We start from the raw sequence: 195262 nt of genomic DNA, 5'->3' as shown, positions 1-195262 counted from the left end.
AGAATGACAAAAAACAATACATAAATATTCATTTTCAAATACTTACAAAATAATCTCTTAACTTTATCTTTCTAAAAAACCAAATAGATTGGCTATGAAGATAAACAACAAAGAAGTTAAAATCGAAAGCTTTGATATTTTTACTTATCGAAGAATCAGGCGTGCTATTGGGTATTTAGGCATTAGTCTGCCGATACTTTTAGTTGGACTATCTTATATCTCTTTTTTTAAAACGCCACTTCAGCCTTCTATTAGCAATTATTATTATACCAATCTCAGGGAAATCTTTACCGGAACTTTGGCTGCTGTGGGATTATTTTTAATTCGGTACAAAGGTCACGGTAATGCTTCTATTTGGAAAAATAACAATCTGCTAACCAATATTGCCGGGATTATGGCGATTGGCGTGGCGCTGTTTCCTATGAACCCGGAAGATCCTTTCAATAAATTTTATACGTTGATTCCATACGCTGAAAAGTGGCTGGGCTGGCTTCATTATGGTTTTGCTGCGCTACTTTTTCTTATTATGGCTTTACTGGCTATTAATGTTTTTACGATTGGTCAGGAAAATGAAACACGAGATCCGAAAAGCATGTTAAACGAAAATAACATTTATCGCTTTTGCGGTTATTCGATTATCTTTTTTGTTATTTTGGTTCCCATTTCTGAGACTTTTAAGCTGTTCCGATATTCCACTTTAATTCTCGAGGCTCTTGCCCTATTTGCTTTTGGAAGCGCCTGGCTGATTAAAGGCCGTGCTTTAGGCGACAGTGGTGAAATTGGTAAAAAACTATATCAGGAAAATAATCCTGTCGATACTGAAAAGGTTTTTGAAGAATAGTTGCTTGGTTGTTTAGGCAACTGAAAGTAAATTTCAATGGTACATTTTTTGGATAAAAGAAGACAACTATTTCGATTATAAGTCATTATTAATTTATAAATCTATTTTTATCATGAAAGTAACGTATTACGGGCATTCTTGTTTCTCCGTTTATGCCAATGGGAAAAATATTCTTTTTGATCCCTTTATTACACCAAACGAACTGGCAAAAGATGTTGATGTTGACGCCATAAAAGCAGATTATATTTTTATTTCGCACGCGCATTACGACCATATTCAGGATGTGGAGAGAATCGCCAAAAACACCGGAGCGAAGGTTTTGGGGAATTTTGAAATCTATGGCTGGCTTTTAAAAAACGGAATCGAAAATGCGCACCCTATCAATCCGGGTGGAAAATTTGATTTTGATTTTGGACGCGTAAAATGCGTGATTGCGCAACATCCCAGCAGTTTTATGGATGGAAGTTATGGGGGAATCGCCTGCGGTTTCGTACTCACTACTTCAGACGGAAATTTCTATTATAGCGGCGATACAGCTCTGACTTTGGACATGCAAATCATTCCGAAATTTACCAAACTTGATTTTGCTGTTTTCCCAATTGGAGATGGATTGACAATGGGAGTTGAAGAAGCGATCGAAGCTTCAAAAATGGTTGGTGTCAATAAAATTTTGGGCGTGCATTACGACACTTTTGGTTTCATTGTAATGGATCATGAAAAAGCAATGACAAATTTTACAAATGCCAATCTACAGCTTTTTTTACCAAAAATAGGCAGTACAATAGAGATCTAATTTTTCTAAATATCGCTAAAGTACTTTTCCCTTAGCGAAATAAAACAGAAACCAAAACTATTAAACAGCTCCATATCTCAAAAAATAAAGGATTATAAATATTTTAACCAAGGCATTAAAATTGTTTCTGGATTTGTCGTGAACCAAAATTCAAAGACAATGAAAACATTAAAAATCTCATTTGTTTTTTTGATGCTTATAACAAATTTATATACTATGAATGCACAAAAAATTAGCGCGCTGAATTCAACCACCGAATTTGCCGATGTTCCGGGCCGAAAAATTGCGTATCGCTCGATAGGACAAGGAACGCCCATTATTTTAGTAAACAGGTTTAGAGGTACGCTTGATACCTGGGATCCTTTATTTTTAGACCAATTGGCCGAAAATTATCGTGTCATCACTTTTGATTACAGCGGAATTGGTTATTCAACCGGAACTTTACCAACCGATTTAAAAGAGGTTGCCCAAGATGTAAAGGATCTGGCTGACTTCCTGAAAATTAAAAAAACGATTATCATGGGTTGGTCTTACGGAGGATTGGTAACTCAGGTAGCCACGCTCCTATTTGATGATCTTATTACCCAAACGGTTTTATTAGGAACAGGTCCTCCGGGCGAAAGAGTCGTTCCATTAGGACAAGCATTTCTGGATGCCGCCCTAAAACCTGTAAACGATTTTGATGATGAAATTGTACTCTTTTTTGAACCTTCGTCAGAAGCTAGTAAAGTAGAAGCCAAAGCATCGCACGACAGAATTGCCAAGCGAATCGATGTTTCTAAAATTCCGTCAACGATGGCTGTTTTTCAGCTTTACTTTCAAGGCAGTGCCGGTTTAGCCGAAGATAAAGATGATTTTAAAGGAAAACTAAAAACTACCAAAACACCAATTTTAATCATTTGTGGAGATAATGACATTAGTTTTGCAGTCGAAAACTGGTATCCTTTAACACAACAATTGCCAACAGCACAACTTATTGTTTTACCACAAACCGGACATGCACCGCATCATCAGCATGCGAATTTGGTGGTAAATTATATTCATGCTTTTCTGGAAAACTCGAAATAAATCGAAATAGTCTAAAATAATAATATGATATTTCTTTTGAAAAAGAGTGCCCTAGCCCTGATGGGAGGGAAAATCCTTTTGTGCCGGGGTTCGGCACAAAAGATTTGGAAGGACAGCAGGAAATAGCTCCTAAAAAAACTACTAAAAATTGAAAAACTTCTTTATAAGACTTTTTATGAAGAAGTTTTTTTTATTCGTCCCAACCTTTTTATAAAAATAGTACTCTATAGTAATAGAGAAGTTTCTTCTGGAAAACTTAAAACTATATTTTATGAAAAACATACTTCTAATTTCGCTATTATTCTTCGGATTATTTACTCAGGCGCAAAGTCCGCAATTGAATGTAAAAGGAAAAGATTCTTCTTTAGTCCGATTAAACCAACTTAAAGTTGCTGTAAAAATCGTGGGCAATATTGCGTACACGACCACTGAAATGCATTTTTATAACGGAACCAATCGCCAGATGGAAGCCGAACTTATGTTTCCGTTACCGGAAGGGGTTTCGGTTTCAAGATATGCGATTGACATCAATGGAAAAATGCGTGAAGCGGTTCCGGTAAACAAGAACAAAGGAAAACAGGTTTTTGAAGCCGTTGAACATCGTCGTGTCGATCCGGGATTACTCGAAAAAGTGGAAGGAAATAATTTCAGAACCCGCATTTATCCTTTAATGCCGGGCAAGGAACGCATTGTAATTATTGGCTACGAACAGGAATTAAGCAGTTTTGATGCAACACATTTGTCTTATCAAATGCTGAGCAGTTATTCCGGGAAACTGGATGCTTTTGAGTTGAATGTCGCGGTTGTGGGGGCAACCGCGGCACCAACAATTGTAAATGATGAAGGGATCTTGGCGTTAGAAAATCAGAATCAGTCTTATGTGACTTCGGTTAAAAAAGTGAATTATCAGCTTAAGGATAAATTAGTCATTACGATTCCGATTCGTGCTGAAATTCCGAGTGTCGTGGCGCAGAGCGTTAATGATCAGCATTATTTTTATGCCAATACTATTTTGGATAATCCTAAAATGCTAAAGAAAAACCCAGCTAATATTGGTTTAATCTGGGATGTTTCGCTAAGCTGCAAAAACCGAAACGTTAAGAAAGAACTGCAATTGCTTGCAGCCTATTTTAATCAATTAAAAAACGTATCAGTGACTTTGTATTTTGCCGGTTTTAATTTTGATAAAAAGAATACTTATGTTATTCAAAATGGCGATTGGTCTGCCTTGAAATCAGTTTTAGAAAACGTGGTTTATGATGGCGGTACCCGATTCTCAAAAATCAAATTGCCGGTTCATGACGAGTATTTATTCTTTACAGACGGATTATCTTCTTTGAGTGCAAACGTATTGACTACGACCAAAAAACCAATTTATACTATTAGCTCGCTTGGTTCCTCAGATTATGCTTTTCTGAATTATAATGCGATAAAAACAGGTGGGAATTTCATCAACCTAAATGAATTAAAAATTGATGAAGCTTATGATAAACTGATGTACCAAAGTTTAAAATTCCTGGGAATCAAAGAAAATTACCTGGTTACCGATTTATACCCAATGGCCGGAACACCGGTTTCAGGAAGTTTTAGCGTAGCCGGAATTTCATTGAAAAGTAAAAATGATGTGGTATTGCTTTTTGGCTATGATGACAAACCAGTTTTGGAAAAAACAATTCATATTGATGCTACAATTCCGGTTTCGGGCGAAATTAATATCGAAAAATTGTGGGCGCAAAAGAAAATTGCCAATCTCGAAATTCAGTACAAAACAAACGCTGACGAAATTGAAACGCTGGGAAAACGCTACGGAATTGTAACGCAAAATACTTCGCTTATTGTTCTTGAAAGTCTGCACGATTATATACAATATGATATTGTTCCGCCAGCCGAATTGAGAGCGGAGTTTGATAACGTCATGAAGCAGCAGATGGCAAGTGCACAGGCAAAAAAATTCAGCAACTGGGAAAATGTAGCCAGTTATTACGAACAGCTTAAAATGTGGTGGGATAAGAACACTAAATACAATATTCCGAAACCGGTACCTGTACCAAAGAATCCAAAAACCGGCGCTAATGTAAATGGGAACGTGAGAGGTATCGTCTTAGATCAAAGTGGTATTCCGCTGCCTGGTGTTAATGTTACTATAAAAGGCACTCAACTTGGTACAGCTACAGATTTTGATGGAAAATTTAGTCTTAACGCAGCTTCCGGGCAAATTCTTGTCTTTTCTTATATCGGAATGAATACTCAGGAAGTTACAGCCGGAAGAACCCGAAATTATAGAATAACCATGACGGATAATTCAGGGGCTCAATTAGAATCTGTTGTTGTTACTGCAATGGGAATAAGCCGTAGTCAACGAGAGGATGTTGAAGAAGACGAAGAATCAGATAAAAAAGAAAAAAGAAGTTACACTACTTCTTCTGCCATGATGGTGCGCTCTGAGAGTAGTACACGTCCAGCTCCAAACGTTCAAAAAGCATTGGCTGGGCAAGTTGCAGGAGTTGCTGTTGGTAACGGTACCGTAATTGCTGCTGATAATGCTATTCAGAATCAAAATGTGGTAGACTCCAATCTGGACGTTACTGTTGGTTATTCGAGTTTTAATCAAACAAAAACAAATACCTGGAATCCGGACAGAATTTATTTGAAAGCATTAGCCAATGCTCCGGCAGAAAAAAGATACAGTGTATATCTTGAATTGCGTGCCGACCAAATCAACAATCCGAATTTCTATTTTGATGTAGCCAATTATTTTTATGACAATGGCGACAAAGAAAAAGCCTTATTAGTATTGAGCAACATTGCCGATTTAGGATTAGAGAATCACCAATTATACAAATCCCTGACTTATGTATTACGTCAGTGGGGAACGTACGAAGATGCTTTATTTACCGCCAGCCAGGTTGCAAAATGGAGAGAACAGGAACCACAGGCGCATCGCGATTTGGCATTGACTCTTGAAGACAACAAACAATATCAGGCCGCTTTTGATGAATTGATCAAGGCCCTAGAAGTAAATTATTTCGGTGAAATGAGCGGACAATATTCTGGTGTTGAAGACATTATTTTAATGGATTTAAACAGAATGATTCAGGAACACAGCGGTATTAAAACCGACAAATTGGACAAAAAATATTTAAACAAAATGCCTGTTGCGATCCGTATTATCCTAAATTGGAATCAGATGGACACGGATATCGATCTTCACATTATAGAACCAACCAACGAAGAATGTTATTACGGCCATCGTGACACCGAAATTGGTGCCCGTTTCTCTAAAGATTTCACAGAAGGCTACGGTCCGGAACAATATTTATTGAGAAATGCTGTTAAAGGAAAATACATCATCAAATCGAATTATTTTGGCGAAAGAACTCTAACCGAAAACGGTCCAACAACCGTTATGGTTGAAGTGTATACTTCTAAAAACGGTGTTACAGAACGAAAATTACAAACGATTCAGCTTGGTAAAATCAAAGAAAATCAAAACTTAGCAGAGGTTGTGATCGATTAATTATATAATTCATTTTACTGAAAAAAGGTTTTAATTGACGTATGAAAGTATGTTTATTAAGACCTTTTTTCTTGTCTTTGTTTTTTATTTGGAGCAGAAGAATTTCGTTTTCAAAACACGTTTTGTCCCGCTATCCCTTTCAATCTTTTGTCCCGAACACCGGGACAAAAGGATTTCCAGTCCTATCGGGGCTAGATTAGAGGGTTTTGTTTTTTCGAGAAATGCATATCCAAAAAAAAACATAAATAATTTCTTATTCTTTCCTATCTTCGTTATTAATTATTTTTTGAAATTGTAATAAAAACGATAATTCACACACTTATAAAACACTGAAAATCATGGAAAATAAAAAAGTAGTCAACTTTATCTTTTGGATTTGTGCAATCATCTTAGGCGTAACATTATTCAAGCAATTTGATTTTGAAACTTTTAAATTTGAGAAGCCGGCACTGGCAGTTATTTACTTCTTGTGTTTTGCGTTTTCAGTTTTTATTTTAGTGAAGAATTCTAAGAAGGGATCTGAGAAATAGGAAAAACTAGTCCTAAAAAATATAAATACAATTGAATCAGGAGCTCCAAATTAACAAAAAGGCAGTTGGATAGCCTTCTAACGAGAATATGAAAAAGCTTATATGCCTATTATTGTTATTTGTATCTTTTTTTAGCAAGCTATCCTATGCTCAAGACAAAAAAGAAGCTATAAATGACTTTTTACAAACAATCGTTCCCGATTATAATCAAAAAATATTTCTCATTCAAGAGAAGACCAGTACAAATCATGTAATTGATATTTTTAAAGGAAAAACGTCTAAAGATTCAATAACCAATGAATATAAAAGAGAAGAAAGAGAAGAAATCAAACCACCTCTCTACAATGAAGAAGATTGGGCAGAAATGAAAAAAAAATATTATCACAAAATCGAAAAACACAATTCATGGGTTTCAAATGATTTTAATTATAAAAATGTTGAATTCTTCTCTTCTCATTTATTTATAGAATTTATTGTCAATCATTTCGAAAAACATCTTCCAATCACAAATGTTTTTTCTTTTTCAGAGCCTATCTATTATAGTGCTAATAAGTATTTAGTTTTTAAAGTTGGTCAGGGAACCACTGAATCAATTAATGGCCTAACTGACAATTATTTAATAATCATGAAAAAAGAAAATGGAAAATGGATCGTAATTAGTAAATCTTACCAACTTGATCTATTTTATTAGACGTTACAAAATTTTATGTTTTAACTTTAAACTTATAAAAAACAGATAATAGCAATTTAAAGATTAATCCAACCAAATAGTAAACATTATGAAAAAGTTACAATTCAAAGTAAGCATCAATGCACCTGTAACCAAGATATATGATTTTATGCTTGGCATTACCAATAAATCAACTTATGAACAATGGACTGCCTTGTTCAACCCCACCTCTACCTTTGAAGGGAATTGGGAAAAGGGAAGTAAAATGCTGTTTATTGGTGTAGATGAAAAAGGAGAAAAAGGCGGTATGGTTTCCAGGATAGCTATAAACGTTCCCAACCAATTTGTTTCTATTCAACACTATGGGCTTTTAAAAGCCGATAAGGAAATAACTGAAGGACCAGATGTAGAAAAATGGGCAAACGGATTTGAAAACTACACCTTCGAAGAAAACAATGGCACGACAACCGTTACTGTTGACTTAGACACGGTAGAAGAATTTTTAGATTACATGAACGACCACTATCCAAAGGCTCTTGAGAAGCTGAAAGAAATTTGTGAAAAGTAGTAATTAAAAAAATATGCGAGATAACAACAGAATAAAACCAATTGTAGAAAAACTTGAAAAACTTTGGCTTTCAAATCCTGATTTTAGATTAGGACAACTTATTATGTGCATAATAAAACCTGAGGAAGCTAATCCCAAAATATTCTATCTTGAAGACGAGGATTTTTTAACGAAATTGAATGAACTTGAAAAACGATGGAACGAAATTAAAAAACAATAAGTGAGAGACTTTATGAAGGGCACATTTTTTGAATATGTTTTTTGGAAAAGCCCAAGGCGGGAGACATTTGCTTTGCCTCTTTTTTAAAAAGCATTCTATCAAGCAAATTATATAAGTATTAAGTCACATGAGAAAAATTATCCCAATTTTAATATTATTGACATCGATTCTATCTTTTGCACAAAAAAAAGAGAATTGGAATAAAATTACAATTAAAACTTTAGACTCAATAAAGAGCGAACTAAAAACAGAGCAAATCAAGTGTTTTAATTTGTTGATTTCAAAAAGAGAAGATTACCAAACTCAAAAGCGAATTGATACAACTAGTTCGACAATTTTAATAGTTGAGGGATATAATTTTTCGGAGAGAAAATATGGAATTTATGAAGATTTTCTTCTCGATAATAATCATATATTTTCTTATGAAAATGACGCTCAAGAAATTGGGGTAAGTTTCAACGATTATGAAGATTTTATAGAATCTGCTCTCAATAAAAAGACTTTGGACTCCATTAAACCACGAAAATATAAAGCGGTATTTGGTTGTTCGACTACCAAAAGAACAATAAGAAAATCAAGGGAAATAGTGGACATGGCTCAAAAAGAAGGTGTGATATCCGAAGAATATGTAAAAATCTTGACCTTAATTGATAATAGAACTAGAAAAATAAAAGTCTCATTTTTGATTCCCAAAGCAGGAAATAGAGAAGTCCAAATTTCTTATGGACCTTATTACTCAGAAATGAAATTGGAATATTGGCTAAATTGAATTATAGCTTTGATCTCCCCTTGCTAGTGCGAACATCCCGCTAGTTAACATAAAGAAAATTAAAAATCACTTAAACAAAAAAGCTCCAGATTTCTCTGAAGCTTTACTTAGTGACCGCGGAGGGGTTCGAACCCCCAACCCTCAGAGCCGAAATCTGATATTCTATCCAGTTGAACTACGCGGTCAAATAATAAATTCCAATTTTTTTAAATTCCAAATTCCAATTTAAGCATTGGAATTTGGAATTTTTTTATTGGAATTTTAAACTAATAGTTTTTTAACAATTGCAGAAATGGTTTTTCCTTCAGCAGTTCCGCCTAATTGAGCAGAGGCTAATCCCATAACTTTACCCATTGAAGCAATTCCAGAAGCTCCAGTTTCAGCAATTATTTTTGCTACAACGGCTTCTACTTCTTCCTCACTTAATTGAGCTGGCAAAAATTTCTCGATTACAGCAACCTGAGCCAATTCTGGTTCAGCTAAATCAGGACGATTTTGTTCTGTAAAAATTCTTGCGCTTTCTTTACGGGTTTTAACCAGTCTTTGAAGTAATTTAACTTCATCGTCTTCTGTTAATTCTTCTTTTGATCCTGAAGCGGTTGCAGCCAATAACATTTCAGATTTAATAGCTCTTAATGCTTCTAATGCAACTGTATCTTTTGCTCTCATGGCCGTTTTAATTTCGTCCATGATTAATGTTTGTAAACTCATCGTTTTATTTTATTTAAATAAGCTCAAAGCTTATATATTGTTATGATTATTTGAATTATCCGCGACTTCACTCCAAATGACAATAAGATTCACTTTAAAAGTGTACTAAAGAAGTCAAATTTTAAAATTCTGTGCGAAGATAAAAAAAATAACCCGAAAATTAAATCCAATTTTCGGGTTATCCTAATATTATGAATGTAAAATTAATCTACGTTGTCGTGCAAAAATGAATTGTTTGAACGCAATTGCAAATCGTTGTTACTATCAGTACCAACAGATATTCTTGAATTGGTTGAATTCGACTGATTATTTGAAAGATCGATACCTAATCTTTTGTAAGCAGGCTCTTTTTCAAGTTCATCAATTCTCGAAACATTATTATGGAATTTATAGTTAAACTCCTTTAGTTTCTTTCTTCTTTCTTCTGCTCTTAAACGTAATGTTTCTTCGATTGTCAATTCCATTGGAGACACATTTGAAGTTGTTGCGAAATCAGCTTCCTGAGCAAAATCGACCTTTTGTTTTAATTGAATATTCAATTCAGCAGGAACAACATCTTCTACTACTTTTTCAACTGGTTTTGATGACATTAAATTGTCCTCAACCTCCATATATTCTTCTAAAGAATATTTGATAACTCCGTTTTCAGCAACTTCTGTTACCGGTACAAATTGTACTGGATCGTTAACTTTGATATTACGAGTTTCGTTTGATAATTCGAATAAAATTTTAGTCTCCTCAACAACCGGTTCTTTTTTCACTTCTGGTTCAGATCTGAAAAGAGGTAAATCAAAAGAGAAAGTCGTTTGTTCTTCTCTTTCAAAAGTTCTTTGCTGAACTGGCTTTACTTCCTGAACAAATTCTGCTGCCGGAGCTGAAATCGTAAAATCGATATCTGTAATTGGCGAAACGATTTCAAAAGTTACATCAAGATTTTTGATAAACTCTGACATCACCACTAATTCTTCCTGATTGATAGTTGGAGCAACTGCAACTGGAGCAACAGGAGTTGGAACTACAGGATTATGAGTATTTGCAAAAGGCTCATCTTCCATTAATTCAAAAACAACTTTTTCTTCTGATTTCGCAGTAGGTGTTTCAGCATTTAAGTCAAAAGAAGTAACCGTTTTGTTCGTTAAATTATGAACACTTCTTTGCTCATCTTCTAACGTATGAATGATTTTTTTAGGTTCTGTATTTACGATTTCATTTTGTTGTTCAACATCAAAACCAGTAGCAATGATAGTTACCGCAATAGCCTCACCAAGAGTTTCGTCTTCACCAACTCCCATGATAATATTAGCGTTGTAACCTGCTTCTGCCTGAATATGATCATTGATTTCTCCAATTTCATCAAGCGTGATTTCATTAGATCCAGAAACGATAAGCAACAATACGTTTTTGGCTCCTGTAATTTTGTTGTCGTTTAGTAACGGAGAATCCAAAGCTGAAACAATTGCTTCTTTCGCTCTGTTTTCGCCTGTAGCAACAGAAGATCCCATGATCGCAGTTCCACTGTTTGACAAAACAGTTTTGGCATCACGTAAATCGATATTTTGAGTATAGTGGTGCGTAATTACTTCAGCAATACCTCTTGAGGCTGTTGCTAATACTTCATCCGCTTTAGAGAATCCAGCTTTAAAACCAAGATTTCCGTATACTTCTCTTAACTTATTATTATTGATAACGATTAACGAATCGACTTGTTTACGTAATTTTTCGATTCCTAAAAGCGCTTGTTCCTGACGAACTTTACCCTCAAACTGAAACGGAATTGTTACGATACCGACCGTTAAAATTTCTCTTTCTTTTGCTAATTGTGCAATTACCGGAGCAGCACCTGTACCAGTTCCACCACCCATACCAGCGGTAATAAATACCATCTTAGTACCACGGTCTAACATTTTTTCGATATCAGCGATACTTTCAATAGCAGATTGTTGTCCTACATCAGGATTTGCTCCTGCTCCAAGACCCTCTGTTAGGTTCATACCTAACTGAATTTTATTTGGTACAGCACTATTCTGAAGCGCTTGCGAGTCTGTATTACAAACGATAAAATCTACCCCTTTAATACCTTGTTTAAACATGTGGTTGATTGCGTTACTTCCGCCTCCACCTACACCTATTACCTTGATTACATTTGATTGGTTTTTTGGTAAATCAAATGAAATACTTCCAAATTCTGAGTTGCTCATCATCTTTTTGGTTTTGAAATTCTTATTAAATACATTTTTTACTTCTTGACTTGGGGCCAATAGTAATCCTTTTCGTCTATTATTAATTTATTCTGCGTTGTCTAAAAAATCTTTGATTTTATCGACATAGCGATCAAAAAATGATCTTCTTATTTTTGTTTCGGTAGATTCTGCTTCAACAGTATTTCTAACTTCTCTTGACTGCTCTACAGTTTCTACTCTTTCAACGTAGTTTTCTTCAACTTCGTATCGTTGCTGTACTGGTTGTTGCTGCTGCGGTGGCACATTTCTGTAAACCACTTTTGGCTGTTCGTTAACCAACTCCATTCTAACAGCACTTTGTGTACTGTTTTCAATGCTATTCATTACCAAACCAACTGCAGTTGCAAACAATGGGCTAGAAATTTCTTCGCTTGAATTTCCTGCTAAATGCTCATTTGGATATCCAATTCTGGTATCCATTCCGGTAATGTACTCTACTAATTGTTTAATGTGTTTTAGTTGAGCTCCACCACCCGTAAGAACGATTCCGGCAATTAATTTTTTACGAGGATCTTCGTGTCCGTATGCTTTAATTTCTGCAAAAACCTGCTCCACAATTTCCACCACACGGGCGTGGATAATTTTAGACAAGTTTTTAAGCGAAATCTCTTTTGGCTCTCTGCCTCTTAATCCAGGAATAGAAACAATCTCGTTGTCTTTATTTTCTCCCGGCCAGGCTGATCCGAATTTTATTTTTAAAAGCTCTGCTTGTTTTTCAATAATTGAACAGCCTTCTTTAATATCATCCGTAATTACATTTCCTCCAAAAGGAATTACAGCAGTGTGACGAATGATTCCATCTTTAAAAATGGCTAAATCTGTTGTTCCACCACCAATATCGATCAATGCAACACCCGCTTCTTTTTCTTCCTGACTCAAAACTGCATCTGCCGAAGCCAAAGGCTCTAATGTCAATCCAGACAATTCGATTCCTGAACTCTGAATACATCTTCCCACATTTCTGATAGAAGAAGCTTGTCCAACTACAACGTGAAAACTAGATTCCAGTCTTCCACCGTACATTCCGATTGGCTCTTTGATTTCAGACTGTCCGTCGATTTTAAATTCCTGTGGCAAAACGTGAATGATTTCTTCTCCCGGTAACATGGCCAGTTTATTAACCTGGTCAATCAAAAGCTGAATATCTTTCTCGCCAATTACTTCCTCCGGATTACTACGGCTGATGTAATCTGTATGCTGTATACTTCTGATGTGTTGTCCGGCAATACCCACAACCACATCTTTTATTTTGTAACCTGAATTATTTTCTGCTTCTAAAATAGCTTGTTGAATTGATTGGATAGTTTGCGTAATGTTGTTTACAACACCTCTCGCAACACCCAAACTTTTGGATTTCCCAATACCCAAAATTTCCAACTTTCCATACTCGTTCTTCTTGCCTATCATGGCAACGATTTTGGTTGTTCCAATATCTAGACCTACTGCAATGTTATCTTTTTCCATTTTCTATTATTTTGTGCAAACTACTTGTTCCGTAAACCTAAGGTCAATCTTTTTGTATTTGTATAACGAACTATCTAAAACTGCTTTTTGAAAAAAGGCTTTATAGTTATTAAATTTCTTATCAACATTCATCGTTCTGCCAAAATCGATGAAGTAATCATAATTTCTATTAAACATTTTTAGGCTGCCATTAGGCATAATTTGTATTGCAATGATGTTTTTTTTCAAAAACGCATCGTCATAAATTGTGCGAAATAAAGCAGCTAAATCTTCGTTATTTTTTTCATTTATTGCCCCCGAAACAAGAGGAACCCGCGCTGTAAAATTGTCTGATAAAGGCATTTTATTACCCTCATAGTCAATATAAAAAGAGTTATCACCATCATAAACTCTCGCTATTGGTGTCTTCTGTTTTACTATCGCTTTTAGAACTCCATCGATACTTACAAAAACATCTGACTTCTCAATCATGTCTTGCGTATCAAGGGTTTTTTCTATGTTATTCAAATCTAACTCATCTTTTCGGATACTGGAAGCGTCTCTTTTATTTTCTATTAACAATTTATTAACCGATTCCGGCTTAACAAACAGCGTGTTTTCTCCTACAAAAACTACCATAGATTTCTTCAGTTTTCGATCACCATTTCGATGTTGTGCGAACGAATACAAAAAAAGTACAAGCCCAAAAATGAGAATCAATCGAATATTTGTCCAATTAAATATTTTCATTTAGCATTTTTTTAATTGATGGAACCATTTCACCAATATCTCCAGCTCCTATCGTTACAATTATTGGCGCATCACTGGCTTTGATTTCCGCTAATAAATCATTTTTTGCAACAATTTTTTTGTTCGAACTTGTCATTTTCCCTAGCAGCCAATCCGATGTAATCCCTTCCATCGGTAATTCTCGTGCCGGATAAATATCCATTAAAAACACTTCATCAAATTGCGATAAACTCTCTGCAAATCCATCAGCAAAATCTCTTGTTCTGCTGAATAAATGTGGTTGAAAGATCGCCAATACTTTACGCCCCGGATACAATTCCGTAACAGCCTGATGTACAGCATTTATTTCTGTTGGATGATGCGCGTAATCATCTATATAAACTAATTTCTCAGATTTAATCTGATAAGAAAAACGTCTTCTGATTCCGTTGAATGAAGCAATGGCTTTTGCAATGGAGTCGGTCGGGGTGCCAAACGTTTTGGCCATTGCAATAGCCATTAATCCATTCATTAAATTGTGTTTCCCAGGCAATCCGAAATGCAAATCTTTCATAATTTCTGATGGCGTCTGCACATCAAAAACATAACTTCCATTTTCTATTCGAACATTGAAAGCCTTATATACAGCATCTTCATTTATAGCACATTGCACTCCTTCAAGAGGTAATTCCTTAGTTATAAACAACTTGCTCTTATCTTCAACTTTCGAAGCAAATTCTACGAACGAAGCCTCAATAGCATCGCTGGTTCCGTAAATATCTAAATGGTCAGCATCCATAGAGGTGATACAGGCAATATTTGGATGTAAGTGTAAAAATGAACGATCAAATTCATCAGCCTCTACAACTGTTACCGTTTTTCCTGTTCCAATTAAATTCGAATTGTAATTCTCAACTATTCCACCCACAAATGCAGTTACATCTGCTCCACTCTCATATAAGATATGTCCTAAAATACTTGAGGTTGTTGTTTTTCCATGTGTACCGGCAACTGCAAAACTAAAAGTGTCCTTCGTAATAATTCCTAAAACTTCAGCACGCTTTTTAATTTCATAATTTCTTTCGATAAAGTAATTCCACTCTGAATGCGATTTTGGAACAGCTGGCGTAAAAATCACCAACGTATTCTCCACGAAATAATCACTTGGAATCAAATTAATATTATCTTCAAAATGAATATCAATTCCACTTTCAATCAATTCATTAGTTAACATTGACGGTGTTTTATCGTAACCTGAAACCTGTTTCCCGATATATTTGAAATAACGGGCCAGAGCACTCATTCCGATGCCTCCAATGCCAATAAAATAAACGTTCTGTATTTGATTTAAATTCATTTTAATTTTATTTTTTGGGCTATTTATTTCTAGTTCTATTTTATAAAAAACTAGTAATTAAGCCTTTGTATTTTTTCTTCTTTAATAACCCAAAATGCCTAAAATAGCATTCTGTTTTCTTTTTTGCGTTGTATAATTTTAGACAAACTTTATATTATAACAACTTTTTAATCTCCTCAACAATAACTTTTGTTGCATTCGGCATTGCCAATTTTTTAATGTTGGCACTCAACTGCTTTTGCTTTCCGTCATCTTTCATTAAAGCTTCAAAAACAATACTAAACTGACTGTCTAAATCTGATTCTTTTAATAAAATAGCACCCTTCGCATCCACAATTGCCTGAGCGTTTTTTGTCTGATGGTCTTCGGCAACATTTGGTGATGGAATAAAAATCACTGGTTTCCCAACAATACATAATTCCGAAACTGATGATGCTCCGGCACGTGAAATGATCACATCTGCTGCAGCGTAAACAAAATCCATTCTTTCAATAAAATCAACTACCCTCACGTGTTGTTGTTGATGTTTTTTATAATCTTCAAAATATAATTTTCCGCATTGCCAGATAATCTGAACATTTTGCGAAAGCATATTCTGCAATTCTTTTTCGATTAACTGATTGACTCTTCTCGCACCTAAACTTCCTCCTAAAACTAATAATGTTTTTTTATTCGGATCTAAACCATAGAAAGTGATTGCTTCATCACGTTTACTTTCAATGTCAATCAAATCCTGACGAACCGGATTTCCTGTTAAAACAATTTTTTCTTTTGGAAAAAAGCGCTCTAAATTTTCATAAGCCACACAAATTGCATTGGCTCTTTTACTCAATAATTTGTTTGTAATTCCCGGAAATGAATTTTGTTCCTGAATCACTGTCGGAATTCCTGACTGCCCTGCAGCTTGTAATAAAGGTCCGCTGGCGAAACCACCTGTTCCTATCACTACGTTTGGTTTGAATTGTCTGATGATTCTTCTTGACTCTAATAAACTTGTTGCCAGTTTCAATGGAAACATCAAATTCTGCAATGTCAATTTTCTTTGTAAACCTGCAATCCAAAGTCCTTTTATCTCATAACCTGCCTGAGGCACTTTTTGCATTTCCATCTTATCCTGTGCCCCTACGAAAAGGAATTCAGCATCAGGAAACTGTAATTTTAATTCATTTGCAATCGCAATCGCAGGATAGATATGCCCTCCTGTACCACCACCACTTAATATGAATTTATAATTTGTCATCTTTAAAAAATTTTACTCTTTAAAAACTATACTGTTCTTAACTTATTTATTTAAAACCGCATTCATAGGATTTCTCGAATTGTCCTCAATTGAATACATCATTCCTTCTTCTTCTTCTTCGTGATTTTTTTCATCAGCAGGCAAATCTTCTTCTGCCAGTTCTTTATCAATTAATCTTTGAAGCGCTTCTTTTCGTCTTTCTTTCTCTTCTTTTTCCTCCGCAATTTCTTCGTCTTTTTTAGTTACACTGATGATAATTCCAAGAGAGAAACAAGTCATCCAGATAGAACTACCTCCACTACTAATCAGCGGAAGGGTCTGCCCCGTTACTGGCAATAATTCCACTGCAACCGCCATATTGATCATCGCCTGAAAAATCATTGGAAAACCGAGCCCGACGACGACTAACTTTCCAAATAACGTAGTCGCTTTATGTGATGCTATTACAAATCGGAACAATAAGAGTAAATACAAAAGCAATATCGAAACTCCTCCAACCAGACCATATTCTTCCACTACAATGGCATAAATAAAATCGGAAGAAGATTGTGGTAAAAAGTTCTTCTGAACGCTTTTCCCTGGACCTAAACCTCCTAATCTTCCAGATGCTATTGCGATTTTTGCTTTTTCGATCTGGTAATCATCTTCATCAGGTTTATCTGTGGTAAAGTTCGTAATACGGCTTTCCCAGGTTGATACCCTGCTAAAGAATCTTGAATCCGGAAAAGCTTTGGCCACCAAAAGGAAAAACGCCAACATTGCAACTCCTGAACCGATAATAAAACCAATATACTTTAATGGATATTTTCCAATGAACGTTAACATCATAACCATAGCAAAAATCAACGCTGTGGTCGAAAAGTTCGCTGGTAAAATAAGTGCCAATGTGATAAAAACCGGCAACCAAAGCTGTATCAGTGAAACCTGAAAAGGTTCGTTTTCTTCTTTGGTTTTAGACAAATAACGCGCCACAAAAATAAACAGTACTATAGAAGCTAATGTTGAAGTCTGAAACGTGATCCCAATAAAAGGAACCTGAATCCATCGACTTGCATTTGCTCCGGCAATTACAGTTCCTTTCAGCAATGTGTAAAGCAATAAGAACCATACAATTGGCAAAGCAATTTTTGAAATCGCCCTGAAATAATGATACGGTACTCTATGAACCCAATAAATAATTAAGAAACCGATACAAATGTGAGCCAGGTGTTTCACCAAATAACCCAAAGTATTTCCTGTTCCGTGTCCAATGTATGCCAAATTACTACTCGCACTAAAAACAGGCATAAACGAAAACAGCGCCAATAAAGCCACGAATGACCATATTACTCTATCTCCTTTTAATTTGTTTACTAGCTCTTTCATAATTTTTAATTTGTTTCAAGTTTCTTTTGTTTCAGGTTTCAGGTTCCCAAATAACGTGAAACCTGAAACTTGAAACTTTTTTTCTACAAGTTATGGACTGCTTGCTTAAACTGCTTCCCTCTGTCTTCGTAGTTTTCGAATAAATCGAAACTTGCACAGGCTGGAGACAATAAAACCGCATCGCCCTTTTCTGTTAATCTCTGTGCTGTTTTTACAGCGTCGCTCATGTTGTTTACTTCAACCATGATATCAACTACGTTGCCAAAAGCTTCAATAATTTTATGATTATCGATCCCTAAACAAATAATTGCTTTTACTTTTTCACGAACTAATGACATCAATTCATTATAATCGTTTCCTTTATCAACACCACCAACAATCCAAACAGTTGGAACATTCATACTGTCTAAAGCAAAGAAAGTAGCGTTTACATTTGTTGCTTTTGAATCATTGATATATTGAACATTCTGAATTTTTAATACTTTCTCTAAGCGGTGTTCTACACCTTGAAAATTAGATAAACTTTCGCGAATTGTTGCATTTCTAATTTGCATCAATTTCGCTACAGAGCTTGCTGCCATTGCGTTTTTCATGTTATGTTTCCCTTCTAACGCAATGTATTCTGTTTCCATTGTAAACTCTTCTTGGTTGATCTTTATTTCCATTTTGTTGTTATTTATAGAAGCCCCTTCATCGAATTTTTTAGTCAGCGAGAAAGGAATTAATTTTGCTTTTGTTGTGTTATTTTTTAACCATTCTGCGCTTGCCTCATCGTCAGCATCGTAAATAAGATAATCGCTTTCGGTCTGATTCATTGTTATTCTGAATTTCGAATCGATATACTTGTGATATTTATACTCATATCGGTCTAAATGATCCGGACTAATATTCGTAATTATGGCAATATCCGGCCGGTAATCTATAATTCCATCAAGCTGAAAACTGCTTAATTCCAGAACGTACGCATCGTACTTATTCTCAGCAACCTGCCAGGCAAAACTTTTTCCGATGTTTCCTCCCAAACCTACATTCAAACCTGCTGATTTCAATAAATGATACGTCAGCATTGTTGTTGTTGTCTTACCATTACTTCCGGTAATTCCAACTGTAAGTGCTTCTGTAAAAGGTTTTGCAAATTCAATTTCCGAAATCACTTTTATGCCCGCTTCAATCAGCTTTTTTACGATGGGAGATTTTTCTGGAATCCCCGGACTTTTCATGACCACATCGGCATTCAAAATCAGGTCTTCGGTATGTTTCTCTTCTTCCCAGGCAATTTTATTAATGATAAGAACTTCTTTGTAACTCTCTTTTATCTTTCCAAAATCCGATACAAAAACATCGTATCCTTTTTTCTTCCCGAGAATAGCAGTACCTACACCGCTTTCTCCTCCTCCCAACACTACTAGCCTCATCTATCTTAATTTTAAAGTAACGATTGATAATATGGCTAACATGATGGCAACAATCCAGAAACGGGTTACGATTTTACTTTCATGATATCCTTTTTTCTGATAATGGTGATGCAGTGGCGACATCAGGAAAATCCTTCGTCCTTCGCCGTATCTCTTTTTAGTAAATTTGAAATAACTCACTTGCAAAACCACAGAGAAATTTTCTACTAAAAAGATTCCACACAATAAGGGAATCAATAATTCTTTACGAACTGCAATCGCTAAAACCGCTATGATTCCACCAATAGTTAAACTTCCGGTATCTCCCATAAAAACAGATGCCGGATAAGAATTATACCAAAGAAATCCTATTAAGGATCCCACGAATGCAGATATAAAAACCGTCATTTCTCCCGAATTTGGGATGTACATTATATTCAGATAATTTGAGAAAATAATATTCCCCGAAACGAACGTAAATATTCCGAGTGCGAGCACTGATATCGCAGAAGTTCCGGCCGCGAGACCATCAATTCCGTCTGTTAAATTGGCTCCATTTGAAACTGCAGTTATAATAAAAATCACCACTGGAATAAAAATCAACCAAGCCCATTTTTCATAACCTTCACCTGTAAAAGCTAAAATTTCGGCATAGTCAAATTCGTTGTTTTTTACGAAAGGAATTGTCGTAGCCGTCGACTTCTCTTCCATTGGAGCAGGTAGAACTACTGTGGTATTAGTCGAAGCTTTAAATATATCTGTTCTTCCTGTATCAGTTCTAACCGTTACAGCCGGATTAAAATAGAGAACAGCTCCAACAATAATTCCTAAACCAACTTGTCCTATTACTTTAAAAATACCTTTAAGTCCTTGTTTGTCTTTCTTGAATATTTTAATATAATCATCTACAAAACCAATTGACCCCATCCAAAGAGTAGTTACAATAAGCAATACGATATAAATATTATGCAAACGAGCAAATAACAAAACAGGCACAAGAGTTGCAAAAATGATAATCAATCCCCCCATTGTTGGAGTTCCTGCTTTTTCATTTTGCCCTTGAAGACCAAGCTCGCGAACGGTTTCACCTACTTGTTGATTTCTCAAAAAGTTAATGATTCTCTTTCCATAAATCGTTGACAAAAGCAACGACAGCATTAATGCTAAAGCCGATCTGAAAGTGATATACTGGAAAACTCCTGTTCCCGGTATATCTAATGTTTTGTCTAAATATTCAAATAAATAGTATAGCATATATCTTGGTTTATTTGGTTAATCGTTGATTTGTTTATTCGTTACTTTTTGATTCAAATAATTATTCGATTAAACGAATAATCAATTCACCGGTTAAACTTTATTTCTTTAATTGTTCTAAAATTTCTTTTACTGTTTCCATATCATCAAAATGATGACGAACACCCTTTATTTCCTGATACGTTTCATGACCTTTTCCGGCGATTAAAATAATATCATTTGGCTGAGCCAATTGGCAGGCTGTTTTTATAGCTTGTTTTCTGTCGGTAATTCTCAATATCTTTTTATAATTATGAGCTTCCACTCCTTTTTCCATTTCATCTAAAATCACTTCAGGATCTTCGTTTCTTGGATTATCAGAAGTTAAGATTGCTTTATCACTAAGATCTGAAGCAATTTTAGCCATAATTGGTCTTTTTGTTTTATCTCTGTTTCCGCCACAACCCACAACTATAATCAATTGTTCGTTTTTGGTACGGATATCATTAATTGTCTTTAATACGTTATCCAATGCATCCGGCGTATGTGCATAATCAACAATTGCAGTAATATTCCCTTCTGAAACAATATATTGAAAACGACCCGAAACACTTTCTAAATCAGACAGTAAGCGTAACGCTTCCAGACTATCTATTCCTAGTTCAATTGCAGTTCCGTAAATGGCCAAAACGTTGTAAGCATTAAAAGTTCCGATCAGTTTTACCCAAACTTCATTTTCATTTACTTTCAACAGTAAACCAGACAATTGGCTTTCTAATATTATTGCTTTAAAATCAGCATAAGACTTTAAGGCATAGGTAAATTTTCTGGCAACTGTGTTCTGAAGCATTACAGTTCCGTTTTTATCATCGATGTTTGATAACGCGAAAGCTGTTTTTGGCAATGAATCAAAGAATGATTTTTTTACATCTCTGTACTCTGCAAAAGTTGGATGATAATCTAAATGATCATGAGAAAGATTTGTGAAAACTCCACCAACAAAGTGCAATGCTTCTGTTCTCTTTTGATGAATTCCGTGCGAACTCACTTCCATAAAACAATGTGTCACACCAGCCTCGATCATCTCATTTAAATAATGATTGATCGTAATAGAATCCGGTGTTGTGTGCGTCGCTTTATATTCGGTTTCATCAACCATAATTTTCACAGTTGACAATAAACCAACTTTAAAACCTGCTTTTTGAAACAATTGAAATAATAGCGAAGCAATTGTTGTTTTCCCGTTTGTCCCCGTAACGCCAACTAATTTTAATTTTTCAGAAGGATTTCCGAAAAAATTAGCTGCCATAAAAGCCAATGCGGTATTGGTATCTTTTACTTTTATATAGGTAATTCCTTTTTCAATATTTTCTGGTAAAGTATCGCAAATAACAGCAGTCGCACCTAATTGAATTGCTTTTTCGATATAATCATGCCCATCAGAAAGGGAACCGCGAATAGCTACAAAAACATCATTTGCTTCAATCTTTCTTGAATCAAAGTCAATTTTGTGTACGTCGATTTCTGTCGAACCTGTTACAGATTCAATCGCTACCTTATATAATATGTCTTTCAGTATTTTCACGATAATTCTAATACTATTGTTGTGTTTTTACTAATATTTTGTCCAGCTTGCAAAGACTGTTTTTTTACTTTCCCTACTCCATTAACCTTCACTTTTAAACCTAAGTTTTCAAGTAAGGCAATCGCATCCATTCCCGGCATTCCCTTTAAATTCGGAATCTGATTTGTCTTTTTATTTGATTCTTTATCAAACTTATCATAACTGATTTCCTGTTTTGGAATTTTAGAATCCAGTGTTTTAATTTTATTTGTTGAAGGTGCATCTGTAAAAATCTTTTGAGCGATTCTTTTAAAAACCGGTCCTGCAACGTCTGCTCCGTAATAATTATTTTTTGATGTATTTGGCTTATGAACTACCACAATACAAGAATATTTTGGATGATCTGCCGGAAAATATCCAACAAAAGAAGAAGCATAATACATTCCTTCTCTTCCTGCCTTACTATAATTTACCATGGCCGTTCCTGTTTTTCCTGCCATTGGAAAATCTTTTGAATACAACTTAGAACCTGTTCCTTTTTTAACCACGTTTTGCAAAACTGCTTTTACTTTTTTAAGCGTTTCAGGCGAACAAATCTTTGAATTGATTACCTCTGTATCAAACTTTTTAATGGTGTTATTCCATTCTTTAATTTCTGATACAAATTGTGGTTTTACCATTACACCATTATTTGCAACTGCATTATATAATGTTAAAGTCTGCATTGGTGTAACCGAAACATTATATCCAAAAGCCATCCACGGAAGTGTAGTTCCTGACCAGTGTTTGTCTCCAGGCTGCGGAATATACGGCCTTCCTTCTCCTTTAAAATGCAATCCTAATGTCTTATTTAATCCGTAACTATTAATATGATTTACAAACTTAGCGGGGTTACTTTTGTAATTTTCATAAACCGCCTGAACCATTACTGTATTTGACGAAAGTTCGAATCCGCGGGCTAGTGAAACTTTTCCATAACCACCTTTATGCGAGTCACGAACTGCACGTCCGTAGTATCTGATTTCTCCACCATGACTATCATAAACTGTGCTCGTATCTGCTACTTTATCTTCTAAAATCGCCATTAAATCGACTAATTTAAAAGTCGATCCTGGCTCGTGAGATTCAGCAACTGCATAATTTGTGGTTTCATAATACGATCCGTCTTCTGCTCTTCCTAAATTTGAAATCGCTTTTACATGACCTGTTTCAGTTTCCATAACTACTACGCAACCATGATCTGCTTCATAATCCTGAAGTTGTTTTAATAAAGCGTGATGTGCGATATCCTGAATAAATACATCAATTGTCGAAATCACATCATAACCATCAATCGGGTCAACTTCGTTTACATCACGAATAGGTTTCCATTGTCCTTTTGCAATTTTTTGCTTTAGAATTTTACCATCTTTTCCGTTCAGATAACTTTTAAAAGCCCATTCAATTCCTTTACCAACCTCAATTCCGGTAGCAGGATCGATTCGGTCGTAACCGATTGTTCTTTCAGCGATTTTTCCAATTGGATGTTTCCTAACTGTTTCTTGCTCAATGATAATCCCACCTTTGAAGGCTCCTAAATTGAATAATGGAAAACCTTTAATTTTTACATATTCTGTATAACTCAAATTACGGGCGATCAAGTAATAACGGTTTTTGTTCGCTCTGGCTTTTCTTAATTCCTGTTCGTAATAACCTCCTGGTCTGTCTAAAATAGTGGCTAATGAGTCTGACAATGCTTTTACGTGTTTCTCGAAAGTTTCTGTTTTTGGCGCTTTTGCATCAAATCTAATTTCATAATTAGGAATTGAGGTTGCCAATAAACTTCCGTCTGCCGAATAAATATTTCCTTTGTTTGCCGGAATCACAAAATTTCTAACTGTACGTTGTTTCGCCAGTTTTCTATAATAATCTCCTTCAACCCATTGAATATTGGTTAATTTAACGACAATAGCAATTGCCATCACGAAGATGAAAACTGCTACGAGGTAAATTCTGTAGGATATATGTTTATCGTCTACTGCCATATTCTTTTAAAGAAACTTTTTTCTTCTTCTTTTTTAACTTCTATTTTTACTGGAGGAACTGTAGATGGAAAAATCTGTTTTTCTAACATTTTATCCGATATCGTCGATTCCATTTTTAATTTCATTAATTCCGAACGTCGGTCTACAAATTCAGATCGCAATTCTTTTACTTCATTGTTCAGCTTTGCAATTTCGAAAACCTTTTGTTCGTATCGTTGTGTATTGGCAATCATTATTATGGCAAGCAAAATGATAAAAACAATGAATCGCCAGTTTTTGACTGCATCATCATTTATAAGAAACCTTGCTTTTAATATGCCAAATACTCCACCTTTCATTTTTATACCTTTATATTATATCTTTTCAGCAATTCTTAATTTTGCACTTCTTGCTCTGTTGTTGATTTTAATTTCAGCATCATCAGGAACAATCAATTTTCCGATGGTTTTAAACGGAACGGAAAAGTTTCCATAAAAATCACGTTCCGGTTCTCCTTCAAACATTCCGTTTTTGATAAATCTTTTTACCAATCTGTCTTCTAAAGAATGATAAGAGATTACTGAAAACCTTCCTCCCGGATTTAGAATTTCTAATGACTGCTCAATAAACTCTTTCAAAACATCCATTTCCTGATTTACCTCAATTCGAATCGCCTGATAAATCTGGGCTAATATTTTATTCTTAACTCTTTCAGGTAAATATTTTGCCAAAACCACTTTTAATTCGTCTGTTGTTTTGATTGGATATTTCTCTCTGGCTTCTACAATTGTTCTTGCCAAAGCCGGTGCGTTTTTCAACTCCCCATAATCAAAAAAAACACGACGCAAATCCTGTTCTTCATATTCGTTAACCACCCGATAAGCATTTAAATCATTTTTTTGACTCATCCGCATATCCAGTTCAGCATCAAATCTTGTAGAGAATCCTCTTTCCGGAACATCAAACTGATGGGATGAAACTCCTAAATCAGCCAGGATTCCGTCTACTCCTTTAACACCATGAAAACGCAAAAACCTTTTTATAAATCTAAAGTTCTCATTAATTAAGGTAAACCTTTCATCCGGTAATGCATTTGCAAGTGCATCTTCATCCTGATCAAAAGCAAATAATTTACCGTTTGGCCCTAAACGTCTCAAAATTTCTTTTGAATGCCCACCACCTCCAAACGTAACATCTACATAAATGCCATCAGGTTTAATATTTAAACCATCAACTGTAGGATGAAGTAAAACCGGATTATGATATTCCATTGTCGTCGTCATTAATATTTCCCATTACTTCTTCGGCTAAATCTGCAAAATCCATATCTTCGCCGCTTATTGATTTTTCATATAAATCCTTATCCCAAATTTCCACAATATTAACCGCAGATGAAAAAACCACATCTTTAGCAATACCTGAAAAAGCTACCAAATCTTTTGGCACCAACAATCTTCCTAATGCATCAATTTCCACCATTTTAACTCCGGCAGTAAATCTTCGAATGAAATCATTGTTCTTTTTTACAAAACGATTCAGCTTGTTGATTTTTTGCATCATCAGGTTCCATTCTTCCATCGGATACAATTCTAAACATGGTTGAAAAACCGAGCGCTTCAAAACGAATCCGTCCTGAAGAGAAGAAGCCAATTGCTTTTTCAAAGGCGCAGGCATCATTAGCCTTCCTTTAGCATCAACTTTACACTCATATGTTCCAACAATTGTGTTCAAGAAAAATCAATTAATATGTTATAGGACAAAAATATAAAAAATATTACCACATTTTACCACAATATACCACTTTGTTAATAAGTTTAACCACTTTCCTCCCACTACATCTAATTTACAACGAATCAATACATTAGCTAATTATTACTGAATTTCCAATTACGCTAATCAATCAAAAAAATTATGCACCATTTTTCTTAAAAAAATGCCTATTATGCAGATTTCTTAACATTTGGCAATTCCACTAAAATCACCTCTAAAATCTGATTTCTAACCACTTAGATATTCTACAAAAATTATCTAGTTAAAAAACGGTAGCAAAAATTCATTTTTATTTATTAAACCCTATATTTGTCCAAATTGAAATTGGCATTAAATTAGATGGACAAACACTACAAAAAAGAAGGCAAATACAGCTATTATGAAGCTGGAGAAGGTACTCCTATCGTTATTTTACATGGCTTAATGGGAGGCCTTAGCAACTTTGATGCTGTAGCCGAATATTTCCCAACAAAAGGATACAAAGTTGTCATCCCTGATTTGCCAATATATACGCAAAGCATTTTAAAAACGAACGTAAAAAGCTTTGCAAAATATGTAAAAGACTTCATTACTTTCAAAGGTTTTGATCAGGTAATTTTATTAGGTAACTCACTAGGAGGACATATTGCACTTTATCACACAAAATTATATCCTGAAAAAGTAGCAGGACTTGTAATAACCGGAAGTTCTGGTCTTTACGAAAGCGCTATGGGAGATAGTTACCCAAAAAGAGGTGATTATGAATACATCAAAAAGAAAGCTGAAGATGTATTTTATGATCCTGCTATTGCCACTCCGGAACTTATTGATGAAGTTTATGCAACGGTTAATGACCGCATCAAATTAATCAAAACCTTAACGATTGCCAAGAGTGCAATTCGTCACAATATGGCTAAAGATTTACCAAAAATGACAGTGGAAACCTGTATTATTTGGGGTAAAAATGACGCCGTTACGCCACCAAATGTTGCCGAAGAATTTGATAAATTATTGCCTAATTCAACTTTGTATTGGATAGACAAATGTGGACACGCTGCTATGATGGAACATCCTCAGGAATTCAACAAAATTCTTGAAGAATGGCTCGTTAAAAAGAATTTATAGCATCTAACTTTCGACTTTTAGGAGGTTTTAAAAACAAAAAACATGAAAATTACAACCGCCGAATTTATTGTCAGCAATTCTGAAGTTGCAAAATGCCCTGCGGAATTTTTGCCGGAATATGCTTTTATCGGAAGATCAAACGTTGGTAAATCTTCGTTGATCAATATGCTTACCAATCACAAAAATTTAGCAAAAACTTCAGGAAGACCTGGGAAAACACAATTAATAAATCACTTTAAAATCAATAATAATTGGTTCTTAGTAGATTTACCTGGTTATGGTTATGCAAAGGTATCCAAAAAAACAAAATCAGTTTTCCAGCAATTTATTACTGATTATTTTGAAACCAGAGAGCAACTAGTTTGTGCTTTTGTTTTGATTGATATTCGTCATGAAGCTCAAAATATAGATATTGAATTTATGTCGTATATGGGTGAAAGCGAAATTCCGTTCTGTATTATTTTTACGAAAGCAGATAAAATCAGTAAAACAAAAATTGATTCTCATATTGCAGCATACAAAAAACAAATGTTTGCTAACAACTGGGAAGAAATGCCTCAATATTTTGTAACCTCATCAACAGAATCAACAGGAAAAGAAGATCTTTTATCTTATATCGATGAAGTAAATCAGGAAGTTTTTAAAAACAACTCGCAGTTTTAAATTCCAAAAAAAGAAATAAAAAAAATCCCAAATTCCAAGTATAAATTGGAATTTGGGATTTTTTTTATTTGAAATCTTTTATCGATCTGACCTTCTCAGAATATTTAAAAACATGGTCAACGTAGAATTTTTTAATCGATCTTTTACGGTTAAATTTTTCCACTCTTTAAATATTAAAAATTGATATAAGATATAAAACAAGGAATTAAAAAACCAAAAATCAAGCAAAAATGGCTCAGTTAAAATTACTGAATCTGTATTTCCAGTCAAAAAAATACTCAAACTACTTATTAGATATATCACCAATCCATTAGTGAAATACAAATAATTCAATTTAGTTTTTCTAAGATTTTGTATTAAAAAAATTAACCCATATGAAATTAACAATACTGAGGTAACTCCAATTTCAAACAAATTAAAACTCCAGTAGAGATCCGGTTCTCTATAATATTGTATCGCTAATAGAATTAAAACCAGTATGAGAAAAAGAAGTATTATGCGTTTTAAAATAATATTTGAAAATAAATTTCTGAAAAATATACTTAAAGCAATGAATTGAAAAATGAAATAGTAATGCGAAAGAAAAAAGTTAGATCCTGGATGGTAGAACCCAATAATATTGCAAAGCAATTCCTCCACAAATAAACAAATCAAATAAGCCGTAATTATAAAATACTGACCTCCTTTGTTATTACGAGTCATATAAAACAGAATACTGTTTACCAGTAAAAAAAACAATCCTACAAGACTAACAAGAAATGGAAATAGCATAAGGTCAAGTTTTACTTCACTAAAATAATCTATAAAAATAAATCCCCGATAAAATTTAAGATTAAATTTAAGATAAAACCAGAATTTAATTCCAAATTCCACTTTTTTAATTTCATTTAAACACTAAAACATATAAACAGAAAATTCCAAATTCCAATCGTAATGTTTGGAATTTGGAATTCTTCTAATTGGAATCTATTATTTTGTCAACTCTAATTTTTCTGCAAAATAATCACAGAAATCTTTCATTGTGTCTGACATTTTCTCATCGTCAGTTGCACGCTTAAAAGTATCTGACATTGCCACTAAAGTTTGGTGAAAGAAAATTTTCATTTCATCAACTGGCATATCTTTTGTCCATAAGTCAATACGCATAGTTTCTTTCGCTTTACTATCCCAAATAGACAACATAATTGCTTTTGCTTCTTCGGCCTGCACGCCGCCATCTTGTGCGCTCCAGGTTAATTTTTCCGGAACACGGTTTTCATCTAATTCTATATTGAATTTAATCTCTGAATTTATTGTATCTGACATTATTTCTTAGGTTTATATTTTGACTTTTCGAAAATCTCTTTATTATCTGTTTTTAATAATTCCGGCAACGTAACATTGTTATTCTTCATATACGATCGCACTATTTGCCATCCAATCCACGCGCCAACTCTTCCTGGTGTATCATTATCTATTTCCAGATAAAATTTAGAAAACGGTCCAGGTGTCATAAATCGGGTTGTTAATTTAGGGTCATCACTGTAGAGCATTTCTTTTTCAAGAAAATAACGCCACATATACGCTTCATTTTCTTCGCACCATTTTATTTGCTCAGGCATATAACCAATTTTATCGGCATCTGTATATTCTGGCAACAATAAATCTTTTGCGTACAATTGTTTACCTTCAAAAATCATTTGAGAAACTAAATTCCTATCCGGAAACGCCGGAATATTTCTGTAAGCAAAACTTGAAACTACATCAGGCATAATTTGTTTTTCCTCAAAATTCTGCTTCAAATAATTCGGAAACTCATAAAATTTATGATCCTTCCCTAAGTACAATTCCAAAGCTACAATTACCAGACTATCAGCATAAATTGCTTTGGCATTATAATCCATTTCACCAATCACAGTAATTACTTTTGGAGTTTTAGTTTTAGGGAAATAATATTTAACATGTTGAAAAAGCGAATTAAACTCCTGACGTACAGGCTCAAAATTTGCATACTTTTTCTGCACTTCTTCATACACTTCTCTCCAAATTGGCTCCTGCATTTTCTGCAGCCAAACTGAATCATCATTGCCAGCCGGAAAAAAGAAAGGATATTGTCTTTTTACTTTGGCTAAATCCTCAGGTTTTGTTTCAAAAAAAACTTTATCAAAACGTTCTACTTTAATATCAACCGGAATTTCTTCCACTTCTTTTTCGACCTTGCTTTTTTGATCACAAGACAAAAAAAACAGAGACAGAACCACTATAAAGCGATATATTTTCATTTTATTTTAATTAGATTTGTGTTGCATAAATTTAAATAAAGACATACTTAAAAATATTTGTGCAAATATACATCCCTGTATCTTAAAACTTGAACTATTATGGCTAAAAAAAGTACAATTCAAACAGAAAAAGTAAATACCCACATTGTAGATTGGTTAAAAAATTATGCTAACAGTGCAAAAGTAAATGGTTTTGTAATTGGAATTTCCGGCGGAGTTGATTCTGCTGTAACTTCTACATTATGTGCTCAAACCGGTTTACAGGTTTTATGTGTTGAAATGCCAATTCACCAGGCCGCAAGTCAAGTTTCAAGGGGAAGAGAACATATCGACCAATTAAAGAAACGTTTCCCAAATGTATCAAGCATAGAAACTGATTTAACAGCCACTTTTGAAGCTTTTAAAAGCTCTGTTCCAAAAACAGATGACGAAGCCAAGGTAAGCTTGTCTTTAGCCAATACACGTGCTCGCATCAGAATGACATCCCTGTATTATTTAGCAGGTATTCACGGACTTTTAGTAGCTGGAACAGGGAATAAAGTTGAAGATTTTGGAGTAGGATTTTATACTAAATATGGAGATGGCGGAGTTGATTTAAGTCCGATTGCTGATTTAATGAAATCTGATGTTTATGCTCTGGGAGAATTTTTAGCAATTCCACATTCAATTTTAACAGCAGCTCCTACAGATGGCCTTTTTGGTGATAACAGAACCGATGAAGATCAATTAGGAGCAAGTTATGACGAACTTGAATGGGCCATGTTAGCGGCGGAGTCAGGAAAAACGGCAGATGACTTTAATGGGAGAGAAAAATCTGTCTTTGAAATTTATAAACGATTAAACACCAGCAACAAGCATAAAATGGATGCTATACCGGTCTGCATAATACCAAAAACGTTAAAATAAAACTTTTTAACATTTACCTTCGATTAATTACAGAATTTATTTATTAATTTTACAGCTCCAAAAACATGATAAAACAATTCTAAAAAGGTAAAAATTATGATTAAAGTATGTCTTGCAGACAATCATCCTGTGACTCACTTTGGCGTTAAGTCTTATTTTAAAGACCACGATCAAATTTCAATTGTTGCCAATGTGGGCAATTTTTCAATGGTTAGAGATATTCTTCAAACGAAGGAAATTGACATTCTAATTCTGGATTTAGAGTTAGAAGGTCTTTCTAGTATCTTTGAAGTTAAATCAATCCTGAAAAACTTCCCAAAAACAAAAATTGTAATTTTTAGTGACCTCGCTGAACAAATGTATGCTCCAAATGCAATTAAAGCAGGAGTTTCCGGGTATGTACACAAAACAGAAAAACTTGAAACTTTAGGTCTTTCTATTATCAAAGTACACGAAGGAAAAATTATCATCAACGAGACTGTACGTAAAAACATGGCTCTAATTGCTAAACAAAGCAAAAGCGAACGTTTGTACAGAAAACTGTCAAATCGCGAGATTGAAGTTTTACGTTATTTAAGTGATGGTAAGAAAAACAATGAAATCTCTAAAATCTTAAATCTGAACGAAAAAACGATCAGTACTTACAAATTAAGATTATTGACTAAATTGAATGTTACTAATTTAGTTGACTTAGTTAACAAAGCGAAGACTTTAGAAATTATTTAATGGTACCTCGACATTACTCTTCCGAGTTTTTTCGAGAATGAATTAACCAATTTTGAGTAATCGACAACCATAGACAAAAGCTCTGTATTATCTGAATTATCAGGTTGTATAGAGCTTTTTAATTCTTCGATAATTTTATCTACCAAAAACCAACGCATAGACATAATCGTTTCCGTAACGTATTGCGCAATCGTTTCGTGTTTCATTTTCGAAAAAATATTCTGTCCTTCCCAATTGTGAAGAGCTAATCGCTCATCTTCCATTAAAATATCTGTAACTTCCTGAGCAAAATCAGGCTGTAAACGCATTAAATATTGTTCAAGATTAAATTTTTCATTTTGATGATAGAAAGCAATTATATCGGTAAAAATATCTCTAAATAAATTATTCGAAAGTTCTACTTCGTCTTCCTGTAAACTCAGATAAATTCGCTGAAAAACTTTATATTCTCTCTTTTCAGAGACCATTACAATTTCACCTTCTTCATTATTTTTTAAAAGTACATCTTCAAATTCTTCTGTTTTATCGCCATAAAGCAATAAAATTTCAATTACTTTTCGTTCCAGACGATATAATATATCAACCTTTTCATTTTGTTGTTGTTGCTGAGGATATCCTGGTTCTTCAAAATAACCCTCAGGCGGTCCATTTCTTGGATCTTCCGGGTCTCCTCCTGAAAAACCAGTGTTTTTAGGATTTTGGTTTCTAACAACTTCAAAAGGTTTTTGTTCCTGTTTTTGCTTTTTATTAGCTTCTGTCAGGTCTTTTTGAATCAACTGAGCTAACGTACTTACCAAAACCTGCTCCGAGATATCCATTATTCGGGCACATTCCTGAGTATAAACTTCACGCTGAATACGATCCGGAATTTTCGAAATACTTACAACCATATCGCGAATCAAATCGGCTTTTTTTATAGGATCGTTTTTAGCCTCTTTCATTAGAAGAGAAGCTTTAAACTGTATAAAATCTTTACTGTTTTCCTCTAAATAAGCTACTAAATCATCATGAGAATTTTTTCGGGCAAAACTGTCCGGATCTTCTCCGTCAGGAAAAGCGCAAACTCTTACATTCATTCCTTCTTCCAGAATCAAATCGATTCCGCGAATAGAAGCACGAAGCCCTGCTGCGTCGCCATCAAAAAGTACGGTAATATTTCTGGTCAGACGATTTACTAATCGAATCTGATCCGGCGTTAATGCCGTTCCTGAAGACGCCACAACATTCTCAATTCCGGCTTGGTGAAACTGAATTACATCAGTATACCCTTCAACCAAATAACAATTATTTTGTTTGGCTATTGATTGCTTAGCCTGATAAATCCCGTAAAGCACTTTACTTTTATGGTAAATATCACTTTCTGGCGAGTTTAAGTATTTCGCCGCTTTTTTATCATTCGTTAAAATACGTCCTCCAAAACCCAAAACACGTCCCGACATACTTTCAATCGGAAACATTACACGACCTTTAAAACGGTCAAAAGGACGATCTTCTCGAGGAATTGTCAAACCGGTACTTTCTAAAAATTCCAATTTATATCCTTTTCCTAAAGCTTCTTTGGTTAAAGCATCCCAGGTTTCCGGAGAATATCCTAAACTAAACTTTTTGATTGTTTCATTTGTAAAACCTCTTTCCTTAAAATAAGAAAGCCCAATTGCTTTTCCTTCCTCTGAATTTAAAAGTGTTTTATTAAAATAATCTTTTGCAAATTCTGAAACCAAATACATACTTTCACGAACATCAGTTATCGCTTTTTCTGCGTCTGTTTGTTCGGTCTCTTCAATCTCGATATTGTATTTTTTGGCCAAATATCGAATGGCTTCCGGATAGGTAAATTGCGAGTGCTCCATCAGGAATTTAACAGAGTTCCCTCCTTTTCCAGTACTAAAATCTTTCCAGATTCCTTTTGCAGGCGATACCATGAACGACGGAGAGCGCTCATCTGAGAAGGGACTCAATCCTTTAAAATTACTTCCGGCACGTTTTAAATTAACAAAATCACCAATAACCTCCTCTACACGAGCAGTTTCAAAAACAGAATCAATTGTACTTTGTGAGATCAAAACGTAAAATATTTTTAAAGTTGAGAGCTTGTAAAAATACATAAATCCATCTTGAAATTTGCCGATTTTTTACATAAAAAAAGCGCCTCTTTCAAAGCGCTTTCCTTACTAACTAATTTAATTTTTATTTAATTAAAATCGAAACGTATACCTAATGAAATATTATTCTCCTTCACTGGATTATCTTGAAATATCGGGTTCAAATCATATTTCAAATACAAACTTGTTTCCTTATAACCTATATAGGCACTTAACCCGTAAATAAAGTTATTTGTATTAAAATCTCCTTTTGTTTTTTGAGTCGTTTTGTAATCATTGTCTTCATACTTTAAAATCTGTTTCGATTTTACATTAATTCCTGTATATCCTCCAACTCCCAAACGAAAACCTTTATGGGTTCTAAAATAGCTTTTACCTTCATAATTGCCATCTTTTGAAAAATCAAATTCTAAATGCACAGGAACTACCAAATAAACATTTCTAAAGCGCGATTCTTTTAAATTTATTGGGTTGGTCACTAATTCTGTTACCTCATTATTGACCACAAAACTGCGATTATCTGTTGGTCGAAGATTATTATACATTAACGAAAGTCCGTATTTAGCATGCAATAAATTATTATCAGCCATTATTCTTGAGTTAAATGTAAAACCCCACTCGTAGAAATGTGATCCTATAAAACTATAATTTGAATCCTGAAGTTTTCCATCCACCATCGTGCTATTTAACCCGGCAGCAAACACAAATTGAGATGTTGTTCTTTTAGATTCTCTTTTAACTTTTGCTTCTCTGCCCTCATAAACTTTCATGGAGGGAATATTAATCTCTGTTTGATTCGGTTTAATAGAATCATTGCTTCCGCCAAGTAAAATAATTGTTCCTCCTCGTTCTTTTTTATAATCTATTTTACCATCTACCTTTTCCTGAACTAATTCTTGCAATTTATCCTGTTCTACTGCAGTTCTGTTTTCGATGTTACGTGCTCTGATTTCGGCCAAAGATTTCTTTTTCTTTTCAGCTTCTTCCTTAGAAATTGTTCCTTCAATTAATTGACTGTTTACCTCGTCAATTTCTTTTTTTAAAGCTGCTTTTTCCTCAGTAGTAATTTTTTCAATACTTACAGCAATTGCTTTTGCTTTGTTCTCAAAAGTTTCTTGCCCTATCATTTTATTGACTAATAAGAAGAATAAAATAAATAAATAAATGGTAAAATTTTTCATGATTGTTTTTTTTGATTGATGATTTGATTGACGATCTTAATAATTAATTTTTAACATTTCTATTAGCAACGGCCACTTTGACCGTTTGATAATTTCTATTGATTTTAGAAATAAGTTTTTCTCTGAAAGAGAGTTCTAATTCTCCATCGACTTGATTAAGTAAATCATTAGCATTTATTTTTACTCTTGATTTTGGCTTAGTCGAATTTTCAGCAATTATTGTTTTTTCGGCCGAATCCAATAATTGATCTACTGTTTCGCTTTTAGAAGTTTCGACAACTGAAGTTTGATTGTTGATGGATTGTTTTTCCTGATTGTTTTTGATGATGACTGAAGACTCCGCTATTTGATTTGATTCATTTTTAATGGTTTTATTTGTGTTTTTATTATGATTTATTTTTTCTGCAATTGATTTTTTTGCTGAAGTTTGGGTTCCATCTTTTTCAGAAACGGCAATTTCCGTTTTAACCGAATCAATTATGTTTAGAGTTGGTTTTACTACTGAATCTCTCTTTTGATCTTCTTTAATTACAATAGTGTTTTTTGGAATTTCAACTTCGTTTTTCTTCTGATTAAAGAAGAAAGTTCCAACCAATAAAAACCCAACAAGGCTTGCTGCGATATACAACCATTTGTTTTTCTTTTTTGGCTGTTTCTTTTCTTCAGCAACACTCAGCATCGCATCCAATCGACCCCACGCTTTATCGCTTGGTTCAATTTTGCGCTCGTTTAGTTTTTCACGGAAATCCTTTTCAAAATTATTCGGTTCCATTATCTTGTTTTTTTAAAATAGTAATTTGTGTTTGCAGCATTTTTCTGGCGTGCGATAATTGCGATTTAGATGTTCCTTCATTAATACCTAACATCTTGGCAATTTCATTGTGTTTGTATCCTTCAATGGCGTATAAATTGAAAACCATTTTATAACCGTCCGGTAAAGCATCAATTAAAAACTGAATCTGATCTATTGAAAACTGACTGTCAATTGCATTGAAACTTTCTTCTACATAAATTTCATCTTCAGTAAATTTCACTTTCTTCTGAACTCTTAAATACGAAATGCATTCGTTTACCATTATCCGACGAATCCAGCCTTCAAAACTTCCTTTATGTTCAAATTTGTTCAAGTTGGCAAACACTTTCATATAAGCCGTGATCATTACATCTTCTGCCAGCTGAATGTCTTTTATATATTGTCGACAAACACTTAACATTTTTGAAGAAAACCGGCTGTATATCTGTTGTTGTGCTTGCCGATTATTTTCGACAGCCAACTTTATAAGTTCGGTTTCTTCTTGATGTAAATGAATAATTTTCATTTATAAGCTTTCGGTTTTTGGTTTACTAACAGACTTCTATTAGCATAGACGAGTTAGGTTGAGAAATGGTTGCATGAGGTTGGAAAAAAATCAATAAAAAAAATCCAAATTCCAAACAAGTAAAAACAAACAACTGATTTACAACAAAGTACAACCAATTATCTAATTGACAAATTTTCTAATTATCTAATTATTTTTTTCTCTCAATAACGTAGTTCACCATCAAAGTAAGAGCATCTTTAAACTCAGAATCAGGGTAATTCTCTAAAAGTAAAAGTGCTTCGTGCTGGAATTGCACCATTTTATTTTCGGCGTACGCCAAACCATTATTGTCTTTTACAAAAGCAATAACTTCTTTAACGCGTTTTTTGTCTTTATTGTGATTTTTGATGGAGTTGATCAGCCACTTTTTTTCTTGCGGAGTACAAGTATTTAAAACATGAATTAAAGGCAAAGTCATTTTTTGCTCTTTAATATCAATTCCGGTTGGTTTACCGATGGCTTCTTCACTATAATCGAACAAGTCATCCTTGATTTGAAAAGCCATTCCGATAAGCTCACCGAATTTGCGCATATTCTCGACCTGAATATCATCTTCAATTACCGATTTTGCGCCAAGTGCACAACAAGCCGCGATAAGTGTGGCGGTCTTTTTTCGGATAATTTCATAATAAATATCTTCAGTAATATCAAGTCTTCTGGCTTTCTCTATTTGAAGTAATTCTCCTTCGCTCATTTCGCGAACGGCAACAGAAATAATTCGGAGTAAATCAAAATCACCATTATCTATCGAAAGCAATAATCCTTTCGATAATAAATAATCTCCAACCAAAACAGCAATTTTATTTTTCCAAAGTGCATTAATCGAAAAAAATCCACGACGGCGATTGCTATCATCAACCACATCATCATGAACTAAAGTTGCTGTATGAATCAACTCAATTACAGAAGCTCCGCGATACGTTCTTTCGTTTACAATACCTTCAGAAACCATTTTTGCTGTCAGAAAAACAAACATAGGACGCATTTGTTTTCCTTTTCGATTTACAATGTAATACGTAATACGGTTCAGTAATGCAACCTTTGAAGTCATCGATTCATGGAACTTTTTTTCAAAAAGTTCCATCTCGTTAAAAATGGGCTGTTTTATTTGAGAAGTAATATTCATTTCGATTCCAAATATACTATTTTAAATAAAAAAACGTTGTGTATTTTACGTTAGTATATCAACAATTTGTACACTAATGTAAATTCACCACCCAAAACATAATCTGGTTAAAGCCTAATTTGAGTTCATTAATTAAAATCACGTAAAACTAATTTATTATGAAAACAAAATTTTTATTTATTGGAACATTAGTCGCTTTATCTTTTTTTATCAGCTGTAATTCTGATGAAAAAACAAATGACGGATCATCTGCAGCAATAACAAAAGATGAAATAGTTACAAATTCTAAAATTGACGCCTCAATAGATGATGTAACCAATATTGCTGAAGATCAATTTAGCGCACAACAAAATGTGACAAGTAAACCAAGCGGACCGGTAAAAAATTTCCTTCCGAGTTGTGCTGTTATCACAACCGTATTAACTAATAGTACCTGGACCAGAACCGTAGATTTTGGTGTTGAAGGCTGTACGTTAGAAAACGGAAATACCGTAAAAGGAAAAATGGTTATTTCATTCTCTAATGATTTTTCGGCTTCAACTCAGACCATTAGTTATACTTTTGATGGATTTTATCACAATGGCAAAAAACTTCAGGGTAGTAAAAGCATCGTACGAACTGTAAAAACAACCGATTTACTAGCAACAGCACATCCTGTATTTACGGCTGCAATCGACCTGACCATTACTTTTGATGATGGTGGCGTTTACGTTAGAAAAGGTTCTTTGGTTAAAGAAATGGTAGAAGGTTATGATACCTGGTTCAATTGGGAAGATAATGCTTATTTGGTAACCGGTAGCGGTACAACTACTTTTCCAAATGGAGATACCTTTTCAGCTGAAATCACAACACCTTTACAATTTAAAGCAATATGTAAAAAATCATTTGCTGTAAAAGGAATTGTTTCTGTAACTAAAAATGGTGCTTCGGCAGTTATTGATTACGGAGACGGAAGTTGCGACACACTTGCTAAAATCACAAAAGACGGCGTGACGGAAGAAATCGATTTGAAAAAATAAGAATCCTTTTTGCCCAGAAAAAAAGCATTAAGAACAAGAAGATCTCTCGTTTTTAATGCTTTTTTGTTTATTTATAATAATCGAAATTTATCCTTCTTTATTTGCCAATTGTCCGCAGGCAGCGTCAATATCTTTTCCGCGACTGCGACGTACTTTAACCACTACTCCAATATTTTCCAAAGCTTTTATGTAAGCCATAATAGATTCTTCTGAGGCTTGTTGAAACTCACCGTCATCAATTGGATTATATTCAATTAAATTAACCTTACAAGGAACATATTTACAGAATTTTACCAAAGCATCAATTGAGGCTTTGTCATCGTTAATTCCCTTCCAAACTACATATTCGTATGATATTTTGCTTTTTGTCTTTCTGTACCAATATTCTAAGGCTTCACGTAAATCTTTTAAAGGAAAATTTACACTGAAAGGCATGATTCGTCCGCGAATTTCGTCGATTGCCGAATGTAATGAAACTGCCAATTTGAATTTCACATCATCATCAGCCATTTTCTTAATCATTTTCGGAATTCCGGAAGTTGACACCATAATACGTTTTGGCGACATTCCTAAACCTTCTGATGAAGTTACCATATCAATTGCTTTAATGACATTATTGTAGTTCATTAAAGGCTCTCCCATTCCCATAAAAACAATGTTTGAAAGCGGATGATTGTGATACAAACGACTTTCTTTATCAATTGCCAGAATCTGATCGTATATTTCTCCAGGCTCCAGATTACGCATTCTTTTCAATCTTGATGTAGCACAGAAATTACAATCTAAACTACACCCAACCTGACTTGACACACAAGCTGTTGTTCTGGTGTCTGTCGGAATCAAAACGGATTCTACCACTAAACCGTCATGAAGGCGTACTGCATTTTTTACTGTGCCGTCACTACTGCGCTGCATGGTATCAACCTTAATATGGTTGATTACAAAATTGTCCTCAAGCATAGAACGTGTTGTTTTGGCAACGTTCGTCATATCCTCAAAGCTATGTGCTCCTTTGCTCCACAACCATTCATAGACTTGATTTCCACGAAAAGCTTTGTCATTATTTGCGACAAAAAACTCTCGTAATTGATCTTTTGATAAGGCTCTTATGTCTTTTTTCTCGATTTGCATGGTGCAAATTTAAGGATTTGTTCATTTCTAATGGTATAAACTACGATACAATCTTAAAAATTGATACGGGAGCAATTTTAAAAAACTTCTATTTCTACAATTTTAACATTCATTTTTCCATCTATAACCTGCGAAACAATTACTGAAATCGATGTAGTCATAAATATCATTTTAATAAAATTTTAACAATGATTTTTATCAGTAAAATCTTATAACATACTAGATAAATTTGGTTCAAGTTAACAAAGGATGCTATTAGTACTAAGGCAGAATAGGCAAAAGCCATAAACATTTCAAAAAAATTATTAAAATGAAATCAAGAAAAATAAAACTACTCGTAATTCTAATTTCCTTTCTGGGAATCTCAACACTTGCATCTGCACAAAAAAACTACACCTTAGATAACAAATCGACCTTTTCTGTTTCAGGCACTTCAACGCTGCATGATTGGGAAATGAAATCCAGCTCAGGTACCGGAACAGGCAATTTAGAAATTACTAATTCTAAACTAACTGCTATCGAATCACTTTCGGTTATTCTTTTGTCAGAAAGCATTAAAAGTGAGAAAAAAAGCATGGATAAGGTCGCATATGAAACTTTGAAAACAGATAAACAAAAGAACATAAAATATGTTTTAAAATCCGCTGAAAAACTAAACGAAACTACGTGGGAACTCACCGGAACTTACACTATTGCAGGAGTTAGCAAAATTCTGAAAACAACTTTAAAAACAATTATTACCAAAGATGGAGTAAACATGCAGGGAAGCAACAAAATCACTTTTGCAGATTTCGGAATGAAATCCCCAACGGCTTTACTCGGCACCATCAAAACTGGTCAGGATCTGACCTTAAAATTTAATCTAAACTTTAATTTATAATCGCCATGAAAAAAATCTATATTCTATTTATTGCTTTAGCCAGTACGTTTGCTGCAAATGCGCAAGTCAGTTTTGGACACATTCAGAACCAAATTCCACGAAGTCAAAAAGGGATCAATCAATTTGATGTTAAAAAAGACACTGTTGCTTTTAAAGGACTTAGTGTCGATATGGGAGCTGCATTTGCTCTTCAATTTCAAGCCTTAAACTCCTTTAATGATCAAAAAAACCTACCGACTGCTCCAGGTTACAGACTAAATAATCTTGAAAATAATTTCAATTTGCCAAATGCAAATTTTACCATTGGAGCTCAACTATATGATGGTGTGCGCGTAAACTTAGATGTATATCTGGCTTCAAGACATCACAATGAAACCTGGGTAAAAGGTGGTTACCTGCAAATTGATAAACTAGACTTTATTAAAAAAGATTTCTTAGCTGATTTTATGCAGTATACTACGATCAAAATTGGTCAGATGGAGAATAATTATGGCGATGCCCATTTTAGAAGATCAGACAACGGAAATGCTTTTATGAATCCGTTCGTAGGTAATAATATTATGGATGCATTTATTACCGAAATGGGAGCTGAACTTTACTACAACAGATCTGGATTTGTCAGTATGATTGGTGTTACAAATTCTAAATTAAATCAAAGTGTAGCTGAAATCGTCCCAGCTCCAACAACACCCGTAAAACCAAATGCAAACACCACAATTAGCCCATCAATCCTTGCGAAATTAGGCTGGGATAAGCAAATTAATCAGGATTTGAGAATCAGACTTACCGGATCTTATTATCATACAGCAAATTCTAGTGGAAATTTATATGCTTCAGACAGAGCAGGAAGCCGTTTTTATGGCGTAATGAGTCATGCTGATTATAATGTAATAAATCCGACTACTGGAAATGTAATTACAGCTGTCGCTAATAATTTCGATCCAACGGCAAATAAAGATACGGGAAGATTTAATCCCGCATACGGAAACTGGGCAACATCTTATATGATTAATCCATTTATTAAATACAAAGGCCTTGAGTTTTTTGGAACTTTAGAATTTACCTCTGGCGGCGACTTCAAAGGTACTGATGACACTCGTAAAGTAAATCAATATGTTGGGGATTTGGTATATCGTTTTGGAGAAGGAGAAAGATTTTATGTAGGTGGAAAATACAATTTAGTTGATGGAAAACTTTCAAATGCAAGCGCTGAAGCTATCCAAATAAATAGATTTGAAGGCGCTGCCGGCTGGTTTATGACAAAAAATGTTTTGGCTAAATTAGAATATGTGAATCAGAATTATAAAAACTTCGCCCAATTTAATGGTGCAACTCCAAATGACCTTTTCGGAGGCAGCTTTCAGGGAATAATGTTTGAAGCAGTTATTTCATTCTGATAAAATGAAACGTTTGTTTTTAAATTTAATTTTGGGTTTAGTAATTTTCTTTTTCTTAGGAAGTGCTAAACCCACTTTTTTACCAAATGATTCTATTTTAGTAATTAATAAAATCAAAATTGAAATTACCGGAAACTCAACCGTTGGTAAGTATAACTGCTCTAATTATTTCACTAAAAAAGATACCATTTATTTAAATTCAATCAAAAAAAACATTTTTAATACAGAAATCAAGATGTCGAATTTTGATTGTGGAAACAAAATAATGACAAAAGACCTACAAGGAACAGTAAAAATAAAACAGTTCCCAAATAGTACCGTTTGCATTAAAGATATCAGCTCAGTTGGGAAAAATTACAAATGCAATCTGATCTTTTTGATAACCAATAAAACACTCCAATACAAAGATTTTATATTATATTCGGACAACAATAAAATTCAAGGCTCTCTTAATCTAAAATTTTCTGACATAGAGTTAGAACCACCAACAAAAATGGCGGGTTTAATTAAAGTAAAAGACGAAATTGCGATCAATTTCAGTTTGTACAAAAACTAAAAAAAATAGAGTATCTTTCTTCATTAAAGAATATAAAAAAATTTAGAAGCAAACTTTCAAAATCAAAAAAATTGGCACGGGAATTGTCTTGCTCTTCACAGGAAAATAATCTTACAAAGAGCGCTTAATTTTAAAATTTGTATTTTTATTTTTTCAGCTTTATAACCTTTATATTTTATCAACTTTTAAAAAGAATTTAATCATGAAAAAACAAATTTTAAGCTTAGCTGTTGTAGCTTTATTAGCATTCGCTGTTCAATCTTGTGAGAAGAAAGAACCAAAACCGGGAGAAGACGAATTAACTCTTGGAAACAAAGTTGATACACTGACTACAGATATTGAACAGGCAAAGGATAGTGCTGTAATTAAAGCTGAAAATGCCGCCGCAACTGCAAAAGAAGCTTCTGAAAATGCTGCTCAGGATGTAAAAGACGCCACAACCAAAGCTGCACAAGATGTAAAAGAAGCCGCTAAAAAAGCTGCAGAAAAAACAGAAGCCGCTGCAAAAGCTGCAAAAGACGGAACAGTAAAAACTGCCAAAGACGTTAATGAAGCATTGAAAAAATAATTTCTTTTGAATTTACAAAACTGAAACCATCCTCCTACGGCGGATGGTTTTTTTTATGCAAAAAAGCGAGCCAATATTTTTTGTATTTTTGCTCTCAAATTAGAAGATACTACAAGATGCATTTTATTTCACAAGACTTAGAAGATTATATCGAACAACATTCTGAAAACGAACCAGAATTATTAGCAAAACTTAATAAAGAAACGTACCAGAAAATTCTTTTACCAAGAATGCTAAGCGGACACTTTCAAGGTCGTGTTTTGAGCATGTTATCTAAATTGATCCGTCCGGTAAATATTCTGGAAATCGGAACGTATACCGGTTACGCTGCTTTATGCTTGTGTGAAGGCATGCAGGAAAACGGTCAATTGCATACTATTGATATCAAAGAAGAATTAATTGATTTTCAACGTAAATATTTTGATGCCTCGTCTTGGGGAAATCAAATTTTTCAGCATTTAGGAGAAGCAATTGATATTATCCCGACTTTGGATGTAAAGTTTGATTTGGTTTTTATTGATGCTGACAAAGAAAACTACCTAAATTATTGGGAAATGATTGTTCCGAAAATGAATAAAGGCGGCATTATTTTATCTGATAATGTTTTGTGGAGTGGAAAAATCCTCGAACCAGTTCATCCGAATGATGTTAGTACAAAAGTACTCTTAGAATATAATTTACTTTTAAAAAATGATCCGAGAGTCGAAACGGTTTTGTTGCCAATTCGTGATGGATTGACAGTGAGTCGGGTTTTGTAGAAAAAGGTTCTGAGATTCTAAGATCCTGAGGGACTAAGTTTTTTTTTTAGAATCTGTAATTATATAAAATTTGATTTGAAAATGAATTCTCTAAACGAAATAGACACTGAAGGTTTTACAATAATAAATGCTGTTTATACTAAAAATGAAATCGAGAAACTGATTTCGTTAATTGAGAATAATACGGAAAACAAATCGGATACTGCTACTTTTAGAAAATCCCAGGATTTATTTGCTATTAGACAATTTCATAAAGAAATCCCTGAAACTTTACCTTATATCTTCAATCAAAATTTAAAAGATGTTATTGAAGCTACTTTTGGAGAAGGTTACTTTATAACCAAATCCATCTATTTTGATAAACCTGAAAAATCTAATTGGTTTGTGGCTTATCATCAGGATTTAACGATTTCGGTTGACAAGAAAATCGAAATCGAAAACTTTGAAAACTGGACCATAAAACAAAATCAGTTTGCGGTTCAGCCTCCAAAGGAAATTCTGGAAAACAATTTCACTATCAGAATTCATCTTGATACTACCACAAAAGATAACGGTGCTTTAAAAGTGATCAACAATTCGCATTCAAAAGGAATTTTCAGAGTTGAAAACCTGGAAATTGAAAATGAAAGCATTTGCGAAGTTGAGAAAGGTGGAATTATGATAATGAAACCTTTACTAGTTCACGCTTCGAACAAAACTACTAATAATCAAAGACGAAGAGTTATTCATATTGAATTTAGCAACCAAGTTCTTCCAGATGGATTGGAATGGAGTGAGAAAATGATTCTTAATAACTGAAACATCTTTTGAAAATGAGTGCCCTAGCCCGGATGGAAGCGGTATCCTTTTTCTGGCTCCTTTAGCCAGGAAAAGATATAGCGGACAGCCGGAATAGCTCCTAAAAATTATTCTGGAAAATATAAAGGTTTTAGTTTTCGATAAACCAAAAACAGCAGTGATCCAAAAACAGCCCCGAAGAAGTAACCGGTAAGAATATCTCCAGGGTAATGCAACCCTAAATAAATTCGGCTATAAGCGAAGATTAATGGCCATAAAAACAAGAATCCCAAATACTTGAATTTACTTCTTAGTACTAAGAATAAAAATGTTGCTACTGCCATCGTATTTGCTGCATGACCAGAGAAAAAACTATACGAAGTTCTAACCTGAACAATTCGTATAATTGATTTAAAATCAGGATTATTACAAGGACGCAAACGTTGAAAAGTATGTTTGAATAAATTACAAGTCTGATCTGTAAAAGCGATTAATACCGCAATGAAGAGAAGTACATACAAGGTTTGTTTTATACCTATCTTTTTATAGATAAGATAAAACAGGAATAGAAAAAATGGTGTCCAATACAATTGATTGGTGATAATCAGCCAAAGGTTATCATAAGTTTCAGAACCTAATCCATTAAGATACACTAAGAGATTGGTATCTAATTCTTGTATTTTTTCAAGCATAATTACATTTGGCGTTTTACAGGTCCGGAGATTGTGTCGATATCTTCTTTTACTTTGTCGATTTCTGTAGCGGTATCGCCTAACAGATTACCGGTCAAGTTAGTGGTATCGCCTAATAAATTAGTTTTTGCATCGTTAATCTGGGCGTTGATATTACCGGTGATATCCGTAAGAGCTTTTGTATCAAGGCCATTAGCCTCTGCTCCTTTTTGAATTTCGCTTTTAATATCGTTGGTCGCGTTTTTTAATTGCGCCATAGCTTTTCCCATTGTACGAGCGATTTCAGGCACTTTGTCAGAACCAAAAAGCATAAGTACTATAAACAGTATGAAAACTAATTCTCCTCCTCCTATACCAAACATATCTTATATTTTTATGTGCCACAAAGATATTAAATTTTGTAGCCGACTGTTTTAAAATTTACTTAAAAAAAAAGACTCTTTTCAGAGTCTTTTTTAGTTTTATTCTTAATCAAATTTTGACTTTTCTTCTACTTTTGGCCAAGAGTTGTTGGTCACATCAATATCAGCTGTCATTAATTTTGGATCTATCTGTATGCTTTTGATTGCTTTTTCAGTTGCGTAAACTTTCTTAGCTGTTTCATTATTTTTTCTCCAAATTTGAGCCGGATACTGGAAGTTTTGTTTAGAACCATCTTCGTAAGTGATCTCAACCAAAATTGGCATAATCATTCCGCCTGGTTTATTAAACTCTACTTCGTAGAAATATTTAGGTGATTTTAAACCTGCTTTTTCTTCAGCAGTAAAGCTTTGGTTTACGTAATCAGCCAATAATTTTACATCATCAACTTTCAAAGCTTTTTTCTTTGAAGCATTAACTTCTGCATTATCGCTTGCAACCAAATAAACGAATGGGCCTTTATCTAATCCAAAACGTCCTTTCCTAACTTTGACATCTTTTAAATCGGCTGTTGGAGTATCAGAAACATAATATTGTTTTACATCTTTGATTCCGATATCTACGAAATCAGTTGAATAAAACCATCCTCTGAAAAACCAATCTAAATCTACTGCAGAAGCATCTTCCATAGTTCTGAAGAAATCTTCCGGAGTTGGATGTTTGAACTTCCATCTGTTTGCATAAGTTCTGAATGCATAATCAAATAATTCTTTCCCCATTACTACTTCTCTTAAAATATTAAGACCTGTAGCTGGTTTTCCGTAAGCATTATTTCCAAACTGCGCGATTGTTTCAGAGTTCGACATAATTGGCTCTAAAAACTTTTGATCGCCACTCATATAAGGAACAATGTTTTTTGCAGGCCCACGTCTTGACGGGAAAGTTGGATCTAACTCTTGTTCTGCCAAATATTCTAAAAATGAATTTAAACCTTCATCCATCCAAGTCCATTGACGTTCGTCAGAGTTTACAATCATCGGGAAGAAAGTGTGTCCTACTTCATGAATTACAACACCAATCATTCCGTTTTTAACTTCTTTGCTTGTAACTCCATTTTCATCAGGACGACCAAAATTCCAGCAAATCATTGGATATTCCATTCCCTGATCTTCAGCTGAAACTGAAACCGCTTTTGGATATGGATAATCAAATGTATGAGAAGAATAACTTTTTAAAGTATGAGCCACTGTCATCGTAGACGTTTCTCCCCAAAGCGGATTTGCTTCTTTAGGATAAACAGATTCTGCCATAACAATTTTACCACCCAATTTTACAGCCATTGCATCGTAAATGAATTTTCTAGAAGAAGCAATACCGAAATCACGTACATTTTTAGCACTAAATTTCCATGTTTTTTTCTTTTCAGAAAACCCTTTTTCAGCCGCTTCTGCTTCAGCCTGTGTAACAATTACCACAGGTTTATCAAATGATTTCTGAGCCTGTTCGTAACGTTTTACCTGTTCTGCAGTAAAAACTTCACTTCTGTTTGTTAATTCTCCTGTTGCATCAATAACATGATCGGCAGGAACCGTAATATTTACATCGAAGTTTCCGAAAGGAAGAGCAAACTCTCCACTTCCCCAGAATTGCATATTTTGCCATCCTTCAACATCGTTGTAAACTGCCATTCTTGGGTAGAATTGCGCGATTACATATAATTTATTTCCGTCTTTTTCGAAAAATTCATAACCAGAACGTCCGCCTTCTTTTCTATAGTTATTGATGTTGTACCACCATTTAATAGCTAAAGAAATTTTTTCACCTGGTTTTAAAGGAGTGGCTAAATTAATACGCATCATCGTTTCGTTGATCGTATATGACATTGGATTTCCTTTTGCGTCTTTTACCTGTTCGATGTTGAAACCGCGCTCTAAATCTTTTTTCAAATATTTACTAGAAAAACCATCAAGCGGTAAAACCTGATTAATTTTTTCGCTCTCCGCCAATGGCGCCTGAGTATTTGCTTTAGCCTGATTTTGATCTAACTGGATCCACAAATATTCTAAACTATCCGGTGAATTGTTTGAATATGTAATAACTTCAGAACCTGTTAATTTTGAATTTTTATCGTCTAATTCGATATCAATTTTATAATCTGCCTGTTGTTGGTAATAGGCAGGACCTGGTGCTCCTGAAGCAGTACGAAACATGTTTGGTGTTGCCAGCAAATCATACATTTGACTGAATTTGTTGGTATCGTACTTACCTTGTTGTTTTGGGGCAACTGTGGTATTTTTTTCCTGAGCCATTAATAAGGCAGGGAAAATTAATAATAATGAAAGTTTTTTCATAAAATGTAATAGGTAATTTTATCAGGGTGTGAAAATAACAATTAAAATGATAATTTTATCCATTTCATTAATACTTTAACACTTCTTTCCTTGAAGATTCTGTAAAAAGAACACTCTTTTTAGTGCCGAATGCTGAAATATGTGTAATGTTTTGCTGTTCAGCATTCCAATCTACTAAAATGGTGTTTAAAATTTCCAGTGTCTTAAATTTTTCAACATCCTTAATTCGCGAATAACAAACTAATACATCACCAGCCTCAATTTCTTTTGACAAAAAAGTAATTGCTTTTGACTGACCATTTACTTTTATTACAAAATTTTCTGAAAGGTATTTTTTAAACAACTCTAAATCTTCAGGTGTTTCCTTTTCTGTCCCTACAAAGGTCTTTTTATGGTATTTTTTCTCCATTCCGTTATTCAGGTCATCGATAAAAATACGGGATGTAATTTGAATCATTTTCTTTTCAGAAGCGTAATTCACCTGAAATACACCCATGTAAAATTTATGAAAAGCAAATGAGGATAACGATAAAAATAATACCCCTATTAAGGGGTAAATCAATTTATTTTTCATTTTTAGAAACAGTAATATTCTTAAAATCTTTATTCTTGTTAATCATAAAATCGATTAACTGAAATTTATCATCGGGTTTTAAATATCGCTTTGATTCAGGGTCATTTGAACAATACATTAAAAACAACTCTACTTCATCATCTTTTAGATTCAATGTTTTATTGAAAAAATCGGGAGTAAAATTATCTTTCGCATAAGCTGTGAAGGCAATATCACTAATAACTTCTTCCTGAACCTCATCATTTTTACGCAAAAGCTTCTTAACATCCTTAAAAATTCGAACAAAATCAGTTCCGTATTTAATTGTCTGATCAGAATACATTACGTTATTTTTTGCTGTCGATTGCTTGTCATCTTCAAACTGCATATCAACTATTTTCTGAGAACTGCCTTCAAGTGTTTTATCCTGAAAATCTTTATGCACCAAAACCTCTTTAAGCTGATTATTTACTAAATCCAGAGGAACTGTAAAAAGAATTTGGGCACAATCTTTTTCAGTTAAAACAATCTTTTTAGATTGAAATGCCATTCCGGTAAACAGCAAAGTATCTTTTGGCTTTGCCATGATATCAAACAATCCGCCAGAACCAATAAAAGTTCTAACATTGGCATTTATGTTCATTACATATCCGCTTTCGATTGCAAGTGATGTGTTGGTCACTTGTCCGTGTAACGACTTCCTTGTTGCATTCTGTCCGAATGAGATTTGACAAAACAGGCACAAAACGAGTACTCTTAGGCTATTTTTCATTTTCGAGGATTTTAAGATATTTTCTGGCTAATTCAGTTATTAAAAACATACTCATTGTTTTGTTTTTACTATTCAAAGATACGGCAAATTCAGAATCCTCTACACAATATAATTGAAATCCTTTAATATCTTCCAACGAAATCCTTAATCTTTCTGTATAATAATTGTCATCAAAAAGATATTCCAGCTTTCTAAAAAGCATCTCTTTCTTCTCTACTTTTACTTCTTTTTTCAGCATCGCCGTGCGCCCGGAAATTCCATTTATTATTTTATCAATGGAAGTAGATTTGGCTGTATATAATTTTCTTTCGGCAGGTGTATATGTCTTTTGACCATGTGGAACAATTCCGAGATTTTCGGCTGTAATACCTGCGTTGTCATTTACAACAACCTCTTTCAGCTCTATCTGTTTTGCAGTCATCTTTATTTGAATTACAGAAGAAGTCAAATTTTCTGCCGTAATTCTAAGTTTTAAAGGCTCCAGGTTAACAGAAGAGAAAACCAAAACATCGCCTTCTTTCACAACAATGGAAAACATTCCGTTTTCATCTGTAACAGCTGTAATTTGTGTATTATTATTGATGATATTAACGCCTTCAACTGAAGAGGACTGCTCAAATACCTGCCCTAAAATTTCTTTGACCCCAGAAGTTTGTCCAAATGAAATTTGAGCCATTATTAAAAATAGAATTAATAAAATTTTACTTGTTTTCATTAGCCAATATTTCCTTGTATTTAACTGCCAATTCAGCTAATAAGAATTCTGTTGAAGTTTTATTTTTGGAATTTAAAATGACCGTAAACCTATCATTTTCTACAGCATAATATTCAAATCCTTTCACATACTCACTCGGAATTTTCAATCGGTTCACAAAATGATCCAGACTAAACATATTCTCTAAAAGTTTCATGAAAAATTCCTTTTTTTCAACAGCCACTTCTTTTTTAAGCATTGCAGAACGTCCAGAAAAAACATTTAATATAGGATCTAAAGAAATAGATCCTCCCAATCCAACATGAGCATCTAAATCTGTAGCAGTTCTTAACTTTCTTTCTGCTTCCGTATATGTTTTTTGATTTGAAGGAACAATTCCTAAAGACACAGCATTAATATTATCATATCGTCTTACGATAACTTCCTGCAATTGATGCATTACCAAACTTAGCTTTACAATAAAATTAAGATCCGTAAAGTTTTCATTGGTTAGCAAAACCCGATTTTCTTTAAATTGAATAGAAGAAAAAACAAGTGTGTCGCCCGGTTTAGCCATTATCGAAAAAGATCCATCAGCAGCCGTTGTCACCATAACTTCAGTTTGTGCATTTACCACATAAACACCTTCCAAATCATTTGTATTCGAAACGATTTTACCATTGACAGCAGCACGATCTTCATCCTGAGACCATGCAGTGTGACTCAAAACAACAACCAAAATGCATAAAACTTTGTTGATCAAAATGAAAAAATTAAAATTATTCCTAAAAGTGTAAAAATATCTTAATGTGTTCCAAAATTAGTATTAACGGCTTGGTAAAAATATGTTAATTAAACTCTGATTTTCTAGTCTCAAAAAAGAGTTTTTAATACCTTTAACCTAAACAATTTGAGTACAAAATTTATGAAAAGCATCATTATTGCAAGCACCTCTACCCTTCACGAAGGCAGTTATTTAGAGTATTTATTACCTACTTTAAAAGAGCATTTTAAAAATTGTAAAAGCATCTTATTTATTCCTTTCGCACGTCCCGGAGGAATCTCACATAACGAGTATACTGAAAAAGCAGCATATGCATTTGCAACAATTAACATTTCAGTAAAAGGAATTCATGAGTTCGAAAATTCTGCTGAAGCGATAAAAAATGCAGAAGGAATATTTACAGGCGGCGGAAATACTTTTTTATTGGTCACTCAACTATATAAACACAATGTTATGCAGCTTCTTTCTGAAACTGTAAAAAACGGGACACCTTATTTAGGAACCAGTGCAGGAAGCAATATTTGCGGTTTATCAATGCAAACAACCAATGACATGCCAATTGTTTATCCGCCAAGTTTTCAAACTTTAGGATTAATTCCTTTTAATTTGAATCCACATTATTTAGATCCGGATTTACAATCAAAACATATGGGAGAAACACGCGAAACAAGAATCAAGGAGTTTCATGCTTTTAATGCAATTCCGGTTTTAGGTTTGAGAGAAGGAAACTGGCTAGACGTAAAAGGCGATAAAATCACCTTAAGAGGAAGTTTGACGGCCCGTTTGTTCAAACAAAACCAAGATCCGACAGAATTAGAAACAGAAAGTGATCTTAGCTTCTTAAAATAAAATCCCAATATTTTAAATTCCAATTTCCAATTTTAAAAATATTTCAGAAAGATTGGAATTTGGAATTTACACTATTAGTCTAAAGCAAAAATCCCCAAACAAATTGTTTGAGGATTTTGAAGAGCGAAAGACGAGGCTCGAACTCGCGACAACCAGCTTGGAAGGCTGGAGCTCTACCAACTGAGCTACTTTCGCATTAACAGGGTGCAAATATAAATAATTAAATCATTTAAAAAAATAAAAATCAATAATTATTTAACTTTGATAAAAAAACCGAAACACTGAAGTTCCGGTTTTTTTAGAGCGAAAGACGAGGCTCGAACTCGCGACAACCAGCTTGGAAGGCTGGAGCTCTACCAACTGAGCTACTTTCGCATTACTGGTGCAAATATAAAAAATAAGTTCAGTTCAAAACAAGCTTTTTTTCAAAAAAAATGAATAAAAAACAACATTTTCTTATAACCTATTTAAAACTAAAAAGTTATACACGTAATTATTTTTCATAAATTATGATTCAAATTAAAGAAATGTCTTCAAAAGAAACTTATAGGGTTCTTCATCCTGTTCTCAGAAAACAAAAACCCATAAAAAGTTATACCTTCGAAGGTAATAATTCAGAACAACACATAATTTCAATATTTATAATAGCAAAAAATTAACAGGAATTATTTCATAATTTATCACAAGCAATCCTATATTTGCGATCCAAAAATCTAAGAAACGGCCATTTTAGAAACACGCCAAAAAAAGATCAGCTTAAACTTTAATACAGGACCAAGGTTAAACCATTTGATATGAAAGATGTTAGCAAACACTATTTAATGTATATAAAATATAAAATGAGAAATATTTACTTTCTTATCATCTTATCTATTTTTGTTAGTTGCAAAAAAGAGGAAACAAAAGTTATTCCTGTAAAAAAAACAACTCCACCTCCTGCAATTATACTTACTGATGAAAGAACAGTTTCTATTGATACTGCCCTGATTGGGGTTTTTAAGAGTAAAACGCTTCAGGAATTTTACAATTCTTCCAATAACAAAACCGTTTGGGGAAATCTCAAAAAAAGAACTTATGTTTTATCTCAGTTAAAAAATTGTTCAGCGCTAGGTTTAGATCCAAATGATTACAAATCTGTTACACTTGAAAAATACGAGAAAAGAATCAGCAAACTTAACGATAGAGAGCTGGCAACATATGATATTTTACTAACCTATAATTTTGAATTGTACTTAAATCATTTGCACAAAGGAAAACTCGATCCTAAAAAATTATATACAGATTGGGACCTCAAAGAAAAAAACCTGGATGTTAATAGTGTCTTGATAAAAGCCTTTAACAAAAACAAACTAGACAGCATTGTTGAAAATATCCAACCAAAATCAGAAACTTACAGAGAGCTTTTAAAAGCACTTGAAATTATTGATACATTTCCAGAAGACGATATTGGAATGATTGCTATTGACTCTTTGACAAAGAAAATATCTTTAAATGACACCAATGCCGCTTTAATCAATATTAAAAAAAGGCTTTTGTTTTGGGGAGATATGTCCGGAAAAGATAGTTTAAGCACTATTTATAATAAAAAGACATATGAATCAATAAAAAGATTCCAGGAAAGACATGGCCTAGCTTCTGACGGTGTTATCGGACAAGGCACAATAAGCGCCTTAAATTATTCTAAAGAAAAAAGAAAACAGCAAATTATTGCTAATTTAGAGCGTTGGCGTTGGTATAACAATGATTTTGCTGAGAACTATTTTATCATCAATATTCCTAATTACAGCCTGAACGTGGTCGAAAGTCAAGATACTACTTTAGTACGTAATATTGTTGTTGGAACAAGCAAAAGAAAAACTCCCATTATCACTTCGGTCTTAAAAACGGTGGTTTTTAACCCAACATGGACCGTTCCGCCAACTATTTTAAAAGAAGATGTGGTTCCGGCTATGAAACGTAATCGTAATTATCTAAAAAATAAAAACATTACTATATATGATACTACGGGCCATGAAGTTGATCCAAGTAAGTGGAATGAAAATAAACCTGGTAATTATAAATATGTGCAAAGTCCGGGTTATAATAATTCTTTAGGATTGATGAAAATACTATTCCCAAATCACCATAGCGTTTATCTACATGATACCAATCATCGTAATATTTTTGGACGAAATAATCGTTCGTTAAGTTCCGGTTGTGTTCGTATTGAAAATCCGCTAGAACTTGCAGAACATATTTTGAATGATAGCATTTCGACAAATTGGCCGAAAGAAAAAATCGATTCAATTATTGAAACCAAAACCACGACTAATATCAGAATAACAAAAAAGTACGCCTTATATCAATGGTACTGGACGGCGTGGAGCAAAAAAAATCAGCTCATTTTCAGAGCTGATATTTATAATTTAGATTCGGATTTGTATACCCAACTAAGAAATTAGCCTTTCTTCCATCGCAAAACTTCTTGACGGATGGTAGATATACAAGCACGATTTGTTTTTTATAGTTTCTATTATTTTATCTCTCAATTCAAACGGAATTGCAGGACAACCCTGGCTTCTGCCTAATCTTTTATTATTTCTGATGAAGGATTCTGAAACATAATCTGCTGCGTGCATTACAACTCCTCTTTCGCGAGCATTGTCATTTACACCATTTTCTAAACCATCTAATCGAAGAGAAACACCGTGTTTTCCCTGATAAATTTCGCCTGTAGCATAAAAACCAAGACTACTTTTATTAGAGGAATTATTGTTTGAAAAATTAGAAGCATACTCTTCACCTGTATTTCTTCCGTGAGCAACCAAAGATTGAAATAAAACAGTATTTGTAGCCAAATCAATTACCCAAAGACGTTTGGTATTTGATGACAAGCTGAAATCAATCAATGTTAGGATGTCTTTTTGAATAACTCCTTTTTCCTTTAATAAATAAAATCCTTTTAAGGCTTCAGAGAAAGTTCTAAGTTCAGGCAACTGATAATTGTTAGGATTCAAAGCGTGATAGACACCTTCAATTTTAGCTTCGACAGTAAGTTTTTCAACTTTAGCGATACTTTTAGTTGCTACTTTTTTAGTTTCGGGAGTGCTTTTTGAATCTTTACCAAAAGATAATAACAAAAACACTAGCAGTGGATAAATTTTGTAAATCATTGAATTTCTTTAGGTTAATAACAAATTTGGGTTTAACAAAAGTATAAAAAAAATATCCCACACAAAATAAATCCCTGTGAATCAAGGCTGTTTTGTTTAAAATTTAACAGATCAAAAACAAAAAATTAGCAACTTGACGTAAAAATCTTATTTTTACATATTATTTTAACTTTTATTACGTAGCTGTATACTTACAATATTAAAAAGATATAATTTTCAGCTTTTAAAGTGTAACATTTAACAATATAAAATGTCTATATTATTTCAAGAATCCTTCCCAACCCAAAATGAAAAAAGTAGTTTTCCTTTGTTTTTTGTTCTGTGTATCTTTCGGCTACAGCCAAAAGAAAACCCTGCAAGCACAATCTACCTTGCAGTACATTACTATTGATGGAAAACTAGATGAAACAGCTTGGGAAAATACCCCAATAGCTTCTGATTTTATCATGTTTGAACCTGATAACGGAAAACCAATTCCCGAATCCCAAAAAACAGAAATTAAGGTTATCTACAACAATGACGCTATTTACATCGGTGCCACAATGTATGACAATGAACCGAACAGGATTTTAAAAGAAATTTCGCAACGTGATAATTTTGGAACCGCTGATATTTTTGGTGTTTTTATTAATGGCTTTAATGACGGACAACAAAATTTTGAGTTTTTTGTTTCTGCAGCTGACGTTCAGGGCGATTGTATAATGACAGATGCCATTGGCGAGGATTATTCCTGGGACGCAGTTTGGATTAGCAAAGCAAGAATAACGGATAAAGGCTGGATTGTAGAGATTAAAATCCCATACGCCGCTCTACGTTTTTCAGCAGAGAATAAACAAACTTGGGGAATTAACTTTTTTAGAGAAATAAAAAGAGATCGAAGGAAGTATACATGGAATTTGATTGATACCAAAATTGGAACATTTACCCAGCAAAACGGGGAATTAACCGGCATTGAAAATATTAAACCTCCTACCCGATTATTCTTTATGCCATATGCATCATACTATTTAAACGCTTCAGATAGCCAAAAAACGTACGGAACTATAAAAGGCGGAATGGATATTAAATACGGAATTAATGACGCCTTTACTCTTGATGCTATTCTGGTTCCGGATTTTGGACAAACAAAATACGATGATCAGATTTTAAATTTGAGTCCGTTTGAGCAGCAATTCAATGAAAACCGAGCCTTTTTTACTGAAGGAACCGACTTATTTAATAAAGGAAACATCTTTTACTCCAGAAGAATTGGAAGCGCACCTTCTATAGATCCTGAATTAAATGATAACGAAGAGATCTATGAAACCGTTCAGAATGTGAACCTAATAAATGCTTTGAAAGTTTCAGGAAGAACCAAAAACGGATTGGGAATTGGTATTTTAAATGCAGTTACTGAAAAAACTTTCGCCACTATAAAAGATACTATTTCAGGTGATACAAGAAAAGTAGTGGTCGAACCGCTAACTAATTACAATGTATTGGTTTTAGATCAGCGTTTCCGAAAAAATTCTTCAGTAACTTTTATAAATACAAACGTTACAAGAAACGGACATTATAGAGACGCCAATGTTTCCGGTCTCGCCTGGGACTTAAACACAAAAGCAAATACCTATAATTTATCCGGAAATGTAAAATATAGCACTATCAATCTGGATGAAGATAAAACCGGAGTTTTCTCTACAATTGGTTTTGCCGAAACTACTGGAAAATATCGCTATAGTGTAGGATCTGATTTCGTTACAAAAGGTTATGATCCAAACGATCTCGGAATTAACTTTTACACCAACTATTACAATTTCTATGGAAATGCCAATTATAGAATCCTAAACCCAACAAAGCTCTTTAATAGTTTTAGGATTAATTATAATATGTATAGCGAATTCAACAAAGAATCTGGAAAAGTACAAGACAATAATATTGATGTAAATGTAAACCTGAGTACGGTAAAAAATAATTATTACGGTGGCGGAATTACCCTTTTCCCTTTGGTATCACATGATTATTATGAACCAAGAGCAGCAAATCGATATGTTCTTATTCCGCGAAGATTAGAGGCTTGGGGAAGTATTTCTACAAATTACAACCATAAATTTGCTATTGATATTAATCCGTCCATCGGTATTGCCGATGAAACTAGCCGAATAGCATACGGTTTTGACATTGGGCCAAGATATCGCTTTAGTGATAAACTTTTAATGATATATACTTTTAGCTTTTCCAGAAAAAACAACAACAAAGGATATATTGACAGCGTTGATGAGGATGACAATGAAAGCACCCCGGAAACTGTTGTTTTTGCTAATCGTAATGTGATTACTTATTCAAATACAATTACAGGAAAATATGCTTTGAACAGTGCCATGACACTTAATTTAGCACTTCGCCAATACTGGTCGTATGCTGAAAACAAAGATATTCTTGAATTGCAACAAGATGGAACTTTAACGCCTTATCCTCAATATACAGACAACAAAAACTCGAGTTTTTATTCATGGAATGCAGATTTATCCTATTCATGGTGGTTTGCACCGGGAAGTCAGGTTTCGGTTTTATACCGTAATAGTGCCTCTAATTTCGAACGCATTATCGACAAACAATATAGAGACAATGTAACCGCCTTACTTAATAACGATGCCTTAAAACATGTTTTTTCAATAAGTGTTAAATATTTTATTGACTATAACGCTGTCAAAAATAAGCTCAGAAAGAGAGCTTAGCGTGAATTAATTTTAAAAAATAAGTCCTTCTTTAATTAAATTATTATTTTTTCACATACTTCATTTTATTAAACATAAATGTAACATTGCTTTCTTTGCACATTTTAGAAATGGCTTATCTTTGTACAAAACAAAAAGTAATGAACAAAAAAGTTATCCTTATGATTTTAGACGGTTGGGGAAAATCTCCTGACCCTAAAGTATCCGCAATAGACAATGCAAATGTTCCTTTTATAAATAGTCTTTACAAAAATTACCCAAGCGCTCAACTTCGTACCGATGGATTAAACGTAGGTTTACCTGAAGGCCAGATGGGAAACAGCGAAGTAGGGCATATGAATCTTGGTGCCGGAAGAATTGTGTATCAGGATTTAGCCAAAATTAACCTGGCCGTAGCACATCAAACATTAGCCAAAGAACAAGTTTTGGTTGATGCTTTTACATACGCTAAAGAAAATAATAAAAAAGTACACTTTTTAGGATTAGTTTCTGACGGAGGTGTTCACTCTCATACTTCTCATTTACGTGGATTAATTGATGCTTCTCAGGAATATGGTCTAGATCAGGTTTACGTTCACGCTTTTACAGACGGACGTGATGTTGACCCAAAATCTGGAGCAAAATACATTCATGATTTAGAAGAACATATTAAAGATACTCCGGTAAGAATTGCTTCGATTGTTGGTCGTTATTACGCAATGGACCGCGACAAACGCTGGGAACGTGTAAAATTAGCTTACGATTTAGTAGTTAATGGTACCGGAATTCCTTCTAAAAATGCAGTTGCAAGTGTTCTTGACAGTTATGCACACGATGTTACTGACGAATTTATTGCACCTATTGTAATGGTTGACGAAGAGCAAAAACCTTTGGCAACAATTATTGAAGGCGATGTTGTAATCTTCTTTAATTTCAGAACTGACAGAGGTCGCGAACTTACAGAAGCACTTTCACAGCACGATTTCCACGAGCAAAACATGCACAAACTAAACTTGTATTATGTAACGCTTACCAACTACGATGAAACGTATCAAAACGTAAAAGTGGTTTACAATAAAGACAATATTACGGAGACTCTTGGTGAAGTTTTAGAAAAAGCGGGCAAAACACAAATCCGAATTGCTGAAACAGAGAAATATCCACACGTTACCTTTTTCTTTTCTGGCGGAAGGGAAACTCCTTTTGAAGGTGAATCAAGAATTTTGAGAAACTCTCCGAAAGTGGCTACTTACGATTTACAGCCAGAAATGAGTGCTTATGAATTGACTTCTGCTCTTGTTCCTGAATTGAATAAAGGCGAAGTAGATTTCGTTTGTCTGAATTTTGCAAACGGAGACATGGTGGGGCACACTGGAATTATGAGTGCTGCAATCCTGGCATGCGAAGCTGTTGATGCTTGTGTAAAACAAGTTATTGAAGTGGCTCTTGCTAACGATTACACTACAATTGTAATTGCTGATCACGGAAACTGTGAAACAATGATCAATCCTGACGGAAGTCCAAATACAGCGCATACAACGAATCCTGTGCCGATTATTTTAGTTGACAAAGATCTTAAAAACATTCAAAATGGAGTTTTAGGAGATATTGCCCCAACTATTTTAGAATTAATGGGAGTTCCACAACCAAATGCAATGACTTGTCATTCATTATTATAGAAATAGTTTACTTCAATAAAAAAGAGACAAGTTTTAGAATTTGTCTCTTTTTTGTTTTATACCAAGTGTCATCCTGAGCGGAGTCGAAGGCTTAAGAGTTAGAAAGGGCTTCGAATCCGCTCAGCCTGACATTACATTACAAAATAATGATACGTCCATTCTACTCCATAAATCACAAGTCCTATTAAGCCTCCTACTAAAGTTCCGTTTATTCTAATGTATTGAAGATCCTTTCCTATTTCTAATTCTAATTTTTCCGAAACTTCTTTTCCATCCCAGCTTTTTACGGTTGAGGAAATTAAATCTCCTATTACTTTTTTGTTATTCAGAAGCACTGATAATAAATCATTTTTGATAAAATTATTAATTTTGTCTATCATTACAGGGTCTTCTTTGATTCCGTTTCCGAAGCCTTGTATTAAACTTGAAATATTCTTTTTGATGGAAGATTCATCACCTTTTTCTAAATCATTAGAAATTGACAATTTTATTTCATCCCAAATTCCGTTAATGTAATCCTGGACTTCTTTTTTACCTGCAAAACCTAAAATCAAATTATTGATCTTGATTCTCATTTCTTCAGAGTTTTTTACTTTTTCCAGAAAATCAGCAATGTATTCATCTATCTTAATTCTAATTTCGCTTTCTGGTTTTTTAGCTTCGTCCAAAAATTCTTGGAGTCCATTGAAAATACCTTCTGAAATGCTTTTATCAGCCAAACCGAAACTCAAAAAAGGCGTTGATGCTTTTACTTTTTTCCGAATTAAATCTTTATTGTTACTCAATTCGGCACTCATTACCTCCAAAAGATTCGTCAGTAATTGATCTTTTACATTTCCTTTCTGTAAGGGTTCTAAAGCCAATGCTACCCAATCTCCAAAATTAATTGCTTCCAGTTTTTCTTTGAATTGAACCTGAATAAAGCGTTTTATATCTTCATCCTTAATTGTATTTAAAACGCCAGGAATAATATTAACCGCAACCAACTTAGCAATTTTATTGGCATTTTCTTCCTGCGAAAGCCAATCTGATGCTTTTGTGGCGAAATTGAATTCTTCTAATTTAATTTCGAGTTTTTCACGATTCAGAAATTCTTCCGAAACAAAATTCCCCAAGTTCTCTCCTATTTCATTCTTTTTCGTCGGAATAATTGCGGTATGCCAAATCGGGATTCCAAGTGGATGACGAAATAAGGCTACAACTGCAAACCAATCGGCAATTCCACCTACCATTGCGGCTTCGCTAAAAGCCTGCAACATTGGGATCTTAAAATAAATTGCTATTATAAAAAGCAGCACCGCCACGCCTAAAAGTGACAAAGCGTTTCTTTTCATTTTCTTCAATGCTTTTACTTTAGATATATTTTCCTGGTCTATAGCAGATTCCATAAGTTCAATAGTTTTAACTACTACTAATTTACGTTTTTTCTGTCAAATATTTATTCAAAATAGATTTGACTTAACAGAAGTTCGATATTCAATAGAATTTGAAAATTAAGACTCCGAATTAAATTCAAAATCAACATTAAAAAAATAATATTTAAATTGTACTTTTGCGAACTGAAAATCTGAAAAATATGATTATCCAAAAAAGTAGAGAAGAAATCGAATTAATGCGCGAAAGTGCTTTGATCGTATCTAAAACATTAGGAATGATTGCTTATGAAATTAAAGAAGGAGTTACCACATTATATCTTGACAAATTAGCCGAGGAATTTATTCGTGATCACGGTGCAGTTCCAAGTTTCCTTGGATTGTATGATTTCCCGAATTCTCTTTGTATGAGTCCGAATGCACAAGTTGTACACGGAATTCCTAACAATACACCTTTGAAAAGCGGCGACGTAATTTCAGTAGATTGTGGCGCATTCAAAAATGGATATCACGGTGATCACGCTTATAGTTTCGAAATTGGAGAGGTTGCTCCGGAAGTTAAAAAACTTTTGCAGGTTACTAAAGAATCTCTTTATGTTGGAATCAGAGAATTTAAAGCTGGAAATCGCGTTGAAGATGTTGGAAATGCGATTCAAAAATATACAGAATCTCACGGTTACGGAGTGGTTCGCGAATTGGTAGGGCACGGTTTAGGTCAAAAAATGCATGAAGAGCCAGAAATGCCAAACTACGGAAAACGTGGTCGTGGAAAACTTTTTGTCGAAGGGATGGTTGTTGCGATCGAACCTATGATCAATATGGGAACCAGAAACATCAAACAATTAAAAGACGGCTGGACAATTTTAACTGCTGACGGAAAACCAAGTGCGCATTTCGAACACGATGTAGCGCTAATCGATGGAAAACCAGAATTATTATCGACTTTTCAATACATCTACAAAGCTTTAGGAATTGAGAGTAATGAAGAAGACGAATTCAGAAAAGTACCTTTAGTACTATAATTACAACCCGAATCTAGCCCTGTGAAAAAACTATTCAAATTAGTACTTAATACAATACCACGTCCATTATTAATTCGTTTGAGTTATGTGGCTCGTCCAATTTTGGCTTTATCTTTAAAAGGAGACAAATTTACTGATCCTATCGACGGAAAAAGTTTTCGATCGTTTTTGCCTTACGGCTACGGAAAACAGCGTAACAATGTCCTTTCACCAAGTACACTTTCTTTAGAAAGACACCGTTTACTTTGGTTGTATTTAAACGATCAGACTGATTTTTTTACAGCGCCAAAAAAAGTGCTTCACTTCGCTCCGGAACAAGCTTTTTATAAATTATTCCGCAAGCAAAAAAATCTGGATTACACCACAACCGATTTGTTTTCGCCTTTGGCAGATGTAAAAGCAGATATCTGCAATTTACCTTTTAAAGACAACGAATATGATGTGATTTTGTGTAATCACGTTTTAGAACATATTCCGGATGACACAAAAGCAATGCAGGAATTGTTCAGAGTTTTAAAACCAGGCGGAATGGCCGTTTTGCAAATTCCACAGGATTTATCGAGAGAAGTTACTTTTGCTGATGATTCGATAACAGACCAGAAAGAACGTGCTAAAATATTTGGACAATACGATCACGTTCGTATTTACGGTCGCGATTATTTTGACAAATTAAGAAGCATTGGCTTCATCGTAATCGAAGAAGATTACACCAATAAAATTGCACCAGAATTGGTAGAGAAATATTGTTTAGCAAAAGGAGAAATAATCCCACTTTGTTTTAAACAGGAAAACTAATTTTTTCCACCACATAAGTTATATAAGTTCATTTAAAAAGTTTTCAAAATAGCAATAATTTGAAAACTTTTTAAGTTTTGGACCACTTCCCAAATCACAACCAACCAAACCACAGCCCTACTCTTGGAACCAAAATCATTTCAATTTTGTTTTGACGTCAGCTTTGAAAAAAATCTGAATACTTATATTCCAACATCCTATATCGTTGAGAATACTACTGATATTAAATATTTAGACAAAAAAGCAAGTAAGAATGTACTTGAGAGTTTTGGAATTGTTTTCGAGAATTTAGATTCCAATACTAAAAAAATACTGACAGCTTGCGAATCTTTAAAGCCTGACTTTGTTTTCAAAAAATTCAGTGCCAAAATCAAATCGGCCAAAACAATTGCTGATTTGCAAAAAGATTCTAAAATTGATTTTGCCATTCGTCAGCACTTAAAATTTAACTTAGAATCCTTTTACAATTTAATTGTTCAGGAACAATTTCCGTTATCCATTAATATCGGACCTGAAAAAGATTTTTATCGGTCAAGAGTCAATATTGATTCATTATATTTTGAGCCTCAAATTCAATTTGACAAACATGCCGAAGGAATTACTTACACTCTTTCTTTAAAGGAAAATGAAACTATATTTTTACCCATGAATCGTAGTGTTGATGTTCTTTTGGATGAGCCAGGCTGGTTAATTATCGATAAAAAATTAGGGAAGTTAAAAGACCTTAATTCTAAAAAACTTTCTCCTTTTTTAAAGAAAAAATCAATTGAAATACCTTCAAAATTAGTTGATGATTACTTTAAAAGTTTTATTCCTGAAATAGCTAAAAAAATCGACATCGAAGCTACGGGCTTTGAGATTGAACTTCGTGACAAAATTGTTTCTTGCACGATTCAGCCTGTTTATGATTTCTTTAAAAACTGTTATTATCTTAATCTTTATTTTGATTATAATGGCTATTCATTTGATGCCAGTAAAACGAAAAAAACACATTCGTTTGTGGATTTCAGCATTGCCAATGAACCTAAAATAATTCAGTTTAAACGAAGTTCTGATGAAACCTTATATACAGACAAATTATCTGAACTTGGCTTAATAAAAATCAAAAATGAATTATTTGGATCTAATTCAGAGGCAGAAATTCACGATCCTTACGCTAATATTCAATTCGTTATTGATCATAAAGAAGAATTGGAAAACTTAGGTTTTACCATTCAAAACCTGAAACTCGAAAGCAAGGAAATTATTACCGAAAGTCATACTGTTTTAGCTTCAAAAGAAGAAACAAAAGAGGATTGGTTTGACATTAAAATAATGATTACAATTGGAGTTTTTACGATCAATTTCAGTGAAATTATTCCGAATATAAAAAGCAAAGAAAGACTCTTTTTATTACCTGACGGAAACTATTTCCTAATTCCTTTAGAATGGCTCAGTAAATACAGTTCGCTGGCTAAGTTGGCTAAAACCGAAAATGAAACTCTTCTTTTACGTAAAAGTAATTTTACTGCTTTGGATACGATTCCGGAAATTAAAAATGATGTCATTCAAAAAGCAGAATATACCGCTTCCGATTTACTGAAAGCAACTTTAAGACCTTATCAAATTGAAGGTGTAAAATGGCTTTTAGGTCATTTTAACTCCAATTTAGGAGCGTGTCTGGCTGATGATATGGGACTTGGTAAGACATTACAAACCCTGGCCGTTCTGGTTGCTGTACAAGAACAATTAGGTTTTACAACTAAAACCACAAATTTTGATTTGTTTGCAAACGAAACTACCATTGAAAGAGAACCTTTAAAAACCCTAATTGTTTTGCCTTCTTCGTTGGTTTTTAACTGGTATAACGAGTCTTCAAAATTTACACCGCATTTTTCGAAAATGCAATATGTTGGTAATGACAGAAAGTTGTTAGCGAATAGATTAGCATCAACAGATTTAATTTTTACGAGTTACAGTATTGTACCTCGTGATATTTCAATCTTAGAAAAATATAATTTCCGTTATTTAATTTTAGACGAAAGTCAATATATTAAAAATAAAAACTCTAAGATTTTTAAAGCCATCAATAAAATAAATACGGCTCATAAAATTGCCTTAAGTGGTACGCCTATCGAAAACTCATTGGACGATTTATGGTCGCAAATGCAGTTTATAAACCCTGATATTCTAGGGACTTATAATTTCTTCGCAGAAAACTTTAAAATTCCGATTGAGAAAAAGCAGGACGAAAACAGTTTAGCTGAATTAAAAAATTTGGTTCAGCCTTATATTTTACGACGAACCAAAGAACAGGTTTTGAAAGATTTACCAGAATTAACGGAACAGATTTATTATTGCGATATGGATCCTGAACAGGAAAAATTATACGAGAAAGAAAAATCAAAAGCTCGTAATTTTCTATTGAAAATGGATGGTTCCAGCCCGGATAAAATCAGCATTATCAACACTTTGATGAAATTAAGACAATTGAGTAATCATCCGAAAATGGTAGATCAGGATTCGGAAATTGATTCGGGGAAATATATTGCTGTCACTAATTATCTGGAAAATTTAGTCAAAGGAAAACAAAAGACTATTATTTTCAGCTCCTTTGTTACTAATTTGAATTTTTACACAGATTGGTGCAAGGAAAACAAAATACAGTATTGCGAAATTACAGGTGAAACTCCGGCCAGTAAAAGACAACAACAGGTAAAACAATTTCAGGAAAAAGAAGAGCCTCTGTTATTTTTTATTTCGCTTAAAGCCGGTGGCGTTGGTTTGAATATTACTAAAGCTTCTTATGTTTTATTTTTAGATCCGTGGTGGAATCCTTTTGCAGAAAAACAAGGAGTTGGAAGAGCACATCGAATTGGACAATTAAACAAAGTAAATGTTATCCGCTTTATTTCGAAAAATACGGTAGAAGAAAAAATAATCAAACTTCAGGAGAATAAAAAGTTGTTATCTGACTCACTTTTAGAAGAAAGTTATATCAACGATGAAATAGAAGTTAATTTGAAATACATACTTGGTTCATAACAAATTGTTCTTAAAACCAATAAAACGTCTTATTTTTCGTTGTATAAATTGTTATATTTACAATCTTACAACGTAATAAGATGCCAAAATTTTTGTTTCAAAGTCTACTTTTACTTTTCATTTTTACTTCGGCGAAAGCCCAGGAAGTACAAACCGAAGTTACTCCGCCATACAATATCAAAACCGTTTCATTTATTCAGAATGGAAGCAATGTAGTGCCGATTTTCGAATTGGGTTCGACATTTGAAGTACAATTTGATGATTTATTTGGCAATGAAGCCAATTATTATTTTGATGTAATTCATTGTGATTATAACTGGATTCCGACTGATATTCCGAAAACAGATTATGTTCGTGGTTTTGACAATCAAAGAATTACAGATTACTCTAATTCCTTCAATACACTTCAGGCTTTTTCGCATTATCGTCTTTCTTTCCCGAACCAATTTACTACACAGCTAAGAATTTCAGGAAATTATATGTTGCGAATTTTGAATGAAGACAGAGAAGTTGTTTTCTCCAGAAAATTCATTTTATTCGAAAATCACTCAACCGTTGGCGCCGTAGTGAAACGAAGCCGCAACCTCAGCAATATTGATTATAAGCAAAATCTTGAATTTACGGTACTCTCCAATGACATTGTTTTTCAGACCCCTTTGCAAAACGTAAAAGTGTTACTAATACAAAATGGAGATTTTAATACCACTATTAAAAATGTTCCTCCGCAATACACTATCGGGAACCAAATGGTTTATAAATACGATAAAGAGACCCAATTTTGGGCAGGAAATGAGTTTTTATATTTTGAAAATAAAGACATTCGTGCCGCAAGTAATAATGTTGCAAAAGTAGGCTCGGCTAATGATATTTACAGTTCCTTTTTATACACCAGCCAGGCGAGGGCAAACCAGATTTATACTTTATATGAAGATGTAGACGGAAATTTTGTAGTTAAAAACATAAATGGTTCCAACCAGGAAATCGAAGCAGATTATGCGTGGGTTTATTTTAGCCTGTCGGCTCCGGCATTTCGTTTAAACAAAGACATTTATATTGTTGGAATGTTCAATAATTACAGCTTATCTCCAGAATACAAAATGGACTACGATGAAAAAAAAGGAGTTTACGAAAAAGCAGTAATGATCAAGCAAGGTTTCACTAATTTTGAGTATCGTGTAGCCGATAAAAAGGGTGTGATTGACTACGAAAATGCTATTGATGGTAATTTCTATCAAACAGAAAACGAGTACACTATCCTGGTTTATTACAAACATAGTTCAGATCGATATGAAAGAGTAATTGGAAAAGGAAACGCAAACTCCATAAACATCACCAATTAAAACATTGTTAAAGGATTTCTTTGAACGATTTTTTTTCGTAAGTTTGCACATATAACACACACATATATACTACGTTAGTATGGTTTCTCAGATTACACGAGGCATAAAAATATCTGTTTTGACTAGTTTTGAAGGTACTTACTTCAAGAACTATAAGATTCACTTTGCCTTTAGTTATGTAGTTACAATTGAAAACCACAGCAAAGATTCAGTACAATTAACTTCTCGTCACTGGGAAATATTTGACTCTCTTAACGACTTAGAAGTTGTTGACGGAGAAGGTGTTATTGGGAAAAAACCAGTTTTAAAACCTGGAGAAAATCACACTTATAGCTCAGGTTGTTTACTTTCATCTCCTTACGGAGCGATGAAAGGTCATTTCAACATGATCAACTTTACTACTACCAAAACATTCAAAGTAATTGTTCCGACCTTTAGAATGTGTGCTCCTTTTGCTTTAAATTAATTTATCGAAATTTCTATTACTCCTTCTTTTGTGATGGCGTATGCTTTGTCGTTTTCTGTTGGAGTCATATAAGAAGTTCCAGTAAACTCACCAAAAGCCGGAAAAATCAATTGATTTGATTTTCTAAAAAAACAGGGTAAATTCAAAAATTGTCTTCCCAATCCTCTTAATTGTATGGCAGGATGAATGTGACCACAAAAATTAAAAAAGCTTTCTTTTTCTGTAGGGTGATGTGTCAACAAGAAATCATCAATAATTAATTCATTGTAAATTTCAATATTCAACTCTTCATAATTACTTTTTGAAATGATATCATGATTCCCTTCCACTAAAATTATTTTCTGCGAATACTCTTTTATCCATTCCGCGAAAAAATCCCATTCAGTATTAATTTTACTATGAAATAAATCTCCCAAAAAAATAATGGTTTCTGCATCAAATAGCTCTAAAACCGTTTTCAACCGATTAAAATTTTCAAAAATGGCTTGTTTCGGAATTCCGATCCCGTGCTTTCTAAAATGTGTCACTTTTCCCAAATGAACATCAGAAATCAAAAGCATCTTTTTTTCTTCCCAAAAAACAGCACCAGACTGATGCAAAATAAAATTCTGATTATTAATTAGTATTCTCATAAACGATTATTTCATGTAACTGGCTGTCATTTTTTTGATTCTTTCTGCTAAAGTTTCACTTGATAATTTTTCGCGGAGTCGGTCTGTAATTATCGGAAAACTAAAAGGTGTTGGCTTAATGCATTGTTTCCAGACAATCGTTTGTCGATTAATTCTTTCCAATGCCTGAATCAAACGTCCTTCTTCTAACTGATGTTCGAAGGTTTCTATAAACGCCTGATGCAGCAATAAATTGTCGGGTTCAAAATCCCGAAAAACTTCAAAAAGCAATTGAGAGCCACTTTGCAAATGTTTGGTTTTAATGGGTCGCCCCGGCATTCCTGTAAAAACTAAACCGGCGATTACAGCAATATCCCTGAATTTTCTTCTTGCCATTTCGGTCGAGTTCAGGCTTTTTTGCAAATCGTGATGCACATATTCTGTCGAAAATAAATCGTTATCAAAAACAGCTTCCATATCAATTTCCTGATCAGAAAGCAGTTCAAATCCGTAATCATTGTAGGCTAATGAAAACGTAATGGAGAACAACAAACTAATTCGGTACGACAAAATACTTGCCAAAGCTTCGTGTACAAAACGGCCTTCAAAAGGATAAAAAATCGCATGAAATCCTTCTCTGGTTTTAAAAGTTTCAATTAAAAATTCATTTGCATCCGGAACAATACTTTCCTTTCGCTGTCTGTCAAAAATAGGTTTTAGTGCTTTTAATTCGGGAGTTAAATTTTCAGTATTTGCAGCATATAATTCTTCTCTTAATAATTCACTCATTTGTACAGATAAGGCCATACGCCCGCCCATCCAGCTAACTGTTTTAGAACTTTTTTTAGGATCTGCCTTCCGCACCAAAACCTGCATATTTTTAACACGGAATAATTCGAGTCGTTTTCCGGCAAACGTAAAAACATCTTCTGGTTTCAATTTAGAAGCAAACCATTCTTCAATGGTTCCAATATAACCTCCGCTTAAATATTTTACGTTAAGAACTGCATCTCCAACGATAGTTCCAATTTGCATTCTATGATGCATCGCAATTAATCTACTATTGATTTTGAAACGTCCATCTTCTTCTACCTCTACTTTTTTAAATTCATCATAAGCCTGTAAACTCTGACTTCCGTTAGTGATAAAATTAAGAATCCAGTTCCAGTTTTCTTTAGTTATATTTTGATAACAAAAGGTTTGTGTTACTTCTTTGTAGATTTCATCAGGAAAAAAACCATCAGAAACAGCAAGTGTATTTAGATATTGAATCAAAACATCCCAACTGTTCAAATACGGAATTCGGTCTTCAACAATTGTTCTTGCTGCCGCTTTTTTTAGTGCTGATGCTTCAATTAGTTCAATTGCATGTGTCGCAAGAAAATAAATAACACTTTCCTTTCCTGGTTGATGTCCACTTCTACCCGCTCTCTGCAAAAAACGTGCAACGCCTTTTGGACCACCAATCTGAATAATACTTTCAACGGGGGCAAAATCAACACCTAAATCTAAACTCGAAGTACAAACGACCACTTTCAATTCTTCATTCCGAATCGCGTTTTCAACCCATTGCCGAACTTCTCTACTAATACTTCCGTGATGCATCGCCATTTCCCCTGCAAATTCGGGATATTTCTCCAGAATTGCCTGATACCACATTTCGCAAACGGAACGCACATTCGTAAAAATTAAAGTTGTTTTGCTTTTTCTGATGATTTTGGCAACCTCATCAATTAAATGCAAGCCTAAATGCCCACGCCAGGGATAACTTTCCATTTTCTCCGGAAGAATTGAAATCACTTTTATTTTCTTGTTGATATTCGCTTTTATTAAAACAGAATTTTCATAAGCTTCTGAATTGACACCTAACAGAACTTGTTGTGCCAGTTCCAGATTTCCGATTGTTGCTGAAATTCCCCAAATTTTCATTTTTGGCGCCACTGTTTTTAATCGCGACAAAGCCAATTCCATTTGAACGCCTCGTTTTGTACCTAATAATTCATGCCATTCATCTATTACAATAGCGCCACAATTGGCAAAAGTTTTAGCAAATTCTTTGGAGGCTAAAAGCAGTTGCAAACTTTCAGGAGTTGTTATCAGCAAATCAGGCATTTTTTTGCTTTGCTTAGCTCTTTCGCTTTGCGAAGTATCTCCGGAACGAATTCCAACAGTCAATGGCAAATCCAAATCGGTAATAATTCGTTCAGCTGCTTGTTTTATTTCGACAGAAAGCGCTCGCAAAGGTGTAATCCAGATTGCTTTTAATCCGGGTTTATGTTTAGTTTTAAAGTCAGGATTTTTATTAATGTAATCGAGAACTATTGGAAACCATAAAGCATAGGTTTTTCCGCTTCCGGTTGGAGCGTTCAATAAACCGTTTTTGCCTTGCAGAAATGCAGTCCAGGTTTGGGTTTGAAAAGGAAAAGACTTCCATCCCTGATCCTGAAACCATTTTTCGGCAATTGTATATAGTTCTTCTCTTTTCATTTTTTTTTATAAGGTTCAAAGTTGCAAAGCCTGAAAGGGACAAAGTTTAGCTGTTTCCTAAAGTTTTTTTCTTTGAAACTTTGTCCCTTTGAACCTTTTACGAAATCATACTTTTTAAATCTTCAATCGAATTGGCATCTTCAATTTTTTTGTCGTGCCGCCATCTCAAGATTCTTGGGAATCTCGTAGCAACACCACTTTTATGTCTTTTTGAAAGTGCAATTCCTTCAAAACCAATTTCAAAAACCAATTTTGGAGTAACACTTCGAACCGGACCAAATCTTTCTAAAGTATTTTTTTTGATGAAATCATCTACTTGTCGGAATTCGGCATCGGTTAAACCGGAATATGCTTTTGCGAAAGTGACCAATTCTTTTTCCTCTTTCTCATTCGTTTGCCAAAGCGCAAAAGTATAATCTGTAAATAGATTTGATCTTCGTCCGTGGCCTCGCATCGCGTAGGTTAAAACAGCATCAATTACCAAAGGTTCAATTTTCCATTTCCACCAATCGCCTTTTTTTCTTCCAACCTGATAAGTCGAATCGTTGCGTTTTATCATCAAACCTTCGCTTTTCATTTCGCGGGCACGCATTCTTTCAGTAGCTACATCTTCCCAGGAATGGAGCAAAACTCTTTCTGATAATTGAAAAGAGGTTGTTTTATTTTTTATGGAATCGTATAATTGTTCTAATAATAATCTTCTTTCTAAATAAGGTAAATTCCGAATATCCTGACCTTCCCATTCTAAAATATCATAGGCTTTTAATATTACAGGAACTTTCTCGAGTAAACTTGCTGAAATTGTTTTTCGTCCAATTCGGGTTTGCAAATCATTGAAAGTTCCGATTTCACCTTCTGGGAAAGCTAAAATTTCAGCATCAATAACAGTTCCATTTGGAATCAAACCAACAAAAGATTGAAACTCCGGATATTTATCCGTTACTAACTCCTCACCTCTTGACCAGACATAAATTTCGCTTTCGCGGATAATCGTCTGTGATCGAATTCCATCCCATTTATGTTCGATGGACCAATCTTCCGGATTTCCTAAATTATCCACTTCGCCTTCAATTGGATAAGCCAGATAAAACGGATAAGGTTTCGATAAATAATCACTGCTTTTTTCATCCAAAATCAATTCCTGAAAAGTGATCCTATTTGGGTCCCAATTTCCCATTAATTTATATGCCAAAGCATCTTCATCAACATCTTCTGCTTTGGATAAAGCTCTCGTCATTAATTTTTGGCTTACGCCGATTCTTAAACTTCCGGTAATTAATTTTGTAAAAACAAAGCGTTCGTAATAATTTAAAGCCAACCAATTTTCATGTAAATATTCTTTTTTTTCTATATCCGATTTCTTTTTTAAAGCGATGATTTCCTGAAGATATTCGGTTAAACTTTTATCAGAATGTTCTTTTGTAGTGGGAATAATCAAAGCAATTGTTTCGGCCAAATCGCCCACAATATGATAACTTTCCTCAAAAAGCCATAGTGGAATATTAGCCAGTTCGTTTGCCCAAATTCGCAATAAAGTTGTATTAACCGGTCTTGGAGGACGACGGTGCGAAAGAATCGCAATGGTCCACACTTTATCTTCCGGCGATGCATTTTTAAAATACGTCGTCAGAGCGTCGACTTTTACGTTCGTTTTATTAGAACTGTCAAGCGTCTTTATCAGTTGTGCGAAATTTTTCATTCTTGGATTTCTTTCTCAGTTTCAACTTCCTTTTCCATTTCTGCCGCCTCGCCTTCATATTGTGTTTTCTCCGTTCTGGCATCGTAGCCCAATTCCCTTAAATATTTAGAAAAAATATCGGTATAACCGTGTGTGCAAATTATCTTTTCTGCTCCAGTTGCTTTTATGCTGTCTAATAAGGAAAACCAATCGCAATGGTCGCTCAAAACAAAACCTTTGTCAATCGCGCGTCTGCGTCTGGCTCCACGAAATGCCATCCAACCACTTGCAGAACCAGTCACAAAAGGCGTCATTTTTCTGATCCAGACACTTCCGTGCGCGCTTGGCGGTGCGAGAACAATATTCCCCAATAAATCTTCTTTTTTGGTTTCACGCGTCACTAATGTTGTGGGTGAAAAATCAACCATCGGACGTAAAACATTTGTCATATTTTCGATAGCGCCGTGTGTAAAAATCGTTCCGATATCAGTATCCAGATATTTTAAAAGTCTTTGTGCTTTACCGAGAGAATATCCAAAAAGAATAGAGGTTTTTCCCTCTGCTTTATTTTCTGCCCACCAATTATTGATTTCTGTAATTACTTCGGCTTGCGGCGTCCAGTTAAAAGCTGGTAAACCAAAAGTACATTCGGTTATAAAAGTGTCACATTTTACCACTTCATAGGGAACCGAGATTCCGTCATTTTCTGTTTTATAATCGCCTGTAAAAACCCACACTTCTCCTTTATGTTCCACTCTAATTTGAGAACTCCCAATAATATGTCCGGCAGGATGCAACGAAAATTTCACATTGTTAATCACGAACGTTTCACCCCATTCTTTTCCCGTAACATTTATTTCTCCTAACCGATGACGAATAATAGGAATATTAGTGTGATGCGTAATATAATTTTGATTTCCCCAACGTGAATGATCAGCATGTCCGTGCGTAATGATAGCGTTTTTCACAGGTTTCCACGGATCAAGATATACGTCGGCCTGTTGGCAGTAAATACCTTTATCATTAAAAGCTAAGAGTGGGATTTTCATATTGTTATCATTTTTACTATTGATAAACCTTTGTGGCACATTTTGGCACATTCTATCAAATTTAACTAATTACCATTCAAACCGTTTTATAGTTTTGCTCTATTAGTTTATTAAATTTCAACTTTTTAATATTGTATTGTGATATATTCAAATTATCATTTGTACTTTTGTAAAAAATTAGACAATTCGTAATTTTAAAAATAATTTATCCCATGTTAAAAGGATTCTTTCATGTACCAAAAGCGGTAAACGAACCTGTAAAAGGTTACGCGCCAAACTCGCCAGAAAAAGCGGCTGTACAAGCAGCTTACACTACAATGTGGAACTCAAAAATTGATGTACCATTATACATTGGAAGTGAAGAAATCAAAACTGGAAATACAAAAACAATTTCAGCTCCACACGATCACAAACATATCGTTGGAACGTATCATTTAGCTGAAAAACAACATATCGAAAAAGCGATTGCAAATGCTCTTGAATCAAGAAAAGCATGGGCAAACATGGCATGGGAACAACGTGCTGCTATTTTCTTAAAAGCTGCTGAACTTATTGCAGGTCCATACAGAGCACGTATCAACGCTGCAACTATGATTGGACAATCTAAAAATATTCACCAGGCAGAAATTGACGCATCTTGTGAATTAATTGACTTTTTACGCTACAACGTAGAGTTCATGACTCAAATTTACGGAGATCAGCCAAAATCTGATTCTACAACCTGGAATCGTTTAGAATACAGACCTCTTGAAGGTTTTGTTTACGCGATTACTCCTTTCAACTTTACTGCTATTGCTGCAAACCTTCCTGCAAGTGCTGCTATGATGGGTAACGTTGTGATCTGGAAACCAAGTGATAGCCAGGTTTTCTCTACAAAAATTATCATCGAAGTTTTCAAAGAAGCGGGTGTTCCTGATGGCGTTATCAACGTTGTTTTTGGAGATGCTTTAATGATTACGGATACTGTTTTGGCAAGCCGCGATTTCGCCGGAGTTCACTTTACAGGATCAACTCACGTATTTAAAGATATCTGGGCTAAAATTGGTGCTAATATCAACAACTATAAAACTTATCCAAGAATCGTTGGAGAAACTGGTGGTAAAGATTTTATTATTGCACACCCAAGTGCTAATGTAAAACAAGTTGCAACAGGAATTTCTCGTGGTGCATTTGAATTTCAAGGACAAAAATGTTCTGCAGCTTCAAGAGCTTATATTCCACAAAGTTTATGGCCAGCTGTAAAAGAACAATTAATTGCTGACGTAAAATCTATGAAAATGGGTTCTCCGGAAGATTTTGGAAACTTTATCACAGCAGTTATTCACGAAGGTTCTTTTGATAAATTGGCTAGCTATATTGATCAGGCTAAAAAAGATGCTGACGCAGAAATTATTGTTGGTGGAAATTACGATAAATCTGTAGGTTACTTTATTGAGCCAACAGTTATTGTAACTACAAACCCAAAATATACTACAATGGAAACCGAATTATTCGGACCAGTTATCACTATCTACGTTTACGAAGATGCAAAATGGGAAGAGACTTTAGAATTAGTTGATACTACTTCTGAGTATGCTTTAACTGGAGCTGTATTTAGCCAGGATCGTTATGCTATTGAAGTAGCTACTACGAAATTGCAAAATGCTGCTGGTAACTTCTACATCAATGATAAACCAACAGGAGCTGTTGTAGGAATGCAGCCTTTTGGTGGAGCAAGAGCTTCAGGAACGAACGACAAAGCAGGTTCTGCATTGAACTTATTACGTTGGGCTTCTCCAAGAACAATCAAAGAAACTTTTGTAACTCCGGAAGATTACAGATATCCTTTCTTAGGTTAATAATTTGTTTCAAGTTTCAGGTTTCAAGTTTCAAGTTTGAAACTTTGTCTATATAAAAAGCCGAATCTAAATTTAGATTCGGCTTTTGCTTTTTTATTTATTGCCTCTATTTGACTTCTTCAAGATATAAATTGGTTATTTTTTCTAAATAATCTTCTGAGCGAAAGCCTTTTGAGTTAGTCACAATAATTGCTGTAACATCATCTTTATGATAAATAATTAACCCCGATTTTACATCAGTTTGCGCAGTAATGATTTCACATGAATCCTTTTGAGGTACCATTAATTTTATCAATTTACTAATTAATACACTATTACTTTCTTCTTTTTGAAACGAGCTTAGGTCGATATTACGAAGAAACGAATTCCGATTTTTATTTGGAATTCGTTTATCATGAACTTGAGAAGTTTCGGCTTTGCCAACAGCTAAAGGCGATTGTATAAATCTTGAAGGTTCTTCATAAACAATATCTTGTTTTCTTTTTTGTGAAAATAGATTGATCGTGTTCATTAAAATCAGGATGACCATTACATTTTTAATTGTTGTTTTCATTTCGGTTATTTTAGTTTATTATAAGAAGATTTCACTTTAGTAGATTCATTAGAAATGCAATTAATACAAGAATAAGTTTGACCATAAAATATTTTTAAGCGAATGTAATCCTGGAATGATTTGACAATTGCAACCGCATATAAAAAGTCCGTTTCAGCATTCAAATAATAAAAATCGGATCAAAAATAAATTCGTATGCCGAAACGCTGTTTTTGAAAGCGAAAACTCATTATTCATAGCAACAAACAAAGCTTACTTCTTTATTTTATTATCTTGCTCCTAATTAAAACACCTTATGAATTTTTTAAAAAATATTGATTTAAAAAGAATAGGACTTCACTTCTTATATTGGACATTTTTTTTATTCTTTTACGTTTCGAATAAATCTGACAATGAAGGTTATTACGAATACATTGTGACTTATTTTTGGAAAATTTCAGCGCAGGCAACATTTGGATATGGTCTGATTTATTGGATTATTCCTGAAACATTAAATAAAAAAAGATCTTTACTTTTTATAATCTCCTCCTTTATTTGGTTTTATCTGGTATTTGCTCTTTTAATGATCTTTAAATATTTTTATCTTGAACCAAAATTCCCTGGCTTCTTTGATGATTGGCTCGGAAATAAAATGACTGTTCCCGAAAGACTGACTTCGGGTAAACTGATTTTAAGAGAATTCTCTTTTCTTACTTATCCGGTTATTATCTTAGGTTTTATAAGTTTTAATCGCAAACAGCAGCGACTTTTAAAACTTGAGGAAGAAAAAAAATCAATGGAATTGAAAGTTTTAAAAAATCAACTGAATCCACATTTTCTATTTAATACTTTAAATAATCTGTACACTTTAACTCTTAAAAAAGATGACAAAGCACCCGAAGTAATTGCAAAGTTATCTGAGATCCTTGATTTTGTTTTATACCGATGCAACGAAGATTATGTTTCAATTGAAAAAGAAATCGCCTTAATCGAAAATTATATTGCTCTGGAAAAACTCCGCTATAGCGAAAGCAGGTTAGATATTTTGTTCACCATAAACATTACCGAAAATGCCAAAATTTCGCCTTTAATTATTCTGACATTTATAGAAAATGCTTTTAAACATGGCGTAATTAATGAAACTGAAAAAGCAACAATTCGACTGAATTTGGAAAGCAACAAGCAGCAAATCATTTTTAGTATTGAGAACACAAAACCTAAAAATGAACTTTCAAGAATTTCGGACAAATCAAAAATTGGATTAATAAATGTTCAAAAACAGCTTAACTTATTATATCCTAAGAAGCATCAATTAGAAATTAACGACACGCAAACTAATTATACAGTCAAACTCTATCTTACCCTTTAATCGAAAAATTATCTCCCTACTTTATGAAAAAACAATTATTTAACCTCTTTTTACTTTGTTCTTTTATTACCGCAAACAGTCAATCTAAATCCATAGATACTTTGGTTGATGTTGGGAATCATAAATTGCACTTCAAGATTGTAAAAGGCACAGGAATGCCAATACTTTTTGATTCCGGAGGAGGAAATGACGGATCAGTTTGGAATTCTATTTTAGAGAAAACGGCAGCCATTACAAATGCTACCCTAATTACCTACGACCGTGCTGGTTTTGGACAAAGTACAATTGATACATTGGAAACTGATGAATCTAAACACGGAATTATGAGCAGTATCCAAGATTTAGAAATTGGTTTAAAAAAATTGGGATACGATAAAGATATCTTATTGGTTTCGCATTCTTACGGAGGTTACCTTTCAACACTTTATGCTTCAAGACATCCTAAATTGGTAAAAGGAATTGTTCTGATTGACGTGAATCATAATTATTTTGAAGATGGTGTGATCGAAAAAGAAGTCGCTACGCAAGACCAATTGATCACGCAATGGAAGATAAACAACAAGGGCACTTATTTTATGGCAAAAACAATTCTTGAGACTGTCAAAATCATGAGTAAAATTTCAATCCCGCAGAGTATCCCGGTTGTGGATTTTGTAAACGGAATTCCTTTCTTAAAAAAACCTGAAGAAATCGAGCGTTGGAAAGAGTGTCATAGAATTTTTGTAGCAAACAATCCAAACGTAACTGGCATCATTGCACATGATTGCGGTCATGGCATCTGGATGGGAAATCCACCTTTGGTAATAAATACAATAGCAAAACTATACGCCAATAGTTCTAAACAAAAAGCAGAAATTCTGGATCGTGCTTTACAATATTCTATAACGGCTTGTAATGAAGAAAAAGCGGAGGTTTTAGCTTTCAATAATTCTGAAGACGATTTGAACACCTGGGGATATCAATTATTAAGAAAGAATGAAAACCAAAAAGCAGCCGAAATCTTTAAACTTAATTTGCTCCTTAATCCTTCAAGCGCAAATGCTTATGACAGCTACGGCGAAGCTTTACTAAAAACAGATCAAAAAGAAGAAGCAATTAAAATGTATAAAAAATCGATCGAACTAAATCCTGAAAATAAAAATGGCAAGGAAGTTTTAGAAAAAATAGCCAAAGACAATACAAAACCGCTAAATTAGATTTTTAAATATTTATTCTTTTTGAATGAAATACAAATGCATTATTGTTGACGACGAGCCTTTGGCAAGAGAATTAATTACTTCACATTTAAGCCATTTCGAAAATTTTGATTTAATCGATTCTTTTGACAATGCGCTTAAGGCTTATGCTTTTCTGGAAACAAACACTGTCGATTTAATTTTTCTGGATATTGAAATGCCTTTATTGAAGGGAAATGATTTTTTGAAAAAACTAAAAAATCCGCCTAAAGTAATTTTTACAACGGCCTACAGAGAATATGCAATCGAAGGATATGAACTTAATGTGATTGATTATCTTTTGAAGCCCATTACTTTTGATCGTTTTTTTGTTTCAGTCGAAAAATTCAAACAGATGCAACTTCCAAAAAAGGAAATTACTTCAACAACTGAAGATCACATTTTTGTGACAAGCGGCAGTAAAAACATTAAAATAATTTTTGATGAGATTTTATATATCGAAAGTTTGAAAGATTACATTACGATTCATCTCGAAAACAGTAAATCCCATCATATAAAACAGAATATTTCGATTTTTGAAAAATTATTAAACTCCAATTTTATCCGCATTCACCGGTCTTTTATTATTCAGACAAAAAAACTAACGGCCTACTCTAAAAATGATGTAGAAATAAATGATGTAGAAATTCCAATTGGTAATAGTTATAAAGAAAACTGGCTTGATTATTTAAACACGGCAGTTTTAAAATAAAAAATAAGAAAGCCGAATCTAAATTTAGATTCGGCTTTCTTATTTTTTATAAGTCCCAACAACCTGAAACTTGAAACCTGAAACAAAAAAACTTTTTCTATGGTTGAAATTTCAAAGGCAAATGCACCACTTTTTTAGTTTCAAAAAACTCATCTTCAAAAATATCAGCCAAATCATATAACGTAGCTTTAGGGAAAGCTGCTAATTCTTCTGTTAAATCGCCACCTTTAAGGTAAAGAATTCCATTTTTCAAGGTGTGCTTATGCTGTTTTTTGATTTTATCTTTTATCCACGAAACAAAATCAGGCATATTGGTCACGGCGCGGCTTACGATAAAATCGAAATCACCTTTTACCAATTCAGCACGTTTTTGTTCTGCTTTTACATTTTTTAATTCTAAGGCATCAACAACACCCTGAACCACTTTTATTTTTTTTGCAATAACATCAATTAGATAAAAACGTGTTTCCGGAAAAAGAATAGCTAACGGAATTCCAGGAAATCCTCCGCCTGTTCCAACATCCAAAACAGTTGCTCCTGGTTCAAACTTCATGATTTTTGCAATTCCAAGCGAATGCAAAATGTGTTTTGTATATAATGCATCAATGTCTTTTCTAGAAATTACATTGATTTTTTCATTCCAATCGTGGTATAAAAAGTCTAATTTTTGAAATTGTTCGATTTGAAGATCGGTCAAATCCGGAAAATATTTCAATATCTCATCCATTGCTCTAAATTTTTAACAAAAGTACTACTTTACGATTGAAATATTTAACTCAATTTTGCAAATTGAGAATTTATAATAATTACCTTTGAAACCTATTTAAAATAGTTATGAATAACACCGCACCTACATTTGCAAGGCAAGACAATCTGAAATTTTTCAGAACACTTAACTCTCGGGTAAACAATTACTTCAAAGAGAATAATATTCAGAAAACTGGAAATTGGAAATTACACTTAAAAGCGGTTATTCTATTCGCTGTTTTTTTAACACCTTATTTTTTAATCCTTACGCTTGACATGCCGTTTTGGGTAATGTTACTTTTGTCAATCGTTATCGGAATTGGAATGGCCGGAGTTGGAATGAACGTAATGCATGACGGAAATCACGGTTCATTTTCAACTAAAAACTGGATCAACAAATTTATGGGCGGAACGATTTATGTTCTCGCAGGAAACGTTTACAACTGGCAGGTACAACACAATGTATTACACCATACTTATACTAATATTCCCGGACACGACGAAGATTTAGATGCAGGAAGAATTATCCGTTTTACAAAAGATGCAAAATGGCATAGTTTTCACCGTTTTCAACATTACTATTCTGTTTTCTTATATGGATTATTGACTTTCAATTGGGCTATTACAACCGATTTTAAGCAAATGAGAAGTTACCTAAAAAGAAAATTATCTTACGGAGAACCAAAAAGTCCAAAAATTCTTTGGACAACTTTAATTATCACTAAAGTAATTTATGTTTCTATCTGGATTGTTCTTCCAATGGTTATCGGAATTACATGGTGGAAAGTTTTAATTGGATTCTTCCTAATGCATTATACTGCAGGATTAATTTTAAGTGTTGTTTTTCAATTAGCACACGTTGTAGAAGAAACTACAAATCCATCTCCAAACGAATTAGGGGAAATGGACAATACCTGGGCAATTCACCAATTGTTTACTACTACTAATTTTGCACCCAAAAATGCAATCGTAAACTGGTATACTGGCGGATTGAACCACCAAATCGAACACCATATTTTTCCAAATATCAGTCATATTCATTATGGTAAAATCGCAAAAATTGTAAAAGAAACTGCAAAAGAATGCAACTTACCTTATTACGAATACAGAACCATGACAGATGCCGTAATTGCTCACTTTAAGCATTTGCGTGATCTTGGAATGAAACCTGAACTAGCATAAAAAATCTATTAATAATTAACCTTCCTTAATTAAAGTTGAAATTAAGGACATTCAAAATTTTTATAATGAATCATATTCTTTCGGACAGAATCAACAACTTAGCGACCTCACAAACTTTGGCTATGGCCGCTTTAGCACGCGAATTAAAAGCACAAGGAAAAGACATTATCAGTTTAAGTTTAGGTGAGCCTGACTTCAATACACCAGACTTTATTAAAGAAGCTGTTAAGAAAGCAGTTGACGAAAATTATAGCACATATTCTCCAGTAGAAGGTTATTTAGAGTTGAGAGAAGCTATCTCAAGAAAATTTAAAAGAGACAACGGATTAGAGTACAAACCAACTCAAATCGTAGTTTCTACAGGAGCAAAACAATCTTTATACAACATTGCACAAGTAATGTTAAACGATGGTGATGAGGTTATTTTACCAGCACCGTACTGGGTATCTTATTTCGAAATTGTAAAACTTTCAGGGGGAGTTCCGGTTGAAGTTCCAACTTCTGTAGAAACTGATTTCAAAATCACTCCAGAACAATTAGAAGCTGCTATCACACCAAAAACAAAAATGATGTGGTTCAGTTCACCTTGTAACCCTTCAGGTTCTGTTTACAGCAGAGAAGAGTTAACAGCACTTGCAAAAGTGTTGGAAAAACACCCAAATATCTATGTAGTTGCTGACGAAATTTATGAGCATATCAATTTCTCAGGGACTTTCTGCAGTATCGGTTCAATTCCTGGAATGTTAGAAAAAACAATCACTGTAAACGGAGTTGCAAAAGCATTCGCCATGACAGGATACAGAATTGGTTACATTGGAGCACCGGAATTCATTGCAAAAGCATGTACAAAAATTCAGGGACAAGTAACTTCAGGAGCAAATTCTGTAGCACAACGCGCTACAATTACTGCTGTAGATGCTGATCCAAGCGTATTAAACCACATGGTTCAGGCTTTCCACACTCGTAGAGATTTAGTAGTTGGATTATTAAAAGAAATTCCAGGAGTAAAAATCAACGTTCCTGAAGGAGCTTTTTATGTATTCCCAGACGTTTCTTCTTTCTTCGGAAAAACATTAAGAGGAACTGAAATTAAAGATGCAAACGACGTTTCAATGTATCTTTTAGCTGAAGCTAATGTAGCAACTGTAACAGGTGACGCTTTCGGAAACCCAAATTGTATTCGTTTTTCTTACGCTACAAGCGACGATATTTTAAAAGAAGCATTACGCAGAATCAAAGAAGCTTTGACTGTATAGAAATATAAAGAGTTTTATTAAAACGGCTTAAGGTTCAAAGTTTCATCACTTTATACTTTAAGCTGTTTTTTTTATGTGATTATTTTGGGCGTGTTTCGCCGCGGCGAATCGGGCTATCCGTTACAAGTCCTCGCCTGTTCGTTCCTCACGGCTGTGGGCTTTTCACTTCTATCCCTCACGCAAAACGGTTAACGAGAAGATTCAATTTTAAAATAAAGCCTCAAGATCGACGCAAAATAAGTTTTCTCTTTCAAAATTCCCATTCCACAATCTTATAAAATGACACTATAATTCTATAAGGTATAAGGCTTATTAAAATCCCAACTTTGTATTATACATTAATTTAAAATTAAAAGTTATGATACATACAGATGAAACCACAACAGAAGCAGTTAATACTTTAGAAGGATTAATTTCTATTTTGGAAGACGGAAAACTAGGATATACCAATGCAGCTGAACACGCAGATGACCTTATCATTAAGGCTGACTTTTTAGAGTATGCCCGAGAAAGAGCTTTATTCATAGTTGAATTACAAGATCAAATCAACAAACTAGGAAAATCAACAGATACTTCCGGCGGAGGTCCGTTAGGAGCTTTACACCGTACCTGGATCGATATCAAATCATCGTTTACTGGCGGCGATACAGAAGCAATCATTAATGCTTGTATTACTGGAGAAGAAGCTGCCATTGAAAAATACAAAATGGCACTTGAAAAAAACGAATTGGACGGAAGTCAAATCGCCATTGTTTCAAAACAATTAAACATTATCCAAAGTACATTGGATAAAATTAAAACGAAAAGATCGTCATAATAATTGATGCTATTTTTTTTGAGATGAAAACTACTTGGTTGTAAAACTGGGTAGTTTTTTTTTATAATAAAATTTAAAAATAAATCTTACATTCGCCGCAACCAAAATTTTACATCTTAACCAAAATTATTTTATGAATCTAAGTTTACGCAATTTCTTTTTTATTATAATCTTTACTTTATTTTTTTCAAATTTATCAAAAGCTCAAACTGAAGGCAATGCTATAAAAGCCTCAATAGGCTTAGCGAGCAGTGGCTCTTATTATATTGAAAACTACGGAGCTCAAGATGAATTAGATGTCATGGGAGACGGCCTCTATTTGCAAGGAGAATATATTTTTGGAGTAACTTCATGGTTTAGTGTAAGACCTTATATTGGCGGAATTTTCACATCAGTTGATGAAAATCCTGACTTACAAAATCAACCCCAATACAAAGTAACAACCAATGCTGTTATACTTGGAGGAAAAGTTCGCTTTTTTGCCCCAATTCCTTGGGTAGCACCATTTATTGAAGGAGGTATTGGTACCTCAATAGGTAAGTTCCAAACTCTGACACCTAATGTTAATTTCGACAAAAGTGATGTATTACTGCATATTCCATTTAGTTTAGGATTAGCTATTGGCCGAAAACATAGTTTCGAATTCGGCATTTCCGGCTACTTCCATCCCGCAGCTAAACAATCAAATGGAGTATTTGCTGTAGGATATACTTTTCCTTTAGATTAATTAGTACATACAAACCTTAACCAGCATATTCCATATTAGGTTAACAATTTCAAAAAAATCGCTTCAGCATTAGCAAACTCGAAATATTTATAAGAACTTTGCAGACTTTTTTGCGTGAATACCACAAAAGCCTAAAGTACTAGAAATGAAGAAGAAGATTGAAATATTAGCTCCAGCAAAAGATTTAATTGGGGGAATGGCTGCCATAAACAGTGGCGCCGATGCCGTTTATATTGGTGCGCCACAATTTGGTGCCCGTTCAAATGCCAACAACTCTATTGAAGATGTTGCCGCTTTAGTGCAATACGCGCATTTATTTAACGCTCAGGTTTTTGTCGTTATGAATACCATTTTGTACGATAACGAATTAGAAACGTGTCGCTCAATGATTTGGGAATTGTACGATATTGGTGTCGATGCCCTGATCATTCAGGATATGGCGATTATGGAAATGGACTTACCTCCTATCGTACTTCACGCCAGTACACAAGCCAATAATCGTGATGCAGATAAAATTAAATTCCTTAAAGATGCCGGAATCAAACGTGTGGTTTTAGCCCGCGAATTGAACCTGCATCAAATTAAAACAATATACGACGAGGCTGATGTTGAGTTAGAATTTTTCGTAACCGGAGCTTTATGTGTTTCTTTTAGCGGAAACTGTTATATGAGTGTGGCCAACGGAGAACGCAGTGCCAACCGAGGTTCTTGTGCACAAAACTGTCGTTTACCTTATAACTTAATCGATGGAAATGGAGAAACTTTAATCAAAAACAGTCACTTACTTTCTATTAAAGATTTAGATATTTCAGAGCAGATTCCAAATTTAATTGAAGCTGGAATTGTTTCTTTTAAAATCGAAGGAAGATTGAAAGATGTAGTTTATGTAAAAAATAACGTTTCGTATTTACGTCAAAAATTAGACAGCTATTTAGAAGGCGAAGGAGGAGATAAATACATGAAAGCTTCATCAGGAACATGTACCTATACTTTTGATTCTTCTTTAAACAGAACTTTCAACCGCGGTTATACCGATTATTTTGTAAACGAAAGACACAGCTCTATTGGTTCTTGGGAAAGTCCAAAATCAAAAGGTCAATATATTGGTAAATTAATCAGAACTGTTGGAAACGCTTACGAAATCGAAAACGGCGAATTCTTAAACAACGGTGACGGACTTTGTTTCATCAACGAAAACAACGAAGCTGACGGAATTTATGTTAACAAAGCAGAAAACGGTAAAATATATCCGAACGTTCTAAAAGAAATAAAAGACGGAACTTTTATCTATAGAAATAACGATGCAGCTTTCATTAAAATTGTAGAAAGAGAAGATAGTGCCGTTCGTAAATTAAGTACAACTTTATTACTTACAGAAACAGAAACTGGTTTCGAATTAATCGCTACCGATGAAGACGGAAATGTAAGCATCGTAAATTTAGAACACGCAAAAGAGCAGACTAAAACTGGCGAATCAATAGAAGAAAACATCAAAACACAATTGGCAAAAACAGGTTTTACACCTTATACTGCTAATGAAATCGATATTATGTTCTCTCAAAACTGGTTCCTTCCTATTTCAAAAATCAACGAAATGAGAAGAACGGTTTACGATCAATTGACCAAAATTCGTTTGAAAAACTACAAACGCGAAGAACACCAAATAGTAAAAACGTCACATCCGTATCCTGAAACCAAATTAGATTTCATGTACAATGTTTCGAATAAAACCGCTCGTAAATTCTACGAACGCCACGGTGTTACCGAAATCGAAAAAGCATTCGAATTACAGTGGGATCCGGGAAAATCGCGTGTAATGACGACCAAATATTGCATCAAATACGAATTAAAAAAATGCCCGATACACCAAAAAGACATTGTTGGAGTGAAGGTAAAAGAACCACTGGTATTAAAACAAGGTGAATTAGAATACAAACTAAAATTCAACTGTAAGCCTTGTGAAATGGAAATTTGGGAAAAAGATGCCGAATTCGAAATCGAAGAAGATCATTTTCATTAGAATTTAACCGCAAAAGTTCGCAAAGGGATTACGCAAGGTTCGCAAAGATTTTAATAATCTTTGCGAACCTTTTTTTTGCTATTTCCCCAATCTTGTCATTTCGACGAAGGAGACTCGAGCGATAGCGACTGGCGAAGCAAATCCCCGCAAGTAACTCCGGTCCAATAAGTCAATCTTTGTCGAGCTTCTCGCGGGGATTTCTCCTTCGTCGAAATTGACAAACTTAAAGGTTACTTTATTTTTAAAAATTAAATTTCCATTTAAATTAAATCTGCCGAATCTGTAAAATCTGCGTGAAAACATTTGCGCCCTTTTTTAAATCTACAACAACAACTTTGCGTTCTTCGCGTAAACTCTTAGCGTACTTTGCGGTTAAAAACATTTTTCCCTACTTTTACTATTCCAAAATTTCAAACTTCCCCCTATGAAAATACTACTCCTTGGTTCAGGCGAATTAGGCAAAGAATTTGCCATTGCCGCCCAACGAATCGGACAAACTATAATTGCTGTTGATAGTTACGAAAATGCTCCGGCAATGCAGGTTGCTCACGGATTTGAGGTAATAAACATGCTTGATGGCGAAGCACTGGACCGAATCGTAGCCAAACACAAACCTGACTTTATAGTTCCCGAAATAGAAGCCATACGTACAGAACGATTTTACGATTACGAAAAACAAGGAATTACCGTTGTTCCTTCTGCGAAAGCAGCCAACTTCACTATGAATCGTAAAGCCATTCGTGATTTAGCTTCAAAAGAATTAGGTTTAAAAACAGCTAAATATCAATATGCCACATCAGCAGAAGAACTGCAAAAAGCAGTTCAGGAAGTCGGGATTCCATGTGTAGTAAAACCTTTAATGTCTTCTTCCGGAAAAGGACAATCGACTATTAAAACCGAAAGCGATATCGAAAAAGCATGGCAATATGCTGTTGCAGGTTCGCGTGGTGATGTAATCGAAGTGATCGTAGAAGCATTTGTCGATTTCAATTCAGAAATCACACTTTTAACTATTACGCAGAATAATAATCCAACCTTATTTTGCGCTCCAATTGGTCACAGACAAGAACGAGGCGACTATCAGGAAAGTTGGCAACCAGCTTTAGTTTCAGAAAAAGATTTATACGAAGCTCAGGATATGGCTGAAAAAATCACGGAAGCTCTTGGTGGCGCAGGACTTTTTGGTGTTGAATTTTTCTTAACCAATGAAGGCGTTTATTTCTCTGAACTTTCTCCTCGCCCACACGATACCGGAATGGTAACGTTGGCCGGAACACAAAACTTCAACGAATTCGAATTGCATTTACGTGCGATTTTAAGTCTTCCTATTTTCGAAATTACTTTAGAAAAAGCCGGAGCAAGTGCCGTAATTTTAGCTTCTGAAGATTCAACAAATCCTACTTTTACCGGAATTGAAAAAGTAGCAGCCTTGCCAAAAACTGATTTCAGAATATTCGGAAAACCTACTTCAAGACCGTATCGACGAATGGGAATTGTTTTAAGTCATGATTCATTAGCAACACCAATCGAAGAAATAGTAGAACGTGCCAAAACCACTTCTAAATTAATAACTGTAAACTCTTAAAAAATGAAAAAACTTATATTCATGTTTTTCCTCTTTATGGGAATTGCTGCACAAGCCCAAACTAAAAAAGTAATTGACAAACCAACAATTGTAGAAGCTTCATGCGGAGAATGCCAATTCGGAATGAAGGGTAACAGTTGTGATCTGGCCGTTCGAATTGATGGAAAAAGTTATTTTGTTGATGGAACGACAATTCATGATCATGGAGATGCTCACTCTGATAAAGGTTTTTGCAATGCGATCAGAAAAGCATCTGTTACAGGAGAAATTGTGGACAATAGATTTAAAGCAACTTCATTCACCTTAATAGACGACAAAAAATAATGGAGTTAATTCTTGAAAATATTGCCAAACACGTTTCGTTAACACCTGAAGAACAGGCTCATTTTTTATCTAAATTAGAAACCAACACTTACAAAACCAAAACCATTTTATTAAATGCGGGAGAAGTTTGCAAACATTCTTATTTTGTAAATTCCGGAATTTTAAGAAGCTTCAATATCAACGATAATATTGTCGAGCATGTTTTATCCTTTGCCTGCCAAGGCTGGTGGATGAGCGATATGTACAGTTTCTTTTCGCAAAAACCGGGACAGCTTTTTATTGAAGTTTTAGAAGATGCTGAAGTGGTTTCACTTTCAAAAGAAAATCAGGAACAATTGTATCATGATATTCCAAAATTAGAGCGTTTCTTCAGAATTTTAATTGAGAATTCATTAGTTGCCAATCAGCAAAGATTAATGGATAATTTGAGTCTAACTGCCGAAGAACGCTTTGAAAAATTTACGACCAAATACGGAACACTAGTTCATAAAGTTCCTCAAAAACAAATCGCTTCTTTCATTGGTGTTACACCAGAATTTTTCAGCAAAATGAAAGCAAGACTTTTGAAGAAATAAAGTTTTTAAACCATTAAGATATTAAGAGAATTAAGCTGTAGCGCTAATTAAGAAGATTAAGCTTTGCCCTTAATTCTCTTAATATCTTAATGGTAAAAAAACAAAAAAACCAGTTCAATGAACTGGTTTTTATTTTGAATTAAAATTGCTCAACCTCCGTAGAATGTTTCATCGCTGTAGTTGAAGACCTTCCTATTGTTACCGTATTTTGAACTGCATCAAAATAAGAAGTTCCAACAAAAGCCTGGTGTTTTACCGCTCTGAATCCGTTTTTCTGTAACGCAAATTCTCTTTCCTGCAATTCAGAATAACCTGCCATACCACGTTCTTTGTACGCTTTAGACAATTCAAACATACTGGTATTCAAAGCATGGAATCCTGCCAAAGTGATGAACTGGAACTTATACCCCATTGCAGCCAAATCTTCCCTGAACGTTTCCATTTCAGCAACTGATAATTTTGCTGCCCAATTGAAAGACGGAGAACAATTATAAGCCAACATTTTATCCGGGAATTCTTTTCGCATGGCATCAGCGAATTTTTTAGCATAAACCAAATCCGGATTACTGGTTTCCATCCAAATTAAATCGGCATAAGGCGCATAACTCAAACCTCTTGCAATTCCCTGATCGATACCGCTGTTTACATAGAAAAAACCTTCGTTCGTTTTTTCTCCCGTAATAAATTTATGATCTCTCGGGTCGGCATCGCTGGTTAATAAATTAGCAGCATCCGCATCTGTTCTTGCCACAATCAAAGTCGAAACTCCCATAACATCTGCAGCCAAACGAGCTGCAATTAGTTTATTAATCGCTTCTTGAGTTGGTACCAAAACTTTTCCGCCCAGATGCCCGCATTTTTTAGCAGAACTCAATTGATCTTCAAAGTGAACTCCGGAAGCTCCAGCTTCAATCATAGATTTCATTAGTTCAAAAGCATTTAGATTTCCCCCAAAACCAGCTTCGGCATCAGCCACAATCGGAACCAAATAATCTTTTTTATCTTCCACTTCATTTACTACCTGAATCTGATCAGCTCTCAATAAAGCACTATTAATCTTTTTTACCACCATTGGCACACTATTTACCGGATAAAGCGATTGGTCCGGGTACATTTCTCCCGCCAAATTTGCGTCGGCCGCAACTTGCCAGCCACTTAAATAAATCGCTTCTAAACCAGCATCGACTTCCTGAATCGCCTGATTTCCTGTCAATGCGCCCAAACCAGCAACATAATCCTGACTTTTTAACTTTTTCCATAATTTTTGCGCTCCCATTTTTGCAATAGAATGCTCAATTTGATAAGAACCCTGAAGAGTAACTACTTCTGTAGCCGTGTAAGGACGTTCAACACCTTTCCATCTTGGGTTCGTAATCCAATCGTTAATCAATTCCTGAATTCTGTCTTCTGTTGTTTTCATAAATAATATAGTTAAGTTGGTTAGTAAAGCGTTTTCTTTTGTTTGAGTTTAAATTTTAAACACATAGAGACATAGTTTTTCTTTGTGGTTAAAGGCGTTTCAATTGTCTAAAAACGCATAGCTATGTGTGAAATCTAGATTTTTTAAAACATCTTTTTTTTAATTATAAACCTATGTTTTCTATCTGTTAAAAAAATAAACACAAAGTTTGTTTATAAATATTTGTAGCACGGAATAGTCAAAAAGTCAACAAATTCAGTATTTACTACTAATCTTTCCAGTACTTTTTCAGCTAAAGGAAATTGACGTTTTTCGTAATTTTCTTCTCCTAATTCCACTTTGATCTTTTGATATTCGTCTAAAGCCAATTCGTGATAATAAGCCAAATCTAATTTTCGGTCATTATCCAGAGTCACTTTATTCTGAAGCCACTGCCACAATTGTGATCTCGAAATTTCGGCCGTTGCAGCATCTTCCATCAAATTATGTAATGCTGCAGCACCTTGCCCGTTCAGCCATGATGCCAAATACAAAACGCCTACGTTGATATTTTTTCGAACACCATTTTCTGTTATGATTCCGATTGGCGGTTCAAGCAAATCTTCTTCTGTTATTTTGCGATGTTCTCTTTTAATATGAATTTGATTTGGAGTTGGCATTCCTTCATCAAATACTTTTTTTGCAAGAGCTACCAAATCCGGATGCGCCACCCAGGTTCCGTCATGACCGTTGCGAACTTCTCGTTCTTTATCGGTTTTTACTTTTGCGAAAGCTAGTGCATTGGCTTCTTCATTATTTTTAATCGGAATTTGCGCGGCCATTCCGCCAATCGCGTGAATCCCTCTTTTATGACATCTCTGAATTACCAAATTTGAGTAGGCATTCATAAAAGGCGACGTCATATTTACCTGATCACGATCCGGAACGATGAACTTTGGATTCTTACCGAATTTCTTGATGTAAGAGAAAATATAATCCCAACGCCCACAATTCAAGCCAACGATATGCTCTTTCAATTCGTAGATAATTTCATCCAACTGAAAACTTGCCGTTATCGTTTCAATTAAAACCGTCACTTTTATAGTGCCTCTTTTCAATTTTAGATAATTCTCCGTAAAATCAAGTACGGTATTCCACCAGCGCGCTTCCAGATAATGTTCCAATTTTGGAATATAGAAATACGGTCCTGAATTGTTTTCTAAAAGTTTTTTATGATTGTGAAAAACATACAATCCAAAATCTACCAAAGAACCTGAAACTTCCTTTCCATCAATTAAAAGATGTTTTTCAGGCAAATGCAATCCTCTTGGGCGAACAATCAGCGTTGCTATTTTTTCATTTAACTGATAACTTTTGTTTTTAACCGAATCGGTGTAAGAAATCGTTTTGTTTACAGCATCAATTAGGTTCATTTGCCCTTCCATCAAATTTTGCCAGGTTGGAGAAGTACTGTCTTCAAAATCGGCCATGAAAGTTTTGGCTCCCGAATTCAATGCGTTGATAATCATCTTACGATCAACTGGTCCGGTAATCTCTACTCTTCGATCCAATAAATCTTTCGGAATTTCTCCTGCAGTCCAATTACTTTCTCTGACGGTTTTGGTATCTGAAGGAAAAGAAGGCATAATACCCAGATTCAAAGCGACTTGTTTTTGGTCACGCTGTAACAACAACAATTTACGTTGCGCTTCGAATTTTCGATGCAATTCGGTTATAAAAACAATTGCTTCTTCTGTCCAAATACTTGGATAAGAAAAGTTCTTTTCGGCTAAAAATTCCATTGCCGTCTCGGTAATCTCTAATTGGTTTTTCATAGCTGTGGTTTTTATTTTCTATTAGAATAAATCTTTTCGTTAAATCAACTCCCATCCATTTTCAGGAATTTCAATCCTAACGTTTTGATATCTAATAATTTCTACACCACAATATTAGAAAAAAGTTTTTTACAAAACAAGCGAACGTTCGCTAAATATTAAAAATAATTTTTTGGCGATTATTTTTAAAATGGCTATATTTGATTTATGGATATCGAAAAAGACTATATAAAGCTGATATTTGGGCTAAAACTGAAGCAGGTTCGAACTCAAAAAAATCTCTCCCTTTTTGGCTTAGCCAAATTGACAAATCTTTCAAAATCGTACTTAAACGAAATTGAAAAGGGAAAAAAATATCCAAAAACTGATAAAATTTTGCTTTTGTGTGAACATTTGGACGTGTCTTACGACCAAATGGTATCATTAAAACTCGATAACAACCTCGCTCCGATTGGCGAAATCTTAAAATCCGGAATTTTAAAAGAGATTCCACTTGAGCTTTTTGGCATTCAAGAAGCTGACTTAATCGATATTATTGCCAATGCTCCAGCCAAAGTCAATGCCTTTATCAGTACCATTATTGAAATTGCCCAACATTATAATTTAAGTCGCGAAAGTTTCTTTTTAGCAGCATTGCGTTCTTATCAGGAAGCACATAGTAATTATTTTGAAGATTTAGAAGAGAAGGTAATTGCCTTTTCGAAATCCTTTCAGATCAATTTAGATTCAAAAATTACAATTGAAGAATTAGAAGCGATTCTAAAAGAAGAATACGATTATACTATAACAGAAATTGCTTTTACAGATCAGGAAGCTTTGGGCGATTTGCGTTCGATTTATGTTCCGAAAAGCAAAACTTTACTACTTTCAACAGAAATTGATGATCCGCAAAGAGCTTTTATTTTAGCCAAAGAAATTGCTTATAATTATCTTAAAATATCTGATCGCTTGCTGACTTTTAGCTGGATCAAATTTGACAATTTCGATCAGGTTTTGCATAATTTTTATGCTTCTTATTTTGCGGGAGCTTTATTGTTACCAAGACAATTGGTAGTCGATAAAATCAATAACTTCTTAATTAACGAAAAACCAAATCCGGAAGAATTTGTGGCTTTGATCGAAAGTTTCGAAGTTTCTCCGGAATCATTTTACCAAAGATTAACCAATTTATTACCGAAGGATTTTCATCTGAAGAACTTATTCTTCTTAAGAATGTCGCACAGAATTGGTTCTGATGTTTATCAGATTAAAAAAGAATTACATATTACGAACCAGCAAGAACCACACGCCAACGAAACCAACGAGCATTATTGCAGAAGATGGGTTTCGGTAAAAACCATAGACGAAGCCATCAGACAAAATAAGCCTCATTTTTTTGACGCTCAAATTTCGAGTTACGTTCATAGCGGAAATGAGTATTTGGTTTTTTCATCGGCTACAAAAGATCCTTTTATGCAGGATACTATTCGAAGTATTTCAGTTGGAATTTTAATCAATCCGACCATGAAAAAGAAATTCAAATTCATCGAAGGAAAACCGCTTGTAAAAAGAATTGTAGGCGTAACGTGTGAAACATGTGACGTGAAAAATTGTTTAGAAAGAGCTGCTCCGCCGATTGCTTTAGAACAGAAAAAACGCCATGATAATACGGATGCGGTTGTTCAGCAGTTTATTAACCAATATAGTTAGAAAATCATGAGATATCTTATTTTAATAATAACGCTCCTTTCTATTAACTTAAATCAGGAAACGGATAAACTTAATGGCCGTTATAATTATTTAATAGAAGAAGACAATTCATATATCCAAAAAGATAAAATTACTTTTAAGGATAGTGTTTTTGTGTTTGATAGCAAGTATATGCCAAAAGGAAAAATATCTTATGGGAATTTAATTCTATTGGAAAATTTTATGAATACCGATTTAATTATAAGTATTTCAAAAGATCAAATTAAAAAAGATACTATTCCATTTTCCATGCATGATAAGCAAAGTTCGGCCACGAATTATCTTGATGAAGTAGTTGGAAAAGGAAAATTAATTAGGATTAAATAATACGAGTTTCTTTTAATCTCGCAATACCGATAAGTATCGGGAGCGAAGTCGCAAAATTTTATTTGACTTTGAATATAATTCTCTAAACACAATCTTGTCATCTCGACGAAGGAGAGATCACACAAGCAGCTCGCCAAAGATTGTCGAATTCTGAAAACAAAATTTCTCATTTAGCCCCGATAGAACTGGAAATCCTTTTATGCTGGGGTTCAGCATAAAAGATTGGAAGGGATAGCGGGACTAGACGTCTTTTGAAAACCAAAATTTCTGCTTCAAAAAAAACTTAGAATCTTAGTGCCTCAGAACCTCAGCATCTTTTCTTAATCTACATTAAGTGCTTTTCTTCCATGTTGATCGTAAATTTGTACTATAAAATAACAAAACATACAGATCATGGAAAATATAGTATTGCACAAAGCAGAAACAAGAGGAAATGCAAATCACGGATGGCTTAACGCTTATCACAGTTTTAGTTTTGCGAGCTGGTATAATCCGGATAGAATTCAGTTTGGAGCGCTTCGTGTTTTAAATGACGACACGATTGCAGGCGGAATGGGTTTTGGAACGCATCCGCATGATAATATGGAAATCATAACCATTCCGTTAGAAGGCGATTTAGCACATAAAGACAGTATGGGAAATACGGAGATCATCAAGAATGGTGATATTCAGGTTATGAGTGCCGGAACTGGAGTGCAACACAGTGAGTTTAACCCGAATGCAGATCAGCAAACAAAATTGCTTCAAATCTGGTTGTTTCCTAACAAAAGAAATGTCGCTCCTCGTTACCAGCAAATTACATTAGATGTTGCTGACAGACACAATAAATTAGCACAAATTTTGTCTCCAAATGCAGATGACGAAGGTGTTTGGATTCATCAGGATGCCTGGTTTAATATGGGTAGTTTTGATGCCGGAATTGCGACCGAATATAAAATTAAAAAAGAAGGAAACGGAGTTTACGCTTTCATTTTAAAAGGAAACGTAACGATCAATGGTCAGGAATTAAACACTCGTGATGCTGTTGGAATTTCAGGAACTGATCTTTTAACTATAAAAGCAAATACGGATGCAGAATTCTTATTGATGGACATTCCGATGAACTATTAATTCACACAACACAACTAATACTTTTTTTTTAAGAAACGGTAATTAATCTGAATTTCAGATTATTATCGTTTCTTTTTTTTACTAAACTTTTCCTAAAGGATAATTTTAATCTACATGAGAATTGTATTTTTAAGATAATCAATCTAAAAAGAAAAAGACACCTTTTTCATTTCTTAATCTAGGTTAAGTGCGTTACGCTCACTACCACCGTAACTTTGTCCTATCAAAATGAAATTAATTATTTAAAAAATAAAAATTATGGCAACTACAAAATGGTCAATTGACCCAACACATTCAGAAATTGGTTTTAAAGTTAAACACATGATGTTTACAAATGTTTCAGGTAAATTTGGAACTTACGACGCAACAATTACTACAGACGGAGACAACTTCGAAAATGCTGATATCCAATTTTCTGGTGATATCGCTTCTATCGACACTGCAAACGCAGACAGAGATGGTCACTTAAGAAGTGGAGATTTCTTTGATGCTGAAAATCATCCAAAATTATCTTTTAAAGGATCTTCATTCAAAAAAATCAATGATGGAGAATACGAACTAACTGGAGACTTAAACATTAAAGGTGTTTCTAAAACAGTAAAATTTCCTGTAGAATTTAGCGGAACCATGACTGATCCTTGGGGAAATACTAAAGTAGGTTTAAATATTGAAGGTAAAATCAATCGTAAAGATTGGGGATTAAACTGGAATTCAGCTCTTGAAACTGGTGGAGTTTTAGTAGGAGAAGAAGTTCGTTTGAACATCGAATTACAATTTGCAAAACAAGCTTAATCTTATACAATAGGTTTTAATTTGGTTGGTTAAAAACCCTGTACTTTTTAGGAAGTGCAGGGTTTTTTCTTTTAGGAACGGGCTTCGACTCCGCTCAGCCTGACATGCGATAACTTTAGAATAGGATTGTCAGGCTGAGCGGAGTCGAAGCCCTTATTTTAAATTTCGAAATTCTGTTGGCGACATTCCGGTTTGTTTTTTGAAGAATCTGGAAAAATAAGAGTAATCTTCGTAGCCGACTGCAAATGCGACTTCGTTTACCGTTAATTGTTTGTCGATTAACATACGTTTTATTTCCAGAATTACGCGATCCATGATAACTTCTGTGGCTGTTTTTTGCAGAATTTCATTGCAGATTCTGTTTAAATGTTTTAATGTGATATTTAATTTTTCAGCATAAAAGGAAGGTAATTTTTCTTGTTTGAAATATTGTTCTAAAAGCAATTCAAATTTGTCGATTTTGATATTATAAGAATGCGCTTGATGCGAATAAGTTTCACTGTATTTTCTTGAAATTTCAATGTGAATACAATCTAATAAATTCAACATCTTATCCAATTGCAATTTATTATTCTGGTTGTTCTCCTGAATAAGCAAATCAAAATAAGGCTGAATTTTAGGAATTTCATTTTCTTCAAAAACCATTTCAGGCCGATTGTGAATAGAGTGGTAAAAGTTATAATCATTAATCGTTTTCTGTCCGAAATATAAATTATACAGTTCCTGCGAAAAGATGATCACAAAACCCTCGATATCTTCAGACAAACTCCAATGGTGCATTTGTCCGGGTTGCAGAACGAATAAGCTTCCTTTTTTTATGTCAAATTGATCAAAATCGACTTCATGCAATCCTGAACCATTTGTAAAAAATACCATTAAATAGGAATCATGCCGATGCGGTTCTTCGACAAAACTGTGGCTTTTTAGATGTTCTGCGAAAGTATTGACATAAAAATCGCGATACACATCATTACAACTGAAATTTTGAACACTATAAATGGGATATTTTTTCATAACAAATGTCTTTATTGTGCTATAAGTAGCGAAGATATAAAAAAGACTTTTATTCTTCTCTGAATTACCTTTGTATAAATAAAAAATAACAAAGTCATGTCAAATACATTAACTCATATTTTAAGCAACGAATGTCCGGTTTGTCATAAAGGAAAAGTTTTTAAAGACAATAATATTTTTTTAACTTTTGGTTTACCGAAAATGAATGAATACTGCAGTCATTGCAATTACAAATTTCAGAAAGAACCAGGCTATTTCTTTGGAGCAATGTATGTAAATTACGGATTGACCGTTGCACAAGGTATTGCTACGTATTGCATTGCTCAATTTTTCTTTGATCAAACATTCGATTTACGAATCATTCCGATTATTGCTGTTGTTATTACTTTACTTACTTCTTTCAATCTCCGATTTTCAAGATTAGCATGGATTTATATGTTTAAGGATTATACGAGCTAAAAAAATACTATTTTTGCCTTTCAATTGAAACTAATTTTCAATTTCAAAAAAAATAAAAAAATAAATTAGACAAATGAAAGCATACGTATTTCCAGGTCAGGGCGCACAGTTTACAGGAATGGGCAAAGACTTATATGAAACATCGGCTTTAGCCAAAGAATTATTCGAAAAAGCTAACGAAATTTTAGGTTTTAGAATTACAGATATCATGTTTGGAGGCACTGCCGAAGAACTAAAAGAAACTAAAGTGACTCAGCCAGCAGTATTTTTACATTCTGTTATTTTAGCTAAAACTTTAGGGGAAGATTTCAAACCAGAAATGGTTGCAGGACATTCTTTAGGCGAATTTTCTGCTTTAGTGGCAAACGGAACTTTATCTTTTGAAGATGGTTTGAAATTAGTTTCACAACGTGCTTTGGCAATGCAAAAAGCCTGCGAAATTACGCCATCGACAATGGCTGCGGTTTTAGGATTAGCAGATAATATTGTGGAAGAAGTTTGCGCTTCTATCGATGGAATTGTGGTTGCTGCAAATTACAACTGTCCTGGACAATTAGTAATTTCAGGAGAAACTACAGCAGTTGAAAAAGCTTGCGAGGCAATGAAAGCTGCCGGAGCAAAACGCGCTTTAATTTTACCTGTTGGAGGAGCATTTCACTCGCCAATGATGGAACCAGCAAGAGAAGAATTAGCAGCTGCAATTGAAGCAACTACGTTCTCTACTCCTATTTGCCCGGTTTATCAAAACGTTACTGCTAGCGCAGTTTCTGATGCAAACGAAATCAAAAAGAACTTAATTATACAATTGACTGCTCCCGTAAAATGGACGCAATCTGTACAGCAAATGATCGCTGACGGCGCTACTTTATTTACTGAAGTGGGTCCTGGAAAAGTATTAGCTGGTTTGATTAATAAAATTGATAAAGAAGCGGTTACGGCAAATGCTTAAATTTTAGTATTCAGTCTCTGTCGCAGTTTTCAGTTACTGACATATAAGTAAAAATCCTCATGAACAGATGTTTATGAGGATTTTGTTTTTAAAACTCTTTTACTTCTGAGCAATAATTATTTATAATTCCCGTAATTAAATAATTTTGATTTCTTTTGAACCCAAATATTGAAGTGTAAGTGGAATTTTCTTATGAGGAAATGTAGAAATACTCGAAATTATAAAAGCAACAACTTTATCAGTATATTTCTGTGCTGATTCAGCATAACTAAAATATTCTTCCTTAAAAAGTGTAAAAACTAAATCATCAAAATATTCCAGAACATCATTTTCAAAAATTTTTTTTTCCAAGGATATGCTTTTATTCTTTTAGACATTTCCGCTTTAAATTCCTCTGGAGTTAATCCTTTTGCAAACTCAGCATCAAAATCAAAAGTCTCACGATCTATTCCTTTAAATTTAGGTTTTTGAACTTCGTATTCCGCCCTAGGCTCTTCAACCTTATCATTCTTTTTATTTTCTTTTTCCGGCTCCATAATTCTTACATTTTAATCTTACAAAATTATAAAATAAATCGAGTCAAAATAAAAATCCCAAATAATCATTTAAATTATTTGGGATTTTATTTTAATAGCCAGTACCTGAAAACTGCGACTGCGACTGAATACTAAACTAAGAACGAACTTTCTGTTCCCACTTCCAGGCACTTGCCATCGCTTCGTCTAAACTCAATTCTGCTTTCCAGCCTAAAACATTATTTGCTTTATCTGTATTCGCATATGCTTCAGTAATATCACCTTCACGACGAGGCATAATTTTATATGGTAATTTTTTATCGCTTACTTTTTCAAAACTATTGATTACTTCCAGAACTGAACTTCCTTTTCCAGTTCCCAAATTAAAGGTTTCTACTTTTTGTAAATTCTTTTTATTGAACAAACGCTGTAATGCAATTACGTGCGCTTTTGCCAAATCTACAACGTGAATATAATCACGAACTGCAGTTCCATCCGGCGTTGGGTAATCATCTCCAAAAACAGATAATTCTTTACGTAATCCTACACCCGTTTGTGTAATAAAAGGAACTAAATTTTGAGGAACACCTAATGGTAATTCTCCAATTTCATTAGATGAATGCGCTCCAACCGGATTAAAATAACGTAATAAAATAGCGCTGATATTTGTAACTTTAGCTGTATCAATTATAACTTCTTCTCCTATTTTCTTTGTATTTCCATAAGGAGACATTGGAGCCTGAACTGGAGCATCTTCCGTAATTGGCATTTTTTCTGCCTGACCGTAAACTGTACAAGACGAACTAAAAATAAAACTTGCTTCAGGCTTTTGTTGTAATTCCTGTAAAAGATATACTAAACTGCTGATGTTATTTTCATAATACAATAACGGATTTTCAACACTTTCTCCAACCGCTTTTGAAGCTGCAAAATGAATTACTCCTGTAACATCGTTGTGTTTTTTAAAGAAATCCTGAACTGATGCTTTTTCTCTTAAATCTAACTTTTCGAATAAAGGTTTCTTTCCTGTAATGTTTGTAATTCCTTTTAAAACATCTTCTGAAGAATTCGAAAGATTATCAATTATCACAACTTCAAAGCCTTCATTTTGCAATTCGACTACCGTGTGAGAACCAATAAATCCTAATCCTCCTGTTACTAATACTTTCATTTTTTTGGTTGTTTTTTGTGTTGTTTTTTTTATGTAGTTAATTTATAAGCCTGCCTTGCAATCAAAATCCAGTTATTCTTTTGTTTTTGCCACACAAGCATTATTCCGATTTTAATATCCTTATCAACACCACCGTCTTTGGTATGTGCTGCCAAAACATGTCTCACGATTGCGACATCATTCTGAATTGCTATGGTCTGATCCTGAAATTCAATAGTTACAAAATCTGATTTTCCGCTAACAATTCCATCTATAAATTCTGCCTGATTTTGAAAATTACCATTCGAATGAACGTAATTTAACTTTTCAGAAGTCAGTGCTTTTAATTTAGATCCATCAGCATCAATCATTGCGTTACGCAAAATTTCTACCTGATTACTGACAGCTGTTTCTTCTTTAGTATTTGATTTTTGTGCAAAACCAGAAAACTGAATAAGAATCATCAAAATTAAAATACCTACTTTCTTCATGATTTATTTGTTTAAAAATTCTAAAACAGAATCTGTAATAAATTTAATCTGCTCATCATCAAGCTCAGTGTGCATTGGTAAAGCAATAACTTCTTTTACTAATTGATTGGTTACCGGAAATTGCTCTTCTTTATAACGAGTATCAACGTAAGCTTTTTGAGAATGCAACGGAATTGGATAGTAAATTGCACAAGGAATTGCTTTGTCTAATAAATGCTGCATCAAAGCATTTCTGTCTGCATCAACAATTCTCAATACATATTGGTGAAAAACGTGATCATTCTCGTTTGCATCAAATTCTGGCGTAATGATGTGTGCATTGCCAGCAAAAGCTGCGTTGTATTTTGAAGCTGCCAAACGACGTGCTGCATTATATTCATCTAACAAAGGCAATTTTGCATTTAAAACTCCTGCCTGAATACTGTCTAAACGAGAATTTACACCTACAACATCATGATGGTAACGCTCATACATTCCGTGATTTACAATTCCGCGGATAATGTGGGCCAATTTATCATCATTTGTAAAAATCGCTCCACCATCTCCATAACAACCTAAGTTTTTAGAAGGGAAAAATGAAGTTGCCGCAACGTGACCAATTACACCTACTTTACTTTTGGTACCTGATTTAGAAATATAATCAGCTCCAATTGCCTGCGCATTATCTTCGATTACGTATAAATTATGTTCGGCAGCAATTTCCATAATCGCATCCATATTCGCCGCACGGCCAAATAAATGTACCGGAACAATTGCTTTTGTTTTTGGTGTGATCGCTTTTTTAATTGCCTCAATATCAATATTCATATTCGTCATATCAACATCAACTAAAACAGGGGTTAATTGCAACAAAGCAATTACCTCAACAGTAGCTGCAAAAGTAAAATCGGCAGTAATTACCTCATCTCCTGGTTTTAAATCCAGACCCATCATGGCAATTTGCAAAGCATCAGTACCATTTGCACACGGAATTACGTGTTTTGCTCCCAAATAATCTTCAAGATTTTTTTGAAATTGATGAACCAAAGGTCCATTTATATAAGTATTTGTATCTAAAACTTCCTGAATTGAAGCATCAACGGTAGATTTTATTTTCTCGTATTGACTCTTTAAGTCAACCATTTGAATTTTTTTCATTTGTCTTTATTTATTTAAAACTTTGAGATTAGATTTTTAAAACCAATCTCGAAAACGAAGAACAAAAATAGTTATTTAATACCTTTGGACAATGAAAATAATTGAAAGAAGCGTAATTTAGCAGCAAAATTACACATATGCTTTTTCTATACAATTTAGTTGTTTCTATTGCGGGGTTTTTTCTGAAAATCATAGCACTTTTTAGTCCGAAAATCAAGCTATTTATTGAAGGAAGAAAAAATGTTTTTACTATTCTAGAAGAAAAAATAAAACCAACAGATAAGACTATTTGGTTTCATTCTGCTTCACTTGGCGAATATGAACAAGGCTTACCTGTTATCGAAAAAATCAAAGAAAAATACCCTTCGCATAAAATCATTGTTACTTTTTTCTCTCCTTCCGGCTATGAAGTCCGCAAGAACAATAATATTGCCGATGTCACTATTTATCTGCCTTTAGACACCAAAACCAATGCGAAGAAATTCCTAAAATTAGTCCATCCTGAATTAGTCTTTTTTATTAAATATGAATTTTGGCTGAACTACTTAAAGGAGCTAGAAAAAACAAAAACTCCTACTTATTTAATTTCCGGAATTTTCAGAGACAATCAGATGTTTTTTAAATGGTACGGCGGTTTCTACAGAAAAGCATTAAAAGCCTTCACTTATTTTTTTGTTCAGAATGAAAGTTCAAAAGAAAAAATCAACGCTATCGGATTTAAAAACGTTATCGTTTCAGGAGATACTCGTTTTGACCGGGTTGCAGCAATTTTAGAAAGAGACAATTCAGTCGATTTTATTGAACAATTTAAAAACAACGCCCCCACTATAGTAATCGGGAGTTCGTGGCCAAAGGACGAAGCTTTATTAACTGAATATATTAATCAGGCTCCTTCAACTGTAAAATTCATTATTGCACCACATAATATCAAGCAAGACCAGATCTCCAATTTAAAATCTCAAATTACAAAATCAACGGTTTTATTTTCTGAAAAAGACAACATCAAAGACTTATCAAATTATGACGTCTTTATTATAGACACCATAGGTTTATTGACTAAAATATATAGTTATGGAACTATTGCTTATGTTGGCGGAGGATTTGGAAACCCGGGAATTCATAACATCCTTGAACCTTCAACCTTTGGTGTCCCGATAGTTATTGGTCCTAATTATTCGAATTTTGCAGAAGCAGTTGAATTGGTCAAAATCGGAGGGTGTATTGTAATTTCAGATGCTACTGAATTAAAACAAAATTTTGATCGCTTACTTTTGGATGAAAAATACTTAAAAGAAAAGAGTCAAATCTGTAAGTCCTACATTCAAGAGAATAAAGGTGCTACCGAAAGCATAATGAAAATCGTTTTGTAAGGCCTCAAAAACAGTAAAAATAGATTTCCATACCGCGTTCAATATAAAAATCGCTTAAATCGCATTATTTTACGCTTATAAATTTGCGTAATAATCACTCAAAAGCAAAACAAAGTGCAAATAAGAGAATCAAAACAGCCAATTCTCTTATATAATATTCAATAAAAAATAATTTAGACGAAAAAATCAATAATATAACATTTTTTTAGTATTTTGGCATATTATTTGATAAATAAGATAATCGTGAGCAAGGAAAATATTTTAAAAAAAAAGTGAAAAAATATTTTACATATTAAAAAATTTATATCTTTGCCACGAATTAATAATTAACCTTTTATAATAAAGTAAGATGAAAAAAGTATTTTTAAGTTTAGCTGTTGTTGCTGTTTTAACTGTTGTTTCTTGTAAAAAAGCTGATGCTGCTGCTGAGCCAGCTGTAGATTCTACTGCTGTTGCTGTTGATTCTGCTGCTGCTGTAGTTGATTCTGCTGCTGCAACTGTTGATTCTGCTGCTGCTAAAGTTGACTCTGCTGCTGCTAAAGTAGAAGAAGTAAAAAAATAATTAGAACCTAAGTTCTAAAAATTTTAAAACCATCCTTGAGATGGTTTTTTTTTGTTCAAAATCGAACAAATCCTAATATAAAAAAATTCCAAATCCCAACTACACACATTGTGCTATTGGAATTTGGAATTTTTCTATATTGGAATTTCTTTTTTTTATTCCATTTCATCTTCAACCATTTCTTCATCCTCAAAAATAGATTCATTTGACGAGAAATCTAAAATTTCTGATTTTGAAGCATAGTTCACAATTTCTTTTATCCCTTTCTGCAAAAGCAATTCTGTAGTGTATTTTCGACTTGTAGCAAAGTGAAGCTCACCCAACATCAATTTAAAAAAATACTTCCCTCCCGAGCCTTTAAATTTTAAAAATTTAGCCTGCTCAATATTTACTTTAAATTTCTCAATATCCTCCTCACATTCAAATTTCAACTCATAACTCAAACTAGTAAAAATCACTTTCCCTTTCCTGGAAGTAAACACAAATTTATACTCATCATTAAATCGTCTACTAATTACGAAAGCACCCATTTATTAATTTTAGATTGTTGATTTTAGATTCTTAGATTCTTAGATTCTTAGATTCTTAGATTCTTAGATTCTTAGATTCTTAGATTCTTAGATTCTTAGATTCTTAGATTCTTTAAAATAAATTTACTTCGCAAATTTATTTTCAGTGCGTGAATTTACACAATAAAAAAAGCCTCTTCAAAAGAAGAGGCTTTAGTACTCAGAGCGGGACTTGAACCCGCACGAACATTGCTGTTCACTGGATTTTAAGTCCAGCGTGTCTACCAATTTCACCATCCGAGCATTATATGGTTTTGAGCGAAAAACGGGGCTCGAACCCGCGACCTCGACCTTGGCAAGGTCGCGCTCTACCAACTGAGCTATTTTCGCGTTTCAAATTCTTGTAAGAACTACAATACTTGACTTGTTCTGTATTGCGAGTGCAAATTTAGGACATTTATTCAATTATACAAGACTTTTTTGAAAAAAAATAATACTTATTTTATAACCTTCTGATAACCTAAACTTTAAATCTGAAATTTATTTCTTAACAATCATCCTTTTAATCTCATTGAGTTTCATCAAGGCTTCAACCGGTGTGATCGAGTTTATATCAAGACTTAAGATCTCTTCTTTTATCTCTTCCAACAAGGGGTCATCTAAGTTAAAGAAGCTCATCTGCATTTCATCATTGGCCGATTTGATTCCGTTTAACGCATCGCTGGAATGATTCTTTTCTAATTTCTTTAAAAGCTTTTGCGCTTTCAAAATTACAGTTTGCGGCATTCCGGCCATTTTAGCGACATGAATTCCGAAACTGTGCGCACTTCCACCCTTTACCAGTTTTCTAACAAAAAGAACAGTATCTTTTAATTCTTTTACCGCAACATTATAATTCTGAATTCTAGGAAGCGATTCTGTCATTTCATTCAATTCATGATAATGCGTTGCAAACAATGTTTTGGCTCTTCCCGGGTGTTCGTGCAAAAACTCAGCAATAGCCCAGGCAATCGAGATTCCGTCATAAGTACTCGTTCCTCTTCCAATCTCATCTAATAAAACCAAACTTCTGTCTGAAATATTATTCAAAATAGAAGCGGTTTCATTCATCTCTACCATAAAAGTAGATTCACCCATCGAAATATTATCCGACGCTCCTACTCTTGTAAAGATTTTGTCCACAATTCCCATTCGAACGCTGTCCGCCGGAACAAAACTTCCCATTTGAGCCAACAATACAATTAAGGCCGTTTGTCTCAAAATAGCTGACTTACCAGACATATTCGGACCTGTAATCATAATAAGCTGTTGGGTTTCTCTATCTAAATAAACATCATTAGCAATATAAGGTGTACCAACCGGCAATTGTTTTTCAATTACAGGATGTCTTCCATTCTTAATATCCAATTCAAAAGTTTCATCAATTTCCGGACATACATATTTATTCTCGACCGCTAATTGTGTAAACGAACACAAACAATCTAATTGGGCTACTAAATTAGCATTCATTTGAACCGGCTTAATATAAGTCGCAATCCAGGCTACTAATTGCTCAAAAAGATCGGTTTCAATTTTATGGATTCTCTCTTCTGCACCTAAAATTTTGGTTTCGTATTCTTTTAATTCTTCGGTAATATAACGTTCCGCATTTACTAAAGTCTGTTTACGAATCCATTCTGCAGGGACTTTATCTTTATGTGTATTTCGAACTTCGATATAATATCCAAAAACATTATTAAACGAGATTTTTAAAGACGAAATTCCAGTTCGCTCTGATTCCCTTTTCTCAATTCCTTCTAAATATTCTTTACCGGAAGTCGAGATGGCACGCAGTTCATCTAATTCTTCACTAATTCCTTTTGCAATAGCATTTCCTTTTACAATAGCAACCGGCGCATCCTGATTTAAAGTTACTTTGATCTTTTCTCTCAATAAATCACAGGCATGCAAACTGTCTCCAATTACTTTCACTGCTTCCTGCGGACTTTGCAATGCTAAAGTTTTAATTGGAATAATAGCATCCAGAGATTCTTTTAAATAAACAATTTCTCGCGGTGAAACTTTCCCAGCTGCGATTTTAGAAATCAAACGCTCTAAATCTGAAATTTGTTTTATTTGATATTGAATATTATGCAAAACCTCAGGATTTGATTTCAAATACGAAACCACATCATGACGCCCTTTTATTTTATTACTGTCTTTTAAAGGAAGCGCCAGCCATCGTTTCAACAAACGCCCACCCATTGGCGAGAGCGTTCTGTCAATTACCTCTAAAAGCGTTACAGCATTTGGATTATAACTGTGGTATAATTCTAAGTTTCTAATCGTGAAACGGTCCATCCAAACATAGGCATCTTCAGCAATACGTTGGATTGCTGTAATATGTTGCACGCGATTATGCTGTGTTTCGGATAAATAATACAAAATCGCTCCGGAAGCAATAATTCCTTCTTTTAATTCTTCAACACCAAAACCTTTTAAGGAAACGGTTTCAAAATGCTTTGTAAGTATCTCTAATGCGTAATCCTCTTTATAAATCCAGTCTTCTAAATAAAAACTATGAAAATCTTCTCCAAAAGCAGCTTTAAAATCCCCTTTGTTATTCTTCGGAACTAAAACTTCGCTCGGATTAAAATTCTGCAAAAGTTTATCAATATATTCCGCATTTCCCTGAGCCGTTAAAAATTCTCCTGTTGAAACATCCAAAAAGGAAATTCCGATATTTTTATTAGCAAAATAAACTGATGCTAAAAAGTTATTCGATTTAGATTGTAAAACCTCATCATTTAAAGAAACTCCTGGAGTTACCAATTCTGTAACACCACGTTTCACGATGGTTTTAGTCATTTTTGGATCTTCAAGCTGATCGCAAATGGCAACACGAAGACCGGCTTTGACTAATTTTGGCAAGTAAGTATTAATAGAATGATGCGGAAAACCAGCTAAAGCTGTTTCAGTTTCAGAACCCGCACCTCTTTTAGTTAATGTTATTCCAAGAATTTTAGAAGCTCTAATGGCGTCTTCTCCAAAGGTTTCGTAAAAATCACCTACTCTGAAAAGCAGACATGCATCAGGATATTTTCTCTTGATTTCGTTGTACTGTTTCATTAAAGGTGTTTCTTTCACCACTTTCTCTTTCGCTGCCAAATTGTAATGTTTTAAATGAAAATTTATGACAGCGAATTTATAATATTTTGGTGGCATATAGAAGAGCTTCAAAAATTAAAATATTTTTAAGATTTTTTTGAGTTGACATATTAGAATTTTCTATAGATTTGTTCATAATTAAAACAAAGACTCTTAAAGATGAAAAAAATAATCTTAATCGCTATGTTAGCTGTAGTTGGAATTACAGCTTCTAATGCTCAAACTACTAAAAAAGCTAAGGTTGCTAAAGTTGAAGGAGCCGGAATGGTTTTTGAAAACGAAACTATTGATTACGGAACTATCGCGCACAATGCTGATGGTAACCGTCAGTTTGTTTTTGTAAACAACGGAACAAAACCATTAATCATTACAAACACACAAGGATCTTGTGGTTGTACTGTACCTACAACACCAAAAGAGCCAATCGCACCAGGTGCTAAAGGAATTATTGGTGTAAAATATGCTACTGACAGAGTTGGTGCTTTTACAAAAACAGTAACTGTTACTTCTAATGCTGAAGGACAACCTACAAAAGTACTTACTATTAAAGGTACTGTTTTACCAGATCCGGTAAAAAGCTAATCTGAAAAGAAAATAAAATAATCGAAAAAGCTTCCTTATCTTTGGAAGCTTTTTTTATGACCTGAATACAACACCAATGAGAAAACTTGAAAACAGCGAACTGGATCGCAAATCAATTGAAGATTTTAAAAAATCAGACAAAACTCCCCTAATCTTGGTTTTGGATGATATTCGCAGTTTGCACAATATTGGTTCTGTCTTTAGAACTTCTGATGCTTTTTTGGTTGAAAAAATCATTTTATGCGGTATTACAGCGACTCCTCCAAACAAAGAGATTCACAAAACCGCTCTTGGAGCTACAGAAACAGTAGCCTGGGAACATCATGAAAATGTTTTGGAAGTTATTGAAAATCTTAAAAAAGAAAATGTGTTGACACTTGCTATTGAACAGGTGGAAAGCTCGATTTTTCTTCAGGATTTTAAAGTGGTAAAAAATCAAAAGTATGCTTTAGTTTTCGGTAATGAAGTGTACGGTGTTGCACAGGAAGCTGTTGTCCTTTGTGATGGCTGTATTGAAATTCCGCAATTAGGCACCAAACACTCCTTAAACATTGCTGTTAGTGCCGGAATTGTAGTTTGGGATCTATTCCAGAAATTAAACTGGCCAAGTGCTGATTAAATTGTTAATTTTTCAGTACATCTTGCCTTTAAATGTTAGAAATTGAAATATATTTTTTTATTATTATAAAATTGATACTTTTATAAAATGAAAACTATCAATTTCTTTAAAATAGCTATTATATCTTTTGCTTTATGTTTTTATCAATCTCATGCAAGTGAAAAAGTTAAAACATTGGATAAGGCCAAAATAAAACCTGCCAACGATACCCTTAAATCAAATAAAAGAAAAAATACAAAAACTACATTTGCAATTACTCCTCCTGTACTTAAAGCAACCGGAGATCAATTATATTGCCCTTTAAGCTCTATAAATATTGTAACCTCGATTACTATTTCTCATGATCCAGCAGAACTTGGAACAAAAGCTGTTTATATTCAGATTTCTTCAGGTTACTCTAGCGGTCTTGATAAAATAGAAATTCAAAATCCTGCCGCACACCCATCGATTGTACAAGGCTGGTATCCTAATGAAGGAAAACTAGTATTATCAAGTCCAACCGGAGGAGATGTTTTATATTCTGATTTGGAAGCTGCAATTAAAGATGTGGTCTTCTCTAATTCTTCTCCTACAGCCTCGGGAACCAGAACCTTTTCCATAACAGTTGGTCAAGCCAATTATCTGCCTTCTACAGGGCATTATTATTTATACGTACCTAGTATTGGTATCTCCTGGACCACAGCAAAAGCAGCAGCTGAAACAAGTACTTATTATGGATTAAAAGGTTATCTGGCAACTCTTTTATCAGCTGATGAAGCCAAGTTAAGCGGAGAACAAGCCTCAGGAACAGGCTGGATTGGAGGAAGTGACCAAGAAACAGAAGGAACCTGGAAATGGGTTACAGGCCCTGAAGCGGGAACTATAATGTCTTACACTTTCTGGAATAATGGCGAACCAAATAATCTAGGAGACGAAGATTATGCTCATATTACACAGCCTGGAGTCGGCATAAGAGGTTCCTGGAACGACTTATCAAATACTGGATCACTAACTCCCGGAGACAACTACCAACCAAAAGGTTATGTTGTTGAATATGGTGGATCCGCCGGCGAACTTCCTTTAGAAATAGCAGCAAGTACTAAAATTACAATTCCTATAGCAACACCAGATCCAAATCCTGCTCCAATGTGTGACTCAGGAAGTTTCAACTTTACTGCGACAGCAACAGCAGGAGCAACAATTAGCTGGTATAGTGACGCAACAGGAGATAGTGCAATTCATACTGGCCCTTCTTTTACAACATCAATAATAAGCACAACTACAACTTATTATGTAGATGCAGGATGTAAATCTAACAGAAAGCCTGTTGTTGCAACAATCAATCATACACCAACTGCACCGATCCCAGGTAAATTAACCTATAGCAATTGCGGGCCCGGGCCAGTAACTATTGAAGCCAGTGCGAACATTGGTCAAATAAACTGGTTTGCTGAAGCTATTGGAGGCACAAGTTTACATTCAGGTCAAAGCTACACTCCAACCGTTTCTTCAAATACAACCTATTATGCCGAGGCTTCAAATGGCCTTTGTACTTACGATACCCGAACACCGGTAAATATCGAAATTTATCCTCTTCCTGTTGTTACTGATGAAACACTTCCTTTGTGTCAGGGACAAACAATTATATTAGATGCCGGAATAGCGGGAATGACTTATTTGTGGTCAACCGGAGAAGCTACTCAAACAATTCCTGTAGATAAAGGAGGAACTTATACTGTTCTTGTTAGGAATTCTGATAACTGCTCCAGTACAAAAACCATTATTGTTGATGAACATCTGGTTCCTCAAATAAATGATGTAGTTGTAAACGGAACAACAGTGACTATTAACCTTGTGAAAGACGAAGACTATTTTGAATATTCTGTTAATGGAAGTGATTTTCAAGCTTCTAATGTGTTTTATGATGTTCCAGGTGGCTTACATAACGCTTATGCAAGAGATAAAACGGGTTGTCCCGGAGGAAATCCAAAATCTTTCGTTGTACTTGTTTTTCCAGCCTACTTTACTCCAAATAACGATACTTTTCATGATGTCTGGGAGGTAACCGGAATGGAAAATTACCCGCAGGCACAAGTCACCATTTTTGACCGATACGGGAAATTGTTAGCACAATTAACTACTTCTAAAATGAGTTGGGATGGTACTTTTAATCAAGCACTTCTACCCGCTTCTGATTATTGGTACGTCTTAAAAATAGACGATACACAACCTGTTTTGAGAGGACATTTTTCTTTAAAAAGATAATACTAATTAGATAATGTGTCAATTTGATAATTAGATAATGACCTGGAATGCTATAAAAACAATTATCTAATTTTCTAATTGGCACATTATCCTATTTTCTTCTGAATTTCATTCAATATAAAAAGATAATCTTCGTGTCTTCTTACAAAATCACGATCAGAAACATCAATGATTAAAACATTTAAATCAGTCTGCGATTTGATATAATCAAAATATCCGGTATTGATTTTATCCAAATAACTTGCTTCGATATTCTGTTCGTAATTTCTGCCGCGCTTTTTGATGTTTTGAAGTAAACGTTCTGTATTTTGATATAAATAAATATATAAATCCGGCTTTGGCATTTCTTTATAAATAATATCGAACAGGTTTCGGTACAAACGATATTCATCTTCTGCCAGCGTAATTTTAGCAAAAATCAACGATTTAAAAATATGATAATCGGCTACGACAAAATCTTTAAACAAATCAAACTGCGCTAAATCATCTGATAATTGCTGATAGCGATCAGCCAAAAAAGACATTTCAAGCGGAAAAGCATATCGATTTTGATCTTTGTAAAATTTAGGTAAAAAAGGATTATCAGCAAAACGTTCCAAAACTGTTTTAGCATTAAAATCGTCAGCAATTTTATTTACCAAAGTTGTTTTTCCAGCACCAATATTTCCTTCAAAAGCAATATAATTAAACTTTTCTAACGGAATTTCCTGCAAAGGATTTTTCAAATCCTGAACAACCGTACAAATACTATCATCTGGTGTAATAGTAATTAACTCCGAAACAGATTTTTGAAAAACAGGATGTTTCCAGTTTAATTTTAAATCCTGCATGGGCATTAATACAAATTTTCTGTTCTGCATTAATGGGTGCGGAACCTGGAGTTTCTCGGAATCAATAATTTCATCGTCAAAAACAATTAAATCAACATCTATAATTCGGGATTGATAGCCTTGCTGATTAGAACGAATACGGCCTAACTGTTTTTCTACTTTTAAAATCTGATTTAATATCTTATGTGCAGATGAAGTGCTATGCAGCAACAAGGCACAATTATAGAAAGCATCACTTTCAAATCCCCAGGCAGGGGTTTCATATAGCTTTGAAACCTGAATAACCGTTCCTACTTCCTGATGTATCAGAGCGATACAACTTTCAATATTTTCTAACCGATTTCCCTGGTTACTGCCGATAGATAAAACGATTTGATGCTGTGACTTCATAATGCAAATTAACTAAAACTATTTCAGAATTACTCACATTATTTACTTCAAGAATCAGAAGTTTGTAATTATTTCAAACTCTTTTTTTATCCTTTTTCTACAGAAACCTTTCTTAAAAAAACGTACTTAATCTAAAAATAACATATCTTTATTTTAGAGAATTTAAAAATGTATGATCTACAACTATTTTATAAATCATGTAAGAGCGTTACCTGTGATTTAGATTATATTTGTAACAAACCAACCTTTTTTGCGACTTATTAAAAAAATATAATTATGAAGTTTTTAGGAAATGTAATTGCCACAGTGATTGGTATTTTTGTATTCATTATGTTATTCTTCTTCGGAGTAATCCTTATTGGAGCTATTTTTGGCGGAGATGATAAGGTTTCCGTTAAAAATGATTCGGTTATCGAATTGGACCTAAAAAAAATACAAAACGATTACGCCGGAAAATATAAAGACCCTTGGGTAACTGTTTTTTCTGATCAGGAGGGAGTTGGTTTGAGCGATGTTATCAACGCTATCGAAGCTGCAAAGACAGACGACAATATTAAGGGAATTTCGATCTTAAACGACGAATCTTCATTAGGATTAGCGCAATATAAAGATTTGAGAAACGCACTTGAAAGTTTCAAGAAATCAGGAAAATTTGTGTGGGCTTACGCCAATACTTATTCTCAAAAAGAATATTACCTGAACTCCGTTGCCAATACTATTTATTTGAATCCGGCTGGAGATTTAGATTTTAAAGGACTTTCTTCAGAGGTAATGTTCTTTAAAGATTTTCAGGACAAATCAGGTATTCATATGGAAGTGATTCGTCATGGAAAATATAAAAGTGCTGTCGAACCGTTTTTAGAAAATAAAATGAGTGATGCCAACAGAGAACAGGTTACAGCTCTTTTAAACTCTATCTGGACAACTGTTTCTACTGATATATCAAAAAGCCGAAATATTCCGCTTCCAAAATTAAATGAAATAGCGAATGGTTTATTGGCAAGAACACCGGAAATGGCTAAAAAACAAGGTTTAGTTGACATTGTTGCGTACGAGGATGTTTATCACAATGCTATCAAAAAAGCGTTAAAAGTAACAGGTGATGATGACTACAACAAAATTTCGATTTTAGATTATACTCAAAATAATGTTACTACTGCATTGACCAATACAGCAAGCGACAAAATCGCAATTATTTATGCACAAGGTGAAATTACAGGCGGAGAAGGTGATGTTAATGTAATTGGAGAAGGTGCAATGCGTCGTTCTCTACAAGAAGCCAGAAAAGATGATGATGTAAAAGCAATTGTACTACGAATTGACAGTCCTGGAGGAAGTGCTTTAACTTCTGACCTGATCTGGAGAGAAATTGAAGTAACGAAAAAAGTAAAACCTGTTGTCGTTTCTATGGGTAATTATGCTGCATCTGGCGGTTATTATATTGCTTGTAATGCCAATAAAATTTTTGCTGAAAGCAACACCATTACAGGTTCAATTGGAGTTTTTGGAATTTTACCAAACTTTTCCCCGTTAGCAACAAAATTAGGAATTAACACCGAGCAAGTAAAAACACACGAGAATTCGGCAAATTATAGTCCGTTTGTTCCTGTTGATGAAAAGTTTAAAGCTTTTACCCTTGAAGGTGTTGAACACATTTACAACACTTTTGTAACACATGTTGCCGAAGGCCGAAAAATGACATTTGCACAAGTAGATGCTATTGCCCAAGGAAGAGTGTGGTCTGGAAGCGAAGCTGTAAAGATTGGTTTAGTTGATAAAATTGGAGGACTGAAGGACGCTATTGCAGAAGCGGCAAGAATTGCAAAAATAAAATCATACAGCACACAGAATTATCCTGAATATGAAAAAACATTTGGTGATCTTTTAGCAAATCTACCTTTTGCACAATCTAAAGAAGCCTTCATAAAAGAAGAAATCGGCGAAGAAAACTATCTTTTAATTGAACAGGTGAAAAGATTTCAGAGACAACAAGGCGTTCAGGCAATGCTTCCTTTCGGAATAAACATTAAGTAATTCGATTCACAAAAAAAATGAAAAAGATATTTCTGTTTATCAGTGTTTTATTTTTGAGTATTGTAAATGCTCAGGATAAAAATGAAGTTACTTTTAAAGAGTCTCCGATAGTTTTAAAGATTAATACAGACCAACTTTTTGGAACCTTAACAACTCCGATTTCAACAAAGAAATATCCCGTTGCCTTAATTATTGCTGGCTCTGGGCCTACTGACCGAAACGGTAATAACCCAATGATGAAAAACAATTCATTGAAAATGCTGGCTGAAATTTTGGCAAAAAACGGAATTGCATCCTTACGATACGACAAAAGAGGAATTGGCGAAAGCAAAGCTTCTGCCATTTCAGAGCAAAGTCTGGTTTTTGAAAATTATACAGAAGATGCCAAAAGCTGGATTAATTTATTGAAACAAGACAAACGTTTTTCAGAAGTTGTGATTATTGGTCATAGTGAAGGTTCTTTAATTGGAATGATTGCCGGAGCAAAAGCAAACAAATTCATTTCTATTGCGGGCCCGGGAGAATCTGCGGATAAACTTATCAAAACGCAAATCACATCAAAATCTAATAAACAAATCGAGGATATGACTTTCCCGATTATTGATAGTTTAAAAAGTGGAAATCAGGTCAAAAAAATAGATCCAATGCTTAACTCTCTTTTTAGACCCAGTATTCAACCTTATTTAATTTCATGGTTTAAATATAATCCGCAAGTGGAAATTAAAAAATTAAACGTACCGATTTTAATTGTTCAGGGAAACAACGATTTGCAAGTAACGGTAAAAGATGCTGAAACTTTATCTCAGGCAAATAAAAATGCAGAACTACTAATTGTAGATAAAATGAATCATGTGATGAAAGTTGTTGAAGGTGATAAACAAGCCAATTTAGACAGTTATAACAACGAAACTTTACCTCTTTCTGAAGTCATGACCAGTAAGATTGTTTCATTCATTAAAAAATAATTGAAAATCATAAAACCATTAAAAATCCGTTTGATATATATAGTCAAACGGATTTTTTAATTTTAACAACTATTAAATATATTCTTACATTATTGTGAAAAAATTATTACTAAACTCATGTAAAAAAAATTATTTTTGCAACCAGTTAACAGCAACGTAAACCCTCAAATCTATAAATAATTATGCTTAAGAAAATTTTAAAGATTACCGCCATTGTTCTTGTGGTATTTGTTGCGGCATTATTTGCCATCCCTTATTTTTTTAAAGATCAGATAAAAGCAAAAATTGCAGAAGCTATCAACGAAAGTGTCGATGCTAAAGTGAGTTTTGCTGATGCCGATTTAAGTTTGTTTAAAAATTTCCCGAATGCAACAGTTGGAATTGAAAAATTAGTCATTATCAACAAAGCTCCTTTTGAAGGAGACACTTTGGTTTCATTAGGCGAATTGAACCTTAAAATGAGTATCAAAGAAATCTTTAAAGGAAAAGAAGAACCTTTGAACATTCAGGGAATAACTTCTGAGAATGGATTAATCAATATTATCTTTAATAAAGATGGCGTTGGGAATTTTGACATTGCTTTGAAAGATAAAAAAGAAGATACTAAAGATGAAAAAAGCAAGCCACTTTCTTTGAAAATTCAGAACTACAAAATTGAGAATTTCACTTTCAGATACATTGATCAGGGTTCTAAAATTAAAATGGTAATTGACAGTTTAAATCACGAAGGAACTGGAGATTTTACCAATTCAAAATTAGATTTAACTACAAAATCTACAGCAAAAGTATCTTTGGATATGGATAAGATCAATTACATGAAAAATGTAAAACTGACTTTAGACGCCGTTCTTGGAATTGATTTAGAGCAAAGCAAATATACTTTTAAAGAGAATAAAGCTTTAATCAATCAGCTGCCTTTAGAATTTGACGGGTTTATTCAAATGGTTGATGCCGGTCAGGTTTATGATTTGAAATTTAAAACTCCAACCTCATCTTTTACTAACTTCTTAGGTTTGATTCCATCAGCTTATGCAGCTGGTTTAGATGGTGTAAAAACAACAGGAGACTTTACTGTTGTTGGTTTTGCAAAAGGACAATTAACCGACACAACGGTTCCAAAATTCAATATTGCTATTGCTTCTAATAATGCTTCTTTCCAATATCCGAACTTACCAAAATCAGTTCAAAATATTGTAATTGATACAAAAATCATCAATGAAACCGGAATTCTAAATGATACCTACGTCAATTTAGATAAACTTTCATTCCGTATTGATCAGGATGTTTTTAATGCAAAAGCGAATATTAAAAATATTACTGTAAATCCATATGTAAATGCAGCTTTAAAAGGAACTATCAATTTAGCCAATCTTTCAAAAGCGTATCCAATCAAAATGGACAAACCTTTGGCAGGTATTTTAAAAGCGGATGTTACTACAGAATTTGATATGGCTTCAGTAGAAAAAAGCCAATATCAAAATATCAAAAATGCAGGAACTATGAGTTTATCAGGATTTAAATATACTGATGAAAACAATAAATCAATGAACATTAGTACAGCTTTAGTTGAATTCAATCCGAGTAAAATTAACTTGAAACAATTTAATGCCACTACCGGAAAATCTGATATTGCTATTAATGGAGTTTTGGAGAATTTCTACGGTTTTATGTTTAAAAAACAAGAATTGAGAGGTAATTTCAATATGAGTTCAAATCAATTAGCAGTTGATGATTTCATGACTGAAGGTGAACCTGCAACAGAAAAAACTGCAGCAAAGCCAACTGAAGCTATGAAGATTCCTGCTTTCTTAAATTGTACTCTAAATGCAAAAGCAAACACTGTTTTATATGACAATTTAAAACTAAAAGATGTTTCCGGAAAATTGATTATTAAAGATGAAAAAGCACTTTTAGAAAACTTTAAAACATCTATTTTCGGAGGGACGATTGGTTTAACCGGAGCGGTTTCGACTAAGGAAAAAGTACCAACTTTTGACATGAACTTAGGTTTTAATCAGGTTGATATTGCTCAGACATTTACGCAATTAGAAATGATGAAAAAAATTGCTCCTATTGCAGGAATCATCAATGGAAAATTGAATTCAACTATTAAATTAAATGGAAATCTGGATGCTAAAGAATTAACTCCGGACCTGAAATCAATTTCAGGAGATTTATTAGGGCAGTTACTTTCTACTACCATAAATTCTAAAAATTCAACTTTACTGAATGCTTTAGGTTCTAACATTAAATTCATTGATATGAATAAAGTGAATTTGAATGACATAAAAGCAGCGTTGACTTTTGAGAACGGAAAAGTAAATGTAAAACCATTTGACATCAAATACCAGGATATTAAAATTACGGTTGGTGGAACTCACGGTTTTGACCAAACGATGAATTACAACTTAAAATTAGATGTTCCTGCGAAATATTTAGGAAGCGAAGCCAATGCATTTATCGCAAAAATGTCTCCGGCAGATCAGGCAAAATTGCAAAATATTCCAATTAACGCTATGCTTACAGGGAACTTTTCTAATCCAAAAGTTTCAACTGATATGAAAAGCGCCGTTAGCAGTTTAGCTTCTCAGGTTGCGAATCAACAAAAGGAAAAATTAACTCAAAAAGGAACATCAGCCCTTAACGATTTGATTAATAAAAACACAAAACCAAAAGACACAACCCAAGCTGCAAAGACAGAAAAAGAGCAAAAGACTCAGGAAACGACTAAAAAAGCAACCGATTTGATAAATGGTTTGTTTAAGAAGAAAAACTAATCTTTTAATTCGATAAAAAAATCCTGCCTTTGAAATAACTTTCAAGGGCAGGATTTTTATTTATAATACAATCTGATTTGCTTATTTCTATTTATTCAAAACATCATTTATTGTTTGAATAAATTCAGAATAACCGTTTACATTGGTATCAACAGCAACACTATTATTACCATAAGGTTCATATTTTTTTAAATTAGAACCTGAAAACAAACCAATCGTTGGTGCCATTGAAGCACTTGACAAATGCATAATTCCACTGTCTGCCCCAATAAAAACATCTACATTAGCTAAAACAGAACCAATTTCGCGAACATCCTTACTATAAAATGTAGGAGCCTGAAAATTTATTTGAGATACGTTTTCTACAGGTAAAACTTCAAATATATTATAATCAGGATATTCTTTTTTCAAAATTCGATAAAACTCTTCCCACCATTCTATGCAATAACATTTTTCGCCTGTTGCAAAAGTAAAAATGGCAATCGTTTTCTTATTCTGATCAATTATATCGTTTAAAATCTTTTTCCCGTTTGCAATTTCTTGTTCAGATAATTTTAAATCAATCAATGCAACTGGTTCTTCTTTATTTTGTATTCCAACCTGGGCTAAAGTGTATCGTAAATTATATACAGGATATTTTGCAATATGCTCATAATCTTCATAAGGCAATCGAACGTTTTCGGGTAGATCTCCAAAAATCTTATATTTTGCATTTGAAAATTTTACCGCCAAACGACCAGACGATGAGTTTTGATCGACATTAATTACAATATCATAATTCTGCTTTCGAATTAATGTCCAGACTTTTAAATATTTCACTAATTCCTTAAAGGGCTTTTTAGGTAAAGGAATTATTTTATCGATATTGTCATAATTTTCAAAAACAATTGGTGCTAAAGTTCCTTTAACAAATAAATCGATTTTACAATTCGGAAATGTTTCGGTAACTTCCTGAATTAAGGGTGTTATTAAAAGTAAATTCCCTAATCGCTTATTAGGTCTACAGATTAGTACCTTCTTGATTTTGCTTGTATCAATTGGTCCATTTTTACTTATACTTGAGTCACCAATATTCTTGGTCAGGTTCCGCATCAGACTTCTTCTGAATACATTAACTTTTTTTAAGTTACTCATTTTTGGTATTTGTTTTCTTTGACATAATTTTTGTATAAAAAAATAGACATCCTTGCTTCAAAAGCTCAAAGCTAGGCTCTTTTTTTTTCTAAAAATATATTCTTTCAACAAGTAAATATTACAAAATTGTAATCAAATGTATCAACATTTACATCTCAAAAGAAACTTAAAAATACAAAAATTATCACTCAAACACCAATATACTAGACAGTTAATCAATAACAACCGACGGATACCTAATAAAACTAGACGTTTATATCAACGACATAACCTTCTGAACCACGAACATTAAAAACAGTTCCGTCCTCGAAAATTAAATATTGACCTTTAATTCCAACAAGCTTTCCTCTAAATGTTGGTGTCTTATCCAGATTTAAACTGGCAATTTTTGAAGGGTAATTTACAACCGGATAATTTAACTCATATAGATCATCACTCTTGGTATAAAAATATTCCTGAACTTCTAATGGCAGTAAACTTTCTACTTTTGCTTTTTCAGCAATCAGGTCAAAAGCGATTTCAGTGTCCTGAAGCATTTTTCGCCAATTGGTTTTATCTGTATAATGATTTTTTAGCGCAACCTCGGTAATTCCTGCCAAATATCGATTTGGGACCTCAACAATGGCAATGGCACGCGTTGCCCCCTGGTCAATCCAACGCGTTGGAACCTGCGTTTTGCGTGTTACACCAACCTTAATTTCAGTCGACAAAGCCAAATAAACGATATGTGGTTGCAATTGTACTTTTTCTTCATACGCCAAATCACGATCTGCAATTCCTAAGTGAGCGGTACTTAATTCCGGTCTCATTATCCAATCCCCTACAGCAGGACTTGAATAAAAGCAATCATAACAAAAACCTTGTCTGTATATCTTTTTCTTTTTATTACAATTCAAACATTGAAAACCGGTACAATTAATTTCAATTTCCTTATTCAATAACTGATTCATACTAAGAAAACTATCTTCAAAAACCAGATAATATTGAATAGGATTTCCGATTTCTGTCTGCATTTTTGTAAGTACGCCTTGATATTGCATAGTGTTTTAGATTGCTGATTTTAGATTTTAGATTTGCTCAAGATAGTGAACTTTTATTGTTAAAATTCCACTTTAGAACTGGAATCTTTACTTCAAATAGAATTGTTTTTTACAAAAAAACACTATTTTTGATACAAAGGCAAAGTTAATCTTTGTCTAATGATATTCAAATTTTAAATTATTGATTTTTACACTAACACAAAATCAGCAATATAAAATCAACAAGCTAAAATCTAAAATTATTCATGCCCGTATCAATCATTAACTCTTTCGCATCCTGGGTCCTGAAACAAAGGATTCATCAAATAGAACTTTTTCTAAAATACCCGAATGAAGTTCAAGAAGAGCTATTGCATAATTTATTGACCTCCTCTGAAAATACTGTTATTGGAAGAAAATACGATTTTGCCTCTATAAATTCGTACCAGACATTTGCTGAAAGAGTACCAATTGCTACGTATGAAGAATTACAGCCTTTAATTGAACGCACGCGCCAGGGTGAACAAGGTGTTTTTTGGGAAACACCAATAAAGTGGTTTGCCAAATCGAGCGGGACTACCAATGCTAAAAGTAAATTTATTCCGGTAAGCAGCGAAGCCCTAGAAGATTGTCATTATAAGGGAAGTAAAGATTTACTTTGTTTGTATTTGAATAATAATGAAGATTCTGAGTTATTTTTAGGGAAAAGTCTGCGTTTAGGCGGAAGCTCTCAGATTTACGAAAACAACAATACTTTTTTTGGAGATTTATCAGCGATTTTGATTGAAAACATGCCTATTTGGGCTGAATTCAGCAGTACGCCAAGCAGCAAAACTTCATTAATGAGCGAATGGGAAACCAAAATTGCTGCCATTATCAATGAGACTAAGAATGAAAATGTAACTAGTTTTGCCGGCGTTCCTTCCTGGATGTTGGTTTTAATGAATAAAGTTCTGGAAGATACCGGAAAAGGAAACCTGTTGGAGCTTTGGCCAAATCTGGAAGTTTACTTTCATGGTGGCGTAAGCTTCTCTCCTTATAAAGAACAGTACAAGAAAATCTTACCCAGCAAAGATTTTAAATACTACGAAATATACAATGCGTCCGAAGGTTTTTTTGCCATTCAGGATTTAAATAATTCCAGTGATTTATTGTTGATGCTGGATTACGGTATTTTCTACGAATTTATCCCGATGGATACTTTTGATACTCCAAACCAGAAAGTAATTCGTTTGGCCGATGTTGAACTGAATAAAAACTACGCCATTGTTATTACAACCAATTCTGGTTTATGGCGTTATTTGATTGGCGATACGGTCCGTTTTACTTCATTAAATCCATATAGAATTAGAGTTACAGGCAGAACCAAACATCATATAAATGTTTTTGGTGAAGAATTAATGGTCGAAAACACGGATGAAGCCATTGCCAAAGCATGTCAGGTTACTCAAACCGAAGTTATTGATTATACCGTTGCTCCTATTTTTATGCAGGACAAAGAAAAAGGCGCACACGAATGGATGATCGAATTCAAGAAAAAACCAGCTGATGTTGGTCTTTTCCAAAAAGTTCTGGATGAAACTTTACAGACTTTAAACTCTGATTACGAAGCCAAACGCTACAACAACATGACATTAAATCCTTTGGTGATTAATGTGGCGCGTGAAAACTTATTTTATGATTGGCTGAAGGAGCGAGATAAATTAGGTGGACAACATAAGATTCCGAGACTTTCGAATCAGAGAGATTATTTGGAGCAGTTGAAGGAGATGTAGCTATTAATACTTGAATTTATGAATAAGCTCTTTATTCTTTTTTTCTTTATTTCTTTTCAGGTATTTTGTCAAACAAAAAATGAATGCATTAAGGTTTTGTTAGATTATAGTACGAATTATGGCAAACCTGAATATACATTTGATTATGTCGATACAAAATTAAATCCTACATTAACTAAAGTTCAAACCATCATATGTGAAACCAATGACAAAGAGCTTCTAGAAAAATTTTTCGAAATGATAATAAAATCTTCTGGCTCGGCAAACGAATATCCTGCGGATGTCTTAGGAAACATTTTTATCTGCAATCCAGAAATCGTAGAAGAACAATTAAAGGGAAAATTTAAAAACGAAATGGTTTTTGAATATCTGGAGTTTGGTTTTTTGAATGTAACAGCAGATTGGCCTCTTAATGAAAAGAAGAAAAATTTACAAAATAGAATGAATAAAGTAATAAAGTAATTTTCAAAATAAACAACCAAATCAATATGAAAAAGAAGTTTAGCGAAATGACTAGTGAAGAATTAATTAAAACACAGAAATCATTAAAAACGGTAACTTATCTGTTTGGTGTGGTATTACTTCTTTTATTTTGTCTTAATATTTTTCTTATTGCTAATAAAGGTTTTAGCGCTTCTAATGTTATTCCTATTGCATTGCTGCCTATTTTCATATTGAATATGAATACCTTAAAAGAAATCAAAAAAGAATTACAATCTCGCGAACAACTGTAAAAGTAATTCCACTAAACTGCATGAGGGATAGCAGTGGAAATCCTTTTGTGCCGTTGTTCGGCACAAAAGATTGGAACGGATAGACCGACCCGGAGGGACATGCCCATAAAAAAAACCTTAGCTCGAATTGTGAGCTAAGGTTTTGTTTTTTTATTATGTTTTTGTCAGGCTGAGCGAAGTCGAAGCCCCGTGTCAATTAGCACGCCCTTCGACTTCGCTCAGCGTGACAAAACAAACTACATCATATCAATATACCTGTCGTGATATCCTAAAAGATATAAAACACCATCCAGACCTAAACTTGAAATTGAAGTCGAAGCACTTTCTTTTACTTTTGGTTTGGCGTGGAAAGCGATTCCCAAACCAGCTAAATTTAGCATTGGTAAATCATTGGCACCATCTCCAACCGCAATGGTTTGGTTGATGTGGATTCCTTCTTTTTCGGCAATGGCTTTTAGGTGTTCGGCTTTCTTTAAACCGTCTACGATATCGCCTATATATTTTCCGGTTAGTTTACCGTCTTTAATTTCCAATTGATTGGCATGAACGTAATCGATACCCAATTCTTTTTGCAGGTATTCTCCAAAATAGGTAAATCCTCCTGAAAGAATTGCGGTTTTATATCCGTAATATTTTAAGGCTTTCATTAAACGATGTGCACCTTGTGTGATTGGCAAATTTTCAGCTACTTTTTGCAGAACGTCTTCGCTCAAACCTTCTAACAATGCCATACGCTGTTTGAAACTTTCGTTGAAATCGATTTCACCATTCATTGCTGATTCTGTAATCGCTCTTACCTGATCTCCTACTCCATTCAATTCTGCCAATTCGTCAATAACTTCAGTCTGGATTAAAGTGGAGTCCATATCGAAGCAAACCAAACGACGGTTTCTTCTGTAAATATTATCTTCCTGGAATGAAATATCGACATTTAAAGTTCTTGAAATCTCCATAAAACTGGCCGTCATCAGGATCTTATTTACAATTTCACCAGTTACAGATAATTGGATACAAGAACGTGGAAATTCTTCTTTTTCAACAATTGAAGTTCTTCCTGTTAATCGAATAATAGAATCGATATTCAGGTTTTGATCTGACATTATTTTAGTCACTGCAGCCAATTGAGAAGCAGCTAGTTTCTCGCCTAAAATATTAATGATGTATCGTTGTTTTGATTGTGATTTTACCCAGGTTTCATAATCTTCAATCGAAATTGGAATAAACTTAACCTTAATTTCCAGTTCATAAGCTTTAAACAATAAGTCTTTTAAAACTGGGGCTGAAGAAGATCCGGCTTCAATTTCGAATAAGATTCCTAAGGAAAGCGTATCATGAATATCGGCCTGACCGATATCTAAAATATTAGCATCATACGTTGCCAACACAGCTGTCAAACCTGCCGTAACCCCTATTTTATCATGTCCTGAAACTTTTAATAAAATAATTTCTTTATCTTCTATTGCCATTTTATGCTTATTGTTTTAGAAGCGACAAAAATCGGCAATCTATCTTTGATAAAAAAGGATATTGTTTGTTTTTTTACATACAAAAAGCACATAATCATGTGCTTTTTGAATTAATTTAACAATTATGTTCCTGTATTAAAATAACATAACTTTACTTATTTGTTTGGTTCTGATTCATCAAAATTAACCATCCAGCTCACGCCGAATTTATCTTTGAACATTCCGAAATAGGCTCCCCAGAAAGTTTTACCCATAGGCATATAAATTGTCCCACCAGCTGAAAGTCCGTTGAAAATTCTGTCTCCTTCTGCTGCGCTTTCTACATTGATTGAAACTGAAAAATTCCCTCCAAAAACTACATCGCCAGATTGGTCATTACTGTCACTTCCCATTAAAATGGTATTTCCGATTGGCAATGAAACGTGCATTACTCTGTTTGCATCTTTCTCTGATATTTCGGCACAACCTCCGTCTTCATTTGCAGGCATGTCTTTAAATTTTCCGATATACGGAAATTCTCCTCCAAAAACTGATTTGTACAACAGAAAAGCTTCTTCGCAATTTCCGTTAAAAATTAAATAAGGGTTTACTGATGTTGCCATGATATTTTTTGTTTTTTGTTATAGTCTGTATTCTATTTTCTTTAATCTATTCTCTTTTCTCTATTCTCTATTTCTCAGAAAGTTCTTTTACTGTTTCCAATCCTTTTGGAAAAGCTTCTTTAAAATAATCAATATACTTTTCAACCACATCAACCTGAGCGACCAAATCAGTAAATTCATCATCCGATGTTAATCTATAAGTTTCCATCGCACCACTCCACTTTTTTGTTTCCTCGTCGATAGGTAATTCCTTGAAATCTTTTATTTCTCCTATATGCTTAAAAGCCATATACTCATTTGGGATTTTCTTTTCGATAATACTATTCATTCCTTCTCCGTTTGGAGACATGAAATGAATTTTATCGCCTTCATTCCAATCACTTACTGCATACGATCCTTCACAAAAAGCTCCTGTCCATTTTTTATATGTTTTATCATTCCATAAAACCGACCAAACTTTTTCTGCCGAAGCTTTGATTCTAATTTTAAATTCTAATGTTTCAATTGTTTCCATGACTATGATAATTTACTAAAATCCATATATAGAACATTCCAGCGATGACCGTCTAAATCGGCAAAGGCACAACCGTACATCCAGCCTTGACTTTCGGCTGGTAGGGCAAAAACGTTTCCGCCCGCTTCTTCCGCTTTTTTTGCCAGGTCGTCAACTTCTTCTTTGCTTTCCGCATCAATCGAAATCAAAATTTCTGAGCTAGTTTTTGTATCTGTCAATTTGTTTTGAGAAAAACTGGCAAATAATGATTCTTCAAAAAGCATTACCACAAATTTTCCTTCGCCAACAACCATACAAGTCGAGCTTGGCGTGTCATGTTCTTCATTAAAAGAGAAACCTATTTTCGAGAAAAAAGCTTTTGATTTTGCCACCTCTTTTACCGGCAAATTCAGCCATATTTGTTTTGTCATCTTTTAAATTTTTATGTTAAACATTTTTTGCCACGAAGGCACTAAAACACAAAGTTTTTTTTAAGCCTTTGAACCTTTGCTCCTATGCCTCTTTGAACCTGAGAAGCTAATTAGCTTCTGTGTAACTTTTAAAATTATCCAGGATTGCCTGCCAGCCTCCGCGCTGCATTTCTTCAGGATTTTGCGTTTCAGGGTCAAAGCTTTCGATTACTTCAACTCCACTTGGCGTTTCTTTGAAGGTAATTTCAACCTTTCTTCCATCTCCCATTACATATTCAAGAGCTTCATTTTGTTTTACCAAAGTATATTCTCCTTCAAAATCAAAACTCATGCTGCCATCTTTTGCAGCCATAGTCGATTTGAATTTACCGCCTTCTTTCAAATCATTTTCTGCGTAAGGCGTGTGCCAATCCGGAGATGCAAAACTCCATTTTGTAATATGTTCCGGTAATGTCCAGAAATTCCAAACTTTCTCTAGTGATGCATTGATTGTGTTTTGTACTGTGATCATTATATTTTTATTATTTATTTTTTAATTGAATTACTCTTTAAAATTTTCAACGTAGCTTTTAAAATTCTGGATAACGGCACTACAAAATTGTTCTTGCATTTCTTCAGAAATCTTTGCTTCCGGTTCAAATGTTTCCGTAAGTTTTACTTCAAAACCATTACTTTCAAAACTTACATTTGCTATCCTATTGTCTGTGAGCTGATATTCTATAATTGAAAATTTTTCAATTTTAGTATAAGTGCCGTCAAAATCGAATCCGTCACTTCCATCTTTTGCAGCCATCGTAAATTTGAATTTACCTCCCGCTTTTAAATTATTTTCTACATATGGTGCATGCCAATTTTCAAAAGGAATATTCCACTTCATAATATGTTCTGGTGATGTCCATAAATCCCAAACTTTATCTATTGATGCTTTGATGCTATTTTGTACCACTATCATCTTTACATATTATCTGGAATCTGACTTTCATCCATATAGAAAATTTCCCAATGATGCCCGTCCAAATCAAAAAAATCTCTTTGGTACATCCAGCCATAATCTTTAGCTTCATTGTGTAGTTTACCACCAGCCTGAACAACCGCTGAAATTATTTCGTCAACCTTGTTTCTACTTTCAACAGAAATAGCAGCAATCATTTCTGTGCTTATCGTTGTATTGCAAATTTCTTTTTGCATAAATGTTTTAAAAAATTCTTCTACCAAAAGCATTGCAAATATATTTTCACCAATTATTAGACATGTTCCTTTTTCATTTGTAAACTTTGAATCAAACGAAAAACCTAACTGCTTAAAAAATGATATCGACTTATTTAAATCTTTTACAGGAAGATTTAAGAAAATTTTTGTTTTCATATTTATAAAATTACAAATTATCTGACACAAATTTAGAGTTTTAGAACAGGCTTTAAATTACAATAAAAGTCAACTTTAGGGTCATTTAAGACAAATTACTTATTTTTGTAAAGATGTTAACTTTCTAAAAAGAGAAAAACCATGAGTAAGAAGATAGCTTTAATTGTACCGCATGATTATAAATTATTAAGTATAGCAGCGATTTTGGAAGTTTTTGAAACTGCTAATAAATTACATAAAGGACCTGAAAAGCCTTTTGAAATTATGGTTTTTCAATCGGCAGAACAAATCGAACAAAAACATTTATTTGGTTATGAAGTGAATGCGATTGAAAATTCTAATGAAGACCTGGAACTGATTTTAATTCCTGCTTTTACAACTGATGATATGAGCAAAATGATCGCGAAGAATAAAAAATTTATCCCCTGGTTGCAGAAACAACATCAATCCGGAGCGGAATTGGCAAGCTTCTGCACAGGTGCTTTTTTGTTTGCTGCTTCAGGTTTGTTAAACGAAAAACTCGCTACTACACATGTTGATGCCTGCAGTGCTTTTACAAAAGCTTTTCCCTTAGTAAAATTAAAATCAGAAGAAACCCTGACAGCAGATGGGAGTTTATACACAAGTGGCGGATCAACCTCAACTTTTCATTTATTAATTCTTTTGGTTCAGAAATATTGTGGAAATGAAATCGCCGTTCAGATTGCCAAAATATTTTCTATTGATTTAAACCGATACAAACAAAGTTACTTTAGCACTTTCAGACCAAATCATTTACATAATGATACTTTGGTTGCAATGCTTCAACAAAAAATAGAGAGTAATTACAATACAATTGAAAAACTGGAAGAAATCACGAAAGACATTCCGACAAGCGCAAGAAACATGACACGAAGGTTCAAGCAAGTTACCGGAATCCCGCCAATTGAATATTTACAGAATATTAGAGTGGAGAGTTCAAAGAAATATTTAGAACAAACGCAGCTTTCAATTTCCGAAATTATAGAAAAAACAGGCTATAATGACCCAAAAGCTTTTAGAAAAGTATTTTATAAAATGGTCGGCATGAAACCGATTGAATATCGCGAGAAATTTAGAGTGCAGTAAAAAAGTCCCGATTTAAAATCGGGACTTTTTGGTTTTATTTTTTAGTGGATCTTACTTTCGATACTTATTTCGTAAAAACTTAATGAGCAAATACAATACATATACTATGATTATTAGTCCGATGATATTTATAATTTGCCAAAGAAGTATATGTCCTTCAGAATCTTCAATAGCCTCATTCATAATACAATAATTTAATAGTTATAATATAAAGATACGAATACTTAAAAAGATAAAAATTACAACTAATTGCTGTCAGATTTTATAATCCACATCAGAACATTTTTATTTTGTTTTAAAATCTCATCTATTTCTGTCATGCTTTCATTAGAAACTGCCGGACATCCCCAGCCTTCAGGAGTTCCTTCCGGATAAACTTCATCGTTTGGAACTGCTTCCCAAGAATGTAAAACGATCGCTCTGTTAACAGCATTTGAATTTGTCTTTTCCTTTCCACGTAAGAGGTAATTCACTTTAATTCCCCATTGACTTACACCTCTGTCTGAAATAACATATTTACCTAAAGAAGAAGAATGCGAATCGAATTCATTACTTATTGGAGCATCTTCTTTTGAAGAAGTTCTTCCCCATTGATTATCTCCACAACCATGACTTACTATGTATGAGTTTAAAATTTTCTTTTGATTAAAGTCATAAACAAAAAATCTTTTTAGACCGGAATGTAATCCTAAATCAATCAGAATAAATTTATCCCGATTTAGGTTATTGCTTTTACAATATTCCTTTGCTTCCTTAAAATATTGACTGTAATCAAGATTTTTAATTTCACTTCGCGATTTCTTAATTGAAATGGAATCTGTTTTATATTTTGCTTTCGAAACACTCGTTTGCTGAACATCCTTTCTCTTATTACAAGAAAACAAAAGAATACAAACTACCCCAAAGATTATTTTTTTCATGCCTACAATTTACATAAAAATAGAACTGAAAAACAGATTCAAAATGACATAAAAAAAACCTGTCCAAATAAATGAACAGGTTTATTATGTAAACTTTGTCAAAGTTTGAAACTTTGACAAAGATATTTTAAGATTTAGGAAGCAATTTCCATTCTTTTCAATAAATTTTTACTCAAAGTATGTCTTGCATAATCTTCATCGATTGTCAGCACTTTATCATCTGAACTTGGCAATTCATACATGGCGTCTGTCAAAATTGCTTCACATAATGAACGCAATCCACGGGCACCCAATTTGTATTCAAGAGCTTTATCAACGATAAAATCTAATGCTTCATCTGTAATCGTAAATTCAACATCATCCATTAAAAATAATTTTTGATATTGTTTTACCAAAGCATTTTTCGGCTGAGTCAAAATGGCACGCAAAGTTTCTTTATCTAAAGGATCCATGTGTGTCAAAACTGGCAAACGACCGATAATCTCAGGAATCAAACCAAAATCTTTGATATCTTTTGGAATAATATATTGCAACAAATTGTCTTTGTCGATGTTATCTACGTTTTTAGAAGTAGAATAACCAACTGCCTGACGGTTTAAACGTTTCGAAATAATACGTTCTACTCCATCAAAAGCTCCACCGGCAATAAACAAGATGTTTTGCGTATTTACCTCAACAAATTTTTGATCCGGATGTTTACGTCCTCCTTTTGGTGGCACGTTAACAACAGTTCCTTCTAATAATTTCAATAAAGCTTGTTGTACACCTTCACCAGAAACGTCACGAGTTATTGATGGATTATCGCTCTTACGGGCAATTTTATCAATTTCATCAATAAATACGATTCCTCTTTCTGCTTTGGTTACATCGTAATCAGCAGCTTGTAGTAAACGTGTCAAAATGCTTTCGACATCTTCTCCTACATAACCCGCTTCTGTTAATACAGTTGCATCAACAATAGCCAAAGGAACGTCTAACATTTTTGCGATAGTTTTGGCTACCAATGTTTTTCCGGTTCCGGTTTGACCTACCATAATGATGTTACTTTTTTCGATCTCTACTTCATCGTCTAATTGCTGTTGCATTAAACGTTTGTAGTGGTTGTAAACCGCAACTGACATTACTTTTTTTGTCTGATCCTGACCAATAACATACTGATCTAAGAAAGCTCTGATTTCTTTTGGTTTCTTTAAAATTAAGTCACCAACTAATTTTGCGCTTCCGCTTGATTTTAATTCTTCTAATACAATTCCATGTGCCTGTTCAATACACTTATCACAGATATGCGCATTAATACCAGCAATCAATAAATTAGTTTCTGGCTTTTTTCTTCCACAAAACGAACATTCTAATACTACTTTTGCCATTCTTTATTTAAGTTACTAAGCTGCAAAGATACTAAGTTTCTAAGCTTTTTAATTAAAACTTTAAAACTTAACTCCTTACAGCTTAATATTTTTATTTTTTATTTAAAATTTAAATCACAAAGAACACTTAGAATCTTAGCGTCTTAGCAATTTAGAAGCTTAAAAAATTATCCTCTTCTCAAAACTTCATCAATCATTCCGTATTCTTTCGCTTCGTCAGCTTTCATCCAGTAATCGCGCTCACTGTCTTTGTGCACTCTTTCGAAAGTTTGTCCTGAATGGTGTGAAATAATGTTGTATAATTCATCTTTCAGTTTCAACATTTCGCGTAAATTGATTTCCATATCAGTTGCAACACCTTGTGCTCCTCCTGATGGCTGGTGAATCATTACTCTTGAATGAGGCAAAGCCGAACGTTTTCCTGCTGCTCCTGCACATAATAATACAGCTCCCATTGAGGCTGCCATACCTGTACAAATTGTTGCTACGTCTGGTTTGATGTATTGCATTGTATCATAAATTCCTAATCCTGCGTAAACACTTCCTCCAGGAGAATTTAGATAAATTTGAATATCTTTTGATGCATCAGCACTTTCTAAAAATAATAACTGAGCCTGAACGATATTAGCGATTTGGTCGTCGATACCAGTTCCTAAAAAGATAATTCTGTCCATCATTAATCTTGAAAACACGTCTAATTGAGAAACATTCAGCTGACGCTCTTCGATAATGTATGGAGTCATGTTTGTTGGGTTCATCGCTGCTACGATTTTATCGTAATACATTGCGTTTACTCCTTGGTGCTTTGTAGCAAATTTTTTGAATTCTTTACCGTAGTTCATATTTTAAGTGTTCTAAGTTTTACGTAATATCTGTTTATACTTCCATCAAAGGTTATACCTCTTTATAAAGAATGTCAATTTGTCTTATTTTAAAATTGTTTTAGGTTTCAAGTTTCAAGTTTTTGAAGTTCGAAAACTTGAAACTTGAAACAAAATAAAACTTGAAACAAAAAAATAAGCGCCAAGAAAAATCTCTTGACGCTCAAATATAACTATTTTTTATCTTTCAATATCTGTAATAAAATCTTAAAATTTGAAATAAAACCAATTGGTTGTAGCCCTAACTTTTGACTTTATAACTTTTGACTTTTTGACTGAATTTATTCTCCGTAAGACGCAGCGATAAATTCTTCGTAAGTTACTTCTTTAGTTGTTGGATTTGCTTTTTCTTTAAACACTTCCAATAATTTTTCAGCAACTACTTGCTCAGATAATCTTTTTACCTCTTCCTGGTTAGATAAAACTCTTGCTACAATTCCCTGAACTTCTTCGTCAGTTGGATTTGTTTGACCAAATTGAGCCATTTGTTGTCTGATCGCGTTTGTTGTAAAAGCTTTCAAATCTTCAAATGTAATTTGAATGTTGCTTTGAGCCATTGCTTTTCCTTCGATTAATTGAAAACGTAAACCTTTTTCAGATCTTGCGTATTCAACTTCAGCTTCTTCTGCAGAAAGTTTTTTCTCTCCAACAGTTTGTAACCATTTTTTAAGGAATTCAGCTGGTAAATCAAATTTTGTATTTTCGATCAGGAAATCCTGAACGTCTAATAATAATTTTTGATCTGCTTGTTGCGCGAATTGAGCTTCAGCATCTTCTTTAATTTTAGATTTCAAATCTTCTAAAGAAGCTACTTTTCCTTCACCAAAAAGCTTATCAAATAACTCTTGGTTTAATTCAGCCAATTCAGCTCCGTTGATAGCCTCGATAGTAAAGTTTACTTCGATATCTAAACCGTGAACATCATCATGAGCTACTTTTAAGTAATCCATTAATTGGTGATCATCTTCGAATAAACCTTTTGTGCTTACTGTTACAACATCACCAACTTTTTTACCGATGAATTTATCACCCGCTTTTTTGTTGAATGTAGATACAGAAATTGTAGTTGTATTGTTGATACCTTTTTCTTCGTTAGAGAAAGTTCCAGTTAAATCAGAATCAGCTTCAACTTTATCTTGTGGAATTGCTTTTCCGAATTGTTTTTGGATACGTTCTACTTGTCCGTCGATTAATTTATCATCAGCAGTAACGATATATTTTACGATATTATTTTTTGCTTCTAAATCAATTTCGAAGTTAGGAACCAAACCAATTTCGTATTCGAAAGTTAGTTCTTCAGCATCCCAATCAAAATTTTCATTTACTTTAGCAAGAGGAGTTCCTAAAAGATTTAATCTTTCAGATTGCACGAAACGCTCTAAAGCCAAATCAACTACTTTTTGAACTTCTTCCTGCTTAATTGCTTTTCCGTATTGTTTTTCAACAAGGTCTTTAGGAACTTGTCCTTTTCTAAAACCTTTAACAGTAGCCAATGGCATTTTTTCGTTTATTCTTTTTGCTACTTGACCTTTATAATCCATGTGAACAACTGTCATTACAATCGTTTCATTCACAGCGTCTGTTGCTACTCTTTTAATATCCATCTTCTTCTTTAATTTACATAATAAAATTGGGTTGCAAAATTATAAAATTTTTGCAACCCAACCAAGTTTTTAATGTATTGTATTTGAAGCTGTTTTTGAGCTCCTTTTATTTCAATTTATTATCGTCTCCTAATATTTTATAAGTGATAGACTGAAGGATAGATAAGATGATACTAAAGAATAAAGCTGTCCAGAATGTATCAACTGCAAAACCTCCTACTATATTAGTACACAGCAGAATAATAATGGCGTTAATTACCAATAAAAACAATCCTAAAGTAACGAATGTAACTGGCAAAGTAAGGATTACCAAAATTGGTTTTATAAAAAGATTTAATAATCCCAGAACTACTGCAACGATTACAGCTGTAGCAAAACTGGCAACATGAACTCCTGGCAGAAAATTGGCAATTAGTAAAACCAACGCTGCGGTAACAAGAAGTCTGAGTATTAATTTCATAGTTTATGATTTAAAGTTTTAATAAAAGTACTAAAATTTTTATCAAAAAGATTATTCTTTTAAAAACTCCGTTGTCATCTCAAAAAACATTTTAGGATTTTCTGCATGAAGCCAATGTCCGGCATTTGGAATGGTTGCGAATTTTACATTTGGAAAATGCTGACGAATCGAATCAAAATCAGAATCTAAAATATAGCCTGAATCTCCTCCTCTAATAAATAAGGTAGGATTATTAAAAACTAAATCGTCTGCCAAAGCCTTCCCAATGGCATCCAGATTATTATTGAAAACTTCCAGATTGAATCTAAAAGACAATTGTCCCGGTTCTTTCCAATATAGATTCTTTAATAAAAATTGTCGTGTTCCAAAATCAGGAACATATTGAGCTACGATCGCTTCAACATCATTTCGGCTTGGTTTTACAGAAAAGTCAACGGCGTTTAATCCTGCCAAAATATCCTGATGGTGTTGTTTATAAAATCTCGGACCAATATCTGCCACAATCAATTTATCTACAATTTCAGGATGCGTTGTTGCAAAAAGCATCGCTACTTTTCCGCCCATTGAATGTCCTAAAATATCAATTCTCGTTAATTGATTTGTCTGACAATATTCGAAAACATCCTTAACCATTGCTTCATAACTCCATTCATCTGAATGAAAACTGCGACCATGATTTCTTAAATCTAAAATATGAACCTGAAATCCGGCTTCTACATATTGTCCGGCAAGTGTTTTCCAGTTATCAGACATTCCAAGAAAACCGTGCATGATGATAAATGGTTTTCCTTCGCCTTCTATTTTTGAGTATAACATTTGTATTTTGATTTTAAAAACAGAACACAAAGGTAGAAAACTTATCTATTAATCTCTAACAGAACGCTTTCTATAAAAATTACTTTTGACTTAATTTTATTAAAAAAAAGTTTACAGCTTTACGGTTTCCCGTAACACCATTTCGATATTAAAATGTACATTGCGCTCGAAAAATTAAGTCAGAAAAATCCTGATTACTCATTTAATTAAAACACAAACCATGATTAAAAAAATCCTATTATTATCATTAGTTGCATCTCAACTAACAATCTCATGTTCTAGTGAAGACAGCCCTGAAACTACCCCAACAACAGAGCAAACATTAGCAGAACAAATCGCGGAAATTGTAAAACAACCGTACTCTAAATTAACTCCGGCTCAACAGAAAACAAAATTGGAAGTTGAAGCTAATGAAATGTTGGTTCAATTAGACAAATCTAAATCTTCTAGTGCTATTGAAGCAATGGAAAACCTAAACAGATTATTAGATATTAATTCTGTTGATATTTTTAACGGACAAAATGATAACCAGGTTGAAGACATTATTAATGTTGCTGGTGTTTACGGAATTTACACTTGGAACAATGCAGATCAAAAATGGGAAAAAACTGCTTCAACTACAGAATTGAAATTTGTTTTTCCTGCTAAAGAATCTCAAACTGCAAACAACACAACATTTTCTACAAAAGGTGTTGCTTCTGATAAAAAAATTGAAATCGAAGACAGTTACGATTGGGAATCTGATGTAACAACAAACGATTTTATCTTTTTACCAACTTCTGCAGATGCGGTTTTGACAATAGAGAATACTCAGGTAGCAACGTTTGCACAAACTGCAAAATATTCCAGCAAAAATGATTCTCCTGATGAATTTGCATACAAAATGACATTAAACGATGGCTACACATGGGAGATGAGCGGTAAAAAAGGTACTGAAACTACTGCAAAAGCAACTCTTACTTATAACGGAAAAACTTTACTTGACTTTAATTCAGGCAGTACAGCAAACATTGATGGTTTAATTGATAATGATGAGCTTGTTCAATATAGAGGCAAAGCAAACGGATTGGTTAAATTAATGGACAATTTTGTTATTGTTGCGGATACTGACTTAGCAACTGCAGCCGCAGACGATGCTACATTAGAAAACACAGCTGTTCGTCCTACTTCTCCTGATTACACCAATGCTAACAGCGATTTCAAAGCATACAATATTGCTTTGAATGCATATAACAAAAAGTATTCTGAAGGTACTGTGGCTAATTTCAATAAAAACATGAAACTAATTTTAGTTTCTAAAAAAGATGGAACTAAAATAGCTGATCTTGTTCAGCATTCAGAAAAATCTAGTGATGAATACGCTTTTAACCTGCCTGTATGGAGCGCTGAAGATAGCTACTGGTATAATAATGGTGAAGGAGAATTGTTCACAAGAACTTATTATGATGAAGTAATCTATTTAAAATTCAGTGATAATACTGAAGTTGAAATGGGCGCTTATTTCTCAGAAGGATTTGACGCTCTTGAAGCTAAATTTGAAGATTTCTTAAAAGCTTTCGAAAAATAGCATTCTTAAAAAATAGATTTAAAGCCGATTTGAAACCATTCAAATCGGCTTTATTTTTTTGGTGGCGTTTTTACAATCAATGTGCTTTGACCATATCCAGCCCAAATTCCTATTCCTCCTTTTATATTTGATTTCAAACTTGTATTAGCAGGATAAATAGGATTTCTACTGTTTACAATTTCGTTTTGCCAGCTGTTCCAAAAATCTAGAGCATCTTTATTTTGCGTTCTTAGTTTCACATAAATTAAATCTCCATCAGCAAAATACGGTGTAAATTTTGTTTTCGGAAAAAGCAAAACACCTCTATTTATTTGAACTGATATCGAACTTGCTTCAAAGTTTTTATCATCTAAATTTCCATAAAAAGAAGGAACAAAAATAGGCTCCTCCCCATCAATTTTTGTGGCAATCTGATAATAATTCTTTTCATTTAAGGGGTCATCAAATTTTACAAAAACATAGCCAGTTGTATCTGTATCAAGCTTCTTAATATATTCGGCGCTTTGGAGCCGCACCGTTTTCGGAATTATTGTTGTCGCTTCAACAATACGATTAAGAAATTCTATTTTGAGCGAATACTCTTTTCCAGCTTCACCTTTTAATGTTGATCCATAATACACAAAAGGCGGCACTCTGTTTTTATCCGTTTTTACTCTTAAAACTTCTGAATTTACTCCGTCAGAAATCGTGATTTTTGCAGCTCTGATGGCATGATTTAAAACATTGGTTGAATCAATAACATCTGTAACCGGAATACTGCTTGATAATAAAACCTGTGCATAATCTCCTTCTTCAATCCATCCTTCGACCACAAGCTTAGATTCCAGACTTTTCTGCTCACTAACATTATCATTAGAACAACCTGTTATTATTATCGCGAAAATAAATAATAAATATTTTTTCATCTTTTAAAATTTAAATCTCCAACTTATTGAAGGCAAAATTCGGTATAAAACTTTCTCTTCCTGTTTTACAATTACACTATCTTTATTCTCACTTACCTGAACATTCAACACGACATAAATTGGATTTGCAATATTGAATGTATTATAAATTGAAAAGTTTAGCGCACTTTCCTTTTTATTGGTTTTCACGAAAAAATAATTTACAGAAAGATCGGTTCTAATATAATTCGGCATTTGCGCATTGTTATATCCTGAATATTCTTTGACCGGATTATTATTGATGAAATACCAGGAAGTTGGCATTGTAAATCGGTTTCCTGAACTAAAAATCTGAGTTATACCGAAATTCCATTTAGAATTAAGATCGTACATTCCGACAACTGAAAGATTATGACGGCGATCGTATTTGGCAAAATAAGTATTCCCATTATTGAGTTCATCAAAATTTCGATCAGACCAACTTAAGGTATAACTCAGCCAGCCTGTGAATTTCCCGTTGCTTTTTCGTAGCATCATTTCTAACCCGTATGCTTTTCCTTTTCCAACCAGCAAATCATTTTTTAAGGTTGTAGTTTCATTAAACTGAGTTACTCCGTAAGGATATTCGAGTAAATCTTTCATAGAACGATAAAATCCTCCAAAAGAAGAAGTCCAGTTTCTGGAAATATTCTGATTCGAACCAATAGAAAATTCATCTGAAGATTGCGGTTTTATTCCATCAGAACTGGCGATCCAAAAATCGGTCGGAATTCCAACACTCGAAGTTGTGATCAAACTCAAATACTGATATTGCTTATTATAAGATCCGTAAAAAGAATACTTTTCATTCGCCAAATAATTTAACAGAACCCGAGGCTGAAAATGCAAATAAGAATCATAAGAACCTGAAGTGTAATAATTAATTCTAAGTCCTAATTCAGCGATGATTTTATTAGATAACTTTGGTTTTATGGTAGTGAAAATTGACGCCTCATTAGCATTAATCAAACTATTTTGAGATGCATTATTAGTTGTTGTCAAATTTTCTACGTTTACCTTTTGAGGTTGTAAATCGTGGTAAACATATTGAAATCCTGATTCAAAAGGAATGTTTTTAATTGAATATTGAACCGCATTAGTAAAACCAAAATCTTTTACATAAGACGAAACTTCGAACTGAATTGTCGCCTGTTCCATATTCAAATCGTTTGAATATTGACTAAAATAAACTGAATTGGACATGCTTACTTTAGAAGAAAACATAGTAGTTAAAGTTGGTGAAACTGTGAAATTACTCCATTTTAAACTAGTCCTAAGTGCAAGATTATTATCTCTGATTTTCAACTCGTCACCGCTGGCAAAAGCATCTATAGAAAAGAGATTCTTTTTTGAAATTTGAGAAACGAAAGTAAAATTTCCATCTGAAAAACCATATTTCATATCCTGAACATCATTGTTTTTTGATCCAGATTTCAATAACGGCGCAACAATTTCGTCAATATACGTTTTCCTTCCAGAAATATAAATTCCCGTCTTTTCAGTTACTGGAATGGCAAAATTCAATTGTGAAGCCAAAATACCAACATTACCCTGAACAGCAAATTCAGAAGGTATTTTTTTGTTCGGAATCAAAAGTGTCGTCGAACTTAATCGTCCTCCATATTTTGCATTCGAACTAGATTTGTCGAACTCAACCTGCTGTATGTGATCCGTATTATAAAAAGGAAAAATACCTAGCAAATGTGACATTCCATAAACAGGAGTCCCACTGTACAAAATAGCATTATGCCCTGGATCGCCACCCCGAACATACAAATAACCATTTGCATCACCTGAATTTTGAACGCCGGGTGTCAATTGCAAAAGTTTGATAATATCTGTAGTCCCCAAAACAGTTGGAACTGACGACAACTCTTTTAAATTAAAAGACAACTTGCCGCCTGACAGCGTTGTTATACCACTTTTCTTAGTATTAGCCACAACAACTTCATTCAATATAGAAGTATCTTTTTCTAAAATTATTGAAAGTAAAGTATCTTTTTTCAGTTCAAAACTGATGTTTTTTTCTAAATAACCCAAGGCGTTTATCTGAACATGTATAGTTCCAAGATCTGCTCTTGAAGAAAAACGACCTAAGGAATCAGCTACACTATAAAAATTTTGATTTTTGGATTGAATTAAAATACTGGATCCAACCAGACTTTCTTTTTCAGAAGATTTTATCTCCCCCTGTATAGTGGCTTTAGACTGCGCAAATACATTGAAAAAAGAGAGAGAAAAAAGGAAAATTATAATTTTTGACACTAGACTTTTAATAAGAAAAGTGCGAAAATACACAATTATAACCCAATTATATCAGGTTATAATTGTTTAATTTTTAATATTATTTTAGTTTATTCAAATACATATTTACCACATTATCCAAACCAAGATAAATTGCCTCAGAAATTAAAGCGTGTCCAATAGAAACCTCCAATAATCCCGGGATATTTTGTTTAAAAAACTGAATATTATCTAAACTTAAATCGTGACCTGCATTTATGCCCAAATCTAATTTGTTTGCCAATTCTGCAGCTTTGACGTAAGGATCAATTCCATTTTTATTCCCTAAAGCATATTCATGAGCAAATGCTTCAGTATATAATTCAATTCTGTCAGTCCCTGTTTTTTTAGCACCTTCGATCATTTCCAAAATCGGGTCAACAAAAATCGAAGTTCTGATTCCATTGCGTTGAAATTCCTGAATAACTTCAGTTAAATAATCTTGATTTTTTATCGTGTCCCAACCTGCCGAAGAAGTAATTGCTCCAATTGCATCCGGAACCAATGTAACCTGAGTTGGCTTGCATTCTAAAACCAAATCGATAAAATTATGCTGCGGATTTCCTTCAATATTATACTCTGTATGAACAATTGCTTTTAAGTCACGTGCATCCTGATAACGTATATGACGCTCATCTGGACGTGGATGAATTGTAATTCCCTGGCCTCCGAAATTTTGAATATCAGCAGCTACTTTTAATAAATCAGGAACATTTCCGCCACGTGCGTTTCTTAAGGTTGCAATTTTATTGATATTTACACTTAACTTTGTCATATAAATAGATAATTAATTCTAGTAACACTATATTTGTTACGACAAAAATACAAAGTAAAACGTAGCAGTTTTTGCTATTTTTTGATTATTTTGCATCAAATATCTCCAACTGATTTATGACAGAAATTACTAACTATATCACAAACGATTTTCGAGCGATTGATAGTCAGGAAACGATAGCCTCGGTTCAGGACTTTTTTGCCGATGTTAATTTTTCGCATTTTCCGGTTTTGGAAAACAATATTTTCATTGGAAGCATTGCTTCTGATGATGTTGAAACTTTTGATACTGATAAAAAAGCGATTGACTACAAATATACTTTAGAACGTTTTTTTGCCAGAAAATCGATGTTGTGGCTTGATGTTTTAGAGGTTTTTGCTAAAAATCACACCAATACGGTTCCGGTTATTGATGAAAACAATACCTATATAGGTTATTATGAAATGGAAGACATCATGAAGTTTTTTCAGGAAACTCCATTTTTAAAGGAACAAGGCGGTATTATAATTGTTCAAAAAGGGCTTTTGGATTATTCCATGGGTCAGGTAACTCAAATCGTAGAAAGCAATAATGGTAAAATCTTGGGTTGTTTTATATCTGAAGCTGATTTAGAAAATGTTCAGATAACATTAAAAATTGGTATTGGACCAATGAATGAAATTATTCAGACTTTTAGACGATACAACTATGAAATCATTTCAGAACATCAGGAAGATGCTTATATTAACAGTTTAAAAGAACGTTCTGATTATTTAGACAAATATCTTAATATATAAAATTAGATAATTAGATAATGTGTCAATTAGATAATTCCTGAACGACTCAACCCATTATCTAATTATCTAATTGACACATTATCTAATTAAAAAAAATGAAAGTAGCCATATACGGACAGTATTACCAAAACAGTACAGAACCTATTATTAAAGATATTTTTCAGTTTTTCAAGTCCAATAATGTAGAAATGGTAATTGAAGAAACTTTCCTGAAAATGCTTTATGAAAAAGAGCTGATAAAAAAAGAATATAAAACTTTTTCATCTAGTACATCGTTAGATAGCAGTTTTGAAATGCTGATTAGTATTGGTGGTGACGGAACTATTTTGAGAGCAGCAACTTTAGTCCGCAACTCCGGTGTTCCAATTTTAGGAATCAATGCAGGAAGATTAGGTTTTTTAGCTACCGTCCAAAAAGAAAAAATCGACAGTTTTTTACAATTTGTAATAGACAAAAAATACACTACCACAGAAAGAACATTATTGAGTCTGACTTGTGAGCCTGAAAATGATGCAATTGCGGAAATGAATTTTGCCATGAATGAAGTAACTGTCAGCCGAAAAGACACTACTTCTATGATTACTGTTGAGACTTACCTGAATAATGAATATTTAAATTCATACTGGGCAGATGGATTAATAATCTCAACCCCGACAGGATCCACCGGATATTCATTAAGTTGTGGCGGTCCAATTTTAACTCCTAATGTAGCAAGTTTAGTAATTACGCCGATTGCACCACATAACTTAACCGCAAGGCCATTAGTAATTCCTGATGATACCGAAATCAAACTTCGTGTTTCCGGAAGAGAAGATCAATATTTAATTTCCCTGGACTCTAGAATTTCATCTGTAAAAAATGAATCTGTTTTAACTATCAAAAAAACAGATTACAAAATAAAAATGGTCGAAATTCCAGGTGAAACTTTCTTAAAAACCCTGAGAAACAAATTGCTTTGGGGAGAAGACAAAAGAAATTAAGCCTTTTTCTGATTCCCCACTATACGATAATACCACATTTTCCCGTTCTGCATGTAGTGAATCATCATTAAATGTCTCAAAATCATATCGTAAATTGAAAAAAAAGCACATTTAACTAAAGGAACGTTGATTCGTATCGATAATTATTATATTTGCACGCAATTTTGAATTAAATGAAGAAAATTTTTAATTTATTGTTATGTTTTTTCCCCTTTATCACACTAAATGCTCAAATCAATGAGATAGGTGTTTTTCTTGGTGGAAGCAACTTTGTAGGTGATGTAGGAAGTACAACTTATATTGCTCCCGAAAAATTAGCTTTTGGTGTTTTGTACAAATGGAATAAAAGCCCACGTCATGCGTATCGCTTCTCCTACACACAATCTACAATTGCAGGAAACGACAAAGATTCGGACGAAACAGGAAGAAGTAATAGAGGTTACAGCTTTGAAAATACTGTAAAAGAACTTTCTGCCGGATTAGAATTCAATTTCTTCGATTTTAATCTTCATGATTATCATACAAAAGTTACTCCTTATATATATTCAGGATTAAGTTACTTTTTATTTGATGAATTGCACATTGAAGGAGGACAAACGAGAAAAGATAAAAATTCAAGTTCAATTGCTATCCCAATGACCTTAGGTATAAAATCTAACATCACACCACACTTTGTTATCGGAGCCGAAGTTGGTGCACGCTATACCTTTACTGATAATTTGGACGGAAGTAATCCGACCAATGATAATTTAAAAGCATTTCGTTTCGGAAATTTAAATAATAATGACTGGTATGTCTTTTCAGGTATCACTTTAACCTATACCTTTGGACAAAAACCTTGCTATTGCGCAGAATAATACAATGAACCTAATAGACTCTATAGACAAAACAAACTTACCTAAACACCTGGCCATTATTATGGACGGAAATGGACGTTGGGCCAAACAACAAGGCTTTTTACGTGCTTTCGGTCATGAAAACGGAACCAAATCGGTAAAAAAAACAATTACTACTTGTGCTAAACTTGGTATTGAGTATTTAACCCTTTATGCTTTTTCAACAGAAAACTGGAATCGTCCGAAACTGGAAGTTGAAGCTTTAATGAAAATATTAATCAATTCATTAAAAAAAGAACTTGTTACGCTGCAGGAAAACAACATCAGACTTAACGCTATTGGAAATCTTGAAAAGTTACCAAAGTCAGCTCAAAAAGAACTTTTAGACGTTATTGATAAGACCAAAAATAATACGCGCCTCACTCTAACTCTGGCCTTAAGCTACGGATCACGGGAAGAATTGGTAAATGCAGTGAGAATCATCAGTGATAAAGTTAAAAATAATATAATTTCATTAGACACTATTGACGATTCAATTATAAATGAGCATCTTTACACGCAAAATTTACCTGACGTAGATTTATTAATACGAACAAGTGGAGAACATAGAATAAGTAATTTTTTGCTATGGCAGATAGCCTATGCAGAATTATATTTTACTAATGTCTTGTGGCCAGACTTTAAAGATCAAGATTTATATGAGGCTATTATTAGTTATCAAAAAAGAGAACGTAGATTTGGAAAAACCAGTGAACAAATTAAATAATTTTTTAGTGTTACAAAAAAGAATACAAATAGTCCTTACCCTAATTCTTATGGGTAGTTTTTCACAAATAAAAGCACAAGAAAGAGTTCCTTTTGATCAAGGAAAAAAATATATTCTTGCTAAAGTTTCTGTTGTTGGTAAAATAAGCTTCAATGAACAAACTGTTGTTACTTTCTCTGGTCTTCAAAAAGGGCAGGAAATAACTGTACCTGGTGAAGAAATCAGTGGTGCTATTAAAAAATTAGGTAAACTTGGCCTATTTGATGAAATTTCCTTTTATGTAAATAAAATTGAAAATGATAGTATTTATTTAGATTTAGATATCGTTGAACTTCCTAAACTAAATGAAGTTAAAATTGTTGGTGTTAAAAAGAGTAAGGTAGAGGGTTTAATTAAGGATAACAATCTGACAAAGAACAAAATTGTCAACGAAAATTTAATTACAACTACCAAAAATTACATCGAAAACAAATACAAAAAAGAAGGTTTTTATAACACTAAAGTTACTATAACAAATACTCCAGATACTACTGCCGGAAATCAGGTAAATATGCTTGTTCGGATAGATAAGGGTGATAAGGTAAAAATAAGCAGTATAGATTTCATAGGAAATAAACAACTTACTGACTCTCAATTAAGAGGAGCGATGAAGGACACAAAACAAAAAAATGTTTTCCGTGTATTAAAAGCTTCGAAATTTATTCCTGAAAAATATAAAACCGATTTAGAAAAGGTAATTGCTGCCTATAAAGAAAAAGGATATCGTGATGCTCGTATTATCTATGACTCTGTTACTTACAACAAAGAGAAAAATATGCTGGCAATCAAAATTAATATGGAAGAAGGAAACAAATACTACTTCGGAAATATTAAATTTTTAGGAAACACCGTTTATTCTGACCGTACTTTAAACAGTTATTTAGGAATTAAAAAAGGAGAAGTTTATAACGGAGTATTGTTAGAAAAAAGAATTGCAGATAACACAAAACCAGACGCAGAGGATATAACAAATTTATATCAAAATAACGGTTATTTATTCTCAAAAATTAACTCTGTAGAGGTAAGAACTGTTAACGATACAATTGATTTTGAAATCAGAGTTACTGAAGGACCAATTGCATATTTCAATAAAATATATGTAACTGGAAACGACAAAACTAATGACCATGTTATTTACCGAGAATTAAGAACCAAACCAGGTGAAAAATACAGTAAAGAACAATTAGTAAGAACAATTCGTGAAATTGGTCAATTAGGATTCTTTGATCCTGAAGCAATTAAACCTGAATTTAGAAATGTTGATGCAGGAGCAGGAACAGTAGATATCGAATATCAAGTAGTTGAAAAAGGATCCAGTCAGGTTGAACTTCAGGGAGGTTACGGTGGAGGTGGCTTCATCGGAACGTTAGGACTTTCTTTCAATAACTTTTCTGCACGAAATATGTTCAAAAAAGAAGCGTACAAACCACTACCTATGGGAGACGGACAAAAAGTAGCGCTTCGTTTACAAGGAAGTACGTATTTCCAGACCTATAGTTTATCATTTTCTGAGCCATGGTTTGGAGGTAAAAAACCAGTACAATTTAGTTCATCTATATCTTATAGTACACAATACTTAAATAATTATATTACAAGAGATGTAGACAAAAGCAAAAGTTTTAATATTTTTACTGTACAAGTTGGTTTAGCAAAAAGATTAACTGTGCCGGATGATTATTTTGTTTTATCACAATCGGTAAGTTACCAACATTATGATCTGAACAATTATAACACAGGTTTATTTACCTTTGGTAACGGAGCGTCAAGAAACTTAGCTTATACTATTGGACTTTCAAGAAGTAATAAAGGGGTAAATCCAATTTTCCCAATGTATGGTTCTGAGTTTAGTATTTCCGCAAAAGTAACCCCTCCATATTCATTATTTAATGGGATTGACTATGCTGATTTACCAAATCAAAAAGAATACAAAACACAATATACAGGAACACCAACATCAGGAATAGATGGACAACCATTGAACACAGGTGATTATGTAAAGACAGAAACTATAAACGGGACATCAGGATATGTAAGTGTTGGATCTGATTTTGCAAGTGCTGATACAGATCAGGGGAAAGTTGACCAAAAAAGATACAACTGGCTAGAATATTATAAAGTAAAATTCAAAGCTGACTGGTATACTAAAGTTTATGGTAAATTGGTATTAAGAACCTTAACAGAATTTGGTTTCTTAGGAGCTTACGATCAGGCAAGAGGAGTTGTGCCTTTTGAACGTTTTTATTTAGGTGGAGATGGAATGGCAAATTACTCAATGGATGGTAGAGAAACAATCCAGTTGAGAGGTTATCCTAACAACTCGTTAACTCCGGTAAATGCCGCAGGTGAACAAATTGGAGCAACAATTTATAACAAATTCTCAATGGAATTGCGTTATCCGATTACATTAAAAGCGTCTGCATCTATTTATGCCTTAACGTTCTTAGAAGCAGGTTCATCATATCCAACGTTTAAAGATTATAATCCGTTTGACTTAAGTCGTTCGGCAGGTTTTGGTTTACGTGTATTTATGCCGGCGTTTGGATTACTAGGAATTGATTTAGGATATGGCTTTGATGCTCTTCCTGGATCTGTTACAAATAAAGCAAATGGCTGGGAAACGCACTTTATCATTGGTCAACAGTTTTAGTCCAATTTTTAGTACATTTGGCTAAAAATTCGAAAATAAAGTAATGTTATGAGAAAACAATTTTTATTTATATTTTTAGCCCTGATTGTAGCAAATGCAAGTCAGGCTCAGACAAGAACAACTCGAATTGGCTATATCGACATGGAATACATTTTGGAAAATGTTTCTGATTACAAAGAGGCCACAGCTCAATTAGAATTAAAGGCTCAAAAATGGAAACAGGAAATTGAAGCCAAAAAATTAGATATAAATACGCTTAAGGAAAGTCTTAAAGCTGAAAAAGCCTTATTGACCAAAGAGCTTATAGATGAAAGAGAAACAGAAATTAAATTTCTTGAAGATGAAATGCTGGATTATCAGCAAAAGCAATTTGGGTCAAATGGAAATTTAATTCATCAAAAAGCAGCATTGGCTAAACCGATACAAGATCAGGTTTTTACGGCCGTTCAGGATATTGCTGAAGCTAAGAACTATGATTTCATTTTTGACAAATCATCAGATTTAACAATGCTTTTCAGCAATAAGAAATTTGATATCAGCGATCAGGTAATTCGTGTTTTAAATCGAACTGACAAACGCGAGCAATTGACTAAAAAGCAATTGAAAGATCAGGAGGCTAAAGAAAGTAAAGAAAATGCAATTGACGAAAATCCGGCAATGGCAGACAGACAGAAAGCACTTGATGAGAAAAAGGCAGCCAGAGAAAAACTAATTGAAGACAGAAGATTAGAACAGGAAGCAAAGAAAAAAGAATACGACGATAGAAGAAAAGCAATATTAGCAGAAAGAGAAGCGAAAAAAAATGGCACGGTTTCTGAACCTGCAAAAACAACCGAAGCCTCAAAAACAATTGAAACAGGTAAGACAGACGAAACTGCTAAACCTGCTACAACAGGTGAAACACCGACTGCTGATCCAGCGGTAAATAAGGCCGAAGAAAGACAAAAACTTTACGAGCAACGTAAAAAAGAATTAGAAGAGAGAAGAAAGAAAATACTAGAAGAAAGAGAAGCGGCTAAGAAAGCAAAAGAAGCCGAAACACAAAAATCAAATACGACCAATAATTAATTAATATTTTTAAAAATGATGAAACAAATCAAAACTTTACTAATTGCTGCCATACTAATTTTAGGAGCAAGTAACACAATGAATGCACAGGCTAAGGTAGCCCATGTTGATGTTAGCGAGATTATGTCGAAAATGCCTGCAATGCTTGATGCTCAAAATCAACTACAAAAATTAAGTGCTACATATGATGCTGAATACAAAAAAATGATTGAAGAATATCAAACTAAAATCAAAAAGTATGAGCAAGAAGTTACTACAGTAACTGAAGCTGTAAACGGAGAACGTTCTAAAGAAGTTCAGGACATGCAGGGTAGAATTACCGCTTACAGAGACAATGCTCAAAAAGAATTGCAACAAAAAGATTCTGATATCGTAAAACCAATCATGGAAAAAGTAAAAGCTTCTATCCAAAAAGTTGGAAAAGCTAAAGGATACCAATATGTATTAGATGGTTCTACTCTAATCTTAGCTGATGGTCCAAACATTACTGCTGATGTAAAAAAAGATTTAGGATTCTAAAAAACGGATCTTCTTACTATAAACTGCCCAAATTTTTTAAAAAAGTTTGGGCAGTTTTTTTTGTACATCAAATTATGATTAAAAAACAATAGTATTATATAATTTCAGTTTACTAAGGATATAAATCTATTTCAAAAAAATACTAAATTTGTAGTATGACGAACAACAATCCTATAGGCGTTTTTGATTCCGGTATTGGAGGAACTTCCATTTGGAGCGCCATTCACGATCTACTCCCAAACGAAAAAACTATATATTTAGCTGATAGCAAAAATGCTCCGTATGGTCAAAGAACCAAGGAAGAGATTGTCGCTCTAAGCAAAAAGAATGTTGATTTTTTACTTGAAATGAACTGTAAGTTAATTGTTGTAGCCTGTAATACGGCAACAACAAATGCAATTCGCGAACTTCGAGCAACTTATGATATTCCATTTATAGGAATTGAACCGGCAATAAAACCAGCGGCTAATAATTCTAAAACACAAGTAATCGGAATCTTAGCTACCAAAGGAACATTAAATAGCGAACTGTTCAATAAAACTGCTGAAATGTTTCAGCATACTACAATTATTGAACAAGTTGGTCACGGCCTTGTTCAGCTTATTGAAGACGGGAACCTGAATTCACCTGAAATGACTCAACTACTAGAATCATATTTACAGCCAATGATCGATGCTAATATCGATTATCTGGTATTAGGATGTAGTCATTATCCTTATTTGATTCCACAGATCAAAAAAATACTTCCAGACCATATTCAGATTATTGATTCCGGAGAAGCCGTAGCTCGTCAGACCCAAAATATTTTGCGTGAAAAGGTTGGTTTCTCAGATAACAAAAAAAGCGAGCCTGAATTTTATGTCAATTCAGATCCCGCTGTTTTAGAGTCAATATTAAATTATAAATATCCAGTGGTAAAAAAGGATTTCTAGCTCCCCTATTCTATTTTTCGTTTAACAAACCAAATCCCATCAAGCGATAAATTAAGGGATACTTTATGGTAATTTTCTTTTATTAGATTATCTGAAATTTTTCCCTTTTGACCATAAGAGTAGGAAATATTTAAAGCTGAATAAGTGTTATCTATTGGAAGAGAAAGTCCAATAGAAATAGCTGCGTTATTAATACGTTTGCCATCAACCTCAAGATAACCTGTATCAAAATTTGCTCCGGCTGCATACTGAACGCTATCCCAATATTTCCGAATATTTTTTTTAGCTCTATAGGTAAATCCAAGTGCAAATCGATCCTGATTTACAAAATCTCCATACAATTCAGACTGATTCGAATCATTCCATAAACTTTTTTCATAATCTAATGTCATATTCAAATTATTCTTAAAGCGCTTACTAACCCCAACCCCAATTTCCAAAGGCATATAATAATCATCTATATTAGAAGCAACATCTGATTCTACAGTGGTTACAACATCATCTGTAACAGTTTGAACCGTCTGAACTTTAGAAGCCCTAATTTGGGCTGGTAATTTAAATGTTGAACCAATTGTTAAAGTAGAATCAATTTTATATTGCCCTCCTAAAGTAGCACGCAAACCACTATAATCTGTTTTTTTGTGAATGTTTGTAATTGAACTTATTATTAAAGAACTCCGATCATCAGTTGTATTTCCAAATAATACTGCAGCTGAGACTCCAACTGATAATTTTTTCCCTAATCGATAGCCATACGAAAAATCAAAATTATTTAATCCTCCAGAACCTGCTGCTGTCAAATAATAGTATTCCTGGCTGTTTTCTATCGGTAATTTTAAATTAGAAATTTTGAATGTTGCACTCGAATAAGGTCTCAAAGCTACACTAAAGCCAGAGTTCTTCGTAACCGGAAAAGCAAATGCAATATGCGAAAATTGAAAGTTATTACGATTCTCCGTTCTTGAACCACTCTGATAGGTTGTTGCTATAGCTTTCCCTCCAATATCAAACATAAAATGATTTTGAGGCAAATAACCTAATGACGATGGATTCAGATTATTAATAAATGTATCCGATGGCAATGCAATTCCAGAAGATCCAATAGATGGAATTACACCAAAATCAGAATCGTACAAACTTCCTACTCCATATAACGAATAAGGTGAACTTGAAATACTTTGCGAAAATGAAGTCAGCGACATCAATATGGCGCCACTTAAATAAACTATTCTGTTTTTCATTTAATAAGAGGTGTAATAAATTTTCAATTGAATTTTATTATTAGGATGTTTTTGATCTCCCAAAACAATTCTGTTTACCGCTTTAGATATAACAGGTAATGTCAAAATCAAAGAGGATCTGGAATCAGATTGTTTCCACATTTCTTTCTGTAGAAAACTACCAATAGGAATTACATATCCAAGATTCTCATTAAATTCGTCACTTTTTTTATTTAAAGCACCATAAACATATGCTCCTGCACCATTTTCCAACGAACCACTTATTCTGTTTAAATTATCAGCAACATAAACTTTCAGGGAATCTGCCAGAGGATATTGCTCTGAGAAGGAATTATTAATAGGTTTTAAAAGCAACTCAGCACTAACAATAGCACCTTTGTCCGAAATGTATTTAAGTTGCTTAATATTAGGAAAATCTATCCTGCAGGCTACTCCGGTTCCCGACTGAATAAAACCTTGTCGATTTGTGAGTGAACTTGATAATTTACTACTCGCAATGGGCAAATTTTGTAGCAAGGTTCCGGTTTTATCTAAAGAAATAGAATTAAACTGTTTTGTTGCCTCCGAAATTGTGAAATCGATTATATAAGGTGTCTCTTCAGTATCTGCCTGATATTTTGAATAGTACAATCTAATTTTACTTGTAGCTGCATGAAAACCGATGACACTTGAGGAATTTTCCGTTGAAGAAACCAATGCCAATCCTTTCAAATATTCTGAAAAACTGTCAAAATCAGTAATTTCCCTTGTCTTTAATTTTTGAAAAAGTGCTGCACCAAAGGCATCATTCATTTTTATTGTGATAGAATCCTTTTCAATAGGTCTTGGTTTGTACGAAATTGTTCCGATACTTTCATCACTATAACTCAAAACAGAGTTATTATAAAAACTATCATCCTCACTATTTGGCTTTACTTTTTGAGTCAGACGATGAATATCAAAAGTTTGCACTTTTGTAGTATCACCATAGTAATAATTATCATATTTAAGAATCATTGCAATAGAATCAAATACATAATTTGTTGTTTCCGTATCTGAACCTCCATTATTTAATGTATAAGAACTCGAAGCCAGCTGGAAATAACTATTCGACTTTACTTTTCCAAAAACCGGGTCGTCATAATTTCCGATTAATATTCGGCTCTGACTTGAAGTCACAAGAGAATCGAAATTAATAGTTGACATTTCTACCGTTACAGTATCAATTAAAACAACTTTGTTATCTAAAGCTAAATAATCCGAACCTACAACAAATTCGCCGGCATCTGTATCTGTACCACATGAAAGTATTGTGATAAGAAAAAACAACATTAATATAAACTTGTGCATAATAATTTTTTTGAACAAATATAAAATGCACTCCTCTGCACCGCACTATAACATATACAGCCTCGCTTTTTTATACTATAAACAGCAATAAATCATCTACAATAGCATTTAGACATCAAATACTTGATTCGGCTGTAAAAAGAGCTCTTTTGTCTATCAAAACACACCATACATATATCTTCTTTTTTTAAAATACATTAGGCACCTACTTTTGGACCAATAAATAAGTAATGAAAATACGGTTTTTAATATGTTCGATTTTTACAATTTCATTTTATAGTATGAAAGCGCAGGATAATTTTTCAGTAAATATGAATTTAAAAACAGAACCTACTGATAAAATTAATTTTAACGAGACGAACATTAGTATCGAAGCCAGTAAAAAAATAAACGGCAAAAGTAAAGTATCGAACACGTTAGAATACTCACATTTGAAAGTCAATTATGAAACAGAAGATTTTGAATCGCTTGAAAACCCGACTCAATTTAATCAATTACAAAATCAATTTAAGTTTACACAAAACGTTACAAAAACAACAGAGTTGAATTTTATCATAACGCCTACAGCCAATTTTGAACAAAATTTTGATATTTCTGATGTAACATTTTTAGGAAGTTTTGAAATTAATCAGCATTTGAATTTTAATACAGATTTAAGCATTGGTGTTTCAAGAGCAACGGTTTTTGGTTATCCTAAGTTCATGCCTTTTCTGGCTTTAAATTATAAAATAAATAATGAAAGCAGTTTATCAATAGGGTTTCCTGATTCTAAAATATCATATTCAAATAATATCCGGAACAAGCTCAGCATAACCAATAGTTTTAATGGTAATTTTTACAATTTAGATTCACAAATTAATTTAAATAAAGAGGCTACAAAAGTGAGTTTATCTCAAATGACTACAGCTTTAGAGTATGAAAGAAATGTAGATCGCAACTGGTTTTTAAATTTTAAAGCTGGTTATAATTTTAATAAAAAGTACATACTTATTGACAATGACAATCATGAAGTATATGATTTTAACACCGGTAACGGATACATTTTAGGCATTGGGATCAAATACAAACAATAAATAAATTTAATACACTATGAATAATTTAAAAAAAGGAATATTATTCGCTACACTGCTTTCGAGTCTCTTTTTCATAGGCTGCAGCAATGATGACGATGATGATGATTTAATAGGAAACTGGGTTAAAAAATCAGCATTTGACGGACCCGCAAGATCTAGTGCCACAAGCTTTATTATTGGAGATTATGCCTATATAGCAACAGGATATACTGGAGATGTTTACTTAAAAGATTTATGGGCATACAATTCTACAGGGGATTATTGGGAACAAAAAGCCGATTTCACAGGAGTTGGGAGAAGTTCAGCATCAAGTTTTGCATTAAATGAAAAAGGATATGTTGGTCTTGGTTATGATGGGACTAATAAATTAAAAGACTTTTATCAATATGATCCAACAAGTAATAGCTGGACTCAAAAAACAGATTTTGCAGGAACTGGCCGTTACGGAGCATTAGGATTTCAGGTTGGCGGAAAAGCCTATTTTGGAACTGGTTATGATGGAAATTATCTTAAAGATTTTTACCAGTATAATGATCAGACAAATACCTGGAACATTGTAAATGGATTTAGCGGAAACAAAAGACGTAATGCAACTGTTTTCATAATTGCTGATAAAGCTTATTTAGGAACCGGAATTAACAATGGTGTTTATCAGGAAGATTTCTGGGAATTTGATCCAGCAACAGATGTTTGGACAAGAAAACGTGACATTGATAAAGACGTAGATGATGATGACTCATACAATGATGATTATGCAATTGTTCGTTCCAATGCCTCAAGCTTTGCTATGAACGGATTGGGTTATATTGTTGGTGGGGAAAATGTGAGAACGATTTGGGAATACAATCCATCGACAGATTTATGGGTTGAAAGAACACCAATGGAGGGAGCTGCCAGAACAGACGCTGTTGGTTTCGCAGTAAACAATCATGGCTTTTACATGCTAGGAAGAGTTGGTTCAAGTTATTTCGATGATGCTTGGGAATTTAAACCTACTGAAGAACAAAACGATGATGATAATTAATATTAAAAAGCAAGTCTTCTGGAACAACATCCAGAAGAATTTGCTGTTTTTTATACTTGTTTTGTTATTGGCGGCCTGTACTAGAAAAGAATCATTTAAAATGGCAACATTTAAAACAAAATCCGGATGGGGCTATTCGATCGCTAATAATGACAGGATTTTAATCAAGCAATCAGTCATACCAGTAATAAACGAAACAAAAAGCTTTTTTACAGAAAAAGATGCATTAAAAGTAGGCAGCTTGGTTGTCGATAAACTCTATAAAGGCTTATCGCCAACGGTAACAAAAAATGATTTAATTTTATTAAAAATAAAATTATAAATGAACCTAGATACCATCAAAAATACCAGCTCAAACAAAATTTTGTTCCATAGTATTATATGGACTTTCTTTATTTTGACTTCATTAATTCAATTTTACGAAAGTCCGTTTAGAATCAACAATGATTTTTATGTACAATGGCTTACCGGAATTATTCTGTTTTATCTGAATTATTTTTATTTGGTACCAGCCTTGCTTTTAGAAAAAAGATACTGGCTCTATTTTACTTTTATTTTTGCGCTTGTTCTCCTTTTCATGATAATCAGGATTAATTATTTCATTCCTGAATTTAATCATGTCAGACCTGCAAACATGTTACCTCCCAAAATAATGCCTGAAGGTTCAGCTGACTTTGTGAGAGGAGAAAGACGCATCATAATGGCAAGAAGACAACCTTTGTTTTTTAAAATTGGCCCTTCGTTATTTTACATTTTAATTTTAACCATAAGTGCCATAATTAGAACACTAACAGAATTCTACAACAATCAACAAAACAAATTAATTGCCGAAACACACCGAACAAATACCGAATTAATTTATCTGCGTAAACAAACTAATCCGCATTTTTTATTTAATTCTTTAAACAGTATTTATTCGTTGGCACACAAAAAATCTGATTTGGTCCCTGATGCCATCGTAACATTATCTGAGTTAATGCGCTATATGCTGTATGAAACCGATAACAAAACGGTGGCTTTAGAAAAAGAGATTAATTATATCCAAAATTATATTGAGCTACAAAAACTTAGACTAAATGACATTGAAGACATCGTTATAAATGTTCATGGTGATACCAGAAATAAATTCATAGAACCTTTGTTATTGATTTCGTTTGTTGAAAATGCTTTTAAATACGGGACCGATTATAAAGGTGCGGCTCACGTAAAAATTAAAATTTTCATACATGAAAACAGCATTGATTTTTGGATAGAAAATACCATTGAAGATTATACTAAAGATCCTGAAAACTCAGGAATAGGGTTAGCTAATATAAAAAATCGTCTGGATTTGCTATATCCAAACGCTCATCAATTAGATATAACGCAGGACAATCAGTACTACCGTGTGCATTTAAATTTAAAATTAGATGAAATTCAAACACCAATAAATTAAAAACAACTGATTATGGACAGAAAAAAATTCATCCGAAACGGTATTTTAGGAATCGCTTCTCTTGCAACAGCTTCTAAATTATTGGAATCCTGCTCAAAAAACGATAATGACGACTCGGGTTCTAATTCCTCGACAGATGGAAGCTGCTCAGTTTCACCTGCTGAAACAAAAGGTCCTTTTCCTATAAAAACACCAAGCCAATTGGTTTTAGAAAATATAAAATCAGACAGAATTGGAGTTGCCTTACTTATTAATCTGACGATTGAAAATAAAAGCAATAATTGTACTCCGTTAGAAGGGGTTTTGGTAGATGTATGGCATTGTGATAAAGACGGAAACTATTCAGAGTATGGTGGAACTTCTATGCAACAAACCAATTATACAGAATTTCATTTTTTAAGGGGAAGACAAACAACCAATGCAAAGGGAGAAGTTTCGTTTATTTCAATTTTTCCAGGCTGGTACCAGGGAAGAGCACCCCATGTTCATGTTGAAGTCTTAACAGCAACTGGTTCTTCATTATTGGTAACACAAATTGCTTTTCCTGAAAATGTTTCAAGCGAAGTATATTCAAGCGCAAATTATGTCGCACACGGTCAAGCCGACACTTCAAATACAAGAGATAATGTTTTCTCCGATAGTTTAGATGCTGAACTTGCCACATTAACCGGAAATCTAACGGATGGTTACACCTTAAGCAAAACTATAACAGTAAATGCTTAATTTAAATTCAAACCAGTAATTTATGAAAACTTTAAAACTTAATTTACGGGTTTAAAACTACTTTTGAAGACCAAAACAAATTTAACGATCTAATACTGAAACAGATGAAATGTGTAATTATAGATGATGAACCTCTAGCGGTAGAATTATTAGAAGATTTTGTCCGAAAAGTAGATTCCTTAGAATTGGTTCGCACTTTTAATAACGCGATCGATGCCGTTTCATTTATCAATCAGACGAATATCGATTTGATATTTTTGGACATTCAAATGCCTCATTTTTCTGGAATAGAATTTCTAAATACTATAGAAAAAAAACCATTGATTATTTTCACAACTGCCTATTCTGATTATGCGGTTGAAGGATTTAATCTTGGTGCCGTAGATTATTTGGTAAAACCAATTCCGTTTCATCGTTTTTTAAAATCTGTAGTTCGTGCCCAGCAAATTTTCAATCCCACAGCTGCGACTCAGGCTATTTCTGAAAACACTACAGCTCCTGAATTAGAACAGGATTTTATGTTTGTAAGAGCTGAATATGAAAACGTAAAAATGAATTTTGCCGATATTTTATTTATTGAAGGCCTAAAAGATTATGTAAAAATCTACACAACCGATAATAAATTTACGCTCACCTTAATTAGCTTGATTAAATTAGAGAATTTACTTTCCAGCAAAGGATTTTCAAGAATTCACAGGTCTTATATTATCAATATAAAACATGTAAAATCGATCCAGAAAAATAAAGTTTTAATAAGTGATAAAAGAATTCCAATTAGTGAGAGCTACAAAAATACCTTTTTCGAAAAGATCAACTTATAAGTTTTAAATTCCAAAAAACACAAATTCCAAATTCCAAGAATGTCTGACAACGATTGGAATTTGGAATTTCTATTTTGATTTTTTTTATAATTTATTCTTCGTTTTTAAACCAGCCTGAATACATTACATAATTGTTCGATATACGCTCAATTTCGCCTGCAAAATCAGATTGGTCAATATCTTTTACTTTTTTGGCAGGAACTCCCGCATAGATACTTCCTGAAGTCACCACAGTATTTTGCGTTACAACAGCACCAGCGGCAACAATTGCATTACTTTCAACTACACAATTATCCATTACAATTGCGCCCATTCCTATCAAAACATTATCATGAATAGTACAACCGTGCACAATGGCATTATGACCAATTGAAACATTGTTTCCTATAATAGTTGGATGTTTTTGATACGTACAATGAATAATTGCTCCATCCTGAATATTAACCTTGTTTCCAATTTTAATGAAGTGAACATCACCACGAATTACAGCATTAAACCAAACACTGCAAGATTCGCCAAATGTAACATCGCCAACAATGGTAGCGTTTTCGGCAACATAACAATCCTCTGGAATTGAAGGTGATTTTCCGTTTACAGACTTAATTAGCATAAAAAAATTAATTAATTGCCGGACAATTACAATCGTAACGTTCCTTTTTACAAAATAAGTTGATACCTAAAGTAATTTGATGATACCCGCCAGTATCAAATTTTACATCACCCATCACTTGTGAGTAAGTGTAAGCGAACATAAAGTTCTTATAATTTATACCAATAATAGGCGTAAAATATTGCAATTTTTGAGACGAAACACCGTTTCCAGAAACATATTGTGCACCATCAAAACTTCTTCTATAGGATAATGCTGCCCATAAACTTCCAAAATCCATGTTCTTGTACGCTTTCATATTTAAATCAATTGATTTCTCTTTAGTCTGATCAAATACTTGAAGCAATACTGAAGGTTCCCAAGTGATTTTATCACTTTTGCCAAAAACATATCCGGCACTCAAAAGGTATTTTCTAACATTGTCACTTTCTAAATCGCTGTACAATTCTTTTCTGGTTTCAATTAAACCCTGAACAGTAGCATGGGCGTAAAAATTTAAATAATTATATGAAGCACCAATATCTAAATTAAAATAAGAATCTTTTTGAATTTGTCCTGAAATAAGTGGGTCATATTCTGTTCCAAATGTTGTCTCATCTAATTGATTTTGGATTACTCCTCCACTAATACCAAAAGAAAGCTGATTTAGATCAATTTCATCTCTGGAAAACATAATATGATGTGCATAAGTAAGCTTTACACCTTTTTGAGAATGATATCCGTTTTTATCATTAAAAACAATAATTCCCGCTCCTGATCTCTCGCCTATTCTACCATTAAAACTTAATGTTTGAAGTTCTGGCGCATCATCCTGACCAAACCATTGTTTTCTGGCGGTTAGTCTTATTTTAGCACAATTTGCTGCTCCGGCCATAGAGGGATGAATCAAATAATAATTATCTGATAAATAGTCTGAATAAACAGGAATGCCTTCTTGCGAAAAAGAGTAAAATGAAGCTAATAAAAAAATAAATAAAACCCTGATTCTAAATTTCATAAAGGCATTTTTGTTTGAATAAATTATAGACTCCTAATTTAATCCGATTAGTTATAATAAGAATCTTAATTATTTTATTAAAAAATCAAATATAGCTATTAGTAGAAAATAACTTTAGTAAATTTGTAAAAAATTACAAATCATGACAAAAATCACCATAAAAGAAACTCAAAATCCAACTATATTAAAGTTTGAATTTGAAGATTTCATTACTCAAAACCAAAACTTTGAGTTTAAAAATATTGATGAGGCACAGGAATCACCTTTAGCGCAACAATTATTTTACCTTCCGTTTGTAAAAACAGTTTATATTTCAGGAAATTTCATCGCAATCGAAAGATACAGCATTGTAGAATGGGAAGACGTACAAGATGCTGTTGCAGAACAAATTGCAGCATTTGTTGACAAAGGTGGTGTAATTATTAAAATCGACGAAAACAAGGCAAAAAAACAACCTATTACCGTTTATGGAGAAACAACTCCAAATCCGGCGGCATTAAAATTTGTTGTAAGCAGAATGTTAACCAGAAACCCGGTAGAATATAAAAATATTGACCAAACGGCTTCTTCACCATTGGCAAAAGAATTATTTAAGTTCCCTTATGTAAAAGAAGTTTTTATTGATGAAAATTACATTTCGGTAACTAAATATGACATTAACGACTGGGATGAAATCACTTTGGAAGTCAGAACATATATCAAACAATTTATCGAAAATGGAGGAACTGTTTTAGATGAAACTTTAATTGAAGTTGCTACAAAAAATGACATCACTAAAGATGAAGCTTTTGATAAACTGGATGTAACTTCACAACAAATCATCAATATCTTAGAAGAATATGTAAAACCGGCAGTTGCTGCTGACGGAGGAAATATCGCATTCGATTCTTACAATGAGGATGATAAAACAGTAAAAGTTATTTTACAAGGAGCGTGCAGCGGATGCCCATCTTCTACTTTTACTTTAAAAAGTGGTATTGAAAACATGTTGAAAAGCATGTTAAATGATGAAGCGATTAAAGTTGAGGCTATAAATGCATAAAAAATAATTTCAGAAAAATACCAAAAGCGTTCGCCCATAGCGAGCGCTTTTTTATTACTTCCCATCTTCTTACTTTTCAATAAATTATTCCAACAATAACACTATAATTCTGTAAAAAAGTTTAATATTGTATTCTTAACCAATCAATTATAAAACCATGGGATTATCTTCATTTTTCAAGAATTTATTTGGCACGGCCAAAGAATCTGCAACAGATCTAGCCAATCAGGCTGAAAGTACTTTTGAGCAAGCAAAAGAAGCTGCCGCTCCTTATATTGAAAAAGCAGAGGCTTTTACCGAAGAAACTATCGCAAAAGCTAAAGAAGCCTCAGAGCCAATTCTGGAAAGTGCCGCAGAATATGCACATCAGGCGAAAGATATTGTAAGTGAATATGTAGAAAAAGCAACAGATTCTATAAGCGATGTAATTGATTCTGTAAAAGAAAAAGCAAGCGATATCAGTACGGACACAAAGACAATTGCTTCGGAAACTGTAGTTGATGCCAGTGAAACGGCAGCAACTGTTGAAGATAAAATTATTGACGAAACTAAAACTAAGGAATAGATACTTATTTTTCTTATAAAAGAAATATCTTATATTTGCACCACTAATATACCTTCTCGTTTTGAGAAGGTTTTTTTATTCAATAAACATGATGAGTCCAGAACAAATTAGTATTTATGTCACTAAATTTATTGACGTACTAGTTGATTACGCGCCAAAATTAGTTTCGGCATTTCTAATTTTATTTGTTGGTATTTATGCTATCCGATTAATAAATAGAATTATTACAAAAGTAATGGTTCAAAGAAATTTAGATCCTACATTAACAAAATTCCTTTCTGATATCTTGATATGGGCACTAAGAATTTTGTTGTTTGTAACCTTTATTTCAAAATTGGGTATCGAAACCTCTTCCTTTGTTGCTATTTTAGGTGCAATGGGACTTGCGGTTGGTTTGTCATTACAAGGTTCACTTTCTAACTTTGCAGGCGGAATGTTAATTATCGTTTTCAAGCCTTTTAAAGTTGGGGATACGATCGAGGCACAAGGCGTTATAGCAACAGTAAGCGAAATACAGATTTTTGTTACCAAAATGCTTACCGCTAATAATCAGACTGTTTTTGTACCAAATGGTGCATTATCTAACGGAACGATTATTAATTATTCTATGCAGGGGGAAAGAAGAGCGGATTTGACTTTTGCAGTTTCATATGATTCAGATATCAAAAAAGCGAAAGAAGTTCTTTTAGATGTTTTAAATAAAAATCCTAAGGTACTTAAGAAACCTGCTCCCGAAGTTTTTGTAAAAAACCTAACCACTAGTGCTGTAGAGTTTTCAGTACGCCCATGGGCTAAAAATGTAAACTACGGTGTCGTTTTCTCTGAAACTCTGGAGAATTGCAAGACAGCTTTAGATGAAGCTGGAATTTCAGTTCAACCGTATACACTTCAAAAATAAAATAAATTTTATTGTTTTTTTGATGGAGGTGCCATCATAAAATCTTTTAAATAATAAGGCTCAAAATAAGCGACATCTACAGTGTCGCTTTTTTGATATTTATCAAAACTGATTTTACTCATTGCTGAAGCTGAAGGGTACTTTATATCTTCCAGAAAAACAAAATTATCTTTTGTCAAAACTGGTTTACATTTTTCTGTGCAATCACCAACAAAGTAAAGTACATCCTTATATTCCGCAAAAGAATCTTCTGTAATCACTTCTGCCTGAATTTCTCTTTCAACTTCCAGGTTTGCATTAAAAATTTCACTGTAAACTTCCATTCTTCTGGCATCCAGCATCGGAATTATTTTTCCGTCAGTAACTTTTGCCTGAGAAGCCAAAGTTTGTAATGTATCAACAGCAATCAGTGGGATATTTAATGCAAAACACAATCCTTTTGCCGCCGAAACTCCAATGCGTAAACCTGTATAAGAACCTGGTCCCTGACTTACTGCAATTGCAACTAAATCCTGAACTGTGATTCCGGCTTCAGAAATTACTTCTTCAATAAAAACATGGAGCTTTTCGGCATGCGAATATCCTTCTTCTGCAATTTCCTTACATAAAACTGTTTCACCATTTTTTGCAATTGCTACAGAACAATTTTTTGTAGCGGTTTCGATATTGAGAATAAAAGACAAAATTGTTTGTTATTAAAAATTATACAAAAATTAAAGCAGCAAAAATAAGGGTTAATAACCAGAATAATAGAAATGCCACACACAAATTTGCCAATAAAAAGCCTATGTATATGATCAACCTTTTTTCTACTGCAAAATATTTAAATTCATCATTATAATATTTTGTTTTATAGACACTATAATGCACCCATATCAAATATGCAATCACACTAATGAAGCCGCCAACACCACTAAAAATGATTTCTGACGGAACTCCATGCAAAGCAATTATCATACTACAACCTACTTTTTAGGAGCTTCTGCTTTTTTAAGCTTCACTTTGTCACCAGAATTTAATTCTTTTGAAACCGTAGTATAAGGACCCGTTATCACAACATCTCCAGATTTTAATCCAGACATTACTTCGATATTAGTATCGTCCTGAATACCTGTTTTAATAATTCTGATCTTAGCTTTATCTCCAACTTTCACAAAAACACACTCGAATTTTTTATCGCTTTTTGGCACTACCTTTTTCTCATTAGGATCTTCCACTGTAAAATCCTTAACAGCTGCAGTATCTGATTTTACAACCACTGAACTAATAGGCACAGCTAATACATTTGTTTTTGTTTTTGTCAAAATATCAACTGTTGCTGTCATTCCTGGTCTAAACGGAGAGTAAGAGCTTGGTTGTCCTTCTAATAAATCCTGATAAGACTCTTTTAGAATACGAACTTTAACCTTAAAATTAGTAACCTGATCTGAAGTCAGTGTTGTACTTGCTGAATTTGAGATACTCGTTACAGTACCTTTAAATTTCTTTTTTAAATAAGCATCAACTTCAACATTAGCTTCATCTCCAATTTTCACTTTAACAATGTCATTTTCATTAACATCAACTTCAACTTCCATGTTGTTTAGGTTTGCCACTCTCAAAAGCTCTGTTCCTGCCATTTGTTGCGTTCCTAAAACGCGCTCTCCTAATTCAACATTTAAAACCGAAATAGTTCCATCTGCAGGGGCATAAATTAAAGTACGGCCTAAATTATCTTTTGCCTCCGTTACCGATGCTGAAGCGCTCTGAACATTGTAATAAGAACTTTGTTTTGTTGCTTTAGCAACTTCAAAAGTCGCAATTGATTTATCCCAATCAGACTTTGAAATTACTCCTTTATCATATAACGTTTTATTACGCTCGTAACTTGCTTTTGCTTCTTTAAAATTTGCTTCAGACTGCGATAAGCTGGCTTTCGTTCCTGATAAATTAGCAACAGACCTATCTAATCCGGAGGTATACAAATCCGGATTTATTTTTACCAATAAATCTCCCTTTTTAACAACCTGGCCTTCCTTTACATTTAGTGCAATAATTTCACCTGAAACCATTGATGAAAGTTTAACTTCAATTTCCGGTTGAATCTTACCTGTTGCCGAAACTGTTTCGACAATAGTTGAAGCCATTACTTTTGAGATTTCTACTTCTTTTCCTTCATCCTTATTTCCTATTGCTCCCGATTTTGAAAGACCTACTAAAACTGCAATAATAACTACTGCACCACCTATTAAGAAATAAACTGTTTTTTTTGACATAATAAATTATTTTGTAATAATTGGGACAATTGGAATTCCAAAGTAGAATTCAAGTATTTTTATTTTAAACATGTAATCGTATTTCGTTCTAATCACATCAGACTGAGCATTAGTCAACAATGTCTGAGCCTGTGTAAAATCAAATGAATTCATTAAACCTACATCATATTTTTCTTTAGCATAATTGTAAGCTTGTTGTCTCGCCTCTAAAGTTACAGTTGATGACTCATAAGTATTTAAAGCTCCTTTTGCATTTGTAAAGGCAGTATAAACGTTACGTTGCAAATCTAAACTTTTTTGCTCTAAATCTATTTTAGATTTTTCTAAATTAACTTTATTTCGTTCTACATTATTTCGAACTGAGAAACCATTAAAAATTGGAACAGTAAGCTGAAAACCAAACGACTGTCCTTTATTATCACTAAATTGGTCCATAATAGGTTGAGGACCACCTAAAACAGGAGTGAAATTATTTTGTAATACTGCCTGATTTGTCCCTTCAACAAAACCAATCTGAGAAGTTGGATTTGCTGTATTTGGAGTCGCGCCAGTGATGATATCTGAATAACTGGCTCTTGTATTAAAATTATAAAAGGCACTTAAGGTTGGTTGATAAGCACCTTTTGCAATAGCTACATTTTTCTCAGCAATTTCAAGATTAGTTTGAGCCAATTTTAATTCTGTTCTTGTTTCTTTTGCCTTATTGTAAATATCAATTGGACTTTGGGCCATGATATTATTTTCATCTTTTGCATTTGTATCATCAATAACATCAAAATCTGCAAATTCTTTTAATTGTAAAAGTTGTGCCAGACTTAATTTTGAAATCAACAAATTATTTTCGGCAATAATTATGGCTTGTTGATCTGTTGCCAATGTCGCTTTCAAATCATATAAATCTCCACGCGGAATTGTTCCGGCATTTACCATCTCTTCTGAACGTTTGAATCTTTTATCATCAATAGAAAGTTGTTCTTTTTTTACTTTTAACTCTTCTTTATAAGACAAAATTTGAAGAAAAGCATTAGCTACATTGAGCGAGATATCTTCTTGCATTTTCAGCAATTGATATTGTGAAGCTATAATAGAAAGTTTCGTTCTACGATAAGTGTTCTGAATTTGTAAACCTTTGTAAATATCAACTCCGGCACTTAAACCAACAGATGAATATTGAGTTGTCTGATTACGCAAAAGACCTGTCGTAACATCCTGATTCAACCCTATATTCCAAGAATGGGAAGCATTTCCGTTTACTGACGGAAGGTAATTACCAAACGCATCTTTCTTATCAATATCAGCATTTTTTACATCTAGTTCTGATAATTTTATTGTGATATTATTATCTAATGCATATTTTACACATTCTTCAAGTGTCCATTGTTTTGTTTGTGCCTGGGCCGTTAGTCCGAACCCGAAAAGTATAGCAAAAACGAGACTATTATATTTATTTATTTTCATATATTTTGAATGAAAGCATAGTATAAACACTACGCAAATTTAACATTTTTTAAAACCAAAAAACTCTTTATACTTTCAATTATTTTTTCTCTTCTCCCTCACTGATCAAACCTTGATTCCAGATTTTAATTTTATCAGAATCTTTAATACCGCTTTTAACCTGAACATATATTCCGTCGCTCACACCAAGGATTAAATCTTTTCTTTGAAACTTCTGAGGAGCAGTCTCTATTTCAACATATGGTTTTTGTGTTTTTTTGTCAAATTGAACCAGTGATTCTTTTATAGCCATAACTTTGTCTGCTTTTTCTAAAATAATAGAAGCATTTGCACTTAAACCAGCTCTGATAAAAGTAGCATCTCTGTTTTCTAAAGAAGCTTTTATTTCAAATTGAATTGCACCATTTTCTACTACCCCTTTAGGAGCAATATCAGTCAAAACAGCATCAAACTTTTTATTTTCGATCGCTCCAACAGTAATTTCAATTGGCATTTGAACTTTAATTTTTCCTACTTCAGATTCATCGATTTTTCCAATAAAGATCATCCTGCCAACATCTGCAACACTGGCAATTGTAGTTCCTTCATTAAAATTATTACTTTCAATAACCTGATTTCCAACTTTTACAGGAACGGCCAAAACCATTCCGTTTACTGTTGAGCGAATTAACGTATTAGCATAACTTCCTAATGACGTTGTTGTTCCGGTTTTTACAATATCCAAACTTTGTCTGGCCGCCAAATAATTTTGCTTTGCCTGTGTATAAGCTAATTGAGCTGCATCAAAATCATTAGCAGAAATTACTTCTTTTTCAAATAAGGTTTTCTGTCTTTTATAAATTTTCTCCTGATTATCTAAGGCTATTTTAGCTGTTTGCACCTGATTTTGGGTACTACTTACATTAGACACATTAGCAACAACTCTAATTTTAGCAATCATGTCGCCCGCTTTAATTTTCTCACCAGCTTTGATATATACTTCTTCAATAATACCCGAAATATTTGGTTTGATTAGGACCTCTTCGTCAGGCTGAATGTTACCTGTTGCAATGGTGGTTTTTACGATCGTTTTAACCTCTGCTTTCTCCGTTTTAAAAACAATTGGTGACTCCTGATTTTTAGCATACAAATAGTAAAGTGCGCCAAAGAAAACTAAAGCAATAAAGATTAAAATGGTTACGGTTACTCCTTTTTTCATTTTGTTTTTGGTTTAATCGATTATATTTTGATTGATAATTTATTCTGTTCGCAAAGCATCTACCGGCTTTACATTAATTGCGGTCTGCGCCGGAATAAATCCTGCCAACAAACCAGATCCTACTAATATTAATAATGCTACAAATACTACTCCTAAATCTACGGTTGGGTTTGCAAACATAGTATTGCTTCCCGGCGGCATAGAGTCCAGTACCATATTTAAAATAGCAATAATCCCCGTTGCGACGGCTATTCCAAGCATTCCGGAAATAATAGTTAAAAATATAGATTCAGATAAAATTTGGCCACGAATAGCGCCAGGTGTTGCACCTAAAGCCCTGCGAATCCCAATTTCTTTTGTACGTTCTTTAACTACAATTAGCATAATATTCGAAATTCCGATAACACCTGAAATTAAAACCAGTGTACCTACGAAATAAGCAATGATTTTTAAGATATCAAATAAACTCTGTACTTTATTATACTGTTCATATAAATCGAAATTACCTACAGCTCTTTCATCTTGTGGATTTATTGAATGCAGTCCTTTGATTAATTCCAGAATTTTTGGTTTTAAATCTGTGATTGAAGTTTCATCTTTTGCTGTAAGTGCCATCCATCCTACTTTATCTCCATAATTAAACGCTTGCTGAAAAGTAGTAAACGGAACGAAAATATTTTTTTGTTCCTGTTCCGCATTTCCACCTTGCTGTTTAGAATGGTAAACACCAACTACCATAAAATTAACTCCGTTTACTTTTATATAAGTTCCAATGGCTTCTTCTTCCTTTTCATAAAGTTCGCTAATAACTCCTTTTCCAATCACAGCAATTTTTCTTCTTTCTAAAATATCTTGCTGATTAATAAAACGTCCTTTTAAGATATCCATTGGCTGTTGCTTAATCAACTCCGGATAATCTCCATAAATAGTAAAAGCCGCAGTTTTAGTACCACGAACAACGTTATTTGTTCCATTAAAATCTCCTAATTGATTTCTTGGCGAAACATATAATAAATCAGGCAAAGCTGCTTTTAAAGCTGCCACATCACTGTTTCTAAAGTCGTAACGACGAACTTTTGGCAATCCTTTATATGCTTTTGAAGTTGTCTGGCTCCACATAAACATAGTATTGGTAGCGATTCCGTCAAAACCTTTCTTGATACCGTTTTCTAAACCATTACCGGCTGCTAATAATATTACCAAAATAAATATACCCCAAAACACACCAAATGCAGTCAGCGTTGTTCTAAAAACATTTGCCGTTAGAGCCTGTAAAATTTCATCCCAATTATCTTTCTTAAACATAATTATTCGTCTCTAAGTGCTACAATAGGTTTTATTTTGGCTGCTCTATAGGCTGGAAAAAATCCCGCCACCGCTCCTGCAAATACAAGTAAAGCAAGTGTGGTTAAAGCTACATTAAAATCAACTTCCGGATTTCTGAAATATTCACTCTGAACCATTGGACCAACAAATTCTAGTAACAACAAACTAGCCAGCAACCCAACAAAACCAGCAATTGTGGTAATAAATATAGATTCATGAAGTATCATTGAGATTATAGAAAATGGCGATGCACCTAATGCCTTTCTGATTCCAATTTCCTTAGTTCTTTCTTTTACAATGATCAGCATAATATTACTTACACCAACAACTCCAGCGATAATAGTACAAATACCTACCCACCAAAAGAATAATCTGATATAAAGATTTAGGTCGTAAAACTGTTTTGCTTCTTCAACCGAATTATAAACTCCAATTGCACTTTCATCATCTGGCGCCACAATATTTTTACTCTTCAACAGCGTTTTTACATCTTCTGTAAATTTTTTTGATTGTGCTAAGGCTTCATCATAATCTGCTTTTTTATTTAAAACAAACTGCATCCCATTTATTTTATCACCTGCTCCAAAAGCGCGTTGATTAGTCGTCACAGGCATATAAACCCTTGATTCTTCTCTTTCACCAGAAGGATCTGTAAAAACCCCAACTACTTTAAAATTGATATTATTAACCAAAATTTCTTTTCCTATTGGATCCTGCTCTTTAAATAAATCCTGCTTAACCTTCAGACCAATAGCCACAACTTTTTCGTTATTTACTAAATCATTATTGTTTATGAAGCGTCCTTTAATAATAGTTGCATTTTCAAGAGACAAATAATCCGGTGTAATTCCTCTAAATTGATAATTTCCCGATTCTTTTCCATAACTCACAATTCCTCCCCAAGTAGTACGAATAGACGATTTTTTATCTATTTTATCATTAAACTTTGTAACTGGAAGCTCATAATCACTATTTCTGAACTGAATTTCTCTTCCTGGATTTAATCCTTTATATTCTTTGGTTGTTACATTTGACCAAACTTCAATAATTCCGACAGCATCGTTTTCAAATTGTTTTTCGATTCCGTTCTGAAGCCCTTTTCCAGCACCAAGCAAAATAACTAAAATAAAAATACCTGAAGCCACAGAAATCCCGGTTAACAATGTTCTCAGCCTGTTTTTGGAGATTGCTTCAAATATTTCCTGCCAACGCTCAATATTAAACATAAGATGAAGCTCTAACTTGTTCTACCTTTTTATCATCGATAATTAATCCATCTTTAAGGACTACATTTCTTTTGCACATTGCGGCAATATCAGGTTCGTGTGTAACGATTAAAATGGTTTTCCCTTCATCGTTAATTCCTTGAATAAGTTCCATAACTTCATATGATGTTTTGGTATCTAAAGCTCCTGTAGGCTCATCAGCCAATAAAACTTTTGGATTTGAAGCTAATGCTCTCGCTATAGCGACACGCTGCTTTTGACCTCCTGAAAGCTCGTTAGGCAAGTGGTGTGAATGTGAACCCAAACCAACTTTCTCCAAATATCTCATCGCAATTTCGTAACGCTCTTTTCTTTTTATTCCCTGATAATATAATGGCATTGCCACGTTATCAAGCGCTGTCTTATAATTGATCAAATTGAAAGATTGAAATACAAATCCTAAAAACTTATTTCTGTATCTAGAAGCTATCGTCTCATTTAATTTTTTAATTGGAGTTTTGTCTAAAATATAACTACCCGAATCTGCCTCATCTAAGATTCCTAAAATATTAAGAAGAGTAGATTTTCCTGATCCAGAAGATCCCATGATAGCAACTAACTCACCTTCTTCAATATTAAAATTTATTCCTTTTAACACATGCAATTCAGAACTTCCCATTTTATAGGACTTGTGTAAATCTTTGATTTCGATCATGGTATTGTTAAATTTTAAAACAATAATAACATTTTTATTAAGTAATTTATGGTAAGAAAACGTTAATAATTTCGTTTTGATATTAGAATAAGACTCTATTCTTTATCAAATGTTACACATTTTTAAGATAATATAATTGTTTTCTTAATTTTGCATCACTCAAAAAATTCTTAACAATGAAGTTTTTTTCAATTTTCTCTTTATTAGCGGCACTTACACTGCTTTCAGGATGTTCAACATCGCAAAAATTAGAAACCTTAAAACCCGAACCCGATGATGCAAGTCCGTTAGTTTATGACGTGAATCCTTCCTTTATCAACCTGCCTATAACGGTAAAATTGAGCGATATTGAGCATCAGACAAACTCAATTTTGAACGGATTAATTTATGAAGACAATAACATCGACGATGATGATATTGAAATGAAAATCTGGAAACAAGCTCCAATAAAAATCCAAAATGATCCTGCAAATCCCGATAAAAAAATAAAAACTATCCTGCCATTAAAAGCAACTATTAAATATCGAATTGGAACAAAAAAACTCGGCGTTGAACTTTACGATACTCGTGAATTTAATTTAAATGGAGTCATTACTTTATCAAGCGAAGTTGCATTAACAAATTGGAAATTAAACACCAAAACCGAATTCAAATCTTTAGATTGGAATGAAAGTCCAACAATGCAGGTTTTTGGAAAAAGTATGCCAATAACATATTTAGTAAATCCTGCAATTTCTATTTTTAAATCTAAAATTGAAAAAAAAATAGATGAAGCAATTGAAAAATCAATGGATTTTAAACCGAATGTTTTGTCTGCTTTAGAAAAAATATGTACACCATTTCAAATGAGTGACACTTATGAAAGCTGGCTTCGAATTACTCCCGTTGAAATCTATTCGACAAACGCAAAACTTAAAAATGATTTGTTTTTATTAGACATGGGAATAAAGTGTAATATGGAAACTATCGTTGGAAAACAACCTGAATCCAAATTCAACGCAAATAAAATTGTTCTAAAACCTGTTGCTAAAATTCCAAATCAGATTGCAGCTAATATTGCCGCAATTTCAACCTATATTGACGCTTCAAAAATAATGACTAAAAATTTTGCAGGTCAGGAATTTGGTTCAGGCAGCAAAAAAATAACGGTAAAAAATGTCAACATCTGGCACAAAGATGGAAAAATGGTTATTGCGTTGGATGTTTTAGGATCCATAAACGGAACCCTTTATTTAAATGGGTTTCCGCAGTACAATGCACAAACAAAAGAAATCTATTTTGAAAAACTCGATTATGTTTTAGACACAAAAAGTAAATTAATGCGTACTGCAAGTTGGTTAGGACAGGGCTATATTTTAAGAAAAATGGAAGAAAGCTGCCGTTATTCTATTCAACCCAATTTAGAAGAAGCCAAAAAAAGCATGGCTACGTATCTTAAAAACTACTCTCCTATGCCAGGTGTATTTGTAAATGGGAAAATAGAAGACATTCAGTTTGATAAAATTCAGTTGACGAATCAGGCTATTATTGCTTTTATAAAAATAAACGGAACAGTCAATGTTTCTGTTGATGGATTGAAATAAAATATATAAAACAAAAAAAGAAAAAAGCAGTATAAAAATTATACTGCTTTTTTCTTTTTTGATTGGTACATTCTATAAATCAGAACACCAATAATCCCCACAAGTAAGTAAGGAATTACCATTAAATAGACGATTCCATCATTTACGGCTTCTGCTTTTTTCACATTAGAGTCTCCAGCAAGTGCAGCTCGGCACATAGCGCATTGAGCATTTGCAGTGAGAGAAAAGAATATAGAGAAAAGAATATAGAAGTATTTCTTTGTGATTAAATTCTCCAATCTACTTCTACTTTCAATTCTATTTTCTTTATTCTTTATTCTATTTTCTATTTTATGCATAATAAGGAGAAATCATTAAGTAAACCACTACACCTGTTACTGCTACATACAACCAAAGTGGAAAAGTTATTTTAGCTATTTTTCTATGTCTGTCAAAACGTTGTGCCAAGGCTCTTACGTAAGTAATTAATACTAGAGGAATAATAGCGATAGACAATAAAATATGACTAATTAAAATCACAAAATAGACGTAACGTACTGATCCAATTTTAGCTGTTTCAGCTAAATCAAGAATTCCATCGTGATTCAAATCTCCAAATTTAGTAGAATCAGCTGTCATGTGATACGCAACATACATTACTAAAAAAGCAACCGATAATATAATAGCAAAAGTCATTAATTGTTCGTGCAATTTACGTTTACCATTTTTGATAGAAATAACCGCCCACACTAAAACAACGGCTGTAATACCATTTGTAGTCGCATAAATTGGAGGTAAAAATGAAAGCGGCTCAACATCAATTCCAAAATCTTTTAATTTGACTCCAAATAAAATTCCAACCACAACCGGAATTACAATTGAAACAGCAACGATAAACTTGCTGAATTTTTTTTCTAATGAATTATCTTCCATTTTATTCTTCTAATAATATTTTAATATCTTCCTGTATATCTCTTACTCCCTTTTTATCTAGTCCGTCGTAGTACAAAATTGGGTTTCCAAATTCATCTTTTCTACAACGAATATTTCCATCCTTATCAATTAAAGCAAATAAACCTGAATGCTCAAAACCACCATTTACCTTTGCATTTTCACCTGCATATAAATTGAATCCTTTGTTTGATAAATCCATTATTGTTGCTTTATCACCCGTTAAAAAATTCCAGTTCGACGATTTTACTCCTAACAACTTTGCATGGTCTTTTAAAACTTGCGGTGTATCATGAGCCGGATCAATTGTAATGGATACAATTCCGAAGTTAGGATTTCCAAAAAAAGTTTTCTCAATCTCTAACATGCTTAAATTCATCTTTGGGCAAATAGAAGGACAGGTGGTAAAGAAAAACTCTAAAACATAAACTTTTCCTTTATAAGTTTGATTTGATACTTTAGCGTTATCCTGATTGGTTAATTCAAATTTGGGAGCCGGACCAATAGTCAATAATTTAGCATCTGATTTCGAAGTTTTCAATCCTACATTATCCAAACGATTTCCTTTTACAACGTCACCATTTTTTATTCTGTCCACGATTTTTGGCACTGCATAAATTCCGAAAATTAAAACAATAAACGAAATTCCGATATATGATTTGTTTTTAAACATATTTTAAAGATTAAAGTTCTTTTGTGGCATTGTGATTCTTTTTTAAAGCAGCGCGATATTCATATAATATGATTTTAAAATCATCAAGCATTTCATTGCTTAACTCAGATGGATGAAAAGTATCATAACCTTCTTTATATTCGTCTTTCTTATCTTTTGAAGCTCCTTTTCTACCTCTTAAATTTCTTGCTTTGTCTACGATATAAACGTTTGATGTCCCTAGATTCTGATCCAGTTTTCCTTTTAAATGTAATTGATCGTAGAAGGTTTTAATTTCCTGAGGAGAAGCAAAAACAAAATGCCAACCAGATACATCTGTAAAAGCACCTAAAGATTCTTCTATTTTCTGTGCGTCGTTTTCTGTTCCTAACGGACAAACAACTACAAACTGCAAATCTTTAAAGCCATTATAACGTTGGTAGATTTTCTCATTCAGATTGAAAAAGTTTCCTCTGTTTTTTAGAATTTCAGAACCTGAAAAACCAAGAATAGTTATTTTGTTATTTAGGGTTACTTTTTCACCTTTTAGTGATTTCCAATTACCAAAGTCGGCAATTTTAGGAGTTATTGTCGGAAGTTTAGTAAAACTGTTTACTCCTGAAGCAAAAAATAAATAGGCTACAATCGGCAGAACAAAAAGTACAAAGAGAACTATATTTTTTTTCATTGTATTAACGGAAGTTATTGAGGTACAAAAATAAAAAAAGCTCCGTTAAACGGAGCTTCTTTTCGAATTAATATCATGTTAAAAATTCCATTTAATAGTAGAATCTTTAAAAACCCCATAAATATAATGTCCTTCTGTCAATAGAATAAACAATAAATATAAAACTAGGAAAATAACTGGTGATACAACAGACCATCTAAGGCTGCTTTTTTCACCTTCCATGTGCATAAATGCCCATACTATATAATAAGCTTTGAAAATTGTAAGGATATAGAAAATCCAGTTCAACAAATTCAAACCTACAAAATGATTAAATTCTAATGCTTCTGGTTTTAAAATACCCAGAATAACTTCTACTGTAGTTACTACTGAAAGTAATGCAAAAACAAACCAGATTCTTTTTGTATTTGATACGTGTTCGTGTGACATAATAATTAAAATCTAAAATTAAACTAAGTAGAAAACTGTAAATACAAATACCCAAACTAAATCGACAAAGTGCCAGTATAAACCAACTTTCTCTACCATTTCGTAGCTTCTTCTTTTCTCGTAAGTTCCCAATAATACATTAAAGAAAATGATGATATTGATAATAACTCCAGAAAATACGTGGAATCCGTGGAATCCTGTAATGAAGAAGAAGAAATCAGCAAATAGTTTACTTCCGTACTCGTTTCTTGTTAAGTTAGCTCCTTCTACTACATATTTTGCAGTACCTAGACGAGACTCAGATTCTGCTCTTGTCAATACTGTTTTTTTCTTTTTATCTGTAAGTTGCTCCGTTCTGATCAATAATTCAGGATGTGCTTTAAAACCAGCCTGTACTTCAGCAACAGTATAAGTCGGCTGCGTTTCCGCATCTTCCACAAACCAAGTACCATGTGATCTTGTAAGCGCTTCTCTTTGCTCCGGCAATTTTACCGCAAATTTTTCAAGAGCTACTCTGTTACCTTGTGCATCAACAAACTGTAATAAACTTCCACCAGCTGTTTCTACTGCACCATATTCTCCTTTAATGAAGTTTTTCCACTCCCAGGCTTGTGAGCCAACGAAGATTAGACCTCCAATAATAGTTAAGAACATATAAACCGCAACCTTTGTCTTTTTTAATTGGTGACCTGCATCAACAGCCAAAACCATTGTTACAGATGAGAAAATCAAAATAAAAGTCATTAAGGCTACATAATACATTGGAGCCGAAACGCCATGCATAAATGGGAAGTGAGTAAACACTTCATCAGCCAAAGGCCATGTTTCAATAAATTTAAATCTAGAAAAACCATAAGCAGCAAGGAATCCAGAGAATGTCAAGGCATCTGATACGATAAAAAACCACATCATCATTTTACCATAACTTGCTCCTAATGGCTGAATGTCTCCGCCTCCCCAAGTTTTTTCGTCGTTATTTGCAGTAGTAACTGTCGCTTCCATAAAAGATATTCGTTAAAAAGTTCCCAAATTTACGTTTTTTTCTTATTTAAAGAAATATAAAAATAAAAATAAATATACCCATAATAAATCCAAAAAGTGCCAATACATCGCACCTAGTTCTATACCAAGAGTTTGAGTCGAATTGTATTTTTGTTTAAAATGATTATAAATTATAATTAAAAGTGAAATTAGCCCACCAGCCAAGTGTAATAAGTGCGTAACGGTAACTACGTAAAGAAAAGTTGTAGTAATTGAACTACCTTCTCCGGTAAAATAATAACCACTTTCTACGATTTGTCCAAAACCAACAAATTGCAAAACCACAAATAAAACTCCTAATGCTAATGTTCCCAAAAGCAAAGCTGTTGTTGCGCTCCTGTTATCTTTCTGAATGGCTTTTTTCGCCAGATAAAAAGTAACACTGCAACCAATAATAACAGCTGTACTGTAATAAAATGCTGTTGGCAATTCAAAATTCTTCAACCAGTCAGCTCTTGATTTACTTACTACAAATGCACTTGTAAGTCCGGCGAACATCATAGTCATACTTACCATAGCGAATAACAAAATCAGTTTTGCCGATTTTGATTTCCTTAATTGTTCCTCACCTGTTGTCATTGTCATTTCCATAACTATCTTAAAAATTTATCTACTATATATACTATTTGTAATAATGAAATATACGAAACACTCACTAGCATTAACGTCCTAGCTGACTTTGCAGTTCGCAATTGATACAATTTCACAGCATAAAACAACATCCACAAACCTAATAAGAATATAATAATTGCGGCAATTGGACTAATAAACAATTGACCCGTAAAACCTAAAACTGGCAATAACGAAGCTATTATTAACCAAACTGTATATAAAATAATCTGCAATGCTGTGCCTTTATCTTTTTTACCTGTTGGAAGCATAAAGATTCCAGCTTTCTCATAATCTTCATACAAAAACCATCCAATAGCCCAAAAATGAGGAAATTGCCAAAAAAACTGAATCAAAAACAAAGTTCCTGCCTCAATACCAAACTCTCCCGAAGCAGCAACCCATCCTAACATAAACGGAATTGCACCAGGAAAAGCACCAACAAAAACTGATAACGAAGTTACCGTTTTTAATGGCGTATAGATACTGGTATATAAAAATATTGAAATCGCAGCAAACATAGCCGACTTTGCATTTATTGAATACAACAGACTAATCCCTAAAATAGTTAGCAGACTTGCAACAAACAAAGCCAATTTTGGAGACATTCTTCCAGATGGAACCGGACGATTTTTTGTACGATCCATTAATGAATCAATATCTTTTTCAATAACCTGATTAAAAGCATTCGATGCTCCAACCATACAATATCCTCCAATAGATAAAATGACCAAAACACTCCATTTAAAAGGGTGTTCATCATTTACACCCAATAAATATCCCGCAATTGAGGAAAACAAAACACTAATAGCTAATCCAGCTTTAGTTATTTCTTTGAAATCTTGAAATATTGATTTTAATGAAAATGTGTTTTTTGTAGTATTCAAACCGTTATTGTTTGTATGTTTTTTTTGAGTGGTGCAAATGTACAAATTAGATTGTAGAATTCCTGACTATAAAATTAGATTTTTTTCAATAAAACCTTTATAAAATAAGGACTTGTAAATCTTTAACACAATTATTTCGAAAAATCTTATTAAATACTAGTAATCAAAATACCAATTGAAGACATCCGTACGCAGTCCGATGGTAAACCATGTTGTACTTTGTTTGAAAGTTGCAGCCGTTTCTTGTGTTGGATCAAAATTTCTATAAATAAAGCTTCCAAACAATTTCAGATTTGTCATTGGATTTATTAAATAACCCCCCTGAATATCTGCAATAAAAACACTTGTTTTATTTCCCTGCCCTACTTTTACACCAGTATCGTATGGTCGTTTTTCATCGTAACTCTTATAAATATTTCCACCGTAATTATAACTATCCTCAGCGGTATCAAAATCCAAACCTCTCGTACCCATTGTAAACTTAGCATCACCAAAATAACGTCCTTTATGATATCGGCCAATCACCAGAAGCTCATTGAAATTCCCTCCCCATTGATGTCCCACACTTTGATTATTATGACCGTAGTTTGTTATTACAGCGCTATGTGAGTACACATAAGGACGAACATGATTATATTCCAATTGCAACAATAAATCTTTCACTTTAAAAGCATTGAAATATTTTGCTCCTAATTGATAACCAAACTTATTAGCCCAACTCTGCTCGCCTCCTGTCATATCTCCAACCGAAAATTCATCCAGCAAAAATTGGCCATACAAATTAACCGTATTGTTCCACTTATATTTAGCAGTAAATCCCAAAAGCGCATTACCACTTTTAGAAGAAGACGCAAACTCAACAGTACGATAAAAAATAATTGGGTTTACAAAATTAACATCAAAACCTCGATTATTACTATCTGTCCAAACTACAGATTCAAAAAAACCTAAATTTAATTTATTCGAAACATTCCAGCTTAAATAATGATTTGCCATGAATTTTGTCGCGTATGTTTTTTCAACCGTAACATCAGGACGAACATCTTTTAACCACATATACGTGTTTGTATATTTTATTTTCCAAAAAGTTGTGTTGATTTTAAAATACGGATATGGACTGGCTCCATCACTTTCTAACAAAGAACGATAACCGTCTCCTATAAAATTCCTACCGTAACCTAACTGAAAATCAAAAAACTTGCTTGGCGTATAGGTAATATTAGCTTCTGCCAAAGGAAAATCATATGCATCTGTTTTAAATCTTTTTGCAATACCAACTCCTGGAATAATTGCAGGATTTCCTCCCGAAGGCTTTAGTGTCTCGGCATAATCATTAAAATAACCTGCAAACCTACCCTGGCTTTCGAAAACCGTAGTTGTAAAATTAATCTGCTTTCCTAAACCTCCTCTAAAATTAAGCCCCCTCGTGTTTACATAGGTATATGATGCATCAAGATCTGACGCTTTACCCATTTGCAAATCGACAATAGGATTTAATGACAACCAATAATCTTCACCTTGAATCTGAACCAAATTTTCATTCCACCATTTTCTTCCCAACCAGGTTGAAACCTTTTTTTGAAGTGATTCAGTAACAGCTTTTAAATTATAATATTTTGAAACTTCTGCATATGTATATGGCTTTGAAGCGGTATGATTATTACTTCCAACCTGGTTCAGTGCGCCATCAAATTGTGCGTAATAACTATGCGAAAACGGAATATTTAAATGACTTTCGAATTCGGGATTATTGTATTTTTTATAAACTATACTATCAAGCTCCGTCATTGGCTTTTCCACCGGTTTTAAAATCTCCGCAGCCGCTAATGCTTCAGAAGCAATTTGCTCAGCACTTTTTAAAGGAATACCAATTGAAATCGTATATTTTGAGTAAGTTGGCTTCCCATTATAAGTTGATGGTTTAATCTGAGGAAACTGAACAAAAACCCTTTTTGCTTCTTCCGCCAGTGCATCATTTGCAGCATTTACATAAATTACTTTAAACACACCCGTAGCATCAACTTCAAAAAGCACTTTTACTTCACCTTTATAATTGGTTTGTTTTAAATTGTCAGGAACCTGAAAGTTTTGAAACACAAAATCCTGAACTTCTTTATAAAAACAATTTTCCAGTTTTTTAGATTCTAAATTCTCGCAATTTGGAAAAACAGGAAACTGTTCTGTTGTGAAACCTGGTTTTACGGAAGAATTATTAATTTCCTGCGAAAAAACAAGTATGGTAGTTAATGTAAAAATAAAGGATAAAAAAATCTTATTCACGTAAATTTGGGTTTTCATTTAATAATCATTTGGGGCATTCTCTCCGTTTGCAATTTCTTTTGCTGCCGAAGTTCCGATTCGTTTAACTCCTAAGCGAATCATTTCAATTGCATCTTTATAAGATCTTACTCCTCCAGCTGCTTTAATTGGCAACGGCGACGCATTTTCTAACATCATTATAATAGATGCCATTGTTGCGCCGTTTGGTAAATCATTTTCAGTTTTATAAAAACCTGTAGATGATTTTACAAATACTGAAGCATAGTCTTCTTCTTTAAAATTTGATATAACTACATTTTTTATCAATGCAGAAAGTTGCATAATTTCTTTATCTGTTAAAGCTGCAACTTCAATTATCCATTTTACCGTTTTATTATGTGCTAATCCAATTTGTGTACCGTAAACAATTTCTTGTTTCACTATAGCAATTTCACCATTTTTAAAAGCATCATAATTGCAAACAAAATCTAAATCATCTGCTCCATTCTCAATTGCCTGATTTGCTTCTTTAATTTTATCTTCAATCGACGATTTACCTTCAGGAAAATCTATCACAGTACCAACAAGTAAATTCGAATTAGCTTTTAAAATCATTTGTTTAGCTAAACTTACATATGTGGGCCTGATCATAATCAATTTAAACCCTTCGGTAATTGCCTCTTTAATGGCATCTTTAACAATATCAATGTTTTCTTCTTCCGAAAGCCCGGCTTGGGAAGCCGTTTTCAAGTATGTTGAATCTAAATATTGCTTTATATTCATGACTTTGATATTACATTGAATTTTGACAAAAATACATTTTAATTCTAAATAAAATCATTGCTATTTAACCTTGATTTTTCTGTAATAAAAAACCCACCGAAGTGGGTTTTTATAAAATTATATTTTATCTAGTTGCCTTTTGAAAGCGATTGCTGTAAAAACTGCGATGGTTGCCCCAATTGTATTTGCTAAAATATCTATTACATCTGCGGCTCTTGTTACCGTAAAAATGCCTTGCAATATTTCGATTGTAATTCCAAAAAAAACAGAAAATATAAACGAAACCAGATAAGCTTTATAATCGTTAGCTTCCCTTCCCTTAAGCTCTTTTTTGAAAAACAAAATCCAGGAAATTGTAAATCCAAAATGAAAACAAAAGTGTACAATTTTATCTATACTTGGAAAATTAACAGCAGGAATATTACTTGAGTCTGTCAAACAAAAATAAGAAATAATTCCCGAGCAAATAATTGCCCAAATAAGCAATAATTGTTTAGGCACCGATAAGTTGTTTATAAGCTTCATCAGATAATAAAGAATCTATTTCTGATGCATCAGCAATTTTAATTTTAATCATCCATCCAGCTCCGTAAGGATCAGAGTTAACTGTTTCTGGTGCGCTTTCCAGGCTATCATTAAAAGCAATAATCTCTCCTGTTAAAGGCAAGAATAAATCAGAAACTGTTTTTACAGCTTCCACTGTCCCAAAAACCTCATCTTTATCTAATGTCTGATCTAAAGTTTCTACTTCAACATACACTATATCTCCAAGCTCTTTTTGAGCGAAATGAGTAATTCCTACAGTTGCAACATCTCCTTCGATGCTAACCCATTCGTGATCTTTTGTGTACTTTAAATTTGCTGGTATGCTCATAATACTATGTTTGAAATTGATAATTTAATTTTTAAGCCACAAATGTAATAATCTTCTAATGAAATCCCGTTTAGAAAACGAAAAAATTAATTCCCAAAATTATATCGTAGTGTAAAACCTGAACGAATGTTAGTTAATGGAAATGAAGTTGATATCACAGCTTTTGAGAACGAGTGATCATAATAAAATATTGCCGTCAGGTTTTTACTAAAGGCGTAATCAGCTGTAAGTTTTAATGACCAAATATTTTGACCAGCTGCAAGCTGATTGTTATCATAATCCAGATAACGTACTAAAGTTTGATTATTTCTATAGGAGAAATCAGCCTTTATATTAATATCACTTTTTATAATTCCAGTTGGGCTATCTGCAAGTCTTGAAGAAAAAATAACATCTTTAAAACGATATCCTAAACCTACAATATACTCCAGCCCCTTAACCTCCGTCAATAAATTATTATCAAAACTCATCGATAATGCTCTGTCCTTTTTAATCTCTGTCAATACTCTTAGTGAGCTCTTCAATTCAAAATCCACACGAATAAGCGGACTAAATTGCTCCACTAAATTGACGTTAGACATAATGGTTTGGTTATAGAAATTGGTATTTATATCCTGCCCACCCGGCTTCTCATTATAATCAAAGTTAGACCTAAACTGATTTATAGTGTAAGATGCTCTGTAATTATGCTGCAAAGAAAAACGTCTAAATTTATCTTTAAAATATTTATATCGCATTAAACCGTTGTATTTAACACTCCAGTTCGGAATAGGAAAACTTCTAAAAATATCAGTAGAACTACTCGAAGCATTCCCTCCTGAATAGGCTGCCAAAAATGACGGTAACAAAACCGCCTGGTTACTTTTTGTAAAGCCTATTGGATATCCCTGATTAGAAGTATAAATCTCCCTCTTCTGTTTATCAGGATCGTTATTAGGATCTGTCGGAGGTGGCGGAATTGGATTAGCTGCATCTCCATATCTAGGAATTACGGCTCCTGTACCATAATGTTCTTCTGCAAGACGATTTGCAATAACTAAACGATTATTTCTGAAATCATCAAAAGCCGCTGATTCAATTTCATTACTGGTTGAAAAAGATGTTTTTATTAGTACCGTTGAAATAGAAAACATTCCATAAGTATAAGGTGATAAAGGCTTATATTCTTTACCATAAATTGTATCGGCAACTCTATATTGCTCTGACGTATTTTCAGAATAGGCACGATCCATTGCCAAATCAATCTTTAAATCAGGCAACAAATCGATATTGGCTGTGATTTTCAAAAGTTTGTTTGTTACTTGCGTAAAGTTCTGATTGAAGTTATCATAATCTGTCAACCAGCCATTTTTAGCAGCTTCATAACGCACATCATCCTGGCTTCCAAAAACGAATCCCAAGGTAGGTTTTGCTGTTCCAAAGAAACCAACTCCAGGTGTATAACCCGGTAATACTGTTCCACTATTCTTAGTATAGTTAACCTGAATATTTTTTACGCTCGTCAAAATTCCAATCATTCCATCATAAAACGGACTGCTATTAGTTACTGGCTTAGGTGTATTAACAATCTTCTCTCCCGGTTTTGGAGGAGCTGTTGCTTTAGGTTTTGCAGTTTTTTTTGCACCTGGAGTCAAGCCTAAATACTTATACAGCATATTCATATTTAGGGTTGTTGTCAACGTATTCGAATTAGCATTTTGAATCGTATTTCCTAAATCATATAAAGTACCAGTATCCGGATCAACATATTCAGACAATGCTGTTGAAGATCGTTGCCAACTGTAATCAGCAGTATAGGAATAATTTGCTTTCACAAAACTTAAAAGTGGAATCTTATTAATCGGAATATCGTAGTTTAATACTAATTGCTGTAAGTGTTGATTTGGCGTTCCCACATCCCAATAACTATCCCAAATATTAAAATCTTCTTTAGGAGTGTTATCTTCATTCATATAATTTTTTACAATATTATTTGAAGCGGCATTGTAATTTAATTTCAATGATTTTGTAAGATTATAACCAAAACCGTATTGATAATTAAAAGCAAAATTTCGTCTATAAAGCGGCTCAAGTCCAATTCCCTGCGTCTCCACATCTCTATATTGTTGACGATTGCTTTGTCTTAAAACATTTGTATTAAATGTGATATTTGATGGTAAGTAATTAAAATTAAAATCGCTCAACATTTTCCAGTAATCACTTTTCTTCATGAACTTAGTATCCTTGAAAGGAACTACTTCTTTTGGCTGAAAAGTATAGGCATAATTTACAGCTGTGTTTGACTGTTCATCTTCATAATCTTCAACTTCATAATCATGACGCTCCACCTGATTGTACGATTGCGAAAATGTTAGATTTTCTACATCATAAACATGAGGTTTTTGTTCTGGCGCACGATCTTTTCTGACACCAATGAAGTTGATACTTTTTCTCTTTGTATAGTCTACGGCACGAGTTCTTATGTTATCTTTTTCATCCTGATCAGTTGTCTCTCTCAATAATTGATCTAGTTTTATATCCTGATTAAAAGGATCATATTCCGGCGTAATTACTTCTTCGCCAATAGCATAATTAAAAGGCAAGTTTATACCCCATCTTTGAGGTAATAATTTTCCTAAATTTAAATTTGTTACAATGTTATATTGCTGAATATCTTCACGGTCTCTTTCATTAGCACCTTGTTCTAAAGATCCAAAACCGATCGTGCTTTTTCTACCGACAGCAGAAAGTGTCGCAAAATCAGCCATATTGGTGTCGACATTTAATAAAGCAGCCATCCCGCCCTTATTATCCAAATCAGACATACGAAGTTCATTAAACCAAACTTCACCTTTTATATCTTTATGATCTGCTCTACTTTTTACCCCCACCATTAAATTCCTAACTAAACCAAAATTAGGATTACCCTTAATCCCTAATTTCAATCTACCATCACCATCTCCTCCACTTAAACTCAAATCATCGTCTGGGTAGTAAACCCCATTTATATCTCGTTTAGTAGAATTAATATCAATACTCATTGCCTGAATTTTCATCTTGGTCAATAGCTCCATTGCCAAATCAATATTATTCTCATCTAGCCAAACCTGATCAGGACTTATTGTACACGAACCTCCGGATCTTGTCACCTTTAAAGGAATTTCAACCTGATAATAGTTTTGCGTAAAATCGTTTCCAAAACGTATAAATCCCACCATTTCATCATCTAACAATGTGTTCTCGTCCGGCAACTGCTCCGCATGTAGGAACATTTTAAGTTTTTTGTATTGACGCATATCAACACTCACATTCTTAAATACTGCTCTGGAATCCTGATATTGTAAACCTGTTCCACCCACTCTCAACGACAATGATTGCTCATTTTGATTGATAATTGTATTGTTATTATACAATTGTTCTCTCTGTACTCCTGGCGGGATAACATAATTTACAGGACATTTTGTACCATTTTCCTGAATGTTAACTGCTGCAACATCAAATTCGGTACCATCATCGTCAGGGTTTGTATCGTTGGCATCAAGTGTTCCTGTATATCTTCTCCACTCTCCTCTTACTAAATCCAATGCTCCAAAACGCATCGTCATCTGGTTGTTAAAACCAGTCATAAACATACGCATGAAACGAATAGATCTAAAATCGGTAATATTTCCAATTGTATTTTGAGGCTGAGCAACAGGGATTTTAAACTGAATCCATCTTGCGTTTGTTGTACCTCCATTTGGTAACTCTATATTACTTACTTCACGGATGTCTGTAATATAATTTTGACCTACCTGCATTCCCGGTTTTACATCAATACTGTATTCATAATAGGCATTAATCGTACTCATTGTATTATCACGATTGATATCTTCAACGTCAGGTAAAGTAGTTGATCCACGATTAGGATCATCAATGCTTACCGCAGAGTTGTTTTCCGTACCATTATATTTTTTATAACGATCTAAAACGCCTCCCTCTGTATTTAAATAATATGTATAGTTATCCGCCGCCGGATCTTCTTCTCCTGCATAATTAGTGTAAACACTACCTTCTTGCGAATTTGGAAGACCATCCAAACCAACATCCTGATTTTTACGATTATCCGGATTTGTATCAAATGCATAGATTAAGGATTGAGAGGCAGGAACGTCTCCCCAAATTGGTCGAGGATTTACCATTACCTGATCCGGACCTAATCCGTTTTCATATTGTTTTCTTTGGTCTTTTAAAACATCTTCAGAGATTTCACCTAAATTGAAATAGATTTTACCTGTATTGTTTGGTTGCGCTTCAGCATTTCCAACATAAGGATCAAGTACCCAAAACTGAATGTATTCTACATTTCCCTGCTCAAAATTGGTTGAATTCAGAGAACGCATAATTCCACCAAAATTCGACGTTGCAGGATCGTTACTAAAATTAGGATTATTATTATATGGTCCGCGCTCAGAAGGGAAATAAGTTAAATCAAGTGTATTAATAACCTGTATCTGGCCCTGAGCAATATCAGTATTTGGATATAGCTCTTTACTATAAATCCTTCTCGTTGTATTTAGAGACAAATCGTCATTTGAAATTCCGGATGGTTTGGAAGAATAAAAAATAGGGTCAATTGTATACCAAGCTAATTTTGAACGTTTATAACCATATTCTAATGTATTAGAATTGGCATTAAAAGTATTGTCATTTATAGAATTCAAATAAGGTGTTGATGCCAGACTCCAGGCATATGCTGAACGCATATCTATTGTAGATTGTGAACCTTCAAAATCATCAACATAAATTGTTGCTTCACCCTCAAAATCACTTGCTTTTGGAGCATCAGGTTTTAAGAAAGCAACTTCACCACGTATTGAAAGGTTCGATGGAACATCTGTATCAATATTTGGTAGTTTATTAGCTAATCTGGTTAAAAAAGGAACTTCAGTCGCATAATTCCCATTAAACCCAAAAATAGTATTATTTACAGATTCCTGACCGTAACTTGATTTTTGTGTAAAAGGTTTTTCAGTCATTTTAAGATAAGTCCCTCCTACAACAAAATTATCCGAAATTTTATGCTCAACATTGAAACCCATAAATCTACGGGTCTGCTGTCCGAAAATAGAATTGTTTTCTAACGAAACCTCGATTGGTGTATTGGATGACTGAAGAGAAGGATCAAGAATCTGAACTCTCCCCAATTGATAATCGACACTGTAATCGACACCTTCGACAAGTCTTCTTCCTGCTGCCATAACAACAACAGAACCTTGTGGTACATTAAATGCCCCAATTGGAATACCATTACTTCCAGATGATTTATACTTTCCTCTTAATAAGAATTTATTTTTATCACTATCCTGCAAAGCACCGGATTGTGTATTTTTATACATGTTTCTAAAAACATATTTCTTCTGATTATCATTGTATGTTGTTGGATCGTTATAGTTTTCGCCAGCGCTATTCTGCAATTTCTTAAATATAAGTTCTCCAAAAGGTTCTTTTGTGGAAAAAATAATACGTCCGTTTTGAACGTCAACCGTTATACCAGGAAGGTAATCAAAGAAACCATCACCACCTGTTTGCGGATCATTGTTATAATTTAATCTATCTAAATTAAAAACATTCAATAATGGTGTTTGATCAACTTTATTATCTGGTGTAGGATTAGCAGGAAAACTTGAACCCTGAACAGGCGTTATATAATTTATTGGAGAAGGATCCGTATAAAGGATATTCAATCTGAAATCATCTTGTTTTATTTGATAAGCCTGTGGAATTTGATATACGTTTTTCATCATCAAGTCCCAAACCGGATTTTGAACGTTAGTCAAATTACTTTTCAGCATTTTTAAAATCAGACTTTGCGAAATAATAGCCTGATTCGAATTATTATTTCCCGTAACAACAGTTGCATCAACACCATCACTACCAAATTCTCCTACCTGATAAACTTTACCCCCAGCTGTATATTCAAAAGCAACCGCTAAAATCTCATCATTTGCCAAACGTTGTTGTAAAGAAATATACCCTAATTGCGGATTGAAAGTAAATTCATTAGCAGTTAATTTTCTGGCATTTTCTAATATCGAATAATCAGTTCCTTCGTTAACTCCTATTCCCGTAATGCTTTGATTATTAAATCCTGATTTTGCTGTTACAATTTCTCTAATATTTGAATTTAAAAATGATCCGGCCTGACCAATTGCAGTTGGATCGTATCTGTTATTCTTGTTTGCTGTTGGAGAATCAATAGGTACCTGAGGATTAAAAAATCCTGTGGTAGAACCTATAACAACAACTTCATTATCCGGAATTCCAGTAATTTGCCCTTCACCTAAATCCTGAAGTGCAATAACATTTCTTAAATTATTACTGGTTGTACTGACACGATTTTGTTTATTGGTAACCCAAACCTCTATTCTGGTTATCTGTACACGGCTATCAATAAATGGATATCCTTTTAAAGAAGCATCATATTTATTTCTAAAATATTGAGATAAGAAAAAGTGTCTGTCATTATCATAATCTAAAGCATATAAATCAAAATTCTGAACTGTACCACCTCCTTCGGCTACAACACTCTTTGTTTGCGATTTTTGTTCTGAGAAAACACCGGTAATCGTAGTTTTTCCAAATTGCAATTGTGTCTTAACCCCAAATAAACTTTGCGCTCCACGAATTAACGTACTATTCAGTGGCATGCTAACATTACCAACTTCTACTTTTTGAATAATATCATCCTCGGAAGGGGTATAAGCTAATTTAAATAGGTTTTGAAAAGCAAATGTAGATTGTGTATCGTAATTTGCATTTACCTCAAGACGTGTCCCTACCTTCCCCATTAAACTCATACTGATTCGCTGATCAAAATCAAACGTAAGGCTGGATCTGTTTCTTGGTGAAAATGAAGGATTGTCTTGTTTGGTATAGCGAATTCCCAAATCCATTTCAACTGAACCTGTGGGTTTTACATCAATGGTATTACTACCAAAAATACTTTCAAAAAGACTTGAATTGATATAGTATCGAGGTAACAAATCTTTTTTGGCCGCTTCACTTCCTGTTTTTTTACCGTCGATAGCGTCCATTTTCTTTCTGAAATAATCCCTTCTGGATTCTTTCAAAACTAAATCTTCGTATTCTTTGGGTGTTAAAATAATTGGATAATCGATTGAAAAGCCATCAACAGAATTGGTATAAATATAGCGATCCGTAACCGGATCATACTTATAAGCTGATAATATACTTGGAGGATTTTGAAGTTCTACCTTACCAACTGAAAACTGCGTTTTGGTTGTATCTTGAGTTGACTGATTTACTTGCGCACGCAAAACATTACCGCAAAGTAAAAACAGTAACAAAATACAAATTTTACGCATATAATTAGTGTGTCTTAATTAGGTTTATAGACTTTTCAAGGCTCTTTTGATAATGGTTTCAACGGTGGCTTCGGGATCTTCTTTTACGATCTTTTCAACTACTTTTTCTGAAGTTTTTCGAACAAAACCCAGAACTTCCAAAGCAGATAACGCTTCATCTCGGTTTGTATTGTTTTGAACAACCGAAACTTCATCCAAATCGTACAACTTTAACACTTTTTCTTTTAAATCAAGTATAACGCGCTGTGCAGTTTTATTTCCAATCCCTTTAATTGACTGGATTAAACCAACATCTCCTGAAGCAATTGCATTTATTATTTGTCTGGGTTCAATTGAAGATAACATTGTTCTCGCAATATTAGCTCCGATGCCCGAAACAGATAACAACATTCTAAATATTTCACGCTCTGATTTTTCAACAAAACCAAATAATGTATGCGCATCTTCTTTGATTTGAAGATGCGTATACAATTTTATAAAATCAGCATTAGGGATTAATGAAAAGGTGTGTAAAGAAATATTTACATGGTATCCCACTCCACCACAATCAATTACAACTTCTGTGGGATTTTTTTCAACTAACTTTCCCTGCAAATGTGCTATCATAGTATAATTTATAGTATCAAATATAATAAAAATGCAATAAAAATAAGACAATATTATTTGATCCTTATTATATTGACTATTTAGCTAATTTATTTTTTTTATTGGCTTTTTCCTGAGCGTCAATAACTGCAATTGCAGCCATATTAACCATTTCTTCAACACTTGCTCCTAATTGGAAAATGTGAACCGGTTTACCCATACCCATCATGATTGGGCCAATTGAATTTACTTTATATAATTCTTTCAATAATTTATAAGTAATATTAGCCGACTCTAAGTTAGGAAAAATTAAGGTATTTACCTTTTTTCCAGCTAATTTAGAAAATGGAAATTTCTCTGCAAGCATTTCCTGATTTAAAGCAAAATCTGCCTGAATTTCTCCATCAACAATTAAGTCCGGATGATTTTTATGCAAATAAGCTACTGCTTCTCTGACTTTTGAAGCGCTCTGACTTGTTGAAGATCCAAAATTAGAATACGAAACCATTGCTATAACTGGCTCAACTCCAAACATTTTTGCAGTTTTAGCTGTCATAATTGCAATATTAATCAAATCTTCAGCAGAAGGATTTATATTAATTGCAGTATCTGACAAGAACATTGGTCCACGAGACGTCAACATCATATTTGCAGTCGCAACTAATGAAGCATTATGAGCTTTTTCAATTAATTGTAACATTGGTTTTACAACGCTTGGATAACTTCTTGTATGCCCGGTCACTAAAGCATCAGCTTCACCTTCATTAACCATCATGGCAGCGAAATAATTTCTTTCGCGCATGAATTTTTGAGCATCCAATAACGAAACACCTCTTCTCTCTCTTGTTTCCCAATATGATTTAGCAAATCTATTTCTTCTTGGTTCTTCTTCGTTAGTTTTAGGATCAATGATTTCAAGTTCAGCATCAAAACCTAACTCCGCTTTAAGCTCTAAAATAACTTCTTTATTTCCTAATAAAATTGGGAAACCAATTCCGTCCTCATGAACAATTTGTGCTGCTTTTAAAACGTTTAACTGATCTGCTTCTGCAAAAACAATTCGTTTTGGATCCATTTTAGCACGGTTTGTCATCAAACGAACCATTTTATTATCATTCCCCATACGTTCACGAAGCACATCTTCATACGCTGCCCAGTCTGTAATAGGATTTTTGGCAACTCCTGATTCCATTGCTGCTTTTGCAACAGCGGGAGCCACGATAGTAATTAACCTTGGATCAAATGGTTTAGGAATAATGTAGTCCTGACCAAAACCTAATTTTGTTGCGCCATAAGCCACGTTAACCTGTTCTGGAACTGGTTCTTTAGCTAAGATTGCCAATGCTTTTACAGCAGCCATTTTCATAGCTTCGTTAATTTTAGTCGCTCTTACATCTAAGGCTCCTCTAAAAATATATGGAAAACCTAAAACGTTATTAACCTGATTAGGAAAATCTGAACGTCCTGTAGCCATAATAACATCTTTTCGTGTTTCTACAGCTAAATTATAATCGATCTCCGGATTTGGATTTGCCATCGCAAAAACAATCGGATTATCCTTCATAGTCAATAACATTGAAGGCGAAAGAATGTCTCCTGAAGACAAACCTATGAAAACGTCAGCTCCGTTTACAGCCTCGGCTAATTCTATTTTAGGGCCATCAACAGCATATTTTAATTGCAAGTCTGATAATGAAGGATTATCCTTTGTTAAAAGTCCTTTACTATTAAACATTTGTATATTTTCGACTTTCACGCCTAATAGAACATATAAATCTGTACAAGCTATCGCAGCCGAACCTGCTCCAGAAACTACTACTTTTACATCTTCTGCTTTTTTTCCAGCCAATTCAAGCGCATTGATTAAAGCCGCTGAAGAGATAATTGCTGTTCCGTGCTGATCATCATGCATTACCGGAATATCCAATTCTTCAACCAGTCTTCTTTCGATTTCAAAAGATTCCGGTGCTTTAATATCTTCCAGATTAATTCCTCCAAAAGTTGGAGCAATATTTTTTACTGTCTGAATAAATTCTTCAACATTTTCTGTATTAACTTCAATATCAAAAACGTCAATATCTGAGAATATTTTAAAGAGCAATCCTTTTCCTTCCATAACTGGTTTAGAGGCTTCCGGACCAATATTTCCTAAACCTAAAACAGCTGTACCGTTTGAGATAACGGCAACTAAATTTCCTTTTGCTGTATATTTATAAACGTCATCTACGTTTGCTGCAATTTCTAAACACGGCTCTGCAACACCTGGCGAATAAGCCAAAGACAAATCTCTTTGGGTTGCATATTTTTTTGTTGGAACTACCTGAATTTTTCCTGGAGTTGGTTCTGAATGGTACAGTAACGCTTCTCTTCTTTTACTCTCTTTGTTCATTATTTTTAGCTTTTATTCTAGCTTACAAAGATATAAGTCTTGTTTTAAAATGGCGTCTTTTTATAGCTTTCTTTTGTTAAAATAACATTTTTGAAAGGTCAAAAAAAATAGTCCAAAACAATTTGGACTATTTAATAAACTTTATTTTTAAACTTTAATTACTGTGAAATATAAGAGTTTAAATGATTAATTGTGTCTTTTTGAATTTCTATAATAGCTTTTACAACATCGCTAATTGAGATAATTCCCACCACAATTTCGTCTTCTAAAACTGGTAAATGTCTGATTCTTTTTGTGCTCATCAGCTCCATACAATCCTCAATATTGTTTGAAAGATTTACTGAAAAAACGTTGCTTTCCATAATTTCATGCACAAAGGTTTCTTTTGAGGATTTGTCTTTTAGAACAATTTTTCGCGCATAATCTCTTTCAGAAAGTATTCCTTTTAAGTCGGTTCCATCAATCACAAGGATAGCTCCTATGTTTTTTTCTCCCATTACTTTTAATGCTTCGTACACCGTAGTTGTTGAAAGTACGGAATAAACATTTTTACCTTTCGCGTTTAGTATTTGATTTACAGTCATATCTGAAAAATTTTAGGACTATAAAGTTAAAAAAAAATACACGTAAATAACAGGCAATGCCGTTTTTTAAGAGTTAACTTATTCATTTTAAATATAATACACCAAATTTTACATTTTCAAAACTTTCCAACAAAGAAAAGACCAAATTCCAAAGTTTTTTTGCAAAAAACACAACATATTTGATTTCCAGCTTTTTACTAAAAAAAGAAAAAACCTTTCTTAAGTTTAGAAAGGTTTCTTTTATTCATTAAAAAAATAATTTACAAATTCGTAATTATAAATTCGCTTCGTCTGTTTTGTTCATGTTGTTTTTCTGTACATTTTACGCCATCAGCACATTGGTTAACTAACTTCGTTTCTCCATATCCTTTTGCGGTTAATCTACTTTCATTAATTCCTTTTTGAATCAACCAGTTTTTAGTAGACTGCGCTCTTTTCTCAGACAAAATCATGTTATTTGCATCTGATTGTCTGCTGTCTGTATGAGAACGAATATCGAGTTTTATAGCTGGATATTGGTTTAACATATCTACTATTTTTTGCAATTGAGGTTCTGACGTTTTTTTAATAGTCGCTTTACCCAAATCAAAAAAGTTCATCGGAATGTGAAGTAATTTTGCTAAATCTGTCCCCACTTTTATTGCTCCAATCTTGACTGGACTAACAGAGACTTTCCTTACTTCAATCGCTTTTGCCGTCATTGGCTTAAAGGTTTTATCCATTACAATCTCCATGGTTGTTGATCCGTTTACCTTCTTTATTGTAACTGGAATTTCTTTTATTCCGTAATCACTTTTAGAAGCTCTTATACTATATTTTTTACCGCATTTTATTTTCGGAAAAACATACTTCCCTTTTTCATCAGAAACAATAGTCGAAATAGCATTAAAATTGTCATCAAATAAAGTCAGAGAAGCATTAGATAACAATTCATTTGATTCGGCATCAGCTACTGATCCTGTTAAATCTTGTTCACATATTAGTTTTCTAGTTTCTGTAAATCGATAAACATCATCCAAACCATGTCCGCTAATTCTATTTGAAGAGAAATAACCATTTCTGTTTTTACTATTGATTACAAAAGCAAAATCATCGTGCTTGCTGTTTATAGGTTCTCCAACGTTTTGAACTTCATCAAAAGTTCTATCCTCCTTTATTTTCGAAACAAAAATATCAAGTCCTCCTAAGCCCGGTCGTCCGTCAGAAGCAAAATAGAGTTCATTCTCTTGAGAGATAAAGGGAAAAGTTTCTCTCGCTTCAGTATTGATTGAAGGACCTAAATTTTCCGGGGTTCCATAAATTCCATTTGCGTTAATACTTACTTTATATAAGTCTGATTGCCCTAATGTTCCCGGCATATCTGAAGCAAAATATAGCGTTTTTTCATCAACACTTAAAGCAGGATGTGCTGTACTATATTGATCGCTATTAAAAGGAAGTTCTTTTACGTTTTCCCAATTTCCATTTACTAAATTAGCGCTGAACAATTTTAATAATGTTACTTGTTCTTTATTTTTTCCTCTCTTCCCATCTACAAAATTATTTCGGGTAAAATACATCGTTCTGCCATCTTTTGTAAAAATAGGAGTTGACTCATTGTATTTTACATTTCTCTTTTTGATAAAAATTTCTGGTTCGCCTACATTTCCGTCAGGCATTAATTCGGCCACATATAATCTGGAAAATGCTTTGTTTGTCCACTTGAAACTATTTTTTGCAACACCGCCAGTATCTCTGGCAGAAGTAAAGATGATTTTATTATCATAAACAGCACTTCCGTAATCAGAATAGGAAGAATTCATTCCGGCATCGGCAATTTCGTATCGGCCTGAATTCGATTTTATATCTTCTAAGTAATTTTTCTCATTTCTTATTAAATCTGCTCTTCTGTCTGAGACCGATTTTTCATTAAATTTTGCTAAAACTTCATCTGCTTTACGATAATTCCCATCAGATTTAAGACATTGTGAATATCGATATAAATATTCAGCTTCTTGTTTTTCATTCATTTTAAACAACTCTTCATACCACTTTAAGGCTTCTTGCAATTCGCCAATAAAATAGTAAGAATTACCCAATCGCTGTACAATTTTTTCATCCATTGTACCTTTGTTTAGAATATTTTCATATCCTTTTATTGCATCTGCATAAGCATAATCGTCATATTGCTTATCAGCAAATTTTGTATTTATTGTCTGAGCATTTATTTTGAAAAAAAAGCATAAAAAGAAAATCGTATAACTTAAATTTTTAATTCTCATTGTAGGTATAAATTAAAAGAATCTTGGAGATGTCATTTTACTATAATTATTAAAAAACTCAAAACGAAGGAAAATTTCATGTGATCCTGAATTGTATTTTCTAAGATTAGTGGTTTCATGGTCATATCCGTAACCTATATATAAACCATCTGAAACCTGAAAACCAGCCATAGCACTTACTGATGCACTCCAACGATAAGCAAGGCCAATTACGAATTTGTCATAGAACATAAAATTACCCGAAGCGTCAACTTGTAAAGGGGCCCCCTGAACCATTTTAGTAAGTAATGCCGGTTTGAATTTGATATCATAATTAAGATCAAAAACATAACCTGCCATGAAATAATAGTTGATCTTTTCTTTGAAAATAGCCGTATCATTATCTTCATAACGATTTGTTTCTATAAAATTCGGAATAGAAAATCCTAAATAAGCTTTATCAGAATGCCAATAAACACCCGCTCCAATATTGGGTGTAAATTTATTATCCAAACCTTGAAACTGAGGATCGTCCTGATCTTCGAAGCTTAATTTACTTACATCAAGATTAAAGAGATTTGCGGTGGCTTTTATTCCGAAAGAAAGTTTAAACGTTTCAGAAGTAGGGACACTATAAGACAAATCAGCTGAAAGTGTATTTTCATTTGTTGGCCCTATTTTATCATTTACTAACGAAACCCCCAATCCTAACTTACTGTTATTTAAAGGTGTATTTATTGAAAAAGTACTGGTTTCAGGTGCACCGTCAAGTCCTATCCATTGCGTACGATATAAACCAAAAACACTTAATGCACCACGTGATCCTGCATAGGCAGGATTAACCGAAATAGTGTTATACATGTATTGTGTAAACTGAGCATCCTGCTGCGCCGCGCATAAAACTGAAAAAAACACAAACACTAATAAAATTAATCTTTTCATTTAATAAGCTTTAAAAACGGCTTAGTTACAAACCAAACCGTTTATCATTTTTTTATTTATTAATATATAAGTAACCCGATAATTCATGAGGTTTTGATTCGCTGTCTTTATATTTCAAAATATAAAAATAGGTGCCGACAGGAAGGCCATCCGTCTCTTTTATGGTTGCACGTCCAGCTGAGATTCCAATAAAAGCTCTGTCTTCATTATTATAATGATCAATGTCATATACCAAGACACCCCAACGGTTATAGATTTCAACCGTATTGTCAGGGTAACATTCCAATCCCTGAATATAGAATCTGCTGTTTTTCGAATCTCCATTTGGAGAAAAAGCATTATTAACTTTGATTAGACAGCCATTTAAAGGTAAAACTGTAGGCTTATCTTCTAAATTACTTGAATCATCCGACTTATCTTCGACAACTACTCCTCTTCCACTTTGTCCCTTAACAGTTGCCTGATTACTTACGCTTCCACGGTTAATATCATCTTGTGTAATTTTATATTGAGCTGAAAAATTAGTTTCATCAGATTCATTTACAGCTAAATTAATTGCCTGCCCAGAAAGCATAATACCCGGTAAAGCATCTGTAATTACAATTCCAACCAAAGGAACGTTACCTGTATTTGTCACTTTAAATTTATACGAGATGGTTTCACTTGCATTTGCAACTCCATTTCCATTCTCATCATTGAATATTGCTGTTTTAATAATTGCAATGGCCGGAACTTCAACAAAAACATTTAATGCTGCAGTAACACAGTTAGACAAATTCGTTTTTTCACAAATTCTATATATCAAAATATAACTTCCCCCTGGAGTATTTGGTTTCACATTTACAGTTCCATCTGAATTAAATTCAAAATAAGCACTTTGCGGAATGTTAGAAATTACAATATCATCCGGATTAATTTTGATGCCATTTAACAAATCGTTATCCAGAACATTTATAAATTCAAGTTCTCCATTTATACCGTCAACACTTGTTGCTGTATCATTCGTAGCGACAATTTGTTTTACTGGTGTTGGAGGATCAGGATCTGTTACATTTACTACTGAAACGGTTACAATTGCCTGACTACAATTAGATAAATTTAAAGCATCACAAATTTGATAGGTTAGTTGATAATTTCCAGTAGGAGTTCCGGGTTTTATCTCAATTGAGCCATCAGCTTTCAAATCCAAATTAGGGCTTGCAACCACGGTACTTAAAACAACATTAGCTGGATTTACAACAGAACCATTTAATGTATCGTTGTCAAATATATCTATAGTGGCACTTTGCCCTTTATCACTATCAATTGGTCCGGCAGTATCATTGTTTGCTTTTATTACAAATGTTGGCCTTGCATTACACTGTGGTGTTGCAGGAGGATAATTTACAACTACATTTACTGTAGGATTTAATGAAAACTGCATTGTTACTCCGGTTCTGGTATTTTCAAATCCATCTGCACCTTCAACCCATTGACCATTTGTCAACAACCATCCTGGCCAATCAATTCCAATTCCGTTATTGTCAACAATTGCACCTGGCCATAAAACATTTCCTGTCAATGGTAAATTTGTTTGTGTAGCCACAACATTGTTTTCACTATCGATCCAATTTATTGTCAATAAACTATTAGGAGTAAAATTATCAGCCGCTACAGTATAAGACACATAAGGAACATCATTAGAACAATAACTATTAGCTGTTACTGTCATTGTTGGCGCTATAACCGTTACTTTAATAGAGGCTGAACTACAATTTGTCGGATTTAACTTTTCACAGATCTGATATATCAATTCATAAGTTCCAGCGGGTGCGTTGGCTCCTAATATTGCTGTTCCGTCTGAATTTAATGTAATAAACCCTGTTGGATCTTCTGTTATTACAGAAAGAATCATATCTGAAGCTACAACCGGTAAGCTATTGTTAGTGTCATTTGCAAAAACATTTACAAGTGTTATTGGCTGATTGACACCAACTACCGATCCTATTATATCATTATTAGCCTGTAAAACACCTGCTGTTACTATAACTTCTGAAATTACGCTATCGCAATTTGTCGGGTTATTTACTTCGCAGATTTTATATTCTACATGGTAGGTCCCTGCCGGAGTTCCTGCATCTATTTTTATACTACCATCTGCATTTAGCGTAAGTCCATTCGGAACTGACACTGGGCTAAGACTAACTTGTCCCGGATTTATTCCGATAACAACTGCAATTCCATTTAAAGTATCATTTGATACTAATGAAGTTGTTGTTCCTCCGATAGTTCCATTTATTGGAGCGGTTGTTTCTTTTACCGCATCGATAACTGGTGCAATAACTGATATTGTTACTGTTGCAGTTGCACAATTTGTTGTATTTAATTCACATACCTGATAGGTCAAATTATAAGTTCCTGCCGGAGCATTGGCTTTTAAAACAATTGTACCATCTGAGTTCAGTTTTATAAATCCTGTTGGATCTACAACTGTTTCTGTGATTGTTACTTCTGATATTACTATTGGTAATCCTCCTTTGGTATCGTTTCCAAGAACATTCAATATAGTAGTTGCTTGATTTGATCCCACAATTGAACTTGCAGTATCATCATTTATTATAAGCAATTCATTAACCGGATTTACTGTAATAAATAAATTTGCTGTCATAGAATTGGTTCCATCTGTAATAGTATATATCACTTTTGGTACTGATCCATTATAATCTGGTTTTGGAACAAAAACATAACTGCCATTCGCATTTATAGTAAGAGCTCCCTCAATTAAATTAGCTGTACTACCAATTGTATAAATTGTTGATCCAATAGCAAATTGACTTACTGTCAATATATCGCCGTCAGCATCTGTATCATTAGCCAATAAATTATGTGGTGAATTTACTGCAACTGTTAAAGTTATGTCTTCATCTGTTGAATTGGTATCATCAACCGCTAGAGGAGCATCGTTTACAGGCGTTACCGTTATAGTAAGAGTTCCGATATCCGTAAGGATACCATCACTTACCGTGTAGTTTACCGTATCGATGCCATGAAAGTTTACAGCAGGCATATAGGTATAAGAACCGTCAGCTGCCAGTGTAAAGGTTCCGCCCTGCGTTGTGGTAAATGTTCCTGCAACTACAGTGAGCGCTTCCAAGTCAATATCGGTATCATTGGCCGTAAGGTTTATTGTTGAAGTAAACAAAGTATCTTCAATAGCCGTGATAATATCATCAACAGCCACCGGAGCATCGTTTGCTTTTGTCACCGTGATGGTAAGGGTTCCAACATCCGTAAGGGTACCATCACTTACCGTATAGTTTAGCGTATCGATACCATTAAAGTTTGCAGCAGGCATGTAGGTATAAGAACCGTCAGCTGCCAGTGTAAGGGTTCCGCCCTGCGTTGTGGTAAATGTTCCTGCAACTACAGTGAGCGCATCCAAATCAACATCAGTATCATTA

The 195262-nt window shown here is 33.6% G+C and carries 173 protein-coding genes and 5 tRNA genes; 77 read left to right on the top strand and 101 right to left on the bottom strand.

All coding sequences use genetic code 11. The annotated features are described in order from the left end of the window. Positions 1-94: 94 nt before the first annotated feature. The 8 genes from IRZ99_RS15345 to IRZ99_RS15310 all read left to right on the top strand — a co-directional run bounded on the left by IRZ99_RS15345 (position 95) and on the right by IRZ99_RS15310 (position 8976). Complete coding sequence (locus tag IRZ99_RS15345) at positions 95-841, top strand: hypothetical protein (protein WP_194658099.1); 747 nt, start codon at positions 95-97, stop codon at positions 839-841. A gap of 112 nt (positions 842-953) precedes the next feature. Next, the gene (locus IRZ99_RS15340) at positions 954-1634 is read left to right on the top strand and encodes a metal-dependent hydrolase (protein ID WP_194658098.1); all 681 of its coding nucleotides are present in this window, start codon (positions 954-956) and stop codon (positions 1632-1634) included. Positions 1635-1793: 159 nt separating this feature from the next. Then, entirely contained in the window at positions 1794-2702 is a 909-nt protein-coding gene (locus IRZ99_RS15335; RefSeq protein WP_228519099.1) for an alpha/beta fold hydrolase, read from the top strand. Between the two features lie 271 nt (positions 2703-2973). Continuing rightward, entirely contained in the window at positions 2974-6219 is a 3246-nt protein-coding gene (locus IRZ99_RS15330; RefSeq protein WP_194658097.1) for a VIT domain-containing protein, read from the top strand. Positions 6220-6837: 618 nt separating this feature from the next. Continuing rightward, positions 6838-7440, top strand: coding sequence for a hypothetical protein (locus IRZ99_RS15325; protein WP_194658096.1), 603 nt, complete (start codon positions 6838-6840; stop codon positions 7438-7440). A gap of 88 nt (positions 7441-7528) precedes the next feature. Beyond that, the gene (locus IRZ99_RS15320) at positions 7529-7987 is read left to right on the top strand and encodes an SRPBCC domain-containing protein (protein WP_194658095.1); all 459 of its coding nucleotides are present in this window, start codon (positions 7529-7531) and stop codon (positions 7985-7987) included. Positions 7988-8000: 13 nt separating this feature from the next. Continuing rightward, complete coding sequence (locus IRZ99_RS15315) at positions 8001-8207, top strand: hypothetical protein (protein WP_194658094.1); 207 nt, start codon at positions 8001-8003, stop codon at positions 8205-8207. Positions 8208-8334: 127 nt separating this feature from the next. Further along, a complete protein-coding gene (locus IRZ99_RS15310) occupies positions 8335-8976 on the top strand; it encodes a hypothetical protein (RefSeq protein WP_194658093.1) in 642 nt (213 codons plus the stop codon). Positions 8977-9087: 111 nt separating this feature from the next. Here the strand turns inward: IRZ99_RS15310 and IRZ99_RS15305 are convergent. From IRZ99_RS15305 to mraZ, 15 genes are all read right to left on the bottom strand, one after another. Continuing rightward, a tRNA-Arg gene (locus IRZ99_RS15305) sits at positions 9088-9161 on the bottom strand. A gap of 76 nt (positions 9162-9237) precedes the next feature. Next, positions 9238-9687, bottom strand: a complete 450-nt coding sequence (locus IRZ99_RS15300; protein WP_074659845.1) for a GatB/YqeY domain-containing protein — start codon at positions 9685-9687, stop codon at positions 9238-9240. Between the two features lie 203 nt (positions 9688-9890). After that, positions 9891-11888 carry a cell division protein FtsZ gene (gene ftsZ, locus IRZ99_RS15295; protein ID WP_194658092.1) on the bottom strand — a complete coding sequence of 666 codons (1998 nt, stop codon included), beginning with the start codon at positions 11886-11888 and terminating at the stop codon, positions 9891-9893. Between the two features lie 84 nt (positions 11889-11972). Then, entirely contained in the window at positions 11973-13391 is a 1419-nt protein-coding gene (gene ftsA, locus IRZ99_RS15290) for a cell division protein FtsA (RefSeq protein ID WP_194658091.1), read from the bottom strand. A gap of 6 nt (positions 13392-13397) precedes the next feature. Further along, positions 13398-14120, bottom strand: coding sequence for a cell division protein FtsQ/DivIB (locus tag IRZ99_RS15285; protein ID WP_194658090.1), 723 nt, complete (start codon positions 14118-14120; stop codon positions 13398-13400). Then, a complete protein-coding gene (murC, locus tag IRZ99_RS15280) occupies positions 14107-15456 on the bottom strand; it encodes a UDP-N-acetylmuramate--L-alanine ligase (RefSeq protein WP_194658089.1) in 1350 nt (449 codons plus the stop codon). The genes IRZ99_RS15285 and murC overlap by 14 nt, the downstream gene beginning before the upstream one ends. Before the next feature lie 154 nt (positions 15457-15610). Further along, the gene (gene murG / locus IRZ99_RS15275) at positions 15611-16696 is read right to left on the bottom strand and encodes an undecaprenyldiphospho-muramoylpentapeptide beta-N-acetylglucosaminyltransferase (RefSeq protein WP_194658088.1); all 1086 of its coding nucleotides are present in this window, start codon (positions 16694-16696) and stop codon (positions 15611-15613) included. 42 nt (positions 16697-16738) lie between these two features. Further along, complete coding sequence (locus IRZ99_RS15270) at positions 16739-18061, bottom strand: FtsW/RodA/SpoVE family cell cycle protein (RefSeq protein ID WP_194658087.1); 1323 nt, start codon at positions 18059-18061, stop codon at positions 16739-16741. An 83-nt stretch (positions 18062-18144) separates the two neighbouring features. After that, a complete protein-coding gene (gene murD / locus IRZ99_RS15265; protein ID WP_194658086.1) occupies positions 18145-19476 on the bottom strand; it encodes a UDP-N-acetylmuramoyl-L-alanine--D-glutamate ligase in 1332 nt (443 codons plus the stop codon). Beyond that, entirely contained in the window at positions 19477-20709 is a 1233-nt protein-coding gene (mraY, locus tag IRZ99_RS15260; protein WP_194658085.1) for a phospho-N-acetylmuramoyl-pentapeptide-transferase, read from the bottom strand. 100 nt (positions 20710-20809) lie between these two features. Next, a complete protein-coding gene (locus IRZ99_RS15255; RefSeq protein ID WP_194658084.1) occupies positions 20810-22273 on the bottom strand; it encodes a UDP-N-acetylmuramoyl-L-alanyl-D-glutamate--2,6-diaminopimelate ligase in 1464 nt (487 codons plus the stop codon). Beyond that, entirely contained in the window at positions 22270-24276 is a 2007-nt protein-coding gene (locus tag IRZ99_RS15250; RefSeq protein WP_194658083.1) for a penicillin-binding protein, read from the bottom strand. Before IRZ99_RS15250 ends, IRZ99_RS15255 begins: the two co-directional genes overlap by 4 nt. Beyond that, the gene (locus IRZ99_RS15245; protein ID WP_029273288.1) at positions 24267-24614 is read right to left on the bottom strand and encodes an FtsL-like putative cell division protein; all 348 of its coding nucleotides are present in this window, start codon (positions 24612-24614) and stop codon (positions 24267-24269) included. The genes IRZ99_RS15250 and IRZ99_RS15245 overlap by 10 nt, the downstream gene beginning before the upstream one ends. Before the next feature lie 15 nt (positions 24615-24629). After that, positions 24630-25538 (bottom strand): 16S rRNA (cytosine(1402)-N(4))-methyltransferase RsmH, encoded by a 909-nt coding sequence (gene rsmH, locus IRZ99_RS15240; RefSeq protein ID WP_194658082.1) that lies wholly within the window; start codon positions 25536-25538, stop codon positions 24630-24632. Next, on the bottom strand, positions 25513-25986 hold the full coding sequence (gene mraZ, locus IRZ99_RS15235; protein ID WP_026985666.1) for a division/cell wall cluster transcriptional repressor MraZ: 474 nt from the start codon (positions 25984-25986) through the stop codon (positions 25513-25515). Before mraZ ends, rsmH begins: the two co-directional genes overlap by 26 nt. Before the next feature lie 378 nt (positions 25987-26364). Between mraZ and IRZ99_RS15230 the strand changes: the two genes are divergently transcribed. Continuing rightward, positions 26365-27129 (top strand): alpha/beta fold hydrolase, encoded by a 765-nt coding sequence (locus tag IRZ99_RS15230; RefSeq protein WP_026985665.1) that lies wholly within the window; start codon positions 26365-26367, stop codon positions 27127-27129. Between the two features lie 42 nt (positions 27130-27171). Continuing rightward, a complete protein-coding gene (yihA, locus tag IRZ99_RS15225) occupies positions 27172-27792 on the top strand; it encodes a ribosome biogenesis GTP-binding protein YihA/YsxC (protein ID WP_026985664.1) in 621 nt (206 codons plus the stop codon). Between the two features lie 969 nt (positions 27793-28761). Here the strand turns inward: yihA and gldC are convergent. Together gldC and gldB are read right to left on the bottom strand one after the other, a co-directional pair. Further along, positions 28762-29097, bottom strand: coding sequence for a gliding motility protein GldC (gene gldC / locus IRZ99_RS15220; RefSeq protein WP_026985662.1), 336 nt, complete (start codon positions 29095-29097; stop codon positions 28762-28764). After that, a complete protein-coding gene (gene gldB, locus IRZ99_RS15215; protein WP_194658081.1) occupies positions 29097-30053 on the bottom strand; it encodes a gliding motility lipoprotein GldB in 957 nt (318 codons plus the stop codon). Before gldB ends, gldC begins: the two co-directional genes overlap by 1 nt. A gap of 99 nt (positions 30054-30152) precedes the next feature. On the opposite strand from gldB, the gene nadE reads away from it, so the two are divergent. Together nadE and IRZ99_RS15205 are read left to right on the top strand one after the other, a co-directional pair. Next, positions 30153-30959: an NAD(+) synthase gene (nadE, locus tag IRZ99_RS15210; protein WP_194658080.1), complete on the top strand. Its 807-nt coding sequence runs from the start codon at positions 30153-30155 to the stop codon at positions 30957-30959. Between the two features lie 96 nt (positions 30960-31055). After that, a complete protein-coding gene (locus tag IRZ99_RS15205; protein ID WP_026730588.1) occupies positions 31056-31685 on the top strand; it encodes a response regulator transcription factor in 630 nt (209 codons plus the stop codon). Here IRZ99_RS15205 and dnaG read toward each other — a convergent pair. The 5 genes from dnaG to IRZ99_RS15180 all read right to left on the bottom strand — a co-directional run bounded on the left by dnaG (position 31682) and on the right by IRZ99_RS15180 (position 37455). Then, entirely contained in the window at positions 31682-33748 is a 2067-nt protein-coding gene (gene dnaG, locus IRZ99_RS15200) for a DNA primase (protein ID WP_194658079.1), read from the bottom strand. The genes IRZ99_RS15205 and dnaG overlap by 4 nt on opposite strands. A 128-nt stretch (positions 33749-33876) precedes the next feature. Beyond that, complete coding sequence (locus tag IRZ99_RS15195) at positions 33877-34968, bottom strand: hypothetical protein (protein ID WP_194658078.1); 1092 nt, start codon at positions 34966-34968, stop codon at positions 33877-33879. A 43-nt stretch (positions 34969-35011) separates the two neighbouring features. Beyond that, positions 35012-35740 carry a hypothetical protein gene (locus tag IRZ99_RS15190; protein ID WP_194658077.1) on the bottom strand — a complete coding sequence of 243 codons (729 nt, stop codon included), beginning with the start codon at positions 35738-35740 and terminating at the stop codon, positions 35012-35014. Continuing rightward, a complete protein-coding gene (locus IRZ99_RS15185) occupies positions 35727-36287 on the bottom strand; it encodes an RNA polymerase sigma factor (RefSeq protein WP_194658076.1) in 561 nt (186 codons plus the stop codon). The genes IRZ99_RS15190 and IRZ99_RS15185 overlap by 14 nt, the downstream gene beginning before the upstream one ends. A 190-nt stretch (positions 36288-36477) precedes the next feature. Next, positions 36478-37455 (bottom strand): polyprenyl synthetase family protein, encoded by a 978-nt coding sequence (locus tag IRZ99_RS15180; protein ID WP_194658075.1) that lies wholly within the window; start codon positions 37453-37455, stop codon positions 36478-36480. A gap of 158 nt (positions 37456-37613) precedes the next feature. Here IRZ99_RS15180 and IRZ99_RS15175 point away from each other — a divergent pair, with 158 nt between their 5' ends. Further along, on the top strand, positions 37614-38474 hold the full coding sequence (locus tag IRZ99_RS15175) for a hypothetical protein (protein WP_194658074.1): 861 nt from the start codon (positions 37614-37616) through the stop codon (positions 38472-38474). Between the two features lie 87 nt (positions 38475-38561). Here the strand turns inward: IRZ99_RS15175 and rlmN are convergent, their stop codons facing one another. Continuing rightward, on the bottom strand, positions 38562-39605 hold the full coding sequence (gene rlmN, locus IRZ99_RS15170) for a 23S rRNA (adenine(2503)-C(2))-methyltransferase RlmN (protein WP_194658073.1): 1044 nt from the start codon (positions 39603-39605) through the stop codon (positions 38562-38564). Positions 39606-39915: 310 nt separating this feature from the next. Here rlmN and IRZ99_RS15165 point away from each other — a divergent pair, with 310 nt between their 5' ends. The 6 genes from IRZ99_RS15165 to IRZ99_RS15140 all read left to right on the top strand — a co-directional run bounded on the left by IRZ99_RS15165 (position 39916) and on the right by IRZ99_RS15140 (position 44562). Further along, the gene (locus tag IRZ99_RS15165; protein WP_228519098.1) at positions 39916-40485 is read left to right on the top strand and encodes a YceI family protein; all 570 of its coding nucleotides are present in this window, start codon (positions 39916-39918) and stop codon (positions 40483-40485) included. Between the two features lie 5 nt (positions 40486-40490). Continuing rightward, positions 40491-41882: a hypothetical protein gene (locus IRZ99_RS15160; RefSeq protein WP_194658072.1), complete on the top strand. Its 1392-nt coding sequence runs from the start codon at positions 40491-40493 to the stop codon at positions 41880-41882. Positions 41883-41886: 4 nt separating this feature from the next. Continuing rightward, positions 41887-42438 (top strand): hypothetical protein, encoded by a 552-nt coding sequence (locus IRZ99_RS15155; RefSeq protein ID WP_194658071.1) that lies wholly within the window; start codon positions 41887-41889, stop codon positions 42436-42438. A gap of 202 nt (positions 42439-42640) precedes the next feature. Then, on the top strand, positions 42641-43006 hold the full coding sequence (locus IRZ99_RS15150; RefSeq protein ID WP_194658070.1) for a hypothetical protein: 366 nt from the start codon (positions 42641-42643) through the stop codon (positions 43004-43006). A gap of 116 nt (positions 43007-43122) precedes the next feature. Continuing rightward, the gene (locus tag IRZ99_RS15145; RefSeq protein ID WP_194658069.1) at positions 43123-43764 is read left to right on the top strand and encodes an O-methyltransferase; all 642 of its coding nucleotides are present in this window, start codon (positions 43123-43125) and stop codon (positions 43762-43764) included. An 81-nt stretch (positions 43765-43845) separates the two neighbouring features. Then, positions 43846-44562 carry a phytanoyl-CoA dioxygenase family protein gene (locus IRZ99_RS15140; RefSeq protein ID WP_194658068.1) on the top strand — a complete coding sequence of 239 codons (717 nt, stop codon included), beginning with the start codon at positions 43846-43848 and terminating at the stop codon, positions 44560-44562. Positions 44563-44669: 107 nt separating this feature from the next. Here IRZ99_RS15140 and IRZ99_RS15135 read toward each other — a convergent pair whose 3' ends face one another. From IRZ99_RS15135 to IRZ99_RS15105, 7 genes are all read right to left on the bottom strand, one after another. Further along, a complete protein-coding gene (locus IRZ99_RS15135) occupies positions 44670-45233 on the bottom strand; it encodes a phosphatase PAP2 family protein (protein WP_194658067.1) in 564 nt (187 codons plus the stop codon). Positions 45234-45235: 2 nt separating this feature from the next. After that, positions 45236-45595, bottom strand: a complete 360-nt coding sequence (locus IRZ99_RS15130) for a twin-arginine translocase TatA/TatE family subunit (protein ID WP_194658066.1) — start codon at positions 45593-45595, stop codon at positions 45236-45238. A 105-nt stretch (positions 45596-45700) separates the two neighbouring features. After that, entirely contained in the window at positions 45701-47944 is a 2244-nt protein-coding gene (locus tag IRZ99_RS15125) for a M1 family metallopeptidase (RefSeq protein WP_194658065.1), read from the bottom strand. Between the two features lie 67 nt (positions 47945-48011). Next, positions 48012-48518 (bottom strand): DUF6702 family protein, encoded by a 507-nt coding sequence (locus IRZ99_RS15120; RefSeq protein ID WP_194658064.1) that lies wholly within the window; start codon positions 48516-48518, stop codon positions 48012-48014. After that, the gene (locus IRZ99_RS15115) at positions 48508-49269 is read right to left on the bottom strand and encodes a hypothetical protein (protein WP_194658063.1); all 762 of its coding nucleotides are present in this window, start codon (positions 49267-49269) and stop codon (positions 48508-48510) included. The genes IRZ99_RS15120 and IRZ99_RS15115 overlap by 11 nt, the downstream gene beginning before the upstream one ends. After that, entirely contained in the window at positions 49259-49984 is a 726-nt protein-coding gene (locus IRZ99_RS15110; RefSeq protein ID WP_194658062.1) for a carboxypeptidase-like regulatory domain-containing protein, read from the bottom strand. Before IRZ99_RS15110 ends, IRZ99_RS15115 begins: the two co-directional genes overlap by 11 nt. Continuing rightward, entirely contained in the window at positions 49971-50726 is a 756-nt protein-coding gene (locus IRZ99_RS15105) for a hypothetical protein (protein WP_194658061.1), read from the bottom strand. Before IRZ99_RS15105 ends, IRZ99_RS15110 begins: the two co-directional genes overlap by 14 nt. Positions 50727-50888: 162 nt before the next feature. Here IRZ99_RS15105 and pepE point away from each other — a divergent pair, with 162 nt between their 5' ends. Continuing rightward, the gene (gene pepE / locus IRZ99_RS15100) at positions 50889-51596 is read left to right on the top strand and encodes a dipeptidase PepE (protein WP_194658060.1); all 708 of its coding nucleotides are present in this window, start codon (positions 50889-50891) and stop codon (positions 51594-51596) included. Positions 51597-51718: 122 nt separating this feature from the next. Here the strand turns inward: pepE and IRZ99_RS15095 are convergent. Together IRZ99_RS15095 and IRZ99_RS15090 are read right to left on the bottom strand one after the other, a co-directional pair. Next, positions 51719-51791: transfer RNA gene (locus IRZ99_RS15095), tRNA-Gly, on the bottom strand. 107 nt (positions 51792-51898) lie between these two features. Then, positions 51899-51971: transfer RNA gene (locus tag IRZ99_RS15090), tRNA-Gly, on the bottom strand. Between the two features lie 464 nt (positions 51972-52435). Here IRZ99_RS15090 and IRZ99_RS15085 point away from each other — a divergent pair. After that, complete coding sequence (locus tag IRZ99_RS15085; protein ID WP_194658059.1) at positions 52436-54037, top strand: murein L,D-transpeptidase; 1602 nt, start codon at positions 52436-52438, stop codon at positions 54035-54037. Here the strand turns inward: IRZ99_RS15085 and IRZ99_RS15080 are convergent. Continuing rightward, positions 54026-54748: a murein L,D-transpeptidase catalytic domain family protein gene (locus IRZ99_RS15080; RefSeq protein WP_194658058.1), complete on the bottom strand. Its 723-nt coding sequence runs from the start codon at positions 54746-54748 to the stop codon at positions 54026-54028. The two genes, IRZ99_RS15085 and IRZ99_RS15080, sit on opposite strands and share 12 nt — an antisense overlap. Positions 54749-55035: 287 nt before the next feature. On the opposite strand from IRZ99_RS15080, the gene IRZ99_RS15075 reads away from it, so the two are divergent. Together IRZ99_RS15075 and gpmI are read left to right on the top strand one after the other, a co-directional pair. Further along, entirely contained in the window at positions 55036-57465 is a 2430-nt protein-coding gene (locus IRZ99_RS15075; protein ID WP_194658057.1) for a DUF5916 domain-containing protein, read from the top strand. A 140-nt stretch (positions 57466-57605) separates the two neighbouring features. Beyond that, on the top strand, positions 57606-59123 hold the full coding sequence (gene gpmI / locus IRZ99_RS15070; RefSeq protein WP_194658056.1) for a 2,3-bisphosphoglycerate-independent phosphoglycerate mutase: 1518 nt from the start codon (positions 57606-57608) through the stop codon (positions 59121-59123). Positions 59124-59254: 131 nt separating this feature from the next. Here gpmI and IRZ99_RS15065 read toward each other — a convergent pair whose 3' ends face one another. Beyond that, a complete protein-coding gene (locus tag IRZ99_RS15065) occupies positions 59255-60511 on the bottom strand; it encodes a DUF445 domain-containing protein (RefSeq protein ID WP_194658055.1) in 1257 nt (418 codons plus the stop codon). A 188-nt stretch (positions 60512-60699) separates the two neighbouring features. Here IRZ99_RS15065 and map point away from each other — a divergent pair, with 188 nt between their 5' ends. The 5 genes from map to apaG all read left to right on the top strand — a co-directional run bounded on the left by map (position 60700) and on the right by apaG (position 67143). Beyond that, positions 60700-61518 carry a type I methionyl aminopeptidase gene (gene map, locus IRZ99_RS15060; RefSeq protein ID WP_194658054.1) on the top strand — a complete coding sequence of 273 codons (819 nt, stop codon included), beginning with the start codon at positions 60700-60702 and terminating at the stop codon, positions 61516-61518. A gap of 21 nt (positions 61519-61539) precedes the next feature. Further along, positions 61540-62313: a class I SAM-dependent methyltransferase gene (locus tag IRZ99_RS15055; protein ID WP_194658053.1), complete on the top strand. Its 774-nt coding sequence runs from the start codon at positions 61540-61542 to the stop codon at positions 62311-62313. Positions 62314-62436: 123 nt separating this feature from the next. Then, on the top strand, positions 62437-65337 hold the full coding sequence (locus tag IRZ99_RS15050; RefSeq protein WP_194658052.1) for a DEAD/DEAH box helicase: 2901 nt from the start codon (positions 62437-62439) through the stop codon (positions 65335-65337). A gap of 80 nt (positions 65338-65417) precedes the next feature. Beyond that, positions 65418-66677: a DUF5103 domain-containing protein gene (locus IRZ99_RS15045; RefSeq protein WP_194658051.1), complete on the top strand. Its 1260-nt coding sequence runs from the start codon at positions 65418-65420 to the stop codon at positions 66675-66677. Between the two features lie 79 nt (positions 66678-66756). Beyond that, on the top strand, positions 66757-67143 hold the full coding sequence (apaG, locus tag IRZ99_RS15040) for a Co2+/Mg2+ efflux protein ApaG (RefSeq protein WP_008467225.1): 387 nt from the start codon (positions 66757-66759) through the stop codon (positions 67141-67143). Here apaG and pdeM read toward each other — a convergent pair. From pdeM to IRZ99_RS15020, 4 genes are all read right to left on the bottom strand, one after another. Next, entirely contained in the window at positions 67140-67775 is a 636-nt protein-coding gene (gene pdeM / locus IRZ99_RS15035) for a ligase-associated DNA damage response endonuclease PdeM (protein WP_194658050.1), read from the bottom strand. The two genes, apaG and pdeM, sit on opposite strands and share 4 nt — an antisense overlap. A gap of 6 nt (positions 67776-67781) precedes the next feature. After that, positions 67782-70241 (bottom strand): ligase-associated DNA damage response DEXH box helicase, encoded by a 2460-nt coding sequence (locus tag IRZ99_RS15030; protein WP_194658049.1) that lies wholly within the window; start codon positions 70239-70241, stop codon positions 67782-67784. A 97-nt stretch (positions 70242-70338) separates the two neighbouring features. After that, positions 70339-71940, bottom strand: a complete 1602-nt coding sequence (locus IRZ99_RS15025; RefSeq protein ID WP_194658048.1) for an ATP-dependent DNA ligase — start codon at positions 71938-71940, stop codon at positions 70339-70341. Beyond that, positions 71937-72968: a ligase-associated DNA damage response exonuclease gene (locus IRZ99_RS15020; RefSeq protein WP_194658047.1), complete on the bottom strand. Its 1032-nt coding sequence runs from the start codon at positions 72966-72968 to the stop codon at positions 71937-71939. Before IRZ99_RS15020 ends, IRZ99_RS15025 begins: the two co-directional genes overlap by 4 nt. A 212-nt stretch (positions 72969-73180) precedes the next feature. Here IRZ99_RS15020 and pruA point away from each other — a divergent pair, with 212 nt between their 5' ends. After that, positions 73181-74806 carry an L-glutamate gamma-semialdehyde dehydrogenase gene (pruA, locus tag IRZ99_RS15015; protein ID WP_194658046.1) on the top strand — a complete coding sequence of 542 codons (1626 nt, stop codon included), beginning with the start codon at positions 73181-73183 and terminating at the stop codon, positions 74804-74806. Positions 74807-74912: 106 nt separating this feature from the next. Here pruA and IRZ99_RS15010 read toward each other — a convergent pair whose 3' ends face one another. Continuing rightward, on the bottom strand, positions 74913-75359 hold the full coding sequence (locus tag IRZ99_RS15010) for a hypothetical protein (protein WP_194658045.1): 447 nt from the start codon (positions 75357-75359) through the stop codon (positions 74913-74915). A 295-nt stretch (positions 75360-75654) separates the two neighbouring features. Here IRZ99_RS15010 and IRZ99_RS15005 point away from each other — a divergent pair, with 295 nt between their 5' ends. Genes IRZ99_RS15005 through IRZ99_RS14995 form a run of 3 tightly spaced genes read left to right on the top strand, consistent with a single transcriptional unit; the run spans position 75655 to position 78633 of the window. Continuing rightward, positions 75655-76707 carry a sensor histidine kinase gene (locus tag IRZ99_RS15005; protein ID WP_194658044.1) on the top strand — a complete coding sequence of 351 codons (1053 nt, stop codon included), beginning with the start codon at positions 75655-75657 and terminating at the stop codon, positions 76705-76707. 23 nt (positions 76708-76730) lie between these two features. Then, a complete protein-coding gene (locus IRZ99_RS15000) occupies positions 76731-77903 on the top strand; it encodes an alpha/beta fold hydrolase (protein WP_194658043.1) in 1173 nt (390 codons plus the stop codon). A gap of 25 nt (positions 77904-77928) precedes the next feature. Then, positions 77929-78633: a LytTR family DNA-binding domain-containing protein gene (locus IRZ99_RS14995; protein WP_194658042.1), complete on the top strand. Its 705-nt coding sequence runs from the start codon at positions 77929-77931 to the stop codon at positions 78631-78633. A 97-nt stretch (positions 78634-78730) separates the two neighbouring features. Here IRZ99_RS14995 and rsmG read toward each other — a convergent pair whose 3' ends face one another. Then, complete coding sequence (gene rsmG, locus IRZ99_RS14990) at positions 78731-79360, bottom strand: 16S rRNA (guanine(527)-N(7))-methyltransferase RsmG (RefSeq protein WP_194658041.1); 630 nt, start codon at positions 79358-79360, stop codon at positions 78731-78733. Between the two features lie 107 nt (positions 79361-79467). Between rsmG and IRZ99_RS14985 the strand changes: the two genes are divergently transcribed. From IRZ99_RS14985 to IRZ99_RS14950, 8 genes are all read left to right on the top strand, one after another. Next, positions 79468-80562, top strand: coding sequence for an acyl-CoA desaturase (locus IRZ99_RS14985; protein WP_194658040.1), 1095 nt, complete (start codon positions 79468-79470; stop codon positions 80560-80562). A 65-nt stretch (positions 80563-80627) separates the two neighbouring features. Continuing rightward, entirely contained in the window at positions 80628-81818 is a 1191-nt protein-coding gene (locus IRZ99_RS14980; RefSeq protein WP_026985617.1) for a pyridoxal phosphate-dependent aminotransferase, read from the top strand. Between the two features lie 358 nt (positions 81819-82176). Continuing rightward, positions 82177-82635, top strand: a complete 459-nt coding sequence (locus tag IRZ99_RS14975) for a PA2169 family four-helix-bundle protein (protein WP_194658039.1) — start codon at positions 82177-82179, stop codon at positions 82633-82635. Between the two features lie 133 nt (positions 82636-82768). Continuing rightward, positions 82769-83362 (top strand): hypothetical protein, encoded by a 594-nt coding sequence (locus IRZ99_RS14970; RefSeq protein ID WP_194658038.1) that lies wholly within the window; start codon positions 82769-82771, stop codon positions 83360-83362. Positions 83363-83507: 145 nt separating this feature from the next. Next, positions 83508-85382, top strand: a complete 1875-nt coding sequence (locus IRZ99_RS14965; RefSeq protein ID WP_194658037.1) for a U32 family peptidase — start codon at positions 83508-83510, stop codon at positions 85380-85382. A 424-nt stretch (positions 85383-85806) separates the two neighbouring features. After that, positions 85807-86967, top strand: a complete 1161-nt coding sequence (gene purT / locus IRZ99_RS14960) for a formate-dependent phosphoribosylglycinamide formyltransferase (RefSeq protein ID WP_194658036.1) — start codon at positions 85807-85809, stop codon at positions 86965-86967. A gap of 3 nt (positions 86968-86970) precedes the next feature. Further along, the gene (locus IRZ99_RS14955; protein WP_194658035.1) at positions 86971-87291 is read left to right on the top strand and encodes a DUF6370 family protein; all 321 of its coding nucleotides are present in this window, start codon (positions 86971-86973) and stop codon (positions 87289-87291) included. After that, positions 87291-87866, top strand: a complete 576-nt coding sequence (locus IRZ99_RS14950; RefSeq protein ID WP_072975369.1) for a Crp/Fnr family transcriptional regulator — start codon at positions 87291-87293, stop codon at positions 87864-87866. Before IRZ99_RS14955 ends, IRZ99_RS14950 begins: the two co-directional genes overlap by 1 nt. Positions 87867-88005: 139 nt before the next feature. Here IRZ99_RS14950 and aceA read toward each other — a convergent pair whose 3' ends face one another. Both aceA and aceB read right to left on the bottom strand, forming a co-directional pair. After that, positions 88006-89286 carry an isocitrate lyase gene (gene aceA, locus IRZ99_RS14945; RefSeq protein WP_072975370.1) on the bottom strand — a complete coding sequence of 427 codons (1281 nt, stop codon included), beginning with the start codon at positions 89284-89286 and terminating at the stop codon, positions 88006-88008. A gap of 212 nt (positions 89287-89498) precedes the next feature. Continuing rightward, a complete protein-coding gene (aceB, locus tag IRZ99_RS14940) occupies positions 89499-91100 on the bottom strand; it encodes a malate synthase A (protein ID WP_194658034.1) in 1602 nt (533 codons plus the stop codon). 207 nt (positions 91101-91307) lie between these two features. Here aceB and IRZ99_RS14935 point away from each other — a divergent pair, with 207 nt between their 5' ends. The 4 genes from IRZ99_RS14935 (at position 91308) to IRZ99_RS14920 (ending at position 95057) form a co-directional block, all read left to right on the top strand. After that, positions 91308-92789 carry a helix-turn-helix domain-containing protein gene (locus IRZ99_RS14935; protein WP_194658033.1) on the top strand — a complete coding sequence of 494 codons (1482 nt, stop codon included), beginning with the start codon at positions 91308-91310 and terminating at the stop codon, positions 92787-92789. Between the two features lie 6 nt (positions 92790-92795). Continuing rightward, positions 92796-93155, top strand: a complete 360-nt coding sequence (locus IRZ99_RS14930) for a hypothetical protein (RefSeq protein ID WP_194658032.1) — start codon at positions 92796-92798, stop codon at positions 93153-93155. Positions 93156-93548: 393 nt separating this feature from the next. After that, the gene (locus tag IRZ99_RS14925) at positions 93549-94265 is read left to right on the top strand and encodes a pirin family protein (protein WP_194658031.1); all 717 of its coding nucleotides are present in this window, start codon (positions 93549-93551) and stop codon (positions 94263-94265) included. Between the two features lie 258 nt (positions 94266-94523). Further along, on the top strand, positions 94524-95057 hold the full coding sequence (locus IRZ99_RS14920) for a YceI family protein (RefSeq protein WP_194658030.1): 534 nt from the start codon (positions 94524-94526) through the stop codon (positions 95055-95057). Positions 95058-95210: 153 nt separating this feature from the next. Here the strand turns inward: IRZ99_RS14920 and IRZ99_RS14915 are convergent, their stop codons facing one another. Continuing rightward, positions 95211-96071 (bottom strand): helix-turn-helix domain-containing protein, encoded by an 861-nt coding sequence (locus tag IRZ99_RS14915; protein WP_194658029.1) that lies wholly within the window; start codon positions 96069-96071, stop codon positions 95211-95213. A 96-nt stretch (positions 96072-96167) separates the two neighbouring features. On the opposite strand from IRZ99_RS14915, the gene IRZ99_RS14910 reads away from it, so the two are divergent. After that, on the top strand, positions 96168-96530 hold the full coding sequence (locus IRZ99_RS14910; protein ID WP_194658028.1) for a DUF983 domain-containing protein: 363 nt from the start codon (positions 96168-96170) through the stop codon (positions 96528-96530). 73 nt (positions 96531-96603) lie between these two features. Continuing rightward, on the top strand, positions 96604-97479 hold the full coding sequence (gene fabD, locus IRZ99_RS14905) for an ACP S-malonyltransferase (protein ID WP_194658027.1): 876 nt from the start codon (positions 96604-96606) through the stop codon (positions 97477-97479). Between the two features lie 135 nt (positions 97480-97614). On the opposite strand, the gene IRZ99_RS14900 is transcribed toward fabD, so the two are convergent. The 5 genes from IRZ99_RS14900 to IRZ99_RS14880 all read right to left on the bottom strand — a co-directional run bounded on the left by IRZ99_RS14900 (position 97615) and on the right by IRZ99_RS14880 (position 100772). Then, on the bottom strand, positions 97615-97830 hold the full coding sequence (locus IRZ99_RS14900) for a hypothetical protein (protein ID WP_194658026.1): 216 nt from the start codon (positions 97828-97830) through the stop codon (positions 97615-97617). Further along, positions 97779-98015: a hypothetical protein gene (locus IRZ99_RS14895; protein ID WP_194658025.1), complete on the bottom strand. Its 237-nt coding sequence runs from the start codon at positions 98013-98015 to the stop codon at positions 97779-97781. The genes IRZ99_RS14900 and IRZ99_RS14895 overlap by 52 nt, the downstream gene beginning before the upstream one ends. 136 nt (positions 98016-98151) lie before the next feature. Next, positions 98152-99165, bottom strand: a complete 1014-nt coding sequence (galE, locus tag IRZ99_RS14890) for a UDP-glucose 4-epimerase GalE (protein ID WP_194658024.1) — start codon at positions 99163-99165, stop codon at positions 98152-98154. A 29-nt stretch (positions 99166-99194) separates the two neighbouring features. Continuing rightward, entirely contained in the window at positions 99195-99635 is a 441-nt protein-coding gene (locus IRZ99_RS14885) for a nuclear transport factor 2 family protein (RefSeq protein ID WP_194658023.1), read from the bottom strand. Positions 99636-99638: 3 nt separating this feature from the next. Next, complete coding sequence (locus IRZ99_RS14880) at positions 99639-100772, bottom strand: DegT/DnrJ/EryC1/StrS aminotransferase family protein (RefSeq protein WP_194658022.1); 1134 nt, start codon at positions 100770-100772, stop codon at positions 99639-99641. Positions 100773-100909: 137 nt separating this feature from the next. Here IRZ99_RS14880 and IRZ99_RS14875 point away from each other — a divergent pair, with 137 nt between their 5' ends. Together IRZ99_RS14875 and IRZ99_RS14870 are read left to right on the top strand one after the other, a co-directional pair. Beyond that, positions 100910-102142, top strand: a complete 1233-nt coding sequence (locus IRZ99_RS14875; protein WP_194658021.1) for a 3-deoxy-D-manno-octulosonic acid transferase — start codon at positions 100910-100912, stop codon at positions 102140-102142. 349 nt (positions 102143-102491) lie between these two features. Continuing rightward, the gene (locus IRZ99_RS14870) at positions 102492-102704 is read left to right on the top strand and encodes a hypothetical protein (RefSeq protein WP_026985591.1); all 213 of its coding nucleotides are present in this window, start codon (positions 102492-102494) and stop codon (positions 102702-102704) included. Between the two features lie 155 nt (positions 102705-102859). On the opposite strand, the gene IRZ99_RS14865 is transcribed toward IRZ99_RS14870, so the two are convergent. The 4 genes from IRZ99_RS14865 to mutS all read right to left on the bottom strand — a co-directional run bounded on the left by IRZ99_RS14865 (position 102860) and on the right by mutS (position 106360). Further along, positions 102860-103234, bottom strand: coding sequence for a DUF1508 domain-containing protein (locus IRZ99_RS14865; RefSeq protein WP_194658020.1), 375 nt, complete (start codon positions 103232-103234; stop codon positions 102860-102862). Positions 103235-103430: 196 nt separating this feature from the next. Then, positions 103431-103516 (bottom strand) — tRNA-Leu (locus IRZ99_RS14860). 14 nt (positions 103517-103530) lie between these two features. Then, positions 103531-103603, bottom strand: a tRNA-Gly gene (locus IRZ99_RS14855). A 150-nt stretch (positions 103604-103753) separates the two neighbouring features. Further along, positions 103754-106360: a DNA mismatch repair protein MutS gene (gene mutS / locus IRZ99_RS14850; RefSeq protein ID WP_194658019.1), complete on the bottom strand. Its 2607-nt coding sequence runs from the start codon at positions 106358-106360 to the stop codon at positions 103754-103756. Between the two features lie 159 nt (positions 106361-106519). On the opposite strand from mutS, the gene IRZ99_RS14845 reads away from it, so the two are divergent. The 3 genes from IRZ99_RS14845 (at position 106520) to IRZ99_RS14835 (ending at position 109805) form a co-directional block, all read left to right on the top strand. Beyond that, a complete protein-coding gene (locus IRZ99_RS14845; RefSeq protein ID WP_194658018.1) occupies positions 106520-106942 on the top strand; it encodes a DUF1573 domain-containing protein in 423 nt (140 codons plus the stop codon). Positions 106943-107018: 76 nt separating this feature from the next. Then, entirely contained in the window at positions 107019-107561 is a 543-nt protein-coding gene (locus tag IRZ99_RS14840; RefSeq protein ID WP_194658017.1) for an RNA methyltransferase, read from the top strand. An 87-nt stretch (positions 107562-107648) separates the two neighbouring features. Next, positions 107649-109805 carry a T9SS type B sorting domain-containing protein gene (locus IRZ99_RS14835; RefSeq protein WP_194658016.1) on the top strand — a complete coding sequence of 719 codons (2157 nt, stop codon included), beginning with the start codon at positions 107649-107651 and terminating at the stop codon, positions 109803-109805. Positions 109806-109891: 86 nt separating this feature from the next. On the opposite strand, the gene folK is transcribed toward IRZ99_RS14835, so the two are convergent. Then, the gene (gene folK, locus IRZ99_RS14830) at positions 109892-111025 is read right to left on the bottom strand and encodes a 2-amino-4-hydroxy-6-hydroxymethyldihydropteridine diphosphokinase (protein WP_194658015.1); all 1134 of its coding nucleotides are present in this window, start codon (positions 111023-111025) and stop codon (positions 109892-109894) included. 276 nt (positions 111026-111301) lie between these two features. Between folK and sppA the strand changes: the two genes are divergently transcribed. The 3 genes from sppA (at position 111302) to IRZ99_RS14815 (ending at position 116801) form a co-directional block, all read left to right on the top strand. Further along, positions 111302-113059 carry a signal peptide peptidase SppA gene (gene sppA / locus IRZ99_RS14825; RefSeq protein WP_194658014.1) on the top strand — a complete coding sequence of 586 codons (1758 nt, stop codon included), beginning with the start codon at positions 111302-111304 and terminating at the stop codon, positions 113057-113059. Positions 113060-113076: 17 nt separating this feature from the next. Next, positions 113077-114024, top strand: coding sequence for an alpha/beta hydrolase (locus tag IRZ99_RS14820; RefSeq protein ID WP_194658013.1), 948 nt, complete (start codon positions 113077-113079; stop codon positions 114022-114024). 182 nt (positions 114025-114206) lie between these two features. Further along, on the top strand, positions 114207-116801 hold the full coding sequence (locus IRZ99_RS14815) for an AsmA family protein (RefSeq protein WP_194658012.1): 2595 nt from the start codon (positions 114207-114209) through the stop codon (positions 116799-116801). An 87-nt stretch (positions 116802-116888) separates the two neighbouring features. Here the strand turns inward: IRZ99_RS14815 and IRZ99_RS14810 are convergent, their stop codons facing one another. Together IRZ99_RS14810 and IRZ99_RS14805 are read right to left on the bottom strand one after the other, a co-directional pair. Further along, positions 116889-117935 (bottom strand): glycosyltransferase family 9 protein, encoded by a 1047-nt coding sequence (locus tag IRZ99_RS14810; protein WP_194658011.1) that lies wholly within the window; start codon positions 117933-117935, stop codon positions 116889-116891. Positions 117936-118180: 245 nt separating this feature from the next. Further along, a complete protein-coding gene (locus IRZ99_RS14805) occupies positions 118181-118975 on the bottom strand; it encodes a DUF2797 domain-containing protein (RefSeq protein ID WP_194658010.1) in 795 nt (264 codons plus the stop codon). A 245-nt stretch (positions 118976-119220) separates the two neighbouring features. Here IRZ99_RS14805 and IRZ99_RS14800 point away from each other — a divergent pair, with 245 nt between their 5' ends. Genes IRZ99_RS14800 through IRZ99_RS14790 form a run of 3 tightly spaced genes read left to right on the top strand, consistent with a single transcriptional unit; the run spans position 119221 to position 121463 of the window. Next, positions 119221-120729 (top strand): GH3 auxin-responsive promoter family protein, encoded by a 1509-nt coding sequence (locus IRZ99_RS14800; RefSeq protein WP_194658009.1) that lies wholly within the window; start codon positions 119221-119223, stop codon positions 120727-120729. An 18-nt stretch (positions 120730-120747) separates the two neighbouring features. After that, positions 120748-121191 carry a hypothetical protein gene (locus IRZ99_RS14795; RefSeq protein ID WP_194658008.1) on the top strand — a complete coding sequence of 148 codons (444 nt, stop codon included), beginning with the start codon at positions 120748-120750 and terminating at the stop codon, positions 121189-121191. Positions 121192-121217: 26 nt separating this feature from the next. Next, positions 121218-121463, top strand: a complete 246-nt coding sequence (locus tag IRZ99_RS14790) for a redox-active disulfide protein 2 (RefSeq protein WP_194658007.1) — start codon at positions 121218-121220, stop codon at positions 121461-121463. 236 nt (positions 121464-121699) lie between these two features. Here the strand turns inward: IRZ99_RS14790 and serB are convergent, their stop codons facing one another. The 7 genes from serB to IRZ99_RS14755 all read right to left on the bottom strand — a co-directional run bounded on the left by serB (position 121700) and on the right by IRZ99_RS14755 (position 125820). Beyond that, on the bottom strand, positions 121700-122929 hold the full coding sequence (gene serB, locus IRZ99_RS14785; protein WP_194658006.1) for a phosphoserine phosphatase SerB: 1230 nt from the start codon (positions 122927-122929) through the stop codon (positions 121700-121702). A gap of 155 nt (positions 122930-123084) precedes the next feature. Further along, positions 123085-123531, bottom strand: coding sequence for a VOC family protein (locus IRZ99_RS14780; RefSeq protein WP_194658005.1), 447 nt, complete (start codon positions 123529-123531; stop codon positions 123085-123087). A gap of 67 nt (positions 123532-123598) precedes the next feature. Continuing rightward, the gene (locus tag IRZ99_RS14775; protein WP_228519097.1) at positions 123599-124045 is read right to left on the bottom strand and encodes an SRPBCC domain-containing protein; all 447 of its coding nucleotides are present in this window, start codon (positions 124043-124045) and stop codon (positions 123599-123601) included. A 2-nt stretch (positions 124046-124047) separates the two neighbouring features. Then, entirely contained in the window at positions 124048-124455 is a 408-nt protein-coding gene (locus tag IRZ99_RS14770) for a VOC family protein (RefSeq protein WP_194658004.1), read from the bottom strand. A 106-nt stretch (positions 124456-124561) separates the two neighbouring features. Then, entirely contained in the window at positions 124562-124966 is a 405-nt protein-coding gene (locus tag IRZ99_RS14765; protein WP_194658003.1) for an SRPBCC family protein, read from the bottom strand. A 30-nt stretch (positions 124967-124996) separates the two neighbouring features. Next, the gene (locus IRZ99_RS14760; RefSeq protein WP_194658002.1) at positions 124997-125407 is read right to left on the bottom strand and encodes an SRPBCC domain-containing protein; all 411 of its coding nucleotides are present in this window, start codon (positions 125405-125407) and stop codon (positions 124997-124999) included. Positions 125408-125409: 2 nt separating this feature from the next. Continuing rightward, positions 125410-125820, bottom strand: coding sequence for a VOC family protein (locus IRZ99_RS14755; protein WP_194658001.1), 411 nt, complete (start codon positions 125818-125820; stop codon positions 125410-125412). A gap of 141 nt (positions 125821-125961) precedes the next feature. Here IRZ99_RS14755 and IRZ99_RS14750 point away from each other — a divergent pair, with 141 nt between their 5' ends. Beyond that, on the top strand, positions 125962-126927 hold the full coding sequence (locus IRZ99_RS14750; RefSeq protein ID WP_194658000.1) for a GlxA family transcriptional regulator: 966 nt from the start codon (positions 125962-125964) through the stop codon (positions 126925-126927). Positions 126928-127172: 245 nt separating this feature from the next. On the opposite strand, the gene IRZ99_RS14745 is transcribed toward IRZ99_RS14750, so the two are convergent. The 6 genes from IRZ99_RS14745 to IRZ99_RS14720 form a co-directional block, all read right to left on the bottom strand. Continuing rightward, the gene (locus tag IRZ99_RS14745) at positions 127173-127847 is read right to left on the bottom strand and encodes a murein L,D-transpeptidase catalytic domain-containing protein (protein WP_194657999.1); all 675 of its coding nucleotides are present in this window, start codon (positions 127845-127847) and stop codon (positions 127173-127175) included. Positions 127848-127981: 134 nt separating this feature from the next. Then, positions 127982-129214 (bottom strand): ATP-dependent Clp protease ATP-binding subunit ClpX, encoded by a 1233-nt coding sequence (gene clpX, locus IRZ99_RS14740; protein WP_194657998.1) that lies wholly within the window; start codon positions 129212-129214, stop codon positions 127982-127984. A 167-nt stretch (positions 129215-129381) separates the two neighbouring features. Continuing rightward, entirely contained in the window at positions 129382-130056 is a 675-nt protein-coding gene (gene clpP, locus IRZ99_RS14735) for an ATP-dependent Clp endopeptidase proteolytic subunit ClpP (protein WP_194657997.1), read from the bottom strand. Positions 130057-130376: 320 nt separating this feature from the next. Beyond that, a complete protein-coding gene (locus IRZ99_RS14730) occupies positions 130377-131699 on the bottom strand; it encodes a trigger factor (RefSeq protein ID WP_194657996.1) in 1323 nt (440 codons plus the stop codon). A 106-nt stretch (positions 131700-131805) separates the two neighbouring features. Continuing rightward, positions 131806-132159: a phage holin family protein gene (locus IRZ99_RS14725; protein ID WP_194657995.1), complete on the bottom strand. Its 354-nt coding sequence runs from the start codon at positions 132157-132159 to the stop codon at positions 131806-131808. Between the two features lie 51 nt (positions 132160-132210). After that, on the bottom strand, positions 132211-132975 hold the full coding sequence (locus IRZ99_RS14720; protein ID WP_194657994.1) for an alpha/beta fold hydrolase: 765 nt from the start codon (positions 132973-132975) through the stop codon (positions 132211-132213). Positions 132976-133195: 220 nt separating this feature from the next. On the opposite strand from IRZ99_RS14720, the gene IRZ99_RS14715 reads away from it, so the two are divergent. After that, positions 133196-134542, top strand: coding sequence for a hypothetical protein (locus tag IRZ99_RS14715; RefSeq protein WP_194657993.1), 1347 nt, complete (start codon positions 133196-133198; stop codon positions 134540-134542). A 50-nt stretch (positions 134543-134592) separates the two neighbouring features. Here the strand turns inward: IRZ99_RS14715 and IRZ99_RS14710 are convergent, their stop codons facing one another. The 3 genes from IRZ99_RS14710 to IRZ99_RS14700 all read right to left on the bottom strand — a co-directional run bounded on the left by IRZ99_RS14710 (position 134593) and on the right by IRZ99_RS14700 (position 138523). Continuing rightward, on the bottom strand, positions 134593-135447 hold the full coding sequence (locus tag IRZ99_RS14710; RefSeq protein WP_194657992.1) for a DUF4249 domain-containing protein: 855 nt from the start codon (positions 135445-135447) through the stop codon (positions 134593-134595). 3 nt (positions 135448-135450) lie between these two features. Next, positions 135451-137730 carry a TonB-dependent receptor plug domain-containing protein gene (locus IRZ99_RS14705; protein ID WP_194657991.1) on the bottom strand — a complete coding sequence of 760 codons (2280 nt, stop codon included), beginning with the start codon at positions 137728-137730 and terminating at the stop codon, positions 135451-135453. A 79-nt stretch (positions 137731-137809) separates the two neighbouring features. Next, on the bottom strand, positions 137810-138523 hold the full coding sequence (locus IRZ99_RS14700) for a pyridoxine 5'-phosphate synthase (protein ID WP_194657990.1): 714 nt from the start codon (positions 138521-138523) through the stop codon (positions 137810-137812). A 116-nt stretch (positions 138524-138639) separates the two neighbouring features. Here IRZ99_RS14700 and IRZ99_RS14695 point away from each other — a divergent pair, with 116 nt between their 5' ends. From IRZ99_RS14695 to murI, 8 genes are all read left to right on the top strand, one after another. After that, positions 138640-139299, top strand: coding sequence for a CBS domain-containing protein (locus IRZ99_RS14695; RefSeq protein WP_194657989.1), 660 nt, complete (start codon positions 138640-138642; stop codon positions 139297-139299). A gap of 95 nt (positions 139300-139394) precedes the next feature. Next, positions 139395-140279 carry an NAD kinase gene (locus IRZ99_RS14690; protein WP_194657988.1) on the top strand — a complete coding sequence of 295 codons (885 nt, stop codon included), beginning with the start codon at positions 139395-139397 and terminating at the stop codon, positions 140277-140279. A gap of 173 nt (positions 140280-140452) precedes the next feature. Beyond that, positions 140453-141136, top strand: a complete 684-nt coding sequence (locus IRZ99_RS14685) for a DUF6089 family protein (RefSeq protein ID WP_194657987.1) — start codon at positions 140453-140455, stop codon at positions 141134-141136. A 4-nt stretch (positions 141137-141140) separates the two neighbouring features. Continuing rightward, positions 141141-141881 carry an isoprenyl transferase gene (locus tag IRZ99_RS14680; protein ID WP_194657986.1) on the top strand — a complete coding sequence of 247 codons (741 nt, stop codon included), beginning with the start codon at positions 141141-141143 and terminating at the stop codon, positions 141879-141881. Next, positions 141814-144567 carry an outer membrane protein assembly factor gene (locus tag IRZ99_RS14675; protein ID WP_194657985.1) on the top strand — a complete coding sequence of 918 codons (2754 nt, stop codon included), beginning with the start codon at positions 141814-141816 and terminating at the stop codon, positions 144565-144567. The genes IRZ99_RS14680 and IRZ99_RS14675 overlap by 68 nt, the downstream gene beginning before the upstream one ends. 48 nt (positions 144568-144615) lie before the next feature. Beyond that, positions 144616-145635 carry an OmpH family outer membrane protein gene (locus IRZ99_RS14670; protein WP_194657984.1) on the top strand — a complete coding sequence of 340 codons (1020 nt, stop codon included), beginning with the start codon at positions 144616-144618 and terminating at the stop codon, positions 145633-145635. Between the two features lie 15 nt (positions 145636-145650). Further along, the gene (locus IRZ99_RS14665; protein ID WP_194657983.1) at positions 145651-146154 is read left to right on the top strand and encodes an OmpH family outer membrane protein; all 504 of its coding nucleotides are present in this window, start codon (positions 145651-145653) and stop codon (positions 146152-146154) included. 155 nt (positions 146155-146309) lie between these two features. Continuing rightward, a complete protein-coding gene (gene murI / locus IRZ99_RS14660) occupies positions 146310-147086 on the top strand; it encodes a glutamate racemase (protein WP_194657982.1) in 777 nt (258 codons plus the stop codon). A gap of 5 nt (positions 147087-147091) precedes the next feature. Here the strand turns inward: murI and IRZ99_RS14655 are convergent, their stop codons facing one another. Further along, the gene (locus IRZ99_RS14655; RefSeq protein ID WP_194657981.1) at positions 147092-148327 is read right to left on the bottom strand and encodes an aromatic hydrocarbon degradation protein; all 1236 of its coding nucleotides are present in this window, start codon (positions 148325-148327) and stop codon (positions 147092-147094) included. Continuing rightward, positions 148328-149656 carry a DUF4270 family protein gene (locus IRZ99_RS14650; protein WP_228519096.1) on the bottom strand — a complete coding sequence of 443 codons (1329 nt, stop codon included), beginning with the start codon at positions 149654-149656 and terminating at the stop codon, positions 148328-148330. Between the two features lie 230 nt (positions 149657-149886). Between IRZ99_RS14650 and IRZ99_RS14645 the strand changes: the two genes are divergently transcribed. The 6 genes from IRZ99_RS14645 to IRZ99_RS14620 all read left to right on the top strand — a co-directional run bounded on the left by IRZ99_RS14645 (position 149887) and on the right by IRZ99_RS14620 (position 154732). Continuing rightward, on the top strand, positions 149887-150729 hold the full coding sequence (locus tag IRZ99_RS14645) for a DUF6268 family outer membrane beta-barrel protein (protein WP_194657980.1): 843 nt from the start codon (positions 149887-149889) through the stop codon (positions 150727-150729). Positions 150730-150745: 16 nt separating this feature from the next. Then, positions 150746-151753: a kelch repeat-containing protein gene (locus IRZ99_RS14640; RefSeq protein ID WP_194657979.1), complete on the top strand. Its 1008-nt coding sequence runs from the start codon at positions 150746-150748 to the stop codon at positions 151751-151753. Between the two features lie 100 nt (positions 151754-151853). After that, on the top strand, positions 151854-152075 hold the full coding sequence (locus IRZ99_RS14635) for a DUF4907 domain-containing protein (RefSeq protein ID WP_228519095.1): 222 nt from the start codon (positions 151854-151856) through the stop codon (positions 152073-152075). Next, on the top strand, positions 152076-153188 hold the full coding sequence (locus IRZ99_RS14630; protein WP_194657978.1) for a sensor histidine kinase: 1113 nt from the start codon (positions 152076-152078) through the stop codon (positions 153186-153188). A gap of 12 nt (positions 153189-153200) precedes the next feature. Further along, a complete protein-coding gene (locus IRZ99_RS14625; protein WP_194657977.1) occupies positions 153201-153911 on the top strand; it encodes an intradiol ring-cleavage dioxygenase in 711 nt (236 codons plus the stop codon). Positions 153912-154015: 104 nt separating this feature from the next. Further along, the gene (locus tag IRZ99_RS14620) at positions 154016-154732 is read left to right on the top strand and encodes a LytTR family DNA-binding domain-containing protein (RefSeq protein ID WP_194657976.1); all 717 of its coding nucleotides are present in this window, start codon (positions 154016-154018) and stop codon (positions 154730-154732) included. 91 nt (positions 154733-154823) lie between these two features. Here the strand turns inward: IRZ99_RS14620 and IRZ99_RS14615 are convergent, their stop codons facing one another. Then, positions 154824-155342 carry a gamma carbonic anhydrase family protein gene (locus IRZ99_RS14615; protein WP_194657975.1) on the bottom strand — a complete coding sequence of 173 codons (519 nt, stop codon included), beginning with the start codon at positions 155340-155342 and terminating at the stop codon, positions 154824-154826. 7 nt (positions 155343-155349) lie between these two features. Continuing rightward, positions 155350-156339: a type IX secretion system membrane protein PorP/SprF gene (locus IRZ99_RS14610; RefSeq protein WP_194657974.1), complete on the bottom strand. Its 990-nt coding sequence runs from the start codon at positions 156337-156339 to the stop codon at positions 155350-155352. Positions 156340-156481: 142 nt separating this feature from the next. On the opposite strand from IRZ99_RS14610, the gene IRZ99_RS14605 reads away from it, so the two are divergent. From IRZ99_RS14605 to IRZ99_RS14595, 3 genes are all read left to right on the top strand, one after another. Further along, positions 156482-157381 (top strand): NifU family protein, encoded by a 900-nt coding sequence (locus IRZ99_RS14605; RefSeq protein WP_194657973.1) that lies wholly within the window; start codon positions 156482-156484, stop codon positions 157379-157381. Between the two features lie 157 nt (positions 157382-157538). Then, complete coding sequence (locus tag IRZ99_RS14600; protein ID WP_194657972.1) at positions 157539-157946, top strand: YtxH domain-containing protein; 408 nt, start codon at positions 157539-157541, stop codon at positions 157944-157946. Between the two features lie 88 nt (positions 157947-158034). Beyond that, positions 158035-158844, top strand: a complete 810-nt coding sequence (locus IRZ99_RS14595) for a mechanosensitive ion channel family protein (protein ID WP_194657971.1) — start codon at positions 158035-158037, stop codon at positions 158842-158844. An 8-nt stretch (positions 158845-158852) separates the two neighbouring features. On the opposite strand, the gene tsaB is transcribed toward IRZ99_RS14595, so the two are convergent. The 7 genes from tsaB to IRZ99_RS14560 all read right to left on the bottom strand — a co-directional run bounded on the left by tsaB (position 158853) and on the right by IRZ99_RS14560 (position 167001). After that, positions 158853-159527, bottom strand: coding sequence for a tRNA (adenosine(37)-N6)-threonylcarbamoyltransferase complex dimerization subunit type 1 TsaB (tsaB, locus tag IRZ99_RS14590; RefSeq protein WP_194657970.1), 675 nt, complete (start codon positions 159525-159527; stop codon positions 158853-158855). 282 nt (positions 159528-159809) lie between these two features. Then, a complete protein-coding gene (locus IRZ99_RS14585; protein ID WP_194657969.1) occupies positions 159810-161099 on the bottom strand; it encodes an efflux RND transporter periplasmic adaptor subunit in 1290 nt (429 codons plus the stop codon). Positions 161100-161105: 6 nt separating this feature from the next. Next, the gene (locus IRZ99_RS14580) at positions 161106-162557 is read right to left on the bottom strand and encodes a TolC family protein (RefSeq protein ID WP_194657968.1); all 1452 of its coding nucleotides are present in this window, start codon (positions 162555-162557) and stop codon (positions 161106-161108) included. A 79-nt stretch (positions 162558-162636) separates the two neighbouring features. Then, on the bottom strand, positions 162637-163755 hold the full coding sequence (locus IRZ99_RS14575; protein ID WP_194657967.1) for an efflux RND transporter periplasmic adaptor subunit: 1119 nt from the start codon (positions 163753-163755) through the stop codon (positions 162637-162639). A gap of 39 nt (positions 163756-163794) precedes the next feature. Then, positions 163795-165060, bottom strand: coding sequence for an ABC transporter permease (locus IRZ99_RS14570; RefSeq protein WP_194657966.1), 1266 nt, complete (start codon positions 165058-165060; stop codon positions 163795-163797). Positions 165061-165062: 2 nt separating this feature from the next. After that, positions 165063-166307 carry an ABC transporter permease gene (locus tag IRZ99_RS14565; RefSeq protein WP_194657965.1) on the bottom strand — a complete coding sequence of 415 codons (1245 nt, stop codon included), beginning with the start codon at positions 166305-166307 and terminating at the stop codon, positions 165063-165065. Next, on the bottom strand, positions 166300-167001 hold the full coding sequence (locus IRZ99_RS14560) for an ABC transporter ATP-binding protein (protein WP_194657964.1): 702 nt from the start codon (positions 166999-167001) through the stop codon (positions 166300-166302). The genes IRZ99_RS14565 and IRZ99_RS14560 overlap by 8 nt, the downstream gene beginning before the upstream one ends. Positions 167002-167177: 176 nt before the next feature. Here IRZ99_RS14560 and IRZ99_RS14555 point away from each other — a divergent pair, with 176 nt between their 5' ends. Then, complete coding sequence (locus IRZ99_RS14555; protein WP_194657963.1) at positions 167178-168584, top strand: DUF4403 family protein; 1407 nt, start codon at positions 167178-167180, stop codon at positions 168582-168584. Between the two features lie 38 nt (positions 168585-168622). On the opposite strand, the gene IRZ99_RS14550 is transcribed toward IRZ99_RS14555, so the two are convergent. The 19 genes from IRZ99_RS14550 to IRZ99_RS14460 all read right to left on the bottom strand — a co-directional run. After that, positions 168623-168922 carry a hypothetical protein gene (locus IRZ99_RS14550; protein ID WP_194657962.1) on the bottom strand — a complete coding sequence of 100 codons (300 nt, stop codon included), beginning with the start codon at positions 168920-168922 and terminating at the stop codon, positions 168623-168625. Then, on the bottom strand, positions 168915-169496 hold the full coding sequence (locus tag IRZ99_RS14545) for a DUF420 domain-containing protein (RefSeq protein WP_194657961.1): 582 nt from the start codon (positions 169494-169496) through the stop codon (positions 168915-168917). Before IRZ99_RS14545 ends, IRZ99_RS14550 begins: the two co-directional genes overlap by 8 nt. A 1-nt stretch (position 169497) precedes the next feature. After that, positions 169498-170187, bottom strand: coding sequence for an SCO family protein (locus tag IRZ99_RS14540; protein ID WP_194657960.1), 690 nt, complete (start codon positions 170185-170187; stop codon positions 169498-169500). Positions 170188-170197: 10 nt separating this feature from the next. Beyond that, entirely contained in the window at positions 170198-170854 is a 657-nt protein-coding gene (locus IRZ99_RS14535; protein ID WP_194657959.1) for a hypothetical protein, read from the bottom strand. Positions 170855-170932: 78 nt separating this feature from the next. Continuing rightward, positions 170933-171283 carry a cytochrome C oxidase subunit IV family protein gene (locus IRZ99_RS14530; RefSeq protein WP_194657958.1) on the bottom strand — a complete coding sequence of 117 codons (351 nt, stop codon included), beginning with the start codon at positions 171281-171283 and terminating at the stop codon, positions 170933-170935. Between the two features lie 18 nt (positions 171284-171301). After that, positions 171302-172285: a cytochrome c oxidase subunit 3 gene (locus IRZ99_RS14525; protein WP_194657957.1), complete on the bottom strand. Its 984-nt coding sequence runs from the start codon at positions 172283-172285 to the stop codon at positions 171302-171304. 42 nt (positions 172286-172327) lie between these two features. After that, the gene (locus IRZ99_RS14520) at positions 172328-172915 is read right to left on the bottom strand and encodes a cytochrome c oxidase subunit 3 (protein WP_194657956.1); all 588 of its coding nucleotides are present in this window, start codon (positions 172913-172915) and stop codon (positions 172328-172330) included. A gap of 2 nt (positions 172916-172917) precedes the next feature. Then, positions 172918-173820 carry a heme o synthase gene (gene cyoE, locus IRZ99_RS14515; protein WP_194657955.1) on the bottom strand — a complete coding sequence of 301 codons (903 nt, stop codon included), beginning with the start codon at positions 173818-173820 and terminating at the stop codon, positions 172918-172920. A 156-nt stretch (positions 173821-173976) separates the two neighbouring features. Then, positions 173977-176118: a gliding motility protein RemB gene (locus IRZ99_RS14510; RefSeq protein ID WP_228519094.1), complete on the bottom strand. Its 2142-nt coding sequence runs from the start codon at positions 176116-176118 to the stop codon at positions 173977-173979. After that, the gene (gene deoC, locus IRZ99_RS14505) at positions 176119-176862 is read right to left on the bottom strand and encodes a deoxyribose-phosphate aldolase (protein WP_194657954.1); all 744 of its coding nucleotides are present in this window, start codon (positions 176860-176862) and stop codon (positions 176119-176121) included. 117 nt (positions 176863-176979) lie between these two features. Continuing rightward, complete coding sequence (locus IRZ99_RS14500; protein ID WP_194657953.1) at positions 176980-177363, bottom strand: VanZ family protein; 384 nt, start codon at positions 177361-177363, stop codon at positions 176980-176982. After that, positions 177356-177736 carry a glycine cleavage system protein GcvH gene (gene gcvH / locus IRZ99_RS14495; RefSeq protein ID WP_056188370.1) on the bottom strand — a complete coding sequence of 127 codons (381 nt, stop codon included), beginning with the start codon at positions 177734-177736 and terminating at the stop codon, positions 177356-177358. The genes IRZ99_RS14500 and gcvH overlap by 8 nt, the downstream gene beginning before the upstream one ends. An 86-nt stretch (positions 177737-177822) precedes the next feature. After that, the gene (gene sprA / locus IRZ99_RS14490) at positions 177823-185082 is read right to left on the bottom strand and encodes a cell surface protein SprA (RefSeq protein ID WP_194657952.1); all 7260 of its coding nucleotides are present in this window, start codon (positions 185080-185082) and stop codon (positions 177823-177825) included. 24 nt (positions 185083-185106) lie between these two features. After that, positions 185107-185688: a Holliday junction branch migration protein RuvA gene (ruvA, locus tag IRZ99_RS14485; protein WP_194657951.1), complete on the bottom strand. Its 582-nt coding sequence runs from the start codon at positions 185686-185688 to the stop codon at positions 185107-185109. Between the two features lie 76 nt (positions 185689-185764). Next, complete coding sequence (locus tag IRZ99_RS14480; RefSeq protein WP_194657950.1) at positions 185765-188056, bottom strand: NADP-dependent malic enzyme; 2292 nt, start codon at positions 188054-188056, stop codon at positions 185765-185767. Between the two features lie 158 nt (positions 188057-188214). Then, positions 188215-188640, bottom strand: coding sequence for a CBS domain-containing protein (locus IRZ99_RS14475; RefSeq protein ID WP_072975513.1), 426 nt, complete (start codon positions 188638-188640; stop codon positions 188215-188217). Between the two features lie 260 nt (positions 188641-188900). After that, a complete protein-coding gene (locus tag IRZ99_RS14470) occupies positions 188901-190901 on the bottom strand; it encodes an OmpA family protein (RefSeq protein ID WP_194657949.1) in 2001 nt (666 codons plus the stop codon). Between the two features lie 12 nt (positions 190902-190913). Then, the gene (locus tag IRZ99_RS14465) at positions 190914-191822 is read right to left on the bottom strand and encodes a type IX secretion system membrane protein PorP/SprF (RefSeq protein ID WP_194657948.1); all 909 of its coding nucleotides are present in this window, start codon (positions 191820-191822) and stop codon (positions 190914-190916) included. Positions 191823-191874: 52 nt separating this feature from the next. Next, positions 191875-195262: Ig-like domain-containing protein (locus tag IRZ99_RS14460; RefSeq protein WP_194657947.1), on the bottom strand; the 3388-nt coding region annotated here is incomplete at its 5' end.

Origin of the sequence: Flavobacterium sp. LC2016-12 (assembly GCF_015351595.1) — a bacterium.
In the GTDB taxonomy this organism is placed as follows: domain Bacteria; phylum Bacteroidota; class Bacteroidia; order Flavobacteriales; family Flavobacteriaceae; genus Flavobacterium.
The sequence above is the reverse complement of the archived record's forward strand: the minus strand, read 5'-3'. Positions and strand labels throughout refer to the sequence as shown.

Bases quoted from the DNA above. Each gene is read 5' to 3' on its own strand.
- IRZ99_RS15345 (WP_194658099.1), top strand. From the start codon at position 95: ATGAAGATAAACAACAAAGAAGTTAAAATCGAAAGCTTTGATATTTTT.
- IRZ99_RS15340 (WP_194658098.1), top strand. From the start codon at position 954: ATGAAAGTAACGTATTACGGGCATTCTTGTTTCTCCGTTTATGCCAAT.
- IRZ99_RS15335 (WP_228519099.1), top strand. From the start codon at position 1,794: ATGAAAACATTAAAAATCTCATTTGTTTTTTTGATGCTTATAACAAAT.
- IRZ99_RS15330 (WP_194658097.1), top strand. From the start codon at position 2,974: ATGAAAAACATACTTCTAATTTCGCTATTATTCTTCGGATTATTTACT.
- IRZ99_RS15325 (WP_194658096.1), top strand. From the start codon at position 6,838: ATGAAAAAGCTTATATGCCTATTATTGTTATTTGTATCTTTTTTTAGC.
- IRZ99_RS15320 (WP_194658095.1), top strand. From the start codon at position 7,529: ATGAAAAAGTTACAATTCAAAGTAAGCATCAATGCACCTGTAACCAAG.
- IRZ99_RS15315 (WP_194658094.1), top strand. From the start codon at position 8,001: ATGCGAGATAACAACAGAATAAAACCAATTGTAGAAAAACTTGAAAAA.
- IRZ99_RS15310 (WP_194658093.1), top strand. From the start codon at position 8,335: ATGAGAAAAATTATCCCAATTTTAATATTATTGACATCGATTCTATCT.
- IRZ99_RS15300 (WP_074659845.1), bottom strand. From the start codon at position 9,687: ATGAGTTTACAAACATTAATCATGGACGAAATTAAAACGGCCATGAGA.
- ftsZ (WP_194658092.1), bottom strand. From the start codon at position 11,888: ATGATGAGCAACTCAGAATTTGGAAGTATTTCATTTGATTTACCAAAA.
- ftsA (WP_194658091.1), bottom strand. From the start codon at position 13,391: ATGGAAAAAGATAACATTGCAGTAGGTCTAGATATTGGAACAACCAAA.
- IRZ99_RS15285 (WP_194658090.1), bottom strand. From the start codon at position 14,120: ATGAAAATATTTAATTGGACAAATATTCGATTGATTCTCATTTTTGGG.
- murC (WP_194658089.1), bottom strand. From the start codon at position 15,456: ATGAATTTAAATCAAATACAGAACGTTTATTTTATTGGCATTGGAGGC.
- murG (WP_194658088.1), bottom strand. From the start codon at position 16,696: ATGACAAATTATAAATTCATATTAAGTGGTGGTGGTACAGGAGGGCAT.
- IRZ99_RS15270 (WP_194658087.1), bottom strand. From the start codon at position 18,061: ATGAAAGAGCTAGTAAACAAATTAAAAGGAGATAGAGTAATATGGTCA.
- murD (WP_194658086.1), bottom strand. From the start codon at position 19,476: ATGAGGCTAGTAGTGTTGGGAGGAGGAGAAAGCGGTGTAGGTACTGCT.
- mraY (WP_194658085.1), bottom strand. From the start codon at position 20,709: ATGCTATACTATTTATTTGAATATTTAGACAAAACATTAGATATACCG.
- IRZ99_RS15250 (WP_194658083.1), bottom strand. From the start codon at position 24,276: ATGGCAGTAGACGATAAACATATATCCTACAGAATTTACCTCGTAGCA.
- IRZ99_RS15245 (WP_029273288.1), bottom strand. From the start codon at position 24,614: ATGAAAGGTGGAGTATTTGGCATATTAAAAGCAAGGTTTCTTATAAAT.
- rsmH (WP_194658082.1), bottom strand. From the start codon at position 25,538: ATGACGACGACAATGGAATATCATAATCCGGTTTTACTTCATCCTACA.
- IRZ99_RS15230 (WP_026985665.1), top strand. From the start codon at position 26,365: ATGGACAAACACTACAAAAAAGAAGGCAAATACAGCTATTATGAAGCT.
- yihA (WP_026985664.1), top strand. From the start codon at position 27,172: ATGAAAATTACAACCGCCGAATTTATTGTCAGCAATTCTGAAGTTGCA.
- gldC (WP_026985662.1), bottom strand. From the start codon at position 29,097: ATGTCAGATACAATAAATTCAGAGATTAAATTCAATATAGAATTAGAT.
- gldB (WP_194658081.1), bottom strand. From the start codon at position 30,053: ATGAAAATATATCGCTTTATAGTGGTTCTGTCTCTGTTTTTTTTGTCT.
- nadE (WP_194658080.1), top strand. From the start codon at position 30,153: ATGGCTAAAAAAAGTACAATTCAAACAGAAAAAGTAAATACCCACATT.
- IRZ99_RS15205 (WP_026730588.1), top strand. From the start codon at position 31,056: ATGATTAAAGTATGTCTTGCAGACAATCATCCTGTGACTCACTTTGGC.
- IRZ99_RS15195 (WP_194658078.1), bottom strand. From the start codon at position 34,968: ATGAAAAATTTTACCATTTATTTATTTATTTTATTCTTCTTATTAGTC.
- IRZ99_RS15190 (WP_194658077.1), bottom strand. From the start codon at position 35,740: ATGGAACCGAATAATTTTGAAAAGGATTTCCGTGAAAAACTAAACGAG.
- IRZ99_RS15185 (WP_194658076.1), bottom strand. From the start codon at position 36,287: ATGAAAATTATTCATTTACATCAAGAAGAAACCGAACTTATAAAGTTG.
- IRZ99_RS15180 (WP_194658075.1), bottom strand. From the start codon at position 37,455: ATGAATATTACTTCTCAAATAAAACAGCCCATTTTTAACGAGATGGAA.
- IRZ99_RS15175 (WP_194658074.1), top strand. From the start codon at position 37,614: ATGAAAACAAAATTTTTATTTATTGGAACATTAGTCGCTTTATCTTTT.
- rlmN (WP_194658073.1), bottom strand. From the start codon at position 39,605: ATGCAAATCGAGAAAAAAGACATAAGAGCCTTATCAAAAGATCAATTA.
- IRZ99_RS15165 (WP_228519098.1), top strand. From the start codon at position 39,916: ATGAAATCAAGAAAAATAAAACTACTCGTAATTCTAATTTCCTTTCTG.
- IRZ99_RS15160 (WP_194658072.1), top strand. From the start codon at position 40,491: ATGAAAAAAATCTATATTCTATTTATTGCTTTAGCCAGTACGTTTGCT.
- IRZ99_RS15155 (WP_194658071.1), top strand. From the start codon at position 41,887: ATGAAACGTTTGTTTTTAAATTTAATTTTGGGTTTAGTAATTTTCTTT.
- IRZ99_RS15150 (WP_194658070.1), top strand. From the start codon at position 42,641: ATGAAAAAACAAATTTTAAGCTTAGCTGTTGTAGCTTTATTAGCATTC.
- IRZ99_RS15145 (WP_194658069.1), top strand. From the start codon at position 43,123: ATGCATTTTATTTCACAAGACTTAGAAGATTATATCGAACAACATTCT.
- IRZ99_RS15140 (WP_194658068.1), top strand. From the start codon at position 43,846: ATGAATTCTCTAAACGAAATAGACACTGAAGGTTTTACAATAATAAAT.
- IRZ99_RS15135 (WP_194658067.1), bottom strand. From the start codon at position 45,233: ATGCTTGAAAAAATACAAGAATTAGATACCAATCTCTTAGTGTATCTT.
- IRZ99_RS15130 (WP_194658066.1), bottom strand. From the start codon at position 45,595: ATGTTTGGTATAGGAGGAGGAGAATTAGTTTTCATACTGTTTATAGTA.
- IRZ99_RS15125 (WP_194658065.1), bottom strand. From the start codon at position 47,944: ATGAAAAAACTTTCATTATTATTAATTTTCCCTGCCTTATTAATGGCT.
- IRZ99_RS15120 (WP_194658064.1), bottom strand. From the start codon at position 48,518: ATGAAAAATAAATTGATTTACCCCTTAATAGGGGTATTATTTTTATCG.
- IRZ99_RS15115 (WP_194658063.1), bottom strand. From the start codon at position 49,269: ATGAAAAATAGCCTAAGAGTACTCGTTTTGTGCCTGTTTTGTCAAATC.
- IRZ99_RS15110 (WP_194658062.1), bottom strand. From the start codon at position 49,984: ATGAAAACAAGTAAAATTTTATTAATTCTATTTTTAATAATGGCTCAA.
- pepE (WP_194658060.1), top strand. From the start codon at position 50,889: ATGAAAAGCATCATTATTGCAAGCACCTCTACCCTTCACGAAGGCAGT.
- IRZ99_RS15085 (WP_194658059.1), top strand. From the start codon at position 52,436: ATGAGAAATATTTACTTTCTTATCATCTTATCTATTTTTGTTAGTTGC.
- IRZ99_RS15080 (WP_194658058.1), bottom strand. From the start codon at position 54,748: ATGATTTACAAAATTTATCCACTGCTAGTGTTTTTGTTATTATCTTTT.
- IRZ99_RS15075 (WP_194658057.1), top strand. From the start codon at position 55,036: ATGAAAAAAGTAGTTTTCCTTTGTTTTTTGTTCTGTGTATCTTTCGGC.
- gpmI (WP_194658056.1), top strand. From the start codon at position 57,606: ATGAACAAAAAAGTTATCCTTATGATTTTAGACGGTTGGGGAAAATCT.
- IRZ99_RS15065 (WP_194658055.1), bottom strand. From the start codon at position 60,511: ATGGAATCTGCTATAGACCAGGAAAATATATCTAAAGTAAAAGCATTG.
- map (WP_194658054.1), top strand. From the start codon at position 60,700: ATGATTATCCAAAAAAGTAGAGAAGAAATCGAATTAATGCGCGAAAGT.
- IRZ99_RS15045 (WP_194658051.1), top strand. From the start codon at position 65,418: ATGCCAAAATTTTTGTTTCAAAGTCTACTTTTACTTTTCATTTTTACT.
- apaG (WP_008467225.1), top strand. From the start codon at position 66,757: ATGGTTTCTCAGATTACACGAGGCATAAAAATATCTGTTTTGACTAGT.
- pdeM (WP_194658050.1), bottom strand. From the start codon at position 67,775: ATGAGAATACTAATTAATAATCAGAATTTTATTTTGCATCAGTCTGGT.
- IRZ99_RS15030 (WP_194658049.1), bottom strand. From the start codon at position 70,241: ATGAAAAGAGAAGAACTATATACAATTGCCGAAAAATGGTTTCAGGAT.
- IRZ99_RS15025 (WP_194658048.1), bottom strand. From the start codon at position 71,940: ATGAAAAATTTCGCACAACTGATAAAGACGCTTGACAGTTCTAATAAA.
- IRZ99_RS15020 (WP_194658047.1), bottom strand. From the start codon at position 72,968: ATGAAAATCCCACTCTTAGCTTTTAATGATAAAGGTATTTACTGCCAA.
- pruA (WP_194658046.1), top strand. From the start codon at position 73,181: ATGTTAAAAGGATTCTTTCATGTACCAAAAGCGGTAAACGAACCTGTA.
- IRZ99_RS15010 (WP_194658045.1), bottom strand. From the start codon at position 75,359: ATGAAAACAACAATTAAAAATGTAATGGTCATCCTGATTTTAATGAAC.
- IRZ99_RS15005 (WP_194658044.1), top strand. From the start codon at position 75,655: ATGAATTTTTTAAAAAATATTGATTTAAAAAGAATAGGACTTCACTTC.
- IRZ99_RS15000 (WP_194658043.1), top strand. From the start codon at position 76,731: ATGAAAAAACAATTATTTAACCTCTTTTTACTTTGTTCTTTTATTACC.
- IRZ99_RS14995 (WP_194658042.1), top strand. From the start codon at position 77,929: ATGAAATACAAATGCATTATTGTTGACGACGAGCCTTTGGCAAGAGAA.
- rsmG (WP_194658041.1), bottom strand. From the start codon at position 79,360: ATGGATGAGATATTGAAATATTTTCCGGATTTGACCGATCTTCAAATC.
- IRZ99_RS14985 (WP_194658040.1), top strand. From the start codon at position 79,468: ATGAATAACACCGCACCTACATTTGCAAGGCAAGACAATCTGAAATTT.
- IRZ99_RS14980 (WP_026985617.1), top strand. From the start codon at position 80,628: ATGAATCATATTCTTTCGGACAGAATCAACAACTTAGCGACCTCACAA.
- IRZ99_RS14975 (WP_194658039.1), top strand. From the start codon at position 82,177: ATGATACATACAGATGAAACCACAACAGAAGCAGTTAATACTTTAGAA.
- IRZ99_RS14970 (WP_194658038.1), top strand. From the start codon at position 82,769: ATGAATCTAAGTTTACGCAATTTCTTTTTTATTATAATCTTTACTTTA.
- IRZ99_RS14965 (WP_194658037.1), top strand. From the start codon at position 83,508: ATGAAGAAGAAGATTGAAATATTAGCTCCAGCAAAAGATTTAATTGGG.
- purT (WP_194658036.1), top strand. From the start codon at position 85,807: ATGAAAATACTACTCCTTGGTTCAGGCGAATTAGGCAAAGAATTTGCC.
- IRZ99_RS14955 (WP_194658035.1), top strand. From the start codon at position 86,971: ATGAAAAAACTTATATTCATGTTTTTCCTCTTTATGGGAATTGCTGCA.
- IRZ99_RS14950 (WP_072975369.1), top strand. From the start codon at position 87,291: ATGGAGTTAATTCTTGAAAATATTGCCAAACACGTTTCGTTAACACCT.
- aceA (WP_072975370.1), bottom strand. From the start codon at position 89,286: ATGAAAACAACAGAAGACAGAATTCAGGAATTGATTAACGATTGGATT.
- aceB (WP_194658034.1), bottom strand. From the start codon at position 91,100: ATGAAAAACCAATTAGAGATTACCGAGACGGCAATGGAATTTTTAGCC.
- IRZ99_RS14935 (WP_194658033.1), top strand. From the start codon at position 91,308: ATGGATATCGAAAAAGACTATATAAAGCTGATATTTGGGCTAAAACTG.
- IRZ99_RS14930 (WP_194658032.1), top strand. From the start codon at position 92,796: ATGAGATATCTTATTTTAATAATAACGCTCCTTTCTATTAACTTAAAT.
- IRZ99_RS14925 (WP_194658031.1), top strand. From the start codon at position 93,549: ATGGAAAATATAGTATTGCACAAAGCAGAAACAAGAGGAAATGCAAAT.
- IRZ99_RS14920 (WP_194658030.1), top strand. From the start codon at position 94,524: ATGGCAACTACAAAATGGTCAATTGACCCAACACATTCAGAAATTGGT.
- IRZ99_RS14915 (WP_194658029.1), bottom strand. From the start codon at position 96,071: ATGAAAAAATATCCCATTTATAGTGTTCAAAATTTCAGTTGTAATGAT.
- IRZ99_RS14910 (WP_194658028.1), top strand. From the start codon at position 96,168: ATGTCAAATACATTAACTCATATTTTAAGCAACGAATGTCCGGTTTGT.
- fabD (WP_194658027.1), top strand. From the start codon at position 96,604: ATGAAAGCATACGTATTTCCAGGTCAGGGCGCACAGTTTACAGGAATG.
- IRZ99_RS14895 (WP_194658025.1), bottom strand. From the start codon at position 98,015: ATGGAGCCGGAAAAAGAAAATAAAAAGAATGATAAGGTTGAAGAGCCT.
- galE (WP_194658024.1), bottom strand. From the start codon at position 99,165: ATGAAAGTATTAGTAACAGGAGGATTAGGATTTATTGGTTCTCACACG.
- IRZ99_RS14885 (WP_194658023.1), bottom strand. From the start codon at position 99,635: ATGAAGAAAGTAGGTATTTTAATTTTGATGATTCTTATTCAGTTTTCT.
- IRZ99_RS14880 (WP_194658022.1), bottom strand. From the start codon at position 100,772: ATGAAAAAAATTCAAATGGTTGACTTAAAGAGTCAATACGAGAAAATA.
- IRZ99_RS14875 (WP_194658021.1), top strand. From the start codon at position 100,910: ATGCTTTTTCTATACAATTTAGTTGTTTCTATTGCGGGGTTTTTTCTG.
- IRZ99_RS14870 (WP_026985591.1), top strand. From the start codon at position 102,492: ATGAAAAAAGTATTTTTAAGTTTAGCTGTTGTTGCTGTTTTAACTGTT.
- IRZ99_RS14865 (WP_194658020.1), bottom strand. From the start codon at position 103,234: ATGGGTGCTTTCGTAATTAGTAGACGATTTAATGATGAGTATAAATTT.
- IRZ99_RS14845 (WP_194658018.1), top strand. From the start codon at position 106,520: ATGAAAAAAATAATCTTAATCGCTATGTTAGCTGTAGTTGGAATTACA.
- IRZ99_RS14840 (WP_194658017.1), top strand. From the start codon at position 107,019: ATGAGAAAACTTGAAAACAGCGAACTGGATCGCAAATCAATTGAAGAT.
- IRZ99_RS14835 (WP_194658016.1), top strand. From the start codon at position 107,649: ATGAAAACTATCAATTTCTTTAAAATAGCTATTATATCTTTTGCTTTA.
- folK (WP_194658015.1), bottom strand. From the start codon at position 111,025: ATGAAGTCACAGCATCAAATCGTTTTATCTATCGGCAGTAACCAGGGA.
- sppA (WP_194658014.1), top strand. From the start codon at position 111,302: ATGAAGTTTTTAGGAAATGTAATTGCCACAGTGATTGGTATTTTTGTA.
- IRZ99_RS14820 (WP_194658013.1), top strand. From the start codon at position 113,077: ATGAAAAAGATATTTCTGTTTATCAGTGTTTTATTTTTGAGTATTGTA.
- IRZ99_RS14815 (WP_194658012.1), top strand. From the start codon at position 114,207: ATGCTTAAGAAAATTTTAAAGATTACCGCCATTGTTCTTGTGGTATTT.
- IRZ99_RS14810 (WP_194658011.1), bottom strand. From the start codon at position 117,935: ATGAGTAACTTAAAAAAAGTTAATGTATTCAGAAGAAGTCTGATGCGG.
- IRZ99_RS14805 (WP_194658010.1), bottom strand. From the start codon at position 118,975: ATGCAATATCAAGGCGTACTTACAAAAATGCAGACAGAAATCGGAAAT.
- IRZ99_RS14800 (WP_194658009.1), top strand. From the start codon at position 119,221: ATGCCCGTATCAATCATTAACTCTTTCGCATCCTGGGTCCTGAAACAA.
- IRZ99_RS14795 (WP_194658008.1), top strand. From the start codon at position 120,748: ATGAATAAGCTCTTTATTCTTTTTTTCTTTATTTCTTTTCAGGTATTT.
- IRZ99_RS14790 (WP_194658007.1), top strand. From the start codon at position 121,218: ATGAAAAAGAAGTTTAGCGAAATGACTAGTGAAGAATTAATTAAAACA.
- serB (WP_194658006.1), bottom strand. From the start codon at position 122,929: ATGGCAATAGAAGATAAAGAAATTATTTTATTAAAAGTTTCAGGACAT.
- IRZ99_RS14780 (WP_194658005.1), bottom strand. From the start codon at position 123,531: ATGGCAACATCAGTAAACCCTTATTTAATTTTTAACGGAAATTGCGAA.
- IRZ99_RS14775 (WP_228519097.1), bottom strand. From the start codon at position 124,045: ATGGAAACAATTGAAACATTAGAATTTAAAATTAGAATCAAAGCTTCG.
- IRZ99_RS14770 (WP_194658004.1), bottom strand. From the start codon at position 124,455: ATGACAAAACAAATATGGCTGAATTTGCCGGTAAAAGAGGTGGCAAAA.
- IRZ99_RS14765 (WP_194658003.1), bottom strand. From the start codon at position 124,966: ATGATCACAGTACAAAACACAATCAATGCATCACTAGAGAAAGTTTGG.
- IRZ99_RS14760 (WP_194658002.1), bottom strand. From the start codon at position 125,407: ATGATAGTGGTACAAAATAGCATCAAAGCATCAATAGATAAAGTTTGG.
- IRZ99_RS14755 (WP_194658001.1), bottom strand. From the start codon at position 125,820: ATGAAAACAAAAATTTTCTTAAATCTTCCTGTAAAAGATTTAAATAAG.
- IRZ99_RS14750 (WP_194658000.1), top strand. From the start codon at position 125,962: ATGAGTAAGAAGATAGCTTTAATTGTACCGCATGATTATAAATTATTA.
- IRZ99_RS14745 (WP_194657999.1), bottom strand. From the start codon at position 127,847: ATGAAAAAAATAATCTTTGGGGTAGTTTGTATTCTTTTGTTTTCTTGT.
- clpX (WP_194657998.1), bottom strand. From the start codon at position 129,214: ATGGCAAAAGTAGTATTAGAATGTTCGTTTTGTGGAAGAAAAAAGCCA.
- clpP (WP_194657997.1), bottom strand. From the start codon at position 130,056: ATGAACTACGGTAAAGAATTCAAAAAATTTGCTACAAAGCACCAAGGA.
- IRZ99_RS14730 (WP_194657996.1), bottom strand. From the start codon at position 131,699: ATGGATATTAAAAGAGTAGCAACAGACGCTGTGAATGAAACGATTGTA.
- IRZ99_RS14725 (WP_194657995.1), bottom strand. From the start codon at position 132,159: ATGAAATTAATACTCAGACTTCTTGTTACCGCAGCGTTGGTTTTACTA.
- IRZ99_RS14720 (WP_194657994.1), bottom strand. From the start codon at position 132,975: ATGTTATACTCAAAAATAGAAGGCGAAGGAAAACCATTTATCATCATG.
- IRZ99_RS14715 (WP_194657993.1), top strand. From the start codon at position 133,196: ATGATTAAAAAAATCCTATTATTATCATTAGTTGCATCTCAACTAACA.
- IRZ99_RS14710 (WP_194657992.1), bottom strand. From the start codon at position 135,447: ATGAAAAAATATTTATTATTTATTTTCGCGATAATAATAACAGGTTGT.
- IRZ99_RS14700 (WP_194657990.1), bottom strand. From the start codon at position 138,523: ATGACAAAGTTAAGTGTAAATATCAATAAAATTGCAACCTTAAGAAAC.
- IRZ99_RS14695 (WP_194657989.1), top strand. From the start codon at position 138,640: ATGACAGAAATTACTAACTATATCACAAACGATTTTCGAGCGATTGAT.
- IRZ99_RS14690 (WP_194657988.1), top strand. From the start codon at position 139,395: ATGAAAGTAGCCATATACGGACAGTATTACCAAAACAGTACAGAACCT.
- IRZ99_RS14685 (WP_194657987.1), top strand. From the start codon at position 140,453: ATGAAGAAAATTTTTAATTTATTGTTATGTTTTTTCCCCTTTATCACA.
- IRZ99_RS14680 (WP_194657986.1), top strand. From the start codon at position 141,141: ATGAACCTAATAGACTCTATAGACAAAACAAACTTACCTAAACACCTG.
- IRZ99_RS14675 (WP_194657985.1), top strand. From the start codon at position 141,814: ATGAGGCTATTATTAGTTATCAAAAAAGAGAACGTAGATTTGGAAAAA.
- IRZ99_RS14670 (WP_194657984.1), top strand. From the start codon at position 144,616: ATGAGAAAACAATTTTTATTTATATTTTTAGCCCTGATTGTAGCAAAT.
- IRZ99_RS14665 (WP_194657983.1), top strand. From the start codon at position 145,651: ATGATGAAACAAATCAAAACTTTACTAATTGCTGCCATACTAATTTTA.
- murI (WP_194657982.1), top strand. From the start codon at position 146,310: ATGACGAACAACAATCCTATAGGCGTTTTTGATTCCGGTATTGGAGGA.
- IRZ99_RS14655 (WP_194657981.1), bottom strand. From the start codon at position 148,327: ATGAAAAACAGAATAGTTTATTTAAGTGGCGCCATATTGATGTCGCTG.
- IRZ99_RS14650 (WP_228519096.1), bottom strand. From the start codon at position 149,656: ATGCACAAGTTTATATTAATGTTGTTTTTTCTTATCACAATACTTTCA.
- IRZ99_RS14645 (WP_194657980.1), top strand. From the start codon at position 149,887: ATGAAAATACGGTTTTTAATATGTTCGATTTTTACAATTTCATTTTAT.
- IRZ99_RS14640 (WP_194657979.1), top strand. From the start codon at position 150,746: ATGAATAATTTAAAAAAAGGAATATTATTCGCTACACTGCTTTCGAGT.
- IRZ99_RS14635 (WP_228519095.1), top strand. From the start codon at position 151,854: ATGGCAACATTTAAAACAAAATCCGGATGGGGCTATTCGATCGCTAAT.
- IRZ99_RS14630 (WP_194657978.1), top strand. From the start codon at position 152,076: ATGAACCTAGATACCATCAAAAATACCAGCTCAAACAAAATTTTGTTC.
- IRZ99_RS14625 (WP_194657977.1), top strand. From the start codon at position 153,201: ATGGACAGAAAAAAATTCATCCGAAACGGTATTTTAGGAATCGCTTCT.
- IRZ99_RS14620 (WP_194657976.1), top strand. From the start codon at position 154,016: ATGAAATGTGTAATTATAGATGATGAACCTCTAGCGGTAGAATTATTA.
- IRZ99_RS14615 (WP_194657975.1), bottom strand. From the start codon at position 155,342: ATGCTAATTAAGTCTGTAAACGGAAAATCACCTTCAATTCCAGAGGAT.
- IRZ99_RS14610 (WP_194657974.1), bottom strand. From the start codon at position 156,339: ATGAAATTTAGAATCAGGGTTTTATTTATTTTTTTATTAGCTTCATTT.
- IRZ99_RS14605 (WP_194657973.1), top strand. From the start codon at position 156,482: ATGACAAAAATCACCATAAAAGAAACTCAAAATCCAACTATATTAAAG.
- IRZ99_RS14600 (WP_194657972.1), top strand. From the start codon at position 157,539: ATGGGATTATCTTCATTTTTCAAGAATTTATTTGGCACGGCCAAAGAA.
- IRZ99_RS14595 (WP_194657971.1), top strand. From the start codon at position 158,035: ATGATGAGTCCAGAACAAATTAGTATTTATGTCACTAAATTTATTGAC.
- IRZ99_RS14585 (WP_194657969.1), bottom strand. From the start codon at position 161,099: ATGTCAAAAAAAACAGTTTATTTCTTAATAGGTGGTGCAGTAGTTATT.
- IRZ99_RS14580 (WP_194657968.1), bottom strand. From the start codon at position 162,557: ATGAAAATAAATAAATATAATAGTCTCGTTTTTGCTATACTTTTCGGG.
- IRZ99_RS14575 (WP_194657967.1), bottom strand. From the start codon at position 163,755: ATGAAAAAAGGAGTAACCGTAACCATTTTAATCTTTATTGCTTTAGTT.
- IRZ99_RS14570 (WP_194657966.1), bottom strand. From the start codon at position 165,060: ATGTTTAAGAAAGATAATTGGGATGAAATTTTACAGGCTCTAACGGCA.
- IRZ99_RS14565 (WP_194657965.1), bottom strand. From the start codon at position 166,307: ATGTTTAATATTGAGCGTTGGCAGGAAATATTTGAAGCAATCTCCAAA.
- IRZ99_RS14560 (WP_194657964.1), bottom strand. From the start codon at position 167,001: ATGATCGAAATCAAAGATTTACACAAGTCCTATAAAATGGGAAGTTCT.
- IRZ99_RS14555 (WP_194657963.1), top strand. From the start codon at position 167,178: ATGAAGTTTTTTTCAATTTTCTCTTTATTAGCGGCACTTACACTGCTT.
- IRZ99_RS14550 (WP_194657962.1), bottom strand. From the start codon at position 168,922: ATGCATAAAATAGAAAATAGAATAAAGAATAAAGAAAATAGAATTGAA.
- IRZ99_RS14545 (WP_194657961.1), bottom strand. From the start codon at position 169,496: ATGGAAGATAATTCATTAGAAAAAAAATTCAGCAAGTTTATCGTTGCT.
- IRZ99_RS14540 (WP_194657960.1), bottom strand. From the start codon at position 170,187: ATGTTTAAAAACAAATCATATATCGGAATTTCGTTTATTGTTTTAATT.
- IRZ99_RS14535 (WP_194657959.1), bottom strand. From the start codon at position 170,854: ATGAAAAAAAATATAGTTCTCTTTGTACTTTTTGTTCTGCCGATTGTA.
- IRZ99_RS14530 (WP_194657958.1), bottom strand. From the start codon at position 171,283: ATGTCACACGAACACGTATCAAATACAAAAAGAATCTGGTTTGTTTTT.
- IRZ99_RS14525 (WP_194657957.1), bottom strand. From the start codon at position 172,285: ATGGAAGCGACAGTTACTACTGCAAATAACGACGAAAAAACTTGGGGA.
- IRZ99_RS14520 (WP_194657956.1), bottom strand. From the start codon at position 172,915: ATGGAAATGACAATGACAACAGGTGAGGAACAATTAAGGAAATCAAAA.
- IRZ99_RS14510 (WP_228519094.1), bottom strand. From the start codon at position 176,118: ATGAAAACCCAAATTTACGTGAATAAGATTTTTTTATCCTTTATTTTT.
- deoC (WP_194657954.1), bottom strand. From the start codon at position 176,862: ATGAATATAAAGCAATATTTAGATTCAACATACTTGAAAACGGCTTCC.
- gcvH (WP_056188370.1), bottom strand. From the start codon at position 177,736: ATGAGCATACCAGCAAATTTAAAGTACACAAAAGATCACGAATGGGTT.
- sprA (WP_194657952.1), bottom strand. From the start codon at position 185,082: ATGCGTAAAATTTGTATTTTGTTACTGTTTTTACTTTGCGGTAATGTT.
- ruvA (WP_194657951.1), bottom strand. From the start codon at position 185,688: ATGATAGCACATTTGCAGGGAAAGTTAGTTGAAAAAAATCCCACAGAA.
- IRZ99_RS14480 (WP_194657950.1), bottom strand. From the start codon at position 188,056: ATGAACAAAGAGAGTAAAAGAAGAGAAGCGTTACTGTACCATTCAGAA.
- IRZ99_RS14475 (WP_072975513.1), bottom strand. From the start codon at position 188,640: ATGACTGTAAATCAAATACTAAACGCGAAAGGTAAAAATGTTTATTCC.
- IRZ99_RS14470 (WP_194657949.1), bottom strand. From the start codon at position 190,901: ATGAGAATTAAAAATTTAAGTTATACGATTTTCTTTTTATGCTTTTTT.
- IRZ99_RS14465 (WP_194657948.1), bottom strand. From the start codon at position 191,822: ATGAAAAGATTAATTTTATTAGTGTTTGTGTTTTTTTCAGTTTTATGC.